Annotated in this window: 203 protein-coding genes and 2 pseudogenes (2 of these 205 only partly in view); 99 read left to right on the top strand and 106 right to left on the bottom strand. The window is 63.1% G+C overall.

The window, feature by feature from the left end; all coding sequences use genetic code 11:
- Both WNZ15_RS10515 and WNZ15_RS10510 read right to left on the bottom strand, forming a co-directional pair.
- Positions 1-1,038 carry the 5' portion of an iron ABC transporter permease gene (locus WNZ15_RS10515; RefSeq protein ID WP_342892925.1) on the bottom strand. The gene continues 663 nt to the left of window position 1, outside the view, so 1,038 of the gene's 1,701 nt are visible here — the first part of the coding sequence; it begins with the start codon at positions 1,036-1,038; the stop codon falls past the left edge of the window.
- Positions 1,039-1,175: 137 nt separating this feature from the next.
- Positions 1,176-2,156, bottom strand: coding sequence for an ABC transporter substrate-binding protein (locus WNZ15_RS10510; protein ID WP_342892924.1), 981 nt, complete (start codon positions 2,154-2,156; stop codon positions 1,176-1,178).
- Positions 2,157-2,411: 255 nt separating this feature from the next.
- Between WNZ15_RS10510 and gndA the strand changes: the two genes are divergently transcribed.
- Positions 2,412-3,836, top strand: coding sequence for an NADP-dependent phosphogluconate dehydrogenase (gndA, locus tag WNZ15_RS10505; protein ID WP_342892923.1), 1,425 nt, complete (start codon positions 2,412-2,414; stop codon positions 3,834-3,836).
- Between the two features lie 45 nt (positions 3,837-3,881).
- Here the strand turns inward: gndA and WNZ15_RS10500 are convergent, their stop codons facing one another.
- The 5 genes from WNZ15_RS10500 to WNZ15_RS10480 all read right to left on the bottom strand — a co-directional run bounded on the left by WNZ15_RS10500 (position 3,882) and on the right by WNZ15_RS10480 (position 7,439).
- Entirely contained in the window at positions 3,882-4,304 is a 423-nt protein-coding gene (locus WNZ15_RS10500; RefSeq protein WP_342892922.1) for a thioredoxin family protein, read from the bottom strand.
- Between the two features lie 24 nt (positions 4,305-4,328).
- Entirely contained in the window at positions 4,329-5,045 is a 717-nt protein-coding gene (locus WNZ15_RS10495) for a cytochrome c biogenesis CcdA family protein (protein ID WP_342892921.1), read from the bottom strand.
- A 130-nt stretch (positions 5,046-5,175) separates the two neighbouring features.
- Positions 5,176-5,994: a sugar phosphate isomerase/epimerase family protein gene (locus WNZ15_RS10490; RefSeq protein WP_342892920.1), complete on the bottom strand. Its 819-nt coding sequence runs from the start codon at positions 5,992-5,994 to the stop codon at positions 5,176-5,178.
- A gap of 87 nt (positions 5,995-6,081) precedes the next feature.
- On the bottom strand, positions 6,082-7,029 hold the full coding sequence (locus WNZ15_RS10485; RefSeq protein WP_342892919.1) for a glyoxylate/hydroxypyruvate reductase A: 948 nt from the start codon (positions 7,027-7,029) through the stop codon (positions 6,082-6,084).
- Positions 7,026-7,439 carry a VOC family protein gene (locus WNZ15_RS10480; RefSeq protein ID WP_342892918.1) on the bottom strand — a complete coding sequence of 138 codons (414 nt, stop codon included), beginning with the start codon at positions 7,437-7,439 and terminating at the stop codon, positions 7,026-7,028. Before WNZ15_RS10480 ends, WNZ15_RS10485 begins: the two co-directional genes overlap by 4 nt.
- 27 nt (positions 7,440-7,466) lie before the next feature.
- On the opposite strand from WNZ15_RS10480, the gene WNZ15_RS10475 reads away from it, so the two are divergent.
- The 4 genes from WNZ15_RS10475 (at position 7,467) to WNZ15_RS10460 (ending at position 11,068) form a co-directional block, all read left to right on the top strand.
- Entirely contained in the window at positions 7,467-7,751 is a 285-nt protein-coding gene (locus WNZ15_RS10475) for a hypothetical protein (protein WP_342892917.1), read from the top strand.
- Positions 7,752-8,081: 330 nt separating this feature from the next.
- Entirely contained in the window at positions 8,082-9,074 is a 993-nt protein-coding gene (locus WNZ15_RS10470) for a glycine betaine ABC transporter substrate-binding protein (protein ID WP_342892916.1), read from the top strand.
- A gap of 85 nt (positions 9,075-9,159) precedes the next feature.
- Positions 9,160-10,044, top strand: coding sequence for a proline/glycine betaine ABC transporter permease (locus tag WNZ15_RS10465; RefSeq protein ID WP_342892915.1), 885 nt, complete (start codon positions 9,160-9,162; stop codon positions 10,042-10,044).
- The gene (locus WNZ15_RS10460; RefSeq protein WP_342892914.1) at positions 10,037-11,068 is read left to right on the top strand and encodes a glycine betaine/L-proline ABC transporter ATP-binding protein; all 1,032 of its coding nucleotides are present in this window, start codon (positions 10,037-10,039) and stop codon (positions 11,066-11,068) included. Before WNZ15_RS10465 ends, WNZ15_RS10460 begins: the two co-directional genes overlap by 8 nt.
- A 108-nt stretch (positions 11,069-11,176) precedes the next feature.
- Here the strand turns inward: WNZ15_RS10460 and WNZ15_RS10455 are convergent, their stop codons facing one another.
- Genes WNZ15_RS10455 through WNZ15_RS10445 form a run of 3 tightly spaced genes read right to left on the bottom strand, consistent with a single transcriptional unit; the run spans position 11,177 to position 16,422 of the window.
- Positions 11,177-12,517 (bottom strand): HlyD family type I secretion periplasmic adaptor subunit, encoded by a 1,341-nt coding sequence (locus WNZ15_RS10455; RefSeq protein WP_342892913.1) that lies wholly within the window; start codon positions 12,515-12,517, stop codon positions 11,177-11,179.
- Positions 12,518-12,570: 53 nt separating this feature from the next.
- Positions 12,571-14,757, bottom strand: a complete 2,187-nt coding sequence (locus tag WNZ15_RS10450; protein WP_342892912.1) for an ATP-binding cassette domain-containing protein — start codon at positions 14,755-14,757, stop codon at positions 12,571-12,573.
- A gap of 9 nt (positions 14,758-14,766) precedes the next feature.
- A complete protein-coding gene (locus WNZ15_RS10445; protein WP_342892911.1) occupies positions 14,767-16,422 on the bottom strand; it encodes an ATP-binding cassette domain-containing protein in 1,656 nt (551 codons plus the stop codon).
- A gap of 285 nt (positions 16,423-16,707) precedes the next feature.
- Between WNZ15_RS10445 and WNZ15_RS10440 the strand changes: the two genes are divergently transcribed.
- Positions 16,708-21,681, top strand: coding sequence for a cadherin domain-containing protein (locus tag WNZ15_RS10440; RefSeq protein ID WP_342892910.1), 4,974 nt, complete (start codon positions 16,708-16,710; stop codon positions 21,679-21,681).
- Between the two features lie 67 nt (positions 21,682-21,748).
- Here WNZ15_RS10440 and WNZ15_RS10435 read toward each other — a convergent pair whose 3' ends face one another.
- The 5 genes from WNZ15_RS10435 to WNZ15_RS10415 all read right to left on the bottom strand — a co-directional run bounded on the left by WNZ15_RS10435 (position 21,749) and on the right by WNZ15_RS10415 (position 27,688).
- Positions 21,749-23,236, bottom strand: coding sequence for a TolC family outer membrane protein (locus WNZ15_RS10435; RefSeq protein ID WP_342892909.1), 1,488 nt, complete (start codon positions 23,234-23,236; stop codon positions 21,749-21,751).
- A gap of 481 nt (positions 23,237-23,717) precedes the next feature.
- A complete protein-coding gene (locus tag WNZ15_RS10430; protein WP_342892908.1) occupies positions 23,718-24,641 on the bottom strand; it encodes a metal ABC transporter permease in 924 nt (307 codons plus the stop codon).
- 9 nt (positions 24,642-24,650) lie between these two features.
- Entirely contained in the window at positions 24,651-25,865 is a 1,215-nt protein-coding gene (locus tag WNZ15_RS10425) for a metal ABC transporter permease (protein ID WP_342892907.1), read from the bottom strand.
- A 3-nt stretch (positions 25,866-25,868) separates the two neighbouring features.
- Complete coding sequence (locus WNZ15_RS10420) at positions 25,869-26,687, bottom strand: metal ABC transporter ATP-binding protein (protein ID WP_342892906.1); 819 nt, start codon at positions 26,685-26,687, stop codon at positions 25,869-25,871.
- Positions 26,688-26,692: 5 nt separating this feature from the next.
- Complete coding sequence (locus WNZ15_RS10415; RefSeq protein WP_342892905.1) at positions 26,693-27,688, bottom strand: zinc ABC transporter substrate-binding protein; 996 nt, start codon at positions 27,686-27,688, stop codon at positions 26,693-26,695.
- Positions 27,689-28,365: 677 nt separating this feature from the next.
- Between WNZ15_RS10415 and WNZ15_RS10410 the strand changes: the two genes are divergently transcribed.
- Entirely contained in the window at positions 28,366-29,037 is a 672-nt protein-coding gene (locus WNZ15_RS10410; protein WP_342892904.1) for a GntR family transcriptional regulator, read from the top strand.
- Between the two features lie 10 nt (positions 29,038-29,047).
- On the opposite strand, the gene WNZ15_RS10405 is transcribed toward WNZ15_RS10410, so the two are convergent.
- Entirely contained in the window at positions 29,048-30,079 is a 1,032-nt protein-coding gene (locus tag WNZ15_RS10405; RefSeq protein ID WP_342892903.1) for a substrate-binding domain-containing protein, read from the bottom strand.
- 259 nt (positions 30,080-30,338) lie between these two features.
- Between WNZ15_RS10405 and WNZ15_RS10400 the strand changes: the two genes are divergently transcribed.
- The 4 genes from WNZ15_RS10400 (at position 30,339) to WNZ15_RS10385 (ending at position 35,757) form a co-directional block, all read left to right on the top strand.
- On the top strand, positions 30,339-31,706 hold the full coding sequence (locus WNZ15_RS10400) for an ABC transporter substrate-binding protein (protein WP_342892902.1): 1,368 nt from the start codon (positions 30,339-30,341) through the stop codon (positions 31,704-31,706).
- A 268-nt stretch (positions 31,707-31,974) separates the two neighbouring features.
- Positions 31,975-33,216 carry a sugar ABC transporter permease gene (locus WNZ15_RS10395; protein WP_342892901.1) on the top strand — a complete coding sequence of 414 codons (1,242 nt, stop codon included), beginning with the start codon at positions 31,975-31,977 and terminating at the stop codon, positions 33,214-33,216.
- Positions 33,217-33,480: 264 nt separating this feature from the next.
- The gene (locus tag WNZ15_RS10390) at positions 33,481-34,632 is read left to right on the top strand and encodes a carbohydrate ABC transporter permease (protein WP_342892900.1); all 1,152 of its coding nucleotides are present in this window, start codon (positions 33,481-33,483) and stop codon (positions 34,630-34,632) included.
- A 33-nt stretch (positions 34,633-34,665) separates the two neighbouring features.
- Entirely contained in the window at positions 34,666-35,757 is a 1,092-nt protein-coding gene (locus WNZ15_RS10385; RefSeq protein WP_342892899.1) for an ABC transporter ATP-binding protein, read from the top strand.
- A gap of 70 nt (positions 35,758-35,827) precedes the next feature.
- On the opposite strand, the gene WNZ15_RS10380 is transcribed toward WNZ15_RS10385, so the two are convergent.
- The 5 genes from WNZ15_RS10380 to WNZ15_RS10360 all read right to left on the bottom strand — a co-directional run bounded on the left by WNZ15_RS10380 (position 35,828) and on the right by WNZ15_RS10360 (position 40,437).
- Positions 35,828-36,358, bottom strand: coding sequence for a copper chaperone PCu(A)C (locus WNZ15_RS10380; RefSeq protein ID WP_342892898.1), 531 nt, complete (start codon positions 36,356-36,358; stop codon positions 35,828-35,830).
- 25 nt (positions 36,359-36,383) lie between these two features.
- Positions 36,384-37,661, bottom strand: a complete 1,278-nt coding sequence (locus WNZ15_RS10375; protein ID WP_342892897.1) for an ABC transporter permease — start codon at positions 37,659-37,661, stop codon at positions 36,384-36,386.
- A gap of 37 nt (positions 37,662-37,698) precedes the next feature.
- Entirely contained in the window at positions 37,699-38,379 is a 681-nt protein-coding gene (locus tag WNZ15_RS10370) for an ABC transporter ATP-binding protein (RefSeq protein WP_342892896.1), read from the bottom strand.
- Between the two features lie 12 nt (positions 38,380-38,391).
- Positions 38,392-38,832 carry a hypothetical protein gene (locus WNZ15_RS10365; protein WP_342892895.1) on the bottom strand — a complete coding sequence of 147 codons (441 nt, stop codon included), beginning with the start codon at positions 38,830-38,832 and terminating at the stop codon, positions 38,392-38,394.
- A 114-nt stretch (positions 38,833-38,946) separates the two neighbouring features.
- Complete coding sequence (locus tag WNZ15_RS10360; RefSeq protein ID WP_342892894.1) at positions 38,947-40,437, bottom strand: alkaline phosphatase; 1,491 nt, start codon at positions 40,435-40,437, stop codon at positions 38,947-38,949.
- Between the two features lie 482 nt (positions 40,438-40,919).
- Between WNZ15_RS10360 and WNZ15_RS10355 the strand changes: the two genes are divergently transcribed.
- The 7 genes from WNZ15_RS10355 (at position 40,920) to WNZ15_RS10325 (ending at position 49,698) form a co-directional block, all read left to right on the top strand.
- Positions 40,920-41,720, top strand: coding sequence for a DeoR/GlpR family DNA-binding transcription regulator (locus WNZ15_RS10355; protein ID WP_342892893.1), 801 nt, complete (start codon positions 40,920-40,922; stop codon positions 41,718-41,720).
- Complete coding sequence (locus WNZ15_RS10350; protein WP_342892892.1) at positions 41,717-42,790, top strand: ABC transporter ATP-binding protein; 1,074 nt, start codon at positions 41,717-41,719, stop codon at positions 42,788-42,790. Before WNZ15_RS10355 ends, WNZ15_RS10350 begins: the two co-directional genes overlap by 4 nt.
- Before the next feature lie 67 nt (positions 42,791-42,857).
- The gene (locus WNZ15_RS10345) at positions 42,858-44,141 is read left to right on the top strand and encodes an ABC transporter substrate-binding protein (protein ID WP_342892891.1); all 1,284 of its coding nucleotides are present in this window, start codon (positions 42,858-42,860) and stop codon (positions 44,139-44,141) included.
- Between the two features lie 92 nt (positions 44,142-44,233).
- The gene (locus tag WNZ15_RS10340) at positions 44,234-45,121 is read left to right on the top strand and encodes a sugar ABC transporter permease (RefSeq protein ID WP_342892890.1); all 888 of its coding nucleotides are present in this window, start codon (positions 44,234-44,236) and stop codon (positions 45,119-45,121) included.
- Positions 45,118-45,939: a carbohydrate ABC transporter permease gene (locus WNZ15_RS10335; protein WP_342892889.1), complete on the top strand. Its 822-nt coding sequence runs from the start codon at positions 45,118-45,120 to the stop codon at positions 45,937-45,939. The genes WNZ15_RS10340 and WNZ15_RS10335 overlap by 4 nt, the downstream gene beginning before the upstream one ends.
- A gap of 204 nt (positions 45,940-46,143) precedes the next feature.
- Complete coding sequence (locus WNZ15_RS10330; protein WP_342892888.1) at positions 46,144-47,052, top strand: sugar kinase; 909 nt, start codon at positions 46,144-46,146, stop codon at positions 47,050-47,052.
- Between the two features lie 213 nt (positions 47,053-47,265).
- Positions 47,266-49,698: a methyl-accepting chemotaxis protein gene (locus tag WNZ15_RS10325; protein ID WP_342892887.1), complete on the top strand. Its 2,433-nt coding sequence runs from the start codon at positions 47,266-47,268 to the stop codon at positions 49,696-49,698.
- Positions 49,699-49,748: 50 nt separating this feature from the next.
- Here the strand turns inward: WNZ15_RS10325 and iolB are convergent, their stop codons facing one another.
- From iolB to WNZ15_RS10295, 6 genes and pseudogenes are all read right to left on the bottom strand, one after another.
- Positions 49,749-50,567 carry a 5-deoxy-glucuronate isomerase gene (iolB, locus tag WNZ15_RS10320; RefSeq protein WP_342892886.1) on the bottom strand — a complete coding sequence of 273 codons (819 nt, stop codon included), beginning with the start codon at positions 50,565-50,567 and terminating at the stop codon, positions 49,749-49,751.
- The gene (iolE, locus tag WNZ15_RS10315; RefSeq protein ID WP_342892885.1) at positions 50,564-51,460 is read right to left on the bottom strand and encodes a myo-inosose-2 dehydratase; all 897 of its coding nucleotides are present in this window, start codon (positions 51,458-51,460) and stop codon (positions 50,564-50,566) included. The genes iolB and iolE overlap by 4 nt, the downstream gene beginning before the upstream one ends.
- 203 nt (positions 51,461-51,663) lie before the next feature.
- The gene (gene iolD / locus WNZ15_RS10310) at positions 51,664-53,505 is read right to left on the bottom strand and encodes a 3D-(3,5/4)-trihydroxycyclohexane-1,2-dione acylhydrolase (decyclizing) (RefSeq protein WP_342892884.1); all 1,842 of its coding nucleotides are present in this window, start codon (positions 53,503-53,505) and stop codon (positions 51,664-51,666) included.
- The gene (gene iolC, locus WNZ15_RS10305) at positions 53,502-55,448 is read right to left on the bottom strand and encodes a 5-dehydro-2-deoxygluconokinase (protein ID WP_342892883.1); all 1,947 of its coding nucleotides are present in this window, start codon (positions 55,446-55,448) and stop codon (positions 53,502-53,504) included. The genes iolD and iolC overlap by 4 nt, the downstream gene beginning before the upstream one ends.
- A 159-nt stretch (positions 55,449-55,607) precedes the next feature.
- Positions 55,608-55,706: pseudogene (locus WNZ15_RS10300) on the bottom strand (sugar ABC transporter ATP-binding protein); the annotation flags it as partial.
- A 118-nt stretch (positions 55,707-55,824) separates the two neighbouring features.
- A complete protein-coding gene (locus WNZ15_RS10295) occupies positions 55,825-56,667 on the bottom strand; it encodes a MurR/RpiR family transcriptional regulator (protein ID WP_342892882.1) in 843 nt (280 codons plus the stop codon).
- Between the two features lie 115 nt (positions 56,668-56,782).
- On the opposite strand from WNZ15_RS10295, the gene iolG reads away from it, so the two are divergent.
- The 6 genes from iolG (at position 56,783) to WNZ15_RS10265 (ending at position 61,687) form a co-directional block, all read left to right on the top strand.
- Positions 56,783-57,781, top strand: a complete 999-nt coding sequence (gene iolG / locus WNZ15_RS10290) for an inositol 2-dehydrogenase (protein ID WP_342892881.1) — start codon at positions 56,783-56,785, stop codon at positions 57,779-57,781.
- Positions 57,782-57,839: 58 nt separating this feature from the next.
- Positions 57,840-58,142 (top strand): Gfo/Idh/MocA family oxidoreductase, encoded by a 303-nt coding sequence (locus WNZ15_RS10285; protein ID WP_342892880.1) that lies wholly within the window; start codon positions 57,840-57,842, stop codon positions 58,140-58,142.
- Between the two features lie 41 nt (positions 58,143-58,183).
- On the top strand, positions 58,184-58,351 hold the full coding sequence (locus WNZ15_RS10280; protein ID WP_342892879.1) for a hypothetical protein: 168 nt from the start codon (positions 58,184-58,186) through the stop codon (positions 58,349-58,351).
- A gap of 141 nt (positions 58,352-58,492) precedes the next feature.
- On the top strand, positions 58,493-59,110 hold the full coding sequence (locus tag WNZ15_RS10275) for an NAD(P)H-dependent oxidoreductase (protein ID WP_342892878.1): 618 nt from the start codon (positions 58,493-58,495) through the stop codon (positions 59,108-59,110).
- Positions 59,110-60,999, top strand: a complete 1,890-nt coding sequence (locus tag WNZ15_RS10270) for a monovalent cation:proton antiporter-2 (CPA2) family protein (protein WP_342892877.1) — start codon at positions 59,110-59,112, stop codon at positions 60,997-60,999. The genes WNZ15_RS10275 and WNZ15_RS10270 overlap by 1 nt, the downstream gene beginning before the upstream one ends.
- Positions 61,000-61,015: 16 nt before the next feature.
- Positions 61,016-61,687 carry a DsbA family oxidoreductase gene (locus WNZ15_RS10265; protein WP_342892876.1) on the top strand — a complete coding sequence of 224 codons (672 nt, stop codon included), beginning with the start codon at positions 61,016-61,018 and terminating at the stop codon, positions 61,685-61,687.
- A 144-nt stretch (positions 61,688-61,831) separates the two neighbouring features.
- Here the strand turns inward: WNZ15_RS10265 and WNZ15_RS10260 are convergent, their stop codons facing one another.
- From WNZ15_RS10260 to WNZ15_RS10215, 10 genes are all read right to left on the bottom strand, one after another.
- The gene (locus WNZ15_RS10260) at positions 61,832-63,733 is read right to left on the bottom strand and encodes a beta-galactosidase (protein WP_342892875.1); all 1,902 of its coding nucleotides are present in this window, start codon (positions 63,731-63,733) and stop codon (positions 61,832-61,834) included.
- A gap of 144 nt (positions 63,734-63,877) precedes the next feature.
- On the bottom strand, positions 63,878-64,717 hold the full coding sequence (locus WNZ15_RS10255; protein ID WP_342892874.1) for an SMP-30/gluconolactonase/LRE family protein: 840 nt from the start codon (positions 64,715-64,717) through the stop codon (positions 63,878-63,880).
- Positions 64,718-64,722: 5 nt separating this feature from the next.
- Positions 64,723-65,337 (bottom strand): 2-dehydro-3-deoxy-6-phosphogalactonate aldolase, encoded by a 615-nt coding sequence (locus WNZ15_RS10250; RefSeq protein WP_342892873.1) that lies wholly within the window; start codon positions 65,335-65,337, stop codon positions 64,723-64,725.
- Entirely contained in the window at positions 65,334-66,254 is a 921-nt protein-coding gene (locus WNZ15_RS10245) for a 2-dehydro-3-deoxygalactonokinase (protein ID WP_342892872.1), read from the bottom strand. Before WNZ15_RS10245 ends, WNZ15_RS10250 begins: the two co-directional genes overlap by 4 nt.
- The gene (locus WNZ15_RS10240; protein ID WP_342892871.1) at positions 66,251-67,015 is read right to left on the bottom strand and encodes an SDR family oxidoreductase; all 765 of its coding nucleotides are present in this window, start codon (positions 67,013-67,015) and stop codon (positions 66,251-66,253) included. The genes WNZ15_RS10245 and WNZ15_RS10240 overlap by 4 nt, the downstream gene beginning before the upstream one ends.
- Positions 67,016-67,078: 63 nt before the next feature.
- Positions 67,079-69,154, bottom strand: coding sequence for an alpha-galactosidase (locus WNZ15_RS10235; protein WP_342892870.1), 2,076 nt, complete (start codon positions 69,152-69,154; stop codon positions 67,079-67,081).
- Positions 69,151-69,999 carry a carbohydrate ABC transporter permease gene (locus WNZ15_RS10230; RefSeq protein WP_342892869.1) on the bottom strand — a complete coding sequence of 283 codons (849 nt, stop codon included), beginning with the start codon at positions 69,997-69,999 and terminating at the stop codon, positions 69,151-69,153. Before WNZ15_RS10230 ends, WNZ15_RS10235 begins: the two co-directional genes overlap by 4 nt.
- 1 nt (position 70,000) lies before the next feature.
- Positions 70,001-70,354 carry an MmcQ/YjbR family DNA-binding protein gene (locus WNZ15_RS10225; RefSeq protein ID WP_342892868.1) on the bottom strand — a complete coding sequence of 118 codons (354 nt, stop codon included), beginning with the start codon at positions 70,352-70,354 and terminating at the stop codon, positions 70,001-70,003.
- Positions 70,351-71,292, bottom strand: a complete 942-nt coding sequence (locus tag WNZ15_RS10220) for a sugar ABC transporter permease (RefSeq protein ID WP_342892867.1) — start codon at positions 71,290-71,292, stop codon at positions 70,351-70,353. Before WNZ15_RS10220 ends, WNZ15_RS10225 begins: the two co-directional genes overlap by 4 nt.
- A 102-nt stretch (positions 71,293-71,394) precedes the next feature.
- Positions 71,395-72,654 carry an ABC transporter substrate-binding protein gene (locus tag WNZ15_RS10215; protein WP_342892866.1) on the bottom strand — a complete coding sequence of 420 codons (1,260 nt, stop codon included), beginning with the start codon at positions 72,652-72,654 and terminating at the stop codon, positions 71,395-71,397.
- 118 nt (positions 72,655-72,772) lie between these two features.
- On the opposite strand from WNZ15_RS10215, the gene WNZ15_RS10210 reads away from it, so the two are divergent.
- From WNZ15_RS10210 to WNZ15_RS10175, 8 genes are all read left to right on the top strand, one after another.
- Positions 72,773-73,561 carry an IclR family transcriptional regulator gene (locus WNZ15_RS10210; protein WP_342892865.1) on the top strand — a complete coding sequence of 263 codons (789 nt, stop codon included), beginning with the start codon at positions 72,773-72,775 and terminating at the stop codon, positions 73,559-73,561.
- Positions 73,562-73,587: 26 nt separating this feature from the next.
- Positions 73,588-74,649: a sn-glycerol-3-phosphate ABC transporter ATP-binding protein UgpC gene (gene ugpC / locus WNZ15_RS10205; RefSeq protein ID WP_342892864.1), complete on the top strand. Its 1,062-nt coding sequence runs from the start codon at positions 73,588-73,590 to the stop codon at positions 74,647-74,649.
- Positions 74,650-75,511: 862 nt separating this feature from the next.
- Entirely contained in the window at positions 75,512-76,711 is a 1,200-nt protein-coding gene (locus WNZ15_RS10200; protein WP_342892863.1) for a substrate-binding domain-containing protein, read from the top strand.
- A gap of 606 nt (positions 76,712-77,317) precedes the next feature.
- Positions 77,318-78,103: an ABC transporter ATP-binding protein gene (locus tag WNZ15_RS10195; protein WP_342893197.1), complete on the top strand. Its 786-nt coding sequence runs from the start codon at positions 77,318-77,320 to the stop codon at positions 78,101-78,103.
- Positions 78,100-78,828, top strand: a complete 729-nt coding sequence (locus tag WNZ15_RS10190; RefSeq protein ID WP_342892862.1) for an ABC transporter ATP-binding protein — start codon at positions 78,100-78,102, stop codon at positions 78,826-78,828. The genes WNZ15_RS10195 and WNZ15_RS10190 overlap by 4 nt, the downstream gene beginning before the upstream one ends.
- Positions 78,825-79,853, top strand: coding sequence for a branched-chain amino acid ABC transporter permease (locus WNZ15_RS10185; protein ID WP_342892861.1), 1,029 nt, complete (start codon positions 78,825-78,827; stop codon positions 79,851-79,853). The genes WNZ15_RS10190 and WNZ15_RS10185 overlap by 4 nt, the downstream gene beginning before the upstream one ends.
- Before the next feature lie 14 nt (positions 79,854-79,867).
- Entirely contained in the window at positions 79,868-80,929 is a 1,062-nt protein-coding gene (locus WNZ15_RS10180; protein ID WP_342892860.1) for a branched-chain amino acid ABC transporter permease, read from the top strand.
- Complete coding sequence (locus WNZ15_RS10175) at positions 80,926-81,720, top strand: alpha/beta hydrolase (protein ID WP_342892859.1); 795 nt, start codon at positions 80,926-80,928, stop codon at positions 81,718-81,720. The genes WNZ15_RS10180 and WNZ15_RS10175 overlap by 4 nt, the downstream gene beginning before the upstream one ends.
- A gap of 7 nt (positions 81,721-81,727) precedes the next feature.
- Here WNZ15_RS10175 and WNZ15_RS10170 read toward each other — a convergent pair whose 3' ends face one another.
- From WNZ15_RS10170 to hemA, 10 genes are all read right to left on the bottom strand, one after another.
- The gene (locus WNZ15_RS10170; protein ID WP_342892858.1) at positions 81,728-81,973 is read right to left on the bottom strand and encodes a hypothetical protein; all 246 of its coding nucleotides are present in this window, start codon (positions 81,971-81,973) and stop codon (positions 81,728-81,730) included.
- Complete coding sequence (locus WNZ15_RS10165; protein WP_342892857.1) at positions 81,970-82,755, bottom strand: hypothetical protein; 786 nt, start codon at positions 82,753-82,755, stop codon at positions 81,970-81,972. Before WNZ15_RS10165 ends, WNZ15_RS10170 begins: the two co-directional genes overlap by 4 nt.
- Positions 82,752-83,819, bottom strand: a complete 1,068-nt coding sequence (locus tag WNZ15_RS10160) for a Rieske 2Fe-2S domain-containing protein (protein ID WP_342892856.1) — start codon at positions 83,817-83,819, stop codon at positions 82,752-82,754. The genes WNZ15_RS10165 and WNZ15_RS10160 overlap by 4 nt, the downstream gene beginning before the upstream one ends.
- Complete coding sequence (locus WNZ15_RS10155; RefSeq protein ID WP_342892855.1) at positions 83,816-84,010, bottom strand: hypothetical protein; 195 nt, start codon at positions 84,008-84,010, stop codon at positions 83,816-83,818. The genes WNZ15_RS10160 and WNZ15_RS10155 overlap by 4 nt, the downstream gene beginning before the upstream one ends.
- Positions 84,007-84,243, bottom strand: a complete 237-nt coding sequence (locus tag WNZ15_RS10150; RefSeq protein ID WP_342892854.1) for a hypothetical protein — start codon at positions 84,241-84,243, stop codon at positions 84,007-84,009. The genes WNZ15_RS10155 and WNZ15_RS10150 overlap by 4 nt, the downstream gene beginning before the upstream one ends.
- Before the next feature lie 80 nt (positions 84,244-84,323).
- Positions 84,324-86,300, bottom strand: a complete 1,977-nt coding sequence (locus tag WNZ15_RS10145) for a thiamine pyrophosphate-binding protein (RefSeq protein WP_342892853.1) — start codon at positions 86,298-86,300, stop codon at positions 84,324-84,326.
- 23 nt (positions 86,301-86,323) lie between these two features.
- Complete coding sequence (locus WNZ15_RS10140; RefSeq protein ID WP_342892852.1) at positions 86,324-87,940, bottom strand: glutamate synthase-related protein; 1,617 nt, start codon at positions 87,938-87,940, stop codon at positions 86,324-86,326.
- 48 nt (positions 87,941-87,988) lie between these two features.
- Positions 87,989-89,242, bottom strand: a complete 1,254-nt coding sequence (locus WNZ15_RS10135; RefSeq protein WP_342892851.1) for a cation:proton antiporter — start codon at positions 89,240-89,242, stop codon at positions 87,989-87,991.
- 122 nt (positions 89,243-89,364) lie between these two features.
- Complete coding sequence (locus tag WNZ15_RS10130) at positions 89,365-90,141, bottom strand: DUF1194 domain-containing protein (RefSeq protein ID WP_342892850.1); 777 nt, start codon at positions 90,139-90,141, stop codon at positions 89,365-89,367.
- Positions 90,142-90,339: 198 nt separating this feature from the next.
- Entirely contained in the window at positions 90,340-91,557 is a 1,218-nt protein-coding gene (gene hemA, locus WNZ15_RS10125; RefSeq protein WP_342892849.1) for a 5-aminolevulinate synthase, read from the bottom strand.
- Positions 91,558-91,949: 392 nt separating this feature from the next.
- Here hemA and WNZ15_RS10120 point away from each other — a divergent pair, with 392 nt between their 5' ends.
- Genes WNZ15_RS10120 through WNZ15_RS10100 form a run of 5 tightly spaced genes read left to right on the top strand, consistent with a single transcriptional unit; the run spans position 91,950 to position 95,766 of the window.
- Positions 91,950-92,621 (top strand): TetR/AcrR family transcriptional regulator, encoded by a 672-nt coding sequence (locus tag WNZ15_RS10120; RefSeq protein ID WP_342892848.1) that lies wholly within the window; start codon positions 91,950-91,952, stop codon positions 92,619-92,621.
- Positions 92,622-92,667: 46 nt separating this feature from the next.
- Positions 92,668-93,420 (top strand): enoyl-CoA hydratase/isomerase family protein, encoded by a 753-nt coding sequence (locus WNZ15_RS10115; RefSeq protein WP_342892847.1) that lies wholly within the window; start codon positions 92,668-92,670, stop codon positions 93,418-93,420.
- Between the two features lie 43 nt (positions 93,421-93,463).
- Positions 93,464-95,005, top strand: a complete 1,542-nt coding sequence (locus WNZ15_RS10110) for an AMP-binding protein (RefSeq protein WP_342892846.1) — start codon at positions 93,464-93,466, stop codon at positions 95,003-95,005.
- 3 nt (positions 95,006-95,008) lie between these two features.
- Positions 95,009-95,398, top strand: coding sequence for a MaoC family dehydratase (locus WNZ15_RS10105; RefSeq protein ID WP_342892845.1), 390 nt, complete (start codon positions 95,009-95,011; stop codon positions 95,396-95,398).
- Positions 95,395-95,766: a phosphate acetyltransferase gene (locus WNZ15_RS10100; protein WP_342892844.1), complete on the top strand. Its 372-nt coding sequence runs from the start codon at positions 95,395-95,397 to the stop codon at positions 95,764-95,766. Before WNZ15_RS10105 ends, WNZ15_RS10100 begins: the two co-directional genes overlap by 4 nt.
- Positions 95,767-95,775: 9 nt before the next feature.
- Here WNZ15_RS10100 and WNZ15_RS10095 read toward each other — a convergent pair whose 3' ends face one another.
- Entirely contained in the window at positions 95,776-96,165 is a 390-nt protein-coding gene (locus WNZ15_RS10095) for a DUF427 domain-containing protein (RefSeq protein WP_342892843.1), read from the bottom strand.
- A gap of 147 nt (positions 96,166-96,312) precedes the next feature.
- The gene (locus tag WNZ15_RS10090; RefSeq protein ID WP_342892842.1) at positions 96,313-97,332 is read right to left on the bottom strand and encodes an aldo/keto reductase; all 1,020 of its coding nucleotides are present in this window, start codon (positions 97,330-97,332) and stop codon (positions 96,313-96,315) included.
- 97 nt (positions 97,333-97,429) lie between these two features.
- Between WNZ15_RS10090 and WNZ15_RS10085 the strand changes: the two genes are divergently transcribed.
- From WNZ15_RS10085 to WNZ15_RS10035, 11 genes are all read left to right on the top strand, one after another.
- A complete protein-coding gene (locus WNZ15_RS10085; protein WP_342892841.1) occupies positions 97,430-98,338 on the top strand; it encodes a LysR family transcriptional regulator in 909 nt (302 codons plus the stop codon).
- Between the two features lie 58 nt (positions 98,339-98,396).
- A complete protein-coding gene (locus WNZ15_RS10080; protein ID WP_342892840.1) occupies positions 98,397-99,653 on the top strand; it encodes a glycerate kinase in 1,257 nt (418 codons plus the stop codon).
- 62 nt (positions 99,654-99,715) lie between these two features.
- Positions 99,716-100,897 (top strand): GAK system CofD-like protein, encoded by a 1,182-nt coding sequence (locus WNZ15_RS10075; protein ID WP_342892839.1) that lies wholly within the window; start codon positions 99,716-99,718, stop codon positions 100,895-100,897.
- 28 nt (positions 100,898-100,925) lie between these two features.
- The gene (gene rbsD, locus WNZ15_RS10070; protein WP_342892838.1) at positions 100,926-101,336 is read left to right on the top strand and encodes a D-ribose pyranase; all 411 of its coding nucleotides are present in this window, start codon (positions 100,926-100,928) and stop codon (positions 101,334-101,336) included.
- Positions 101,337-101,657: 321 nt separating this feature from the next.
- The gene (locus tag WNZ15_RS10065; RefSeq protein WP_342892837.1) at positions 101,658-102,764 is read left to right on the top strand and encodes a LacI family DNA-binding transcriptional regulator; all 1,107 of its coding nucleotides are present in this window, start codon (positions 101,658-101,660) and stop codon (positions 102,762-102,764) included.
- Position 102,765: 1 nt separating this feature from the next.
- The gene (locus WNZ15_RS10060) at positions 102,766-104,115 is read left to right on the top strand and encodes an extracellular solute-binding protein (protein WP_342892836.1); all 1,350 of its coding nucleotides are present in this window, start codon (positions 102,766-102,768) and stop codon (positions 104,113-104,115) included.
- 195 nt (positions 104,116-104,310) lie between these two features.
- Positions 104,311-105,612 carry a sugar ABC transporter permease gene (locus WNZ15_RS10055; protein ID WP_342892835.1) on the top strand — a complete coding sequence of 434 codons (1,302 nt, stop codon included), beginning with the start codon at positions 104,311-104,313 and terminating at the stop codon, positions 105,610-105,612.
- Positions 105,609-106,841 carry a carbohydrate ABC transporter permease gene (locus WNZ15_RS10050; RefSeq protein WP_342892834.1) on the top strand — a complete coding sequence of 411 codons (1,233 nt, stop codon included), beginning with the start codon at positions 105,609-105,611 and terminating at the stop codon, positions 106,839-106,841. Before WNZ15_RS10055 ends, WNZ15_RS10050 begins: the two co-directional genes overlap by 4 nt.
- 46 nt (positions 106,842-106,887) lie before the next feature.
- Positions 106,888-108,177, top strand: coding sequence for a hypothetical protein (locus tag WNZ15_RS10045; RefSeq protein WP_342892833.1), 1,290 nt, complete (start codon positions 106,888-106,890; stop codon positions 108,175-108,177).
- A gap of 14 nt (positions 108,178-108,191) precedes the next feature.
- Positions 108,192-109,250, top strand: coding sequence for a sn-glycerol-3-phosphate ABC transporter ATP-binding protein UgpC (ugpC, locus tag WNZ15_RS10040; protein WP_342893196.1), 1,059 nt, complete (start codon positions 108,192-108,194; stop codon positions 109,248-109,250).
- 613 nt (positions 109,251-109,863) lie between these two features.
- A complete protein-coding gene (locus WNZ15_RS10035; protein ID WP_342892832.1) occupies positions 109,864-111,645 on the top strand; it encodes a methyl-accepting chemotaxis protein in 1,782 nt (593 codons plus the stop codon).
- 84 nt (positions 111,646-111,729) lie between these two features.
- Here WNZ15_RS10035 and WNZ15_RS10030 read toward each other — a convergent pair whose 3' ends face one another.
- From WNZ15_RS10030 to WNZ15_RS10015, 4 genes are all read right to left on the bottom strand, one after another.
- A complete protein-coding gene (locus WNZ15_RS10030) occupies positions 111,730-112,551 on the bottom strand; it encodes a hypothetical protein (RefSeq protein WP_342892831.1) in 822 nt (273 codons plus the stop codon).
- Positions 112,552-112,696: 145 nt separating this feature from the next.
- The gene (locus WNZ15_RS10025) at positions 112,697-113,572 is read right to left on the bottom strand and encodes a transglutaminase family protein (RefSeq protein ID WP_342892830.1); all 876 of its coding nucleotides are present in this window, start codon (positions 113,570-113,572) and stop codon (positions 112,697-112,699) included.
- 56 nt (positions 113,573-113,628) lie between these two features.
- Positions 113,629-116,034 carry a circularly permuted type 2 ATP-grasp protein gene (locus WNZ15_RS10020; protein WP_342892829.1) on the bottom strand — a complete coding sequence of 802 codons (2,406 nt, stop codon included), beginning with the start codon at positions 116,032-116,034 and terminating at the stop codon, positions 113,629-113,631.
- Positions 116,035-116,070: 36 nt separating this feature from the next.
- Positions 116,071-119,433, bottom strand: a complete 3,363-nt coding sequence (locus tag WNZ15_RS10015; RefSeq protein WP_342892828.1) for a transglutaminase family protein — start codon at positions 119,431-119,433, stop codon at positions 116,071-116,073.
- Between the two features lie 524 nt (positions 119,434-119,957).
- On the opposite strand from WNZ15_RS10015, the gene WNZ15_RS10010 reads away from it, so the two are divergent.
- Entirely contained in the window at positions 119,958-121,049 is a 1,092-nt protein-coding gene (locus WNZ15_RS10010; protein ID WP_342892827.1) for an ABC transporter substrate-binding protein, read from the top strand.
- 152 nt (positions 121,050-121,201) lie between these two features.
- Positions 121,202-122,062 (top strand): tryptophan 2,3-dioxygenase family protein, encoded by an 861-nt coding sequence (locus WNZ15_RS10005; RefSeq protein WP_342892826.1) that lies wholly within the window; start codon positions 121,202-121,204, stop codon positions 122,060-122,062.
- A 54-nt stretch (positions 122,063-122,116) separates the two neighbouring features.
- Here WNZ15_RS10005 and WNZ15_RS10000 read toward each other — a convergent pair whose 3' ends face one another.
- Positions 122,117-123,172 carry an NAD-dependent epimerase/dehydratase family protein gene (locus tag WNZ15_RS10000; RefSeq protein ID WP_342892825.1) on the bottom strand — a complete coding sequence of 352 codons (1,056 nt, stop codon included), beginning with the start codon at positions 123,170-123,172 and terminating at the stop codon, positions 122,117-122,119.
- 531 nt (positions 123,173-123,703) lie between these two features.
- Between WNZ15_RS10000 and WNZ15_RS09995 the strand changes: the two genes are divergently transcribed.
- From WNZ15_RS09995 to hypE, 19 genes are all read left to right on the top strand, one after another.
- Positions 123,704-125,443 carry an ABC transporter substrate-binding protein gene (locus WNZ15_RS09995; RefSeq protein WP_342892824.1) on the top strand — a complete coding sequence of 580 codons (1,740 nt, stop codon included), beginning with the start codon at positions 123,704-123,706 and terminating at the stop codon, positions 125,441-125,443.
- A gap of 219 nt (positions 125,444-125,662) precedes the next feature.
- Positions 125,663-126,727: an ABC transporter ATP-binding protein gene (locus WNZ15_RS09990; RefSeq protein ID WP_342892823.1), complete on the top strand. Its 1,065-nt coding sequence runs from the start codon at positions 125,663-125,665 to the stop codon at positions 126,725-126,727.
- Positions 126,728-126,739: 12 nt separating this feature from the next.
- Positions 126,740-127,828: an ABC transporter ATP-binding protein gene (locus WNZ15_RS09985; RefSeq protein ID WP_342892822.1), complete on the top strand. Its 1,089-nt coding sequence runs from the start codon at positions 126,740-126,742 to the stop codon at positions 127,826-127,828.
- Positions 127,825-128,694 carry a sugar ABC transporter permease gene (locus tag WNZ15_RS09980; RefSeq protein ID WP_342893195.1) on the top strand — a complete coding sequence of 290 codons (870 nt, stop codon included), beginning with the start codon at positions 127,825-127,827 and terminating at the stop codon, positions 128,692-128,694. The genes WNZ15_RS09985 and WNZ15_RS09980 overlap by 4 nt, the downstream gene beginning before the upstream one ends.
- A gap of 13 nt (positions 128,695-128,707) precedes the next feature.
- Positions 128,708-129,505 (top strand): carbohydrate ABC transporter permease, encoded by a 798-nt coding sequence (locus WNZ15_RS09975; RefSeq protein WP_342892821.1) that lies wholly within the window; start codon positions 128,708-128,710, stop codon positions 129,503-129,505.
- A complete protein-coding gene (locus WNZ15_RS09970; protein ID WP_342892820.1) occupies positions 129,505-129,783 on the top strand; it encodes a DUF2160 domain-containing protein in 279 nt (92 codons plus the stop codon). The genes WNZ15_RS09975 and WNZ15_RS09970 overlap by 1 nt, the downstream gene beginning before the upstream one ends.
- 169 nt (positions 129,784-129,952) lie before the next feature.
- On the top strand, positions 129,953-130,348 hold the full coding sequence (locus tag WNZ15_RS09965) for a BlaI/MecI/CopY family transcriptional regulator (protein ID WP_342892819.1): 396 nt from the start codon (positions 129,953-129,955) through the stop codon (positions 130,346-130,348).
- Complete coding sequence (locus tag WNZ15_RS09960) at positions 130,335-131,492, top strand: M56 family metallopeptidase (RefSeq protein WP_342892818.1); 1,158 nt, start codon at positions 130,335-130,337, stop codon at positions 131,490-131,492. The genes WNZ15_RS09965 and WNZ15_RS09960 overlap by 14 nt, the downstream gene beginning before the upstream one ends.
- A 518-nt stretch (positions 131,493-132,010) precedes the next feature.
- Positions 132,011-134,338: a carbamoyltransferase HypF gene (hypF, locus tag WNZ15_RS09955; protein ID WP_342892817.1), complete on the top strand. Its 2,328-nt coding sequence runs from the start codon at positions 132,011-132,013 to the stop codon at positions 134,336-134,338.
- A gap of 481 nt (positions 134,339-134,819) precedes the next feature.
- The gene (locus WNZ15_RS09950; protein WP_342892816.1) at positions 134,820-136,700 is read left to right on the top strand and encodes an NAD(P)H-dependent oxidoreductase subunit E; all 1,881 of its coding nucleotides are present in this window, start codon (positions 134,820-134,822) and stop codon (positions 136,698-136,700) included.
- Positions 136,697-137,425: a 2Fe-2S iron-sulfur cluster-binding protein gene (locus WNZ15_RS09945; RefSeq protein WP_342892815.1), complete on the top strand. Its 729-nt coding sequence runs from the start codon at positions 136,697-136,699 to the stop codon at positions 137,423-137,425. The genes WNZ15_RS09950 and WNZ15_RS09945 overlap by 4 nt, the downstream gene beginning before the upstream one ends.
- Complete coding sequence (locus WNZ15_RS09940; RefSeq protein WP_342892814.1) at positions 137,422-137,991, top strand: NADP oxidoreductase; 570 nt, start codon at positions 137,422-137,424, stop codon at positions 137,989-137,991. Before WNZ15_RS09945 ends, WNZ15_RS09940 begins: the two co-directional genes overlap by 4 nt.
- A gap of 14 nt (positions 137,992-138,005) precedes the next feature.
- Complete coding sequence (locus WNZ15_RS09935; RefSeq protein ID WP_342892813.1) at positions 138,006-139,448, top strand: Ni/Fe hydrogenase subunit alpha; 1,443 nt, start codon at positions 138,006-138,008, stop codon at positions 139,446-139,448.
- Between the two features lie 109 nt (positions 139,449-139,557).
- Positions 139,558-140,016 (top strand): hydrogenase maturation protease, encoded by a 459-nt coding sequence (locus tag WNZ15_RS09930; RefSeq protein WP_342892812.1) that lies wholly within the window; start codon positions 139,558-139,560, stop codon positions 140,014-140,016.
- A complete protein-coding gene (gene hypA / locus WNZ15_RS09925) occupies positions 140,009-140,350 on the top strand; it encodes a hydrogenase maturation nickel metallochaperone HypA (RefSeq protein ID WP_342892811.1) in 342 nt (113 codons plus the stop codon). The genes WNZ15_RS09930 and hypA overlap by 8 nt, the downstream gene beginning before the upstream one ends.
- Entirely contained in the window at positions 140,350-141,165 is an 816-nt protein-coding gene (hypB, locus tag WNZ15_RS09920) for a hydrogenase nickel incorporation protein HypB (RefSeq protein ID WP_342892810.1), read from the top strand. The genes hypA and hypB overlap by 1 nt, the downstream gene beginning before the upstream one ends.
- A 10-nt stretch (positions 141,166-141,175) precedes the next feature.
- Positions 141,176-141,442: a HypC/HybG/HupF family hydrogenase formation chaperone gene (locus tag WNZ15_RS09915; RefSeq protein WP_342892809.1), complete on the top strand. Its 267-nt coding sequence runs from the start codon at positions 141,176-141,178 to the stop codon at positions 141,440-141,442.
- Positions 141,439-142,566, top strand: coding sequence for a hydrogenase formation protein HypD (gene hypD / locus WNZ15_RS09910; protein ID WP_342892808.1), 1,128 nt, complete (start codon positions 141,439-141,441; stop codon positions 142,564-142,566). The genes WNZ15_RS09915 and hypD overlap by 4 nt, the downstream gene beginning before the upstream one ends.
- Positions 142,563-143,600, top strand: coding sequence for a hydrogenase expression/formation protein HypE (hypE, locus tag WNZ15_RS09905; RefSeq protein WP_342892807.1), 1,038 nt, complete (start codon positions 142,563-142,565; stop codon positions 143,598-143,600). Before hypD ends, hypE begins: the two co-directional genes overlap by 4 nt.
- Positions 143,601-143,612: 12 nt before the next feature.
- Here the strand turns inward: hypE and WNZ15_RS09900 are convergent, their stop codons facing one another.
- The 8 genes from WNZ15_RS09900 to WNZ15_RS09865 form a co-directional block, all read right to left on the bottom strand.
- Entirely contained in the window at positions 143,613-143,888 is a 276-nt protein-coding gene (locus tag WNZ15_RS09900) for an amphi-Trp domain-containing protein (RefSeq protein WP_342892806.1), read from the bottom strand.
- Positions 143,885-145,237 carry a metallophosphoesterase family protein gene (locus WNZ15_RS09895; RefSeq protein WP_342892805.1) on the bottom strand — a complete coding sequence of 451 codons (1,353 nt, stop codon included), beginning with the start codon at positions 145,235-145,237 and terminating at the stop codon, positions 143,885-143,887. The genes WNZ15_RS09900 and WNZ15_RS09895 overlap by 4 nt, the downstream gene beginning before the upstream one ends.
- Positions 145,238-145,258: 21 nt before the next feature.
- Complete coding sequence (locus tag WNZ15_RS09890) at positions 145,259-145,960, bottom strand: histidine phosphatase family protein (RefSeq protein WP_342892804.1); 702 nt, start codon at positions 145,958-145,960, stop codon at positions 145,259-145,261.
- Positions 145,957-147,057, bottom strand: a complete 1,101-nt coding sequence (locus tag WNZ15_RS09885) for an HprK-related kinase B (protein ID WP_342892803.1) — start codon at positions 147,055-147,057, stop codon at positions 145,957-145,959. The genes WNZ15_RS09890 and WNZ15_RS09885 overlap by 4 nt, the downstream gene beginning before the upstream one ends.
- Positions 147,054-147,956, bottom strand: a complete 903-nt coding sequence (locus WNZ15_RS09880; RefSeq protein WP_342892802.1) for a GAK system ATP-grasp enzyme — start codon at positions 147,954-147,956, stop codon at positions 147,054-147,056. Before WNZ15_RS09880 ends, WNZ15_RS09885 begins: the two co-directional genes overlap by 4 nt.
- Positions 147,949-149,595, bottom strand: a complete 1,647-nt coding sequence (locus tag WNZ15_RS09875) for a phosphotransferase (RefSeq protein WP_342892801.1) — start codon at positions 149,593-149,595, stop codon at positions 147,949-147,951. Before WNZ15_RS09875 ends, WNZ15_RS09880 begins: the two co-directional genes overlap by 8 nt.
- A gap of 180 nt (positions 149,596-149,775) precedes the next feature.
- A complete protein-coding gene (locus WNZ15_RS09870; protein ID WP_342892800.1) occupies positions 149,776-150,279 on the bottom strand; it encodes an NUDIX domain-containing protein in 504 nt (167 codons plus the stop codon).
- Between the two features lie 295 nt (positions 150,280-150,574).
- Positions 150,575-151,444: a MurR/RpiR family transcriptional regulator gene (locus WNZ15_RS09865; RefSeq protein ID WP_342892799.1), complete on the bottom strand. Its 870-nt coding sequence runs from the start codon at positions 151,442-151,444 to the stop codon at positions 150,575-150,577.
- A gap of 215 nt (positions 151,445-151,659) precedes the next feature.
- On the opposite strand from WNZ15_RS09865, the gene WNZ15_RS09860 reads away from it, so the two are divergent.
- The 7 genes from WNZ15_RS09860 (at position 151,660) to WNZ15_RS09830 (ending at position 160,076) form a co-directional block, all read left to right on the top strand.
- A complete protein-coding gene (locus tag WNZ15_RS09860) occupies positions 151,660-152,445 on the top strand; it encodes an N-formylglutamate amidohydrolase (protein WP_342892798.1) in 786 nt (261 codons plus the stop codon).
- The gene (locus WNZ15_RS09855) at positions 152,438-153,034 is read left to right on the top strand and encodes a TRAP transporter small permease subunit (RefSeq protein WP_342892797.1); all 597 of its coding nucleotides are present in this window, start codon (positions 152,438-152,440) and stop codon (positions 153,032-153,034) included. Before WNZ15_RS09860 ends, WNZ15_RS09855 begins: the two co-directional genes overlap by 8 nt.
- Positions 153,034-154,374 carry a TRAP transporter large permease subunit gene (locus tag WNZ15_RS09850; protein ID WP_342892796.1) on the top strand — a complete coding sequence of 447 codons (1,341 nt, stop codon included), beginning with the start codon at positions 153,034-153,036 and terminating at the stop codon, positions 154,372-154,374. Before WNZ15_RS09855 ends, WNZ15_RS09850 begins: the two co-directional genes overlap by 1 nt.
- Before the next feature lie 119 nt (positions 154,375-154,493).
- Positions 154,494-155,543: a TRAP transporter substrate-binding protein gene (locus WNZ15_RS09845; RefSeq protein WP_342892795.1), complete on the top strand. Its 1,050-nt coding sequence runs from the start codon at positions 154,494-154,496 to the stop codon at positions 155,541-155,543.
- An 85-nt stretch (positions 155,544-155,628) separates the two neighbouring features.
- Entirely contained in the window at positions 155,629-156,996 is a 1,368-nt protein-coding gene (locus WNZ15_RS09840) for a glutamine synthetase family protein (RefSeq protein ID WP_342892794.1), read from the top strand.
- Between the two features lie 221 nt (positions 156,997-157,217).
- Positions 157,218-158,606: an aldehyde dehydrogenase family protein gene (locus WNZ15_RS09835; RefSeq protein WP_342892793.1), complete on the top strand. Its 1,389-nt coding sequence runs from the start codon at positions 157,218-157,220 to the stop codon at positions 158,604-158,606.
- 306 nt (positions 158,607-158,912) lie between these two features.
- Entirely contained in the window at positions 158,913-160,076 is a 1,164-nt protein-coding gene (locus WNZ15_RS09830; RefSeq protein WP_342892792.1) for an iron-containing alcohol dehydrogenase, read from the top strand.
- 77 nt (positions 160,077-160,153) lie between these two features.
- On the opposite strand, the gene WNZ15_RS09825 is transcribed toward WNZ15_RS09830, so the two are convergent.
- Positions 160,154-161,197 carry an AraC family transcriptional regulator gene (locus WNZ15_RS09825; protein WP_342892791.1) on the bottom strand — a complete coding sequence of 348 codons (1,044 nt, stop codon included), beginning with the start codon at positions 161,195-161,197 and terminating at the stop codon, positions 160,154-160,156.
- Between the two features lie 135 nt (positions 161,198-161,332).
- Between WNZ15_RS09825 and WNZ15_RS09820 the strand changes: the two genes are divergently transcribed.
- Entirely contained in the window at positions 161,333-162,421 is a 1,089-nt protein-coding gene (locus tag WNZ15_RS09820; protein ID WP_342892790.1) for an alpha/beta fold hydrolase, read from the top strand.
- An 86-nt stretch (positions 162,422-162,507) separates the two neighbouring features.
- Here the strand turns inward: WNZ15_RS09820 and WNZ15_RS09815 are convergent, their stop codons facing one another.
- On the bottom strand, positions 162,508-163,020 hold the full coding sequence (locus WNZ15_RS09815; protein WP_342892789.1) for a hypothetical protein: 513 nt from the start codon (positions 163,018-163,020) through the stop codon (positions 162,508-162,510).
- 225 nt (positions 163,021-163,245) lie between these two features.
- Here WNZ15_RS09815 and WNZ15_RS09810 point away from each other — a divergent pair, with 225 nt between their 5' ends.
- Positions 163,246-164,124 carry a PhzF family phenazine biosynthesis protein gene (locus WNZ15_RS09810; RefSeq protein ID WP_342892788.1) on the top strand — a complete coding sequence of 293 codons (879 nt, stop codon included), beginning with the start codon at positions 163,246-163,248 and terminating at the stop codon, positions 164,122-164,124.
- 122 nt (positions 164,125-164,246) lie between these two features.
- On the opposite strand, the gene WNZ15_RS09805 is transcribed toward WNZ15_RS09810, so the two are convergent.
- From WNZ15_RS09805 to WNZ15_RS09780, 6 genes are all read right to left on the bottom strand, one after another.
- Positions 164,247-165,839, bottom strand: coding sequence for a serine hydrolase domain-containing protein (locus WNZ15_RS09805; RefSeq protein ID WP_342892787.1), 1,593 nt, complete (start codon positions 165,837-165,839; stop codon positions 164,247-164,249).
- Positions 165,840-165,912: 73 nt separating this feature from the next.
- Positions 165,913-166,395, bottom strand: a complete 483-nt coding sequence (locus WNZ15_RS09800) for a hypothetical protein (protein WP_342892786.1) — start codon at positions 166,393-166,395, stop codon at positions 165,913-165,915.
- A 32-nt stretch (positions 166,396-166,427) separates the two neighbouring features.
- Positions 166,428-166,904 carry a DUF6505 family protein gene (locus WNZ15_RS09795; protein WP_342892785.1) on the bottom strand — a complete coding sequence of 159 codons (477 nt, stop codon included), beginning with the start codon at positions 166,902-166,904 and terminating at the stop codon, positions 166,428-166,430.
- 4 nt (positions 166,905-166,908) lie between these two features.
- On the bottom strand, positions 166,909-167,610 hold the full coding sequence (locus WNZ15_RS09790; RefSeq protein WP_342892784.1) for a DUF4444 domain-containing protein: 702 nt from the start codon (positions 167,608-167,610) through the stop codon (positions 166,909-166,911).
- The gene (locus tag WNZ15_RS09785) at positions 167,607-168,698 is read right to left on the bottom strand and encodes an Mrp/NBP35 family ATP-binding protein (RefSeq protein ID WP_342892783.1); all 1,092 of its coding nucleotides are present in this window, start codon (positions 168,696-168,698) and stop codon (positions 167,607-167,609) included. The genes WNZ15_RS09790 and WNZ15_RS09785 overlap by 4 nt, the downstream gene beginning before the upstream one ends.
- 7 nt (positions 168,699-168,705) lie before the next feature.
- A complete protein-coding gene (locus tag WNZ15_RS09780; RefSeq protein WP_342892782.1) occupies positions 168,706-168,894 on the bottom strand; it encodes a DUF6494 family protein in 189 nt (62 codons plus the stop codon).
- 93 nt (positions 168,895-168,987) lie between these two features.
- Between WNZ15_RS09780 and WNZ15_RS09775 the strand changes: the two genes are divergently transcribed.
- Positions 168,988-169,764, top strand: a complete 777-nt coding sequence (locus WNZ15_RS09775; RefSeq protein WP_342892781.1) for a hypothetical protein — start codon at positions 168,988-168,990, stop codon at positions 169,762-169,764.
- A gap of 17 nt (positions 169,765-169,781) precedes the next feature.
- Here the strand turns inward: WNZ15_RS09775 and WNZ15_RS09770 are convergent, their stop codons facing one another.
- Positions 169,782-171,746 (bottom strand): 4Fe-4S binding protein, encoded by a 1,965-nt coding sequence (locus WNZ15_RS09770; protein WP_342892780.1) that lies wholly within the window; start codon positions 171,744-171,746, stop codon positions 169,782-169,784.
- 227 nt (positions 171,747-171,973) lie between these two features.
- Here WNZ15_RS09770 and WNZ15_RS09765 point away from each other — a divergent pair, with 227 nt between their 5' ends.
- The 9 genes from WNZ15_RS09765 to WNZ15_RS09725 all read left to right on the top strand — a co-directional run bounded on the left by WNZ15_RS09765 (position 171,974) and on the right by WNZ15_RS09725 (position 180,771).
- Entirely contained in the window at positions 171,974-172,519 is a 546-nt protein-coding gene (locus tag WNZ15_RS09765; RefSeq protein ID WP_342892779.1) for a DUF3305 domain-containing protein, read from the top strand.
- 37 nt (positions 172,520-172,556) lie between these two features.
- Positions 172,557-173,315 carry a DUF3306 domain-containing protein gene (locus WNZ15_RS09760; RefSeq protein ID WP_342892778.1) on the top strand — a complete coding sequence of 253 codons (759 nt, stop codon included), beginning with the start codon at positions 172,557-172,559 and terminating at the stop codon, positions 173,313-173,315.
- 82 nt (positions 173,316-173,397) lie between these two features.
- Positions 173,398-174,006, top strand: a complete 609-nt coding sequence (locus WNZ15_RS09755) for a molecular chaperone TorD family protein (RefSeq protein ID WP_342892777.1) — start codon at positions 173,398-173,400, stop codon at positions 174,004-174,006.
- A gap of 55 nt (positions 174,007-174,061) precedes the next feature.
- Positions 174,062-174,262 (top strand): twin-arginine translocation pathway signal protein, encoded by a 201-nt coding sequence (locus tag WNZ15_RS09750; RefSeq protein WP_342892776.1) that lies wholly within the window; start codon positions 174,062-174,064, stop codon positions 174,260-174,262.
- A gap of 111 nt (positions 174,263-174,373) precedes the next feature.
- Positions 174,374-177,265, top strand: coding sequence for a formate dehydrogenase subunit alpha (locus WNZ15_RS09745; RefSeq protein ID WP_342893194.1), 2,892 nt, complete (start codon positions 174,374-174,376; stop codon positions 177,263-177,265).
- A 12-nt stretch (positions 177,266-177,277) separates the two neighbouring features.
- Positions 177,278-177,871 carry a formate dehydrogenase FDH3 subunit beta gene (fdh3B, locus tag WNZ15_RS09740; protein ID WP_148582751.1) on the top strand — a complete coding sequence of 198 codons (594 nt, stop codon included), beginning with the start codon at positions 177,278-177,280 and terminating at the stop codon, positions 177,869-177,871.
- 159 nt (positions 177,872-178,030) lie between these two features.
- On the top strand, positions 178,031-179,218 hold the full coding sequence (locus WNZ15_RS09735) for a formate dehydrogenase subunit gamma (RefSeq protein ID WP_342892775.1): 1,188 nt from the start codon (positions 178,031-178,033) through the stop codon (positions 179,216-179,218).
- Between the two features lie 12 nt (positions 179,219-179,230).
- Positions 179,231-180,646 (top strand): c-type cytochrome, encoded by a 1,416-nt coding sequence (locus WNZ15_RS09730; protein ID WP_342892774.1) that lies wholly within the window; start codon positions 179,231-179,233, stop codon positions 180,644-180,646.
- Positions 180,643-180,771: a hypothetical protein gene (locus WNZ15_RS09725; RefSeq protein ID WP_342892773.1), complete on the top strand. Its 129-nt coding sequence runs from the start codon at positions 180,643-180,645 to the stop codon at positions 180,769-180,771. The genes WNZ15_RS09730 and WNZ15_RS09725 overlap by 4 nt, the downstream gene beginning before the upstream one ends.
- Positions 180,772-181,211: 440 nt before the next feature.
- On the opposite strand, the gene WNZ15_RS09720 is transcribed toward WNZ15_RS09725, so the two are convergent.
- From WNZ15_RS09720 to hutI, 10 genes are all read right to left on the bottom strand, one after another.
- Complete coding sequence (locus WNZ15_RS09720; protein WP_342892772.1) at positions 181,212-182,048, bottom strand: substrate-binding domain-containing protein; 837 nt, start codon at positions 182,046-182,048, stop codon at positions 181,212-181,214.
- The gene (locus WNZ15_RS09715; protein ID WP_342892771.1) at positions 182,045-182,875 is read right to left on the bottom strand and encodes an ATP-binding cassette domain-containing protein; all 831 of its coding nucleotides are present in this window, start codon (positions 182,873-182,875) and stop codon (positions 182,045-182,047) included. Before WNZ15_RS09715 ends, WNZ15_RS09720 begins: the two co-directional genes overlap by 4 nt.
- Entirely contained in the window at positions 182,868-183,575 is a 708-nt protein-coding gene (locus WNZ15_RS09710; RefSeq protein WP_342892770.1) for an ABC transporter permease, read from the bottom strand. The genes WNZ15_RS09715 and WNZ15_RS09710 overlap by 8 nt, the downstream gene beginning before the upstream one ends.
- Before the next feature lie 137 nt (positions 183,576-183,712).
- Positions 183,713-185,263: a TRAP transporter large permease subunit gene (locus WNZ15_RS09705; protein ID WP_342892769.1), complete on the bottom strand. Its 1,551-nt coding sequence runs from the start codon at positions 185,261-185,263 to the stop codon at positions 183,713-183,715.
- Complete coding sequence (locus WNZ15_RS09700) at positions 185,260-185,763, bottom strand: TRAP transporter small permease subunit (protein ID WP_342892768.1); 504 nt, start codon at positions 185,761-185,763, stop codon at positions 185,260-185,262. Before WNZ15_RS09700 ends, WNZ15_RS09705 begins: the two co-directional genes overlap by 4 nt.
- A 350-nt stretch (positions 185,764-186,113) precedes the next feature.
- Positions 186,114-187,211 carry a TRAP transporter substrate-binding protein gene (locus tag WNZ15_RS09695; protein ID WP_342892767.1) on the bottom strand — a complete coding sequence of 366 codons (1,098 nt, stop codon included), beginning with the start codon at positions 187,209-187,211 and terminating at the stop codon, positions 186,114-186,116.
- A gap of 50 nt (positions 187,212-187,261) precedes the next feature.
- Positions 187,262-188,935 (bottom strand): urocanate hydratase, encoded by a 1,674-nt coding sequence (hutU, locus tag WNZ15_RS09690; protein WP_342892766.1) that lies wholly within the window; start codon positions 188,933-188,935, stop codon positions 187,262-187,264.
- Positions 188,928-189,755 (bottom strand): N-formylglutamate deformylase, encoded by an 828-nt coding sequence (gene hutG, locus WNZ15_RS09685; RefSeq protein WP_342892765.1) that lies wholly within the window; start codon positions 189,753-189,755, stop codon positions 188,928-188,930. The genes hutU and hutG overlap by 8 nt, the downstream gene beginning before the upstream one ends.
- Entirely contained in the window at positions 189,742-191,298 is a 1,557-nt protein-coding gene (hutH, locus tag WNZ15_RS09680; protein ID WP_342892764.1) for a histidine ammonia-lyase, read from the bottom strand. Before hutH ends, hutG begins: the two co-directional genes overlap by 14 nt.
- Positions 191,295-192,506 (bottom strand): imidazolonepropionase, encoded by a 1,212-nt coding sequence (hutI, locus tag WNZ15_RS09675; RefSeq protein ID WP_342892763.1) that lies wholly within the window; start codon positions 192,504-192,506, stop codon positions 191,295-191,297. The genes hutH and hutI overlap by 4 nt, the downstream gene beginning before the upstream one ends.
- A gap of 74 nt (positions 192,507-192,580) precedes the next feature.
- On the opposite strand from hutI, the gene WNZ15_RS09670 reads away from it, so the two are divergent.
- Together WNZ15_RS09670 and WNZ15_RS09665 are read left to right on the top strand one after the other, a co-directional pair.
- The gene (locus WNZ15_RS09670; protein ID WP_342892762.1) at positions 192,581-193,960 is read left to right on the top strand and encodes a formimidoylglutamate deiminase; all 1,380 of its coding nucleotides are present in this window, start codon (positions 192,581-192,583) and stop codon (positions 193,958-193,960) included.
- 29 nt (positions 193,961-193,989) lie between these two features.
- Complete coding sequence (locus WNZ15_RS09665) at positions 193,990-194,691, top strand: UTRA domain-containing protein (protein ID WP_342892761.1); 702 nt, start codon at positions 193,990-193,992, stop codon at positions 194,689-194,691.
- 244 nt (positions 194,692-194,935) lie between these two features.
- Here WNZ15_RS09665 and WNZ15_RS09660 read toward each other — a convergent pair whose 3' ends face one another.
- The 3 genes from WNZ15_RS09660 to WNZ15_RS09650 all read right to left on the bottom strand — a co-directional run bounded on the left by WNZ15_RS09660 (position 194,936) and on the right by WNZ15_RS09650 (position 198,185).
- Positions 194,936-196,477, bottom strand: coding sequence for a tripartite tricarboxylate transporter permease (locus WNZ15_RS09660; RefSeq protein ID WP_342892760.1), 1,542 nt, complete (start codon positions 196,475-196,477; stop codon positions 194,936-194,938).
- A gap of 12 nt (positions 196,478-196,489) precedes the next feature.
- Positions 196,490-196,921: a tripartite tricarboxylate transporter TctB family protein gene (locus WNZ15_RS09655; protein ID WP_342892759.1), complete on the bottom strand. Its 432-nt coding sequence runs from the start codon at positions 196,919-196,921 to the stop codon at positions 196,490-196,492.
- 274 nt (positions 196,922-197,195) lie between these two features.
- Positions 197,196-198,185, bottom strand: a complete 990-nt coding sequence (locus tag WNZ15_RS09650; protein WP_342892758.1) for a tripartite tricarboxylate transporter substrate-binding protein — start codon at positions 198,183-198,185, stop codon at positions 197,196-197,198.
- A 192-nt stretch (positions 198,186-198,377) separates the two neighbouring features.
- Here WNZ15_RS09650 and WNZ15_RS09645 point away from each other — a divergent pair, with 192 nt between their 5' ends.
- Genes WNZ15_RS09645 through WNZ15_RS09635 form a run of 3 tightly spaced genes read left to right on the top strand, consistent with a single transcriptional unit; the run spans position 198,378 to position 201,521 of the window.
- Positions 198,378-199,049 (top strand): response regulator transcription factor, encoded by a 672-nt coding sequence (locus tag WNZ15_RS09645; RefSeq protein WP_342892757.1) that lies wholly within the window; start codon positions 198,378-198,380, stop codon positions 199,047-199,049.
- Positions 199,042-200,457, top strand: a complete 1,416-nt coding sequence (locus WNZ15_RS09640; protein WP_342892756.1) for a sensor histidine kinase N-terminal domain-containing protein — start codon at positions 199,042-199,044, stop codon at positions 200,455-200,457. The genes WNZ15_RS09645 and WNZ15_RS09640 overlap by 8 nt, the downstream gene beginning before the upstream one ends.
- Positions 200,454-201,521: an ABC transporter substrate-binding protein gene (locus WNZ15_RS09635; protein ID WP_342892755.1), complete on the top strand. Its 1,068-nt coding sequence runs from the start codon at positions 200,454-200,456 to the stop codon at positions 201,519-201,521. Before WNZ15_RS09640 ends, WNZ15_RS09635 begins: the two co-directional genes overlap by 4 nt.
- A 30-nt stretch (positions 201,522-201,551) precedes the next feature.
- On the opposite strand, the gene WNZ15_RS09630 is transcribed toward WNZ15_RS09635, so the two are convergent.
- Genes WNZ15_RS09630 through WNZ15_RS09605 form a run of 6 tightly spaced genes read right to left on the bottom strand, consistent with a single transcriptional unit; the run spans position 201,552 to position 206,794 of the window.
- On the bottom strand, positions 201,552-202,727 hold the full coding sequence (locus WNZ15_RS09630; protein WP_342892754.1) for a TonB family protein: 1,176 nt from the start codon (positions 202,725-202,727) through the stop codon (positions 201,552-201,554).
- Positions 202,724-203,122 carry a biopolymer transporter ExbD gene (locus tag WNZ15_RS09625; protein ID WP_342892753.1) on the bottom strand — a complete coding sequence of 133 codons (399 nt, stop codon included), beginning with the start codon at positions 203,120-203,122 and terminating at the stop codon, positions 202,724-202,726. Before WNZ15_RS09625 ends, WNZ15_RS09630 begins: the two co-directional genes overlap by 4 nt.
- The gene (locus WNZ15_RS09620; protein ID WP_342892752.1) at positions 203,119-203,505 is read right to left on the bottom strand and encodes a biopolymer transporter ExbD; all 387 of its coding nucleotides are present in this window, start codon (positions 203,503-203,505) and stop codon (positions 203,119-203,121) included. The genes WNZ15_RS09625 and WNZ15_RS09620 overlap by 4 nt, the downstream gene beginning before the upstream one ends.
- The gene (locus WNZ15_RS09615) at positions 203,495-204,181 is read right to left on the bottom strand and encodes a MotA/TolQ/ExbB proton channel family protein (RefSeq protein WP_342892751.1); all 687 of its coding nucleotides are present in this window, start codon (positions 204,179-204,181) and stop codon (positions 203,495-203,497) included. Before WNZ15_RS09615 ends, WNZ15_RS09620 begins: the two co-directional genes overlap by 11 nt.
- Before the next feature lie 9 nt (positions 204,182-204,190).
- On the bottom strand, positions 204,191-204,628 hold the full coding sequence (locus WNZ15_RS09610; RefSeq protein ID WP_342892750.1) for a hypothetical protein: 438 nt from the start codon (positions 204,626-204,628) through the stop codon (positions 204,191-204,193).
- A gap of 57 nt (positions 204,629-204,685) precedes the next feature.
- Positions 204,686-206,794 carry a TonB-dependent receptor gene (locus WNZ15_RS09605; protein WP_342892749.1) on the bottom strand — a complete coding sequence of 703 codons (2,109 nt, stop codon included), beginning with the start codon at positions 206,792-206,794 and terminating at the stop codon, positions 204,686-204,688.
- 251 nt (positions 206,795-207,045) lie between these two features.
- On the opposite strand from WNZ15_RS09605, the gene WNZ15_RS09600 reads away from it, so the two are divergent.
- The 4 genes from WNZ15_RS09600 to WNZ15_RS09585 are packed head-to-tail and all read left to right on the top strand — an operon-like array spanning position 207,046 to position 211,007.
- Positions 207,046-208,134, top strand: coding sequence for a ChuX/HutX family heme-like substrate-binding protein (locus WNZ15_RS09600; protein ID WP_342892748.1), 1,089 nt, complete (start codon positions 207,046-207,048; stop codon positions 208,132-208,134).
- Complete coding sequence (locus WNZ15_RS09595; protein WP_342892747.1) at positions 208,131-209,027, top strand: ABC transporter substrate-binding protein; 897 nt, start codon at positions 208,131-208,133, stop codon at positions 209,025-209,027. Before WNZ15_RS09600 ends, WNZ15_RS09595 begins: the two co-directional genes overlap by 4 nt.
- A 7-nt stretch (positions 209,028-209,034) precedes the next feature.
- Positions 209,035-210,168, top strand: coding sequence for an iron ABC transporter permease (locus WNZ15_RS09590; protein ID WP_342892746.1), 1,134 nt, complete (start codon positions 209,035-209,037; stop codon positions 210,166-210,168).
- 11 nt (positions 210,169-210,179) lie between these two features.
- Positions 210,180-211,007: a heme ABC transporter ATP-binding protein gene (locus WNZ15_RS09585; RefSeq protein ID WP_342892745.1), complete on the top strand. Its 828-nt coding sequence runs from the start codon at positions 210,180-210,182 to the stop codon at positions 211,005-211,007.
- A gap of 60 nt (positions 211,008-211,067) precedes the next feature.
- On the opposite strand, the gene WNZ15_RS09580 is transcribed toward WNZ15_RS09585, so the two are convergent.
- The 7 genes from WNZ15_RS09580 to WNZ15_RS09550 form a co-directional block, all read right to left on the bottom strand.
- On the bottom strand, positions 211,068-211,607 hold the full coding sequence (locus WNZ15_RS09580; protein ID WP_342892744.1) for a TlpA disulfide reductase family protein: 540 nt from the start codon (positions 211,605-211,607) through the stop codon (positions 211,068-211,070).
- Between the two features lie 182 nt (positions 211,608-211,789).
- The gene (locus WNZ15_RS09575) at positions 211,790-213,073 is read right to left on the bottom strand and encodes an amidase family protein (RefSeq protein ID WP_342892743.1); all 1,284 of its coding nucleotides are present in this window, start codon (positions 213,071-213,073) and stop codon (positions 211,790-211,792) included.
- 86 nt (positions 213,074-213,159) lie between these two features.
- Complete coding sequence (locus WNZ15_RS09570) at positions 213,160-213,813, bottom strand: DUF2848 domain-containing protein (RefSeq protein ID WP_342892742.1); 654 nt, start codon at positions 213,811-213,813, stop codon at positions 213,160-213,162.
- Between the two features lie 12 nt (positions 213,814-213,825).
- Positions 213,826-215,106 (bottom strand): TRAP transporter large permease, encoded by a 1,281-nt coding sequence (locus WNZ15_RS09565; protein ID WP_342892741.1) that lies wholly within the window; start codon positions 215,104-215,106, stop codon positions 213,826-213,828.
- Positions 215,103-215,636 (bottom strand): TRAP transporter small permease, encoded by a 534-nt coding sequence (locus WNZ15_RS09560; RefSeq protein WP_342892740.1) that lies wholly within the window; start codon positions 215,634-215,636, stop codon positions 215,103-215,105. The genes WNZ15_RS09565 and WNZ15_RS09560 overlap by 4 nt, the downstream gene beginning before the upstream one ends.
- Before the next feature lie 11 nt (positions 215,637-215,647).
- Positions 215,648-216,694, bottom strand: a complete 1,047-nt coding sequence (locus WNZ15_RS09555; RefSeq protein ID WP_342892739.1) for a TRAP transporter substrate-binding protein — start codon at positions 216,692-216,694, stop codon at positions 215,648-215,650.
- Positions 216,695-216,729: 35 nt separating this feature from the next.
- On the bottom strand, positions 216,730-217,557 hold the full coding sequence (locus tag WNZ15_RS09550) for a putative hydro-lyase (protein ID WP_342892738.1): 828 nt from the start codon (positions 217,555-217,557) through the stop codon (positions 216,730-216,732).
- 114 nt (positions 217,558-217,671) lie between these two features.
- On the opposite strand from WNZ15_RS09550, the gene WNZ15_RS09545 reads away from it, so the two are divergent.
- The gene (locus WNZ15_RS09545; protein WP_342892737.1) at positions 217,672-218,550 is read left to right on the top strand and encodes a LysR family transcriptional regulator; all 879 of its coding nucleotides are present in this window, start codon (positions 217,672-217,674) and stop codon (positions 218,548-218,550) included.
- A gap of 51 nt (positions 218,551-218,601) precedes the next feature.
- On the opposite strand, the gene WNZ15_RS09540 is transcribed toward WNZ15_RS09545, so the two are convergent.
- The 9 genes and pseudogenes from WNZ15_RS09540 to WNZ15_RS09500 form a co-directional block, all read right to left on the bottom strand.
- On the bottom strand, positions 218,602-220,086 hold the full coding sequence (locus WNZ15_RS09540) for a mannitol dehydrogenase family protein (protein WP_342892736.1): 1,485 nt from the start codon (positions 220,084-220,086) through the stop codon (positions 218,602-218,604).
- 3 nt (positions 220,087-220,089) lie between these two features.
- Positions 220,090-220,863, bottom strand: a complete 774-nt coding sequence (locus WNZ15_RS09535; RefSeq protein ID WP_342892735.1) for an L-iditol 2-dehydrogenase — start codon at positions 220,861-220,863, stop codon at positions 220,090-220,092.
- Complete coding sequence (locus tag WNZ15_RS09530; RefSeq protein WP_342892734.1) at positions 220,860-221,864, bottom strand: ABC transporter ATP-binding protein; 1,005 nt, start codon at positions 221,862-221,864, stop codon at positions 220,860-220,862. Before WNZ15_RS09530 ends, WNZ15_RS09535 begins: the two co-directional genes overlap by 4 nt.
- 14 nt (positions 221,865-221,878) lie before the next feature.
- Positions 221,879-222,709, bottom strand: coding sequence for a carbohydrate ABC transporter permease (locus tag WNZ15_RS09525; RefSeq protein WP_342892733.1), 831 nt, complete (start codon positions 222,707-222,709; stop codon positions 221,879-221,881).
- A 13-nt stretch (positions 222,710-222,722) separates the two neighbouring features.
- Positions 222,723-223,589, bottom strand: a complete 867-nt coding sequence (locus WNZ15_RS09520; protein WP_342892732.1) for a sugar ABC transporter permease — start codon at positions 223,587-223,589, stop codon at positions 222,723-222,725.
- Positions 223,590-223,706: 117 nt separating this feature from the next.
- Positions 223,707-225,007: pseudogene (locus tag WNZ15_RS09515) on the bottom strand (sugar ABC transporter substrate-binding protein).
- A gap of 165 nt (positions 225,008-225,172) precedes the next feature.
- Positions 225,173-226,129, bottom strand: a complete 957-nt coding sequence (locus WNZ15_RS09510) for a sugar-binding transcriptional regulator (RefSeq protein ID WP_342892731.1) — start codon at positions 226,127-226,129, stop codon at positions 225,173-225,175.
- A 122-nt stretch (positions 226,130-226,251) separates the two neighbouring features.
- Positions 226,252-227,862 (bottom strand): EAL domain-containing protein, encoded by a 1,611-nt coding sequence (locus WNZ15_RS09505; RefSeq protein WP_342892730.1) that lies wholly within the window; start codon positions 227,860-227,862, stop codon positions 226,252-226,254.
- A 140-nt stretch (positions 227,863-228,002) separates the two neighbouring features.
- Complete coding sequence (locus WNZ15_RS09500; RefSeq protein ID WP_342892729.1) at positions 228,003-228,683, bottom strand: HAD family hydrolase; 681 nt, start codon at positions 228,681-228,683, stop codon at positions 228,003-228,005.
- Positions 228,684-229,098: 415 nt separating this feature from the next.
- Here WNZ15_RS09500 and WNZ15_RS09495 point away from each other — a divergent pair, with 415 nt between their 5' ends.
- Positions 229,099-229,986, top strand: partial view of a LacI family DNA-binding transcriptional regulator gene (locus WNZ15_RS09495; protein ID WP_342892728.1) — the 5' portion only. It continues 141 nt past the right edge of the window; 888 of the gene's 1,029 nt are visible here — the first part of the coding sequence; the start codon lies at positions 229,099-229,101; its stop codon lies off the right edge, out of view.

Below are 229,986 nucleotides of genomic sequence, written 5' to 3'. Positions count from 1 at the left end.
CTGGCGCCAGAGCACCTCGGTGAAATTGTCCAGGGTCAGGGTGGCGGCAGACAGCGGCAGGCCGTAGGTCTGGACCAGCGCGGTCGCCAGCAGCGACGCGGCCGGCAGCAACAGGACGGACGCGACGAACGCCCACAGGCACGCTTCGGCGTAGGGGCGCTTTCTGCCCAGGGAAAGAACCAGCGGCGCCTGGGGCAGTCCGATCAGGCTGGTGCGCATGCGCCGTTGCAGGAAGCTTTGCAGCACAATGGCACCAAGCGCGACCAGGGCGAGGATCACGGAGATCACGGCGACATTGGGCAGGACATCCGGCCCGAAACTTGCCAGCCGTCGCCAGACCAGCACCGGCAGCGTGGTGTAGCGTGCCGGAATGCCGATCAGTGCGTTGATGCCGAAATTTCCGAGCGCTGCGACAAAGGCAAGCGCGAAGCCCGCCAGCAGGGACGGGGCCAGCAGCGGCAGGGTGATCCGGCGCAGCATCAGGACCGCCCCGGCTCCGGAAACGCGGGCGGCATCCGACAATTCTCTTGGAAGAGACCGCAGGGCGGCGCGCACCAGCAGAAACACCAGCGGGCTGTGCTGAAGGGTGAGCAGCAGCACCAGGCCTTCGCGGGAATAAAGCGGATGGGTGGAACCCAGCTCCGGTGCCAGACCGAGCCAGCGCAGGACCGGACTGGCGGGACCGAGCGCCTGGATCCAGGCGATGGCGGTCACATGGGGCGGGATCATCATCGGCAGCAGGATCAGAAACACCAGCAGGCCCTTGGCGCGGATATCCGTCAACCCGACCAGAAGCGCCAGCAGGGTGCCGAGCGCCGTGGCGCCCAGGGCGGACAGAAAACTGCTTTCGATGGAGTGCCAGAGCGCGCGTTGCACCGACCGGCTCTGAACGGCCTCGAGCAACGGTCCGAGATCGAGCCCGGCGTCACTTGTCAGCCCGGTCCTGAACAGCAGCAGGAGAGGCAGCCCGCAGATCAGCGTGGCGCCGAGAACAAGGAGCGCGAGGGTCGATCTTTCGGAAAGCTGCGAGGACTGCACTGGACCCGACTATAATATTCAGACGTCATTCCGGATCGACGCGCGGCTTGTGCCGCGCCAGTCCAGAATGACGTCCGAAGTGAGAGAACGGCAGCGCAGCCTTTGCCGCGCTGCCCGGTTTGGTTGCCTTGAGCGGATCAGCCGCCGAAGATTTCGGTGAACTTGATCTTGTTGGCCTGGTCCTGTTCCAGGGCCACAGCCGGATCGAACGCCATCAGCTTGATCTGGTCGCGGGCCGGGAAGCCTTCCGGAGCTGTGATACCCGGATGCGCCGGCAGGTATCCCTGTGAGGCGGCGAGCTTCTGGCCGTCTTCGGAAATCAGGAAGTCGACAAAGGCCTTGGCTGCATCCGGGTTCTGCGCGGTGGAAAGGATCGCGACCGGTTCGGTGACGGCGGAAACGCCTTCTTCCGGGAACACGAATGCGACCGGAGCGCCCTTCAGCTGCTCGCGGATCGGCAGGAAGTCGACGACAAAGCCGTAGAGCTTCTCGCCGCCGGCGATTGCCTTGTAGGTGCCGCCGTTGCCGCCCTTCGGGTTGGCGCCCTGGTCGGCGAGACCTTCATAATAGGCCCAGCCGAGGTCCGGGTTGGCGGTCAGGGCGGCCATGTGGATGGTCGCGGCGCCGGACGTCAGCGGCGACGGCATTGCCAGCTTGTCCTTGGCCTCTTCCTTCAGCAGATCCTTGTAGGAGGCCGGCTTCATCGGTGCATTGGTGTTGTAGACGATGCCCGAGGTGATCAGCTTGGTGGAGAAGTAGCTCTTGTCCGTGTCCATGATCGCCGGATCGTAGGCGGACACATCGGCGCCTTCATGGGCCATCAGGCGGCCTTCCTGCTTCAGGCCTTCCATGGTGACCATGTCGGCGATCAGGAGGATGTCGGGCTTGGGGGCTCCGGCCTCGAATTCGGCGCGCAGCTTGGCCATCATCTTGGTGGTGCCGTCGCGCACCCACTCGACCTCGACGCCCGGGTGCGTCGCGGTGAAGGCGTCGACGGTCGCCTGGGCGTCCGCGTTCGGCTGGGACGTGTAGACAACGAGCTTGCCGGAAACATCCCCGGCGAAAGCCGATGATGACACGGCGGCCAGGAGGCCGGCTGCAATCAGAAGATTTTTCATGTGACAGATCCTTTGCGCGGAACCGCGGAAGGGGGTTGCGGATAGCCATTGCGGTAACAGGCTTGTGTGACAGATTTTTTTTACCTGCCCGGCAAAAGTACCGAACCCTGCCGAATGAGCTGAATCGCGCGTTCCCGTATTGCGGCCTGTGCCGGGACACTTCGCGGCTTCGCCCGAATGCGAGCATTGCCGGATGCATTCCGGTCCGCTATCACCCCCGCACCAGACATTAATCGATTTGAGAAAGGCGTTTTCATGAGCTCACAGGGTGCGACTGCTGAAATCGGCCTGATCGGCCTCGGCACGATGGGCGGGAACTTGGCGCTCAATATCGCCGAGCACGGGTTCCAGATCGCGGTTTTCAACCGGACGGTGGAAAAGACCGACCAGTTCGTCACAAAAGCCGGCGATCTTGCGGGCAAGCTCGTACCGTCGAAGACGCTCGAAGCCTTCGTCGCTTCGATCAGGTCGCCGCGTGCGGTCATCCTGATGGTGCCCGCGGGCGAAGCCGTCGATGCGCAGATCGCGGCGCTCAGGCCGCTGCTGGATGCCGGGGACCTGATCATCGACGCGGGCAACGCCAATTACCACGACACCAACCGCCGCGCTGCGGAAGCGGCTGAACACGGTCCGCGTTTCATGGGCATCGGCGTTTCCGGCGGTGAGGAAGGTGCCCGGTTCGGCCCGTCGATCATGGGCGGCGGTGCGAAGGATGCCTGGGACCAGGTCGGGCATATTCTTGAAGCGATTTCCGCCAAGCACGGCTCCGAGCCTTGCGCGGCCTATCTCGGCGAAGCCGGGGCGGGGCACCTGGTCAAGACCGTGCACAACGGCATCGAATATGCGGACATGCAGATGATTGCCGAGGTCTATGGTGTCATGCGCGACGGCTTCGGCCTGTCGGCGGCGGAGACCGGCGGTGTTTTCGAAAAATGGAACGGCGGTATCCTGCAGTCCTATCTGATCGAGATTTCCGGCAAGGTGGCCGGAACCGCGGATCCGGAAACCGGCAGGCCGATGCTGGACATCATCCTGGACAAGGCCGGCCAGAAGGGCACGGGTCGCTGGACCGCGATCGAGGCCCTGATGCTGGGCACGCCAGCCAGTGCGATCGAGGCTGCGGTGGCAGCGCGCAACATGTCGGCGCGACTCGACGAGCGCAAGGCGGGCGAGGCCGCGTTCGGCGCGGCACCCAACGCGATCGACCGCGAAGCGGTCACCATCGACGCGCTGGAGGCAGCGCTCGTGGCCGGCAAGATCATCTGTTATGCGCAGGGCTTCGGCCTGATCCTGGAAGCCGCGCGGCAATATGGCTGGGCCATGCCGCTTCCCGAAATCGCCCGGATCTGGCGCAACGGCTGCATCATCCGCTCCGCCATGCTCAACGACATGTCGTCGGCGCTTGCCGACGACGCGGAGCGCAACCTGATGCTGGCGCCGTTCTTTTCGCAAAAGCTGAAGGAAACCGAGGCGAGCCTGCGCCAGGTGGTGGCACAGGCGGCCCTGCACGGCTTGCCGGTGCCCGCGCTGTCCGCGGCGCTGTCCTATTTCGACATCATGCGCACGGCCCGCTCCACCGCCAACATGCTGCAGGGCCAGCGCGACTTCTTCGGCGCCCACGGTTTTGAACGCACCGACAAGGACGGCAGCGGCTACCATGGCCCCTGGGCGATGGGGTAGCCAGGCCCGGAATGGAAAAGCCCCGCAGCATGCGGGGCATTCAGGTCAAGTGCCTGCCTGTAAACCGGTGTCCAGCAAGGATTTGATCTGCTCTTCGCTTGTCCCTGCAACGATGCGGCCGAGCTCCTTGTCGCCCTTCAGGACAAGCAATGTGGAGCGGCGGGGGATCCTGCGTGAAACCGCCACCTCGTGGTTGCTGTAGTCGTCCCAGTCGACCCGCACAAACACCATGGCCTGATCATAGTCAGGATTGGCGGCGCGCAGCGCGCTGATCACGCGTTCCTGCCGGGCGCAGGTGCTGCACCAGCTGGCGGCATAATCGACGAACACGGTTTTGCCGGCGGCCAGATGCTGTTCAATGAGACCGGGCTTGTAGTCGACCAGCCCGTTTGCCAGGGCTGTGGCCGGGAGAAGGCCGGTGCCAAGCGCGCTCGTGGCCATCAAACCTATAAACATACGTCTGTTCATCGGATTCCCTTTCCATTGCAGAGGTTAGAACCGGACCGAGAGGTCCTGAAGCCAGATGGGCATGATCTGCATGGCCCATGCGTCTATGATGTGATTGACGTTGAAAAAGAGCAGGAGGCCCACAGTCAGGAAGACGGCGCCCATGACAGGCTTCGACCGTTCGGCGATGCCACGCAGCTTGTCCGTCCGATTGCGCAGCGTTTCCCGGGCGCCGAGCCCGAGTCCAACGATCAACGTTGATACGCCGAGTGCGAAAAACACCATTATGAGCGCCGCCCATGCGAGATTTTGCCCCTGCGAGGCAAGGGCGACCGCCCCGCCCAGGGTCGGGCCGATGCACGGTGACCAGACAGCCCCCAGCAGGACACCGCCGAGGAACTGCCCCTTGAGGCCATCCGGGCCGGTGTCGGTCATCTTCTGACCGGCCGAGCCTGACAGGCCGGCAAAGGCGAGTTCGAAGCGCTGGGAAAAGGCTGGTACAAGCAGCACCGTACCGAACACCATCATGAGGACCGCACCGATCCTGGACATGAGATCGACCGTCAGGCCGATGGCGTAGCCGACAGTCGCCACAAGCATGCCGACCGCCACAAATGAGACGCTCATACCTGCGGCCAAAGCCAGAGGAGCGCGTCGGTCCTGGCTTAGCGCGGAGGCCAGGACAATCGGCAGGACGGGCAAGACACAGGGATTTACAAGCGTCAATAGCCCGGCGAGATACGCAAGCGGCAATTCAAGCATGTGATCTGTGCGGTCCTTCGATGATTGTCACCTGATGCCGGCCAATCAGTCGCTGGGCCGCTCAGGCAACTAGATAGGTCATCCGCATTTGTCTGTCCGCTAACGTTCGATCACAAGTCCGTAGGCTTCTTTACTGCGCCAGTCCAAGCGCCGACATGTTGGCGATGGAGGCGGGGAGGCCGGAGTGGTCGCGGAGTTCGACGATCAGACGCGGGTCGCTGTCAAGCTTGCCGAGGGCGTCGAACACCGAATGCCAGTTGATGGTGCCTTCGCCGAGGGTCCAGTGGCGGTCGGCATAGCCGTCGGCGTCCTGCAGGTGGATGTGGCGCAGAGAGTTGCCGGCGGCCTTGACGAAATAGTCGACCGGCGGGGCACCGGTGGTGCCGTGGGCATAATGGGCGTGGCCGGTGTCGATGGAGATCCTGACCGCTTCCGAGCCGAAGCTTTCGGCCAGTTCGATGCGGGCATGGGGATCCTTGTCCTCGATATTCTCGATCACCAGTTCGCAGCCGATGTCCTCGGCGCGCCTGACCGCGTCCTTCATGGTGTCGTGGCAGAGCGCGATCTTGTCCTGGCGTCCGGTCTCATAATTGTCGAGATTGTTGTGGTCCCAGGTGGAATAGGGGCTGTGCACCACCATGTGGGTGCCGCCAAGGGCCTCGCAGACCTCCAGGCCCTGCAGCAGCCGCTTCCTGACGATCTGGCGGACATCGACGTCGCGCGAGTCGATGGTGAACCCCCAGAACGGCCCATGGATGCCGAGGCGGCCCTGGTGGCCGTCCAGCAGTTTTCTCGCCAGTTCGACTTGTGGCTTCCAGTCGCCATTCAGGACTTCCGCCGGCCAGAAATCCTGCAGCTCAAGATCCCTCGGCTTGTCGAGCATCAGCTTGTGGTGGATCTGAAGGGACTTGAGGGTGAGCGCGGCGCCAAGGACGGGAAGATCGGACATGAGGATACCTGGTCTGGGAAAACGGAGTGAGTGTTTGCCAGATAGATCGGTTTCCTTGACACTATTGCGACGTCGCAGCCGGAAATCTCAATACCCGCGACGTCTGTCAACAGCCGGAGGGATGATGCCTTCCGCGAAATACCGGGCGATGTTTTCCGCGACGAGCTTTGCGGCGGTGGCCCTGGTGGTCGGCGCCGAGACATGCGGCAGGACCGTGATGCCCTCGTGTTGCCAGAACGGATGGGACGCGGGCAGGGGCTCCTCGTTGAAGACATCCAGCACCGCGTGGCTGAGCGGGCCGTCGTCGAGAGCGCTCAGCAGGGCGGTTTCATCCAGTATCGGACCGCGGGCGAAGTTGATCAGGGCCGCGCCCTCCTTGCAGGCCGACAGTTCCCGGGCGCCGATCAGGCCGCGGGTTTCGTCCGTCAACGGCATCAGCAGAACGTTGATGTCCGATTGCTTCAGGACGGCACGCAGGCCGTCCGGTCCATGGTGGCACTGAATGCCGTCCAGGGTCTTCTCACTGCGGCTCCAGCCCAGAACGTTGAAACCGTTTGCTGCGAGACGTTGCGCGGAGGCGCTGCCGAGCTTGCCAAGACCGAGAATGCCGACCGTGCGTTCCTCCGGACCCGTCAGGTCATGCTCGCGCCAGACCCGGGCGCGCTGCTGGGCCATGTAGCGCGGCATGTCCCGGTGGAGATAGAGCGTCCAGGCCAGCACGGCTTCCGACATGGTTTCCGCCATGCGCGGATCGGTGAGGCGCACGATCAGCGGGCCGTCCTTGGGCAGGTTCGCCGCCAGGCGTTCGACGCCGGCCCACAGGCTCTGGACCCAGACGAGGCCGGGCAGCGCAGCCACATCAGCAGGGTTCGGGTTGGCGACGATCGCCACCTTTGCCGCGCGGCGTTCGTCCTGCGACAGCTGATCGAAGGGCTTGACCTGCACAATTCCCGAGAGGGCCGCGGGCAGGATTTCCTCCCAGGTGGTCCGTTCACCGGACTCGGGCGGGGAAACGAAGGGAACAATCGGCATCATGAGGCGAAAACTCCGGACTCGTCGGCGAAGCCCTTGATTTCGATCGGGTTACCGCATGGGTCGGTAAAAAACATGGTGCTCTGCTCACCGGGCTCGCCTTCGAAGCGGATTGTCGGCGCGATGATGAAGGTGAGCCCGGCCTCCGTCAGTCTGGTTGCGAGGGCCTTCCATGCCGCCATGTCCAGCACGACGCCGAGATGAGGCATCGGCACCATGTGGTCGCCGACCTTGCCGGTGTTGCCGGTCCGGAACGGCGTGCCGAGATGAAGCGAGATCTGATGACCGAAGAAATTGAAATCGACCCAGGTGCCGGTGCTGCGGCCCTCCGCGCAGCCCAGCAGGCCGCCGTAGAAAGCGCGGGCCGCGTCAAGATCGGTCACGTGATAGGCAAGATGAAAGCACGGCTGCATCGGAGTCTCCCATGTGTTGAAGGTCTCTTGGCAGCAGAATTCGCGCAATACAATGAAAATGTTGCGGCTGCCGATGCAACTCCAGCGGAAGCGGCCGGGCCGTTCTGCATCCGGGGCGGCGAGAGGGTCTTCAGAAGGCATGCGGGAAAGCCGCGCAGAGTCGGGAACTGCAAGCTTGACGCGAAAAGCCGGGGCTTGCTGGCGGCTGGCGCCGCACGGAAGAATCATTTTCTGGAAAGGATGTTATCCGTAGCGGCGAATACAGGCATGAAAATGTCGTTTACGGGCTTGTTGTTGAAATTTACGATATGATTGCCATGGGAATTACGTCTATACTGTTGTACTGACGGCTGCATAATGCAATGGTGTCGACCGTAAAGCCCTGAGCCGGACCAAATACCGGGTGCGATTATTTCCCTTTGGTCATGGTCATCTCACGGGTGTTGGAGCAAGAACAGCGTATATGCGTCAAGTGAAGGCTAAATTAAACAAGTTTAATCTAGTGGCCTTCGCAGCTGTTTTGCGTTCTTGTCCGATTATACTTTTTCGTTGGATGCGCTCGATGCTGAATACCTCTTTCGGGGTGTTTGCACGTTGCGCCCAATTGGAAATAAAGCAAATAGACTGCACAGGAGTATCCTCATGAATAAGTTGTTTGTCTCGGTCGCAGCGACCGCGTTTGTCGGCATGGCGTCATCCGCCATGGCCGAAGATTGCGGCACGGTGACCGTCGCCGAAATGAACTGGGCTTCGGCCGGCGCGATCGCACAAATCGACAAGATCATTCTGGAGAACGGTTACGGCTGCAAGGTGGAGCTGGTGACCGGCGACACGATGCCGACCTTCACCTCGATGAAGGAGAAGGCCGAACCCGACATGGCGCCTGAGCTCTGGATCAATGCCATTCGCGAGCCGCTCGACAAGGCCGTGGCCGAAGGGTCCCTGCTCATCGGTGGCGAAATCCTCAACGAAGGTGGTGTCGAGGGCTTCTGGATCCCGACCTATATCGCTGACGAACACGACATCCACACCATCGCCGATGTGCTCAAGCATCCGGAACTGTTTCCGGGCGCCGAAGACGAAAGCAAGGGTGCGTTCTTCACCTGCCCGACCGGGTGGAACTGCCGCATCACCACCGGAAACCTGTTCAACGCGTTCAATTTCGAAGAAGCCGGATTTGAGCTTGTCGATTCAGGCTCTGCAGCCGGCCTCGACGGGTCCCTGTCGCGCGCTTACGAGCGCAAGACCGGCTGGCTCGGCTACTACTGGGCACCGACGGCCATTCTCGGCAAGTACGACATGACCCTGCTCGATTTCGAAGTCGAACACGACAAGGAAGAGTGGGACAAGTGCACCTCGATCGAGAACTGCCTTGAGCCGAAGCCGAACGCCTGGTCGAAATCCGAGGTCTACACTGTCGTGACCGACGAGTTCTCCACGAAGGCGGGTCCGACCATGGATTACATCAAGGGCCGGACCTGGGACAACAGGACCGTCGGCCAGGTTCTGGCCTGGATGCAGGACAACCAGGCGACCAACGAAGACGGTGCGTACTACTTCCTGGAAAACTACGAGAACATCTGGACCACATGGGTCACGCCGGAAGTTGCCGAAAAGATCAAGGCAGCCCTCTGATCGGCTGATTTGAAAAAAAACGGGGCCCGCGCGAAACGTGCGGGCCTTTCACTTCGGGGCACAAGAAACCGTCGGGACAAAGAAGATGGACTGGATAGAATTTCCCTCGCTCAGCCGGGGCACCTTGCGAGACATTCGCGTTACGATCGATAGCGGGTTCAGGGAGTTTACCCGCGCCTATGGCGAATTTCTCGAACGCGCGACGGATCCGCTGGAAGATTTTCTCATATTGCTCGAGCACCTTCTGATCGAATCGCCCTGGCCCATGGTGCTGGCGGTTCTCGTCGGCATCGTGTTCCTGATGAGCCGCGACGTGAAAATCACGGCGGGTTCCCTGGTGGCCCTGCTGCTGATCGGCGTCTTCGGCATGTGGGAAGATACCATGCGCACCATCGCGATGGTGACCGTGTGCACCACGCTCGCGATTCTTCTGGGTATTCCGATCGGCATTCTGATGGCACGCTCCGACAGGTTCCAGGGGATCGTCAATCCGGTCCTCGACCTGATGCAGACCATGCCGGCTTTCGTCTATCTCATTCCGGTGGTGATGATCTTCGGCCTGGGCAAGGTGCCCGGCCTGATCGCGATCGTCATCTACGCCATTCCGCCGATGATCCGCCTGACCAATCTTGGCATCCGGCTTGTCGACCTCGATGTCCTGGAGGCCGCCGACGCATTCGGGTCGAGTGCCCGCCAGAAGCTGCTGAACGTGCAGTTGCCACTGGCCCTGCCGACCATCATGGCCGGCATCAACCAGACCATCATGATGGCTCTGGCCATGGTTGTTGTGGCTGCGCTGATCGGCGTGAAAGGCCTCGGCCAGCCGGTGCTCAACGCCATCGCCAACCAGTATTTCACCATGGGCGTCATGAACGGACTTGCCATCGTTGCAATCGCCATCATTTTCGACCGCGCGACCCAGGCCTACGGCAAGCGTCTGCAGAAACACTCGGAGGTGATCCATGGGTGAGGCAACCGGCATCGAGATCAAGGGTCTCTATAAAATCTTCGGTCCGAACGGCGAGGACATGGTCCAGAAGATCAAGGACGGCATGTCCAAGGCCGAGCTGAACGAAAAGTTCAATCATGTTCTCGGGCTCAACGACATCAACATCTCCATGCCGGGCGGCAAGATCCAGGTGGTGATGGGACTGTCCGGGTCCGGTAAATCGACCCTGATCCGGCACATCAACCGGCTGATCGACCCGACCGCAGGCGAGGTTCTTTATGGCGACGAGGACGTCTGCAAGATGTCCCAGAGCGAACTTCGGCAATTCCGCCGCCACAAGACGGCGATGGTGTTCCAGAAGTTCGCGTTGTTGCCGCACCGCACGGTGATCAAGAATGCCGTCTACGGTCTGGAGATCCAGGGTGTTCCGATCAAGGAAGCCGAAGCGCGGGCATCGCGCTGGATCGCCCGGGTCGGGCTGGAAGGCTTCGAGGATCATTATCCGAACCAGCTGTCGGGTGGCATGCAGCAGCGTGTCGGTCTGGCGCGCGCGCTGACCAACGACGCCGATATCCTGCTCATGGACGAGGCCTTCTCCGCGCTCGATCCGCTGATCCGCATGGACATGCAATCTGTGCTTCTGGACCTGCAGGAAGAACTGCACAAGACGATCGTCTTCATCACCCACGACCTGGATGAAGCCCTGCGCCTCGGCGACAAGATCTCCATCCTGCGGGACGGTGCGGTCATCCAGCAGGGAACAGGACAGGAAATCGTGCTTCAGCCGGCGGATTCCTACATCGCCGACTTCGTCAAGGAAGTGAACCGCGGCCGGGTGATCATCGTGGACACGGTTATGGACAAGACCAAGACCCTTGAAGATGGCCCCACGATTTCCAGCGGAATCATGCTGGAGGAGGCCGCGAGAACCTTCGCCGACACCGGGCACGGTGAAGCCAATGTGGTCAATCAGGAAGGCACGCCTATCGGCGTGCTGAATGTCCACGACACGATCTACGCGATGGTGACGCCGGCAACTCACTGAGGAGACGGCCACCGGCTTCTCCGGCCCGGCCCCGTGCCGGGGCCGGTTTGAACGCAACAGCCCCGGGGTCTCCCCGGGGCTTTTTTTGTACGATGCCGTTCCCGGCCGTCAGCGTTCTGTGAAGACCGTGCGTGCGGCGCGGGTGACCGGATTGAGCAGATACATCAGGATCGACTTGGAGCCGGTGACAACCTGCGCGTTGACCTGCATGCCGGGGCGCACCGGCCGCTCGTTCGATCCCGACCCGATCGTCTGGCCCGGGAAGGCCAGGGTGGCCTTGAAATAGTATTCGCCATATTCGTCCTGAAAACTGGACGCCGAAATCGTCTCGACCTCGGCCGACAGGGTGCCGTAGATGTTGGGATCGTAACTGGTGATGGTGATGTCGGCCGTGTCCCCGGCATTGATATGGCCGATGTCCCTGGGATTGACCTTCACCTCTGCCACGAGGTTTTCGGACAGCGGAACGATTTCGGCGATCATGTCGCCCGGTCCGACCACGGCCCCCCGGCCTGACTGCCCGAGCGTCTTGACATAGCCTTCGACCGGCGCCTTGACGAAGAGCCGGTCCTGCCGGTCCTTCAGCTTGCTGATTTCCTGTTTCAGTTCCGCCCGTTCCTGGGCGATCCTTGCCCGTTCGTCCGCGACGACCCGGTTCACTTCGGCGCCGGCCTGGGCAAGGCTTGCCCGGGCCTCGATCAGCATCTCGCGGGCCTGGGCCAGATTGCCGATGAGCTGTTCCAACGCCACCTGGGAGCGCTGGTATTCGCCCTTGGCTTCGAGATAGCGGCGCCGGGATGTGTAGCCGTCCCGCAGCAGACCTTCCTGGATCTGGAATTTCTCCTTCTCAAGGTCGACCTGGGATTTCTGAAGCTCCATCTGCGCCTCCAGGCTGACCACTTCGGCGCGTTTTTGCGCGACGCGGGCAGTGAAGGCGTCCTGTTCGTCGGAGACCACCTTGCGGTTCGCGGTCAGGGCCGCCCGCTGCTGGGTGCTCAATCCCTCGACCGCCGGATCAAGGCGCAGACCGACGGTGTTGGCATTGCTGTATTCCTGGGCCAGGAGGCGCTGTTCCTCCAGTTCGAGATAGGTGAGCCGGCTCTCGATCCGGGCGAGTTCGGACGTCGTGTCCTGTTTCTCCAGCCTGGCGATGGGATCGCCGGCTCTCACCAGTTCGCCTTCCTCCACCAGAATCTCGTTCACGATGCCGCCTTCGAGGTGTTCGACCGTGAGGATCTGCCCGGCCGGGGTGATTTCTCCGATCGTGCTGGCGACCTCGCGGATCTGGCCGATCGCCGCCCAGACGAGAAGAACGAGCGTTGCGATCACAAGTCCGGTCAGCAGGCGGGAATAGAATGCCGGCGGAACGCCGTCTTCCAGTTCCAACGGCAGACCGACGCGGCCGTAAACGGCAGTGCGAAGTGTGTCCGGATCGTCTCTGGTGGCCATTGGAGTGTCCTCGGCGTTTGTCGGGTGCCGCCGGCCGGCGGCGGTCCGGTCGGCTATCGGGACTGCTGTTTCAGCACGTCCTCGAGAATTTCTGTCGGGGAACCGGCCATCGCCACCATGCCGTTCTGCATGTAGACGAGATTGTCCGCCATGCGCATGTGGCTCGGCCGGTAGGTGGTCAGCAAGACGGTCGACTTGCCGCGTACCTGTTCGATCTTCTTCATCAGGAGCTTGTCGCCGACGAAATCCAGATTGCCGGCGGGGTCGTCGAGAACATAGATCGGGGCAGGGCGTACAAAGGCTCTCGCCAGCAGCAGGCGCTGCTTGACGTTGTCCGGCAGCAGGGAAATCAGATGCCCTGTCAGACGGGTTTCCACGCCTTGCGGCAGCAGATCCCCATAGGATTCGAGACCGAATTCCTCGAAGGCCATGCGCACCTGGTCGTTGTCTGCCTGCGGATTGGCCATGCGGAAATTCTGGGCGACCGTCCCGTAGAAGAAGTCGTAATGCTCCGGCGCGTGACCGATGGCATTGCGCCATTCGCCCGGATCGAGCTGACGGATATCGAGATCGTCCACCAGCACCGCACCCATCTGCGGCCGGTACAGGCCGAGCACCGCCCGCACCAGTGAAGTCTTGCCGCAACCGCTGGGACCCGTGATCGCGGTGACCGATCCCTGATCCAGTTGCAGGGAAAAATTGCGCAGGGCAGGCTCCTGCCGCGAGGGATAGCGCAGCACGACATTGGAGAGGCGGACGGCGCCGTGGAACTGGCGGTAGAGGCTTGGCAGCTTGCCGGGTTGCCGTTCCATATCGATTTTCAAAAGGCCGTTGATGCGCTCGATGGTCTGTTGTGCCTGACCCAGTTGGGAGAGGCTCAGAAAGGCCTGGTGCATGGGGCTGAGCGCGCGCCAGGACAGGGCCATGACCGCGATCAGGGCACCCTGGGTGAGCTGCTGGTTCATCACCAGAATGGCGCCGATCCCGAGAACGCCGATGCCGCACAGGGTCATCAGCATTTGCGAAATCACCTGCATGACCTGGGACAATTGCCTGGTTTTCAGGTTTTTCAGGGCAAAATCCGCCGAGATGGCGCGGTATTTCTCAATCCAGATATCGTCCGCGGACAGCGCGCGGATGGCGTCGCGCTTTGACAGGATCTCCACGGTGATGTTCTGCATCCGGGACTTGGCGTCACCCGCCAGATTGATCGCCATCTTCATGCGCGGAACGATGATCAGCGCGGCCAGCACATACATCAGCAGCAGCCCCGCCGGCAGCAGGGCAAGCGGCCCGCCGATGAGCGCGAGAACGAACACGAACAGCGCGGAGAAGGGCAGATCGATCAGGGCATTGGCGAGATTGCCGTGGAAGACGTCGCGGACGCCGTCGAACTGCTTCAGCCGGGTGATCTGGGTGCCGATCGGCGCGGAGGCAATCAGCGGCAGCGGCAGATGGAGAAAGTGCCGGAAGGTGGAGTTGGCAACCACGGCATCGAGGCGGGCTCCGAGATAGGCCTGCAGTCTCGACTTGGTGCCCTTGACCATCCAGTCCATGCACAGGACAACGGCCATGCCGATCAGCAGGGTGACAAGCACCGCGACGGATTTCGCGCCGATCGCCTTGTCATAGACAGTCATGACAAAGAGCGGCAGTCCGAGGGCGAGGATATTGGACAGGAAGCCGACGGCCATGATCGACACGAGGGTGCCGCGAAACTGGTGAAACAGCCGGGACGACCAATGCTGGAACCCGGCGGCAGTCGTCTCCTCCTCCCGTTCGATCAGGTAGATATCGGCGTCCTTCAGGTCGCCGGGAGCGAGGGTGACCGTCCGGCGCATCTCGCCGCTGAAAGCCTGGAAGCGGCCGTCACGGGTCCGGCCCAGCCCGACCAGCGTATCGCTGCCGAGCTGGACAACGCAGGGAAACTGTTCGCCTGAAAGCTGTCCGGACGCGCGGCGGGAGGGTGCTGTCCGGAAATTCAGGCGCGTGAGCACCGCGCGCAGGTCGAAGATACCGCGAATGCCTTCCTGGTGAGGCAGGGCTTCAAACAGATGCCGCTCCATGCCGTCCCAGTCGAGCGCTTCAAGCAGGGGCAGAAGGCAGGCTTCCGCGGCCGAGGCCCGTTCGGCCGTGTTCTCGGAATGCTGTTGGACGCGGGTCTCCAGATTCATCCGGCTTTGCGCCGGATTGACGGTCTGAAACATCGTATCGGAGTTTTCAAACGCGGCCAGGGACATGTCGCGCTCCTAAACTTGCCGGGTGCCGTCGCCGGCGGGGCGGCGCTGGCGGATCTGGTAACGGGGTTTGCCGGCCGGCGCGCGCACCGTGCTGACACGCCCCTCCTCAACATGGAACTGCTTGTCGGCGATGGCGCGGAAGGACGGGCGGTGACTGACGATCAGGGTGGTCAGCTGTCCCTTGAGCCGCTTGAGGGCCTCGACCAGCTGGGCCTCGCTCTTGTGGTCGAGCGCGCCGTTGGCGTCGTTGAGGATCAGTATCCTGGGCTCTCCTGCCAGCGCCCTTGCGATCGCGATGCGCTGGAGCATGGATCCGGTCAGGTTTTCCTCGATCGCGTTGCCGAGCGGCGTGTCATAGCCGAGCGGAAGCAGGTGGATGTCCTTTTCCAGTCCGATCAGGTCCGCCGCCATGCGCGCCTTCTGCGGTGTCGACCGGGAGCCGAACAGGGTCAGGTTCTGCAGGATCGTTCCCGAAAACATCTGCGCGTCATTGCCGACATAGGCGATGTGGCGGCGCAGGTGGCGGTGGTCGGGTCCGTAGAGATCGTGGCCGTCGATCAGGATCTGGCCGGAGGTCGGTGCAATATCGCCGGAGACAATGCGGGCAAGCGTCGTCCGTCCACTGCCGTCACTCCCTTCGAAGGCGACCGTCTCGCCGGCGTTGATCGCAAGCGACAGATTGCGAACGGTGACGATGGCATCGCCGTGCGGCTGGAAGGTTGCGTTCTGCAGTCTGATATTGCCGACAACGTTCAGATAGGGATCGTCCGTGCGCTCCTCGCGGGGCAGATCGAAAAGGGTGCTCGCCTCGCGAAAGTCGTGATTGACGCGTTGCAGGTCGGTCCAGTGGTTTATGCCACGCAGGAGCGGCTGAACGACCTGGCCGGCCAGAAGCGTGCAGGCCGCGACCGCGCCCACGCTGATGAAACCGCCCATGACCATCAGGGCGCCGGTGGAGACCACACAGACGGTGGTCAGCACCGTGAAGAGGCTGGAAGCACTGCGTGCGTGGTTGTCGAGGTCTATATGGTCGTAACCAAGACGGGAGATCCCGGTTTGCAAACGTTCGAACCGGCGCAGGATGACCGGTTCAAAGGCCATGGCCTTGATCGTGTTGAGTCCGGACAGGACCTCGAAGACAAAATCGTATTTCCTTTGATCCTGTTCCGCCCGCTTCTCGATCAACCGGTCGAGGCGTGTATTGAGCTTTGCGGTGCGCAGCGCGAACAGGGCCAGAAGGGCAAGAGGCACAAACCCGATGGGGCCGCCGATCAGGAACAGGACGGCGAGAAAGATGAGGCTGGCCGGCAGGTCGATCGACAGCAACCTGGCCTGACCGCCGTATTGGTCGCCGAGCGACTGCAGCGACCGGAACGAGTCCAGATGCCTGGAAACCGTCGTGTCGGAGCCCGGATCGGTTCTGGAGTTCAGCAGGCGCCGGGTGGCCTCCACATGCGCCTGATGGGTGAAGGAGGCGGCGAGCCAGCCGGTCAGATAGGACCGGATGGTCTTCAGGACAGCATCGATGACGAGAACGAAGCCGAGGCCCGCAATGAGGATGACGAGCGTGTCGGTGGCCTTGTTGGGAAGGATCCTGTCATAGACCTGCAGGATCGTGAGCGGCATGGCCAGTCCGAGGATGTTGATCAGTATGGAGGCGGTCATCACAGAGCGCGGCAGCCCGGGGGTTTTTACCCGCTCACCAGTCACTGAGGAGGTAAAGTCCAGCTGCGGGAGTTTTGTATTGGAAAAAGTATCAATGAGAAAAGATGCCATGTAAGCGCCTCCAGTTCTTTATTAAGACGCGTAATTGTTTCAAAAGCGTTTACCAATAACATTGGAAATGTGAATTTATCTAAAACTGTACATGTAATTCTTGAATTGAAGTCTTACTTTATTAAGGTAACGCTGCGTGTGATGAGGTTAATTTCTAACGGAGCACGTGCAGTCATGGCCGATACCGGCAGTTCAGCGAACGCCCAGAAGCAGGGGGCAACACCCTCCGGCGGCGATGCCGTGAAGAACGCAGGCGGAAGCGGCCCCGCACCGGGACGCGTTGAAGCGCAAGCCGGCGACCCGTATCGTCCGGATGGCGGCAATGACTACTCCCTCTCGATCGAGCCGGAAGATACCGGCGAAGCGACGGTTGCCAACCTGTTCCAGGCGGTTCCGCTGGAAAATGAAGGCTCCGATTCCGCCGACGCGGGTGCCGGCGGCCGGGGTGGTGACGGCACCGGTCCGGACGGTGCGTCCGCCGGCGGGTTCGGCATGGATGGCGGCGGTGGCGGTTCAGGGGGCGTACGTCTGCCCGGAGGTGGCACCGACGTGGTCGAGACGTCCGACGGTCTTCAGAACGACGATGCCGGGATCGGTGATGGAGCAGTTCCCCAGGCGCGCGGTCCGGACGCGGAACTGTCGCAGTTCGATCTGGGCGGCAACGGTGTCCGCGCCGCAGGTTCCGGGGTCGGCGACGGTACCGGTGGCGGTGTGCAGCCGGATGACGATGGCGATGGCGGTGGAGACGGCGGCGGCGGGGGCGACGGTGAGGATGTCGGGCCGGTTACCGATGTGGATACTGTTCAGAACGTTGTCGCTGAAAACGCCTCCGGCGGAACCGTTGTCGGGGTGACGGCCTTCGCTGAAGATCCTGACGGGACCGATACGGTCAGCTACTCGATCACCGACGAGCGCTTCGAGATCGATCCGGACACGGGTGTGATCACCGTTGCCGACGGCGCGGTGCTCGACCACGAGACGACGCCGTTCATCGACATCGAGGTCACGGCGACCTCGACGGACGGCTCAACGTCGACAGGCAAGTTCCGGGTCACGGTCGGCGACGAGAACGAAGCCCCCATCGGACCGGTCACGGACACCGACACGGTCACCAATTCTGTCCAGGAAAACGCCTCCGGCGGAACCGTTGTCGGGGTGACGGCCTTCGCCGAAGATCCGGACGGGACCGATACGGTCAGCTACTCGATCACCGACGACCGGTTCGAGATCGACCCGGACACGGGTGTGATCACCGTTGCCGACGGCGCGGCGCTCGACCACGAGACGACGCCGTTCATCGACATCGAGGTCACGGCGACCTCGACGGACGGCTCGACGTCGACAGGCACGTTCCGGGTCACGGTCGGCGATGAGAATGAAGCCCCCATCGGACCGGTCACGGATGTCGATGTGACGGGCAATGCAGTCAGTGAGGATGCCAGCGCCGGCGATGTGGTCGGCATTTCGGCTTTTGCCGAGGATCCCGATGCGACCGACACGGTGACCTACGAGATGTCCGGCGACGACAGGTTCGAGATCGATCCGGAGTCGGGCGTGATCACCGTGGCCGACGGGGCGCATTTCGATGCTGAAACCGAACCGGCCATCGATATCCTGGTGACGGCAACTTCCACCGACGGCACCACCTCGCAGGAGACGTTTTCCATCGGCATCACGGATGCCAACGAACCGCCGGATCTTGTGGTCTGTCTGGAGAACGGGGCATTGCAGTTTGTCGTTAACGGCAGCTTCGAGACATTCGAGGGCACGTTGTCCGGCACGGACCCGGAGGGATATTACGAGAACCCGACGTCGATCGGAGGCTGGTCTCACGAGAATGTCGACATTCAGCAATCGGCCCGCTGGGACGCGGGCACAAGCGACGGCGATCATCGCCTGGACCTGTCCGCCAACCAGAACGGAACGGCCGCGCAGCAGATCGACGGCATGCTGGAAGGTCAGGTCTATACGTTCAGCTTCGATGCCACGGCGCGGGGCGGCATCGGCGAAACGGTCGCCGAAGTCTACTGGAACGGCGAGCTGATCGGTACCGTCGATCCCGCGGAAGCCGGCGCGAGCTGGCAAAGCTACAGTTACAACATCGTCGGAGGGGCCGGTGACGGCACGGACACGCTCACCTTCGTCGAGGTCGGTGGCGGCAATTCCTCCTTTGGCACCTTCATCGACAATGTCTCGATTGTCTCCGACAGCCGGATTGCGGTTGTCGAGGAGTTCCATGGCGCGGAGATCGCGCCGCTCAAGGTCTTCGATCCGGATGTCGGCGATACACATTCCTTCACCTTGTCCGATGACCGGTTCGAAGTCGTCGTGTCGGAAGGCAAATATGTCCTGAAACTCAAGGACGACCGGGCGTTCGATTACGAAACCGAAACGCAGGTTTCGGTCGATGTGACCGTGACCGACAGCGGCGGTCTGTCGGATACGGAAACCGTCGTGATCGATGTTCTGGACATCGACGAGAATGTCGGCCCGGTCGGCCCCGTCACCGACAACGACACGGCGGTGAACAGTGTCGCGGAGAATGGCTCTGGCGGCGAATATGTCGGTGTGACGGCATTCGCGGACGATCCGGATGCCGCTGACACGGTCACGTATTCGATCACCGACGACCGGTTCGAGATCGATCCCGATACCGGTGTCATCACCGTCGCGGAGGGTGTCAGCTTCGACCATGAAACCCTGCCGACCGTGGATATCGAGGTGACGGCGACGTCGTCCGACGGGTCTGTCTCGACTGGTCCTTTCACGATTGAAATCACCGATGTCAACGAGCCGCCCGACCTGACGGTGCATCTGGAAACCGGTGCGACGCAGTTTGCGGTCAACGGCAGCTTCGAGGTCTATGACGGATCACTGGGCGGCACGGACGGGTCCGGCTGGTACCAGAACCCGAATACCATCGAAGGCTGGACCTATGGCAATGTCGATGTGCATCAGGCCGGCCACATGGGTTTCGGCGCGAGCGACGGCGATCACCATCTGGATCTGGCGGCTCTCACGAACGGCTGGGCCTCCCAGAAAATCGACGGTCAACTGGACGGCCAGGTCTACCATCTGAGCTTCGACATGAAATCGCGTGGCAGCACCGGCCAGAGCGTTGCCGAGGTCTATTGGAACGGCGAGTTGATCGACACGATCGATCCGGCCACGACAGGCAGCGGCTGGCAGACCTTCTCATACGACATCGTCGGTGCTTCCGGCGATGGTTCCAACACCCTGTCCTTTGTTGAAATCGGTTCCGACAACAATGGCGGTGCGTTGATCGACAGCGTCTCCATCGTCTCCGACCATCGCACGGCGGTGGTCGAGGAATTCTACGGTGCCGAGATCGCGCCCCTGTCGGTCATCGATCCGGACGCCGGAGACGGCCATAGCTTCACCGTGTCGGATGACCGGTTCGAGGTGATCGCCTCCGATGGCGCCTATCTGCTGAAGCTCAAGAGCGATCAGGCCTTCGATTACGAGACCGAAACCCAGGTCAGCGTGGAGGTCACGGCCACCGACAGCGGCGGGTTGTCCGACACGGAAACGGTGATCATCGACGTCATCGACGTCGATGACATCAATGCTCCGGTCGGACCGCTGAGAGATGCGGATACATCGCCCAACACCGTCGCGGAAAACGGCTCCGGCGGCGTGGCCACCGGCATCGCCGCCATTGCCGTCGACCCGGACCCGGCGGACAGCGTGACATATTCGATCACGGACAACCGCTTCGAAATCGACCCGGACACGGGTGTGATCACCGTCGCCGACGGTGTCAGCTTCGACCATGAGACCCTGCCAAGTGTGGATGTCGAGGTGACGGCGACGTCGTCTGACGGATCGGCCTCGAACGGCGTCTTCACGATCGACATCGCGGACATCAACGAAGCCCCTGTGCTGGGATTCGATCCCGTTCTGGGGCCGGGTGTGGCGGTGACCATGACGTTCCTGGAGGAAAATGCCGGCCACTCCAACGTGTTCGGCGTCTATCACAGGGATGCCAATGGCGATCCGGCGGGTGGCCAGATCGTCTGGGTGGACCCTGACGGGCTGTCGGCCGGAGACACGACAACCGTGTTCCTGGAAGGTGTTCAGGCCGCCGATGTCGGCTATTTTCTGATCCCCGACGGCGCCAGCATCAATGGCGGCCTCTCGGATGGCGATCAGGTGTCGTTCCGCAAGGACGGCGACGGAAACTGGCAGGGGGTTCTGGGCGACGGAACGCTGCTCGCCGGCCGGGATGCGAATGTGTTTTTCTCCGGCGACGGAACTCTCAATCCGGACGGCTACGATTACACCGCGGAGAGCGGTATCACCATCGGCTTCGAGGATGTCGCCCGAGGCGGTGACAGGGATTACAACGATCTCATTTTCGACCAGACCCTGTCCGTCCATGACGCAGATGCGACGATTGACGAAGGAGACACGGGCGCCGAAGTGGGAACGATCGAGGTCACCGACCCGGATCTTGGGGACGTGCACAGTTTCACGGTTTCCGACGACCGCTTCGAGGTGATCGCCCGCAACGGAGACTTCGTTCTGAAGTTCAAGGACGGTACGGTGATCGACCATGAGAACGAGGACAGCATCACCCTGGATGTCACCGCAACGGATAGGGGTGGCCTCACCGACACGCAGACCCTCACGCTGGATGTCATCGATGCGGGGACCGACACGGCCGGAGACTACGGCACTGACGGTGCGGACGTCATGACAGGCGACGGTGGAAGGGATGCGCAGTTCGGCCGCGGCGGAGACGACAGTCTCCTCGGGCAGGGCGGCAACGATCATCTTTACGGCGGCACCGGCGACGACGTGCTGCGCGGCGGCATCGGCACCGACCACATGGATGGCGGAGACGGATCGGACCTGTTCGCCTATATGCTCGGCGACGGCAACGACACGATGCAGGGCGGTGCAGGCCTCAACTGGATCGATATCGTCGATCTGAGCAAGGCGCCGGACGGAACCGATCTGGGCTCCTACGGCACGGACTGGTCGGTCACCATGACCGAGGGGACGATCGAGAATGTCGATGCGCTTGGCGGCGAAATCACCCTGTCGCAGGATGCCGGTGGGTACATCGAACTTGCCGATGGCGCCCGGATAGACTTTTCAGAGATGGAAAGCATCCAGTACTGACCGGACGCGGAATTGAAGGCGGCGGCCACAAGGAGGCGGTGTGCCGCGTTCCAGCGGGCGGACGATGTCACTTCAGCGGTAGCGACGGACGGGTGCCGAGAAGGACCGGTTCATTCACGGCCACCGCGACCATGCCTTCCTGGGCCGCATCGTTTTCTGTCGGCCCGAGACGCAGGTCCCAGGTGCTGAACACCGGCAGGATACGCGGCACCGGCGCCGGTCGTTCCTCGATGATCGAAAAATGCTGGGGCGCGAGACGGCCGATGTTGGCCAGGAGAAAGAAGTCCGCGATGCGGGCGTCGTAGCGTGCGCGCACATGGTCAACCTGGCTCAAGAGCAATTCCCGTTCACCGTCCAGCACGTCCAGCAGGGATCTCTGGCCGCTGTCGAATTCCACCTGCAGTCCCTTGACCGCCCGGCGATTGGCGTTGATGGCGCGTTTGCCGGCCTTGGCCCGCAGCCGCGAGGCGGTCCGCTGCTTGATTGCACGGGTCACGTTTTCGCGGATGATCTGCTGGGTATCGTCGAGTTCGTATTCGACCTGGGCCGCGGTGTGCCTGGCCTGCCTGACGGAGGCGATGTTTCGCCCGCCTGTGAAGATCGGCGCACTGACGCGCACCCCGACGCGAAAATCCTCTTCGTCCCGGTTGCCGAGATTGCCGCGGTAGCCGTTCTGCCATTCGCTTTCGAGAGTGACGCGGGGCAGCATGTCGCCTGCCGCCGCGCGGGCCGCGAAGCGTGCCGCACGGGCGTCCGCTGTCGCGGCCCTGATGGACGGGTTGTTCTGATAGGCGATGGCGAGCGCGTCATCGAGCCCGGCGGGTTCGATCGCGTCGGGAATCCCGGGCCAACCGAGGCTTGCCGGTTGTTGCCCGGTCAGACGGGCATACAGCGCTTCGGAAGCTTCAAGGTCCCCCACAGCCTGATCGGAATTGCCCTGTGCCTCCGCGAGGCGGGCCAGAGCCTGCTCGATGTCGGTGCGGGTGGCGTCGCCGGACCTGTATCGGGCCCGGGCGGCATTGACCTCGCGTTGAACGACGCTTGTATAGGCCTTCAGGCGGTTGAGGATGGCGCGGTCCCGAACGACGCGCAGATAGGCGTCGGCCGTGTTGAACATGAGTGTCTGCTCGGCGCCGATCAACTGGTTGCGCCCGGAAGTCGCTTGTTCATGGGCCTGGTTCAACCGGTTGACGCCAGCAAGGCCCTGGAACAGCGTTTGCGACATGGCAACGCCGAGTTCGTGGAAGAAGGCACGGTCGCTGGTGCCGCTGCGGGTCTTGTAGGCATTGTGCTCGCCGAGATAATTGCCGGTGATCGTCGGCAGAAACTCGGACCTGGCCGTCCAGATGCCCTGGTTGGTTGCCTCGTATTTCGACCGTTCGGCCTTGAGGGCCGGGTTGACCGCATAGGCGGCGGCCATGGCTTCCTGGAGAGACTGAGCAGATACAGGTGCGCCGGAAACATGAAACCCGAACAGCGAAACGCCCGTCAGAAACACGGCGAGCCGTGTCCGGGTCCTGTGCGTCAGCCTGGCCGGAGCAAGGAAACTGTTCATTGCGGCACCTGTTTGTTGCGTGCTCTCAAGGTAAATTTTTAGAGTTAATCAAAAGTAAGTTGTGGAATATAAATATCGTTTATACTTTTCAGGAATTGGCTCAATTGCAGGAAGTATTTATATTTTCCAGTTTTACTGTCATTTATTACAAGGTATAAAACATCTATACTCGAATGCATTCACGGCACCCGTCAGGTTCCGGTTCACTGCAATTTGTCCTGCCTGTTCTTGATCTGAGGCGGAAGCCGTTGTTTTCCAAAAGAAAACTCTGAGATCGCGGGCCGCCTGCATCGCGCTGCGAGACGTTTGTCGCGGCATGCGCTTGGGTTGAGGGCAGATGGATCGTTGTTTGTCGAGCCTGGGACCAGCGGATGCTTTCATGAAATCGTAAATCGGAGAAACGAGTGATCCTGCCAAATGATGTCGTGATAACTATCTGAATCAGCTCATTTTTCTGAAGAATGACGGCTTTGCTGAGCGTCTATGATCCGGGTGCTGTCATTCTTGATCGCGCGGGTGCGTAGAGGCAGGCAAGTGCCAGCACGAGACCGGAGACGGTGGCGATCATGCCGGCGGCGCTGACCGCGTTTGAGCTGCCGAGCCAGAGGGGGCCGTAGCCCGCGAGGACATAGCCGACAACCGCCGAGCCTGCACCGAAGGCAATGCTCCAGAGGATCTGGCGCTCGAGCCGGTTGGTCATCAGGCGGGCGGCGGCGGGCGGACAGATGAACATGGCAATGACAATGATCGAGCCGACGGCGTCGAATGCGGCGACCGCCGCCACTGCCGATACGATCACGAGACCGAAACCGATCGCCTTCACCGGGACGCCGAGCGTGCGCGCGTAGCCTTCGTCGAAGGTGGAGATCTTGAGAGCCCGCCAGAAGACAGCGGTCAGAACGCAGATGATCACGGTGACCATGGCCATGCGCTGCAGTTCCGGCGGAAGATCGGCCAGCGCGGCCGGATCCAGCAGTGCGTTCCATCCTTCGGCGGACAGCCAGATCAGGCTTTCCAGGTTGCCGTAAAGCGCATGTTCCACATCCAGATGGACCGAACTGGTGTCCGTTTGTTCCAGAAGCAGCACGCCGGCGGCAAAAAGCGTGGTGAAGGTGACGCCCATGGCGGCGCCGGTTTCAATGCGCCCGAGACGGCGTATGGCCTCGATCATGATGACCGCGACCACGGCGGCGCCCGCCGCGCCGAGCATCATCGGCCAGGTCGAGATGGTGCCCGTCAGGAGGAAGGCGACAACGATGCCCGGCAGCACCACGTGCGAAATGGCGTCGCCGATCAGCGCCTGCTTGCGCAGAAGCAGAAAGTTGCCGGGGATGGCGCAGGAAATCGCGGCCAGAACACCGATCAGGATGGGGGTCAGGCTGAGTTGAACAAATTCGGCGCCCATGTCTTTCCCTTACTCCTGAACCGGGGCCGGCGCGCCCAGTGCGGTGTCGATATCGTTGATCTGGTCGGCGGTCAGGACCGCTTCGATCGGGGTCAGTCCATCGTAGCTGGCGAAAACCGCTTCGTCGTGAAAGATCTGCCGGGCTTTTGCCCAGCGGGCTTCATCCAGAACCATCTTGGCGGCGGCGGCCCTTCCCATGTCGGTTGCAACCAGATCGTCCCGCAGATAGCCCGCCCGGCGCATCACCTTCTGGGTCAGCCGTTCGTGGATGGTCTCTCCCCGCGCCAGTGCCGCCAGGCCCTGATGCACATGTACGTCCACCTGAAATTTCCGGTGCCGCAAATAGGCGGCCAGCACACCTCGGCTGGGGGAAAGCAGCAAGGAGATCAGGAAGAAGGCAAAGTTCACCAGAACGATGATCGGACCTGTCGGCACATTGGGCGCGGCAGCGGACAGGGCGGTGCCAAGATAGCCGGCGGCGCCGCCGACGGCGGCGGCGATGATCAGGAGCCGGTCGGACCGGTCTGTCCAGAACCGTGCGGAAACGGAGGGGATGATCAGTGAGGACACGATCAGGATCAGGCCGACCAGCTTGAGGCCGATCACCGTCACCATCATGACCACGGTCATCATGGCCAGGTCGACGAGCCGAACCGGAACGCCGGTCGCACCTGCGTATTCCGCATCGAAGGCAACCAGCGTCATCGGGCGCCGCAGCAGCAGGACGATCGCGGTGGAGAGCGCGCCGCCAAGCGCAATGATGACCGCGTCCTGGAACAGCATGCCTGAGGTGGACCCGAGCAGGAAGCCTTCCAGGCCGGCCTGTTTGCCCCGCGAAAGGGTCTGGATGACGGTCAGGAGCACCACGCCGAGGCCAAAAAAGACCGACAGGACCGCGCCGATGGCGGCGTCCTCGCTGAGCCGGGTTCTGCGGGTGATCCAGTCGACGGTCAGAAGGCCCAGTCCGGCGGTTGCCGCGGAACCGAGCAGCAGGCCGGGCAGATTGCGGCCGTCGCCGCCCAGGGCCACCATCACCATGAAGGCGACGCAGACGCCGGGAAGCGTTGCATGGGCAACCGCATCGCTGACGAGCGTGCGTTTGCGCAGGAACATGAAACTGCCGGCGCAGCCGCCGGCCACGCCGAGCAGGGTCGCGCCGACGGACACCAGCGAGGCGTTGTAACCCGCCTGAAAGGTCAGTGCGGACAGGAATGCGGCAAGCATGGCTCAGTCCAGTTTGAGCTGATCGATATGGGCCGTGGCCAGCCGTCCGCCGTAGGTGTCCTGCAGGGCAGGGCCGGTGAACGTCGTTGCCACGGGCCCTTCCGCGATCTTGCGGACGTTCAACAGGAGAACGTGGTCGAAATAGTCCGATACGGTGGCCAGGTCGTGGTGCACGCAGACCACGGTCTTGCCCTCTGCCTTCAGGCCCTTCAGCACGTCGATGATGGCCTTCTCGGTAGCGGCGTCGACGCCCGCGAAGGGCTCGTCCAGAAGGTAGAGATCCGCATTCTGTGCCAGTGCACGCGCGAGGAAGACCCGTTGCTGCTGTCCACCGGACAATTGTCCGATCTGACGATCGGCGAACGCGGACATGCCGACCCGTTCCAGGCATTCCGCCGTCTTTTGCCGGTGGCTCTGGCGCAGCCGGCCGAGCAGTCCGAGCTGCCGGAACTGGCCCATTGTGACGACGTCGCGTACGCGCGTTGGAAAATCCCAGTCCACCGACGCCCGCTGCGGGACGTAGGCGATGGACCGGCGCATGGTTTCAAGCGGTTGGCCGGAGACGGACACGGTGCCTGAAATGCGCGGCACGATGCCGAGCACAGCCTTCAGAAAGGTCGACTTTCCGGCCCCGTTGGGGCCGATGATGGCGGTCATGGCGGCCCTGGGCACGGCCGCGTCCACGGAGAATACGGCCGGCTTGGTGCCGTAGGAGACCGTCAGGCCCTTGACCAGGAGCGCGCTGTCCGACAGGGCAGTGTCCGCGCCTTCCCGAAGTGTGCCGTTGTCGGCCGCAAGTTCAAGATTTGTTCGAGCGCTCATGGACATCACATCGTTTCCGACAGCTGGCCAAGGCGGCCCTTTTCAGGGGCGTCGCCACCGAGGGCGCGCGTGATCGTGGTGGCGTTGTGATCGATCATTCCCAGATACGTGCCCTCGTAGCTGCCCGGTTCACCCATGGCATCGGAAAAAAGCGATCCGCCGATCGTGACCTCCTGCCCCTTCGAGGCGGCCCCTTCGATCAGGGCGCGGATGCTGCGGTCGGAGACGGACGACTCTACGAACACGGCTTTGACCTTGCGGTCAACCAGAAGATCGACAAGTTCAGCCACCCGATGCAGGCCGGCTTCGCTCTGGGTCGAAATTCCCTGGATGCCGATGACCTCGAAACCGTAGGCGTCGCCGAAATAATTGAAGGCATCATGGGCCGTGATCAGCACACGCCCGTCATCGGGAACAGTCGCAAGAGCCTGGTCGGCGAAGGTGCCGAGGGCTTCGATTTCCTGCAGATAAGCTGCGGTGTTCGCCTCAAGATCGCGCTGACGCGTCGGCATGGCCTCGATCAACGTATCGCGGATGGTGACGACCACATGCTGCCAGCGATCGGGATCCATCCAGACATGCGGGTCGAATTTGTCGGCATAGTCATCATGAGCAATCAAAAGATCTTCGGGCAAGGCCCCGGCGACGGCGACGACCGGACGTGTCCGGCCAAGCTTCCCGAAAAACTCTTCCATCTGTGCTTCGAGGAACAGGCCGTGCCGCAGTATGAGATCCGCCTTGGTCATGGCAACGATGTCCGTGCGGGTCTGACGATAGGCATGGGGGTCGACGCCCGGGCCCATCAGTGCCCTGACCTCGACGGCGTCGCCACCGATCCGTCTGGCGGCATCGGCGATCATGCCGGTGGTCGCGACAACGTTGAGCTTGTCGGCTGCCGATGCTGTTGCGGGCAGTGCAAAGACCGTTGCCACGGCGACAAGCGCCGCGGTCAGGGTGGACAACAGGCCTTTGCGGCGGGACAGGGGGAGACGGTGGATCATGGCAGGCGTTTTCAAACCTTCTTGAGAATGCTCTTGCGAACGAGTTGCAACAATAGTGCTTTTAAGAACCAATTGCAAGTAGAGTTTTCGGCGTTGCGAGAAGATGCCTGGATCGGCCGGAATTCAGCATTCCGCCATGTCACCGTCATTTTTGACGATATTTTTTCAGGGGTGGCAAAATGACAAATAGTCTTTTGAAAATAGATATTTAGCTTTTTGAAAACTGCTTTGATGGCCGAGGAGGAAGTCATATTTGATAAAATTCAATCAAAAATTTTATTGAGAAGGCATCAGTTTGACGGCGAAAACAGCCCCCGCCGCGCCGGTGCCAACGTCCCCGCCGCGAGTGAACTGGTGCCGCTTGGCCACGGGGAAGGGCCGCAAGAACAAGCATGCAATGATTTGAGGCGGAGCAATCCGGCCCAATCCGGAGGACATGGAAATAGAAACATCTCGCAGTGTCGGTGCGCGGGACAAACCTGCTGCCAATGGGACGCGAAAACCTGATCGATTTCAGGATGTTCCGACGGGGCGGCCACTTGCTCCAGAGGTGCGTGCCCCCGGCGTTTCGCCATGTCCGATGTCATTTCGTCCTTGTTTGTGGGTGTGCGACCCTGAGCGTGCGGAACACCGCAGGCCCTTATTTTCAACGTCATGGAGACTGGGTGCATCCCGAGATGTCATCGAAAAATAATTCCACACGCGTGAACAACGCCTATCAACGTCTCAAGTCCGAAATCCTGAGGGGCGAGCTGCCGCCAGGATTTCAGGCTCCGGAGCCGGATATCGCCAGCCGTCTGGGCATGAGCCGGACACCGGTGCGCGAGGCCTTGATCCGTCTTGAAGCCGACGGGTTGGTCGATCTCGTGCCGCGGCGCGGCGCCAAGGTGCTGCCCATCGCACGCAAGGATATCTGTGAAATCTATCAGATCCTGTCGGCGCTGGAGGGGCTGGCGGCCCGCTCGGCGGCGTCCAGGAACGGCCAACCCGGAATGTTCTGCAGTGTGGCCGAACTGCTCAAGGATCTGGATGAAGCCGTGAAGGCCGGGGACATGGAAACATGGGCGGTGCTCGACGACCGGTTCCATCGGTGGATCGCGGAGGTGAGCGGCAATGTCCGGCTGGAGGCGGCGATCTCCGGGTTGTTGGACCAGATCTTCCGGGCCAGTACATTCCTGTTGCGCCTGAACAAGGCGCCTGCAGCGGACGCGTCGGATCACCGCAAGCTCTGCGAAGCGATCAATGCGGGCGAAGAAGAGATCGCGGCCGAGATCGCCAGAACCCACCGGCTGACCGGCCTTTCCAAAATGACGGCCCTGTTTGAAGGTTGCGGCCTGAGCCAGGTTTGACGGGGCTGACTTACGCCGGCCCGGACGGGGCCGGGCCGGTGGATTGGCCGATGATCAGCTCGGCGTCCATGTGCAGCGCGGTCGGTTCGGTGCCGGGATTGGCGATCATGTTGAGCAGAAGCTCCGCCGCCTTCTGTCCGGCATAGCGCACCGAGGACCGGGTGCAGGTGAAAATCGGCACTTCGCCGCTGTTGGGCAGAAAGGACAGGGCATCGTCGTGGGTGATGATCGAAATGTCCTTGCCGACCGTCAAGCCGCATTGACCGACGGCCCGGGCAACGCCGATCGCTGAAATCATCGACGAGACCAGAAACGCGGTCGGCGGATTGCCGCCATTGAGCATGTCCATGGCATTGTCGCACCCGAAGGGTTCGGTCATGTCCGCGCTGCGCATCAGCTGCGGGTCTGCGGCAAGTCCTCTGGCGGCGAGCGCGTTTTCGAACCCTGTCCGGCGCCGTCGCGCGAAGTCCATGTGTTCCAGCCCATTGAGCAGGGCAATCCGCGTGTGGCCGAGATCGAGCAGCAGGTTGCTTGCCCTTTCGAAAGCGCGGCGGTTGTTCATGTCGATCCAGGACGTTTCCGTCTCGGCGCCCGGAATGCGGCCGTGAACCACGAAGGGCAGGCCGATTTCCTTCAGCAGCTTGTGGCGGTGTTCATCGTGCGCGGGCCCGTGAATGATGACGCCGTCGGCCTTCTTGCGCGTGGCGATCTGCCGGTAGGCGTCCTCCTCGAGGGCGTCCTCGACCACCGAAATGATCATGTCGTAGCCGTGCATGGAATAGGTCTCGCCGGCGCCGGCAATGAATTCCAGGAAGATCGGGTTCATCATCTCGTGGATCGAACGCGGGATGACATGGCCAATGGCCATGGCACGGCCGGTTGCAAGGCGCCGTGCCTGGCTGTTGGGCGCATAGCCCAGCCTGGCGGCCATCTCGGTCACGCGCCTGCGGGTTTCCTCGCTGACTTCCGGATAGCCGTTCAGGGCGCGGCTGACGGTGGTTTGCGACAGCTCCAGCCGTTGCGACAGTTCTTTCAGGTTCACGCCATTGCTCATACTGCCCAAAACGCTTTGAAGGCGCCCCTCCCGATAGGCTGTTATTGAAATGCAATATTAAATGGTGCGTTGCGCGCTTGACAAGGCCAGAACCTGCCGACATGTTTAGGATGAAATCCAAAGCGGTTTGAATGACTGGTTCCGGCTGGATTGTCGATCTTCCTCATCGGGAGTGTTGCTGCCAGCCGGTGAGGTGTGCCACTTTAAAAAGACTATCTCAGGATAGGGACAATCTGGGAGGATTGACATGAAATCTCGTTTGATGGCCTGCGCCGCTGGCCTGGCGCTTTGCGTCGGCTTCGGCATGAATGCCGCTGGCGCCGCGGAGCTGAAATTCGCTCCGGGCGAAGGTCCGTTCAACTGGGACAGCTACAATGCCTGGGCTGAAAACGCCCCGGATCTGAGCGGGCAGACCGTCACGGTCGCCGGCCCCTGGCTGCAGCCCGAAGACGGCTTCTTCCGCAATGTTCTGGCCTATTTCACCGAAGCGACCGGCGCCGAGGTCATCTACACCGGTTCCGACTCCTTCGAACAGCAGATCGTCATCGACGCCGAAGCCGGCGCCGCGCCGAACATCGCCGTGTTTCCGCAGCCGGGCCTTGCCGCCGACATGGCCGCGCGCGGCCTGCTTCAGCCGATGCCCGATGGCATGGGAGACTGGGTTGCCGGCAATTACGGTGCCGGCGACAGCTGGGTCGACCTTGGCACCTACACGGACAAGGACGGCAATGATGCGCTGTTCGGCTTCTTCTACAATGTGAACGTCAAGAGCCTGGTCTGGTTCGTTCCGGAGAATTTCGAGGACGCGGGTTACGAGGTGCCCGGCACGATGGAGGAGCTCAAGGCTCTGACCGAAGAGATCGTGGCCGACGGCGAAACGCCTTGGTGCATCGGGCTGGGTTCCGGTGCGGCCACCGGCTGGCCGGCCACCGACTGGGTGGAAGACATGATGCTGCGCACCCAGCCGGCGGATGTCTACGACCAGTGGACCCGCAACGAGATCCCGTTCGACGATCCGCGTGTCGTTGGCGCGATCGAGGAATTCGGCTGGTTCGCGCGCGATGACGCCAAGGTCGCCGGCGGTGCCGGTGCGGTGGCGTCCACCGACTTCCGCGACAGCCCGAAGGGCCTGTTCTCCTCGCCGCCCCAGTGCTACCTGCACCGCCAGGCGTCCTTTGTGCCGGCCTTCTTCCCGGACGGCGTCGAGTTCGGCACCGATGTCGACTTCTTCTACCTTCCGGCCTATGCCGGCAAAGATCTCGGCAATCCGGTTCTCGGCGGCGGCACACTGATGGCGATCACCACGCCGTCCGACGCCACGACGGAACTGATGAATTTCTTCCAGCTGCCGATCGCCCATGAAGTCATGATGGCGCAGACCGGCTTCCTGACGCCGCACAAGGGCGTGAACCCCGCAGCCTACAAGGACGATACGTTGCGCGGCCAGGGGGAAATCCTCGTCAACGCCAGCACCTTCCGCTTCGATGGATCCGACCTGATGCCGGGTGCGGTCGGTGCGGGCACCTTCTGGACCGGAATGGTCGACTATGCCGGCGGCAAGGATGCCAAGGCCGTGGCCGGGGAAATCCAGAAAAGCTGGGACGCTCTTAAGTAGAACTCCGGCGGCCGGCCTCCCTCGCGGGGCCGGCCGTTTTCAGTCTGATCGGCGGCTCCCCTCAAGCCTCGCCAAATCGACCAGACCGGAGCTCCCGGCGTTCCGGGGGCTCCCAATAATTGGAGCGATACAGCTCCAGAGCATGTCGCGCTGAATTGACTTCAGGAAATCGCCCGCACGCATTTGCAAAGCAAACGCTGTCCAGGTCGCCTTCCCGAAGCAAGGATACCGCCAAATCGCGACACGTCTTGAATGGGATGGAACGGCCATGTTTACGGACAATCCGGCCCTGTTGGGGCTCGTGACGATCACCCTGGGCGTCGGTGGCTGCCTCGGTTACTTCTATTTTTCCAATGTCATCCTGGACGCCGTGATTTTCCCGGCGAAGGGAGCAAATGCCGGACGCAACATCAACCGGGCCAACATGGTTCGCCCGTGGCTGTTCCTGTTTCCCGCCCTGTTCGCCCTGACACTCTATCTCGCTTATCCGGTCTTCGAGACCCTGCGCCTGTCGCTCACCGACCGGGACCAGGGCGGGGCGTTCGTCGGGCTGGCCAACTATCGCCAGATGATGAACGAGGCGAAGTTCTGGGAGGCGGTGCGCAACAACATGCTCTGGCTGATCGTCGTGCCGGCGGCCTCGACAGCCTTCGGGCTTCTGGTGGCGCAGCTGACCGACCGGATCCGCTGGGGCAATCTGGCCAAGTCACTCATCTTCATGCCGATGGCGATCTCCTTCGTCGGCGCCTCGGTCATCTTCAAGCTGATCTATGACACGCGTCCGGAAGAGCAGAACCAGATCGGCGTCCTGAACGCGGTCTGGCTGAAATTCGACGGCGGCGCCGGCTCGGTCTTCTTTCTTCAGATACTGCCGACAATCCTGCTTGCCGGGTTTGCCTGTGTGGTCGCCTATGTGGTCTGGACCCTGGTCCGGGACTTTGTCGCCGGGGGCAGGAACCGTGCGCTGTGGCTGATCCCGCTTCAGTTGCTGGCGGTCGCGGGCGGTCTCTGGCTGATCTGGATCACCATCGGATCGGCTGCGGGCGTCTGGCTCGCGGACCTGCCCTACGGCAAGGCGCAGACCTGGCTGACGCTGCCCTTCTACAACAACTTCTTTCTGATGGTCGTGCTGGTCTGGATCCAGACCGGCTTTGCCATGGTGATCCTGTCCGCCGCGCTGCGCGGCATTCCGGAAGAAACGGTGGAGGCGGCCATCGTCGACGGCGCCAACCCGTTCCAGGTTTTCTTCAAGATCAAGGTTCCGCAGATCATCGGAACGATCGTGGTCGTGTGGACCACGATCACGCTGACGGTGCTCAAGATCTTCGATATCGTCTTTGCCATGACCAACGGCCAGTGGGAAACGCAGGTGCTGGCCAACTACATGTATGACAAGCTTTTCCGCGCCAATGACTGGGGCATCGGCTCGGCAAGCGCGATCGTCATCATGTTCCTGGTCACGCCGATTCTGGTGTGGAACGTCTACAACGCCCGCAAGGAGATGAGGTGATGGTGAGCCGCCATATCTCGAACTCGCTATGCTCTGCGCCGGTTCAAACAGGCTGCAGAGAAGGCGAATGGCGCAGTGCGATGCGGCCCATCGGGCGAGACATTCAACGCGCTATGGTGCCTGTTTCAACCGGCCCGAGGGGGTGCTCTCCGGCGGCCGTCTTCAGGCGAGAACCCCTTGACCGTAGCTTCAGCTACGGTCTGCGGCTTTTTCGCCTGCATCCGACTCGCCGGAGAACAACGCAGAGCGTAGGGAGTTCGAGATATGGCGGCTAACATCGCGGGCAAGAAATCCAGCCTGACCTGGGCGGTTCACATCTCCGTCGCGCTGCTGGTTCTGCTGTGGCTGTTTCCGACGGTCGGGCTGTTCGTTTCGTCCTTCCGCACGGCGGACCAGATTTCCAGCTCGGGCTGGTGGGCTGCGTTGTTTCCCTCCGAGCAGAACGAGGTCTACCGCACCGGCGATCCGGATGAAAACAGGGTTGCCGACGGCGACATGTTCGTGGTGACCGGCAACATCTTCGAGGGCGCTGGGCGCGAGATCCGGGCCTGGGGCGTCTCGTCCAAGGCCGTGGCTGCCTACCAGCCGGGCGAAACCGCCGAGATGAAGGACGGCGAAAGCGTGACCCTTCAGGCCGACGGCAGCTATGTCTGGCGTGGCAACGACAAGCAGATATCCGGCCGGGGTCAGCGGATCTTCATCACCGCGACCGTGCCACCCGAATTCACGGTCGACAATTACCTGACCATCCTTTTCTCCGGCACCGGCCAGGACAACATGGCCAAGGCGTTCTTCAACACGCTGACGGTCACGATCCCGGCGACGATCATTCCGATCGTGGTGGCTGCCTTTGCCGCCTATGCGCTGGCGTGGATGGAATTTCCGGGCAGGGCGTTGCTGATCGCGGCCGTGGTCGGCTTTCTCGTGGTGCCGCTGCAACTGGCGCTGATCCCGCTGCTGCGGCTGCATCTGGCCATCGGTATCGGCAAGGGCTACATGGGGGTCTGGCTGGCGCACACCGCCTTCGGCATGCCGCTGGCGGTCTATCTGCTCCGCAACTACATGGTCGGCCTGCCCCGGGACATCATCGAGAATGCCAAGGTCGACGGGGCAACGGATTTCCAGATCTTCACCCGGATCATCCTTCCGCTCAGTTTCCCGGCGCTGGCCTCATTCGCGATCTTCCAGTTCCTGTGGACCTGGAACGACCTGCTGGTGGCCAAGGTGTTCCTGATCGACGCCACGGGGTCGACCACGGTGATGACCAACCAGATCGTGGAGCTTCTGGGCACGCGCGGCGGCAACTGGGAGATCCTCGCGACAGCCGCCTTCGTCTCCATTGCCGTGCCGCTGGCGGTGTTCTTCGCAATGCAGCGGTATCTGGTGCGGGGACTGCTCGCGGGATCGGTGAAATAACATGAAAAAAACCACTATTTGGGAGCAGTCCGCATGACATCCTTGTCTTTGAAGAATGTCAGCAAGTCCTACGGAACCGTCGAGGTCCTGCGCAACATCGACCTGGAGATCCAGCAAGGTGAGCTGATCGTGTTCGTCGGGCCGTCCGGCTGCGGAAAATCGACGCTTCTGCGCATGATCGCCGGTCTGGAGCGGATCACCGGCGGCGAGCTTGAAATCGACGGCATGGTGGTCAACAACGTGCCGCCGGCGCAGCGCGGCATTGCCATGGTGTTCCAGTCCTATGCGCTCTACCCGCACATGACCGTCTACGACAACATGGCGTTCGCGCTGAAGCTCGCCGGCAAGTCCAGGGCCGAGATCGACACCGCGGTGCGGGCCGCTGCGGACCGGCTGCAACTGACGGAATACCTCGATCGTCTGCCCAAGGCCCTGTCCGGCGGCCAGCGCCAGCGGGTCGCCATCGGCCGCTCGATCGTCCGCGATCCCAAGGTGTTCCTGTTCGACGAACCGCTGTCCAACCTGGATGCGGCGCTGCGCGTCGCGACAAGGATCGAGATCGCGCAGCTCAAGGAGAGCATGCCGGACAGCACGATGGTCTATGTCACCCACGACCAGGTGGAGGCGATGACGCTCGCCACCCGGATCGTGGTTCTGCATGGCGGCAATGTCGAGCAATTCGGTGCACCGCTCGAGCTTTACGAGCGACCTGCCAACACGTTTGTCGCCCAGTTCATCGGTTCACCCGCCATGAACCTGCTCGAGGCGACGGTGACCACGGCCGGCGAGACGACGACGGTGTGCACGACCGATGGCGGCGAGGCCGTCGTGCCCATCGCCTCCGGGGCTTCAGACGCCGACAGCAATGTGAAACTGGGCGTCCGGCCGGAAGATTTGACAATCACGGAAAGCGACCGGTTTCTGGTGGCTGCCACGGTGGAGATGGTCGAGGCGCTGGGCGAGACCACCGTACTTTATCTAAAGGCCCAGAACGGCGCCACGTCGCTCATCGCCAAGTTGCCGGGCATTCATGCGATTTCCAGAGGCACGCCGATCCGCCTGACCGCGACTCCCGAGAAACTGCATCTCTTTGATAACGAGGGACGGTCGTTTCTTCACCGGTAGGCGCCAGGGGAAGGGTAGGCGCCAGGGGAAGGCGTGAAGTTGCGGCTGGAGACCGGCAATTGTCCCGAGCCTAGTGCTGGTGACCGGCATGGCTGTGCCGGGTGGCGTCGGCGGGTTCGACCTGGGCATGCAGCTCGACATGGCCGACATCGAATTCGATCTCGATTTCGAATTCCTCGCCCTTGCCGAAGGATCGTGTCAGACCGTTGAGGCGCAGTGCCAGGCCGTTCGGTTCCAGCATGAGCTCCTTGCCGGGTTTCACCGGAACCGGTTGCAGCGGCGCATAGCCGGCTTCGCCGTCCTTCATCCGGAAGCCGACCAGCTCGACGCTGTCGGCGATCGCGGTTTCGCCGCCGACGATCCGGATGTCCTGATCAGACCCGTTTTCAATTTCGACGAACAGCAGGGCGTCTTCGCCGGAGGTGGCCCGGATCCAGGCATGCAGCGCCGTGACGCCGTGCGCGCTGGCCTTGTGATCGCCGTCTTCATCCGCGTGCTGCTCTTCATGGTCGTGTTCCTTGGTGGCGCCATGGGTGTCGGAGGCAACAACCGGCTGAGGCATCAGGAACAGGAGCGACAGAAGAAGGAGGAAGGCACGCATCGGTGAGACCTTTCAAAGTTCGAGATCAGGCGCGCAAATCAGTAATGATATGACGTGACATGGCCATGAAGGCCGGCAGCAAGGCCAGAAGAACCGTGAAACTGACAAAGGCGGCCATCAGGTGAAACTCGGGCCAGTCGAGGGTCGCGGAGACCAGAATGTCCGTTCTGGCGGTTACCGCCTTCGAAATGACACGCACCGCGACCCAGCCAATCGCAAGTCCCGCGAGCGCGCCGAGCGCGATCAGCGCCGCGGCATAGGCCCAGACCACGGCGAACACGAACCGGCCCGGAGCGCCAAGGGCGCGCAGCAGGGCCAGGCGCCGGGCGAACAGCCGGGCCAGCACGATCAGGCCGGTCAGGACCCCGGCCGTGACCAGGACCTGCGTCAGCACGGCCATCACCGACATCATCTGACGGACATCGCCCATGAGGCCGTGCAGCTGCGCCAGGACGGCGCCCGGAAAGAACGCCATCATGTCGTCCCTGGTGAATTCCGAGCGCAGGGCATAGTTCGCCCACAGCGCCTCGGCACGCACGAGAATGGCGGGCGTGCCGGGAAAATAGGCCGGGTCGAAAGGCGGGCCGATCGTGTCGCGCTGTTCCGGGCCGTGGCCGTTCATCAGCCCGTGGACCTCCCAGACGGACTCGACGGGCACGAGGATGGCCCGGTCCCAGGGACTGCCCGTCGGGGGCATTCTGCCGACAATCGTCAGGTCCTGGCCTGCATGGGCCTCCGCTTCGGCGGCGTCGCCGACGCCATGGGCCGGTTCAAAGCTTGCACCGAGCGCAAGATCCACCGAAGAACCGGCGATTGCTTCGACGGTGGTTGCGAACATCCGGCCCTCGGTCAGGTCCCCCGCCAGATGGGCCACGAACTGCGCCGTGGTTCCGACGACAGGCGACTCCCCGTAGCTGTCGCCGAAGGCGATCGGCGCGGCCAGGTCGACGCTGTCGTGACCGGCAATCTCGTCAAAGGCCTCGCCGCCGAGGAGCGGCACATCGCTCGGCTGCAGGTAGACGGCGGCGAACATCATGGTGATCTCGCTGCCGGGGGCGGAGACGATCAGATCGAACTTGTCGGCAGCGCGCGCCGTGCCTTTTCTGAGGCCGCGTTCCTGGGCGATCAGGCCGACGCCGATTCCGACCGAGATGGCGATCAGCAGCACGAAAGTCAGGTTGGTCCAGCGGAACCGCCACAGCAGCGCGCCGACGAGCGCCTGTGGGCGGAATCCCCAGAGCACGCACAGACCGGTCAAGGCAGCCGGTGCCAGCAACAGAAGAAGCCAAAGGCTGTCCTGCACTTGCGGCGGCATAGATTGCCAGCTGTCGGAAATCAGGTCAGGCAGGAGAGGCCTCCGTTTCAAGCCGTCCGTCGGCAATCTCTATGACACGATCCATCCGCTCCAGCAGGTGCGGGTCATGGCTGACGGCGATGAGGGTCTTTGCTTCGGCGCGCGCCAGTGTGACCAGATCCTCGATCAGGGCATCCGCGGTCTTCCGGTCGAGACTGGCCGTCGGTTCGTCGGCGAGGATAATGGCGGGGTCTTGCGCGAGCGCGCGCGCGATCCCGGTGCGCTGGCGTTCGCCGCCGGAGAAACTGTCCACTGTGCGCCGGTCCGCGGGAACGCCGAGCTTTGCCAGAAAACTTTTCGCGGTGTCGCGAATCGACCGGCGTTTGGCTGCCTTGTTGAAAGCGGTTGCCAGGGTGGCGTTGCCGAAAGCGCTCAATTCCTCGAACAGCAGGAAATCCTGGAAGATCAGGCCGATGTTCTCACGGCGGAACCTGGCGCGATCGCCGTCCCCAAGCGGCGTGAGGTCGGTGCCGTTCCAGTCGACATGGCCGGTCATGCCGGGTTGAAGACCGGCGAGGGCGTAAAGAAAGGTCGACTTGCCCGCGCCGGATGGCCCGCGCAGGCCGATGGTTTCGCCGGGGGCGGCGGAAAACCGGCCGCATGTCACCAGGATGCGGCCATTGGGGGCACGGACGGCCAGGTCTTCAACGCGCAGGGTCATGGTCATGGGCGGGGGACTTCAGACACGTTCGTAGACGGCGTCGGAGAGGCGGACCCGGCTGACGAAACCGGTCTCCGGATCCTTGAAGCTGCCCAGTTCCAGAATGCCCGTGGTGACAATCTTCCGCCGGTAGGAAATCACGTCGACGACCCGTTTGGTGTAGATCGCCAGGATATCGTCGGGCCATTCGGCTTCGGTCTCGCAGAACGGGCAGACGGCCATCGGCATCTTGGTGAGCACGAAGAAGTTCATCTCCGCCTTCAGGGGTGGAGCCATGAAGCCGTTCACGGCGATGCGCTGTCCCTCGAGCGACCTGGCAAGATCCGAAAAGGACCGGTCCTTGTTGTAGAGTTCGCGCAATCTGATGGGCTTGCCGGCTGCGTCCGCCGGTCCCGCCAGACCGAAGCCCGCGCAAAGACCGAATGCGGTTCCGGAAAGAACAAAGTTCCTGCGATCCATGCCGGATCTCCGATTGCTTGCCTCGGGTCTGGCGGATTCCATACCACGGCAAAGTGACAGAATAGAGAAAAGCCCGCCGTCGGCGGGCTCTTCGGGTTTGTTTGACGACGTCGATTACTCGGCGGTCGCGGCGTGATGCATGACGTGGAAAATGTAGTTCTGTTCCACGGTGCCGCCGATGAGATGCGCGAACGGGCCTTTTGCGTAGATCGCGACGTCCTCACCGGAGTGGGTTTCGGAGGACAGCGGGATCAGGGCCTGCTGAACGTAGTCCAGGTCGGTCGCTTCTTCCTGGGAAACGGTCGGGCGCGTGCCGGTCCAGTCCTGGTCTTCGGTCAGGATGGAGCCGCCGCCGTTGAGGTAGGTAACGGTGGTGTAAGGCTTGCCGTCCTGGGCCATGTTCGGCTCGTTCAGGGCTTTCGTGCCGGCCGGGTCGATCTTCATCGACAGACCCAGAATGTCGGAACCGCGGCCGGCATAACCGGAGAACGCGATCGCGTGTTCGTGGTCGGCGGTGACGATGATCAGCGTGTCGGAGTCATCGGTCAGTTCGTCGGCCCTGGCAACGGCTTCGGCGAAGGCCACGCCATCGCGGACGACGCGGGCCAGGTTGCCTGCGTGGTTGGCATGGTCGACGCGGCCGGCTTCAACGGTCAGAAAGAAGCCGTTCTCGTTGCCCTGCAGGGCCTTGATGGCAGCTTCGGTCATTTCGGCCAGGCTCGGCTCGCCGGAGCGGTCGGCTTCGTACTGCATGTGGGACGCTTCGAAGAGGCCCAGAACTGGGGCGCTGCCATCGAACCTGGCCGCACCGAATGTACCGTCGTCGTAAACGTACTGAATGCCGGCTGCCTTGGCGTCCTCGATGAGGTTCTTGCCGTCGGTGCGTTTGCCGCCCTTGCCTTCTTCGCCCTTGACTTCCTTCGGCAGGAAGTGACGGCGTCCGCCGCCCAGGGCAACGTCGACACGGCCGGCCTTCACGGCCTCGATGAGCTGGGAGGCGATGTCCGGCACCGCGCAGCCGTCCGGCAAGCCGGAGTTGTCTTCGAAGTTGCGGTCCGCGGAGTGGGCGTAGGCGGATGCCGGGGTCGCGTGGGTCAGGCGGGCGGTGGAAACCACGCCGACGGACTTGCCCATGCCGGTGTAGATTTCGGAGGCATTGGCGACGGTCGCGCCTTCAACCTGGGAACAGTCGCCGCGGTTCAGGGTCTCGTCGACGCCGATCACGCCGGCCTTCGTCTTGACGCCCGAATGCATGGCCGTGCCCGTACCCGCGGAATCCGGGGTCTGGGCATTGACGTTGTAGGTTTTGGCCAGAGCCAGGAAAGGGAACTTCTCGTGGGGCAGAACGTGCTCGTCGCCAAAGTTGCCGTTCTGCTGGCCGTCGAACAGGCGCGTGGCGTAATTGGTTCCGACACCGTTGCCGTCCGAGATCAGGATGATCACGTTCTTGGCCTTGTTGGTGTTCGGTTGAACAGCGGCTTTCGCGTCAAGCTCAGCCTGGGCGGCGGTGAACCAGGCGTTGTTCTGCTGCGGCAGAGCATCCTGGGCGAAAGCGACGGAGCCGGTCAGGGCCAGCGCCAGTGAAGTGCAAATGATCGTTTTCATGTCATCTCCCGAAGGTGAAGAGGGAACCCGGGAGTTACTTAGAAATGCAGCATGACAGCTGATTGACAGATAGGTGACGAAGCTTATTTGTTATTATATTACATAACACATACATGGCCCGCCAGACGGGAATGCCGTTCGCCGGCAAAACAAAGTCCGGGCAAGGCAAAGGCCGCAGGTTGAAAGGCTTGTGGATTTGCCGGCTAAGCAAGCAGCCCCCCCCGGCCCGGCGGACAATCCGATTTCGACACTGGAAATAATTTTTTACCCGGCGACAGCGGGCGGCCGTCCGGCAACGCGCGAACCGTCAAGACAGAAACGCGGGCTGTCATATCATGTTCATATGAGCGTCTAATAAGGTTCATATGAACATGATTAAACCAAGTCCATAGCCGGACTATATCGGACCAGCACGGTGTCCCTGAAGACACCCGGTCTTCGGCGCGACCGAAGCGAGTGAGATGATACTGGATCAATTGAACATGCTTGGGCAAATAGATATTTCAAATCGTCAGGCCGAAATCGCGGACCTTGTTCAAAAGACGGGATTCGCCTCGGTGGAAGACCTGGCGGAACGTTTCGAGGTGACGACCCAAACGATTCGCCGGGACGTCAACGGACTTTGCGAGCTCGGCATCCTGCGCCGGACCCATGGCGGCGTGGAGCCGCCGGCACCGGCCGCCAATATCCATTATTCAACACGCCAGATTCTCAACCTTCGGGAAAAGCAACTGATCGCCAAACTGGTCGCAGGCCATGTCGACAGCAATCAGGCGCTCGCCTTTTCGATTGGAACGACGCCGGAAATCGTCATGCAGGCGTTGACGGGGCACGACAAGCTGGCCGTGTTCACCAACAACCTGAACGTGGCGTTCACCGCGTCCGTCAATCCGTCTTTCCAGGTCACGATTGCCGGCGGGCGCCTGCGTCACGGAGACCGGGACGTGCTCGGGTCGGCCGCACAGGCGTTCTTCGCCAACTACAAGGTCGATATCGGCATCTTCGGTGTTGCCGGAGTGGACGAGGACGGCACGCTGCTCGATTTTCACGAGGACGAGGTCGCCGCCCGTCAGTCGATCCTGGCCAATTGCCGCAGATCGTTTCTTGTCCTGGACCACAGCAAGTTCGGCCGCAGCGCGCATGTGCGCGGTGGCCGGCTCAGCGATGTCGACGCGGTCTTCACCGACCGCGCGGTGCCCTCTGGAGTTCTGGAAAGCCTGAAGGGGACGGACACCGGGGTTTTCGTCGCCGAAGACGCGGCCGTGACGGAGGACGGAGCGTGACAGCCGGCGGTTGCCTGCCCGGATCCGGCAAGCCGATCGTGCTTGAACACGTCTCGCGCTTCTGGGGCGAGACCGCGGCTGTCGATGCGCTGTCGATCGAGATTCCGGCCGGATCGTTCACGGCGCTGCTCGGGCCGTCCGGCTGCGGCAAGTCCACGACCCTGCGCATGATTGCGGGCCTTGAAAGCGTCAGCAGCGGCCGGATCCTGATCGGTTCGGAAGATGTGACCGGGCGGCCGTGCGCCAAGCGCGACCTGTCCATGGTGTTCCAGTCCTACGCCCTGTTCCCGCACCTGAGCGTTGCCGAGAACATCGTCTTCGGCCTCAAGGTGCGCAATGTCGGCCGGGCGGACAGGGACAGCCGTCTGAAGGCTGTGGCGGATCTTCTGGGGTTGAGCCAGCTGCTGGAGCGCAAGCCGGGACAGCTCTCGGGCGGGCAGCAGCAGCGTGTCGCGCTCGGGCGGGCGATCATCGGTGAAAAGCCGATCTGCCTGATGGACGAGCCGCTCTCCAACCTGGACGCCAAGCTGCGTCACGAAATGCGGATCGAGATCCGGGACCTGCAGCAAAAGCTCGGTTTCACCATGGTCTATGTCACCCATGACCAGGTGGAAGCCATCACCATGGCCGACCAGGTGGTGCTCATGAACGGGGGCAGGCTCGAGCAGGTCGCAAGCCCGCGCGACCTTTACGAGAAGCCCGCTACCCCCTTCGCCGCCCGGTTCATCGGCACGCCGCCGATGAACCTTTTTCCGGCCAATGCCTTCAGGAAAGTGTGTACGGCGCCCGATTTTCAGCTTGGTGTCCGCCCGGAAGCGATGCGCCGGGAGGAGGGTGGTCCGCTGAGCGCTGAAATCCGGGCCGTCGAATATCTGGGCGCCGATATTCTCGCCGATTGCATCGTTGCGGAAACGTCGTTCCAGGTGCGCCTGCCCGCATCGAAACCCGTTGCCCCCGGAGAGGGGATCGATCTCGGCTTCGATCCGGACGCGCTGCACGTCTTCGACGCCGACAGCGGCCGGCGCCGCGATGATCTTGTTGCCGAATTCGGAACGCTGCTGCGTTCCTGACCGACTGTGCGTGCCTGCGCAGACCAACCGCATGCGTGCGGATGCTCGAACTTTGGGAAACAAACCGATGTTGAAGTCCACATTCCTGAAAGCCGTCGCGGCGACGGCTCTCTCGGTCAGCACCTGGGCCTCCGCTCAGGCCGTCGACCTGCAATTCTATTTTCCGGTGGCTGTCGGCGGTAAAGCCGCCGAGACCATCCAGGACCTGACGGCGGAGTATGTCGCCCTCAATCCGGATGTGACCATCGATGCCGTCTATGCCGGTTCCTATCAGGACACGGTCGCCAAGGCGATCACCGCGTCGCGCGGCGGCAACCCGCCCCAGCTGTCGGTGATCCTGTCCGTCGACATGTACACCCTGATCGATGAAGACCTGATCATCCCTTTCGACGACTACCTCACCACCGAGGAAGACAAGAAATGGATCGACGGTTTCTACCCGGCATTCATGGAAAACAGCCAGACCGGTGGCAAGACCTACGGCATCCCGTTCCAGCGTTCCACACCGGTTCTCTACTGGAACAAGGAAGCCTTCGAGGCAGCCGGGCTTGACCCGGAAGTCGCGCCGGCAACCTGGGACGACATGGTCGCATTCGGCAAGAAGCTGACCCGGAAGGACGCATCCGGCAAGGTCACCCAGTGGGGCGTGCGCATTCCGTCATCCGGTTTCCCCTACTGGCTGTTCCAGGGCCTGGCCATCGAGAACGGTGCCATCCTGGCCAATGCCGACGGCAACAAGACCAATTTCGACGATCCGAAAGTCGTTGAGGCTCTGCAGTACCTGGTCGACCTGAGCACCAAGGACAAGGTCATGGCTCCGGGCATCATCGAATGGGGGGCAACGCCGAAGGCTTTCTTCGAGGGCCAGACCGCGATGATGTGGACCTCCACCGGCAACCTCACCAACGTGCGAGAGAATGCACCGTTCAAGTTCGGTGTCGCCATGCTGCCGAAAAAGGAACAGCGCGGCGCTCCGACCGGCGGCGGCAACTTCTACCTGTTCAAGGGCGCGTCCGAGGAACAGAGCAAGGCAGCCGTCGAGTTCGTGAAGTGGATCTCCGCTCCCGAACAGTCCGCCAAGTGGACCATCGCGACCGGTTACGTCGCACCGCGTGCCGAAACCTGGGACACCGAAACGATGAAGGCCTACACCGCCGACTTCGCTCCGGCCCTGGTCGCCCGCGACCAGCTCGAGTTCGCCAAGGCGGAGCTGTCCACCTACCAGAACCAGCGTATCACGGGCCTCTTCAACGATGCCCTGGCCGCGGCCATCACCGGCAAAAAGGACGCCGAGACGGCGCTGAAGGAAGCTCAGGCGCAGGCTGACGAGATCCTGGCCGAATACCGCTAAGGCTCCGGCAGGGGCGGCGCGCCGGGTTCGGTGCTCCGCCCCTGCTTTCTTTTGACAAGCTCCAACTCTCAGGCAATCCGGCACGTGACACGATGAAGGCTTCGACACTCAAGCGCGAATGGATCCATGGCTGGCTGCTGCTGTTGCCGGCCCTGGTGTTCCTGTTTGCCTTCACGCATATCCCCGCGGTCACGACCTTCCTGAACAGCTTCTTCTCGACCCCGCGCGGGCGCCGCGAGGCCAAGTTCATCGGCCTGGACAATTACGAGCGCATGCTTGGCGACCCCGTGTTCTGGAAGGTGCTCTGGAACAATCTCTGGTACGCGCTGGGCACCATTCCCGTTTCCGTGGCGCTTGCCATCGTGATGGCGCTTTGGGTCAATGACAGGCTGGCCGGGCGCAGCTTCGTGCGCATGGCCTATTTCACGCCGACGGTGCTGCCGCTGATCGCTGTCGCCAACATCTGGATGTTCTTCTATACGCCCGGCTTCGGTCTGTTCGACCAGATCACCGGAACCCTGTTTGGCTGGCCTGCTTCCAATTATCTCGGCAATCCGGATACCGCGCTGAACGCGATCATCGTCGTGACGGTCTGGAAAGAGGCCGGCTTCTTCATGATCTTCTATCTCGCCGCCCTGCAGGCGATCCCGGTGTCGTTGAAGGAGGCCGCACAGATCGAGGGGGCCGGCCGCTGGACGATCTTCCGGCGCATCACCTTTCCGCTGCTGATGCCGACGACGCTGTTCGTCTGCGTCAACGCGGTGATCAATTCCTTCCGGCTGGTCGATCATATTTTCATCCTGACCGACGGCGGGCCGGACAATGCGTCGGCGCTGCTGCTTTTCTATATTTTCGAAGTCGCCTTCCGCTTCTGGGAAACCGCCTATGGCGCCACGCTGACCGTGGCGCTGCTCGTGCTCCTGTCGCTCCTTGCCATTGGCCAGTTTTTCTTCTTCGATCGCAAGGTGCATTACAAATGACCCGCGTCCCGTTTGATTTCGACCGGCTGCTGAACACGGCTGCCGCCTGGGCGCTGGCGCTGTTGTGGGTGCTGCCGCTCGCTTATGCCGTCTGGACCGCGTTTCATCCAGCCGCCTATGAGGCAAGGTTCGAGCTGCTGGCGCCCCTGACGCTGGACAATTTCGCGAAGGCCTGGGCGGCGGCACCATTCGCGCGCTATTTCCTGAACACGTTCCTTCTGGTGACGATGATCCTGGCCGGGCAGTTCTTTCTGTGCACTCTGGCCGCCTATGCCTTCGCCCGGTTCGAGTTTCCCGGCCGCGGAATTTTCTTCACGCTCGTGCTGCTCCAGCTCCTTGTGATGCCGGACATCCTGATGGTCGAGAACTACCAGACCATGCGCCTTTTCCATCTGGTGGACACGATCCCGGCAATGGCATTGCCGTATATTGCCTCCGGCTTCGGGATCTTCCTGCTGCGCCAGACCTTCAAGACGATCCCGCGGGAACTGGACGAGGCCGCGCGCATCGAGGGAGCTTCCTTTCTGGGCGTGCTCTGGAAGGTCTATATCCCGCTGGCCAAGCCGACCTATCTGGCCTACGGGCTGGTGTCCGTCAGTCACCACTGGAACAATTTCCTGTGGCCGCTGATCGTCACCAACTCGGTCGAGACCCGGCCGGTGACGGTCGGGCTCAGCATCTTCTCCGCGATCGACAGCGGTGTCGAGTGGTCGGTGATCAATGCGGCGACGCTGATGACCTCCGGCCCGCTGCTGATCGCTTTTCTCCTGTTCCAGCGCCAGTTCGTGCAGAGTTTCATGCGCGCCGGAATCAAATAGCAAAATAATTTTTATTGCCGGGAGACGCGGCATTCCGCCTTTTTGATGACGGCCGGAACCTGGTCAAAGCGCTTTGATCCGGGCGTTGTCCCTTTGTCTGGTTTCTTCAGATCCGGGATTTATGCTAATGGATTTAAATCCCGGTTTTCCGCGGGATTTTTCGCCTATAGTTTTTCCGGTTTTCAACCGCTGCAGGAGTGTACCGTGTCCTTGAAATTTCTAGCCGTTGGTGAGTGTATGGTCGAAATGGCACCGACGGCGGACGGCACATATGCCATGGGATTCGCCGGCGACACGCTGAACACGGCCTGGTACGCACGCAAGTGCCTGCCGGCGAACTGGTCCGTCGGCTACTACACGGCCGTTGGCCGGGATCAGGTCTCCGAGGAGATGCTCGGGTTCCTGAAAGGTTCCGGCATAGACACCGCATCCGTGCACAAACGCGACGAGCGGACCGTCGGCCTTTACATGATTCAGTTGAAGGACGGCGAGCGCAGCTTTGCCTATTGGCGCTCCCATTCGGCAGCCCGCTGCCTTGCGTCCGACAGGGCGCATCTGGACTCGGCTCTGGCCGGAACCGGGCTCGTCTATTTCAGCGGGATCACGCTGGCAATCCTGCCGGCCGCAGATCGGGTCGTCTTTCTGGATGCCTTGCGCGCCGCACGGGGCAGGGGCGCCAGGATTGCCTTCGATCCGAACCTCAGGCCGCGTCTTTGGGAAAACGCGGAGACCATGCGCGCCTGCGTGACCCAGGCCGCGGGCCTGTGTGATTTAGTGATGCCGTCGTTTGATGACGAGATGACGCATTTCGGGGACAGCACCCCCGAAGTCAGCGTGGACCGGTATCTGGCGGCGGGAGCCGGCATGGTGGTCGTCAAGAACGGTCCGGCGGACGTCATCTGCGCCGGCCGGGAAGGGCGGCAGAGTTTCCAGCCCGAACCGGTGACCGGTATCGTCGACACCACCGCAGCCGGCGACAGTTTCAATGCCGGCTTTCTGGCCGAGTATCTGACATCGGGCGATATTGCCGCCAGCGTGGGCGCCGGCGCAAGACTGGCGGGCCGGGTGATCTGCAATCGCGGAGCCCTGGTGGACTGCCTCGAACCTGCCTGAGGGTTCGGGGCTCGCATGCATGATGGCGCAAGGTCTTTCTTCAGTGCCATTGTAATAGATAACAATAAATACGATAGGTTGTATTCAAAAGTCATGGTCAATACTAACTAAGCAGTTGATCTTATTGGCTGAATTAAGGTTTTATTTTCGTCTGACGCCTAGTTTTGCGCGAAGTCGGCTCCTGCCGTTCCCTTTCGTGAAAGACGGAATCAGATGTTCTCAAAAATGCGCCTGTCAAAGAAAATACCTACTCTTGTGATCGGCGCTGCCGCCGTCGTGGGAGTGGGGATCGGTTTTTCCAGCTACCTGACAACCGTGGATGGTGTCGAGCAGCTCACACGGGATCGTTTGAAGACCGCCGCGACGACCAGCGTCGAGGAGACACTTTTCTATCTGCACACGATTGAAAGCGAACTGATCCTGGCCGCGGAAAGCCCGGGCACAGTCGTGGCTGTCAAGGAATTCTCGGCTGCCTGGGACGCGATCGGTTCCTCCGGGGAGGAACCCGAGGCCGCGCTTCAGGCTGCCTATATCACCGACAACCCACATCCGATCGGTGAAAAGCACCTGCTTGACCGCAGCGAAACCGGTTCGGCATACGATGATGTTCATGCCCTATACCATCCCTGGTTCCGGAAAATGCAGCAGGACAGCGGTTACTACGATGTCTTTCTGTTCGATACGGAAGGCAACCTGATCTATTCGGTGTTCAAGGAACTGGACTACGCCACCAATTTCAGTGCGGGCGGCGGGAAATGGGCCAATACCGACCTGGGTGAAGTGTACCGGAAGGCAATGGCGATCACTTCTCATGACGATGTGGCCTTCGAGGATTTCGCCCCCTATGGCCCGAGTGCCGACGCCCCGGCGAGCTTCGTCGCCCATCCGATACGCATGAAAGACAAGACCTATGGTGTTCTGGCGTTCCAGATGCCCGTCGATGTGATCAACGAGATGATGAGCCATGTGCGCGGCCTGGGTGAAACAGGTGAGCTGGCACTGATCGGCGAAGACCGCCTGATGCGGAACAATTCCGGGAAGATCGCCGGCCAGACCGATATTCTGGTAACGAAACTCGAAAGCCCGGTGATCGACAAGGCTTTCGAAGATGGGTTGGCATTCGGGTACGACACTTTGAACGGGACCGAAAAACTGGATGTCGAGGCTGCCAAGTTTGACTATCACGGCAGCACGTTCGCCATCGTGGCCTCGCAGTCCTATGCGGAAGCATTCCAGGCGGTTGTCGACATCAGGAACCGCATGCTGATCACGGGCCTCGTGCTGCTTGGAATCGCTGCCGTCGTCGGCGTGTTCGTTGCCAGAACCATCACGGTTCCGATCAACGGACTTGTCGACTCCATGAAGCGCCTTGCCACGGGCGATACCAATGTCGATGTCGACGGCGGAGCGCGCGGGGATGAAATCGGCGATATGTTCCAGACCGTCGCCGTGTTCAAGGAAAACGCCATTCAGCGCAACCAACTGGAGGAAGGCGCCCGGATAGAGCGGGACAAGGAGCGTCAGCGGCAGGGCTACATGGAAACCCTGATCGCGGATTTCAAGATGACCATGTCCGAACGGCTTTCGACGGTGTCCGATCAGATGAACCTGATGCGCGGGGCCGCGACAACGCTGGAAGAAATCGCTGGCAACGCCAGCATCGAAGCGGGGCAGGCCGGCAGTGCGGCCGTCAGCGCATCGGAGAATGTCGCCGCTGTTGCTGCCGCAACAGAGGAAATGACGGCCACCGTTCAGGAAATCGCAAACCAGACCGAATCCACAGCGAAGATCGTCGCGGAGGCCGTTCAGGCGGCGGAAACCACCAATCAGGACGTGAAGACCCTGTCCGATGCCGCCGAACATATCGGCAGTGTCGTCAATCTGATCCGCGATATCGCGGAACAGACCAACCTTCTCGCTCTGAACGCCACCATCGAGGCGGCGCGGGCCGGCGATGCCGGCAAGGGGTTTGCTGTCGTGGCCTCGGAAGTCAAGCAGCTCGCCGAGCAGACATCCAAGGCGACCGACGAGATTTCCGGCCGGATTTCCGGAATTCAGACTTCGGTGAAGGATGCGGCCGGATCGATCGACCATATCGCGCACAAGGTTTCGGAGATCAAGGAACTGACAAGCTCCGTCGCCGGCGCGATCGAGGAGCAGCGCTCCGCGAACCAGGAGATCGCCCGGTCCGCGAAATCGGCTAGCGACAGCACGGGGAATGCCGCGACGAGCATCTCCACGGTTGCCGGCGCGGTGCAGCAGACTTCAGCGGAAGTCGGATCGGTGAACAGCGCGTCCGACCTGGTCTCTGCAGCCAGCGCGACCCTTACGGAGGAAGTGGAGAAGTTCCTGCAAGGCGTTACTCATGACGTGGAAGACAGGCGGAGTGCGCAGCGCAAAATCATTTCCGAAGATGTCACCATCCTGACGCCGGACGGCAGACCGCACAAGGCCATGCTGGTGGATGTGAGCACGACGGGTGCGCAGATCCAGAACATGTCGGGCCTGGCCACTGGAGACCAGCTGACGATCAGGCTGTACGACGGCACCAATCTGCCCGGCATCGTGGTGCGCCAGACAGACCAGGGCTGCGGTATCAAGTTCACCGAGAATCTGGCGGAAAACCACATTCTGATCGCTGCCTGACCGGCAGCAAGACAAAGACAGGAAAAAGGCGCTTCGGGCGCCTTTTTTCGTCAGGAATCGCGCTGGGCGATCCAGTCGTGGTCCGGGTGGTTCTGGAAGCGCCACTTGCGCAACGGACCGGCCATGACGTTCAGGTAGTACATGTCATAGCCGTAGGGCACGCCGCAGGGGTGGTGCCCCTTGGGCACGAGCACCACGTCGTGGCTGCTGAAGGAAACGGTTTCATCCAGCGTGCCATCCTCGGTGAACACCCGCTGATGGCCATAGCCCTGATCCGGGTCGAGACGGTGATAATAAGTCTCTTCCAGGTAGGTCATCTGCGGATAGTTGTCCTCGTCGTGCCGGTGCGGCGGGTAGGACGACCAGTTGCCCGATGGCGTGAACACTTCGGTGACCAGCAGGCTGTCGGCGACATCCGTTTCTTCCATGGCGATCGGATAGATGTAGCGGGTGTTGGCGCCCTTGCCGCGTGTCACCTGCTCGGGAACCGGCAGGACGCGGGCCTTGTGGCCGCCGGTGCCCGGGGCGGTGCAGACGCCGATGGTGCAGTCGGTGGTCGCCGTTGCCGACCAGCGGGTGGCGTTGGGTACATAGACGCTGTGCGGCGGCAGTTTTTCAAACACGGTCATGCGTTGGCCCTGCTCGCCGAAATCCTCGCCGGCGGCCGAGATCTTCGCCTTGCCCTCGATCATCACCAGAATGACCTCGAGATCGCCCGTGTCCTCACCAACGGTTTCACCCGCCTTCAGCCGATACAGTCCGAAGCCGACATAGCCCCAGCCGGGCGACTTCGGCCCCTTCGCACTGTCGATGGTGATATCGTGAACCTTGCCGCTGGTTCCGGCCGGTTTGCGGAGAAGGTCGCTCATGTCAAAGTCACCTTTCTTGCGATCTCTTTCAGGGTTTTCAATCCCAGACTCTGGTACTGGAAAGGATTGCGGATTTCCGGGTCCTGTTCGGCTTCGATGACGATCCAGCCCTGATAGCCCGTTTCCCTGAGGATCTCCAGCAAGGGCCCGAAATCAACACCGCCTTCTTCGTCCCCCGGCACCGTGAAGACGCCGGCCCGCACGCCGTCCATGAACGACTTTCCGGTGTCCCGGATTTCCTTCATGACCGCCGGGCGCACGTTCTTTGCGTGGAAGTGGCGAACACGGCCGGCATGTCTTTGAAGAACCGGAACCGGGTCGCCGCCCCTGGCGCCGAAATAGCAGTGCCCCGCATCGAACAGCAGACTGGTCGCCGGTCCGGTCGCGGTCATGAAGGCATCAATTTCCCGGGGCGTTTCGACCACGGTGCCCATGTGGTGGTGATAGACCAGATCGATGCCCTGCGCCGCGCAGAAGGCGGCGATCTCCTCGACCTTCGCACCAAAGGCAGTCATCTCTTCGGCGGTAAGCACCGGGCTTGTGTTGATGTCGTCGGCCGACCCCTGAATGCTGTTGGAGGTTTCGCAGGCAATGCAGACCTTGCAGCCATTGTGCTTCAGCTTGTCCAGGTGCGGCTGGATCGCCAGCTTTTCCGCCTCCACGGAGTGTGCAAGCAGGTTCAGGGAATACCAGCCGGAAATGAACTTCAGACCATGGCTGCCGAGAAGCTGCTTCAGGTCTTCGGGATCGTTCGGCCAGCGGTGGCCGTTCTCGATGCCGTCGAAGCCGATTTCCGAAGCCTCCTTCAGGATCTGCTCCGTGGGGATATGCGCGCCGAGCGTCTGGTCGTCGTCATTGGCCCAGGCAATCGGGTTGGTGCCGTAAAGGATCATGGCTGGTATCCTGCAACGTATTTGGGAACGTCTGGTTTGATTGAATTCTGAACCCGGCCTCATCCCGCGGAAGCGCATTCGCGCTGTCCCGCAAGATGGGCCGGGCGTCAGGGACTACGCGGCCGGTCCATCGGGACGGCCTTTCGCGGAATGAGGCCCTGGGGGAAATCTCGCAAAACTAAAGTCCATTGAACCCGGCACGGTCAATCCACGAGGTTCTGGTGTTTCAGCGCCGCCTCGTACTTCTTGCGGGCCTTGTTGACGTCGGCGCGTTCGGAGACTTCCGGCACCGCCACATCCCACCAGCTGCCGCCTCCGGCTTCGCCCGGCCCGTGCATGGGGTCGGTGTCGATAACGATGACGGTGGGAATTGGCCGGTCGCGCGCCGCGCTGATCCGGGATTCAAGGTCGGCAATGTCCTTCGCCTTGACCGCATGGGCGCCCATGGACGCGGCATGGGCGACAAAGTCGATCTCGGGCTGGGCCTCGACGTTGCAGTCCTTGTAGAGATTGTTGAATTGCTCTCCGCCGGTGCCCATCTGCAGCCGGTTGATGCAGCCGAAGCCGCGATTGTCGGTCAGGACGACGGTGAACGGCACCTGGCGCATGACGGCGGTCGCGAGTTCGGAATTGGCCATCATGTAGGAGCCGTCGCCGACGAAGCAGACGACATCCCGGTCCGGCCGGGCGAGTTTCAGGCCGATGGCGCCGGCGATCTCGTAGCCCATGCAGGAAAAGCCGTATTCCATGTGATAACCGCCCTGGGGCGCCTGCCACAGCAGCTTCAGGGCACCCGGCATCGTGCCCGCCGCGCACATGGCAATGGTGTTGTCCGACGCGGTCCGCTGGACCGCGCCGATGACCTCGGCATCGAGCGGCAGATAACCTTCGGGAACATCGGTCCGCGCGCTGCAATGGGCATCGACCTTTGCCAGCCAGTCGCTCCGCAGCTTTGCATCGAAGGCCGGGGCCTTGTGGTCGCCAAGGGCCGCGGAGATCTTTTCCAGGGAGGCCTTCGCGTCGCCGACAAGTCCGAAGGCGCCGTGTTTGCCGGCGTCGTAGCTCTGAACGTTGATCGACACCAGCTTGCGGCCGGGGTGACTGAAGAGCGACCAGGATCCGGTGGTGAAATCCTGGAAGCGCGTGCCGACGCCGATCACCAGATCCGCCGCCCCGGCAAGTGTGTTGGCGCTTTCGGCGCCGTCGACGCCGGCTGCCCCGAAATTCATCGGATGGGACTGGGCGAGCGCCGATTTGCCCGCCTGGGTCTCGATCACCGGAACGCCGTGGCGGACAGCGAAATCGGCCAGGGTCTGTTCCGCCTGCGAATAGATCACCCCGCCGCCGCACACGATCACGGGCGACTGCGCCGCCCTGATCAGAGCCGTGATATCGGCGACTTCCCGGGTGTCGGGTTCCGGACGGCGGATGCGCCAGACCTTCGGTTCGAAGAAGCTTTCCGGATAATCGAAAGCTTCCGCCTGGGTGTCCTGGCAGAAAGACAGCGTGACGGGGCCGCAATCGGCCGGGTCGGTCATCACCTGGAAGGCCCGGGGAAGGGCGGTCAGAAGGTGTTCCGGGCGGCTGATGCGGTCAAAATAGCGGCTCACCGGGCGAAAGCAGTCGTTGACCGTGACGGTGCCGTCGCCGAAATCCTCGACCTGTTGAAGCACGGGATCCGGCGCACGGCCCGCAAAGGCATCGCCGGGAATGAGCAGCACCGGCAGGCGGTTGACATGGGCGAGCGCGGCAGCAGTGACCATGTTGGTCGCGCCGGGGCCGATGGAAGAGGTTACCGCCATGGCGCGGGTCCGTTTCTTCGCCTTGGCGTAGGCGATGGCCGTATGCGCCATCGTCTGTTCGTTCTGGCCGCGCCACGTCGGCAGGGCGTTGCCGGCCCGTTCCAGCGCTTCGCCGAGACCGGCGACATTGCCGTGGCCGAAAATGGCCCAGACGCCGTCAATGAAGCGGTCGCCGTCTTCTGTCATCTGCGCGGCCAGATAGCGGACCATGGCCTGGGCGGCCGTGAGGCGGGTCGTGCTCATTGCTGCTGTCCTTGAGCTGAGTTGAGACGCGTTTGTGCGCGGGCATCGTCCCAGATACGGCACAGCCGTTCGAAGCGGCGGGTCATGTCTGCAACGGCGTCTTCGTTCGAGATGCGCCCGGCAAGCCAGTTGCGGGCGGCATCGGCGAAGATCGTGCGGCCAACGGCAAACCCCTTGACCAGGCTGAAATGTGCGGCTTGCGCAAAACTCTCGGCGAGCTGGTCTTCCGGAGCATCCAGCCCGAGCACGACGATGCCGCGTGTGTGCGGATCGTTTGAGGTGATGGCTTCACAGGCGTTTGCCCAGGCTGCTCTCGTGGTCAACGGCTCCAGCTTCCACCAGTCCGGATAGACGCCGATATCATACATGCGCCTGATGATTTGTGCGGTCGTGTCGTCGTCGACCGCGCCGACCTTGGAGGGGATGATCTCCAGCAGCATTTCCAGCCGGTTGCGGCGGCAGACGGCAAACAGACGCTTGAGAACGTCTTCCTGCTCCGCCTTCATCGCAGCGGTGTCATCGGGGTGGTAGAAGCACAGCACCTTGACGACATGCTCCGCGGGCCATTCGGCCAGGCCGCCGAAATCCGGTCCGATCTCGGGCTCCAGGGTGAGCGGCCGGGAGGCGGGCCACTCAACCGGATGTCCGATCCAGAGGCCGGTTCCGGCGGCCTGATAAAGGGCCTCGCGGCCAAGACGGCTGTCGCACAGAATGCCGTAACCGGGCTGCCCCCCCGAAACGCTCAGGGCCGCGTCGAGACACAGGTTCTTGAACGCGCCGACCCGCTCATGAGGGACGCCGGCTTCGTCGGCTATCTGCTCGAGCTGGATGCGATGATCGAACGCGAACACCCGCATCGTCGACCAGTCACCGCCATGGGTCCGGTGCCGGTTTGTGGACCAGTGGATCTGTTCCAGCTCCGGATCCTTGCGGAGCGCCCCGTTCCGGACGCCACGCTTCAGGAAGAACTGCAGCTCCTCCCAGCTCGGATAGGCCGGCGTGCAGCCGTGGCGCGACACGGCGAATGCGCCGCAGGCATTGGCGTAGGTCAGGGCGGTCACCCAGTCTTCGCCGGTGATCCAGCCTTTCAGGAGGCCGGACATGAAACCGTCGCCGGCGCCAAGCACGTTGAACACCTCTATCGGAAAGCCGGGGCCCGAGACGCCCGCGTCGAGACTGTCCGGGATGCCGGCCTCGAAGGCGACGGCGCCCATCGGGCCGCGTTTGCAGACCAGCGTTGCATCCGAAACAGCGCGCACGTTCCGGAGCGCCTGAAGGGTATCTGTGGTGCCGCCGGCGATATGGAATTCTTCTTCCGTGCCGACGATGAGGTCGAACAGATGCAGGCTCGCCTGCAGCTTCGCGGTGACCTTGTCGGAGGCGATGAACCGGTTCTCGCCGTCGCCATGGCCAGACAGGCCCCACAGATTGGGCCGGTAATCGATGTCGAGCGCGGTTTTCGACCCGTTTTGACGGGCGATACCGAGCGCCTTGAGAACGGCGGCTTCGGTCTGCGGATGGCTCAGATGCGTGCCGGTGGCAACCACGGCTTTCGCCGAGGCGATGAAGGCCGGGTCGATGTCGTCTTCGCTCAGCGCCATGTCGGCGCAGTTTTCCCGGTAGAAGATCAGCGGGAACTGCTCCTGATCGCGAATGCCGAGCAGCACAAGCGCCGTCAGCCTGTCCGGGTCGGTGACCACCCCCCGGGTGTCGACCCCGTGCCGCTCCAGTTCCTCCCGGATGAAGCGGCCCATGTGTTCGTTGCCGACACGGGTGATCAGGCCGGATTTCAGGCCGAGCCGGGCAGTTCCGGTGGCCATGTTGGTGGGCGAGCCGCCGATGTACTTGTTGAAGGATGCCATGTCCTCCAGGCGGCCGCCCACCTGGGCGCCGTAAAGATCGACCGAAGACCGGCCGATGGTGATGACATCGAGTTTCTTCATGTACACATTCCGTCCGTATTAGGGCGTATCGCGTTCAAGCGGTTTCATGGTTTCAGGAAGTCGCCCGGGGCAGCATTTGCAGCGCAAATGCGTAACAGGTGGTTGCCTGAATTCAAGCGAGCGCAACACGGCCCAGCGAGCCACAGTCCAGACAGCCGGTCAGACGGTGCCGCCCAGGGAGCCTTCCAGTGCGGCCAGATCCTGGCCACCGGCCATCATGTCCTGCAGTTCTTCGGCCTTGATATCGCCACGGGCCGCGGGCGCATTCTTGCTGCCCGCTCACTCGCAAGTCGTCGGTGGCTTTGAGCGCTCGTAGCAATTTTTTGGAATTTAAATTCCATTTATATTTTTGTGCAACAGATTTTTTTCAAAGTCGTCAAATTCGATTGCGCTGCGCGCCGACGGACACGGCCAGGGCAATGGCGAGCGACAGGCTTGCGGACAGGGCCCGGAAGGCACCGACATCCAGTTCGGAGACCAGAAGCTGGATCGCTTTCAGCCGGGCCAGTGGACTGGTCACCACATCGGTAATGGCGACGATGTCCGCCCCGTTGGTGCGCGCCTGGGTGGCCATGGCGATGGTTCTCTGCGAGTAGGGCGCGAAGGTCACCGCGATCACCGCATCGTTCGGGCGTATCAGATGTTCCATGTTGATGTTGGCGAGCCCGGAATGAAGAACTGCGGGAATATCCATCTTTTCAAAGGCATAGGCGAGATATGAGGTGACCGGAAAAGCGCGGCGGAAGCCGATCATGTGAATGGTCTCGGCCCGGGCGAGCACATCGACCGCCTGTTGCAGCGCGGCCGGATCCACCGTTGTCAGCAGATTTTCCAGCGAGGACCGGCCGACCTCGACAAATTCGGCAAGCAACGCGGAGGGGGATTCCGTTCCGTGATCGCGAAGTTTCGCCAGACGGGTGGCGTAATCCGGCCATTTCTGGGAATAATCGGACCGGAACAGTTTCTGCATCTGGGAGTAGCCGGAGAAACCCATCTCCTGGCAAAACCGCATGACCGCCGAGGGCTGCACGTCCGCACCTTCGGCGAGCTCCGCCACGGTCGAAACGGGGATACGATCCGGGTTGGTCGCAATGAAGTCTGCGAACTGTTTCAGGCGCTTGGGCAGGGTTTCCGCCGTGCTGCCCAGGCGCTCGAAAAAGGCATCGATCGTCTCGGGCGGTGAGGCTGCGACTGCGGGGCCCTGATCTGTCTCCGTCATCCGTTTCTTCTTTTTCAGCTTGACACATTCCGTTTAAAGTGATTTTGGAATTTTTATTCTAATTTTGCAAGCCGCGATCCAGGGGATGCGTGGCTTCACCCTCCGGGAGGAAAACATGGCTATCAAGGTTGCGCTGCTGGGCGCCGGACGTATCGGCAAGGTACATGCCAGGGCGGTTTCCGCTTCGGAGGGGGCGACCCTTGTTGCGGTAGCGGACGCTTTTCCTGAGGCCGCCGAAAGTCTCGCCGCAGGCTATGGTGCCAGCGTCAGGTCGATCGACGAGATCGCGGTGTCCGAGGATGTCGACGCCGTGGTGATCTGCACACCGACAACGACCCATGCGGATCTGATCGAGCAGTGCGCGCGCGCCGGCAAGGCTGTGTTCTGCGAAAAGCCCATCGATCTGTCCCTGGACCGGGTGAAGAGCTGCCTGAAGACGATCGAGGATCTGGGGGCACTCCTGATGATCGGCTTCAACCGGCGGTTCGATCCGCATTTCAAGGCGGTGCGCGATGCCATCGACGCGGGCCGGATCGGCGATGTCGAGATGGTGCAGATCACGTCCCGCGACCCGGGCGCGCCGCCGCCTTCCTACATTGAGACGTCCGGCGGTATTTTCCGGGACATGACCATTCATGACTTCGACATGGCGCGGTTTCTGCTCGGCGAAGAAATCACGACCGTCTATGCCACGGGCTCCGTTCTGGTCGATCCGGAGATCGGCAAGCTCGGCGACTATGACAGCGCCATTGTTGTGCTGACCACGGGATCGGGCAAGCAGTGCTCCATTTCAAACTCGCGCCGCGCGACCTACGGCTATGACCAGCGTGTCGAAGTGCATGGTTCCACCGGTGCGGTTGCCGCTGAAAACCTGCGGCCGGTATCGATCGAACTGGCAACACAGGATGGCTATACGCGCCCGCCGCTGCACGACTTCTTCATGACCCGCTACCTGGATGCCTACGCAGCCGAGATCGCGGCCTTCATTGATGCTGTCGAAAACGGCAGGGTGCCTTCTCCGTCCGGAGAGGACGGCCTGAAGGCGCTGGCGCTTGCCGAGGCCGCTCTGAAGTCGGTCGCCGAGCGCCGCGCCGTCGGCATGGATGAAATCTGAGGGCGGATCCGTTGTCGTGGTCATTGCAGGTTCGGGACGACTTGGGAGGACCAGCCAGATGACACGACCCGGCCTTGGATTGATCGGCACCGGTTTCATCGGCAAGTGCCATGCCCTTGCCTATGGCTCGGTGAAAGCTGTCTTCGGCGACGTGCCGGCTCCGAGACTGGAAGTGCTGTGCGATGTGCCGGCCGGCAAGGCGGCGCTGTCCGCCGGCAAGCATGTGCATCTGGAAAAGCCGATGGTGCTGACACTGGACGATGCCCGCGACATGCTGAAAGAGGCTGAACAGACCGGGCGAAAACCATCGTCGGCTACAGTTACCTGCACAACCCGGCCATTGCCCACGCGCGCAAGCTGATTGCGGAGGGCGCCATCGGCCGGATCGCGCATTTCCGTGGCATGGTCGACGAGGACTATCAGGTCGACCCGGACCTGATCTGGACATGGCGGGCGACAAGGGCCGATGCCGACCTGGGCGCGCAGGGCGATCTCGGCTGTCATCTGGTGTCGCTGGCAACCGCCACGGCCGAAGCCGGTGAAACCGATCGGCGTGTCACCGTCTCCTGAAAGCCGGAGCCGGGATCGTCCACAAGACGCGGCCGGCAGGAGAGCCGGCTGCCTTCAATGGCTTTCAAGATGCCCTGTTGATCTCTATAAGCCCCGAGAGGAACATCCGGTTCGTGACCTGCACAGCCTACGGGGGATCCCTTGGCCGAAGTTCTTGTTCTCTTCACGCATCCACGGCCCGACCGGTCGGAAGTCAATCGGCCCCTGTATGAAATCGCGCGAAACGTGGAGGGGGTGACCGCGGTCGATCTCTACGGCGAGTACCCGGATTTCGATATCAATATCGACCGGGAGCAGGGGCGCCTGATGGCGCATGACGTGATCATCTTCCAGCATCCGCTTTACTGGTATTCCGCCCCTGCGCTCCTCAAGGAGTGGCAGGATCTCGTTCTGGAACACGGGTTTGCCTATGGCCTTCACGGGACGGCCCTGCAGGGAAAGGTCCTGCTGAACGCAGTCTCTACCGGGGCCAGGCCGGCGGACTATTCGCAGACCGGCGTGAACCGTGCCGAGCTGCGCAGCCTGCTGGCCCCGTTCGAGAAAACCGCGGATCTGTGCGGCATGCGCTATCTGGCGCCCTTCGCTCTCTTCGGCGCCGGCCGTGCGCTGGAGGAAGACCGGCTCCAGGAGCACCGCAAGGCCTATGACGACCTGCTCAAGGCGCTGGTCGCCGACCGGTTCGATCTGGACAAGGCCGCCGCCGCCGCCGTTCTGAACGATGTCCTGGACGCCTGTATCACCAGTGGGGAGACGCACTGATGGGGCTGCTCAACGAAGCCTTTGTCTATCTTTGCGCCGCGGTCATCGCGGTTCCCGTCGCCAATCGTCTCGGCCTCGGGTCGGTGCTCGGATATCTTATTGCAGGCGTGGTGATCGGGCCCGTCATCGGCCTTGTCGGTTCGGAGACGACCGAAGTCCAGCATTTCGCCGAGTTCGGTGTGGTCATGATGCTGTTTCTGGTCGGGCTTGAACTGCAGCCCGCGATGCTCTGGAAAATGCGGCAACAGTTGATCGGGCTCGGTGGCCTGCAAGTCACCGTCACCACCGCGGTGTTTGCCGGGATCGGCATCGCCTTCGGACTTGCCTGGCAGTCCGCGCTGGCACTCGGTATGATTCTGGCCCTGTCGTCGACGGCGATCGTGCTGCAGACGCTCAACGAAAAAGGTTGGCTCAAGACGCGGGGCGGGCAAAGTTCGTTTTCCGTCCTGCTGACCCAGGACATTGCGGTCATTCCCATGTTGGCGGTGCTTCCGCTGCTTGCAATCGGGGTCAGTCACGACGGCATTGACGGTTCGGGGAACAGTGAGAGCGCCGGTCATGGCGGCGAAGCCCTGGCAGCGTTGCCGGGTTGGGCCCAGGCGCTGGTGATCCTGGTAGTCATCGCGGCCATCGTCATTGCGGGGCGGCACCTGTTGCGCCCGGTCTTCCGCTTCATCGCGGAAGCGCGCCTGCGGGAGATCTTTACCGCGACGGCGCTGCTGCTGGTCATCGGTATCGCCCTGTTGATGGATTTCGTCGGACTGTCGCCGGCGCTGGGAACATTTCTTGCCGGCGTGGTCCTCTCGGACAGCGAATACCGTCATGAGCTGGAGGCCGACATCGAGCCTTTCAAGGGATTGCTGCTCGGCCTCTTCTTCCTGACGGTTGGCGCCGGGATCGATTTCGAGCTTCTGTTCGGCGCACCGCTCATGATCTTGGGGCTGGTCATCGGGTTGATGACGGTCAAGTTCGCGGTGCTGTTCGCGCTGGGGACGCTGTTCCGCCTGCAGGGCGCGGATCGTTGGCTGTTCGCGCTGGGCCTTGCCCAGGCCGGCGAATTCGCCTTCGTGCTGTTCGGCATCGCAAGCGGCGGTGGTGTCCTGGAGCAAGGCCTCCTGCAGACCATGACCCTGATCGTCGCGATTTCGATGCTGCTGACGCCTGCGCTGTTCATCTTCCATGAGAAGGTGGTGGCGCCGCGCGTCGTGGCACAGTCGGACCGCCAGCCTGACACGATCGACAGCCGGGGCCGGGTGGTGGTCGCGGGCATGGGACGGTTCGGCCAGATCGTCTCGCGCATGCTTTTGACCAGCGGCTATGAAGTGGTCATTCTGGACCACGAGCCCCAGACCATCGAAAATCTCAGCCGGATCGGTATCCGCACCTTCTTCGGCGATGCTACCCGGCCGAACCTTCTGCACGCCGCCGGGCTGGAAGAGGCGGATCTGTTCATCGCCGCGATCGATGACCGGGACAAGCAGACGCAGATGGTCGAGCACGTTGCCAGAACCTATCCCAACGTGAAGATCCTTGCCCGGGCCAGGGATCGCCACCATGTCTACGAACTGGAAAATGTCGGGGCGCATCATGCGGAACGGGAAATCTTCGAGGGGGCGCTGGCGCTCGGGCGGCGGGCCTTTGTCGAATTGGGGCACCATCCCTTCCACGCGCGCGTCAGGGCACGGGAGTTCCGCAATCACGATGTTGCGATGCTGGACGCGCTGCGCGAAAATTTCAATGACGGCGGTGTCGACAATTCCTATATCGACGCAATGCGGGCACACTCCGAAACGCTGAAGGAAATCATGCGGGTCGACCGCGGCAACAACCGGCACGAGGGCGCGGACCGGGGCTGGAACCCGCCGCCCAAAAGCGATGCGTCCCTGTGAAACGGAAAGGAAAACCATGACGGACATCACCGACCTCGACATGGACGAGGTGCTGCAAATCGACATCGTCTCCGATGTTGTCTGCCCTTGGTGCATCGTCGGGTTCAAGCAGCTTGAACAGGCGATCGCGGATACGGGCGTATCCGCCGCAATCAAGTGGCATCCGTTCGAACTCAATCCGGACATGCCGGAAGACGGCGAGAACCTGCGCGCGCATATCATGCGCAAATACGGCTCGACTGCGGAGCAGTCCCGGGAAGCGCGCGAGCGTCTGACCGGACTGGGGGCCGGGCTCGGGATCGATTTCAGGTTCACCGACGACATGCGCATGGTCAACACCTTCAAGGCGCATCAGTTGCTGCACTGGGCCGGGCCGGAGGGCCTGGAACACCCGCTGAAGATGGCGCTGTTCGAAGCCTATTTCAAAGACGGCAGGGATGTCAGCAACATAGAGGTTCTCGCCGACATCGCGGGGGCCGTCGGGCTGGACCGGCAGGAAGCCATTCAGGTTCTTCAGGACGCCCATTTTGCCGAGGCCGTGCGCGAGGAGCAGGGCTTCTGGACCGAGAACGGTATCCAGGGCGTTCCCGCCGTCGTCTTCGAGCGGCGCCACCTGATCACAGGTGCGCAGGGCGCCGAGAACTACGCGGCGATCATCCGGCAACTGGTCGACAACGAGGCCGCCTGAGGGGCGCTGCCCGCCCCAAGGCATCTCCTCCGTCCGTCTAGATGATGGGGCAGCCGGATCCGGACAAGCCGTGCGTCGTTCGAGACGCACCGCTCCAGCGTCGTCCCGAGGCCGGTTGGCCGGACGGCTTGGCTGGCAATCGGCTCACGTCTTTTCAAACAGAACCCCGGCTCCCTCGATCCGGCCGGCAGGCGTGTCCGCCGCTTCGGCGCCGTAGTTGGTCCAGATCCTGAGCCCGCCCGTGTCCCGGCAGCGCACACCGTCTTCAAGGTCCACGGTCGCGATGCCGGCGGTGCGGCAGAGGTCTGAATACACCCGCTTCAGGGCAATGGCGTCGGGCCATCCGCCGACATAGGTCAGGTGGCCGGAGCGCAGGGCTGCGGGCTGGCCGTCATCGAGCTCAAGCACGATGTCGGCGGCGCCCTCCAGCTCCTCGCGGTACCCCGTGAAGGCTCCGCCGCCCTTCAGCGGCATCGGCATGTCGGGACGCAGGCTTTCCACGCGCGAAACCGTCACTTCCAGCCCCGGCATGTCCGGCGGCAGCGGCACCGGGATCACCATGTCGGCGTTGCGCGCTGCCGTGCGCGGTCCCAGAACAACATGCGCATCTGCTTCGGCCAGCTCGTTTTTCAGGTCCTGGGGCATGTAGATGAGGCCTGGTGCGGCAATGATCTTGTAGCCGGAAAAGTCCCGCGTCTCACCGCGCAGGATGTCGACGGACAGGCCAAGCTTGCGCAGGGCCCTGTAGGTGTCGAAGACGAGCTGGAAGTAGCTCAGGTCCTTGCCGTGCGGCTGGGTGGCCCAGGCAAAATCGGCGTCATAGTCGAAGATCAGGGCGACGGGCGCCCGAGGCGCGGCAACGTCCGGCGCATCGCGCAGTTCGTCCGCGACCTGACGCGCCTCGATCAGTGCAGGTGCATCCGCATTGTCGGGACGCAACATGCCGGCATGCATCTGTTCCTGGGCAAAAGGCGCCTGCCGCCAGCGGAAGTAACAGACGGCCTCCGCGCCATGGGCATAGGCCTCCCAGGCCCACAGCCGCATCATGCCGGGAAGAGGCGCGGGATTGTACGGTGCCCAGTTCACCGGACCGGGCTGCTGTTCCATCACCCACCAGCGGCCTTTGCCGACGGCCCGGTAGAGATCGTGGTGGAAGGCCTGGAAATCCGGATCGCCCTGTCGCGTGAAGGCGCGCTTGTGGGCGTCGGTTGCGCCGACCCTGTCTTCCAGAAATCCGAGCGGATAGCTGTCCCAGGTGGCGATGTCGAGATCGTCGCCGACCCTGAAGTGATCGAAATCGGTGACCCGGCCCATGTAGTTGTGGCTGACCGGTGCATTCGAGTGTGCCCGGATGATGTCGACCTGCCGCCTGTTGAAGGCCGCCACCTGGTCGGAGGAAAAACGCCGGAAGGCCAGAGTGTGCGACGGGTTTGCTTCCGTCACGGTGAGGTTGGGCAGGTCGATCTGGTCAAAGGAGGCGTAGTCCATCGACCAGAAGACGTTGCCCCAGGCGCGGTTGAGCGCGTCGATGGTGCGGTACCGGTCGGCGAGCCACGTCCGGAAGGCCTTTCGGGCCGCCTGCGAATAGGACAGTGTCGTGTCGTGGCAGCCGTATTCATTGTCTGTCTGCCAGGCGGCCACATGCGGATTGTCGCCGTACCGCTCGGCAATCAGCGATGTGATGCGATCGCTCTCGCGCTGGTAGCCCTGGTGGGAAAAGCAGTAGTGCCGGCGGGATCCGAACTTGCGCGGCTGGCCGCTGGACTCCACCGCGATCATGTCCGGATGCCTGTCGATCATCCAGCGCGGCGGCGTGGCGGTCGGGGTGCAGAGCACGACCTTGAGGCCGGCCTGGCCGAGGGTTTCGATCGCCCGGTCCAGCCAGTCGAACTGCAGATCTTCCGGGGACGGTTCCAGCCGCGACCAGGCGAATTCGCCGATGCGGACCCAGGTCAGTCCCGTTTCCACCATGCGCCGGGCATCGGCCTCCCAGATTTCCTGCGGCCAGTGTTCCGGGTAATAGCAGGTGCCGAGTGTGCGTTTCATGAGTTCCGCTCGCTGGTTCACGGGCGGGCTTGTCCGGGCCGAAAGCTGCCGCCATGAATTCTGATGGTGTGCCCGCGCCGGCAGGGATGCAGGGGCCGGTCGGGTGTGGTTGGCCGTTCCTGTGTCAGGCCTCCCGGGCGCCGGTCACAGGACCACCCGGTGTTCGACTTGCCCGCGCACGGCTGCCTCGGTGAGCCAGGTCTTGCCGTCGACCGCACCCGACAGTCCCTCCGCGGCGGAGGTCGCGAACAGGGTTTTCAGATCGTCTCCGCCGAAGGCCGGGCAGGTGATCTGACTTGCCGGCAGTTTGATCTCTTCGACGAAGCGGCCGTCCGGGGCGTAGCGCGCGACGCGGCCGGCGCCCCACTGAGCATTCCAGAGGTACCCGTCGCTGTCGACCACGGCGCCGTCAGGATTGAGATCCCCGGCGGCGAGGTCAACGAAGGTCTCCGGCGCGCCGCTGGGCCAGCCGTCGTGGTCAAGGGCCACCTTTTGAATGACCTGCGTGGCCGTGTCGGCGAAATAGGCGGTCCGGCCATCGGGTGAAAAACAGATGGCATTGGAGATGGTCACGCCGTCAAAAAGCTTGCGCAGTTCCCACTTGTGAAAGCGGTAGATAGCGCCCGCGGCCTTTTCGGCGTTGATGCCCATGGTGCCGATCCAGAAGCCGCCTTTTGGGTCGGCGCGGCCGTCATTGGACCGCGTGACCGCATCGTCCGCCTCCAGATCGCAGACCTTGGAGGAGGCTTCCGTCTCCAGGTCGAACAGGAACAGCTTGCTCTGGCTGGCGATCAGGAGTTCGGACCGGCTCACCCAGCCGGCGGCAGAGACATATTCACCGAATTGCCAGGTGCGGGGCGTGCCGTTGTCCCGGCTGAGCAGACGGCGGTTCAGAATATCGAACCAGAAGAGCTGCCGGCGTTCGGGATGCCACAAAGGACCTTCCCCCAGCCGGCATGTGCGGTCGTCGAAAACAGTGCTCATGACCTTCACCTGCTGTTCGCAACCGCTGCATCGTAGGCGGCGACGATGTCCTGCGCCCGCCGGCTGACTTCGGCGACCGTGAAACCGGGTTTGTAGAGGGCGGTGCCGATTCCGAAACCGGTGACGCCGGCCCGGATCCAGTCCGCGAAATTGTCCGGACCGGCACCGCCGACCGCATAGGTCCCGGTGCCATTCGGCAGGACCGCGAGCATGGCTTTCAGGCCGGCCGGTCCGATCAGCGAGGCGGGAAAGAACTTGAGGCCGTCCGCGCCGGCGCGCAGGGCGGCGAAACTCTCGGTCGGGGTCATGACACCCGGAAAGGACGCCATGCCGGCGGACTTGGTGGCCCGGATGACCTCCGGGTTGCAGTCGGGGGAGACGATGAGCGTGCCGCCCGCTTTCTTGACATTTGCCACCTGCCCGGGTTCCAGAACGGTGCCCGCGCCAATTTGTGCCCGATCCGAGAAGGCCGAGGACATCGCCGCGATGCTCGTGAACGGGTCCGGCGAATTGAGCGGGACCTCGATGCGCGTGATGCCGGCGTCGATCAGGCATTCGGTGACGGGCAGCGCCTCGTCCGGGGTCAGGCCCCTCAGGATGGCAATCAGGTTGCGGCTCATGAAGATACCTTTGCATGGGAAGAATAGGCGAGCGCAAGCCCGCGCAGCGTCAATGCATCCGCGTCGAGCAGACGGGCCTGGCGGCCGAGACATGACAGGGCGGCGCGATAGGTTTCTGCGAGACCGTCATTGCCAAGGATCGCGACGGGCTGATCGGCCAGGTCCGCGCGGACAGCGGCAAGGTCGGCTCCGATGAGCAATCCGGACAGGCGTCCCCTGGCGGCGTCCGGGCTCAGCCCGGCAATGAGGCCCGCCGCCCGTATGCCGAAGAGATCCGACAGGAGCTGTTCAGGTTCCAGGGCACCTCTTTCGACCGCCTGCCGGAAGGCGTCCATGTCCATGTCCCGGTCCGAAAGACCATGGCTCAGAACGGACCGTTCGGACAGGAGCGCGAACAACTCACCGGTGATGCAGGTCCGAAACGAGATGAGGCGGCCCTTCTCCAGGACAGCCCATTTGGTATGGGTGCCCGGCAGGCACAGCAGGCCGCGGAAATCCGGCTCTTCAGCCAGGAAACCGGCTATCTGGGTTTCTTCGCCGCGCATGACATCCGCCGGGTCAAGCTGCTTGATGCCAGGCAGGATATGCACGTCGAGCCTTGCGTCGCCGGTCGCGACCCGGGTCGCGTTTTCGAGGGACGGCGGCGTGCAGGGGGCGGCCACATAGGGGGCCTCCGCCCAGCCCTGACGGGATCCGGCCATGCCGCAGACGATCACCGGGGTTGTGTTCCCCAGTGGCAGCAGATCGCCGATCAATTCCAGAAGCGCCGCCTCGAAGTCTTCCCGCTCAAGCGTTCCCATGCCTTTGGCCGAGTGCCGATGGGCGCGCGTGCCGCCCTGGCTGTCCAGGGCCCAGACCCGCAGATTGGTGGTGCCCCAGTCCGCCGCGATCCAGGCGGTTCCGCTGGCGTCGGTCATCCCGTCACCACGACACCGCCGTCGACCACGAGCGCCTGACCGGTCATGGCCCTGCTGGCTTTGGAGGCAAGGAACAGGACCGGGTCGACCATGTCCTCGGGCGCCAGCTCGCTCTTCAGGCACTGCCGGTCGATATGGGCGGCGAGCCCTTCCGGCGTGACCCACATGTCCTTTTGCTTCTGGGTCAGGACCCAGCCCGGCGCGAGCGCGTTGACGCGGATGTTGTCGGGGCCGAATTCGCGCGCAAGGCTGCGTGTCATGCCGTTGATGCCGGAATTGGCCGTGGTGTAGGCCGGATAACCGGCATTGCCCATCATGTAGGAGATCGACGAGAAGTTGATGATCGAACCGCCGCCGGCGGCGCGCATGCCGGCGATCACGTGCTGGCAGGCGAAGAAATAGGCCTTCAGGTTGATGGCCTGGGACCAGTCCCAGAAAGCCTCATCGACCTCCTCGGTCTTGTGGCGCTTGTCGTTGGCGGCATTGTTGACCAGAACCGCAACGGCTCCATGGGCCTCGGCCGCCGCGTCGATGGCTGCCTTGAGCGCGGTCATGTCGGTGATGTCGCAGGGCAGGAACAGCGGCCGCCTGCCGTGCTTTGCTTCCATGTCGTCGCAGAAGGCGGACGCGTCGGAGCGCTGAACGAAGGCGACTCTGGCCCCCTGGGCCAGAAAGCCGTCGGTGAGGGCGGCGCCGATGCCGGAACCGCCGCCGGTGATGAAGACCGACGTGTCTTTGAGATCCGGAAAATTCGCGTACATGGACGGTCCTCTTTCATGTGGCTGCGGCAACGCCGCGCCGTGGGGTGTGCGAGCGCGGTGCGCTCAGAGCTTCCGGCCTTCCAGCACCCAGACCGTTTCCGGGAACCGCCAGGGAAGGGTGAGACCGTGGGACATGAGATATTGCCCGCTGGCCTCGAGAGGGCCGTCTTTCAGGAGCGGCGCCCCGCGCGACAGGCGTGGCGCGTCATCCCGGTTTGCAAGTGCAATCCGGTAGGTTGCAGACAGATCCAGTCCCGTCAATCGCAGGGCACGGGGCAGGATCTGATCGGACGTCCGGGTCTGGGCGGCGAAGACCGTGAACCGGGTGCGGTCTTCGGCAAGCTGCTGCTCGGCGATGACCGCCGGATCCGGGCTGTCGAGGCGCAGGATGTCGGCGTGCATCATCCAGTCGCGGTTGTTCTTCCACCAGTCCGTCACCTTGCGCAGCGTCGCCGCTTCGTCGTCGCCCAATTCGCGCGGATCCATCTCGAAGCCCATGTGCCGCTGGGCGGCGGTCCAGGCGCGTAAGGCGATGTCCAGTGTGCGCCCGGAGGTGTGGCAATGGCGAGGCCCGACATGGGAGCCGGTGACGGAAGACGGCAGGAACAGGGCGGCGTCATGCTGGATGCGCTGGCGTTCCAGGGCGTCGTTGCTGTCGGACAGCCAGACCCGCTGGGTGCGCTCCAGAATGCCGAAGTCGATGCGCCCGCCACCGGACGAGCAGCTTTCGATCTCCACGTCCGGAAATGCTTCGCGGAGCCTGTCCAGTAGCGCGTAGAGCCCCTCGGTCTGGGCCGCCTCGACAACGGGCAGAACCCTATTGTGGTCCCACTTGATGTAGCCGATGGCGTTGTCCCACAGAACGGCGGCGATGTGGTCGAAGAGGTAGTCGCGCACATCCTCGCGTGCCATGTCGAGCACGAGTTGCTGGCGGCCGCGGATCTGGTCGGCCGGGCCGAGCACCCAGTCCGGATGCGCCCGGTAAAGATCGCTGTCCTCGTTGACCATTTCCGGCTCGAACCAGATACCGAATTCCAGGCCGAGCGACCTGACATGGTCGATCAGCGGGCTCAGCCCGTCGGGGTATTTGCGGGCATCGACGATCCAGTCGCCGAGCGAGGTGGTATCGTCGTCGCGGCGTCCGAACCAGCCGTCGTCCAGAACGAAACGTTCCGCGCCCAGGTCCGCCGCGCGGGTGACAATGGCCTTGAGGTCGTCGAGCTTGTGATCGAAATAGACCGCTTCCCAGCAATTGTAGTGCACCGGACGCGGCGACCTGGCACCCGTGACGATGCGCTCGCGCAGGTGCCGCTGGAAACGGACCGCCGCGCCGTTGAGACCCGAGCCCGACCAGGTGGCATAGAGCGGCGCGCTGGCAAAATGACGTCCCGCCGCAAGCGATCCGGACGCATGGCCGAACTGGACCTGGCGCCGGCCGTCGGCCAGTTCCTCGGCCACCGAGCGATGCCCGCCCGACCAGCCATAGTGAAAGGCGAAGGCCTCGCCCTGCGTGTTGGATGTTCGGCCGTTGCAGGCGATCAGTCCGGGGAAATGGGCATGGTCGGTGCGGCCGGTGCGGTTGTCGCGCAGCCGCGCTCCGGGGGCGAAAGCCAGCCGCCGTGTCAGGAACTCCGCGCACCAGCGGCCGGAAAATTCGATCATTTCATCGGTATGCGCCGGCACCGGCAGAACCGGGGCCGCCAGCCAGTCGACCTGGATGACATCGGCGCTCTCAAGGCGGGTCTGCAATTTGAGCAGGGAGGTGTCCGGCGTCAGCGTCAGGTCGAAGATCAGGGTCAGACCGAGATCCTTGTCGGTGAATGTCAGTGTCAGGTCATGGCCGGAGGTGGCCTCGCTCTCGAAGCGAAACACAGGGGCGAGGACACTGCCGTCCCGTGTCCTTGCACTCAGGCCGGTCTGTCCCGGAAAGGTGTTCGAGGCTTCCGGGCAGAGGCTGAGCGGGGCGTTCCGGTCGATCATACCGCCGGTCACGTCCGCGACGGAGGCTTCGGCGAGGATCTCGAGCGGCTCGCCCGCGGGCAGAGCGGCGCCCCAGTAGACAACTTCGGGCAGGCCGCCGCCGAAGCTGGCGAGGACCAGGCTCTGGTGAGCGTCGTTGAGGCACCAGGTCCTGATCACTTCACCGCCCCGAGTGTCAGGCCGGCGATGAAATGCTTCTGCATCAGGAAGAACATGGCGACCGGGGGCAGCGCGGCGACGAGGGAGCCGGCGCTCATCAGGTGATAGGCGGCGCGGTACTGGGCGTTGAAGGAGGTGATGCCGGCGGTCACCGGCTGGCTCTCGACGCCCTGGGTCAGCACCACGGCCCAGAAATAGTCGTTCCAGATGAAGGTGAAGATCAGCACGGACAGGGCGGCGATGGCCGGTTTCATCAGCGGCAGCACGACAAACCAGAAGATTCGCCATTCGGCGATGCCCTCGACCCGCGCCGCCTCGATCAGCTCGAAGGGCAGCGCACGGATGAAATTGCGCATGAACAGGGTGCAGAACCCGGTCTGGAAGGCGATGTGGAACAGCACCAGTCCGGTGATGGTGTTGTAGAGGCCCATCTGCAGGGTCAGATCACGGACCGGCACCATCAGGATCTGGAACGGCACGAAATTGCCGGCCACGAACATGAAGAAGATCCAGATATTGGCCCTGAACTTGTAGATGCCGAGGGCGAAGCCGGTCATGCAGGACAGGGCGACTGCGCCGATCACCGTCGGGATGGTGATCTTGAACGAGTTCAGCAGGTAGTACGGCATGTCCGAGCCGGCGAAGACCAGCGCGTAGTTGGCGAAGCCCTGGAAGGAGGACGGCCAGCCCCAGTAGTTGGCGTTGGCGAAATCGGAATCCGGCTTGATGGAGAAGATCGCAACCGCGATCAGCGGCAGCAGCCACAGGATCAGCGCCAGCGGCAGCAGGGTCTGGTAGCTGATCTGCCAGGCACGCGATGTGCGTTCGATGGGTGTCGGAAACATCTTAAGCCTCCTGTCTCGCTGTGAGGCTGGCCTGCAGCTTTTTTGTCAATGAGGATCGAATGAGGTCGTAGGACATTTCGAGACGATGGCGCATCTCGTCCTCCGGAGTGTCCCAGTCCAGCCTGACCCAGCTCTTGTGAAAATAAGGCGCGCGCCGGGCAATGCCTGCGTCGATCAGCATGGCCGCTGTCTCGACGTCGCGGCACTTCACGGAGACGCCATCGCCGAGGGAGCCGATGCAGGCGAACATCTTTCCGCCGATCTTCCAGGCGTCGTGTCCGCCTCCCCAGGGGTCGGAGAGCTCCGCACCGGGAAACCGGGCACATATGTCGTTAACGAGGTCCCGGCCTGTCATCGAGCGCGCTCTTCCTTGAACATCGACCACAGGAAGTAGGCGATGAAGGCCAGCATGATCAGGAACAGCACCACGGCGATGGCGGCGCCATAGCCCATGCGGAAGCCGTATTCGGAAAGCGCCACCTCGAACATGTAGAAACTGAGCACGCGGCTGGCGCCATAGGGGCCGCCGTTGGTCATGATGGAGATCAGGTCGAAGGAGCGCAGCGCACCGATGATGGTCACGACGAAGGCGATGAAGGTGGCGGGGCGAAGCTGAGGCACGATGATGTACCAGAGCATGCGCCAGCTCTTGGCGCCGTCGAGGCGTCCGGCCTCGATCTGCTCGGGATCGACGGCATTGAGACCGGTGAGATACAGGATCATGCAATAGGCGGTCTGCGGCCACAGGCCGGCGACGATGATGCCGACAGTGACCCAGTTCTCGTCGCCCAGGACGCTGATCGCCGGCAGGCCGACCGCACCGAGCAGAACGTTGAGGATGCCGAAGGTGGGGTCGTAGAACCAGGTGAACACGAGGCCGACAACCACCTGCGAAATCACGAAGGGGAAGAAGAACAGCGACTTGTACAGCCGGATTCCGGTCACCGTCTGATTCAGGAACAGGGCGATGAACAGTCCGGCGGGCACGGCAAGCAGGTAGAGCAGCAGCCAGATGACGTTGTTCTTGAGCGAAGTGTAGAACGCGTCGTCCCAGTAGAGTTCCTCGTAGTTGGTGAGACCGACATATTCGGCCGTGCCCAGTCCGTCCCATTGGTAGAGCGACAGGTTGAACGACTGGAAGATCGGAAAGATCACGTAGAACAGGAAGAACAGGATCCCGGGCGCCAGGAACAGCCAGGGGGTCAACTGCTGCTGATTGCGATGCCACCAGGAACTCTGCCGGGGTCTTTGCCCGAAATTCCGGGGGTCGTCGCTGACGGACGCTTGGGCCATTTTGGAACTCGTGTTGGGTCGGGAGGCCTCGTTCGGGCACCGGAGGAGAAAAGGGCAGGGACAGGGTGCGGAGGCACCCTGTCCCGTTCCGGCCGACTGGGCCTATTTGTTGATGCGCTCGCGGGTGCGGTCGAGGCGGGCCAGGATCTTGTCCAGATTGTCCGGCTTGACCATGAACTCCTGCAGGCCCTCCATGGCGACCTTGGCCATTTCGGCCGGGGCGTCACGATCGAAGAACTGGGCGACGCCGCCCGGAGAATTCGTCGACAGCATTTCAAAGCCCTGCTCGAGGAACTTGTCCTTGTCCACGGACGACTTCGCATTGACCGGCAACTGGCCGAGATGCTTGCCGTCGTTGATCCAGGTCTGCACGTCCGCCGAGGCCATGAATTTCAGGAACTCGCGGGCGTTTTCCTTGTTGGTCGCGTTGGCCGGAATGTGGAAGGTGTCGGTCGGCGCGTCTTCCGCCTTTTCGACGCCGGGCGTGATTTCCACGAACTGGTAGAAATCGAGCTGGTCGTCGGTAAGGCCCGCATCGCGCAGGGGCGCGACGGCGAAGTTGCCCATCAGGTAGGCGGCCGCATCGCCCTTGACCATGAACGGCAGGGCTTCCTGCCAGGAGTAGGTCTGGTGGTTGTCGATGAAGGCGCCCATGTCGATGAGCTCACGCCAGTTGGCGAAGGTTTTGCGGACTTCGTCCGACTGCCAGGAAGCCTTGCCGGTGAGCAGGTCCATGTGGAAGTCGAAGCCGTTGGTGCGCATGTTCATGTAGTCGAACCAGCCGCCGGCGGTCCACAGGAACTTGGTGCCGATGGTGTAGCACTTCTTGCCGGCGTCGAGGATCTTCTGGCAGTTGGCCTTTTCCTCTTCCCAGGTCGCCGGCTCGGCGAGGCCCAGTTCGTCGAAGATGTCCTTCCGGTAGTAGACGCCCCACTGATAGTAGGTGTAGGGCACGCCCCACTGCTTGCCGTCGATGGTCATCGCGCCCTTGGTGGAGGCCAGGTTTTCGCCGAGTTCCGTGCCGTCCCACAAGTCGGAGACATCCTCGAACAGGCCTGCTTCCACGTAGGGACGCATGCGGTTGGCCGCGTACCAGGTGGCGACATCCGGCGCGTTGGCGGTCAGGAAGTTGCGGATCTGGGTCTTGTAGGCTTCCCGGTCGATCACCGTGGTCTCGATGGTCAGCTCCGGATTCTTCTCGCCGAACTGGGCAATCATCTCTTCCATGGTCGCGCGCGGCGCCGGGTTTGATGTGTCCAGGAAAATCTTCAGGTCGCCGGTCAGGCCGTCGGCGGATGCTCCGCCAAGGGTCGCCGCCAGAACGGCAAGTACCGCTCCGGACGTTTTCAGCATGGAACGCATGGTGTCCTCCCTAGTTGTTCCATTATGTGAAACTTAGTTTTGTATATTGATACTTTGATCCGGCCGGGTTACGTTGTCAACAGGTCCGGCACAAAGAAACGGACCGCGGGAGGAAAGCATGAACAAGCAGGTGGGCGGAGCTGGCGGCGACGGAACGGTCGGCAAGGCTCTTGAGGTTCTGGACCAGGTGGCGGCTGTCGAACGGCCGGTGCGGTTTTCCGAACTCCTTGGCGAAAGCCCGCTTCCCAAGGCAACGCTTTACCGTCTGCTGCAGACGCTGGTGAGCCAGGGAATGCTGGCCTATGACGTTGATCAGCAGACCTATACCCTCGGCATCCGGCTGGTGCGCCTTGCCCATGCGGCCTGGCGGCAAAGCTCGATCGCGCCGATCGCGCGGCCCTTTCTGACCGCGCTGTCGGAGACGGCCGGCGAGACGGTGCATCTGGCCCAGCTCGACAGCGGCCAGGTGCTTTATGTCGACAAGCAGAACCCCTCCAACGCCGTCGACATGTTTTCCCAGGCCGGCAAGGTCGGCCCGGCCTATTGCACGGGCGTCGGCAAGGCGCTGATGGCCTTCATCGATCCGGGCGAGCTCGATCATGTCATCCGCAAGCAGTCGTTCTATGCCTATACGCCCGCAACCCTCGCCAGCGAGGCCGCCCTGCGCACCGAGCTGGACACCATCCGCCGCGACGGCGTCGCCTTCGACCGGGAGGAACACGAACCCGGCATCATCTGCATCGCCGCGCCGATCCTGAATTCGAAGGGCCGGCCGGTCGGCGCCCTGTCGGTGACCACATCCACACAGCGCAAGAGCCTGGAAGAGCTGATCGAGGTGCGTCCGGCACTTCTTCAGGCCGCTTCCGGCATTGCCGCGGCAGTCGAGGACTGGCAGTTCCCCGCCTGAGCCATATTCCAGGGAGTTAACGTTTCATGTCCGGTGTCACACTGACGAAGGCCGTCAAGAAATACGGCGATATGCAGGTCATCCACGGGGTCGACCTTGCAATCGAGGACGGCGAGTTCTGCGTTTTTGTCGGGCCAAGCGGCTGCGGCAAGTCCACGCTGCTGCGTATGATCGCAGGTCTTGAGGAGACGACGTCGGGCGCGATCGGCATCGGCGGCCGCGACGTGACCCGCATGGACCCGGCCGAGCGCGGCATCGCCATGGTGTTCCAGACCTACGCGCTCTATCCGCATATGAGCGTTGAGGAAAACATGGGCTTCGGCCTGAAGATGAACGGCCATCCGAAGGCCGACATTGAGGCCAAGGTCGCTGAGGCCAGCCGCATCCTCAAGCTCGACCCGTACCTCAAGCGCAAGCCCAAGGCGCTGTCCGGCGGCCAGCGCCAGCGCGTCGCCATCGGCCGCGCCATCGTGCGCGGCCCGGAAGTGTTCCTGTTCGACGAGCCGCTGTCGAATCTGGACGCGGAACTGCGCGTCGACATGCGCGTGGAGATCGCCCGCCTCCACAAGGACATCGGCGCCACCATGATCTACGTCACCCACGACCAGGTCGAGGCGATGACGCTCGCCGACAAGATCGTCGTTTTACGCGGCGGCATCATCGAGCAGGTCGGCTCGCCGATGCAGCTTTATTCCGACCCGGACAACAAGTTCGTCGCCGGCTTCATCGGCTCCCCGGCCATGAATTTCGTGGAAGGCATCGCGGAAGACGGCACGGTTACCATCGCCGCCTTCGGCGACGCCACCGTCCCGGTCTCCGTCGCGCTGCCCGCAAACGGCAAGAAAGTCCTCGTCGGCCTCCGCCCCCAGCACCTCCATGTCACCCCGGCCGCCGACGGCGCCCGCGTCGACCTGTGCGAACAGCTCGGCGGGGTGGCGTACTCGTATCTCGTGTGCCCGACGGGGGAGCGGGTGATCGTGGAAACGAAGGGGGAGGAGGCGCCGGTTTCGGAAGGCACGGTTGCGGTCAGTTTCGAGCCGGGGGCGGCGCTGTTTTTCGATGCGGAGACGGAGGGGAGGTTGTGGTGAGGGAGAAATGGAAACAGACCAAACCTGGCCAAACAAGCAGCTCTTCCTTGAGTCGTTTGACTTCCTGAATTTTGAAACCCTTTCTCTGCGATGTCGTCGTGTCGCACTCGTCGTGATGATCAAGGCAGAGAAATGCTAGATTTTCTGGGGTAGGGTTCGATCTGTTGCGATCTGAATGGGCGATTTGGCCCGACCTAATTTCCGTGTCTCGATTCAGCGCAAATCAGACGCAGCATCTCCTGCGGCATTCGAGAAGCTTGGAAGTCTCATTCTCCGTCGGCATTCGTGCTCTCGCCATTGTCTTTCGCTTCCCCCGAAAATTCTGAGTTCAGCCGTCTGACGGCGGATCGCAACGTTCGTTTCTGTAGACGCCAGACTCAATTGACGCTGACACGGGGACTTTTATTTTCACGCGCCCACACTCAGATCATCAGCCGTTCACCAGTTTGTTCTTTCTTGAAAGTGTTCGCTCCGCTCACGCTGACATGCTGGATTCCGGATCGGCGCGCAGCGTAGGCTGCGCTTGTCCGGAACGACCGCGGGTGAGGTTGGGAAATGCCAATTGCGCAGTGCCGTCCTGGCTCTGGTCCGGGACGGCGCGGGGCGTTTCCGGAGATGTTCTCGGGAGGCGTTGATGTTACTGTCTGCGTGAACAGGCAGTCTGGGGCCGCCGGGGTCGCTGTACCGCAGTTTCAGACACTACCCGCATCCCAGACCCCGCCCACGCGCCAAACCTTCTCCCTTGACATGAATACTGATTCATGTGTCATATAAATCTGCGTCAGGCGCCATCAAGGCTTTGCGCGGGCTGTGGGAGCGGTCTGTGGTAGGGTTGGCCTGAGGTGCAACGGGAGGAAAATTCATGAGGAAATGCGTTACACGCCGGGTGCTGCCGGTGCTGGCCGGACTGGGTCTGGGGCTGGGCCTCGGGGCCACGGGGGCTTTGGCGGAGGACATCAAAATCGCCCATGTCTATGGCAAGACCGGGCCCTATGAGGCCTATGCGAAGCAGTCGCATACCGGGCTGATGATGGGGCTGGAATATGCCACCGACGGCACCATGGAAATCGGCGGCCGCAAGATCGTGGTGATCGAGAAGGACAGCCAGCTGAAGCCGGATATCGGCAAGGCCGCTCTGGCGGAGGCCTATGGCGACGACGAGGTCGACATTGCCGTCGGGCCGGTGTCCTCCGGCGTGGCGCTGGCGATGCTGCCGGTGGCCGAGGAATACGAAAAGCTGCTGATCGTCGAGCCGGCGGTGGCCGACTCAATCACCGGCGCCAACTGGAACCGCTACATCTTCCGCACATCGCGCAATTCCTCGCAGGACGCGATCGCCAATGCCGTTGCGCTGGGCGGGGAGGGTGTTTCCATCGCGACGCTGGCGCAGGATTACGCCTTCGGCCGGGACGGGGTCGCCGCGTTCCGGGAAGCGCTTGCCGGCACCGGCGCCGATCTGGTGTTCGAGGAATACGCGCCGACCGACACCAAGGACTTCACCGCCAACGCACAGCGGATTTTTGACGCGCTGAAGGACGCGCCGGGGCGCAAGTTCCTGTTCGTGATCTGGGCTGGCGGCGGCAACCCGATCAGCAAGATCAAGGCGATGGAGCCCGAGCGCTTCGGGGTCGAGATCGCCACCGGCGGCAACATCCTGGCGGCCATGAAGGCCTACAAGGAACTGCCCGGCATGGAAGGGGCGACCTATTATTATCACGAGATCCCCGACAACCCGGTGAACGACTGGCTGGTGAGCGAGCATCAAAAGCGCTTCGACGCGCCGCCGGACTTCTTCACGGCAGGCGGCATGTCCGCCGGGATCGCCATCGTCGAGGCCATCCGCAAGGCCGGGTCCACCGACACCGAAGAGCTGATCACCGCGATGGAAGGCATGGAATTCGAAACGCCGAAGGGCACGATGATGTTCCGGCCAGAGGATCACCAGGCTCTGCAGTCCATGTATCACTTCAAGATCCGGGTCGATCCGGAGGTGGAGTGGGGCATTCCGGAACTGGTGCGTGAATTGAAGATCGGCGACATGGATATCCCGGTTCGCAACTAGGGGGCGGGCGGGGCTGTCTCCCGGATGCGCCGGTGCATCTGGCTTGTCCGGGGCGGCCCTCTTCTGGTGTCACCCCGGACAAGCGAAGCGCAGAACCGGGGCCTGCTCGCAGCGCATCTTGTTGAAAAAGTGCGACGTTTAAAGTCTGACGTTTTCGGCCGAGTTTCTCCATTGCGCCTGCTCTCTGGAAATGAGTAGGCCCCGGGTCTCGCTCCGCTCGCCCGGGGTGACATCCGTATTTGCGGCGCGCGGCGACGTGGATCGGTGACTGCTCGGAGGGCGGAGAAGGCGTTGGGGATAACGGCGGGCGCCACACACTTCGGCGCCTTCCCCGGCAAGCGCAGCGCCGACCGGGGATCCATTGGTTTGCAGAGCTTTGGAGGCTTGGGCTGGACGGCGATGTGGAATGGATCCCCGCTCGGGGGCGGGGAAGGCGCTGGGGATAATGGCAGGCGCCATGCCACGCTCCGGGGCTTCGGCAACGTGGCTCGGGTCCCCGCACGGGCGCATGCTGTCAGCCTGGCATCCATCGCTTGATCGACGCCTCTCGCAATGTTGAAATCGACGGGCCGTGCCCCTCCCTCAATCTCGAACCCGGAATTCCTTATCTTGGCCAACGAACATCCCATTCTGGAAACGAAGGACCTGAGCATCCGCTTCGGCGGGCATGTGGCGGTCGACCGTGTGTCCTGTGCCTTCGAGCGGGGCACGCTGACGGCGATTGTCGGGCCGAACGGCGCCGGCAAGACCACCTATTTCAACCTGATTTCCGGCCAGTTGAGCGCCACCTCCGGCACTGTTCTTTTGAACGGCGAGGCGATCACGCGGATGTCCGTGCCCGAGCGCACGGACCGGGGCATCGGCCGGGCGTTTCAGCTGACCAACCTGTTTCCCAGTTTGAGCGTGCGCGAGAACGTGCGGCTGGTGGCACAGGCGAAGGCGCGCAAGGGCTTCGATCTCTTTTCCATCGCCGAAAGCCATGTGGAGCTGCTGGAACGGGCCGATCATGTGCTCAGCGAAGTCCGGCTGATCGACAAGGCGGAGCAGACCGTCGCCGCGCTCTCCCATGGCGACCAGCGCAAGCTGGAGGTGGCGATCCTGATCGCGCTCGGGGCGCAGGTGCTGATGTTCGACGAACCGACCGCCGGCATGAGCGTCGACGAGGTGCCGGTGATCCTGGAGCTGATCCAGAAATTGAAGGCCGACATGGACCGGACCATCCTCCTGGTCGAACACAAGATGGACGTGATCCGCACGCTCGCCGACCGCATCATCGTGCTGCACAACGGCGCGCTGGTCGCCGACGGCGATCCGGCGGAAGTGATCGCGCTGCCGGTCGTGCAGGAGGCGTATCTCGGCAAGGCGCCGGAAACGTCGGGAGAAGCAGCATGAGCGCGGATATTCTGCTGTCGCTGTCCGGCGTTCACACGCATATCGGCCCCTATCACATCCTGCAGGGCGTCGATCTTCAGGTGCCCGAGGGCGGGGTGACGGTTCTGCTGGGGCGCAACGGCGCCGGCAAGACCACCACCTTGCGCACCATCATGGGGCTTTGGACCGCGAGCCAGGGCGACATTCATTTTGCGGACCGGGAGATCACCCGGCTGGCGACGCCGGAAATCTCCCGGCGCGGCATTGCCTTCGTGCCCGAGGACATGGGCATCTTCACGGATCTGACCGTGGCGGAAAACATGGTTCTGGCGGCGGCATCCGGGCCGATGGACGGCAAGCGCCTCGCGTGGATCAAGGAGCTGTTTCCGCCGATCGGCACCTTCTGGAATTCCTCCGCCGGCACGCTGTCGGGCGGGCAGAAGCAGATGCTGGCGGTTGCCCGGGCGATCATCGAGCCGCGCCGGCTGATCCTGATCGACGAGCCGACCAAGGGGCTGGCGCCGGCCATCATCAAGGCGATGACCGATGCGCTGCGCGACCTCAAGGACACCGACACCACCATCCTGCTGGTGGAACAGAATTTCGGCATGGCCTCCAGCATCGGCGACACGGTCGCGGTGATGGATGACGGGCGCATCATCCATTCAGGGCCCATGCAGGCGCTGGCGGGTGATGCCGCCTTGCAGGAAAAACTGATGGGACTGAGCCTGGAGGCACATCAATGAGCGAGACATCGATCAAACCCCGGCTCGAGAAGATCCCCCTCGGCGAGCGGGTCTTTCAAAGATTGCCAGTCCTGCTGGTGCCGCTGCTGGCGGTGACCGGTCTGATCGCCATCGGCAATCCGGCGAGCTGGCTGACCCTGACGGTGGCGGGCCTCGCCATGGGCATGATGATTTTCATCATGGCTTCGGGCCTGACCGTCGTTTTCGGCCTGATGGACGTGATCAATTTCGGCCATGGCGCTTTTGTCGCCGTCGGGGCTTTCGTCGGCTTCACGGTGCTGGCCTGGCTGGCGGGCTGGACGGCCTCGCCCAGCGTTATGATGAACCTGGCCGCCGTGCTGATCGCCATTCTGGCGGCGATGCTGGTCACCGGGCTTTTGGGTCTTGCCTTCGAGCGGGTGATCGTGATGCCGGTCTATGGCGAGCACCTGAAGCAGATCCTGGTGACCATGGGCGGGCTGATCGTCGCCCAGCAGATGATCCATGTGGTCTGGGGGCCGGACGAGATGCATCTGTCGCGGCCCGAGGCGCTGCAGGGGTCCTGGGTGATCGGCGATGCGGCCATCGAGAAATACCGGCTGCTGGCGGTCGGCATCGGCCTGGCGCTGTTCGTGGGCATGCGCCACATCCTGAAGAACACGCGGATCGGGCTGCTGGTGCGGGCCGGCGTGGAAAACGGCGAGATGGTCGAGGCGCTCGGCTACCGGGTCCGCCGCCTGTTCCTGATCGTGTTCATGACCGGATCCGCGCTGGCCGGTCTCGGAGGCGTCATGTGGGGCCTCTACCAGGAGACGATCACCGCCCATATGGGCTCCGACATCATGGTGCTGGTGTTCATCGTGGTGATCATCGGCGGGCTCGGCTCCGTGGAAGGGTGCTTCATCGGGGCGCTGCTGGTCGGCCTGCTGGCCAATTACACGGCCTTTCTGGCGCCCAAGGTGGCGCTGATCTCCACCATCGCGCTGATGGTGGTGATCCTGATGTGGCGGCCCCAGGGGCTTTATCCGGTCGTGAAAGCGAAATAGGGGAGATACGGACCATGCTGACCAGACTTCTCTCCGGCGACACGCCGCGCAGCGGGCTGCTGACCGTGCTGCTCTTGATCGTGCTCGTTTCCCTGGCTTTCGCGCCGTTCCTGTTTCCCGGCACCAGGTCGCTGGAGACGGCGGCGCGGATCTGCATCTTCATCGTGCTGGTGGCGAGCTACGATCTGCTGCTCGGTTATGCCGGCATCGTCTCCTTTGCCCATACCATGTTCTTCGGCATCGGCGCCTATGGCACCGCGCTGGCGCTCGCCACCACCGGGCCGAGTTACGGCTCGCTGATCTGGGGCACAATGGCGGGGGCCGTGGTGGCGGCCGTCTTCGCGCTGGCCATCGGTCTGTTTTCGCTGCGCGTGAAGGCGATCTTCTTCGCCATGGTGACGCTGGCGGTGGCGAGCGCCTTCGCGGTGTTCGTCTCGCAGATGTCCTGGCTGACCGGCGGCGAGGACGGGCTCAACTACAAGATCCCGCGCGAGCTGACGCCCGCCTTCAAGCTGGTCAAGGAAAAGGTCTTCGGGGTCAGGATCAACGGCAAGCTGCTGGCTTACTATCTGGTGTTTTTTGCCTCAACGATCCTGTTTCTGGTGATGCTCAGGATCGTCAATTCACCGTTCGGGCGCACGCTCAAGGCGGTGCGCGACAATGCGTTCCGGGCGGAGGCCATCGGCTACCGGGTGGTCTGGTACCGGACCACCGCGACCGTGCTGTCGGCGGTCATGGCGGCGCTGGCCGGGTCGCTGCTGGCGATCTGGCTGCGCTACACGGGACCGGCGACCACGCTGTCGATGGAAATCATGATCGACATTCTGCTCATGGTTGTGATAGGTGGCATGGGCACGCTTTACGGAGCGGTGCTCGGAGCCACCCTGTTCATCCTGGCGCAGACCTATCTGCAGACCCTGATGGGCGTGGCGGCGGAGGCAACCGGCGCGGTGCCGTTCGTATCGACACTGATCGCGCCCGAGCGCTGGCTGCTGTGGCTGGGCGTGCTGTTTATCCTGTCGGTCTATTTCTTTCCGTCCGGGATTGTCGGGCGACTACGGGCTGGGCGTGTGTGAGCGAAAATCTGCTGTATATCCGGGATGAAGGCACGGGCAGGCCTGTGGTCCTGCTGCACGGCTGGGCCTGTCCCGGGCGGTTCCTTGAAGGTCAGATCGACGCGCTCAAGGCAGATGCGCGCTGCATTGTTCCGGATCTCCCGGGCCATGGAAACACCGGTGACCGGCTTCCCCTGACGATTGAGGCTTCGGCGGACGCGCTTCACGATTATCTGTGCGCTCAGGATCTGCGCGAGGTGGTGCTGTGCGGATGGTCGATGGGGGCCCTGGTGGTCTATTCCCTGATCGAGCGGCATGGCGCGGAGCGGGTCTCCTGCGTCGTCACGATCGACATGTCACCGAAAGTCCTGAACGACGCCGACTGGCCGTATGGAACCAGCAATGGTCTCACCCGCGAAATCAACACGGTTGTCCTGGAGACCATGGTTGCCGAGTGGCCCGGTCTGCCGGCCCGGATCGCCCGCCGGCTGTTTGCCGCCGGCCATCCGGTGGATCCGGAACTCATGGCGTTCGCGCAAGACGAGATCGCCAAGGGCGACCCGGTTCTGCTCAGGCGGATGTGGGCGTCGCTCACGGAGCAGGATTTTCGCACGCTGCTGCGCGCCTTCCCCGTGCCGCTGCATCTGGCAGCGGGGGCCGGCAGCCAGCTTTACAATCCGGCCATGATCCGCTGGCACCGGGACAATGTGCCGGAGATCCACGTGCATGAATTCGCGCAGTCCGGCCACTCGCCCCATCTGGAAGAGCCGCAAGCGTTCAACCGCCTGCTGCTGGACCTGCTGCACGGGTAGTCCGGGATCAGGGCTGCCGGCCATTGAGCCTCGATTTCACGAACCCGATAATCCGGTCGAAGAACGTCAGCGCCAGGAACACGGCGAGCAGACCGACGAAAAACCTGAGATCGGTCAAAAGCGTGCCGCGCGCGAACTCCCGGGCGCCCGTGTTGGCATAGGTCCAGACATAATAGACGGCGGCCACAAGACCCAGGGTCATGACCAGAGACGTGAGCACGGTTCGCCAGCGGGGCTGTTCGGATGCGCTCATTTCAGCACTCTCGCGGTTGCCGGATCCACCTTGAAGATCATCAGGTCATCCAGTTGCTCGATGTCGCCCTCCACTTCGATGTAGAGCGCAAGCAGGGGATCGAGGTCGTCGCCGAGCAGATTGCCGTTGCTGTCCGCCAGCAGGAAGAAGTTGCGGCCCGCGACCGGACCGGAAGATACGAAGACCGGAGGAATGCCGCCGGTGAGGCAGAGATCGGCGCAGGCCTTGTGGGCGAGGCCGCGACCCGGCCGCATCGCACCGGCATAACACTTGCCGTCGCAGATCTCGCCGGTCAGTTTCCAGCGGCCGAGCGGGACGGGGTCGGACAGGTTGAGTTCGCCAGTGTCCCCGGAAGCGTCTCCGGAAGTGTCCCCGGCAGAGGCTTCCACCTTGCCGACCTGGATCATGGTGAGGTCGCCCCGGCTGACCGGCACGCCGCGCAGGGTCACGGTCTGGTCTGCGAAACTTTCCGCCTGATCGAACACGCCGCGCTTTCCCTGGCCGGCGAGCATGTAGCTGCGCGCGGGGCTCTCGCCGTCCGCGGGCACACGGAAGACCGGGTAGGGTCTGAGTTCCAGCATGCCGGTTTTTTCGAACCGGTCGCCCCACCGGAAGCCGCCGTTGCCCGGATCGTTCTGGGTCGACGACAGCGCAAGGGCCGCGAGCCCCAGGCCGCCTACGAAGCACACTGTGAAGATGGAAAGAAAAACCACCAGTGGTCTCGGCACCGCATTGAGGTAGCCGACGAAAAACGGCGCGTCCCTGGTTTGTCTCCAGCTCATGGGGTGTCTCCGAATGTGACCGGGTCGACATGGGTTCCGGGCGGCAGGGCGTTCGGGTCGAGCAGGATGGTCGTGCCGATCAGCTTCAGACGGTAGGTCGAAATCTTCTCGGTGAAGGGGGCCGGGGCGCGGCCGTCGGCGAGATTGTACTGGTAGCCGTGCCAGGGGCAGGTGATGCAGCCCCACAGCACCTTGCCTTCGCCGAGCGGTCCGTTCTGGTGGGCGCAGACATTGGTGATCGCCGACAGTTTGCCGTCATACTTGAAGATCGCCACCCGTTCGTCGCCGGACAGGGACACAACCCTGGCGCAGTCGGTGTCGATGTCGTCCAGTTCGCCGGCGACGACCCAGCCCTGCTGTTCCAGCGAGGCTTTCGCGGTCGCCTCGCCGCGGTCCCGGTTCGCCTCCATGCGCCCGGTTGCGAAATGCAGGCCGGAGACCACGACCACGCCGGCCGCAACGATCGCGGTGAACACCGGGTCGCCCGGCCCCTGCAAGGCGCCAAGCGCCACATGCAGGACCACGAAGGCATAAGCGGCATAGACCGCCATGTGCAGCGTCTTCCAGACCGGGGCGCCCAGAAAGCTCAGCCAGAAGTCGTGGCTGGTGGCCGCCAGCACCAGCAGGATGATCAGCGCCGCGAGGCCGAAAGCCTCGAACGGAAAGCCGAGGATCTGGCCGAAGCTGGTGTTGGAGGAAAGCAGGGCGACATACTGGTCTGTCGGAGAGAAATTGAAATACCAGCCGAGCACGTAGTTGGCGTGGACGGCCGCGATGCCTGCGGTCATGACGCCGAAGTGACGGCGGTTATAGAGCAGCGGCAGGAAGCGCCGGTCGAGCCGCGCCAGCGGACCGATGCACAGGATCACGGTCAGCATCAGGAAGGCGCAGCTGCCGAAGGCGCGCATCCTGAGGATTGCCCCGTCGATGGGCCTTGTGACATCCTCGTATGACGGGCCGACACGGATGAAGAGATACAGATACAGCGCCACGGCAATCAGCAGGACGGCGTCATAGACGATCTTGTTGCGGTTCCAGATGACCGGTGTGTATTGAACACTCACTGAGGGGTCTCCTGGGTGGTCTCCGGGTCGATCTCCGGGGCGGCGATGCCGGCCGGCGCCTCGATCAGGATTGCCGGCCGGTCTGCGGGCGGCGTCTGGCGCAGGGCAAGAACCGTGAAAAACGCCAGGGGCAGCAGGATACCGAGGGCCGTCCAGATCCGGGCATGGGCGGTGCGGTGGGCGCGTTTCATCCTGCGTCCTTTCCTTTGTTTTCCGGCCCGGATCTTTCAAGCGCGATCCAGCGGTAGAGCACCAGTGGCCAGATCAGGCAAATGCCGGGGATGAGCAGCGGCCGGAAGGCATGGGACCCGCGCGCGGAGGGCTCCACCCGGTCGATGCCGACGACCAGAAACAGGGCGGCGACCACGCCCCCGGCCATCAGGTAATAGCGGCCGATGTCGATCAGAACAGCTGCGGTCTGCATATGTGTTCCAAGGCCTCCTCAAACACCTGTTCACTTGTCATCCTTGACCTCGCAAGGACGCGTTTCCTCGTGTCCCCGGCTCAAACCAGGTCCGCGTCGGTGATGATCTCCACGAGCGACGGGCCGTCGTGAGCGATCGCGTCGGCGATGGCGCCGTTCAACTCGGCGGCATCCGTCACCCGGTGCCCCTGACCACCGCAAAGCCGTGCGAAGGCGGCGAAGGACGGGTTGGCCAGGCCGGTCTCCCAGACCGGCCACTCGCCGGAGCGCTGCTCCTTGGAGATCTTGCCGAGTTCGGAGTTGTTCAGCAGAATATGCGTAATGTTCATGCCATATTTCACGGCGGTGGTGAACTCCATGGCGTATTGGCCGAAACCGCCGTCGCCGGAAATCGAGATCACCTTGCGGCCCTTGTAGTCGGCGAAATCCTGGGTCGCGCACCAGGCGCCGATCGCTGCCGGCAGGCCGAAGCCGATTGACCCGAGATATCCGGACATCAGGATGCGCTGGCCGCGCGGTTCGAAATAGCGGCCGAAGGAATAGGTGTTGTTGCCGACGTCGACGGGAATGATCGCATCTTCCGGGCAGAGTTCGCCAAGGGCCTTGAAGATCGCGGCCGAGTGAATGCCCCGGCCCTGATCTTCCGTCAGCCGCCGCTCCTTTTCCTCGCGCCAGATCGCCCATCGCCCGGAAAGCTCCGCGATCTGGTCCGGCGCGTCGCCGGGCCTGGCAACCCGGTCCGCGATGGCCTCGCAGAACCTGCCGATCTCGCCCCAGACCGGCAGCGTGACGGGATGGAACTTGCCGAGCTGCATGCGCTCGAAATCCACCTGGATGATCGGCTTGTAGGGTGCAATCCCGGTATGATTGGCAAAAGAGGAGCCGAGGGAGACGATAAGGTCCGCCTCGTTCATGAACCAACTGGCGATCGGGGTGCCGGACCGGCCGAGGACACCGGCTGCGAGCGGGTGGCTGTCGGGGATGAGCCCCTTGCCCTTGAAAGTGGTCAGGACCGGCGCGCCGATCCGTTCAGCCAGCGCAATCACCTTGTCGCGGACGGTTCTGGCGCCATAGCCGAGCACGATGGCAGGACGCCTGGCACCATTGATGAGATCTACAGCCCTGGCAAGGTCGTCGGAGGAAGGTGTTATCTGCGTGCCGCCGAGGCGTCCGTGCGGACCGGCGGCCTCCTTGGCGCTGGGCAAGGTCTGGACATCGTCCGGGAAGATCAGGTGGGCGACATCGCGTTCGACCATTGCGGTTTTCAGCGCAAGCGACATGAGTTCGGCGTGATTGGACGTCGCCAGCACCGGCTGCGAGAAGCGCGACACGGCGTCGAAGGCGGATTTGAGGTCGATGTCCTGGAAGGCGCCCGGGCCGAAGACCTGGGTCTGCACCTGGCCGGTCAGCGCCAGCACCGGTGCACGGTCGACCTTGGCGTCCCACAGGCCGGTCAGAAGATTGGTCGCACCGGGGCCGGCTATGGTCAGGCAGGCAGCGGGTTTGCCGGTCAGCTTGCCATAGGCAGAGGCGGCAAAGGCCGCCGCACCCTCGTGGCGGATGCCGACATAGCCGAGTTTGCCCTGGTTCACCTGTCTGCGGATTGCGTCGGCCAGACCCAGATTGGAATGGCCGACCATGCCGAACACGCGTTTGACACCCCAGTTGACCATGGTTTCGGTCATGACATCGGTGACCGTGCGTTCGTGCTCCGGTTCCGGCTCGAGGCCGACGAAGATCTCGCCGTCCTCGATTTTCAACGGGTAGAGTTTCTGGCCGCTGTCCTCGTGGCCGCCGGGAGGCGTGCCCGTCAACGGGTCGAAATCCCAGCCGTGCCAGGGACAACGGATCCAGCATTTGCCGTCGCTGCCCTTTTCGATCGAACCTTCGCCGAGCGGCCCGCGCTGATGCGGGCAATGATTGTCCATCGCAGCCCACCGGCCGTCGAAATGGGACAGGCAAACGGATGTGGTGCGGGCGGTAACCGTCTTGACCCGGCCCTCCGGCAGATCGTCGATCTGACCAACCCTGATCCAGTCGAGGTCGTGCGCGTCCATCGTCTTTCCTCCTCGAGTGGCCATCATGGCCGAGTGACACCGCCATAGGCAACCCCGGAAAGATCCGCCATTTCCCGTTTCCAGGTGGTCAGATCCTCCGGGCAGAACCGGTTGAGATGGGAATAGCCGCAGGCGCGGGCCATCACCTGCATCAGCTCAACCGAGGCATCGAAGAAATTGGTGAGCTGGCGCGCGGATTTTTCGATCTGCAGCCGGTTCACCAGATGCGGTTTCTGGGTGGCGATGCCGACGGGGCAATTGTTGGTGTGGCAGGCACGCATGGCAATGCAGCCGATCGCCTGCATCGCCGAATTGGAAAGGGCGATTGCATCGGCGCCGAGCGCAAGCGCCTTGACGAAGTCCGCCGGCTTGCGCAATCCGCCGGTAATGACCAGCGTCACATCGGACCGGCCCAACCGGTCCAGATGCCGGCGGGCGCGGGCGAGCGCGGGAATGGTCGGCACGGAGATGTTGTCGCGGAAAATGATCGGCGCGGCCCCCGTACCGCCGCCGCGGCCATCGAGGATGATGTAGTCGACACCGACTTCCAGCGCCGCGTCGATGTCCTTTTCGATGTGCTGGGCGGAGAGTTTGTAGCCGATCGGAATGCCGCCCGTGCGGCTGCGCACCTCGTCGGCGAAGTCCTTTACCTCCGAGCACTCGGTCCAGTCCGGAAAGCGCGGAGGCGAGATCGCATCCTCGCCTTCGGCCAGGCCACGAACCTCGGCGATCCTGCCCTGCACCTTTGCGCCGGGCAGATGCCCTCCGGTGCCGGTCTTGGCGCCCTGGCCGCCCTTGAAATGAAAGGCCTGGACCTTGTCGAGCTTGTCCCAGGAAAACCCGAAGCGGGCCGAGGCGAGTTCGTAGAAATACCTCGAACAGGCTTGCTGCTCTTCAGGGAGCATGCCGCCTTCACCGGAGCAGATACCGGTACCTGCGAGTTCCGCGCCACGGGCAAGCGCGACCTTCGCCGGCTCCGACAGCGCACCGAAGCTCATGTCGGAAACGAAAAGCGGGATCCTGAGCCGGAGCGGTTTTTGCGCATTCGGTCCGATCACCACATCGGTGCCCACCGGATCGGCATCCAGAAGCGGAAAGCGCTGCAACTGGGCGGTGAGGATCTGGATGTCATCCCAGTCGGGCAGTTCGGCGCGCGGTACACCCATGGCGTCGACCTTGCCATGATGCCCGGTCTTGGAAAGGCCGTCCCGGGCATATTGCTGGATCAGGCCGTTGTAAGGCTCTTCCTCAGCGCCGTGGCTGGGATCGGCATAAAGGCCGAGATAGCCCTCACGGTCGAATGGCTGCGGGTTTTCCTCCGCCCAGGCGGTAATTTCATCCTCGTCGACGAAGATGTCGTCGTTCTCGACCCAGCACGCAAATTTCGGCAGGGCCTCGGAATTGTTGTATTCGGAAACGCCGCTGTCGAGGCGGTAGTCCCAATAATGCACACCGCAGATCAGGTTCTTGCCGTCGACATAGCCGTCGGACATCAGTGCACCGCGGTGCAGGCAGCGGCCGTAGAAAACCGAGACCTCGTCGTCAAAGCGGACGACCACAAGGTCGACATCGGCCACGAGCGCATATTGCGGCTCTCTGTCGGGTAAAGCGCTTAAAGAGGCAACTACTTGTCTTTTCATGATTCCTCCGGCTAACGGCGTTTCCGCCCTGGCAGTTGATTGTTCCAGTTATCGTTGTTCGGCTGTAGGCTTAGGCCGCATCGGCGGCACGGTTTTCATTTCGGCGGCGCCTTCATTTTCCGACATGCGCGCGCCGTACCACCTGGAGAGCGGCACGGCTGTGACACCGTGCAGGACGGCACTGATCCACACGGCGTTGACGGCAAGATTCAACAGATACTCGCCGATCTCGTGATCGAGCTGATCGACGACCAGCAGGGCAAACAAGGCGGTTGCCAGCCCGCGCGGGCCGAACCAACCGAAAAAGAGTTTGGTCAGCGGTGCCGCATCGGTGCCTGTCAGCGACAGCCAGATCGCCAGCGGCCGGACGATGAAGAGGCTGGTCAGGATGATGGTGAGCATCCTTCCATCGAGATGAGCGACTGCGTTCGGTACCAGCGCAAGTCCGATCAGGAAAAAAGCGCCCCAAGCCAGCATCTGGCCTTCGCTTTCCGTGAACTCGAAAATGAAGGCACATTGGCCCTTGATGACATTGCCGAAGAAAAGCCCGGCGACAAAGGCGGAGATGAAGCCGTTGCCGTCGACCATTGCAGCCGCCAGATAGGCGCCGCTGGCCATGGCGAGGGCGCCGATGCCCTCGATGGTTGCCGAGGTCATCTTGCGCCGCTTGGCCGCCAGGAACATGACGCCGCCGACGGCTCCGATGAGGCCGCCGACGAGCGGTCCGAAAAGGAGCTGTTTGGCACCGAACAGCAGCCAGTTCGTTGCCTCGGGTTGCATCATTTCGCCAACGAGGCTCGCAAACAGCAGGATGACCGGCAGGGCCATCCCGTCATTCAGGCCGCTTTCCAGGGTCAGCGCCCGGCGGACGCGTTCCGGCACGGCCTTGTTGGTGACGACCGCCTGGCCGAGCGCCGCGTCCGTGGGGGCTAGAAGGGCCGCAGCGAGCGCCGCAACAAGGATCGGCATGGGCGAGAGCAGCGGCGCGGCGACCGCCGTGCCGATCACAACTGCCAGCGGCAGGCCGATCATCAGCATGCGCAGCGGCCACTGATGGCGCTGTCGCAAGGATTTCAGGTTGATCTGCGCGGCATCCAGAAACAGCAGGATAATGAGGGCGACTTCTGCAACGATGTGCAGGAGATGTTCGGCATCCTCAAAGGGAAACATTCCGGTCTGAGCCATCACATAGCCGAACCCGATGAACAGGATTGGCGCAGTGAGAATGCCGTTGGACAGGGTTTTTGCCAGCAAGGTGTAGCAGACGGTAAACATCGCCAGCATCAAAAGACCGGTGGCCATAAAAAATATCTCTCTCCCAAAGCCCTCGGCGGCATTAGGGCAAGACGGCACCGCCAACTCAAATCACAAGCAGATGACACTCCCGTGTGGCAACCGTGAAATTCCCGGAGGGTTTTTTAAATTCACTGTCGGCGAGCCGGGACCGTATCGACTGTTTTTTCCTCCATGCGTAGCCGCGCCGTCCGCTTGAGGATGCGCCGGGAATCCTCGGGCCTGGCGGCGATTTCAAGGATCAGTTTCTTGCGCACGGCCTCGGCGAAGGTCCCGGCGCTGTCGGCAGTGACCACGAACGAGGCCGGGCCGCCGATGATCTCCTGGAAGAAGCGTTCTTCGAGATCGTAGGAGACCGGACGCCCGGAGCAGTGCCGGCACAGGACGGCCAGGCCGTTGATGACGATCCCGGAGGACACGACGGCCTCCCTTGCCTCCGCAATGGTCGGCCCGTTCCAGTTGTTGGCGCTGTCGGCGGAGAGATCGATGACGCGGCGAAGCCCTCTGTGGCCGTTGCCGTCGATCAGGTCCTTGCCTTTCAGCAACGCGGCGCCGATGGCGTTGCGCCCATAGGCGCGCCGCGGCGCGGCCATGAGCTTTTCGGCGAAGGCTTCCGCAGGGACCGGACCGTCGATCACCGTCCAGTCGACCACGACATCCTGGGAGAGCATGTCCGCCCATTCGACATAGGTGACGGCGATCTTGCCGTAGATGTTGCTGGAAATCGCCTTGAGCACCGACGGGTCGGTGATCGCCTCGGCATAGCCGCGCCGCTGGAACCGGATTTCCGCCTCGTCTATAGACCCGGTCGCATCGGCGAGCAGGACGAGTTCCAGGTCAACGTCTTCTGACCGAGAGGCCGATGTGGCCAGAAGCCAGCAGGCAAGAAAGGCAAAAAGTATCCGCATCGGCGATGCTCCCCGTGAACTGGCTCTCAAAGGGTAGCTAGGGCAGGGGCGGGATCTGGAGAAGAGGTGACGGCAAAATCCCTGAAGTCATTGCGGACCGGGGTTCGGCTTGGGGCACACGCGTCCGGAACGGCGGAGGCGAAAAAAAACCCGCCCTCCGGAGGAGAGCGGGTTTCACAAACAGCAGTCCTGACGGGTTTACGCCACGGCCCGGGCGAGAGCGCATTGCGACCAGAGGTCGTTGATGGCATCTGCGAGGTGTTCGATGTCTGCGGCCGTGTGCAGCGGCGTCGGCGTGAAACGCAGGCGCTCGGCGCCGACAGGTACCGTCGGATAGTTGATCGGCTGGACATAGATGCCGTAGGTCTCCAGCAGGATGTCGGAGATCCACTTGCACTTCTTGGCGTCGCCGACCATCACCGGAACGATGTGGCTCGGGTTTTCCATGTGCGGAATGCCGCGCTTGTCGAGCGCCGCGCGCACCTGGGCGACACGGTCCTTGTGTGCCTTGCGCTCGAACGGGCTGTCTTTGAGATGGCGGATCGAGGCCGTCGCGCCGGCGGCAAGTGCCGGCGGCAGGGCGGTGGTGAAGATGAAGCCGGAGGCAAAGGAGCGGATGAAGTCGATCACCGTCCTGGTGCCGGTGATGTACCCGCCCATGACGCCGAAGGCCTTGCCGAGCGTGCCTTCGATTATGGTGAGCCTGTCCATCAGGCCCTCGCGCTCGGCGACGCCGCCGCCACGCGATCCGTACATGCCCACGGCGTGTACTTCGTCCAGATAGGTCAGTGCGCCGTATTTGTCGGCGACGTCGCAGAGCTCCCCGATCGGCGCGATGTCGCCGTCCATGGAATAGACGCTTTCGAAAGCGACCAGTTTCGGGGAGTCCGGGTCATCGGCGGCCATCAGGCGTTCCAGATCGGCGACATCATTGTGCTTGAAGACACGCTTTTCGCAGCGGGCGTGGCGAATGCCCTCGATCATGGAGGCATGGTTCAGCGCGTCGGAATAGACGATCATGCCCGGGACCTGGGAGGCAAGCGTTCCGAGCGCCGCCCAGTTGGACACGTAACCTGAGGTGAAGATCAGGGCCGCTTCCTTGGCGTGCAGGTCGGCGAGCTCGTTTTCCAGGAGAACGTGATAGTGGTTGGTGCCGGAAATGTTGCGGGTGCCTCCGGCCCCGGCGCCGCATTTGGAAATGACATCCTGCATGGCCGAAACGACCTTGTCGTTCTGGCCCATGCCGAGATAATCGTTGGAGCACCACACAGTCACATCCTGAACGGAGCCGTCCTCGCGGTAGCGTGTCGCGCGCGGAAAGTCGCCGGCCTGACGTTCGAGATCCGCGAAGACGCGGTAATTCCCGTTGTCATGCAATTTGCCGAGGCGTTCTTCCAGATACGCGTTCACGTCCATACTCAGGATCCTCTCTTCGCCGGCGTTCGCCGCAAGCGCCTCTCCCCAGGCCCGCGCGACTCTTCAGTTCCGCGCGGTATGTTAATCTCCGGAGCCCGTCTTTTCGTCCGCAACCAGAGTAGCAGCTAATTTATAGCCATTCAAAACTGCATATCAATGTTTGTGCCTTGATCAAGGTCAAATCACACGCTGCGGCCAAACGCCCTAGGTCATAAACTCACAAAAAACATGCATTCAGCTTAGGTAGGAACCTGTTCGATCGCGCGCCGGTAGGATTGCCCGGGGGAATCACTTTTCCGTCTGGTCCGGTCGAATTTGAAGAAGTTTCTTGCTTTCAATCCGCAAACATGAATACTGGTTCATGTTTCGATGGTTTCGGGAGGATACAGGACGTGCGCAAACCGGCCGACGAGGCAGACATGCCGATCAGGGCGGCGGGTAAAACCCCCAAATCCGGCCATCCAAAAACGGGCCATCCAAAAACGGGACAGCCCAAGACCGCGCGCGGGGAAGCCACGCGCCGCGGAATTCTTGCCGCTGCCGAACGGGTCATTGGCGAGAAGGGCTACAACGACGCCTCCATCGGCCATATTACCAGCGAAGCCGGTGTCGCCCAAGGCACATTCTATATCTATTTCACCACGAAAGAGCAGGTGTTTTCGGAGCTGGTTCTGGAAATGGGACGGCTGGTCCGCCACACCATCGCAGAGGCGACCCAGGGCATCGGCAACAGGCTCGAAGCCGAAAAGGCCGGCCTCCGTGCTTTCCTGGAATTCGTTCGTGCGCACCCCGATCTCTACCGGATCGTTCAGGAGGCCCTGTTCGTGGATCCGGACGCCTATGAAGCCTATTATGTGACCTTCGCGGCCGGATACCGGACCGGGCTTGAAGACGCCGAGGCCGCCGGGCAGATCTCCGCCGGCGATCCGGAGACCCGTGCGTGGGCGCTCATGGGGATCGCCCGCTCGCTCGGCGAACAGCTTGTGGTCTTCAAGTCCGACAAGCCCATCGAAGCGCTGGTCGACAGCGCCTACGACCTGATTGCCAACGGCATCAAGCCTTGAAGCCGGAACCCGTGAGGCGCGTAAGATGAGCCTGGTGGAGACCGAAATGCGAAAAGGCGCCGTCTGGCTTTGGCTGAACCGGCCCGAACGGCACAATGCGCTGGTGCCGGCGCTGGTGGACGATCTGCGGGCCGCCATCGCCGCGGCAGCCGAGAGGGACCCCGCGGCCCTGGTCCTGTCCGGGCGCGGTGACAGCTTTTCGACCGGCGGCGACCTGGACGGATTTCTGGACCATGCGGGATCGCGGGATCAGCTCAGGTCGTACGCGGATCTCCTGGTTGGCGGTCTGCACGAGGCCATTCTGGACCTGCTTGCCTTTCCGGCGCCTGTCATGGCAGCGGTCAACGGCCCTGTCACGGGCGGGTCGACCGGGCTGATGCTGGCCGCGGATCTTGTGGCCATGGCGCAAGACGCCTTCGTGCAGCCCTATTACAGCATGGTCGGTTTTGGCCCGGACGGCGGCTGGACGGCGCTGCTGCCGGACCGGATCGGCACGGCGCGTGCGCTGGCGATCCAGTATCGGAACACGCGCATCGGCGCCGCCGAGGCACAGGAGTTGGGACTGGTATCGGGAGGCGGTCCGGCGTCCGGGCTTGCGGGCCTGATCGACGACTGGGTCGGCGATCTCGGCAAGGGCTACGCGCAGACCCATCAGGCGACGCGGCAGAGCATATGGGATGCGCGGCGGCGCACAGATGTCCGTCAGCGGCTCGACCAGGAAAAGAACCGGTTTCTGGATCTGATCGGCCGGCAGGGGGCTTTGGAAGGTATGAAGGATTTTACAAGAAGACGCGCCTGAGGCGCGTCGGCGAGGTATGCTGTCAGGGGGATTGGGAGGAGCCATGGAATTCTTGACCGACATGGCCGCGAAACGGGCCGAGCTGATGCCTGAAGCGGTTGCCTTTGTCGATCACGAGACCGGCAGACGATACAGTTTCGGCGAGGTGAACGACCGGGCCAGCCGGCTCGGCAACCTGTTGCTGGGAAAGGGGCTCAGCAAAGGCGACCGCGTCGCGGTGCTCTGCCTGAACCACCCGGATTTCTTCGTTCTTCTGTTCGCGGCACAAAAGACCGGCGTCGTGCTGGTGCCGCTCAACTGGCGCCAGCCGGCCCCGGAACTGAAACCGATCCTCGAGGCTTCGGGCGCAAAACTGCTCTTCCACGACGAAGCCTTCGCGGAGACGGCGCGGCTTTTGGCTGAACAGACGGGAACCTGCCTGCTGTCACTGGGGGCAACGGCGGGGGGCGGCAGCGCGCTGGACCCGCTTCTGGAACGCACCAGTCCGGCTGCGATCGGCTGCGGCCGCATCGGCACAACGGCTCCCTGGTATCTGCTCAACACCTCCGGCACCACGGGCCTGCCCAAAGCGGTTATCCAGACCGCAGGCATGGCTTACGCCAACATGGTCAACTATTGCCAGGCCACCGGCCTGTCCATGGGCGAAAGGGGGGTCAACTTTCTGCCGTTGTTCCACACGGCCGGTATCAACCTGCCGACCCTGCCGATCTTTCTGAACGGCGGATCGTCCACGGTGCTGCGCAAGTTCGATGCCGATGCGGTGCTGAAGCTTGTCGCCGCCGGGCAGGTGACCTGTTTCTTCGGGGTCCCGGCGGTCTACCAGGCGATGAGCCTGTCTTCCCGGATCGGTTCGACGGATTTCTCCCGGGTCCGGTCCCTGGGATGCGGTGGAGCACCGGTTTCCAGGCATCTTCTGAAGGAATTTCAGGGGCGTGGTGCGACCATCTGCAACGGCATGGGCATGACGGAAACCGGCCCGACGGTGTTCCTGATGGACACAGCGCATGCCAGGGACAAGATTGGATCGGTCGGCAAGCCGCAGATGCTGACAGATGTCCGGCTCGTGGACGCCGACGGCGGGATCGTCGAAGGCCCGGGAGACGGCGAGATCCAGTTCCGGGGACCGAACGTGACCCCCGGCTACATGGACGACCCCGAGGCGACGGCCGCCGCCTTCACGTCCGACGGCTGGCTGAAATCCGGCGATATCGGCCAGCGCGACGAGGACGGGTACTATTTCATCATCGACCGCATCAAGGACATGTACATCTCCGGCGGCGAGAACGTCTATCCGGCCGAGGTCGAAAATGCACTGCAGGGCCATCCGGCGGTCCTGGAAGCAGTGGTGATCGGAGTGGCCAATGCCAAATGGGGCGAGGTGGGTGCAGCCTTCGTGATCGCCCGGCCCGGCAGGTCAATCGATATCGGTTCGCTCGCGGACTGGTGCCGGACTTCACTTGCGGCCTACAAGATCCCGAAAAACTTCGTTGTCGTTGCCGATCTGCCGCGGACCGCCGCCGGCAAGGTCCGCAAGAATGTTCTGAAAGACCGGTATATGGCCGAAAAAACACCTGAGGATGCGTAACCCATGAACCACAGCCCCGAGACGCCTCCCGGCGCTGTCTTCAAGTGGACCCCGGACCAGGCCGATTTCGATGCCTTCGCAGACTTGTCGGGCGACGACAATCCGATCCATGTCGATCCGGCGTTTTCCGCCCGCACCCGTTTCGGGCGGACCGTGTCGCACGGCATGCTGTTATATACGCGGGTGTTCGGTCATCTGGACGCGTTGTATCCGGGCCGGAGGCACGTGATGCAAAGCCTGATGTTTCCAAATCCGGCCTATGCGAACGAGGAGCTGACCTTGACGTTCTTGCGCAATGCGGACCGGCCTGAGGTCATCGACATCGAGGTCAAGCGCAGTGCGGACGACGCGGTGACGCTGTCGGCGACTTGCACGCTGGAGGTGGGCGAATGACGCTGGAAATCGGCAGGCGCGCTGCATTGACGCGCAGCTACACGGTCCGGGACATGCAGGAGTTCGCGGTTCTGGCCGGAGAAAACGCCCGGGTCCCGGACACGGTGCCGGGGCCGTTGATCGGCGGTCTGTTTTCCTATCTGCTCGGTGTGAAGCTGCCGGGCCGCGGCACCAATTACCTCAAGCAGAGCCTGGAATTCCTGGCGCCGGCGCCGGTGGGCGAGCCGCTGACCGCATCGGTCACCGTCACCCGGTTGCGGCCTGAAAAACACCTGGTCGACCTGGAGACCGTGTGCGAGGCGGCGGACGGCACCCGCATCTGCCAGGGACGGGCGCTGGTCTATGTCGAGGATGTCGGCAAGGGCTGACAGTGTGTTCTAGTCGCCTTCCACCACCCGGACCTTTTCCGGCCAGAAGGCATAATGGCCTGCCAGCCGCCGTGCCATTTCAATTGGGGTCCGGTAGACCCAGCCGATTTCCCGGTCCTCCAGGGCAGCATAACTCGCATCGCCCTTGATCGGGCAGTGGGTGCTCTTGTCGAGCGTGCCCAAATGGATCTTCAGACCGGTTTCCGGCACATAGATCACCGGATCGTAGAAGGACTTTCCGATCTCGAGAACCCGCAGGGCATTGCTGCTGTCGGCGAGCAGAAGCTCTCCGCTGTAGATGCGGATCCGGCGCGGAACGTCCTTGATCACCATGAGGTGGGCCGGATTGTCCGGGTTGCGGATGGCGGCTTGAAGGTGCGGGTGTTCGGCTGCTGGCATCGTCTCGTCCTCCTTGGGGTGGCCTTCAAGATGGTGTCGGCGCGCACGGGTTTCAAAAGTGGATTGCGCACAATCGGGTGAGAGGGGCGCACAAGGGGCTGAGGGGTGTAGCAGGCGATCTGGCTGAATGAACCGGTCGAAGGCAGGTCACACGTTGACCCCCTTCATGCCTTCAGCTGTGTAACGCTCACCATGGGCGATGCCGGGCGGCATAAGCCTGTCGAGTTGATCGAGATCGCCGGGCGTCAGCGTGACATCGAGAGCACGCGCGTTTTCTTCGAGATAGGCAAGGCGCTTGGTGCCGGGGATCGGCACGATGTCCTGGCCCTGCGCCAGGACCCAGGCGAGGGCGAGCTGGGCAGGCGTACAGTCTTTTTCCGCAGCGAGCCGCTTCACATGACCGACAATTGAAAGGTTGCTCTGGAAATTTCCGTCCGTGAAGCGTGGGTGCGCGCGGCGGAAATCATCATCGTCCAGATCGTCCGCGGAAGTCATCTGTCCCGTCAGAAAGCCGCGCCCCAGGGGGGAATAAGGCACGAAGCCGATGCCGAGCTCCCGGCACAGCGCCAGCGGGCCGTCCTCGGGATCCCGTGTCCACAGCGAATATTCGCTCTGTAACGCAGTGACAGGATGAACGGCGTGGGCGCGGCGCAGCGTTTCTGTACCGACTTCGCAGATGCCGACATGGCGCACCTTGCCTTCGGCAACCAGCTTTGCCAATGCGCTCATTGGCTCTTCGATCGGGCGATCCGATGCTACGCGGTGAATATAGAACAGATCGATCCGGTCTGTTCCGAGGCGTCGCAATGAGGCTTCGCATGCGGTGCGGACATAGGCCGGGTCGTTGTTCAGGTCGCGGGCATAAGCGCCTTTTTCGCGCTGAATGCCGAACTTTGTGGCGATCTTCATCGCGTCGCGGCCGCGTTCAGCTATCAGGCGGCCGATCAGCTCTTCGTTGTGACCCAGACCGTAAGTGTCAGCCGTGTCCAGAAAGGTGATGCCGAGGTCGAGTGCGCGATTGAGGGTCTCCATCGATTGTGCGTCGTCGCGGGCACCGTAGAATTCGCTCATGCCCATGCAGCCAAGGCCAAGGGCTGATACCTGCAAGCCATCGTCGACGGTGCCAAGGGTGCGGGTCGGGAAAGAATGGAAAATCGGTTCGCTCATGGCCGGCTCCTGGTTGCTTGTGTCACGGATATCTAGTGTTGCACTGAGCGTTGTTGAACGCTCTTCGACGCACTGCTATCCTGCGAAAATGCAAAACATGGACTGGAACCTCGTGCGCGATTTCCTTGCTGTTGCGCGAACAGGCAGCCTGAATCGAGCGGCGCAAAAGCTCGGCGTGAATGCGTCAACCGTCGGGCGGCGGATCGAGGCGCTGGAGAAAACACTGGGGCTTCGCCTCTTCCAGCGCTCGCAGACCGGTTACGTGCTGACGGACGAAGGAGAGGGCCTGATCGCCCGTGCGGAGACGTTTGAGGAAACCGGCATAGCGTTCGAGCGCCGTGCGGAAGCAAGCGAGAGCGTCGAGGGGCGCGTCAGGCTCGCGACGGCTGAAAACCTCGCGAATTTCCTGGTCATACCCGCCTTGCCTGACTTTCGCGCCCAACATCCCAAACTCACGCTGGAAATCGTAACCGATATCCGGTCTGTAAACCTGAACCGCCGCGAAGCCGATCTGGCGTTACGGCTGGTCCGACCGACACAAGGCAACGTGTCCGTGCGCCGGGTCGGTACGATGCGCAGCGGCCTCTACGGATCGGTCGACTATGTTCGGCGCAGGCAAGTGGACAGCAAGGCAAGGGATGGCGGACGCTTCGACGGCGATGAATTCATCTCATGGTCCGAACACTATGGCGACCTGCCCGCAGCACAGTGGGTCGATCGTGTGTTGCAGGGACGCGCGCCCGCATTGGTGACATCCAGTCTTTATGCGCAATTGGTCGCCGCGCGGGCAGGATTGGGGTTGGCGGTTCTGCCGTGTTTTATGGCTGATGCTGAACCCGCTCTCCAGAATGTGCCCAGTGATGCCGATGCGATCGCGCAAGAATTCTGGCTCGCGGTCCATACCGATCTTGCCGGTTCGGCCCGCGTGCGCGCTGTCGCGGATTTCCTGTCAGAACTGGTCCGTCGCAACTCAGCCATTCTCCTTGGAAACACACTCAGGGCTTGATAAACCCGCCTGATCTGCGCTCAAACCATGGCAGCGGAGAAATGCGGGAAAGAATGCAATGGATGAAACCGTCCTGGAGTTGTTGAAGTCGCTGTTTCAGCGGGCTGTCGAAGTGGCGGATCCGATGAAGAGCCTGGCGGCCCATCTGCCGGATAAACCGTCCGGGCGGGTGGTCGTTGTCGGTGCCGGCAAGGCGTCGGCCCGGATGGCCGAGGCGGTCGAGACGGTCTGGGGGCCTTGCGAGGGTCTGGTGATCACGCGTTACGGCTATGGCCGGCCCTGCCAGGGCATTGAAATCGTCGAGGCGGCCCATCCGGTCCCCGACGAGGCGGGGTTCGCGGCGACCCGGCGCATGCTCGATCTGCTGTCCGGTCTCGGCGAGGACGACTACGTGCTGGCACTGATTTCCGGTGGCGCGTCGGCGCTGCTGAGCGCGCCTGCCGGCGATATTTCCCTGGCCGAGAAACAGGAGGTGAACCAGAAGCTGCTCGCTTCGGGAGCGCCCATCGGCCAGATGAACACCGTTCGCAAGCATTTGAGCCGGGTCAAGGGCGGACAACTCGCTGCGGCCGCCTATCCGGCCAGGATGCTTGCCCTGCTGTTGTCCGATGTTCCCGGAGACCGCCCGGCGGAAATAGGGTCCGGGCCGACTGTCGGCGATGCCAGCACGGCGGAAGACGCGAAAGCCATTCTCAAGTCCTGGAAGGTTGAGGTGCCGGAGACGGTTGCGGAGGTGCTGGATGGCGCGACGCGGGTTCTGGCACCCGCAAGCGAGCGGTTGGCCCGGGTGAGCAATGTCGTGTTCGCCGCGCCCTCACAAAGTCTCGAGGCGGCGGCCAGTCTGGCCGAGGCCGAGGGTTGCGACGTCGAGATTCTCGGCGATGCGCTGGAAGGCGAAGCCCGGGACACGGCCCGGGCCCATGCCACGCTGGCGCTTTCCCGCCAGCGCGAACGCCCTGAAGGCAGCCGTCCGCTGCTGCTTCTGTCCGGCGGCGAACTCACCGTCACCCGCCGCGGCGACGGCGTCGGCGGGCCCAACGCCGAATACGCGCTCGCGCTGGCCTTCGCGCTGAAGGGCGCGCCCGGCATTCACGCGATTGCCTGCGATACCGACGGCGTCGACGGCGCGGCGGAGGTGGCCGGGGCCGTGATCGGTCCCGATACGTTGATGCGGGCCGACAAGGCCGGCGCCGATGCGGAGGAAGCGCTTCTCAACAACGATGCCCACCGGTTTTTCGAGACGATCGGCAACCAGGTCGTCACAGGGCCGACACTGACGAATGTCAATGATTTCCGGGCTATCTGGATCGCCTAGGGTGTTTTCTGGTAAGTGCTTCGGGACGGTCGCGTGAACGGACCGCTTTTTGGGAACTGGACGTGACAGAACTCACCATCACCCGTGCCGTGCGCATGCCGGATCCGTTCCGCATCGAGCGTTTCGTCTCCAATCCCAAGCTGGGACCGCGCCTGCTGTTCTTCAGCGGCGGATCGGCGCTCAATGGTGTCGCGCAAAAACTGAAGCGCTATACGCATAATTCCATCCACCTGGTGACGCCGTTCGACAGCGGCGGCAGCTCGCAGGGACTGAGGCTGGCCTTCAACATGCCGGCGATCGGGGATCTGCGCAGCCGGCTGATGGCACTCGCGGACGAAACCGTGCTGGGGCATCCGGATGTCTTTCGCCTGTTCACCCACCGGTTCGCCAAAAAAGCGGCGCAGGCGGATCTTGCCGGCGAACTCAATGCCATGATCGCCGGCAGCCATCCGCTGACCGGCGCCATCGAGCAGCCGATGCGCGCGCTGATCCAGAATCAGCTCGCCGCGTTGCGGGCGGTCTGCCCGAAGAGTTTCGATCTGCGCGGGGCCAGTATCGGCAACCTGATCCTTGCCGGCGGTTATCTCAACCAGAACCAGGAACTCGAACCGATCATCTTTCTGGTGTCCAAGCTGGTCGGTGTCCAGGGCACGGTGCGGGCGGTCACCGATGACAATCTGCATCTGGGCGCGGAACTCGCCAGCGGCGAGGTCGTCATCGGGCAGCATCTTCTGACCGGCAAGGAACATGCGCCGCTGTCCTCTCCGATCAAGGATCTCTTTTTCAATCGCAGTTTGAAGGGACGGAACCCGGCGGGAGCGGTGTTCGCGGACCGGAACCGCTCGCTGATGCAAACGGCCGATCTGATCTGCTATGCGCCGGGCAGTTTCTATACCAGCCTGATCGCCAACCTGCTGCCGGAGGGCGTCGGCCGGGCAATTGCGAGCCGCACGGTGCCGAAGGTCTACGTTCCGAGCCTGGGACAGGACCCGGAAGCCGGTGACCTGAGCCTGGCGGACAGGGTCCACACGCTGCTCGCCTATCTGCACCGTGATGCCGGTGCCGACTGCCCGGTGCACAGGCTGCTCAATTTCGTGGTTGTCGACCGCAGCGTTCCGGTGAGCGAAACCGAGGCCATCACGGCGCGGGGGATCGCAGTTCTGAGACTGGATCTCGTCAGCAGAACGTCGGCACCCTATTATGATCCGGAGCCGCTCTGCGAAGCGCTTGTGTCGCTGACGTGAAGACGGCTGTTTCAGGAAGGAACAGGCCATGAAACGCACGAAGCTTTTGAATCGCCATCTGAGCAAGCTTGTGGCCTCGCTCGGCCATCTCGATGAAATCGTCCTGGCCGACGCCGGGCTGCCGGTGCCGCAGAATGTCGGCGTCATCGACCTGGCGGTCAGCCCCGGCGTGCCGGGGCTGTTCGACGTCCTCGACGCCCTGGCCGACGAGATGATCATCGAGCAGGCCGTGTTCGCCGACGAGGCCTCGCCGGAACTCGCCACGGAGATCGAGGTGAGGCTGGCCCATTGGGCGGCCGAAACAGGCAAGCCCATCGAGGACGAACGCCTGCCGCATGAAGCGTTCAAGGAACGGACGGCCCGTGCCCGTGCGGTCATCCGGACCGGCGAATGCACCCCTTACGCCAATCTCATTCTCGTGTCCGGCGTGCCGTTCTGATCGGCAGGCCCCAATAAGTGCCTCTGCAACTGCCGCAGCGTCGGGACGCCGTGGCTGCGCCGGCACCCTCTTCCTGAAGCTGCCTGATGGAAAACCGGCGCGTCGTGCCTGGCTGTTCCGAAACAAGACGCGGCAGGTTTCGTTGCAGAGACAGCGACTTCCCGCTTTGCGAAAGAATAATCGCAAAGCACCGAAACCGATTTTGTTGACTTCCGAAATCGGTTTTGTGAAACTTTTTGCAAGCATCAGCCGCCTGGTCCGTTGGCAGAACGGACAGGGTCAGAGCTGGGCACGCAGGTTGGAAACATACCGGGAGGTTCAATGTCGCGCACACGCGGTTCCGTCACGATTGACGACGTCGCCCGCCATGTCGGCGTGGCCAAGGGAACCGTTTCGCGCGTCCTCAACAACTATACCGACATTTCCGAACCAACCCGCAATCGTATCCTCAAGGCCGTCAAGGAACTGGGGTACCAGCCTTCGGCCAATGCCCGAAATCTCAAACGGGGGCGCCAGGACACGCTCGGGATCGTGATCCCGGTCGGCCACGGCAGCGGTGCGGATCCGTTCCTGTCCGAATTCATCGACGGGATCGCCCGGGCTCTGGACGAATTGGGCCTGGACCTGCTGGTGACCACGGCCCATTCGCCCAGTCACATGATAGAGACGCTTCAGCGCCTGATCGCACGTCGGAAGGTCGACGGTTTCATCGTCACCCGGACCGAGGTCGACGATCCCCGGATCGCCTGCCTGCGGGAGCACAACTTTCCCTTCGTCGCGCACGGCCGCACGCGCGATCCGTCCGACTTCGCCTGGTTCGACATCGACAACGTGGCGGCCTTCGCCGAAGGGGTCCGGCATATCTACAGTCTCGGCCATGAGCGGATCGGATTTATCGGCGCGAAGCTGGATCTCAATTTCGCCCTGCAGCGCCGGGACGGCTACCGCCAGGGACTTGAGGATCTGGGTGTGACCCACGATCCGGATCTGGAATGCCTGCGCGACCTGAGCGGAAAGGGCGGTTTCGAGGCAGCCGAGGCGCTGCTCAGCCTGCCCCGGCCGCCGACCGCGCTTTTGTGCGCGACCGACGCGCTTGCCATCGGCGCGGTCCAGTTCTGCCGCAAGTTCGGTCTGAAGGTCGGCTCCGACGTCACGGTCATCGGCTATGACGGCCTGCCCGTCGGCGAATATCTCGACCCGCCGCTGACGACATTTTCCCAGAGCGCGCAGGAAGCGGGCGGGCGGGTCGCCCGCAAGCTGATCGACGTTCTGGACGGCAAGGATCCGAAGAGTTTGCAGGCGCTTGTCAAAGCGGTCCTGATCCGGCGCTCATCCGATGGGGCGCCATCCATGACACCGGACAGCCTTTCAAAGCTGATCCGGGACCGGCTGAACAACCAGCCACATTCTGGCACCAAGGGAGAATAGAATGATTGGGAGGACGACGTTCCTGGCAACGACCATCGCAGGCGCGCTTGCGTTTGGTCTGACCGCCGCGCACGCTGACACGCTGCGACTGTGGACAACGGAAGAACAGCCCGAGCGCCTGGCCAAGCAGGAGGAATTGGCCGCCGCATTCAAGGACAAGACCGGCATCGAGGTCGATGTCATTCCGGTAAGCGAATCCGATCTGGGAACCCGGACGACTGCGGCCTACGCCGCGGGCGATCTGCCGGATGTCATCTATCACACCCTCCAGTTCGCGCTGCCCTGGGCGGAAGCCGGCATTCTCGACACCGAAGCGGCCACCGAGGTTTTCGAAAGCCTGGGTGCCGGCACCTTTGCGCCGGGAGCTGCCGCCATGGCCGCCGTTGACGGCGGCGTCGCCTCGGTTCCGGTCGACGGCTGGACCCAGATGGTGGTCTACCGCAAGGACCTGTTCGAGGAGAACGGTCTTGCCGCGCCGGACAGCTACGAGAACATTCTGGCGGCGGTTGAAAAGCTGCACAATCCGCCGGAAATGTTCGGTTTCGTCGCCGCGACCAAGATCGACGAGAACTTCATGAGCCAGGTGCTGGAGCATGTGCTTCTGGCCAACGGGGTCAGCCCGGTGGACGCAAACGGCTTCAAGGCGCTGGACGAGAAGAAGACCACCGAGGCGCTGGACTTCTACAAGGCCATCGCGGAGGCGTCGCCTCCCGGCGACCTCTACTGGAAACAGTCCCGCGAGCTTTATTTCGCCGGCAAGGCGGCGATGATCATCTGGTCGCCGTTCATCCTGGACGAACTCGCCGGTCTCAGGGACAGCGCGCCGCCGACCCTCACCGACGATCCGACCTCCAAGGAACTGGCCTCCCGGACCGGCGTCGTCACCACGCTGAGCGGTCCGTCCAATCCGGATGGCGCGGCCTGGGCAGATATCCGCTATTTCGGCATCACCAACGATGCGGACACGGAGGCCGCGATGCAATTCGTCGAGTTCTCCATGGATGAGGGCTACATGTCGACGCTGTCGATCGCGCCGGAAGGCAAGTTTCCGATCCGCCGCGGCAACAAGGACAACGCGACCATGTTCGTCGACGGCTGGGCCAAGCTGCCGGTCGGTGTCGACCGCAAGGCGCCGCTCACGGATCTCTACGACGCGGACACCGTCAACACGATCGTTGCCGGCCTGGATACGGCCAGCCGCTGGGGCGTTACGGACGGCCAGCTTTCTCTCGCCTCCAAGATGATCAACAGCCAGGTCATCAACAGGTATGTGCGCGAGTACATCGACGGTGAGCGGGACGCATCCGCCACGGTGGCGAAACTCAACGAGGAACTGGCAAAGATCCAGTAACAGGATCCGGCCCTTCAGCCTCCGCGAGTGGGGTGCAAAGGACCTGACCTGCGACGTACAGACCGGGCACCCCGCCATTCGGGTGCCCGGTCCGACACCCTCCCAGACCTGCGATACAAGCGGGCGGCAGGGTCGATATCGCCCGACAGCCGTGGCCCCATCCGACGCTGAAGGCAATGAGACAGAGCCGGACACATGAACACGACATCCCAGGAAAACACTTCAGGCCCGCCGAAAGGCATCGGCCCGATGCAGCGGCGCGAAATGTGGCTGGCCTACATGATGCTGGCGCCGACATTCGCCATCATCCTGCTGATCGTCGCCGGTCCGCTGCTGGCCAATTTCTGGATCAGTGTGAAACCTGTACAGCTCGCCGATCTGCGGCCGCCGACCGTGCTCGTCAACGAACGGGTGCGCGGCGGACCTGAGGCTGCCGGCGACAGTGCCACCCTGGAATACCGGCTGCGCAATTCCTCCCGGGACGAGGAGATCCGCAATGTCGTTCTGAGCGACGTGGTGCCGGACGGCTTCGAGGTCACCGAACTTCCGGTGCCCTGTACGCTGGAGGGAGCCGCGCTGACCTGTGCCATCGGTACGGTTGAGCCGGGTTGGCGAGACCGGCTTCGGCTTGAAGGCACGGTCACACAGGCGTTTCTGGATGCCAACCGTCCGGAGCGGGCAAGCGAGCCCGTGATCTCCGGTGAAGCCAACAACGTCCTGACCAATTTCGACTTTTCGCTCGACAATTTCCGCAGGATCTTCAACGCCGACGAATTCTGGTCCGTGCTGCGGGTGACATTCTACTACACGATCTTCGGAACCGGCGGCGCGCTCGTGCTCGGATTGTTCGCGGCGCAATTGCTGCACACGTCCTTCCGCGGACGCGGGTTCCTGCGCGGCCTGTTCCTGTTTCCCTATGTCTCTCCGGTGATCGCGGTCGCCTTCACATGGGTGGTGCTGTTCGATCCGTTCTCCGGAACCCTGAATGCGCTCCTGACCAAGATGGGTGTTGTCACGGATCCGATCAATTTCTTCGGCCAGCGCGCGATCGAGTTTTCCTTTCTGGGCATTCCGATGGAGTTTCCGCTGGCGCTGACCACGGTGATCGCGTTCGAGGCCTGGCGCTATTTTCCCCTGTCGTTCCTGTTCATCCTGGCCCGGATGCAGTCGATCAACACCGACATGTACGAGGCCGCGGAAATGGACGGGGCTACGCCGCTGCAGCAGTTCTGGTACCTGTCCCTGCCGCAGCTCATGGGCATCCTGTCGGTGTTGTTCCTGCTGCGCTTCATCTGGACCTTCAACAAGTTCGACGACATCTTCCTGTTGACCGGCGGCAATGCGGGCACGCGCACGCTCACCGTCGACGTCTATGAGCAGGGCTTTGCCCTGTCCAACCTGGGCGCCGGCGCCGCCGTTGCCGTGGTGGTCTTCGTCGTGCTGGTCACATTCGCCACCCTGTTCATCCGCTTCTCACCGAAGGAGGAGGGGCTATGAGACCCGGCAGTGTCCTTCTGACCGCTATTACAGGGCTGATCTGGGGTGTCACCGCCATGGTGGTCCTCGGCGTCACGCTCACCCTGATCACGGGCGAGGTCGCCCTGCCGCAGGCTTCCAGCGCGGCGCTCGCCGGCGTGCTGAGCGCGCTGGTGCTGGTCTGGCGCCAGCCCGCCGACGGCACCGGCGGACTGCCTGCGTGGGTCTTGTCTGCGGCGATCCTGTTCCTGGTGCTGATGGTGATGACCTTTGCCGCGCCGTTCGGTCTTTCGCTGGGCACGGTCCCGGTCTGGCAGGCGCTGGCCCTGATCACGTTTATCGCCTCAGTGACCGCCGCGAACCGCATCACGCTGTCGGGGAGCCGGCTCGGGGCCATGTCCCGCTACGAGCGCGAGGTCGTCTATATCCGGATTGCCAAGGGGGTCGGCTTTGTCGTCTTCACCATCATGGTGGCGCTGCCGTTCTACGTGATGGTGATGACCTCGCTGAAGAGCCAGCAGGCCTTGCTCGCCAATCCGCTGGACCTGTCGATCGACCTCAGCCAGGGCGTCACGTCCCTGTTTCGCTCCTACGTGGAGCTGTTCACCCAGTTCAATTTCGGCCGCTACCTGATGGTGTCCGCCTTTGTCTCGGTGGCGACCGTCGTGTTGACGCTGCTTTTGTCCGTGCCCGGAGCCTACGCGGTCTCGCGTCTGCGCTTTCCCGGGCAGGCGCTGCTGGCACGGTCGGTGCTGCTGATCTACATGGTGCCGGCGATCGTCCTGGTGATCCCCCTCTACGCGGTGTTCTCGCAGCTCGGCTTGCGCAACAGCCTGACCGGGCTGCTGATCGTCTATCCGGCGACCACCATACCGGTCGCGCTCTACATGCTGCAGGGCTATTTCCGCGGGCTGCCTGCGGAGCTTGAGGAAGCGGGCCTGATGGATGGGCTCAGCCGGATCGGCGTCATCCTGAAGATCACACTGCCGCTGTCGCTGCCGGCGCTGGCGTCGGTCTCGCTCTACGTGTTCATGATCGCCTGGAACGAGTTCCTGTTCGCCTTCATGTTCCTGGACGATCCGGACATCTTCACGCTGTCGCGCGGCGTGGTGTCCCTGAATTCCTCCGAGGTGCCGCGTCAGCACCTCATGGCGGGGGCGGTGATTGCGACCGTGCCTGTCCTGTTCATTTTCCTGTGGTTCGAACGCTTCCTTGTGCAGGGCCTGACGGCCGGCAGTGTCAAGGGTTGAGCAATCTATGAAAAGGGCCCTTTCAGAGAGGCCCGGGGAGTTACCTGTGTCACACGCAGATCTGGATCAAACCGCCAAGTCCATCCTGACGGACAACGATCAGGGCGGCTATACCATTCCGACCAAGGGGCTCTATCCCTATCAGTGGAACTGGGATTCCGTTTTCGTCGCGCTGGGGTTCGCCACCTTCGACCAGGACCGGGCCTGGCGGGAAATCGAAATGCTGTTCGAAGGCCAGTGGCGCGACGGCATGGTGCCGCACATCCTGTTCCGCAAGGACGACCCGAGCTATTTTCCGGGTCCGAGTGTCTGGGGCACGAACGGCGGGCCGATCCCGAGTTCCGGTCATTCCCAGCCGCCGGTGGCCGCCTCCGTCGTTCTCGACCTGGTCAGGGGCGACCGCACGGGACAGGCTCTTGAGCGTGCGGCCGCCTTGTTCCCGAAGCTGATGGCCTGGCACCGCTGGTACATGACCTACAGGGATCCGGACGGGCTGGGTGTGATCGCAGTCATCCATCCCTGGGAATCGGGCCGCGACAATCTGCCGGACTGGGACGATGCGCTGCGCGCCGTCGAGGTCAGGGACATCGAACCCTATGAGCGCAAGGACACCTCCCATGTCGATCCGGCGATGCGGCCGCACAAGGAGGATTACGACCGCTACCTGAGCATCGTGGCCGCCTGCCGGAAAGTCGGCTGGGACCCGGCGAAGGTCGCCGAAACCTGTCCGTTCTTCGTCGCCGATCCGGGCGTGACCTTCATCTTCCTGCGCGCCAACCGGGATCTGCTGGTCCTGGCCCAGCAGCTCGGGATGGGCAAAGAGGCAGACGAGATCCGCGGCTGGATCGCCCGGATGGAAAGTGGGGCGAAGGCGCTGTGGAACCCGGACATCCAGGCGCATGTGGCGCTGGACCTGAGGACGGGCAAACAGACCGACGGCATTTCCTGCGCGTCGTTCCTGGCGCCCTATGCCGGATTGACGGACACGGCAACGATGGCGGCGCAACGGGCGCATTTCGACCGGATGGCTTCGAAGGTCCGATACATGATGCCGTCCTACGATCCGGAGCATGGCTGTTACGAGGCGCTGCGCTACTGGCGCGGACCGGTCTGGGCCATGATCAACTACATGATCGCAAGGGGGTTTGCCGAGGCGGGAGATCCTGCCCGGGCCGAACGGCTGCGAAACGATACGGCGGCGCTGATCGAGACAAGCGGCTTTGCCGAGTATTTCAGTCCGGAATCGGGGGCGGGTGCCGGCGGCGGGACGTTTTCGTGGACCGCCGCCATCTGGCTCACATGGGCTTCGCCCTCGCACGTCGAACAGGCAGCCTGAAAGGGGAACAGGTCATGGGAGCGATCCGGCTCAACAAGGTTGAAAAGTGGTTCGGGGACCTGCAGGTCATCAAGGGCATCGACCTGGATATCAAGGACGGCGAGTTCGTGATTTTCGTCGGCCCCTCCGGCTGCGGCAAGTCGACATTGCTGCGATTGATATCGGGTCTGGAGGAGACCAGCCGGGGCGCGATCGAGATCGACGGCAAGGATGTCACCGCGTTGCCGCCGTCGGGCCGTGGTCTGTCGATGGTGTTCCAGTCCTATGCGCTCTATCCGCACATGACGGTGCGTGAAAACGTCGGCTTCGGCCTCAAGACGGCGGGCATCGCCAAGGCGGAGATCGACAGCAAGGTCAACGCCGCTGCCGACGTGCTCAAGCTGGACGACTATCTCGACCGGCGTCCGAAGGCCCTGTCGGGTGGGCAACGCCAGCGGGTCGCCATCGGCCGGGCCATCGTGCGGGAGCCGGGCGCTTTCCTGTTCGACGAGCCGCTGTCCAACCTGGATGCGGCGCTGCGCGTCGAAATGCGTTTCGAGATCGCCCGTCTGCACAAGAGCCTCGGCACGACCATGGTCTATGTCACCCACGATCAGGTGGAGGCGATGACGCTTGCCGACAAGATCGTGGTACTGCAGGGCGGCGTGATCGAGCAGGTCGGCTCCCCGCGTGAGCTTTACGAACATCCGGACAATCTGTTCGTCGCCCAGTTCATAGGGTCGCCCAAGATGAACGTGCTGCCCTGCTCGGTGGCCGGTGACAGGTTTTCCCTGGACGGACACGGCGCGGGTCACTACCCGCACGCGGGATCCGCGCAGAAGCCGGTCAGGCTCGGCATCCGGCCGGAACACATGAACATCGTCGGCATCGATGAGGGCCATTGCACCGGTACGATCGAGGTGGCCGAATATCTCGGTGCGGACACATTTGTCTATGTCGCCCTGGACGGTCTGGACACCGTGCTTGTGCGCATCAGCGGCGCCGAGACGGTCGAGGAGGGCGCGCGGATCGGATTGCGGTTCGATGAAGCGCGCATGCACTTCTTCGATGCCGACGACAAGGCCGTGCGCTAAACCAGCCGCAACAAACGGGAACCTGTTTGACCATGACATGAGACCGGTCCGCGCGACGCGCGTTGCTGCCGATTGTGGACAAGCCATCCGACAGGGTCTTGTTTATCGCGGTTGTTATTCGCACCTTTTTTCACGGACAAGATCGAATTGGTCCGGGTGAAATATTTCCTGAAAATGCAACTCGGTCGGTATTTTCTGATTCGTGCGAATTAACTCTGGGTGAATTCACCTTGTGCTTTTTACCTAGGTGATAAGAAGAACCGCACCGATCGGTTCTAAAAAAACTGAAATAAATTTCACTGAAATTGCCTTTTTTTTGCGGGAACTTCTGTTCTCCGGGGTTGTTTTTAGGGGCTCACAGATTGCAAATTGCACCCACCGGTTTCATCGCCTCCGAAGGCCGGATTTTCTCAATCATTACGTGCGTTTGCTTTTAATCTTTAGTTTACACGGAGGGAGTTCTCTCGCTCTACCGCAGGGTCATGACGTGGGGGAAATCTTTCCCTCCGCATCGGCCAGAGATGCGCTGCTCCTGTCTGCCAGATTCTGCCAAGTCATTGGTGCCGGGTTGCGTCTATTAGTTGAGAGCATTGTTGGGGGAATAATGATGCAAGTGACGGAACAAAACGAAGCTCCCGGTAAAGCCAAGGCCATGCGGTCGGGCAGTATTGGTGTCAAGATCATGGCTGTCGTCGGGACCTGTCTTCTGGGTCTGGTGGTCGTGGCTGTAATCGGTCTGTTTCAGTTGAACAAAATCGGTGTCCTGATCGACGGCATTGCCAACAAGGACATTCCGCTGACCAACGCCGTCAGCCAGATAACGATCCACCAGCTCGAACAATCCATCAATCTCGAGAGAGCCTTCAAGGCCGGAGTCATGATGTCGGACCACAGCGAGGCGCGTGACGAATTTGTCGAGGCGCGCCACGTGTTCGAGAAATACGCCAAGGAAGTCGACCAGGAAATCTTTGACGCGAGAGATCTTGCCAAGAAGGCCGCCGCCGGCTCCACTTCCGAGGAAATGAAAGCGGAGTTCCAGAGGGTCTACGATGCTTTCAAGTCGATCGCTGCCGAGCACAAGAGCTTTGACGAACACGCCATCGAAGCCTTCGACCTGGTCGAAGCAGGCGACTTGAACGAAGCGTTCGAAATGCAGCCGGGGATCAAGGCGGAAGAGGAAAAGCTCAATCACGAGCTCGAAGTTCTCGTGCATGAGCTCGAAGCCTTTACGCTCGATGCGGCGCGGACTGCGCTGAGCGCCGAACAATTCGCCCTGTTGAGCATCCTGGTGATTTCGGTGATCGTATTCGCGGTGTCACTCACGTTCGCCGGGATCCTCATCCGCAAGGCCATCACGCGCCCCTTGAGCGAAGTGGTCACGGGAATCAATGCTCTGACCTCCGGGGACTTCAGCACCGACGTGAAGGTTCACGCCCGCGATGAAATCGGTGCCGTGGCGACGGCTTACCAGACCTTCCGGGACTCCATGATCCGCTCCAGGCAGCTTGAGGAAGAGCAGCGGGAGAAGAACCGGCTCGAAGAGGAACGCGCACAGAAAATGGCCGAAGCCTCGAGAGAGTTCGTGTCCAGCATCGGCGTGATCGTCGAGACGGTCTCTTCAGCGTCTACCGAATTGCAGTCGACCGCGCAGTCCATGTCCGGCATCGCGGAAGAAACCAGCAATCAGGCGACCTCCGTCGCGGCGGCAACAGAAGAAGCCACCACGAATGTCGCGACGGTTTCCTCCGCCACCGAGGAACTCTCCAGTTCCATCGGCGAGATCAACTCACGTGTCTCGCAGGCCTCGACGATTTCCAGACAGGCTGTTGACGAGGTCGCCAAGACCGAAGGCCAGATGGACCAGCTGTCCCAGACCGCTGAAAAGATCGGCGAAGTGATCTCGATGATTTCCGACATCGCGGAGCAGACGAATCTGCTGGCCCTGAACGCCACCATCGAGTCCGCCAGAGCGGGTGAGGCGGGCAAGGGCTTCGCGGTTGTTGCCAGCGAGGTCAAGGCGCTGGCCAGTGAAACGGCGAAGGCGACGGATAATATTTCCACCTTGATCAAGGAGATCCAGGAGCAGACCCAGACATCGGTCACGTCGATCGGCGAAATCGGCGGTATCATCGCCCGGATCAACGAGACCACGACCGATATCGCGGCAGCCATGGACCAGCAGGATACCGCCACAAGAGAGATTGCGCAGAACGTGACCGAAGCTGCCAACGGCACTCAGGCCGTCTCCGAAAACATCGTCAGCGTCACCCAGTCCTCTCAGGAAACGGGTGCGGCGGCGAGCCAGGTGACCATGGCGGCCAGCGAACTCTCCGGTCAGGCGTCGAAGCTCAAGATCGAGGTCGACAGCTTCCTGGCCAAGCTGGAAGCCGCATAAGGCCAAGGCCTGAAAGTCCGGTTCTGCGGCCGTGTGATCGGGTCCCGGAACCGGCGGTCCGCCCCTTTAAAGGGGCGCCCTGTCTCAGGACCCTGTCCCGCTGCCGGCGGACCGCGATGGTGCGGTCTCCGGCAGCGGGATTGTCCTGTTCAGGCTGTTCTGCCGTGGTGCCGGATCACCGGTGATGTCCGGACCGCCGTTGCCGCCGGCCCTGCTTGCTGACATGCTGCTTGACATGGCGAGCGCCAGCCGGTTCATGAAAACGGTGTGTTTCGGTTCCCAGAAAAGCGAGAATCCCCGGCTGTCCTGCGGTGTCTTCATCACCCTCAGGTAAAAGTCGCGACCGTCCTGGCGCCCCGAGACCACGAAAAAATCATTGCGAAACGTCCTGTACCTGATGACACGTCCGCTCTGCGGCCCGGTCAGGCGCCTGTAAAGCGTTTCATAACCGGATTCGTGCCGGGCCACGCGCCAGGTTTCCAGCTCGATACTGCCGTCATGGGCCCGCCGGAGGTGGCCCCGCTCTGTCGGGGAGGATGTCTCGAAAAGCTTGACCGGGACGCCGAGGGTCAGTCCGCTTGCGGTCTCGTGCGATGTTTCGAAGCCGACCCGCTTGACCAGATCAAGACCGTCGCGTTGCAGGACCAGCTTCTGCCCGGGTTTCAGAACCCCGTCGGGAAAGAAGTCCCGGTGGTTTTGAAACGATGTCAGGCCAGCGTAGGTGAGCCGGCCGAAGGCGCCGTCGACAAGCGCGGTGTAGTCGCCGGTGAAGACCAGCAGAAACTGGGTCCGGATGCGTTCCCGGTAGGTCATGCCGTTGAACCAGTCCTTAGACCGGTCGTAATCGGCCAGGCATGATCCGGCCGAGACGAGAAAAACAAGGACTGCAATCAGCACCGAACGCATCACCAGCTCCCAAAACCGTGGTCGCTCCCGACACTTTAGCAAATACGCGCAGTTGAAAACAGGGAACAGCCGGCCAGCGGGGGATATCTTGCAATGAGCCCGGGCGGCGATCTCCCGGGCGGGGCCGCGGGATCAATCGGCCAGATCAGTGCGGCACGACGTCCACCTTGTGGCTGGTGGTCTGGCCGCCGGCTGTGCGCAGGGTCCCCTTGACCGGCGCCACGTCGCCATAGTCGCGGCCTCTCGCAACCACGATGTGGTCCTGACCGGCGCGCACGGCGTTGGTGGGGTCGTATTCGATCCAGCCGACCTCGATACCGCACCAGGCCCGCACCCAGGCATGCATCGCATCCGCGCCCTCCAGTCTCGGCTGGCCTTCGGGGGGGAGCGTGCGCAGGAAGCCGCTGACATAGCCTGCCGGAATTCCGATGCTTCTGAGACAGGCGATCATGATGTGGGAAAAGTCCTGGCAGACCCCGTGCCGGCGCTCGAAGGCTTCCAGCGCCGGGGTGTCGACCGTGGTCGCGTCGGCATCGAAGCGCATGTCGCCGTTCAGGGCCCTGCCGAGTGCCTCGACCGCCGATACCGCGCTCCTGTCCGGCGTGACCTGTTCGCGTGCATAGACCGCGAAGGCCGGGTCGATGGGAAGGCGCGGTGAGGGTCCCAGAAAATGCACCGGTGCCAGGGGCCCGAGCGACTGAATGCAGCCGAGTTCTCTCGGCAGGGCTGTCAGGGGCGGAGAGATGTCGAACTCTTCGGCAGCCGCCACCCTGTCGACCCTGGCGGTCAACTTGAAACAGAGCTCGCTGTGGGGCTTGCGGTAAGCGACATCGGTGACCGCATTGCCGAAAAAATCGATCCGCTCGAAAAGCTCCGAGGGGTCGGGCACGAGCCTGATCTGTCCGCTCAACAGCTTCTGTTGGCCGGGAAGGGTGCCGGGCATGAGGCGCAGGGCGTGAAGCCCGGCATTGGCCGGACTGGCGTATTCATATGTGATTTCCAGGTTCAGGTCGTAAAGCACGGTCGCCTCATGCGGGGGCGTCGATTTCTGGTGGACAGCTGCGGGATCCCGCGGTGTCAGCGGATATAGGCATCGGTCAGTTCCAGGGACAGGCGGGCGATCCGGTCTCTGAGCCCGCCGAGCATCTTCGGTGTCAGGGTGTCCGGGGTTGCAATTGCCAGACTGGTGTGAACCTGAAGGACGGAGCGGGCAAGCTCGGACAGATGGCCGTGTTCCGTCGCGCCCGGCAGGACACTGACATGCTGCTTCATGTCGGTGAGCTGGTAAAGGACGGACCGCGGGTTCTGCGTGTCCATTGCCAGCAGGTCCAGCACCGTTTCATGGCTGAGCGACACCGCGTAGCGCCGGCTCATGGACATCGCGCTGTCGCCGACTTCCAGCAGCAGTTCCAGCGCGCCCTCGGGCGCATCCGGCTCGGTGAACTCCGCCAGAAGGTCGCTCATGCGGTGCGCGCGCTCCAGGGCCCGTCCAATGCTCAGGAACCGCCAACCGGTGAAGCGGTACATGTTTTCATGCACAAGACCGGAAAACCCGGTGATCTTGCGCAGGAGCAGACTCATGGCTGGGGTGACATCCGCATTCGCGCGCAGGGTCCGCCTGGCGTGGGTCGCCGCCCGCGCAAGTTCGTTCAGCGCAAGCCATCCGTCGACGGAAAAGCGGTCCCGCACCTTGCCCGCGCTGGCGACCGCGAACTGAAGCGTGTCGCACAGACCCTCGGGGATCGGTTCCACCGGTGCGACGCCGACCTTGTCGAGGAATGCGCTCGTCTGCGCGACCAGGGCGCTGTCCGGATCGGCTGTTTCCATGAGGCGCGCGTGATAGGCGCGCAGGAGCCGGACGGCGCCCTCCACCCGCTCCACATAGCGGCCCAGCCAGAAAAGATTGTCGGCCGCCCGCGACGGCAGCACGCCCGACTGGGATTTGTAAAACGGCGATTCCGTCTGATGCAGCAGGGATTCCCTGGCGTGTCTGGGGCCGCCGACGACCCAGACATCCGCCGCCGAGCCGCCTTCCTGCATGGCGATGGCGCTGGCGTCATCCGTCCGGCCGATTCGGGCGAAACCGCCCGACATGACCTCCCAGCCCTTGCCGGTGCGTGCCAGAAAGACCCGCAGGCTCATCGGCCGGGGCCGCAGCAGGCCGTCATGATAGGCGGGCGTCGTGGACAGGGTGATCGCTTCCTGCCCGACGAGACCGGCAGCCTCGCTGTCGATCCAGGACGGCAGGGGCCCCTGCTTCTGTTTGTGAAAATCCTTGCCGATGAAGTCCGGCTGGCCGGAAGAGAACGGCAGCGCGGTGCTCAGCGCCGGGCTGAACATCATGGCCTCGGCGTGGTCCTTGACGTAGCTTCTCGCGGCCGCCTCGCCGCACCACCAGGTGGCGACATTCGGCAATTTCAGGGATTCGCCAAGCAGATGCTCGCTGATGCGCGGCAGGAAAGCGAGCAGGGCCCGTGTCTCCAGGATGCCGGTGCCAAGCGCGTTGATCATGGTGACGGCGCCATGGCGGACCGCCTGTACGAGGCCGGGCGTGCCGATTCGCGAGGTTTCTTCCAGTTCGACGGGGTCGGACCAGGCGGAGTCCAGGCGCCGCCACAGAACGCTGACCGGTTTCAGCCCCGAAACGGTGCGGACCATCAGCTTGCCGCCTTCCACCGTCAGGTCCTCGCCTTCAAGCAGCATGAAGCCCAGATAGCGGGCGATATAGGCATGTTCGAAATAGGTGTCGTTCATGGGGCCGGGGGTCAGGATCGAGACCCGGCTGTCGGTTTCGCCGCGCAGATCCACCAGATGGTCGCGAAACCGGCGGAAGAAGCCGGCCAGGCGGTGGACATTGGCCCTGGCGAAGAATTCGTTGAAGACACGGCCGGTGGCGACCCGGTTCTCCAGCGCGAACCCCGCGCCGGACGGCGCCTGAGCGCGATCCGACAGGACCCACCAGGTTCCGTCCGGACCGCGGCCGATCTCAAAAGCCAGAAAATGCAGGAAGCGCTCGTTCTTCGGCGTGACCCCGACCAATGGCCGTTGCCATTCCGGGCTGCGCGCGATCAGGCTTGCGGGCAGGTACCCGTCTGCGACCAGCCGGTTGCCGCCGTACAGATCCGCGACCACCTGTTCCAGAAGCTCCGCGCGCTGGATCAGTCCGTCCGAAATCACCTGCCAGTCGTCCTGGCCGATGATCACCGGAATGTGGCTGAGCGGCCACTCGCGCTCATTGGCGCCGTCCTGGCCGTATTGGCGAAAATAGACACCGGCATCATTCAGATACTGGTTGCCCCGGGAAAAACGCTCGGTGATCTCGTCCGGAGCCAGACGGGACAAGTGCTCGAGAAACGGCCGCCAGACCGGCCGCACCCGATGGGCGGGATCCAGGAGTTCGTCCGAAACACCGGGAAAGGGGCGATAGTCCCTGAGCAGGCTGTAGCCCCGCGATCCCTTGCCTGCGTCTTCGTTCAAACTCATGCGTCCGCTTTCAAATGACAGGCCCCCGGAGGACCGTCAGGCATTGTGCGGCCTTCGCAGGTCCAAGGTCAACGGGAACTCAGGATGCGGCCGCTCCTGTGCGGGCACATAGAGACCAGGCGTGTGTCCGTGCGGCTCGAACCGCGACAGGCGCCGTGCCTCGGCTTCGTTGCCGTTGACCGGGAACGTATCGTAGTTGCGTCCGCCCGGATGGGCGACATGATAGACGCAGCCGCCGATGGCGCGATTGCTCCAGCGGTCGAATATGTCGAAAGTCAACGGGGCGTCAACCGGGTGCACCGGATGCAGGGCCATGGAGGGCTGCCAGGCCTTGTAGCGGACGCCGGCAACGGCAACGCCATTGGTCTCCGTCTTCTGCAACGGCATCATCCGCCGGTTGCAGGTGACGGCATATCGTTCCGGGTCGCTGGTGGTGAGCTTGACCTGCAGGCGTTCGGTGGAGCTGTCGGTGTAACGAACCGTGCCGCCGATGGCTCCGGTTTCGCCCAGCACATGCCAGGGTTCCAGCGCCTGCCGCAATTCCAGGTGAATGCCTTCGACCTCGATTTCGCCGCAGAACGGAAAGCGGAATTCGGCCTGGGCCTCGAACCAGTCCGGACGCATGGAAAAACCGTGATGGTCCAGATCGCGCAGGACATCGAGAAAATCGGCCCAGACATAGTGGGGCAGCATGAACCGGTCATGCAGCGCAGTGCCCCAGCGGGTCAGGTTGCCGGACAGGGGCTGCTGCCACAGCCGGGCGACCAGCGTGCGCAGCAGCAGTTGCTGCGCAAGGCTCATGCGCGGGTCGGGCGGCATCTCGAAGCCGCGGAATTCCACGAGGCCCAGCCGGCCGGTCGGCCCGTCCGGCGAATAGAGCTTGTCGATGCAGATCTCGGCGCGGTGGGTGTTGCCGGTGACGTCGACCAGAAGGTTGCGGAGCAGCCTGTCGACCAGCCAGGGAAAGGGGGGCGGTCCCTCGTCCGGCCGCGGGATCTGCGACAGGGCGACCTCAAGCTCATAAAGCCCGTCATGCCGCGCCTCGTCGACGCGCGGGGCCTGGGAGGTCGGGCCGATGAACAGGCCCGAGAACAGATAGGACAGGCTGGGATGCCGCTGCCATTGCAGCACCAGGCTGCGGAGCAGATCCGGGCGGCGCAGGAACGGGCTGTCGAGCGGGGTTGCGCCGCCGACGACCACGTGGTTGCCGCCGCCGGTGCCGGTGTGCTTGCCGTCGATCATGAATTTTTCGGCGCCGAGGCGGGTGTTGCGGGCGTCCTCATAGACGCCTTCGGTGATCGCCGCACACTCCTTCCAGCTCGCCGCGGGGTGGATGTTGACCTCGATGACACCGGGATCAGGCGCCACCCGGATGACATTCATGCGCGGGTCGGGCGGGGGCGGGTAGCCCTCTATATGCACCGGAAGCCCGAGGTCGGCGGCAGCGGCCTCCGCTGCGGCGATGAGCTCCAGGTAGTCCTCGATTGCCTCCACCGGCGGCATGAAGATGCACAGGCGCCCGTCCCGGGGTTCCACGGACAGGGCGGTGCGCACGGTGGCGTCACCGATTTCCCCGTCCGGCAGCGTCTGTTCGCGCCGGTCCTGCTGAGGCCCGCTCGCGGTGAAGCTGGCAACGCCCTGGGAGCGCCCGGGGCCTGGGTGTTCGGGTGCGGGGCGTTCGGTGGGCTGCCCAGCGGGGAACTCCGGCAGCGGCTGCCTGGGAACCGTCGGGTCGGCGATATTCGTGTAGGGATATTGCGCCGGAGGCACATGCGGCAGCGATTCCAGCGGGATGCGGTATCCGACGGGACTGTCGCCGGGAACCAGAAACAGCGCCTCGCGCCGCAGTTTCCAGTTTTCGGAGCGCCAGTTCGGGCCGGAGGCCCTGGCCTGCCAGCGCTGAATAGGCAGGACGTGGCCCGATGGTTTGGTCAGTCCGCGATCGAACACCCGCGCGATCCTGTGACGGGCCTCGGCATCTTCCAGTTCGGAATTGTCCGGGGTGACATTCTCCGGCAGGCTGGCCTCCTTGACCAGCCAGACGGCCGGATCCTCGAAGGCCGGAACCACATATTGCGGGTCGACTTCCAGCTTCCGGGCGATCTGCTGCAGCAGCGCTTCCGACTTTTCCGCGTCCGCCCCCGTGTCTCCGCCTTCCTCGGCGATCAGGTCCGGGTCATTCCAGATCGGCTTTTCATCCCGCCGCCAGAACAGCGAGAAGGTCCAGCGCGGCAGGGTTTCTCCGGGATACCATTTGCCCTGGCCATAGTGGAGAAAACCGCCCGGCGCAAAGCGCTTGCGCAGCCGGCGGATGAGGGCGTCCGCCTTGTCGCGCTTGGTCGGGCCGACGGCATCCGTGTTCCATTCCTCTGCCTCGAAGTCATCGATGGAGACGAACGTCGGTTCGCCACCCATGGTCAGGCGGACATCCTCCTGGGCCAGGATCCTGTCCACCTTCGCGCCCATCTGGTTGAGTGCTGTCCAGGCCTCGTCGGAAAACGGCTTGGTGATGCGCGGGTGTTCGGCGACGCGGTCGATCTTCATGTCGAAAGAGAATTCGACTTCGGCGTGGCTGGCCATGCCCGCAATCGGCGCGGCGTTCATGTAATGGGGTGTTGCGGCCAGCGGAATGTGGCTTTCCCCGGTGAGAAGGCCGGAGGTCGGGTCCAGTCCGATCCAGCCCGCACCGGGAAGATAGACCTCCGCCCAGGCGTGCAGGTCGGTGAAGTCGTGGTCGGTGCCGGACGGACCGTCGAGCGCCTCCAGGTCCGGTTTCAACTGAATGAGATACCCGGAGACGAAACGGGAGGCAAAGCCCAGGTGCCGCAGGGCCTGGACCAGCAACCAGCTTGAATCGCGGCACGAGCCGGTGCCCTTCTCGAATGTCTCCTCGGGGGTCTGGACACCCGGTTCCATGCGGATGACATAGCCGACCGCCCGCGACACGAGAGCGTTCAGTTCCACGATGAAGTCGATGGTCCGCTTTCTGTCCTTCGGAACGGTCTCCAGGAAAGCCTTCATGCGCGGCCCGGTCGGGTCAAGGCGCCGGTAGATCTGCAGGTCCTCGCGCAGTTCATCGGGATAGTCGAAGGGCCATTCCTCGGCGCTTTCCTCGACGAAGAAATCGAAGGGATTGTAGACGGTCATGTCGGCGACCAGATCCACCTCGATCTTGAACTCGCGGACCGGCTCGTGGAAGACAAAGCGCGCCAGCCAATTGCCGTAAGGGTCCTGCTGATGGTTGACGAAGTGGCCGGACGGCGAAACCTTCAGCGAGTGCGACAGCACCCGTGTGCGGCTGTGGGGCGCCGGTCGAAGGCGGATGATCTGTGGGCTCAGGGTCACCGGCCGGTCGTAGCGGTAGTGTGTGAGGTGATAAATGCTTGCCTGAATGGACATTTCTGGATCCTGATCGACTGCCGTTCCTGAACGCGCGCTCAGGCTTTCATAAAATGCTGGGCTGCACCACGTCTTTCTATAGGCAGCTTTGCCTCTCCGACCGGCAACCGGCAGTCTTGCCGGGCTGGTGCCGGCGATAAACTAAAAAAGAAATAAAAGCGTCCGGTCCCGATGGTGTTCGGTTAAGCACCCTGCCATCTATTCGCTCATTCGGTAGGAAGAAGGACGGATTTCTGGTATTTCAGAGTTAGGCGGCGAAGCAACCTGGCTTGCTACCGCGCTGGCTGACGTGCTCCCCGGCTGAAGCAGCCGAGGAGCTGGATTCAAGGCCCGGACCACCACGCCGCCGGCGGAATTCATTCACGCCAATGGGTCGGTGGCTCGAATTCGTATCGTGAAAAATACTTATGAACCTCCTGCGGCAACGGACTGTATACCTTGGAACGGCTATGATCACCGGCATTGGAGCCTGCGGCTGGAACCGCGGTTTTTTCCGGTGTAACGAGGCCTGGCGGCGAAGGACCATGATGATTTTCAGAATTGTTTGTCTGGTATGGCTCTGCGTTGCCTCTCACGCGGTTCACGCAGCGGATTTTCGCGTCACTTTCATCAATCCGGGCAGCAATACGGGTTTCTGGGGCGAGGTCTCTAAAACCATGACCGCGGCGGCCGGGGACCTGAATGCCGATCTGGAAATCCTCTATGCGAATCGCGAACCCTACGCCATGGCGGAGCTCCTGAGCCGGCGCCTCGAGAAGGGGGATCTGCCGGACTATTTTATTCTCGTGAACGAGAACCAGTCCGGTGCCAGGCTGATGCAACTGCTGGAAGGCCGACCGAGCAAGGTGCTGTTTCTTCTGAACAAGCTGACACCGAAGCAGAAGGTCATTTTGGAACGCCGCAACATCGACCTGCATAATGTCATTGCCGCGATCGTGCCGGACAACGAGAGCGCAGGCTACGAAATGGCCAGCAGCCTGTTCGATCAGGCCAGGCGGTCCAGGTCCGGTGGCGGCGACATCCGGCTGCTGGCTCTGACCGGTGACGCCAGCACACCGGCGGGGCTGGAGCGGGAACTGGGAATGCAGCGGGCGGTCGCGGACAATCCCGACGTGAGGCTGCTGCATGCGATCCCGGTGTCCTGGAGCGAGGACATCGCTTACGCGCAAACTGGAAATGTGCTGGCGCGAACCCGGATCGATGCCGTCTGGGCCGCGAATGACGACATTGCTATCGGCGCGAGCCGGGCCGCGGCCGAAGCGGACCTGACAGCCGGTGAGGATATCTACTTCGCGGGCCTGAACTGGTCGCGCCGCGGCATGAGCGCCGTCGGGAAATCGGCGATGACCATGTCCCACGGCGGGCACTATTTTGCAGGGGCCTGGTCTATGGTCATGCTGCGAGACCATTATTTCCGGCACGCCGAAGGCGAGGTGACCGTCGATGTCCTGTTCAAGATGTCACCGATCACGCCGGCGAATGTCGGGATCTATCGCAGCCGTCTGGGCGACGGAAACTGGGACAAGATCGACTATCGCAGTTTCTGCAAGTCCGAATCCGGCAGCAGTCACTACGATTTTTCCGCCCGTGCCATTCTGCGTGCCGCCGGCAGATAGTGCCGGCAGCGCATTCCGGTAACGAGTGGACGACGGTTTGACGGCGTGAATTCTCTCCTGTCCGAATCCGGTGCCAAGGCGCTATAGATCGCGGCGAAGCCCGGACAGGGCATGTCCCCTGTCAACATCGATTGGTCTTAAGGGAGAGCGCAATGAGCGGCGATGATGCGTCCGGTCGGGACGGTGCCTACAATCCGGAAACCGAAGGTGCGGAAATGCGGTTTTCGGAGCGGATGTCCTATGGCGACTATCTGGGTCTGGACAGGATATTGACGGCGCAGGCGCCGCTGTCCGGTGCTCCGGACGAACTGCTCTTCATCATCCAGCATCAGACTTCGGAACTGTGGATGAAGCTCATGCTTCATGAGCTGAATGGCGCCCGTGACGCGATCGGGCAGGACCACATGCCTCAGGCGATGAAGCTGCTTGCCCGCGTCAGCCGCATCATGGAGCAACTGAATTCAGCCTGGGACGTGCTCAGGACGATGACACCGAGCGACTACACGCAGTTCCGCGACGCGCTGGGCATGTCCTCCGGTTTCCAGTCGCTGCAATACCGCCTGATCGAATATGCGCTCGGCAACCGCAATCCGGCCATGGTCAAGCCGCATGCCCACGATGCTGGAGCCGTCGCGCTCCTGAACGCCGAGCTTTCAAGACAGAGCCTCTATCAGGTGGTGCTCGACTTCGCCCGCCGGCAGGGCCTTTCCGTCCCTCCGGAGATCACTGCCACGCCGTCCGCTGCGCCCCATGGGGAGGTGCCTGAAATCATGGCCCTGTGGCAGACCGTCTACCGCGACCCGTCCGCCCATTGGGCGCTGTACGAAGTCGGTGAAAAACTGGTCGATCTGGAAGACTATTTCCGCCGATGGCGCTTCAATCACGTGACCACGGTCGAACGGGTGATCGGGTTCAAGCGCGGCACCGGCGGCACGGGCGGCGTTTCCTACCTCAAACGCATGCTTGAGGTCGAGCTGTTCCCGGAGCTGTGGCACGTGCGTACCGCGCTTTGAACGTTTGTCCGGCAGCGTTTGGATCTATGGACAGGCTCAGCTGTCACGCTGCGCCTATTTCCCGAACGCTCCCGCATCAATCATCTGCTGGAACATGTCCTCCATGGAGGCCTTCATCGGCCGGTAGGTCATTCCGAGCGCGCTTTTGCTTCTGGAATTGTCCGCGCGCCATGTCACGTCGACATTGTTCGTGACGAACTTGCGCGAAATGCCGCTCATGACCGGTCCGGCCAGCCAGACCACCCATTTCGGCAGCGACTTGCGCGGCACCGGGTAGCGGCTGCCGTATTTTTCGATCAGCACCTTGCCGAGTTCAAGAAGGTTGGTGTTGTGACCGGAGACGATATGCCGACCTTCGGCGTCCTCCCTGAAGCCGGCGGCCAGGTGCGCGCTGGCGACATCGCGCACGTCTACCACGCCAAGGCCGAGCTTCGGCGCGCCCTGCCTCAGGGTGCCGTCTCCCATCTGGCGCACGATCCGAAAGCTCTCGGAGGTCGGTGCGTCCGACAGCGCGGGGCCGATGACGAGGGAGGGGTTGATGGTGACCAGCCTGAAGCGGTCCTGCGCGTCCGCGATCTTCCAGGCTGCCTTTTCCGCAAGTGTCTTTGAATAGCTGTAGGGTTGATAGGAAAGCGAGGCGGTCGTGTTCCAGATATCCTCGGTCAGCACGCCGCCCGGTGCCCGCGCGCAGTCGATCGCATCGGTGTAGATCGCCGCGCAGGAGCTGGTCACCACAACGCGCGTGACGCTTGCCGTCGCCGCCGCGCTTTCAAGCACGTTGCGTGTGCCCGTCACGGCAGGATCTATCAGCTCCCGGCGCGGGTCACGAACGCTGATGGCGAAGGGGGAGGCGGTGTGAAACACCACCGAGCAGCCGGCCATGGCTTCCGTATAGGACCCGGGCTGCAACAGGTCGGTCTCGAAGAACCTGATGCTGCCGGGGGCTTTGTCGGCAATCCGGACGAGGTGCTCCAGCTTTGCGGCAGCCCCGGGGTCGCGGACGGCGGCGTGCACGGTGACGCCGGCTTCGAGCAGGTCCTTGACCAGCCAGCCGGCGACATAGCCCGTGGCGCCGGTCACAAGCACCGGTCCGTCGGTTGAAACATCCATGGTCAGACCCCGTTCCCGTTGTGGTTTTTGCCGGATATTTCCGGCCTCCGTCCCACAGTCATGGTGTGCCGGTCCTCCGTCAACATGCCCTGGCGGGGCTGCTGCTGGTGTTGCGCGCGGAACTGGCGACTGACGTTCTGTGGGAGACGGGCGGCAGACCACGGCACCATGTCGAAGACAGGCTTGTGTTGCGCCGCGAAATTTGTGGATTTTTTTCATTTTGCACTGCAAACGAAACTTGAGCGGGGCCAGATTCAGGGGAACTGAAAGAACCGAAACCGGATTTCGGGCTACCTCAGGTGTCAAATTTATGCCACACTGTGATCCTTCCAACGCAGGATCGGGACAGTCAGAAGCTGACTTCGCGTAGCTGCTATTTCGGAAAAATTTTATATATAACAGTCACTTATGCATGTCTCGTGCAGAGTCAATAATCTACTAAAAAATTAGTTTGACATGATGGCAGCCGTGTGACTTCCTAGGGTCAGCCGGGTAATCACGGCGAAAATTATCTCATGGGAGGAGATACAGATGCGTAAGTATCTACTCTCCGCAGTTGCAGCAGGTGCTGTGCTTGCGGGGGCAGGGTCCGCTTTGGCCGACGAAGCCGCGGCCCAGAAATGGATCGACCAGGAATTCCAGCCGTCCGTTCTGTCGAAAGATGATCAGCTTGCGGAAATGCAGTGGTTCATCAAGGCGGCAGAACCGTTCTCCGGCATGGAAGTCAACGTCCTGTCCGAAGGCATTCCGACACATTCCTACGAGTCGGAAGTGCTGGCCAAGGCGTTCGAGGAAATCACCGGAATCAAGGTCAACCACCAGATCCTCGGTGAGGGTGAAGTGGTTCAGGCCGTGCAGACCCAGATGCAGACAGGGCGCAATCTCTATGACGCCTATGTCAACGACAGCGATCTGATCGGCACCCATTCGCGCCTTCAGCTTGCCTACAATCTGACCGACTGGATGGGCGGAGCTGCCAAGGACGTCACCAACCCGGGTCTCGACCTGGACGACTTCATGGGCACCCAGTTCACGACAGGTCCGGATGGTGATCTCTACCAGCTGCCCGACCAGCAGTTCGCGAACCTCTACTGGTTCCGCAAGGACTGGTTCGACCGGGAAGACCTGAAGACGGCCTTCAAGGACAAATACGGCTATGACCTGGGCGTTCCGGTCAACTGGTCGGCCTATGAGGACATCGCCGAATTCTTCACCAACGACGTGAAGGAAGTCGACGGCGTGCCGATCTTCGGTCACATGGACTACGGCAAGCGTGCACCGGATCTCGGCTGGCGCATGACCGATGCCTGGCTGTCCATGGCCGGTGCCGGCGACAAGGGTGAGCCGAACGGCATCCCGGTCGACGAATGGGGCATCCGCATGGAAGCGGACACGTGCAACCCGGTGGGTGCATCCGTCTCCCGTGGTGGGGCCGCCAACGGTCCGGCCGCAGTCTACGCGATCCGCAAGTGGGACGAGTGGCTGCGCAACTTCGCACCTCCCGGTGCCGCCAGCTTCGACTTCTACCAGTCCCTGCCGGCCCTCAGCCAGGGCAATGTCGCCCAGCAGATCTTCTGGTACACCGCCTTCACGGCGGACATGGTGAAGCCGAAGTCCGAAGGCAACAACACCGTGGATGACGAGGGCACGCCGCTGTGGCGCATGGCGCCGAGCCCGCACGGTCCCTACTGGGAAGACGGCCAGAAGGTCGGTTATCAGGACGTTGGATCCTGGACCATCCTGAAGTCCACCCCGGAAGATCGCGCGAAAGCTGCCTGGCTCTACGCCCAGTTCGTCGTCTCCAAGACGGTCGACACCAAGAAGAGCCATGTCGGTCTGACCTTCATCCGCGACAGCACGGTCAACCACGAGTCGTTCTCCGAACGCGCTCCGAAACTCGGCGGTCTGGTCGAGTTCTACCGGTCCCCGGACCGGGTGGCCTGGTCTCCGACCGGCGTCAATGTTCCGGACTATCCGAAGCTGGCCCAGATCTGGTGGCAGCAGATCGGTGACGTGAACTCCGGCGCGTTCACGCCGCAGGAAGCCATGGACCGTCTGGCGGAAGAAATGGACATCGTCATGGCCCGCATGCAGCAGGCCGACGAACGCGCCAACGTCTACGGCGGCTGCGGTCCGCGTCTGAACGAGGAAACGGACCCGCAGGAGTGGCTCGACAAGCCGGGTGCTCCGAAGGCCAAGCTCGACAACGAGAAGCCCCAGGGCGAGACCGTCAACTATGACGAGCTTGTAGCCCGCTGGGCGAAAAACTAAGCCTCGGACCGGCGGACACCCGGGTGACCGGGTGTCCGCAAGCTGATCGACCTCAACACAGCAGAGCCTCGCCAGGTCGCATGACCCCGCGCGGCACTGGCCCCATGACCCGCAAAACCGGACCGGGGCACGTCCCCGGTCCCTTACCGATCCGAAAGAGACAGGCCGGGACCGCACGAGGGTGCGCTCACGGCCCAGCCGGACGCGGACGAGAAACAGATGTCACTAGAACTCAAAAACGTCAGCAAACGTGTGTCCGGCATTACCCATGTCAAGGAAACGAGTCTGACGCTGGAAACCGGCCAGTTCAACGTTTTGCTCGGGGAAACCGGCTCGGGAAAGACCTCGCTGATCAAGCTGATGGCCGGTCTCGACAGCCTGGCCTCCGGGCAGATCCTCCTGAACGGCAAGGACGTGTCGCGCCTGTCGGCGCAGAAACGCAACATCAGTCTGGTGCACCAGTTCTTCGTCAACTATCCGCACATGTCGGTGTTCGACAACATTGCCTCGCCGCTGAAAATCGGCGGCGTTGCCAGGTCGGAGATCGAAGGCCGCGTGGAAGAGGCTGCCGACATCCTGAAGCTGAAGCCGTTTCTGGACCGCAAGCCCCACGAGTTGTCCGGCGGCCAGCAGCAGCGCACCGCGCTTGCCCGCGCCATCGTCAAGGAAAGCGATGCGGTTTTCCTGGACGAGCCGCTTGCCAATCTCGACTACAAGCTGCGCGAGGAATTGCGCGACCAGTTACCCGAACTGTTCGCGGGGCGTGGCGCGGTCGTCGTCTACGCGACGTCGGAGCCCGAAGAGGCGCTTCTGCTGGGCGGACGCACGGCGCTGATGAACGACGGCAACGTGGTCCAGTTCGGACCGACTGCCGAGATCTACCGCAACCCGAAAGACCTTGATGCGGCCAGGGTGTTCTCCAACCCGCCAATCAACACCGCACCGGTGACCAAGACGGGCGAGACGCTCGTTCTCAACGAGGACGTTCGCTGGACCCTGACCGGGGCCGCCGCGAACCTGCGCGACGGCGCCTATACGATTGCGATCCGGCCGCATCACGTGATGCCGGTGGAAAGTGCCCGTCACAGTGTGCGGCTCGAGGGCCATGTGCTGGTGACAGAACTCAGCGGATCGGAAAGCAGCGCCCATTTCGACATGCAGGGTCAGTCCTGGGTGTCGCTGTCACCGGGCGTGCACCCCTACCTCGTCGGCGAGACCCAAAGTTTCTATCTGGATCCGAGCCACTGTTTCTTCTTTGCGCCCAACGGCGACCTGGCGGCCTGAGGAGACAAAACCATGGCACAAATCAAGCTCTCCAATCTGCGTCACAGCTACCGCCCGGACCCGCGAGGCGATGACGATTATGCGCTCAAGAAGATCGATCTGACCTGGGAAGACGGCGGCGCCTACGCGCTGCTGGGGCCGTCCGGCTGCGGCAAGTCCACGCTGCTCAACATCATCTCCGGCCTGCTGGTGCCCTCCGAAGGCAGGATCCTGTTCGACGACCAGGATGTGACCGCGCTGCCGCCGGCCAGGCGCAACATCGCGCAGGTGTTCCAGTTCCCGGTCATCTACGACACCATGACGGTCTACGACAATCTGGCGTTTCCGCTGCGCAATCGCGGCCGGGACGAGGACATCGTCCGGCAGCGGGTGATGGCCATCGCCGAGATGCTGGAAGTTTCCGACATGCTGAAGACCCGGGCGGCGAACCTGTCCCCGGACAACAAGCAGAAGATCTCCATGGGGCGCGGCCTGGTGCGCGAGGACGTCAATGTGGTGATGTTCGACGAGCCGCTGACCGTGATCGATCCGCACCTGAAATGGAAACTGCGCTCCAAGCTGAAGGAGCTGCACCAGCGGGTCAAGGCGACCATGATCTACGTCACCCACGACCAGACCGAGGCGCTGACGTTCGCCGATCAGGTGGTGGTGATGCAGGATGGGGAAGTGGTCCAGATCGGTACGCCGGTCGACCTGTTCGAACGTCCCGCGCACACTTTTGTGGGCCATTTCATCGGCTCGCCGGGCATGAACGTACTGCCATGTGACGTCAGGGGCGGGGTCGCCTTTTTCGGCGACAAGGAACTGGATCTCGAAGGCCCGCTCGCAAAGGCAGGCGAGGGCAGGGCCGAAGTCGGCATCCGGCCGGAATTCGTCTCCATCTCCGGCAACGGCCCGGGGGTCCCCGCCACCGTCAGGAAGGTGTCCGATGTCGGCCGCCACAAGGTGGTCGAGGCGATCGCATTCGATCAGCGCGTGCATGCAATCCTGGAAGGCGAGGCTCCGAACGCGGGCGATGCCGTCACGCTTGAATTCAAACGCTCCCAGACCCGGCTCTACATGGACGGCTGGCTGGCAAGCACACCGGGAGGGGGTGCCTGATGAAGAAGCAAAATCAACGGGCCTGGCTGTTCGTCCTGCCGGTTCTTCTGCTGGTCGCCTTCAACGCGCTCATTCCGATGATGACCGTGGTGAACTACTCCGTCCAGGAAACCTTCGGCGACAACCTGTTCTTCTGGGAAGGCCTGGGCTGGTTTGAGCAGATCCTGCGTTCCGAGCGGTTCCATGCCGCGCTCGGCCGGCAGCTCTTTTTCACTGTGATGATCCTGATCATCGAGGTTCCGCTCGGCGTCGCCATCGCGCTCGCCATGCCCCGGCAAGGGTTCTGGGTGCCGTTCTGCCTGATCACGATGGCATTGCCGATGCTGATCCCCTGGAACGTGGTCGGCGCCATGTGGAACATCTTCACCCTGCCGGATATCGGTCTGCTGGGCTATTTCATGAACCACACACTGGGCATTTCCTATGACATGACCCAGGATCCGGTGGCGGCCTGGGTGACGATCATCGTCATGGATGTCTGGCACTGGACGTCGCTGGTGGTGCTGCTTGCCTACGCCGGTCTGGTGTCGATCCCGAACGCCTACTACCAGGCCGCGGAAATCGACGGCGCCTCCAACTGGGCGGTGTTCCGCTTCATCCAGTTGCCGAAGATGAAGACGGTGCTGACCATCGCCGTGCTGCTGCGCTTCATGGACAGCTTCAACATCTACACCGAACCGTTCGTGCTGACCGGCGGCGGGCCGGGCAATTCAACCACGCTGCTGTCGATCGATCTGGTGAAGATCGCCCTGGGTCAGTTCGACCTCGGACCGGCAGCCGCCATGTCCCTCATCTATTTCGCCATCACGCTGCTGGCCTCCTGGCTGTTCTATACGCTGATGACGATGAACGACAACAAGGCTTAGGGAGAGAACCGTCATGCGCGTCAAGAGCCTGGTGCCCGCACTTTACATCCTCTTCCTGATGCTGCCGATCTACTGGCTCGTCGCGATGAGTTTCAAGACCACCAACGAGATCCTGGCCGGGTTCACCCTGTTCCCGCAGACCTGGACGCTGGCCAACTACATCGAGATCTTCACGGACCCGACCTGGTACTGGGGCTATATCAACTCGATCTTCTACGTGACCTTGAACACGGTGATTTCGGTCCTGGTCGCGCTGCCGGCGGCCTATGCCTTCTCGCGCTATTCCTTCATAGGCGACAAGCACCTGTTCTTCTGGCTCTTGACCAACCGCATGGCCCCGGCGGCCGTGTTCGCGCTGCCGTTCTTCCAGCTCTATTCGGCGGTCGGCCTGTTCGACACCCATCTGGCCGTCGCGCTGGCGCATTGCCTGTTCAATGTGCCGCTGGCGGTGTGGATCCTGGAAGGCTTCATGAGCGGTGTGCCGAAGGAACTGGACGAGACCGCCTATGTGGACGGCTATTCCTTCCCGCGCTTCTTCACGACGATCTTCCTGCCGGCGATCAAGTCGGGCGTGGGTGTGGCCGCGTTCTTCTGCTTCATGTTCTCCTGGGTGGAACTGCTGCTCGCCAAGACACTGACGGCGGTCGCCGCCAAACCCATCGCCGCCGTGATGACCCGGACCGCGTCGTCGGCCGGCTATGAGCTGGGCCTTCTGGCGGCAGCCGGGACCTTGACCATCATTCCCGGTGCCATCGTCATCTATTTCGTCCGCAACTACATTGCCAAGGGCTTTGCCCTGGGGAGGGTGTGATGCTGAGCTGGATGGCCTGGACCTGGCCGACGGCGCTTCTGTTCGTCGGCATCTTTTCCTCGATAGGGGTTCTGATCGCTGTTGAACTCAAGTTTCCCGGTGGTCATCCCCGCCGGGGTGTCCTGGGGCTGACCACAACGCGTGGCGACCGCCTGTTCATCACTCTGCTCGGCGCGGCCTATATCTTCCTGGCGTGGCTCGGTCTGATGGGCAACCCGCTGTGGTGGCCGCTGGTCCTGAGCGTCGGCTGGGGGGCGTTCTGTTTCTGGAAGGTGTGACACCGGAGCCCCGGGGGGCGAATGCACCCGCCGGTCTTCCCATCTGCAACGACGGCGGTCATCAGGATGCGACCCCGTTCACCGACTAAAACAATAGTAATTCCCGGTACGATGGTGCAACAATGGACGGTGTAAGCCCCAACCAATCCGAAATGAGCACAGACCTGTAATGAGAAAGCGGAAGAGCAACGAGTTTTTGACCGAAGTCGAACTGGAGTTCATGACCGAACTCTGGAAACTCGGTGAAGGCTCCGTTCGGGACATACTGGCGACGCTGCCACCCGAGCGCAAACTTGCTTACACCTCTTGTGCCACCATCATGCGGATTCTGGATGAGAAGGGCTTTGTTGACAGCCGGAAAGAAGGCAAGACATTCATCTATAGCCCTCGGCTGACCCGCGATACCTACCAGTCCCGTTCTATCCGAAACCTGTCGGACAAGCTGTTTGACGGAACACCGGCGTCGCTGGTGGCCCGTCTTGTCGACGAATACGAGCTTTCGGGAGACGATCTGGAGGAAATTAGAGCGTTGCTGGACAGGAGGAGGACAGATGACGCCAGTTAGCCAGGTCTTCGATGTTTACATCGATCTGAACATCACGCTTGCCATCGCCACGCTGGTGTGGGTAAGCGCCAAGCTGATGATGGCCCGTTTCGGAAACAAGCTCGACTTCCCGGTCCAGCTTGGCCTCCTGAACGGGCTGTTTGCCATCATACTTCTGTCGCCGATCGCCGCGGCGGCCTATCAGTACATGCTGTCCCAGCAGATGGTTCCGGCGATCCTGTCGGTCAATCTGGCCGACTATGCCGTGTCGCAATACCTGCGCGGCGGCATTGCCATCCCCGCAGAGGATTTTCAGGCACTGCTCGGGTTTCGGGCGCGGCTGAGCGAAAGCGTCCTGACCCTGGCGCCGGGGGTCGGAACGGGCCTCGCTCTGGGACTTCTGGCCGGGTTCGCCTGGTTCAGCGGCAAGCTGGTCACCAGCTTTGTCCGCCTCTACCGGATGCTGGCCACGTGCCATGACTGGCGGCGCAACGGGCGCGTCCGGCTGCTGCTGTCGGACCACGCCCTGGTGCCGTTTTCCGCGCGCGGTCTGTTGAACCACTATGTGGTGATCCCGTCGGATCTTCTGGGAGAACCGGAGGACCTGAAGCTGGTGGTGAAACACGAGCTGCAACACCTTCGCCAGGGGGATGTCGCCTGGGAGATCGGTCTGGAACTGCTGCGCCCGTTGTTCTTCTGGAACCCGTTCTTCTATGTCTGGAAATCCGAGGTGGAACGCCTGCGCGAACTCGCCTGCGATCAGAGGGTCGCGGAGAAGGCCCATGTGGACCTGAGGTCCTACTGCATGTGCCTGTTGCGCGCCGCCCAGGCGGGGCTGCGAAAACGCGGCCATCAGACAGGCGGGGACCGGTCGAACGGCATCGCCGCCGTTGCGCTGCTCGAAGTGCAGGACCGGCTGTTGCGCCGCTCACCGGGACAGAAACTGCGGCGGCGCGTGGAAGCCCTGCTGGAGACAAACAGGATCCGTCCGCACCGGGGCATGACGCTTCTTGCCGTTCTGCCGATGATCGCTGTCATCTTCCTGACCGCTTTGGCAATCCAGAAACCGTCCGACTGGAGCCAGGACCGGCTGATGCTCTCGGCCATCGTCAATCTGGAGCGGCTGGAGACCATCAACAGCTTCGGCCAGCAACCCCTGCGCTGACGGCTGCTGTCATCCTGTCCGGGCGCTTCGGCGCCCGGATCGGTCTTTCCGGACGTTCTGAAACCTGGCCTCCCCGGCCTTGAGCCGGGGTCTTCCCGTGTTGGTCCCGGCTCGAGGCCGGGACAGCGCGTGGGCCTTCCTGCCTTGAACCTCGCCGACGCCGGCATGTAATACCAACCTCGACAAACAAGAACCCATCTGACCGTGTCTGGAGACTGTTCAGCAAGAAGCAGGTCGCAGGGCGATATGGGTTATCGTCCAAGACCTTCGACGCTGCGGAACAGTCTCCAGACACGGCCTTCGGTGGCCTGTTCCGGCCCGCCGGACGGCGTTGCACTGCTTGAACGGCCAACCAGGCCGTCCTGCGCAACGCGCCTGGCCGGCAAACAGGAACAGTGCCATCAGATGGGTACTTATTTGTTGAGGATGGTATAAGGGAACAACAATCCTTTTTGGATTGGACGTTGCCGTTCGTTTGTCATTCAATCCATGCAGACACCAGTGAACGTGAACGACGCATGACAGGGGCCGGCACGATCAGGACAGGTAAACTCATTCGCGTCAGCGGGCTTGTCCAGGGCGTCGGCTTCCGGCCGTTTGTCTGGCAGCTTGCAGCGGAACTCGATCTTTCCGGACATGTGTTCAATGACGGCGCCGGTGTCCTGATCGAGGTCCACGGGTCGCCGGAAAAACTTGCCTCTCTTCTCGACAGGCTTCGTACCCGGAAGCCAGTCCTTGCCCGAATAGACGCGATCGATGTCGCCGAGGCAGACACCGGACCTCGCCGGGGCGATTTCCGCATCCTGGAAAGTCGGAAAGGCACGATCAGGACCGGGGTCGTGCCGGATACCGCGACGTGTCCGGATTGCCTGGCGGACATACGAAATCCCGCGGACCGGCGTTACCGCTACCCTTTCACCAATTGCACGCATTGCGGACCGCGGCTGTCGATCCTGCGGCACATTCCCTACGACCGGGCCTCGACGTCGATGGCGATGTTCGGGATGTGCGCGGCCTGCCGGGCGGAATATGACGATCCGGCAGACAGGCGTTTTCATGCCCAGCCGGTTGCCTGTCCGGTCTGCGGACCGCGCCTGTGGTTCGAGACGGTGGAGGGTGAAGAACCGGAGGGCGATCCGGTAAACCTTGCCGCCGAGCGGTTGAAAGCCGGTGTCATCCTCGCCGTGAAGGGGCTGGGCGGGTTTCAGATCGCGGTGGATGCAAACAACGCGGAGGCGGTCGCGGAGCTGCGCCGGCGCAAGCAGCGTCCCGGCAAGCCGCTGGCGTTGATGGCGCGGGATCTCGGCCAGATCCGCCGGTTTGCCCATGTCAGCGGCGCGGAAAGCGAGCTGCTCGCGAGTCCGGCTGCTGCCATCGTGCTGCTGGAACAATCCGGCGAGGTGCTGGCGGACGGTGTCGCCGGTGCGTTCGACCGGTTCGGCTTCATGCTGCCCAACACGCCGCTGCATCACCTGCTGATGGCAGAGCTCGATGGACCGATCGTGCTGACGTCCGGAAATCTCTCGGACAACCCGCAGGAGACAGACAATGCGGCGGCGCGAAGAAATCTTTCCGGGATCGTCGACGGGTTCCTGATGCATGACCGCGAAGTCGTCAACCGGCTGGACGACAGCGTCGTGCGGCTGGACCGCGCCGGGCCGGCGATACTGCGGCGGGCACGGGGTCTTGCGCCGGCGCCGGTCCGCCTGGATGCGTCCTTCGAGACCGCTCCGAAGGTTCTTGCCATGGGCGGCGAGCTCAAATCCACATTCTGTCTTCTGGACGGTGCAAATGCCATCCTGTCCCAGCACATCGGAGACCTGCAAAACGCGCCGACCTTCGCCGACTACAAGCGTCTCATCGACTTTTATCTCGATCTGCATCAGTTCCGGCCCGAGCTGATTGCGGTCGACTGTCATCCGCAATTTTTGTCGGCGGGGCATGGCGCGCAGCTCGCCCGCCGCTATGGGGCGGCGCTGGTGCCGGTTCAGCATCATCATGCTCATATGGCGGCCTGTCTGGCAGAACAGGGTCATGGGCTTTCGGCCGCAGGCAGGTGTTTTGCCGTGGTGCTCGACGGACTGGGCTGGGGCACGGATGGCACGATCTGGGGCGGCGAGGTGCTGGCAGGCGGCCTGAGCCATGCCGACCGGGTCGCGCATCTTCCGCCCGTGCCGCTTCCGGGCGGCGCGGCCGCGATCCGCGAACCCTGGCGCAATCTTGTCGCCCATCTCCACGCAGCCTTCGGGCCAGGTTACCGCGCACATCTTGAGGGAACGGGGCTGGCAGCGGCTCTGGAGGAAAAGCAGGCGGCGGTCCTTGACCAAATGATCCAACGGGGTGTCAACGCCCCGATGTCCTCTTCCGCTGGTCGGCTGTTCGACGCGGTTGCTGCTGCAACCGGCCTCTGCTTCGACCGGCAGAGTTTCGAGGGCGAGGCGGGGATGCGACTGGAAAGCCTCGCCCGGCCGATGCTGGCAGCCGAGGAGGGATACCCGCTCGCTCTCTCCGGCTCCGGTGCCACCGTTGCCGGCGTCGACCCGTTCTGGAGCGCACTCGTTGCGGATCTGCGCGGCGGCCTACCGGCGGCGCAGATTTCAGCCCGGTTCCACCTCGGGCTGATCGACGCCCTGGCAAGTGCGCTTGCCGGGGCGGGGGCGGCGGCCCCGGACACTGTCGCGCTCTCCGGAGGTGTCTTCCAGAACGTCCTTTTGCGCGACGGTGTGACGGCAAGGCTGACTTCGGATGGCTTAAGGGTCCTCAATCACACAAGGGTTCCCGTCAATGACGGCGGGTTGGCGCTGGGGCAGGCCGTGATTGCGGCGGTGCAGCGTGACCGAAGATGACTGCGAGGGGATGGCACGCCGCAGTGGCATTTCACTCCGCGGTCATCCCTGACTTGATCGGGGATCCATTCCACCTCACCACTGGGTTGTGGAAGCTGGAATAGTCTGTACCGCAGAGACAGCATTCCGCCCGACCCGCTCTGGAAACGATTGGATCCCCGGTCGCGCTGCGTTTGCCGGGGATGACTGCCGGGGGAGAGGATGCAGCGGTGCCAGTTCCTTCTGCGGTCATCCCTGACCCGACTTGATCGGGGAAGGGGGAGGGCGTGCCGAAGCTTTCAGTTCCTGGCGTCTGCGTTGATTTCAGGCATGTTGACATGGCTCAAGGACGGCATGCCGCAACTCTGGGAGCCTGCAGGGCATCGGGCTTTTTCACAGGTGTGTCCTGAACCGGCTGCATGATGGAAAGCCACCAGGGTCGATGGTCAAATCGATTTGGGAACCGGAGCGATGCGGTCCCGCAGGCTGAGAGGGAGAGGCAATGGAGGACGGCTGCAGGGAGACCAGCGGTGTGAGCACGACGGTCTGTCCCGTCGCGGCGCCTCCGGCCGAGGAGATCGCAGCGATCTGTGCCGCCTTCGGAAACGACAGGCACCGGATGCTCGATATTCTCCGGGAGGTTCAGGATCACTACCACTGCATCGCGCCGTCAATCATGGACATGGTTGCCGAGGAAACCGGCCTGACCCGCATCGAGGTGGAAGGTGTCGCGAGCTTCTATTCGTTCCTGTCGCTGACACGCAAAGGCCGGGTCACGATCCGCCTGTGCGACGACATCGTCGACCGGTATGCCGGCCTGGACCAGGTGGTCCTGGTTTTCGAAGAGGTGCTTGGCATCCGGATCGGCGAGACCTCCGCCGACGGCGCCTTCTCGCTGGAATACACACCTTGCATCGGCATGTGCGACCAGGCCCCCGCCGCGATGGTGAACGACGTGGTCCTGACACGGTTGACCCCGGAAACGGCCCGGTCCGCGGCCGAAGCCCTCAAGGCCGGAACCGGACCGGAGCAGCTTGTCAGCGCGCGGTTCGACACACTGACGCCGCATGAGCAGGCAAGCCGCATGGTCGACAACAACATCCGCCACGCCGGCGAGGTGCTGCTCGGGCCTGTGCCGGCAGAGGCGGGACTGGAAAAGGCGGTGCGGATGACGCCCGCCCTGATCGTCTCGGCCATCGAGGACAGCGGATTGCGCGGCTGCGGCGGCGCCGGTTTCACCACCGGCCGAAAGTGGCGGTTCGCGGCAGCCGAGCGCGCGGAAAAACGGTTCGTGATCTGCAATGCGGATGAAGGCGAGCCAGGAACGTTCAAGGACCGTGTGCTCCTGACGGAACGGCCGAACCTCCTGATCGAGGGCATGACCATCGCCGCCAGGGCGGTCGGGGCAAGCGACGGCATCCTTTATCTGCGCGGCGAATATGTCTACCTGCGGGACCTGCTGGAGCAGGTGCTCGAGGAGCGCCGGCGGCGCGGCCTGCTCGGCAAGGGCATTCTCGGGGTCAAGGGCTTTGATTTCGACATTCGCCTGCAACTCGGTGCCGGGGCCTATATCTGCGGCGAGGAAGGCGCGCTCATCAGTTCCTGCGAGGGCCTGCCGGGCGAGCCCAAGACGCGCCCGCCGTTTCCGGTCAACCGGGGCTATCTCGGTCACCCGACGGTGGTCAACAACGTGGAAACCTTCTGCCACGCCGCGCGCATTGTCGACAAGGGGGCGGCGTGGTTTCACGCCATGGGTACGGAGGGGTCCCACGGCACCAAGCTGTTTTCCATCTGCGGCGACTGCCTCAATCCCGGCATCTACGAGCTTGCCTACGGCCACACCGTGCGGGAGGTCCTGGATATGGCCGGGGGCGGGGACGCGGCGGCGGTCCAGGTCGGCGGCCCGAGCGGGGCGATGATCGCAAGGGACAGTTTCGACCGCAGGCTCACCTTCGACGATCTGGCCACAGGCGGCGCGATCATCGTCTTCAACGGCCAGCGCAACATCCTGGAAATCGTCGAATACTACATGTCCTTCTTTGTGCATGAGAGCTGCGGCTACTGCACGCCGTGCCGTGTCGGCAACGTCTTCCTGCAGAAGGCGATCGCGAAGTTCCGCAAGGGTCTCGCCAATCCGGAAGACATCGACTACCTGAAGGATCTTTCCGGCACGATCATCGAGACCAGCCGCTGCGGACTCGGCATGACTTCGCCCAATCCGATCCTGTCGACCCTGCAGAACTTTCCGCTGGTCTATTCGGCCATGACCAAGCCGAACAAGGACGGCATCCGGGACAGTTTCGACATCCAGTCGGCCATTGACGGCGCGCGCAAGATCGCCAAGCGCCGGTCCTATATTTTCGACAGGGATTTTACCCAATGAGCGGCACGCGCAAAGAGACCGGCTTCTCCTTCACCATCGACGGGGTCGAGGTCACCGCCTATGCGGGTGAAACGATCATGGAAGCCGCCGACGAGGCCGGGGTCTATATCCCGCGTCTGTGCGACCACGAGGGATTGCGCCACCAGGGGAGCTGCCGGGTCTGCACCGTGAAGGCGGGCGGGCGCAGCGTTGCCGCCTGCACCCAGCCGGCAGCACCGGGCCAGGCGGTCGAGAACGAGACCCCCGGTCTCACCAAGATGCGCCGGGACCTGGTCGAAATGCTGTTCCACGAGGGCAATCACCTGTGCCCGATCTGCGAGGCGAGCGGCAATTGCGAATTGCAGGCCATGGCCTACCGCCTCGACATGACCGAGACCACACGGTTTCCCTATCTGGAACCGTGCCGGCCGCTGGATGCCTCGCATCCCGATATCGCGCTGGACACCAATCGCTGCATCAGTTGCGGACGCTGTATCCGCGCCTCCCAGGATGTCGATGGCAAGGGCATCTTCGGCTATGTCGGACGCGGCATTCACCGGCGCGTCGCGGTCAATGGAGAGAACCTCGCCGACACGGATGCGGAGGTCACGGATCACGCGATTTCATCGGAGGTCTGTCCGGTCGGCTGTATCATCCGCAAGCGGGTCGGCTTCGTCACACCGATCGGCGAACGCGAGTTCGACAAGGGTCTGATCGGTCACGAGATCGAGGAGAAGCGCAAATGAGCACGCTTCCCAAGGCCCGTATCGCAACCGCGTCCCTGGCCGGTTGCTTCGGTTGTCACATGGCGATCCTCGACATCGACGAGCGGCTGATCGACCTGATGCAGCTCGTGGATGTCGACCGGTCGCCGCTGACCGACAAGAAGCGCTTCACCACGCGCTGCGATATCGGCCTCATCGAGGGCGGCTGCTGCAACGAGGAGAACGTGCATGTGCTGCAGGACTTCCGGCGCAATTGCGACGTGCTGATCGCTTTGGGCCAATGCGCCATCATGGGCGGCCTGCCGGCGATGCGCAACGCGATCATGCATTCGGACGCGCCGCTCAGGGAGTGCCTGGATGAAGCCTATATCACTGGTAAATACATCCGCAACACGACCCACAACGTGCCCAACGACCCGGCCCTGCCATTGTTGCTGGACGAGGTCTATCCGTGTTCGGACGTGGTCAAGATCGACTACCAGATCCCGGGCTGCGCGCCGGGCGGCGACATCATTTTCGATACGCTCTCCAAGCTGCTGACCGGGAAGTTCCGGGGCTTCGAGCGCGAAATGATCAAATTCGACTGAGGCGCAAGGCTGACATGAGCGAACCCAGACTGATCGAGATCTCGCCTGTCACCCGTGTGGAGGGCCACGGCAAGGTGACCATACACCTCGACGAGAACAACGAGGTCGATGAGGCACGACTGCATATCGTCGAGTTCCGCGGCTTCGAGCGGTTCATCCGGGGCCGGCTCATGTGGGAAGTGCCGGTGATCGTGCAGCGGCTGTGCGGCATCTGCCCGGTCAGCCATCATCTGGCGGCGGCCAAGGCGATGGACATGATCGCCGGGGTCGACCAGCTCACGCCGACGGCGGAAAAGATGCGCCGGCTGATGCATTACGGCCAGGTGATGCAGTCCCATGTGCTGCATTTTTTCCATCTGGCGGCGCCGGACCTGCTGTTCGGCTTCGGTGCGCCGGCGGAAAAGCGCAACATCTTCGAAGTGATCAAGGAAAAGCCGGAACTCGGAAAACGCGCGATCCTGATGCGCAAATTCGGTCAGGAAATCATCGAGGCGACAGCGGGCAAGAAGGTCCATGGCACTGGCGCCATTCCAGGCGGCATCAATCGCAACCTGCCCGTGGAGCGCCGTGATCACTTCCTTGCCTCGATAGATGAAATGACCGGGTGGGCGCAGGATGCGGTCAAGCTCGCGCGCGACTACACGCTGGAGCATGAGGACCTGGTCGCCGAATTCGGCTCTTTCCCGTCCAGCTACATGTCGATCGTGCGCGAGAGCGATGGCGCGCTGGATCTTTATCACGGCACGCTGCGGGCACTCACGTCCACCGGCGAGGTCCTGTTCGATCAGGTGCCCTACACGAAATATCACGAGCTGATCGTCGAGGACGTGCGCTCCTGGTCCTACATGAAATTCCCGTTCATCCGCGAACTCGGACCGGAGAACGGCTGGTACCGGGTCGGACCGCTGGCGCGCATGAACACGGCGAGCTTCATCGATACGCCGCTGGCGGACGCCGCGCTCAAGGAGCTGAAGGCGGTGACCTGCGGTACACCCAACAATTCGACGCTCGCCAATCACTGGGCCCGCATGATCGAGGTGCTGCATTGTGTGGAGAAGATGCGCGAGCTTCTGCACGATCCCGATCTTCAGGGCACCGATCTGATCGCGACAGGCGAGCGGCGCGAGGAGGGCATCGGCGTGATCGAGGCACCGCGCGGAAATCTCATTCATCACTACAAGGTCGATGAGCACGACCAGGTCACCTATTGCAACCTGATCGTCTCCACGACCCATAACAACGAGGGCATGAACCGGGCGGTGAAGGATGTCGCGATCAAGCACCTGTCCGGCAAGGAGCAGATTACCGAAGGCATGCTCAACCATGTCGAGGTGGCGATCCGTGCCTACGACCCGTGCCTGTCCTGCGCCACCCATGCGCTGGGCCAGATGCCGCTTCAGGTGGAGCTGTTCGACGCCGGCGGAGCGCTGGTCGACAGCCGGACGCAATGCGTGTGAGGGCGACCACGACCCTCAGCCGCCCCGACCCCGGAGCCCTGGTCCGGGCGAAGGTCCCGGCTCAGGGCCGGGACGGCGCTGTGGTCGAAGATTGTGCGGGGCCCGAACCATGCTCCTGATCGGTTACGGCAATCCGGGGCGCGGTGACGACGGGCTTGGCCCGGCGTTTTCGGACGGCATGGCCGCGCGCGGTCTGGCGGGGGTTGAGATCGACACCGACTACCAGCTCGTCGCCGAGCATGCGCTGGCCATTTCGACCCATGATCTCGTCGTGTTCGCGGATGCGGAAATCGGCGGGGCCGGCGGCTATTCCTTTCGCGAGATCACACCGGGCGCGCCAGAAGTGCTCGGCAGTCATTCTCTGGTGCCGGAAACGGTGCTGGCGCTGTGCGAGACACTCTACGGGGCACGCCCGCGCGCCTTCGTGCTCGGGATTTCCGGCTATGACTATGGTGAGGTCAAAGAAGGGCTCTCGGAAAGGGCGGCGGCAAATCTCGCCGAGGCGGAAGCGTTTTTTATGGCGTGGCTGGACGCGAATGTTCGCGGAAAGGACGCCGCTCATGCATGAAATGTCGCTGTGCGAGAGCATTCTCGATATCCTGAAGGACCGGGCCGCCAGGGACAGCTTCACAAGGGTGAAGCGGGTGTCCGTCGATATCGGTCCCTTGTCCTGCGTGGAGCCGGAAGCTCTGCGGTTCGGCTTCGACGTGGTCATGAAGGGCTCGCTCGCCGAGGGAGCCGCGCTAGAAATCTCACGGCCGCCGGCAGAGGCTCTCTGCCTGTCCTGTTTCAGGACGGTGCCGGTGAAAGAGCGGTTCGATACCTGCCCGGAATGCGGCTCCGAAGCACTGCAGGTTGTCAGCGGCGAAGAGCTGAAGATCCGCGAACTGGAGGTGGTGTGATGTGTACTCTATGCGGCTGCGGCGAAAGCCATGACCACAAGCATGACCTGGGTCACGACCACGACCACGGAGAAGGCCACGTCCACTTCGGTGACGGTGCGGCGGGTGTCTCGGTCGCGGGCATGAGCCAGTCGCGGTTGATCCGGCTGGAAGCCGATATTCTGGACAAGAACAGGTCTTACGCCGACCGGAACCGGGCGTTGCTCGCCGGTAAAGGCGTTCTGGCGCTGAACCTTGTATCCAGTCCGGGCTCCGGCAAGACCATGCTGCTGGTGGAGACGCTGAAACAGCTTGCGGGCAGGATCCCCGCCGCTGTGATCGAGGGCGATCAGCAGACCTCGAACGATGCCGACCGCATCCGGGAAACCGGTGCCCCCGCCCTCCAGATCAACACCGGCAAGGGCTGTCATCTTGATGCGCATATGGTCGGCCATGCGCTGGAAAAGCTGCCGCTTGAAAGGCAAAGCATTCTGTTCATCGAGAATGTCGGCAACCTTGTCTGCCCGGCCGGCTTCGATCTCGGTGAAGCCTGCAAGGTGGTGATCCTGTCGGTGACGGAAGGCGAGGACAAGCCGCTGAAATATCCGGATATTTTCGCCAGGGCCGATCTGATGATCCTCACCAAGACCGACCTTCTGCCGCATGTCGATTTCAGTGTCGCCGCGGCGGTCGCGAACGCGCGGCGCATCAACCGCAAGATCCAGGTGCTGCAATTGTCAGCGCGCACCGGTGACGGCATGGACGGCTGGCTGACCTGGCTGGACGCGGCCCGGACCATGCCGGCCGGCGGGCCGCAGGACCTTGCCGCCGAATAGGAGTTTCGACATGTGCCTTGCCATCCCTGCCCGGGTCGTATCCATCGACAGCGACGACATGGCGACCGTTGCCCTGGAAGGTATCCGGAAGCCGGTCTCGACGGCCCTGCTCGATGACGTGACAGTCGGCGATTACGTCCTCGTCCACGTCGGCTACGCATTGCACAAGCTCAGCGTGGAGGAGGCTGAACGCACGCTTCAACTGATGGCCGAGGCGGGAGTTCTGGCCGGGGAGCTGGAAGAGATGACCGGTGAGACTGCGGAGGCGGGGACATGAAATACATCCGGGAATTCCGCGACGGCCAACTGGCGCAAAAACTGGCCGGGGCCATCGCCCGCGAGGCCGATCCGGGCCGGCAGTACCACCTGATGGAATTCTGCGGCGGCCACACCCATGCGATTTTCCGCTATGGCGTTCAGGACCTGGTGCCGGCGAATGTCACTTATGTGCACGGGCCGGGCTGTCCGGTCTGCGTGCTGCCGGTGCGGCGGCTCGACGATGCGATCGAGCTGGCGCTGAAGGACAACGTGATCCTGACCACCTATGGCGACATGATGCGGGTGCCGGGCACAAAGCAGAAGAGCCTGATCAAGGCGAAGGCCGAAGGGGCGGATGTCCGCATGGTCTATTCGACCCAGGACGCGCTGCGGATTGCCCGGGACAATCCGCATCTTCAGGTCGTGTTCTTCGCCATCGGTTTTGAAACGACGACGCCGCCGACGGCGGTCGCCATCCTGCAGGCTGAGGCCGAGGGGCTGACCAACTTTTCCGTCTTCTGCAATCACGTGCTGACGCCGCCCGCCATCGCGCATATCGTCGAGGCGCCCTCGGAGCCGGGAGAGACCCCGGTTCGAATCGACGGCTTTCTGGGACCGTCCCATGTCAGTTCCGTGATCGGCTGGGCGCCCTATCTACCGGCGGCGCGCGACTTCGGGAAACCCGTGGTCATTGCCGGGTTCGAACCGCTCGACGTTCTGCAGTCGACCCTGATGCTGATCCGCCAGATCAATGACGGACGGCATGAGGTGGAAAACCAGTACACCCGTGTGGTCACCCAGGAGGGCAACCGCAAGGCCCAGGCCCTGGTTGACCAGGTTCTGGAGCTGCGCCGGACTTTCGAATGGCGCGGGCTTGGCTATGTGTCGGACAGTGCCCTGAGAATCCGCGCGCGCTTTGCCGGCTTCGACGCGGAAAAACGCTTCGCCGTCAGCCCGAAGGAATCGCGGGAGGTCAAGTCCTGCGACTGCCCGGCGGTGCTGCGCGGGGTGAAGAAACCGACCGAGTGCAAGCTGTTCGGCACGACCTGCACGCCGGACACTCCGGTGGGAGCCTGCATGGTGTCGTCGGAAGGGGCCTGCGCCGCCTACTGGACCTACGGGCGCAAGCGGGCGGTCGCATGAACAGCGTGGATGCACCGCCGGCATACCGCACCGGGTCCGTCGACATGACCCATGGCGGCGGCGGCCGGGCCATGACGACCCTGATCGCGGACCTCTTTCACCGGCACCTGACAAATCCGATCCTGGACCAGGGGCACGACGCGGCGGTGTTCGACGTGCCGCCGGGACGGCTGGTGATGTCCACCGACGCTCATGTGATCTCGCCGCTGTTCTTTCCCGGTGGCGACATCGGTTCCCTGTCGGTCCATGGCACCTTGAACGACATCGCCATGGCCGGTGCGCGTCCGTTGTCGCTGACCGCGAGCTTCATTCTGGAAGAGGGTTTCCCGCTCGCCGACCTGGAACGGATCGTGATCTCCATGGCCCGGGCCGCGCGCGAGGCAGGCGTTCCGGTTGTCTCCGGGGACACCAAGGTGGTTGAAAAAGGCAAGGGCGACGGGGTTTTCATCACCACGGCCGGTATCGGTGTCCTTTCGGAAGGCGTTTCCATTTCTCCCAAGGCCGCGAGGCCGGGACAGGCGGTGCTGGTGTCCGGTTCCATCGGCGATCATGGTGTCGCCATCCTGTCAAAACGGGAGAACCTGGAGTTCGAGACCGAGATCCGGTCCGACAGCGCGGCGCTCCACGGACTGGTTGCGGAGATGACCGCCGCCGTGCCGGGCATTGCCGTCCTGCGCGACCCGACCCGGGGTGGGCTGGCCACTGCACTCAACGAAATCGCCCACGCCTCGGGAACCGGCGTTGTTCTGCAAGAGGAGCAAATCCCGGTCTGTCCGGATGTGGAGGGCGCCTGCGAGCTCCTCGGGCTCGACCCGCTCTATGTCGCCAACGAAGGCAAGCTGATCTGCATCTGCGAGGCGGCGGATGCGGACAGGCTGCTGGCGGTCATGCGCGCGCATCCACTCGGGGGCAGGGCTGCAAGGATCGGCGCGGTCGTCGAGGACGCGGACCATATGGTGATCATGCAGACAGCCTTCGGCGGTTCGCGCGTGGTCGACTGGCTGTCGGGGGAACAACTGCCGCGGATCTGTTGAGGGGACCGGCGCCTAGCCGCCCTTGACCTTCAGCTTGCCGCTGTCCCTGGTGTCGGCGCTGTCGTTGGTCCAGGTCAGGCGCAGGTCGAGGCGGGACTGATCGTCCTCGGAGGTGGCGGTGACGCGCAATGTCATCAGGCCCTTCGGCTCAAGGGTGATTTCGCCGGTGTCGTCGCCGAAGTGCAATTCGCCCTTGGCGATACCGCGCTTGACGGCGTCGAGCAGCTTCTGGACGGACTTCTTGTCCTGGAGGGACTGGTGCCGGAAACGGCCCTTGCGTTCCATCATCGCGACAATCCATGTTGTTGAAGGATCTTTTCCGGGTTGAACAGCTTGGCATGCGGATAATCGCGGCTGATGCCCAATATGGTGCCGTGCGGATGGATGATCGTCGCGCCCGTGCCGATGCCTTCCAGACCTTCGGTGCTTCTGGAGTGGCGGTCAAGGGTGACGTCCGCTTCCAGGTGCAGCAGTCCGTGCTTGGATTTCAGCTGCTGGCCGTCATGCTGGTTGACGTGGCCCTGGACCAGCAGCTTGATGCCGGCCAGATGCAGGTCGTCCACGCCGGTTTCGGTAAGGGGGTGGTCGACATCCCGGTATTTGGTGCGCATCAGGTTCGCCACGGTTCCGCAATAGAATTCGAACGGGTCCTCCCGGCTTTCCTTTCGGAAACGCCGGTTGACATGGGCAACGCCCTTCCTGGAAATCTGCGCGGCCATCTGGTCGTCGATGCCCGCGTGGACGAACAGCAGCGAGCCGCTCTGGTGGACGGCCTTCATGGTCCGGAAGAACCAGCCGTAGCGGCCGTCCGGTTCGACGAACAGGTCCCGGCATTTGAGGGCGGCGGCATAGAGCTGGCGCATCGTCAGGCCCGTTTCGGCGGCATGAACGGCGAACCTGTCGGTCTTCTTCTTCAGTCGCGCCATTTCCTTGGCGATCGCCGCATCGTTCATGCTGCCTGCGGCGGCCTTTGGAAACGCGCGGGTCCACTTCTTGCCCGGTATCATCAGCTTGCGGCAGGTGGCCTCGTCGGGGATGCTGTCCAGCGGGGCGTCCGGATCGACATGCCGGTCGAAAACCTCGCGCAGGAGCGGCATGACCTTCTTGCCCATGCGCACGAACATGTGCGCATTGAGCGCGCCGCGTTTCACGGTCAGGGCCTCCAGGCCCAGATAGAGCCTGAGATCATGGTTGCCCGCGAGCAGAACCACATCCGCGCCGGACTTCATCAGCCAGGCGAGGCTGTCGAGCAGGTCGAGATTGCTCGGGCCCTTGTCGAGACAATCCCCGCCGATGATGATCTGGGAGGCACGGCCGAACACGGTGAGTTCGAATTCCGTCAGGCCGTCACCGGTGCGCCGGATGGCGCTGGCCGCCACGAGGGACCGCAGCAGGCTTTCGGCATCGGCGTGCAGGTCGGATATGAAGACCACCGGCTTGTCAGGCCAGTCCCAGGGACCGAGATCGTTCGCCCGGGCAAGGCTGCCGACAAGATCAGGCACCTGTGCGGCGGCGGTCTGCCGCTGCACGGGCTTGTCGAGCGGCCAGGGAACACAGCTCTGCGGCAGACCGAGATCGATCGCATCGTCGTGCGCGATCGGCGGCAGCAGCGGGGACAGGGGCATGTGGGTCATCATGGCTCTCTCGGCTTGTTCCGGTCAGTCCAATGCGGTTTCCAGGGGGCGGCGCTCTTTCCAGGCACCACCAAAATGCGACCAGCCCGTCACGGGGCTGAATTTCAGCACCACCGGTCTGGCGTGGTGCATGCTGAGCTTGCGGATGTCGTCGAAGCCGAGCACGCCGAGGTCATGGGCGGCATGGCGGAATGCGGCACCGTGACCGACGTAAATCTGTGCGTTCGCGCCGGGGTCCGACGCGAGCGACGAGATCCTGTCGCGCAGGAACGTGGCCACCCGCCGGCCCGCATCCATCAGGCTTTCCGCGCCCTCTACCGGCAGCGTGTAGTGGCTGTTGGCCTTCCAGTCCTGCGGCGGTGACGCCAGGCGCGGGTCCTCGGCGAGAACCTGTTCGATCTCCGCGACGGTCATGTTGGCGAACGCACCGACGCTGCGTTCGGCGAGCGCCGCATCCTCCGTGACGCGCAGCCGCGCGCCGGTCTTTTCCGAGAACACCTGAGCCAGAAGCGTGGCCGTCTGCCAGGCCCTTTGCTGGCGGGAACAGAAGACTTCCGGAGAGACTTGCCAGCCGTGGTCCGCTGCGAGCGCCGACAGTTCGGCACCCGCCTCCCGCGCCTGTTCCCGGCCTTGCCCGGAAAGAGCGTACGGCTGCAGCGCGCTCGGTGTCTCCGGCTTCTGGAGGTAGTCCGCGTGGCGCACGAGGATCGCGAAACGATCGGTCACGACGTCTGTCCCAGCAGGTCCGCACCCGCATCGAACAAGGCGTCGAAATCGATGTGTCCCGTGACCTCCCACACCCTTACGCCGGACAAGGCGTCCAGATAGGCGTCGGTGTCCAACTGCGACCGGTCGGTCCAGAACGCGCCGTCGGCCGCCTGGAAGAACGGTCCCGGACTTTTCACGATCGCGGACAGAAGATCGGGCCGGCTGTTCAACTCGGTCTCCTTCACCTGGGTGGGCGCGGTGCTGTCCCGGGACCAGTTCAGCACCCAGAAATCGGTCAGTTGCGCGTCATGGGCAATCCGGCCGGGTCCGTAGATGTCGTCGATGAACAGGTCGTATTTCTCTTCAACGTGCCAGAGTTCGTCCGGTTCCATGTTGCGCAGCTCTTCCTCGCGTTCCTCGTCGAGGAGGCCGCTCAGGCGGGCATTGTTGACGATCGTGCCCGGATTGATGCGCGGCAGCTTCGGAATGCCGAGCGCATCCGTGCGGTTGCCCGCATTGCGCACGAGCAGGCGGTCGTTGGTGACATATTTCGTGCCGGCAATTTCCATCAGGCGCAGCATGGTGGTGGACTTGCCGCCGCCGGACAGGCCGGAAATGGCGAGCCCCCTGTCCGCCGTGCGTACCGCCGCCGCGTGGCAGGCGGACCAGCCCTGTCTTTGAAAGTGGTTGAGGATCTGGGTGTTGACGAAATTGATGACCTGGTTGGGATGGTCCCCGGTAGGTCCGAATGCGATCGCCCATGCCGGTGCCTGCACGAACTGGATCCCGGTGCGCACCTTCATCACAAGGCGTCCGTTCTCAAGATCGCAGATGGCGTCCTTGCGGCCGGACTTGCCCGGCTCCCTGGTCCAGTCGGCGTAGTCCACCTTGAACGGCAGTTCCGCGGTGCCCAGAACATGGACGGTCATGTGCGGGCTGCCGGGGGCGGAGATCACGTGCTGAAAATAGCGCAGCAGTTCGGCCAGCAATGCTTCGGACGTGCAGCGGACCTCGATCACGAAACCGCCGACGGTCAGGAAGACCGGATCGCATGTCCGGGTTTCCCGCTCCGGGGCAAGAGCGTCGACGACGTCCTGAACGGTGATGTCGGTCATGGGCGCACCTTCTCGATCACGTGTCTGGCATAAAGCGGTGCGGCGTCGATCGATGCGCCTTCCAATGCACCCTTGAAGCCGCCGAATGCGGAGACTTCGAAGACGATCGGGCCGGTGTCGGTCAGGCCGACATCGACGGTGGTGAAATCGAGGTCGAACGGGGCCTGGGCGTGCCGGGCAAGGTCGATCAGCGCGTCATCCGGCTCGAACGGCTCGTATTTGCCGCCATGCAGGATCGTGGTGTTCCAGCTGTCCGTCTGGGCCACGCGGGCGTATGTGCCCAGATACGCCCCGCCCAGAAACACCATGCCGAGATCGCGCCCGGACAGGTTGACCTTCTTCTGCAGATACATGACAGGATTGTCCGCCTTGAAGGCCGTGATCCTGTCCCTGAGCACCGTTGCACTCTCAGCGGCATCCCCGGTGGCATCCATCAGGGTCATGCCGCGCGCCTTGGTGGAGAACAGCGGCTTGAACACCGCGCTGCCGAACCGCAGAACCGCGGCAAGGGCCTGGTCAACGCTCTCGGTGACACAGGTGGCGGGCATCGGAATGCCCGCATTGGCCAGCGTGACCGTGCAGCTCAGCCGGTTGACCAGACCGAGAATGGACCGGGTGCCGGAGAAAATGCGGACACCGGCGGCTTCCGCCACGCGCAGCAGTTCCAGCCGGTCGAGGGTGGCCGGGCTGTAGTCCTGGCTGATCTTCTTGATCACCAGGCCATCGAGGCCGCACAGGTCAGTGTCCCCCGCCATCAGGGTCCGCGTTTCCAGGTCGAGCGCGACGTCGGCCATATCGATCACGCGGCGATAGCCGGTTTCCGCCTCAAGGGCGTCGGCAAGGATCTCGGTCGACCATTTTCCGGGAATGCCGATCACGCCGATTTTCAGATCAGTCAACGAAGAGCTCCTTCATCTGAAGCCGGAAACGGGCTTCGTCGCCGGGTGGGCAGGCAAGGACCTGTTCAATGAGGTAACGGCCCCGCAGCCACATGCGCCGGGCATGGGATTTGTCGAAAATGAAACGGGTGGAACTGGCGAAGGAGCGGGCAAGACCCAGGGCCAGGCGGAATTCGAAGGTGTCGTCGCCCTGTTTGCGCGCGAAGGCCCGGGTGGATTTATAGAAGGCCTGGGACACGTGCATGATGCGTCTGCGGGTTTCGTGATCAAGCACCTGAAGCCGGTAGTTCGACACCATGAAGACGGACACGTCCTGCACGTAGTCCATGTAGCGCGAGCGGTGCAGATCGATGAAATGGATCCGGTCCTCGCCGGGATCAAAGATGATGTTGTCGACGTTGAAGTCGCCGTGAATATAGACCGAGAACGGTGCCGGAACGGCCGCTTCGCGGACCGCGGCCTCCTCGATGAGCCTGTCCAGCGAGGGCAGCACTTCGCCGGCAAAACGGACCTTCCTGTCCCTGAACTCAGGATGCACCCGGCGCACTTCACCAAGCCGCCTGGCAAGCTGCTGCATGCTCGCCGCTTCCGCCGGCTCCTGGGTCCTGGTCTGTTTCCAGATGTCCTTCAGCGTCGCGGACAGGCGCGTGAGTGCCGTGTCGCAGAGGGCATCGGTCTCGTTCAGGACGATGTGCTCGAACGTCAGGCCGGGCAGGTGTTCGATCAGGAGCGCGGCGGACTGGTTGCGTTTCTGGTAGGACAGGATTTTCGGAGCAAGGCCGGGATAGATCGAGTGCCAGCTCTTCACGCCCTCGCGCTCTTCCTTCACCTTGCTCTTCTCGCCATCCTTGAACACGGCGGCGACGGTTTCGGTCTTCCTGTCCCGGATGGCGGAAATCGAGCTGCCCGACCGGGTTTCGGCGATGGTTTCCACGGTCAGGTCGCCGCCGGGGCCTTCCAGATCCGACATCAGGCCCCGCAGGGCGAAGTAGCGCTCGAAATTGACGGCCTGGCCGATATTGGCTGATATCAGTGCTTCGCTGATCGCTTTCAGCGAGTCGCCCATGCGCTGAATTTCGCTGGCGACCAGCAGGCTGTTGGCGATGTCGGCAGGCCGCGCGTCGGGATTGCGCATCTCTCTTGTGTAGAGCTTGAACAGCTTGCGGTAGTCGGCCTCGACCTTGTCCTGAATCTGGCCGATCTCGATCGCCTTTTCGCTGTCGCTCCCGACAAGGGCCTGTCCGATCCGGGCAACGCCCTGACGGACCCGCTTGACGATGGCCGGGTAGCGATCGGGCACGAGCGTCGCGAAGTCCTCGATCTTCTCCACATGACGCAGCGATTGCCGGGCCAGGCTGGACAGGCGCTGCAGGTCGTTGGCGACAAATTCCAGGCTGCGCAGGGTCAGATGCTTGCGGTTGTCCTTTTTCGCGTCCGTCATCTGGCGGACGCAGGCCGCCAGGATCCGTGTCTTCAGATTGTGGGCATAGCCGGCCCGGTCCATGATCCGGCGCGCGGTCGCGGCTGTCGGCGCCTTGAAGAAGGCCTCGAGCTGTGTCAGCTGGCCATCGATCTCCGCGCATAGGAAATGGAGGTTCTCCCGGATGGATTTAGGCACGTGAGAGCGTTGACCAGCCATGTTCAGCCTTTTGACCTGAGCGATGGTTTTCGGTTCAGGCCCATTTTGCAGGGGTGAGGCGAACCTGCAAAATGGGCCAGATACCGCATTTGCCCGATGCACCCGATCGCGTCGCGCACAGCGCCTCGCCGACTGAGCAGGTCAATCTCATCAAGAGATTTAATATGGCTGGTCAACGCTCTAGTCATCATGGGGTCCGAGATAGACTTCGGGCATCCGCGTACAGCCAAGTGGAAACAGTTTTGTGACATAGGCCGGACGCAACTGTTGAGAAGATTCAGCCGTGATCCAGTGCGTCGCGACCTGGTGCGGGTCCGGATGGTTGCCGAGGACCGGCGTATAGTCGTCCGGAACGCTGCACCCGAAGACAAAATCCAGCTGGTGCTGACGCTCGATGCCGCCGGATTTGACCCTATAGACCTCCGCGACATGAAGGAGGTCTTCGATCGTCACGTCAGCACCGATCTCCTCCCGGCATTCACGTTTCAGGCATTCGTGGAGGCTCTCCCCGGGATCCTGCTTGCCGCCCGGCAGCGTGTAGTAAAGCCCTTTTTCCGGATGGCGCTTTTCCTGAACCAGCAGGCGGTCTGCGCGCAGGATGAACGCGCGTGGCGTGGACCGGATGAAGGGACGGAACGCCCCGTGCGCTGCAGGGTCTCGTATCGGAATTGCACTTAGCTCCATTCCCGGCGGGGCACATGACCTAAAAGGCGTCGCGGTGGTGGGTGCGCCCGGTTCTCGAGTATAGGTGAGTCGTCGATGTCCAGCCAATGAATAGCCGGCTGAAGACGAGGTCTCGCTTGGACAATATCGGAGGTTTGCAGCGAAGAAGAGCCGCACCCACGTCGTACTCTTGACGCCGTCCCGGTCTTGAGCCGGGACCTCGCGGCAACAGCCAGAAGGACATGGTCCCGGCTCAGGGCCGGGACGGCGGAGCGCAGCGCGGCAGAATAGGCAAAACCGGGTCCATGACTTTCGCTCAGATATCCGGCCCGATGGTCCGCCCCTCGGTTGAAGGGTCGATGTCATTGCGCAGCTTTTCCAGGGCGCGCATGCGTTCCTGGGCGCGGCTCTGATTTTCACGGGTGACGCCGGCGATCAGCACTTCGGCGATCGCCATCAGCGCCAGCGAGGAATCCCAGGGGGAGGGCACGGCAACGCGTGCGGGCAGGACATAACTGGCGATCCGGCCGACCGGGGACATCCAGCTGTCGGTGACCAGGGCCACCGTGGCGCCCTGATTGGCGGCCGCTTCGGCGAACTGGATGATCTCGCCCTGGTAACGGCGGATATCGAAGACGACGACGACGTCCTTTGGGCCGATGCCGAGGAGCTGGTCGAGCCAGTTGCCTTGCTGGCCGGCCACATGGTTGACATTGGGCCGCACGATCCTGAGGTGGGCGGCCATGTAGCGCGCCAGCCCGTCCGTGAACCGGCCGCCGATCAGATGGATGGTCTTGCGTTCGTCGGCGAGAAGTCTGATCAGTCCGGTGAGTTCGCCCTTGGGCAGATGGGCGAAGGTCTCGCGCACGTTCTCCAGGAGCTGATCGACATGGGGGTCGCGATCCGGCGCGCCGACCATGTTGGCGCTGCGCGCGAGCGGCGAATTGAGCTGGTTTTCCAGTTCGCCGCGCAGCTTCTTCTGGAACTCCGCGAAACCGGGAAAACCGAGCCGTCCGACAAAGCGCAGGATCGTCGGCGAACTGACCCCGGCGGCCTCGGCGAATTGCGCGACGGTGCCCAGACCCTGCATCGGGTAGTTCGCCATCAGCGCGTGCGCGGCTTTCTTTTCCGTGGCGGTGAATTCGTCCAGACGGTCTCGGATATCTTCCAGAAGTGGGCGTTCCATGGGCACCGGCCTGTTTCTAGGCTGTAGTGACAAATTAACGAGTGTCATCGTTGGGATCAGGATCGTTAATTTGTCACTACAGCCTGGTCTGTTCGGCTGATTTTCATTTGACAGCCGATGCAATCTGCGTATCAAATATTACAGAACTTGGCAAAGTCGGCAATCCTGTAACAAACGTTACAAATGGCCGGAGACGGAATTCCAGGGAGCAGGATATGGTAACAGACCCCCGCACGGGAGGATCAGCACGGGCTGTCGCGGTTGAAAACGCGGACGGCACCGGTCCTTTCGTGCTTGTCTGCGACCACGCATCCAACTTCCTGCCGCCGCCCTATGACACCAGCCTGAACATCACCGAAGCCGACAAGAGTGCCCATATCGCCTGGGACCCGGGCGCGCTCGGGGTTGCGGCTGGACTGTCGAAGGCGCTGGATGCGCCGCTGGTTCACAGCACCGTGTCGCGGCTGATCATCGACTGCAACCGCGAGGAAAGCCGCGCCGATCTCATTCCGTGTCTCAGCGAGACCACGGCGATCGCCGGCAACCGGGATCTGCCGGCGGACGAGAAGACCTTCCGGCTCAATCTGGCGCACAGGCCGTTTCACCAGACGATCGACAAGCTGCTCGATCAGCGCAAGGACAAGGGCCTGCCGACCGCGGTCGTGTCGATCCATTCCTTCACGCCGGTCTACAAGGGCAAGGCGCGTCCCTGGGAAATCGGCCTGATCTATGAAAACGACCGCCGGCTGGCCGATCCGGTTCTGGCGGATCTTGCCGCCCGGGGTGATCTGACCGTCGGCGACAACGAACCCTATTCGCCGGCGGACGGCGTTTATTACACGATCCGCCGCCACGGCGAGTACCGGCAATTGCCCTGCCTGATGATCGAGATCCGCAACGACGAAATCAGCACGCCCGAAGAGGAAGCCCGCTGGAGCGCGTTGCTCGGCCCTGTTCTGGCGCGCGCGGCGCAGAGTGTTTCGGGAGGTGTCCGTGCTTAAGGCGGCTTGCCTCTATGTCCGGATCGTCGACGGCTTCAACCGGGGCCTCGGCAAGATGATCATGTGGGGCGTCTTCGTGATGGCCGCCATCCTGCTGTGGTCGTCCGTGTCCAAGACGTTCTTCAACCCGTCCCTGTGGACCCTGGAAGTCGCCCAGTTCGCCATGGTCGCCTATTATGTGCTGGGCGGACCCTACTCGATCCAGCTCGGCTCCAATGTGCGCATGGACCTGTTCTACGCGGAATGGAGCATTGAGAAAAAGGCCTGGTTCGATGCCTTCACCGTGCTTCTGCTGATCTTCTATCTGTGTGTCCTCCTCTATGGCGCGCTCAATTCGACCGCCTATTCGCTCGGCTACTTCGGCAAGGACTCGATCGGGTTCTGGTGGGACCTGGTTGTCACCTTCGTGACCGGCGGACCGGAAGCGGCCGGCGAAAAGCTCGGCTATATCGAGCGCAGTCCGACCGCCTGGCGGCCGTATCTGTGGCCGGTGAAATTCGTGATGGTTTTCGGGTTCTTCCTGATGCTGCTGCAGACCGTTTCGGAGCTTTTGAAAGACATCGCCCGGATCAAGGGAGTGACGCTCTGATGTCCTATGAGCTGATCGCGCTCCTGATGTTTTCCTCCATGATGCTGATGCTGCTGACAGGTCAGCGCGTCTTCGGCGCCATTGGCGGTATCGCTGCCATCGCCGCGCTGTGCCTGTGGGGCACGGGCGGTGGCGACATCCCGTTCTCGTCGGCGATGAAGCTGATGAAGTGGTATCCGCTGCTGACGTTGCCGATGTTCATCTTCATGGGCTACATCCTGTCGGAAACCAAGATCGCCGACGATCTCTACAAGATGTTCCATGTCTGGATGGGCCCGCTCAACGGGGGCCTGGCCATCGGCACCATCCTCCTGATGGTGCTGATCTCGGCCATGAACGGCCTGTCGGTCGCCGGCATGGCCATTGGCGCGACCATCGCGCTGCCGGAACTCCTGAAGCGAAAATACGACAAACGCATGGTTACGGGGGTGATCCAGGCCGGGTCCTCGCTCGGCATCCTGGTGCCGCCCTCCGTGGTGCTGGTGCTCTATGCGATGATCGCCCGGGCGCCGGTCGGCCAGCTCTGGCTCGCCGGGATCCTGCCGGGTCTGATGATGGCTGCCATGTTCGTGGTCTATATCGCGGTACGCTGCCGGATCCAGCCGGAACTCGGGCCGGCGCTGTCGCCGGAAGAGCGCGCGGCCTCCGGCGAGGACAGATACAAGCTGCTGCTCGCCGGCATTCTCCCGATCGTGATCTTCGCGGCCATGATGGTGCCGTTCGTGATGGGCTATACCAGCCTGGTGGAGGCGTCGGCGATCGGCGCGCTGACGGCACTGCTGGCGGCGGTCTTCAAGCGCCGCATGACCCTGGACATCCTGACCCTCTGCCTGAAGAACACGCTCGGCATTTCCTGCATGTTCATGTGGATCATTCTGGCCGCGCTGGGGTTCGGCGCGGTGTTCGACGGGCTTGGTGCCGTCAAGGCGATCGAGAACCTGTTCACGGAGCAGCTCGGCCTGTCGCCGTGGATGATCCTCATCCTGATGCAGCTGTCCTTCCTGGTGATGGGAACCTTTCTCGACGACACGGCGATGCTGGTGATTGTCGCGCCGCTCTATGTGCCGCTGGTCGGCTCGCTCGACCTGGGCATGCCCCGGGTTGACGTGCTGATCTGGTACGGCGTGCTCTACACGATCACCACGCAGATCGCCTACATGACGCCGCCGTTCGGCTACAATCTCTTTCTGATGCGGGCAATGGCGCCCAAGGACATCACCATGCGCGACATCTACGGCTCGATCACGCCGTTCGTGCTGGTGATGATCCTGGCCCTGGTGCTCGTGATGGTTTTTCCGCAGATCGCGCTCTGGCTGCCGGACCTGGTGTACGGCAGATAGGCGCGAACTGAGGGGACAAGAACAACATCCGGGTGAAACGGAGTTGGACCGCGGGAGTATCGAGAGCCGGAAAACGGCCGCACCGCTTGTGATGAAACTGGAACAAAGGGGAACTTGAGATGACGAACAGACGTGATTTTCTGAAAAAAGCCGGTCTCGGCACCGCCGCAGCCGCCGGAGCGACAACCCTTGCCGCCCCGGCCGTTCATGGCCAGTCGCAGATCAAATGGCGCCTGCAGACCTATGCCGGTCCGGCGCTTGCCGAGCATGTGATCAAGCCGCATATCGATGCCTTCAACAAGGCCGCCAACGGCGAGATGGTGATCGAGCTCTACACCGCCGACCAGCTGGTGCCGACGGGTGAATTGTTCCGCGCCATGCAGCAGGGCACCATCGATGCGGTGCAGTCGGATGACGACAGCATGGCGTCGCCGACCGACGTCACCGTGTTCGGCGGTTACTTCCCGTTCGCGTCCCGCTATTCCCTCGACGTGCCGGTGCTGTTCAACCAGTACGGCCTGAAGGAAATCTGGGAAGAGGAATATGCCAAGGTCGGTGTGAAGCACATTTCCGCCGGGTCCTGGGATCCGTGCCACTTCGCGACCAAGGACCCGATCCGCTCGCTGAAGGACCTGGAAGGCAAGCGCGTCTTCACCTTCCCGACAGCGGGCCGGTTCATGTCCCAGTTCGGTGTGGTGCCCGTTACCCTGCCGTGGGAAGACATCGAAGTTGCCGTGCAGACCGGTGAACTCGACGGCATCGCCTGGTCGGGCATCACGGAAGACTACACCGTCGGCTGGGCGGACGTGACCAACTACTTCCTGACCAACAATATCTCGGGCGCATGGGCGGGGTCGTTCTTCGCCAATCAGGAACGCTGGGACGAACTTCCGGACCACCTGAAGACCATGCTTCAGCTCGCCATGGACGCATCGCACTATTATCGCCAGTGGTGGTACTGGGGCGGTGAAGCCAATCTGCGTGTCGAGGGCACCAAGATGGAGCTGACCACCATTCCGGATGCCGAGTGGGCAACCGTCGAGGCGGCTGCCATGGCGTTCTGGGACGAGATCGCCGCGGAGTCGCCGGTCAAGGCGAAGGTCGTGGAGATCTTCAAGAAGTACAATCAGGACATGCAGAAGGCCGGACGCCCGTATCGCTACTCCTGATCGAAACCGGATCCGGTCCGGAGGGAAACCTCCGGACCGGGACCTTTGCAATGTTACCGAAACCGCCTGAAACGGACACGCATCAATGCCTGGCAACCTGACCTTCGACGCGCTGAAGTCGCTCGTTTCCACCGGAGAGATCGATACGGTGCTCGCCTGTATCGTCGACATGCAGGGGCGGTTGATGGGCAAGCGGTTCCATGCGCAGCATTTTGTCGACAGCGCCTTCAACGAGACCCATTGCTGCAATTATCTGCTGGCGACGGATCTGGAGATGTACACCGTCGAGGGCTACGCGGCGACGAGCTGGTCGGGCGGCTACGGCGATTATGTCATGAAGCCGGATCTGGCCACGTTGCGGCTGGTGCCGTGGCTGGACGGCACGGCCATGGTGATCTGCGACGTGCAGGACCACGACACCCACGCGGATGTGCCGCATTCCCCGCGCGCCATGCTGAAGGCCCAGGTGGCCCGGCTGGCCGAACGCGGCCTGACGCCGATCATGGCGACGGAACTCGAATTCTTCCTGTTCGAGAAGAGCTACGACGACATGCGCAAGGGCGGCTTCCGCGACCTGGAGCCGATCTCGGGCTACAACGAGGATTACCACATCCTGCAGACGACCAAGGAAGAGGACATCATGCGCCCGGTGCGCAACGATCTTTATGCCGCGGGCATTCCGGTCGAGAACACCAAGGGCGAGGCCGAGGCCGGGCAGGAAGAACTCAACATCAAATACGCGCCGGCGCTGGATACGGCCGAGTACCACACCATCGCCAAGCAGGCTGTCAAGGAAATCGCCTGGGCCAAGGGGCGTTCGGCGTCTTTCCTGGCCAAGTGGCGCCACGACAAGGTCGGCTCGTCCTCGCATGTGCACCAGTCCCTGTTTGACAAGGACGGCAACAATGTCTTTTGCGACGACAAGGCCGAGCTGGGCATGTCGGACACGATGCGCCACTATGTTGCCGGCCTGATCAAATACGCGCCGGACTACACCTATTTCCTGGCGCCCTACATCAACAGCTACAAGCGGTTCCAGAAGGGCACCTTCGCGCCGACCAAGACCGTCTGGTCCGTCGACAACCGCACCGCCGGGTTCCGCCTGTGCGGCGCAGGCACGAAGGGACTGCGGATCGAATGCCGTATCGGCGGCTCGGATCTCAATCCCTATCTGGCGCTCGCGGTGCAGATCGCCGCGGGTCTGAAGGGGATCGAAGAGAAGCTTCCGCTCGACCCGCCGGCAGCCGGCGATGTCTACGAGGCCAGGCGCGCCCGCGAAATTCCGCAGTCCCTGCGCGAAGCGCGTGAGACCCTGCGCAAGTCGAAATTCCTGCGCGAGGTCTTTTCCGATCAGGTGATCGACCACTACGCGCGCGCCGCGGAATGGGAGATCGAGGAATTCGACCGGGCGGTGACGGATTATGAAATTGCGCGCGGCTTCGAGCGGGCGTAAGGAAAATTGGAAGGACGCCACTCCGATCAGCCTCATCCTGAGGAGGGTCGCAAGGCCGGTCTCGAAGGATGGGCGGCACACTCGGAACGAGCGGCGCAGCCTTCGAGACAGCGCTGGCGCGCTTCCTCAGGATGAGGGATGCCCGGGGGGCGGGACTGCTACCAAGAGCCAACCACTTTGTCTGAAACCGCACGGGAAGATGCGGTTATGAAAGGTTCAAAATGTCTGATGTGATCAAGCTGATCTCGCCGATCGACGGATCGGTCTATGCCGAACGGCCGGCGCTCGACGAGGCGTCGGTCGACAAGGTGGTCTCGGTGGCGCGCAAGGCCCAGCCCGGATGGGCGGCGCTCGGTGTCGCCGAGCGGGTGGCCTATTGTGAAAAGGCGCTCGAAGCTCTCAAGGCCATGAATGACGAGGTGGTGACGGAACTGGCCTGGCAGATGGGCCGGCCGGTGCGTTACGGCGGCGAACTCGGCGGCACCATCGAGCGCACGGAATATTGCGCAAAGACCGCAGCCGACGCGCTGGCGGACATCGAGCGCACCGACAAGCCGGGCTTCAAGCGCTATCTGCGACGGGTGCCGCTCGGCATCGTCATGGTGATCGCGCCGTGGAACTACCCGTTCATGACCGCGATCAACACCATCATGCCGGCGCTGATGTCGGGCAATGTGGTGGTGCTCAAACATGCCGCACAGACCCTTCTGGTCGGCGAACGCCTCGCCAGGGCATTCGAGATCGCAGGCCTGCCGAAAGGGGTGTTCCAGAATATTGTCCTGACCCATGCCGGCACCGAGAAGCTGCTCGGCTCGGGGGCCATCGACCATGTCAACTTCACCGGTTCGGTCGGCGGCGGCCGGGCCATCGAAAAGGCGCTGGCGGGCACGTTTGCAACGCTTGGACTGGAGCTCGGCGGCAAGGATCCGGCCTATGTCCGCGCCGATGCCGACCTGGACTACGCGATCGAGAATCTCGTCGACGGGGCCTTCTTCAATGCCGGGCAGTGCTGCTGCGGCATCGAAAGGATCTATGTCCATGAAAGCCAATTCGACCGGTTCGTCGACGGCTTTGTCGACCTGACCAGTCAGTACAAGCTCGGCAATCCGCTGGACGAAGCCACGACGCTCGGTCCGATGGCCCAGTCCCGTTTCGCCGCCTGGGTGCGCGAACAGACCCGGGAAGCCCTGCGCAAGGGAGCGAAGGCGCATATCGATGTCTCGACATTCGAGGCGGACAAGGACGGCACGCCGTATCTCGCGCCGCAGGTGCTGACCGACGTCAATCACCAGATGTCGGTGATGCGCGAGGAAAGCTTCGGTCCGGTGGTCGGCATCATGAAGGTCAAGGACGACGAGGAGGCGCTGCAGTTCATGAACGACAGCCCCTACGGCCTGACCGCGTCGATCTGGACCGAGGACGTGCAAGCTGCAGCGGATATCGGCGACAAGGTCGAGACCGGGACCGTCTTCATGAACCGCTGCGACTATCTCGATCCAGCGCTGGTCTGGACCGGGGTCAAGGACACCGGCAAGGGCGCTGCCCTTTCCGAGATCGGCTTCCACAATCTGACCCGGCCGAAATCCTTCCACTTCCGTGTGGAGCATTGAGGCGAAGGTTACCTGAGCGAGTTTGACTGATGGTGCGAGCTGTTCGCTGAAACTTTTGATCTTGCTTCCCCTCTCCCCCCGTGCGGGGGAGATGTCTCCTTCAGGAGACAGAGGGGGGTGCCAGGCTCTCGGCAAACTCGGCACCGGGAAATGACGCACCGCCGATCACCCCCCTCTATCCGCGATGCGGACATCTCCCCCGCAAGGGGGGAGAGGGGAGCAAGTGGTGACGCTAAATAAGACAGCCGCTGTAATGAAATTGCGGCAATAGCAATAGAACCAGAGCTTCAAACCCACGAGACACACATGAGCGCACTTCCTTCCGTCAACTGGTCCTATCCGACCGCCATTCGTTTCGGTGCGGGCCGCATCGGTGAGTTGCCCAACGCGGTCAAGGCTGCCGGCATGGCCAATCCGCTTCTGGTCACCGATCCAGGCCTTGCGGGCTTGCCGATGGTGGCCGAGGCAATTGCCGCCCTGAAAGCGGCGGGCCTCAAGGCGGCCGTCTTTTCCGACGTCAAGCCGAACCCGGTCGACAGCAACATTTCAGCCGGCGTTGCCGCCTTCAAGGCAGGCGGCCATGACGGGGTGATTGCCTTCGGCGGCGGTTCGGGCCTCGATGCCGGCAAGCTGATCGCCTTCATGTCCGGCCAGAGCCGGTCGATCTGGGATTTCGAGGACATCGGCGACTGGTGGACCCGTGCGGACCCGGACGGCATCGCGCCGATCGTTGCCGTGCCGACCACGGCAGGCACAGGCTCGGAAGTCGGCCGTGCGGGCGTCGTCACCAATGAGGCGACCCACACCAAGAAGGTGATCTTTCATCCGAAGATGCTGCCCGCCACGGTCATCTGCGATCCGGAACTGACGGTCGGCATGCCGCGCTTCATCACGGTCGGCACCGGCATGGACGCGCTCGCCCATTGCCTGGAGGCTTACTCCGCGCCGATGTACCATCCGATGTCCGAAGGCATCGCGCTGGAAGGCATCCGCCTGGTGCTGGAAAACCTGCCGAAAGTGGTCGCCGATGGCACGAACCTGGAAGCGCGCGGCCATTTGATGAGCGCGGCTGCCATGGGAGCGGTCGCGTTCCAGAAGGGCCTGGGCGCGATCCATTCGCTGTCGCATCCGGTCGGCGCGCTTTACGACACCCATCACGGCATGACCAACGCCGTGTTCATGCCCTATGTGCTGCAGTTCAACAAACCGGCCATCGAGCAGAAGTTCGAGCGCCTTGCCGGGTTCCTGGGCATTTCCGGCGGTTATCAGGGCGTTCTGGATACCGTTCTGAAACTGCGCGAGGATCTGGACGTGCCGCATACGCTTGCGGGCCTGAAGGTCGATGACAGCAAACGCGACCTGATCGCGGAAATGGCCATCGTCGACCCGACCGCAGGCGGCAATCCGGTTCCGCTGACAAAGGACGGCGCGCTGGAAATCTTCGACAAGGCGCAAAGCGGCACGGTCTGACCGCCGCACCATGTGCCCATGATCAGTCCCGGCCAGGCACTGCCTGAGCCGGGATTTTCATTGTCCGGACCTCGGCGTCAGGGTGCGGAGCCGTTCGGCTCCCGCGCCGATTTCCGCCACGCATCCGGGCTCTGACCAGTAACGCGCTGGAACTCCTTGTTGAAGTTCGATTTGGTGGCAAAACCGGCCTCGTACATGGCCGCCGTGATGGTGGAATTCCCCTCACTCAGTATTCGGCAGACTTCGCCGATCCGGAAGGCGTTCACGTAGCGGGAGACGTTGCCACCGGTCGTGCGATTGATGGCGCCGGAAACCTGGCGTGCGGGCAGTCCGGCGCGCCGCGCCAGCCTTGAAAGGTTCAGATTTTCGTCCCGGTAGAGCTTCTCCTGCCGCATCAGCGCGTCGATGCGCCCGAAAATGTCGGCGTCTTCGGAGGTGGAGACGGGCTGCGCTGCAGCCGGTGTGCCGCGCAAACCGGACTCGCGTTCCTGGCCGCTGTGGCTGCGGGCGGCCACGGAAGCCGCAACTCCGATCAGAAGCAAGGTGAACAGGTTGGCGTTGCCGACAAGGATCACCGCGTTGTCTCCGCTGGTCCACTGGAAGTCCAGCAGGATCAGGATATCGAACAATGCCGACAGGAACAGACAGGCGGCGGCCAGGATCATGGCCCGGTAGGCCGATCCCGCGCTTTCCAGCCGGGCCAGGTCGAGACCGTCCGGGCCGGCAAGGGCCAGTTTCAGGAGCGCGAGGGCATATCCGATGAAGAGCGCGATGATCGCAATGTCGATCAGGATCGGCTGAACAAGAAACAGGACGACAATGACAAGCGCTGCGAGCGGCGCTGCGGCGAGCCGGATGCGGCTTGTTTGGGCTTCATCCACCAGACCCCGGAAACACTCGTAGATGAGCGGGGGCAGGGCGACGGCCAGGACGGGAAGGACAAAGCGCAGCTCGGCGATGCCGTAGCCCCAGCGCAGTCCGATGATAATCGACTGGAGCACGCACAGGCCGATCAGCATCAGGAACGGCGTCGTCGAAAGGGTGCCGTTGCTGCGCAGCAGATAGGCGAACAGCAGCGACAGCAGCAGGGCGAAGACGAAGGGCAGGGGGACGAAGATCAAGACGATGGATCCGAAACGCTGGTGAGCGGCACGTCCCCGATCGCGTTTGGGGAAGACTGGATCGCGATTCAGGACGCCCTTTGTGGAACGGTTAGCAAAAGTGCCCGCTCATCACCACCACTTGCGGGAGACATCATGAAAATCAAGGTCATTTTAGGGTCGCTGATCCTGTTTGCCGGACTGAGCGTTCAATCCCATGCCGGAGATCCAGGTGCGAGCAAAGGTGCCGGCGTCAGGGATATAAAGGTCACCTCGCCCGCGCGGGACCAGGATCTGGATGTGACGGTCTGGTATCCTGCCGCCGCCTCCGGCGACATCGTGCCGGTCGGCGCGGACAGGATTTTCCAGGGCACGGACGCGTTCGCGGACGCCCCGATGAGGCCGGGCACCTATCCGTTGGTCGTCTTCTCGCACGGGTCGGGTGCATCCATTCACAAGATGGCCTGGCTGGCCGGGAAGCTTGCCGGCAAGGGGTTCATCGTCGCAGGCCCCGATCACCCGGGCACCACAAGCGGGGACTCCACTCCGGAAGACACGCCGAAACTGTGGCAGCGCACCGATGATCTTTCAAACGTGATCTCGGCGCTGCTGGCCGATCCCGACTGGGGCAAGGTGATCGCGGCGGACAGGATCGGGGTTCTCGGGTTCTCGCTCGGAGGAGCGGCGGCGCTGGAACTTGCCGGTGCCCGTGCGGACCTCGAAGCCTATGCCCGCTATTGCGAGACCTATCCGGACATGGCGGATTGCGTGTGGTTCGCCGGCGGCAGGGGCTACCGGAACCGGGAAGCCATCGAGGTTGCCAAACTGGACCTGCGCTCGGTCGACAAGGCGCGGTTCGAACAATCCAATCTCGATCCGCGTGTCAGAGCCACCGTTCTTGTCGATCCGTCTCTGGTCCTGGCTTTCGACGAGGCAAGCCTTGCCGGTATCCGCAGTTCCCTGCATTTCATCAACCTGGGTGATCCGGAGACGGTCCCGGCGTCGGTGAAGGCGGACAGGCTGGCCGGACTGATGCCGCAAGCCACCCACAGCTGGATCAGGGATGCGGTGCATTTCAGCTTCTTGCCGGTCTGCGCGGACGGCGCCCATGAATTCATGCAGTTGGTCGGCGAGACCGACACGCTGTGTACGGATGGCAGCGACCGGACGCGTATAGAACTCCACGAGGAGCTGGAACGGAACGTGACGGACGCTTTCCAGCGGATGCTTGAGGCCGGGAACTGAAGACCGGACTACGCATGGATACGGACACCCGCCCGCAGGTGCTGCGGGCGGGTGTCCCGATGTGCCGTTCCGGATTGTCGGGGCTTTCAGCCGCTGGTCCGGCGCGCGATCAGTTCGAGACAGGCGACCAGGACGATGCCGTAGAGCACGTGCCCGACCAATGCGACCCAGGTGATGCCGCTGAAACCCAGAAAGAACGGCAGGCCGGCAACGGTCGTGATGCCGCCGATGGCGAAGACCCACAGGCCGAACCCGTAAATCGCGGCGGGCAGCAGCCAGTGTGTGCCGCCCACGACGCGCTGCCACAGCGGCGCGAAAATGAACATCCAGCCGACGGGATAACCGATCAGGCCGACTAGGTAGAAGTGGACGAAATAACCGGCAAAATCACTGGCGGGCAGGCCGAGGCTGCCGAGCAGACTGCGCGCGAGCCCGTGCGGGGACAGGGTGGCGAACCCGAGAGCGGGGCTGAGCACCTGGCCCCAGAGGTCGAAGGCGATGGTGGCAAAGAAGCCCGAAACGAACATCAGGCCGAGGGTGTTGAAATTGAGGGCCGGCACGCTGTGCGCCGATGGGACTGCGGAAGGGGTCGTATTCATGACGGCGTCTCCTGTCGAGGGAGTGAAACTGGCAACAGCCGATACTTGGGTTCGACCGCGATCACTTTAAAATAAAATGGATCCCCGTTTTCCTGACGAGTTTGTGAGGGCAAATTTACCAGCGCCTGGGCGTTCCCGGTCCCCCGGAAAATACCGCGCCGGTGTTGCCCCAAATTCTGTTGCGTGCTCGGATGCGCGGCAATGCATCTGTCTGTGAGTTCCATAATGGAGACTTTACCCGTCCGCCTTTACGCAGCGTTCGCCGCCGACGAGACCGGCGGCAACATGAGCGCCGCGGTTTTCGAGGACATGCCGCTCTGGCCGGCGGCACGCCGGCGGATTGCCGCCGATCTGGGCGCGCCGGTGACCGGGTTCGTTCGTCAGCTGGCTGGTGACAGGTTCGAGACAAAATTCCTGTCTCCGTTCTCGGAATTCGACATGAGCGGCCACGGCGCCGTGGCCGTGTTCAGCGCCCTCAGGGATGATGGCCGGATCGGACCTGGAGCCTTTGTACTGGAAACGGTGTCGGGGGAGATTGCGGTGGACGTGGCGCCGGAAGGGTCCATAGCCCTCCGCCAGCCGCTGCCGGACTTCACCACGAGCGCGCCGGGCAGCGCGGAGCTGGCATCGCTACTGGGGGTGACGGCAAGCGCCGTGGTGAAGGTGTCGGCCGTATCATTGGGGCATCGGCTGATCTTCGTGCAATTGGCCGATCCGGAGGCCCTTGCGGCGATCCATCCGGAGACCGCAGCCCTTGACGGCTATTGCCGGGCGCGGTCAGTCGACGGGATCGGCGTGTGGTGGTCCGCCTTTTCCGGGCTTGGCAAGATGAAGATCCGTCTGCGTGCTTTCCGGAGAGGTGCCGCCGGTTTCGGGGAAACAGCCGGGGACACCACCAGCGCCGCACTCGCCTGCACACTCTTCCGGTCGCACAGTCTTCTGCCCGGTGCGGGTGGCCAGGCGGTGCTGGTTGCCGAACAGGGGGCCGAACTGGGCCGGCCCAGCATCGTGCGGACGGTTCTGAATACGCTTGAGGGTGAAATCACCGGCGTATCGGTCGGCGGCTATGCGGCTCTGCGGATGACCGGGGAGGTTGTTGTCTAACCGGCACATGGTTGCGGCTCCCGGGTGCGCCACCCACCCCTTTTGGGGCCGCGGAAGCGGAACCCCGGGAAGAGGCTTGTCTTGACGATAGGCCTCTTGGCCGCTGTGAACACGGACCGTTTCTAGACCCGGGTGAAAGTCGCCGGTTCTTCGCCGAAGAGTTCAATCTCCACGGTTTCGGCAGGGCCGGCCGGTCCGCCGAAGGTTATCGTCGAGCGGGAGCCGGAGGGAGCGTTTTCCGTGACGAAATCGAACACCATCACCGGGCCGTCGAAGGGCAGGAGAAGAAACTCCATCGGTTTCGGCCCGGCTGCGAGGGTCAGCCCGCGCGGACTTGTCCCGACCTCGATACGGCCGAAATAGGGGTGCGTGTAAACGCCGACGGCCCGGTTTGCGGCGGGTGGCGGGGCGGCGTTTTCCGGCGGGGTCATGCCGACGGTGCGGCCACGCTTCTCGAAGAACCCGGCAAAGATCCTGCTGTAACCGGCATACCAGTCCCGGGTCTCGTGGCCGAACTGGGTAAGATCGGTAAAGCTGGCGGCGATGGACTCGGCTGCGCCGACAGGGGCGGCATTGGTCAGGACCACGATACCGAGATCGAGCGAGGGAATGAGCGTGAAGCAGGTGCCGGCCCCCAGCACAAAGGCGCCGGAATGGCTGAGCTTGGTCCGCCCGGAGGGGTCGGTACCGACGTTGAAGCCGTAGCCGTAAAAGCCTGGGCGGGAGTCCTGGTTTCGCGGCGGACTGGAGACACTCTGCGGGCTGACCGCCGGCAGCAGCGCGGCCGGTGAAAGCCATTCGGTGCCCTCATGGTTGCCGTCCGCCAGGATCATCTTCATCCAGATGGCGAGATCGTTGACGGTGGAGCTGACGCCGCCGGCGGGAGACTGGGCGTCCGGTTCGCGCTGGAACAGCGGCGAGAAGCCATCACCTGAACGTGCATGGGGCACCGCCCTGTTGGCGGCGGCCATGTAATCCTTGAAGCGGGAACTGGTCGAAGCCATGCCGAGGGGACGGTAGATCGCCTCTTCGGAAAGACTTGCCCAGTCGGTCCCGGCCGCCCGGGCGACCGCTTCGGCCGCGGCGGTCATGCCGAAGTTGGTGTAGGCATGGCTTATGCGGAAAGGCGACAGCGGCAGCAGACGCAGCCGTTCCAGAACGGTCTGGCGGTTGAAGCCGAGGTCCTCGAGGTCGTCGCCGGCGTGCGCGGGGAGACCCGAGCGGTGGCTGTAGAGGTCGGCCACGGTCAGCACCTTGCTGCGCGCGGGATCGGCAAGTTCGAACCAGGGCAGGAGATCCTTCATCCGGCTCTGCCAGGAGACCCGCTCCAGCGTTACCTGCCGCGCAATCACGCTCGCCCCGACCGGCTTCGACAGGGAGGCGAGCTGGAACACCGTGTCCGGGGTGACGGGCTCCGGCAAGCCGATCTTCCGCTCCCCGAACCCCTTGGCGTAGACGGTGCGTCCCTCATGGACCACCGCCACCGCAGCACCCGGGATCTTGCTGCGGCTCATGAGCTCCTTGACGATCCGGTCGAGCTCGCCGACAGCCATGTCGATCTGCCCGGGAGGCACAGGGACGCCCGGCGTTTCGGCGGGCGGCAGGTCCTGGGCGAAGGCGGTAAGGGGATATGCGCCCAGGGCCGCGGTGGCCACGCCCAGAAAAAGCCGGCGGGACAGGACACCGGCGTCTCCGGCGTAAGTCTTGAAGGTCATGTGCTCCGTGTTCCTTTTCAGCTTGTCGTTCCCGCGACATCGGTTTCAGCACGGAAGTCGGCGGAATTCACGTTCATTTTGCGGCTGTCTGGGGGCTGCGGGAAGCCCTGATGCAATAGTAAGATGCCGCGACAGCGACCGGCAGGGCGAAGATCCAGGTGTCCCAGGACAAGAAGATCACCTGGAATTTTTCCCAGAAGGGATGGGTTCTTGCCCACAGGTTATCACCCAAGAAAGTGTCGGTCATGGCCACGATGACGGCGGCGACGAGCGGGGCGAGACCAGCGAAGGCCAGCGGGAAGCGCGTGATCCAGCCATTGAAAACAAAGGCGATGCCGGCCGCGATCAGCAACAGGGGCAGGCTGATCGCAAGTCCGACGGTGAAAGCCAGCATCAGCGAACCGACAATTACTTCGAGAAAGACGCCGGGCTCATCGACCAGTCTGGAAAGCGTGAAATATTCAGGGGAGGTTGCCAGGAACTGCCTCATCGGCAGGAAGACCATGCCCGCGGACAGCAGGCCCAAAAACCATGATAGGAGCAGCCGTCTCACCATTTCGCGCGTTCCCGGAATCACTTGCCGACAGCCTAATCCATATCCCCATGCACGGCGACCATGTCCAGTTCGGCTTCCGGTGCCGCGATTGTCCTGAAACTCTCCCTGACGCCATCCTCGCTCAGATCCCGCTGAACCGCGATCAGCGTGTTCTCCGGATGCTCTTCGCAAAGCTCGGCCATGTAGCGCAGTTCTTCCTCGGCCACACTCCGTGCGGCCTCGACAGAGGGGGCGCCGTAGATGTCGACGAAATGCTGCGCCAGAGCGCCGGCCAGGCTTGAAAATTCCGCCTCCTCGATCGGCGTCACGGCCACGAAGGTCACCCGGCCGAAGGTTTCCAGACCCAGCCAGCCGTTGGCGAAGGCCTGCCGGGCCTTGCCGGTCAGATCGGCGTCGGTCCAGTCGGAGAATTCAAAACCGCCGGACAGGCACCATTCGCCAGTGCGGGCCGGCGAAAAGAAAACGTTTCGGTCGCTGTCGTCCAGGTGAATGGCGCGGGCGAGTTTCATGCGATCATGCCTCCAGGCGGGTCGAGAGCGGGATCAAGGTGGTGTCGCCGTCCTGCCTCAGCAGCATGCCGAAGTTCTCGTCGACACCGACAAAGGTGCCCCTGTTGCCGTCGATCTCGACCGGTTCGCCCATGTCACGCGCCAGCGCGCGCCAGGTATCGTGGACGGGTCTCGGTCCCTCGTCGAGCCAGCGGTTGATCCAGTAAAGGCTGTGCCGCACCCAGGCTTCCAGAAGCTGCCCCGCCGAGATGTCTGCGCAGCCTTCCTCCGACAGAAAGGTCCGGTCCGGATCGGCGCCGGGATTGTCCTTCGGGCTCTCCATGTCCAGTTCGAGCCCGATGACCAGCCAGTCCGGTTCCACTTGCGGTATCGCGGTGGAAGCCTTCGCGCGCAATCTGCCGCAGGCCGCGCCGTTGACCCTGATGCCGCCGTCCCAATCCAGATGGACGGCGACTTCCGGCGGGGCGAGCGCCCCGAGCGCCGCCTGAAGACCAAGGCCGCAGACGGGCAGGGCGGCCATGGCCTCTTCCAGAGGTTTTTCGGGGGCGAAGATGACGCTGGCCTTCAGTTGCGGACCGGACAGATTATAGACGACAGTGCCCGCGTCGGTGCCCGAGATGGCGAGGGCAATCGCTCGGTCGAACGGGTCGGCCGGGCCTTTCAGCGGTTCTCCCGTGAACAGCGGCGGGAACTGGAGCGCGCTCATGCGTTGCCTCCCGCCACCAGGTCCCGGGCAATCTGGCGGAAGACACTGGCCTCCGGCGCGTCGGGGGACTGGATCGCGATCGGTGTGCCGCTGTCGCCCGAAAGACGGATGTTCAGATGCAGCGGCACCTCCGCCAGCAGGGGAACACCCAGTTTTTCCGCTTCCGCCGCGACACCGCCATGGCCGAAGACATGTTCCTCGTGGCCGCAGTTGGAGCAGATGTGGGTCGACATGTTCTCGATCATGCCGATGATCGGCACCTGCATCTGCTGGAACATGCTGATGCCCTTGCGCGCGTCCAGCAGCGCCACGTCCTGGGGCGTGGAGACGATGATCGCCCCGTCGACGATAAACTTCTGGCCGAGCGTCATCTGCACGTCGCCGGTGCCCGGCGGCAGGTCGACGATGAGCACATCCAGCTTGCCCCATTGCACCTGGGCCATCATCTGCTGCAAGGCGCCCATCAGCATCGGGCCGCGCCAGACGACCGCCTCGTCGCCGGAGGTCATCAGGCCGATGGAAATGACGGTGACGCCGTGATTGCGCAGCGGCAGGATCATCTGGCCGTCGGGGGAGGTCGGCCGTCCGCTGACACCGAGCATCTTTGGCTGGGAGGGGCCATAGACATCCGCGTCCAGCAGGCCGACCTTGCGGCCCTCGGCGGCAAGCGCGCAGGCGAGATTGGCGGCCACCGTCGACTTGCCGACGCCGCCCTTGCCCGAGGCGATGGCGAGGACCCGGTCGATGCCCGGCACCTTCTGGGGGCCGGACGTGCCCGGAGGCGCAGGTCTGGGCTTGATGGGTTGCGGTTCGGCGGGCTTTGCTGGCGGTGCGGGCTGTTCTGCGTGGGCGGTCAGGACGACCTGAACGCTGTCGCAGTCCGGCAGCGCCTTCAGCCTTTCCTCGGCATCCGCGGCCAGCGCCTCCATTTCGGTTGCGCGGGCACCGTCGATCTCCAGCACGAAACGGATGGCGCCGCCATTCACCTGCAGCGCCCGCATCATGCCGGATGCCACGACGGATTCGTCCGTCGCCGGATCGACGACGGATTTCAGTGTTTCCAGTACACTCTCGCGCGTCAGCGACACGATCTGCCTACCCTTCGATCTTGCCGGTCACGACATGTTCCAGTCCGAGTTCCTCGATGGTGACGACCGCCTTCACCTCGAAGGTTCTGCCGTCAGTCGGTGTAGCCTCGCGCACCGCGTTCTCGATGGCCTGCTGCGAGGTGACACCCACCTGTTTCAGGAACTTGCGCATCGACATGTTGAAATCATCGCTCATCTTATCCTCCTGTGGCAATTGCCGGTGCATTGACGTTTGGGGCCTTCGGCACCTACCCTTGCGGCATATGCCAGCAACGTGAGGGAGGAGCGCGTGGGCTGCCGTCTGGTTGTTATCTGCCTGCTGAGCCTGGTGCCGGGCCTGATTGCGGGCGCCTTCGGGCTGGTGCCTGCCGGGGCTGCAGGCAAGTCGTTCCGCCTGAGCGCGCCGCAATCCCTGGTCGCGAGCGGGTTCATGAAACATCTGCTGCCACGATTCTCGCTGAAAACCCAGGTCCGGATCGAACTGGTCGGGGAGGACGCGGCGGCCGATGCGCGGTTTGTTGCGGGTGGCACCGGCCGTGCGGTCTTTTCCGGCCTCGACCAGACATGGACGTTCGAGATCCTGGACGCGGACAATGCCCATCTGGCGCGGTTCGAGGCCTGGATCACCGGCAAGGTCGGCCGCAACACGATCTCCGCTTACCGGCCCGGCGGCAAGGCGCTTTTCAGCGCGGCAGCCGCCCGGCAGCAGGCGCCGGAGGCCGTGGTTCTGTCCGGTGACGCGGTCGAAGGCGAAAAGCTGTCGGTGCTGCATTGCGGGCGCTGCCACATGGTCAACGAGGCTACGCGGATGTCGACCATCGGCTCCTCGCCTTCCTTTGCCGTCATGCGCGCCTTTTCCGACTGGCAATACCGATTCGAGGCGTTCTTCGCGCTCAACCCGCATCCGTCCTTCACCATGATCGACGGTGTCACCGAACCGTTCGACATCACCCGGCCGCCGCCCATGGTGCCGCTGGAGCTGACACTGGAAGAGCTCGAGGCCATTCTGGCGTATGTTTCCAGGATCCCGCCGGCGGATCTCGGTGCCCCCATCCAGTACCAGTGATCGCTTGAATGTCCGGTTCAATGGTCGCGCCGCTTGCTGATGTAGTCGTCCGTGGTGCGCACGCGCGGACGTTCGCCTCCGGCAAAGGGATTGTTTTCGGAATGATAGACCGCATTCACCCGGCAGTCGTCGCACATCTGGATCAGGCGGACGGCCTTGTCGTCCTGGAACATGGAATGCCGGCCGGCAAGCTTTTCCGTCAGCCGCTCGACCGTTGAGCGCACGCCGAAGGGCTTGGCGCATTCGACGCAGTGAAACGGTTCTTCTTCCTTGAGTACACGGGGCCGCAAGGCGTCGTCGCCCAGATTGAGGCGCGGATCCAGCGAGAGCGCGTTTTCCGGGCAGATCGTCGTGCAGATGCCGCATTGCAGGCAGGCATCTTCCTGGAACCGCAGTTGCGGACTGTCCGGGTTCTCCTTCAGCGCGCCGGAAGGGCAGAGCGACACGCAGGACAGGCACAGGGTGCAGGCGTCCTTGTCCAGGGATACGGACCCATAGGGCGCGCCGGCGGGCAGGTTGATGACGGCCGCGTCCGGAGCGAGCGCCTTCGCGGCGAGCCGCGCGATCTGACGGCGCGAGCCGAGAGGCAGGATCGGCTGTTCCAAAGGCGCCGACGGAGCCTTTGCGTAGAGGGCCTCCTCGAGCTGGTCCGGGTCGGACGGTTCGATGAGTTCGATCCGGGTGCCGCCGGAAATGGCATTGGTCAGTTCCGCCTGGAACGGCAGGCCGTCCTGTTCCGTTTCCGGCGAGACGAGTATCGTCACCGAGGCAAACCCGCAGCCCAGAGCCCCGAGCGCCTCGGCATGGCCGAAGCCGGCCAGCCCGGTCATTTCCATCGGGATGACGTCGGCGGGCAGGCCGCGGCCGAAGCGCGCGCCGAGCCGGATCATCTCCGCGCCGTGGCCCGGCCCGTGCACCAGAAGGCGCGGCGGTGTTTCGCTGAGCTTGCGCCACGTCGCAGCCAGTGTCTGCAGACGATTGAATGTGTGCGATACCGGCGGTGCGTCATAGGAAATGGCGCCGGACGGGCAGGCCGCCGAGCAACTGCCGCAGCCGGCGCAGACCATCGTGTCGACGGCAACATGATCGCCCGCAGGCGTGATCGCGCCCGTGGGGCACAAGTCGAGGCAGCGGGTGCAGCCGGTCTTGCGCGCCCGCGAATGGGCACAGAGCTGTTCGTCCAGCCGGATGTGGATCGGTTTTTCGAACGTGCCGACCATCTGCGAGGCTTGAAGAATGACCCGGGTCCGGGCCTGGCTGTTGCCGGGGTCGGCGCGCAGATAGCCCTCACGCTTGTCGGCGGCTGGAAGCAGCGCCGGTTCGCGGCGCAGATCCAGAAGGATGTCGCAGTCGGTCCTTGCGCCATTGCGCGGCTCGGTCCAGGCGAATGCGCCCCGGCCGCCGGGAAGACGCTCCTGCAGGGCGTCGAAGGACAGTTTGAACCGGCCAAGGGCGCCGGTGGCGGACCTGATCCGGCCGCGGACCACGTCATATCGCCTGTCGTCCGATACGGGCGGCTCGGCATCGGGCGCCATCAGGACGGTCACGCTCAGGCTGTCGCAAAGCATCGCTGCCGCGTCGAGGGCGGGTTCCGGATCACCGAGAATGAGACAGGTGCCGGCCGAGATCACGTCGACAACCCGGGCGCCGGGTTCCGGCAACAGGGCGTCGGCGATCAGGGCCGCCATCTTGGGGGCGGTGGAGACCGAATCAGCCGTCCATCCCGCGCGGTCACGGATGTCGACAAAGATGGGGTCGGCGACGCCGAGCTCTTCCGCGAGTTCCTGAAAGGCGTCCCGTTCCTGCTGGCACGCAATCACCACGGGGCCGGCTTCGAGCGCTTCCGCAGCGCTCGCCGCTTCCTTCCGGCACAGCTCCGTGTAGACCTTGGAGCAAGGAATTCCGGTTGTTTTCTCAATGGCTTCCACGTTCAGCGACTGACTTTTCAGGCAGTCGCAAAGCAGCAGCTTTGTGTCTGGCATGGCTCGCGCGTCCTCTCCCCCGCACCGGACAGTGCGCCCCGATTCGAATTCGGCGTATCACACAATCCGGTCCCCATAACAAAGGTGTCTCGTCCGGCCCGTCAAGCGCGACTTCAGCCGGGCTTGAAATTTATGCGTTGTGCGACAGCATTGGTGTAACGTGCTGAAAAGCCGGTTCAGCCGGCAGGGAGAGGAATGCGCCTGTGAACAAGGAACGCACGCGGTCAATGCCTGTCGGTGTTGTTGTCAGGCGGTTGCCCGGCGTCACGAAATGGCAGAAATGGTCCTGGCGGCCAGTGTCGGTTCTGCCCGGGGCCGGGCCCGCGAATTGGGTCATGCTGCGCGAGGAAGGCGAGGCGGTCGAGTATCACGCCGCGACGGTGGGGCTGGAACTGCACCGGGCGGATACCGAGGCCTATCTGACGGCCCTGTCCGACAAGGTGCCCTCCGTCTATGTCGTGATGCGGCCGGCGGACGAAGTCGAGCGTGAAATGCCGCTTGAGGTCATGCTGGTCACCGCATCGGCCTACGAAGGCCAGGATTACGCGGATTCCAGTGAAGTGCAGGTCGAGAAGATCCCGATGCCACCGGGCCTGATCGCCTGGGTGCGCGACTTCGTCGAACTGCACCATGAGGACGAGATCTTCATCAAGCGCAAGCGCGACAAGACCAGGATCGATCTGGAGGAGGACGGCGTCGGCGATCCGCGGATCCGCCAGTTGAGCGATGTCTACCGGGCGCCCGGACGCAAGTTGAAGGACACGTTGCAATGAGCGGAAGTGCATGGGCAATGAGCGGGAGCAATGGGCAATGAGCGGGAGCAATGGCGGCGGACCGGATTTCTGGACGAGACGGAAGACCGCCGTTCGCGCCGCCGAGGAAGCCGAGCAGGCCGAAAAGGCCGAGCGGGTGCTGGCGGAACAGCACGCGGAGCTGGAACAGAAACCGGAACCGGAAATCCTCGAGGAACTCGGTCTGCCCGACCCGGACACGCTCAGCGCACAGGACGACTTTTCCGGATTCATGAGGACGGCGGTGCCGGAGGCGCTGCGCCGGCGGGCACTGCGCAGGCTCTGGACGCTCAATCCGGTTCTTGCCAATCTGGACGGGCTGGTCGATTACGCCGACGACTTCACGGATGCGGCGACCGTCATTCCCAACATGCAAACGGTCTATCAGGTCGGCAAGGGCATGTTCGACAAGGTCGCCGCGGCTGCAGAAGCGGAGGAAAAGAAGAGGGCATTCGAGGCGCAGATGGCGTCCCGCTCCGCGCCTTCGTCTTCCGGCCGGGACGCCGACTCTGGCGAAGTCGATGAAGAGGGCGCTCTTCCCCGCGAAGGTGTGGTCTCTGCGGAGAGGGATGTCGAGTTGCACGGCGAAGAAAATGACGCATTGCACAATGATTATTGTCAAAATGGAAAAACATCTTTTCAATTGACGCAAGGTGTCGAGGTCGTTCAATCTGATCCCGAAGGCGTACGTCCAGATGTCGTGCAAGGTTCTTCACCAGAAGAAATGCAGGAAGAACCTCGAAATGCAAGGCGTCGTATGAGGTTTGACTATTCTTGAGGCTAAAAGTCAAGAATAATCGAAGCGCAGACGGCAGGCAGTTCGGGTGACCTGGACCGTACGTGAGAGAGGAATTTCGCGGATGACCGCAGTGGTCAAGGAATATGTGATCGATCCGGAAGATCGTGCCCGGGCGGATTTCTATGACTTTCTGGGTGTGCTTCTCGCGGGGCCGGCAGACCGCACGCTTCTCGAACAGGTCGCTCAGCTCAAGGGCGACGACACGCCTCTCGGCAATGCGCTGAATGTCCTGGCGAAAATTGCGACGGTGACCGCGCCCGAGACGGCGGAGCGGGAATTCAACGGGCTCTTCATCGGACTCGGCCGCGGCGAACTGCTGCCCTACGCCAGCCATTACCTCACGGGATTTCTCAACGAAAAACCGCTTGCGAACCTGCGGGCCGACATGGCCCGCCGCGGCATTGGCCGCGCGGAAGGCAAGCGCGAGCCCGAAGACAACATCGCGTCACTGATGGAGATGATGGGCGGCATGATCACCGGCCGCTTCGGCTCGGTGACACCGGTGTCCGGGCAAAGGGACTTTTTCGAGGCTCATGTCGACCCCTGGGCGGTTCACTTCTTCACGGATCTGGAAGCCAGCAAGAGTTCCGTTTTCTACGGAGCGGTCGGTACGCTCGGGCGGCACTTCATGGAGATCGAGGCCGAGGCCTTCGCCATGCTGCCCGCATAGTTTGACGTCAGACGTTCTGGCGGCAGGACCGCCACATTGAGAGGAGGATGCATCCATGAAACGACCCGAACAGGCGGAGCCTGACAAAGGCACTGGCCGCCGGGACTTCCTGAAGCTGGCCGCCCTTTCGGCGCCTGTCGCCGTGGCCGCAACAGCCGCCGGCGGAACCGCTGAAGCTGCTGCCCCTGACCTGTCTTCGGACAAGATGCAGGACACGGCGCATACCCGCGCCTATTTCGACAGCGCCCGGTTCTAGACCGGACCCTGAAACAGCCCCCGGCCTATGGTTGCGTGACGCCCGCTGGCCGGTTCACTGAACAAATCCAACCCAGCCGTATCGATTTCGATACCAGCAAGGTAGGGAATGATGCTTAGGAAAAAGACCAATGGGGTTGCGCGACGCCCCCAGGGTGCAAGTATCCTTAGAGACGCTGCACACAAATCGGTAGACCGCCGGACCTTCCTCAAGAGCTCCGGTCTCGCCGCAGGTGGCCTTGCCGCCATCACCGCGACAGGCGGGTCCGTGACCAGGGCACAGGCCCAGGCGGCCGGAAACGCCGTCGACCTGGTGAAATCCGTCTGTACCCACTGTTCCGTCGGTTGCACCGTGATCGCGGAAGTCTCCAACGGGGTCTGGGTCGGCCAGGAGCCGGGATGGGACAGCCCGTTCAACCTCGGGGCCCATTGCGCCAAGGGCGCTTCGGTGCGCGAGCACGCCCATGGCGAGCGCCGCCTGAAATATCCGATGAAAAAGGAAGGCGGCGAGTGGAAGCGCATCAGCTGGGACCAGGCGATCAACGAGATTGGCGACCAGATGATGACGATCCGCGAAGAGAGCGGACCGGACAGCGTCTACTGGCTAGGCTCCGCCAAGCACAGCAACGAACAGGCCTACCTGTTCCGCAAGTTCGCGGCTTACTGGGGCACGAACAACGTCGACCACCAGGCCCGCATCTGCCACTCCACGACGGTTGCCGGCGTAGCCAACACATGGGGCTACGGCGCCATGACCAACAGCTACAACGACATCCATAATTCCAAGGCGATCTTCATCATCGGCGGCAATCCTGCGGAGGCCCATCCGGTTTCCCTGCTGCATGTGCTGCGCGCCAAGGAACAGAACAACGCGCCACTGATCGTCTGCGATCCGCGCTTCACCCGCACGGCGGCCCATGCCGACGAATATGTGCGCTTCCGTCCGGGTTCGGACGTTGCCCTGGTCTGGGGCATCCTGTGGCACATCTTCGAGAACGGCTGGGAGGACAAGGAGTTCATCCGCACCCGCGTGTGGGGCATGGACCAGATCCGCGAGGAAGTCGCCAAGTGGACGCCCGACGAGGTCGAGCGGGTTACCGGAACGCCGGCCAGCCAGCTCAAGCGCGTCGCGCGGCAGCTTGCCAACAACCGGCCAGGCACTGTGATCTGGTGCATGGGCGGTACCCAGCACACCAACGGCAACAACAACACCCGCGCCTACTGCATCCTGCAGCTGGCGCTGGGCAACATGGGCACCGCCGGCGGCGGCACCAACATCTTCCGCGGCCACGACAACGTTCAGGGCGCGACGGATCTCGGTGTCCTCAGTCATACGCTGCCGGGCTACTACGGTCTTTCGGCCGGTGCCTGGGGCCACTGGTCGCGCGTCTGGGAAGAGGATTTCGACTGGCTGAAAGGCCAGTTCCAGACCGTCAAGGGTGCGGACGGCAAGGACAAGAACCTCATGAACCTGACCGGTATCCCGGTCAGCCGCTGGATTGACGGTGTGCTGGAAGATCCGGCCAACACCGACAACCCGGACAAGGTGCGGGCCATGGTGCTCTGGGGCCATGCCCCGAACTCCCAGACCCGCATGACGGAAATGAAGACGGCAATGGAAAAACTGGATACGCTGGTCGTGATCGACCCCTATCCGACCGTCTCCGCCGTGCTTCATGACCGTACCGACGGCGTTTATCTGCTGCCGGCATGCACCCAGTTCGAAACACGGGGCTCCGTGACCGCGTCGAACCGCTCGCTGCAGTGGCGCGACAAGGTGGTGGAGCCCCTGTTCGAGAGCCTGCCGGATCATGTGATCATCGCCAAGTTCGCGAATAAGTTCGGCTTTGGCGACCGTCTCTTCCGCAACATCGAGATGGAAGATCCGGAAACTCCGAATGTCGAGGACATCACCCGCGAGTTCAACCGCGGCCTCTGGACCATCGGCTATACGGGCCAGTCTCCGGAGCGGATCAAGTCGCACATGACCAACCAGCACACGTTCGACCGGACGACGCTTCAGGCGGTCGGCGGCCCGAACGACGGCGAGTACTACGGCATGCCGTGGCCGTGCTGGGGCACTCCGGAGATGAAACATCCGGGAACGCCCAACCTCTACGACATGTCCCTGCCGGTGGCCGAAGGCGGCCTGTGCTTCCGCGCCCGTTTCGGCGTGGAGCGGGACGGCGACAACCTGCTCGCGGAAGGGGTTTCCAATCCCGGCGCGGAAATTCAGGACGGCTATCCCGAGTTCACCATGCAGATGCTGATGGATCTGGGATGGGACGGTGACCTGACGGACGAGGAACGCGCTGCCATCGAAGCGGTTGCGGGACCCAAGACCAACTGGAAGACCGACCTGTCCGGCGGAATCCAGCGGGTGGCCATCAAGCATGGCTGCGCGCCCTTCGGCAATGCCAAGGCCCGTGCGGTCGTGTGGACCTTCCCGGATCCGGTGCCGCTGCACCGCGAGCCGCTCTACACCAACCGGCGGGACCTGGTGGCGGATTATCCGACCTACGAGGACCGGAAGTTCTACCGTCTGCCGACGCTTTATGCCTCGATCCAGAAGCAGGACTTCTCGAAGGATTATCCGATCATCCTGACGTCCGGGCGCCTGGTCGAATATGAAGGCGGTGGTGACGAAACCCGGTCGAACCCGTGGCTTGCGGAACTTCAGCAGGACATGTTCGTCGAGATCAATCCCAGGGATGCCAACAATCTCGGGGTGCGTGACGGTGCTCAGGTCTGGGTCGAAGGTCCGGAAGGCGGCAAGGTCAAGGTCATGGCCATGGTGACCGAACGTGTCGGCGAGGGCGTTGCCTTCATGCCGTTCCACTTCGGCGGCCATTACCAGGGCGAGGATCAACGGTCGAAATACCCCAAGGGCGCCGATCCGTATGTCCTGGGGGAAAGCACCAACACGGCGCAGACCTACGGCTACGATTCGGTGACCCAGATGCAGGAGACCAAAGCCACTCTCTGCAAGATCTCGGCAGCGTAAGGAGGATACACAATGGCAAGATCAAAATTCCTTTGTGACGCCGAACGCTGCATTGAGTGCAATGCCTGCGTCACGGCCTGCAAGAACGAACACGAGGTGCCGTGGGGCATCAACCGCCGCCGGGTGGTGACCATCAACGATGGCAAACCCGGCGAACGGTCGATCTCGGTCGCCTGCATGCACTGTTCGGACGCGCCCTGCATGGCGGTGTGTCCTGTCGACTGTTTCTACCAGTCGGAAGAAGGCGTGGTCCTGCATTCCAAGGACCTGTGCATCGGCTGCGGCTACTGCTTCTACGCCTGTCCTTTCGGCGCACCGCAATTCCCGCAGGCGGGCAATTTCGGATCGCGCGGCAAGATGGACAAGTGCACCTTCTGTGCAGGTGGTCCGGAGGAGAACAACTCCACCGCCGAGTTTGCCAAATACGGTCGCAACCGTATTGCCGAAGGCAAGCTGCCGCTGTGCGCGGAAATGTGTTCCACCAAGGCCCTGCTGGCAGGTGATGGCGACGTGGTGTCAGCCATCTACCGCGAGCGCGTGGTGGCCCGCGGCTTCGGCTCGGGCGCCTGGGGCTGGGGCACCGCCTATGGTCAGAAGGGCGGTTGATCAAAAGAGCGCTGGCGCAGCGGCCCATTCAAGCGGGCCGCACGCACGGGGCTTCGATCAATCGTAATACATGCGCGTGCGGGGCGGCAGAAATGCCGCCCCGTGCGACTCCGGCGACATTCAAAAGAGGTTTCGGCGATGACACGCTTGGCGTTGGCAATGATTGTTCTTCTTGCGTTCCTGACTCAGGGCTTTGCTCAGGACCCGGCACCGGACAGATCCGCGACAGGTGGTGCCCAGACGCTTGAGGACATCCTGAAGCGCCAGAAGGGCGAAAAGGTCGATTCCACGTTCCGAAGCGGCAACACAGGCGACCCGGCTTCCGCCGCCGCGATGTCGTCCCAGCTCGGCACGCTGGGCGGCGCTTCCGATCCGGACCTGTGGCGGGCGTTGCGCTACGGCTCCGCCGACATCACCGTGTCGTCCGGCGGCAAGGAGGCCACCGTCCTGATGCAGGATGGCGGCATGCGCTGGCTGGCCTGGCGCAAGGGACCGCTGGCGACCTACGGCGCCTGGCTTCTGGCCGCGACTGTGGTGCTGCTGCTGCTGTTTTATCTCCTGCGCGGACGCATCCGGATCGACGGTGAAAAAACAGGCCGGACGATCACCCGTTTCAAGGCGGTCGAGCGGTTCGGTCACTGGCTTCTGGCCGGGTCCTTCGTACTTCTTGCCCTGACCGGCCTGCTGACCCTGTTCGGCCGCTTCGCGATCATTCCGCTGGTCGGCAGGGACGCCTTCGCGCCGATGGCGCATTTCTCAAAGTGGATCCACAACAACGTTGCCTGGGCGTTCATGCTGGGCCTGATCATGGTGTTCGTCATGTGGGTGGCGCACAACATTCCGAACAGGACGGACCTGAAATGGATCGCCGTCGGCGGCGGTCTTCTGAAGAAGGGCGTGCATCCGCCGGCCAGGAAATTCAACTTCGGCCAGAAGATGATCTTCTGGGGCGTACTCGTGCTCGGCGTGTCGGTGTCCGTGTCCGGCCTGTCGCTGCTGTTCCCGTTCGAAATGCCGATGTTCGCGGCGACCTTCGAGAAAATGAACGCGCTCGGACTGCCGCAACTGTTCGGGTTCGGACCGCTGCCGACCGCCATGGCCCCGCATGAAGAGATGCAATACGCCCAGCTCTGGCATGCCATTGTCGCCTTCCTGATGATGGCGATGATCCTGGCGCATATCTATATCGGTTCGGTCGGCATGGAAGGCGCTTTCGATGCCATGAACTCCGGCGAGGTCGAGCTGCAATGGGCCAGGGAACACCATGGCCTGTGGGTCGAAGAGGTCGAGGCTGCCGAGGCCGCCGAACGGCAGGCGGACACCAAAGACGCGGTTCCGGCGGAATAGGATCCGCCGGTGATGTCCCTTTCGACAAGACCGGGCCAGTATGTCCAGTCTGATGCCGGGGCCGCCAACCGGTGGTTGGTCGCCGTCTTGACGGCCGTGATGACCAGTTTTTCGGCACCGGCCGGTGCCGCCGATTTCCAGACCCTCAAGGGTCATGGCGGACCGGTCATGGACATCGACGTATCCTTGGACAGCGGTGCGGTGGCGACGGCCAGTTTCGACAATTCGGTCGGACTGTGGACCGGCCGCAGCCCGCGCTGGCTGGAAGGCCATGCGGCGGCGGTCAAGGTGGTCCGGTTCGTCGACGAAAACCGGATCGTGTCGGCGGGGGACGACAATGATCTGCTTCTGTGGGATCTGCCGGGCGGTGCTGCAGTGCGCCTCAAGGGACATACCGCCAAGGTGGCGGGGCTTGCGGTGTCGCCGGGCCGGGACCTGATCGCCAGCGCAAGCTGGGACGCGCGGCTGGGGCTGTGGCCCGTGAACGGCGGAGCACCTGAGTTCCTGAGCGGGCACACGGCGGGGGTCAATGCGGCCGCCTTTTCAAGGGACGGCAAGCGGCTCTATTCAGGCTCCGTCGACGGGTCGGTCAGGCTCTGGGATCTCGAGAAAAAAGCTGCCTTGCGCATCCTCGACCGCAACGGGTTCGGCATCAACGTCCTGGCTGTCGGCGGCGGTCCCGGAGAAGGCCGGGGCGACCCGGAAACCTGGCTGGCGTACGGGTCCCAGGACGGGGTGACCCGGATCGTCGATATTGAAACCGGCACACGCCTGCACGAATTCGCGTTCGAACGCCGCCCGATCCTGGCCCTTGCCGTCAGTCCGGACGGCACCCGGCTGGCGACCGGCGACGGTCATGGCTACATCACCGTGCTGAACACGCAGACCTGGTCGATCGAGACGGACTTCCGGGCCGCTCTGAAGGGGCCGATCTGGGCGCTGGCCTTTTCCAGGGACGGCGCCGTGCTGCATGCAGGCGGCATCGAGAACATTGTCTATTCCTGGCCTCTGGCGGATCTTGCAGGCTTCGATCCGATGGCGACCGACACACCGCAGTTTCTTAAAAGACCCGAGGACATGTCCAACGGGGAACGGCAATTCGCGCGCAAATGCTCGATCTGCCATGCCCTGAGCGCGGACGGCGGTCGCAAGGCCGGCCCGACGCTCCACAACGTGTTCGGCCGCCGCGCCGGCACGCTGCCGGCTTATCCCTATTCCGAAACCCTGCTGGGATCTGATATCGTCTGGTCGGCGGAGACCATCGACCGTCTGTTCCTGGACGGGCCGGACCATTACATCCCGGGCTCCAAAATGCCGATGCAGCGGATCGTCGCGCAGAGGGACCGGGACGATCTGATCGACTACCTGAAAACGGCAACCGCCCCCGACACGACTGGTCCCGGGGCGACCAAAGGAGACACTCAATGAAAGCGATGCTTCTGGCCTTTGCAGCCATCATCGTGATTGCCATAGGCTCCAACCAGGCGCTGAAGCACATGGGCTTTTCCAGCGCCGACCAGACCAGCAGTTCTTCGGTAAGACTGGGTAGGTGAGGGCGGTGTTCTGGGTGGGCAGTCCCTCAATCTACCTCGTCAGTGGAGGGCTTGTCCCACGCGTCTGCGGGTGAGCGGGACCGCCGTCGAAATGTCGGCATCACCGCTTGTTGTCCCTCTCCCCCCTTGCGGGGGAGATGTCTCCGCAAGGAGACAAAGGGGGGTATCCCCCTCTCGGCGCACTCAGGGTTTCAGCACTTTACGGCAGCGCTGCCCCCCCTTCCGTCCGCTTCGCGGACATCTCCCCCGCAAGGGGGGAGACTGGCGCAAGCAGCATGGCCTCTCATGTCCCAACAGAACTCCGGGAAGCCTGGCCCATCACAACGCTGGATGAGACAAACACTCCCGCGCAGGCGCAGCGTGCGCCGGCCCCCCGGACACGGGGACCAATGTCGCCGGGGCCGGACCGACAGGAGCTGCGGGCTATGCGGTCTGCCGGCTCAGCTCGAGCCCTTGTTGGCATTGGGGAAGAACAACTGCTGGCCATCGACCTTGTAGTCTGCGATCGCCTGCTGGCCGTCCTTTGACAGCAGCCAGTCGACGAATTCCTGACCCATTTCCGCCTTCACATGCGGATGAACGTCCGGATTTACCAGGATGACGCCATACTGGTTGAACATTCTGGCATCGCCTTCCACCGCGATCTGATAGTCGCCCTTGTTGCCGAAGGCGATCCAGGTGGCGCGATCGGTCATGACATAGGCGCCCATGCCCGTGCCGGTGTTGAGGGTAGCGCCCATGCCGGACCCGGTTTCGCGGTACCAGCCGCCGGAGGCCGCGTCCGGATCGACGCCCGCCGCTGCCCACAGGCGCAGCTCGGCCTTGTGGGTGCCGCTGTCGTCGCCGCGTGAGGCGAAGGGGGCTCCGGAGCCGGCAATTGTCTGCATCGCAGTGACCACATCACTGGAGCCGGCAACGCCTGCGGGATCGTCCGCCGGGCCGACAATGACGAAGTCGTTGTACATCACGTCCGCGCGGGACATCCCGAGGCCGTCGGCAACGAATTTTTCCTCCGACGGCTTGGAATGCACGAACAGGACGTCGCCGTCGCCATTGGCGGCATTCTTGATGGCCTGGCCGGTGCCTACGGCAACGACCCGGACCTCAATGCCGGTCTTGTCCTGGAATTTCGGCAGCAGGTCGTCGAACAGGCCGGAATTCTGGGTCGAGGTGGTCGACTGGACGACGATGAACCTGTCGTCCGCGGCTGCGGCCGGACCGGCGAGAGCGCCGGCAATCAGTGTGGCGGCAAGCGCCAGGAATACTCTTTTGATCATTGTGACCTCCCAGGAAAGTCGTCAGTGTTTCCGTTCATGGATCTTGTGTTGGGGCCAAGATAGATTCGGCCTTCCCGCCAGGCGCGGACGGGTTCGCTGCGCGGTGCGTTGAGGACTTCTCCGACCGGCCCGGCCTCGGCAACTTCGCCGTCCTGCAGGAAGACCACATGTTGTCCGAGCCGTTTCGCCTGTCCGGCGTCATGGGTCACCAGAACCATGGTGACACCCTGCCGGTTGGCTTCCAGAACGAGCTTTTCGATCGCCGCGGTCGAGGCCGGGTCGAGATTGGCGGTGGGCTCGTCCAGAAAGAGAAGGTCGGGTTCGCAGGCCAGGGCGCGCACCAGGGACAGTCGCTGCTGCTCGCCGCCGGACAGAACCCGGGCGGGCCGTCCGGCCAGATGGGCAAGGCCGGCGGCCTCAAGGGCCGAGGCGATCCTGTCGTTGCGCTCCCGGCCGCGCAGGCCGCGCACGGACAGCGCGAACCTGAGGTTAGCCAGGACGGAGCGGCGCAGCAGCACAGGCCTTTGAAAGACCATGGCCTGGGCGCTTCGTGCCGCGGGAGACAACCGGGCGCCCTGCCACAGGATGGCGCCGTCATCGGGCTGCAGCAGGCCGTGCATCAGGCGCAGAAGCAGGCTCTTTCCGGCGCCGTTCGGACCCATGAGCAGGGTGCGGGAGCCTGGGCGGATGGTCAGGTTCACGGCTTTCAGGAGCTGTTCGCCACCAGCGGAGTAGGTCAGGTCACGGACTTCGAGCAAAGGGTCTCGCGCCGCGTTCCTGTCGAAGGACGGCAGACCGGGCGCCGGAGTGAACGCAAACTCACGCATAGGCGGCCCTCACGGCGGACGCGCGCAACGCCATGACGCCGGCATTCACGGCAAAGGCGATCATCAGCAGAATGACGCCAAGCGCCAGCGCCAGCTGGAGATTGCCCTTGGAGGTTTCCAGCGCGATCGTGGTGGTCATCACGCGGGTGACGTGATTGATGTTTCCGCCGACGATGATGACCGCGCCGACTTCCGCGACTGCCCGCCCGAATCCGGCCAGTGCGACCGTCAACAGACTGTAGCGGGCATCCCACAGCATCGCGCCCATGCGGTCGATAGGGCCAACACCCATGGACGCAAACTGTTCGGAATATTCAAGGTTCAGATCTTCTATCACCTGCCGTGTAAGCGCTGCCACGATCGGAGTTACCAGCACCATCTGGGCGATGATCATGGCGGTCGGCGTATAGAGCAGGCGCAGGGGGGCGAGCGGGCCCGAGGCTGACAGCAGCAGATAAACCAGCAGGCCGACCACCACCGGAGGCAGGCCCATCAGCGCATTGAGACTGACGGCAACAACGGAGCGTCCGGGAAACCGGAAGGTGCCGACGGCGGCTCCCAGTGGCAGGCCGATCACGCAGGCGAACAGGACGGCGGTCAGCGTCACGCGCATCGACAGTCCGATGATCTCCATCAGGTCCGGATCAAGTGCGAAAACCAGGCCAAAGGCTCCGCCAATCGCCCCCCAGAAACTGTCCATCCCTGTTGTTTCTCCCTTTTACGGAAAAAATAACGTAAAATGCACCAGAATCCAATTCGCAATCGTAGGGAAGCGCAAAAAAAGGACCACGCCTTCGAAAGGCGTGGCCGAAAACCGGTTCGAACAGACGGGATGCTCTAATACAGCCAGCGGGGCAGCCACGTGGCGATGACCGGAAACAGCCATAGGATCGCGACCGCGACGATCTGAAGTGCGATGAAGGGAACCACGCCGCGATAGATCTGTCCCGTGGTGATTTCCTTCGGTGCGGCGCCGCGCAGGTAGAACAGCGAGAAGCCGAAGGGCGGGGTCAGGAACGAGGTCTGCAGGTTGATGGCGATCAGCACCGTCAGCCAGACCGGGTCGATGCCCATCAGGATCAGCGGCGGGATCAGGACCGGCAGCAGGATCACCGAGATCTCGACAAAATCCAGAAAGAAGCCGAGCAGAAACACGAACAGCATGGCGAAGATCAGCGCGCCCGTGGCACCGCCCGGCATTTCAGCAAGGATCGCGTGGACCCGGTCCTCGCCGCCGAGACCGACAAAGACCAGCGAGAAGAAACTCGCCATCAGGATGGTGGCGAAGATCATCGAGGTGACCGTCAGCGTCGACAGAAGCGACGCCTTGAGCAGGCCGTCCGAGAAGGCCGCCACCAGGATGCGCAGGACCACGCCGATCGCGAAAAGGCCGAGGCCGGCGTAGACAGCCGCAAGCAGATAACCGCCAGGTGTGATGTCCGAGCGCTGCAGGCGCACCGGCAGCAGGGAGGCTGCGACGGCCAGGACGAGCAGGGCGGCGGTTGCCGCCACGATCAGCTTCGTGGAGACGCCGAGCCTGCGTCCTGCCAGCAAGATCGCGCCGATGGCGCCGACGGAGGCGGCCTCGTTGGGCGAGGCGATGCCGCCGAGGATCGAGCCGAGCACGGCGACGATCAGCAGGATCGGCGGGACGATGGCGCCCGCGATCTCGGCGCCGGAGGGTTGGTCGACCTGATCCTTCATCGCGGGGGCGTCGGCGGGAAACAGCCGGGCGCGGACGAGAATATAGACGCAATAGACCACCACCAGCAGCAGGCCCGGCACCATGGCGGCGGCGAAGGTCTGGCCCACCGAGATGGTCTCGATGGTGAACTTGCCTTGCGCGTATTGCGCCTGCTGGAAGGCGTTGGACATGACGTCGGCGAGGATGATGAGAAGCGTCGACGGCGGTATGATCTGACCGAGCGTGCCGGCGGTGCAGACCAGTCCGGAGGCGAGTTTCGGGTCGTAGCCATTGCGCAGCATGGTCGGCAGCGCAATCAGCCCCATGGCGACCACGGTCGCGCCGACAATGCCGGTCGAGGCGGCCAGCAGCGCGCCGACCAGCACGACGGACACACCGAGCCCGCCGTTGATCTTGCCGAACAGCCGCCCCATGGTTTCCAGCAGGTCCTCGGCGATGCGGCTCTTTTCCAGGATGATGCCCATCAGCACGAACAGGGGGATTGCCGTCAGCACCGGGTTGGTGAGAACGCCGAAGAAACGCTGGCCCATGGCACCCATGAGCTGGATGTTGAAGTCGCCGAGCATCCAGCCGAGAAGGGCAAAGCCGGTGGCGACACCGGCAATGGTGAAGGCGACCGGATAGCCGAGCAGGATGAAGGCGATCAGGGCGCCGAACATGATCAGGTCGAGGGGCAGGCTCATGCGCGGGTCCTCTTCAGTTTCTCAAGGTCGCGCAGGAAGGCGGCGGCGCCCTGGATCAGCAACAGGACGCAATAGGCCGGAATGAGGCTCTTCAGCAGGAACGAGGCGGGAATGCCGCCGACGGAAATCGGTCCTTCCAGGATCGCCCAGCTGCCGCGCACCGTGGGCCAGGAGAACCAGATCAGCAGAAGCAGTGCCGGCGTCAGCAGGAACAGATGGCCGAACAGGTCGATCCGGGCCTGCAGGCGGTCGCTGGCCCTGGCATAGAAGATGTCGACGCGGACATGGGCATTGACCAGGAACGTGTAGCCGGCACCGAGCATGAAGATCGCCGCGTGGAAATAAAGCACGCCTTCATCGAGGAAGATGTAGCTGTAGCCGAAGACATAGCGCAGCAGAACGATCGCGAACTGCAACAGCAGCATCGCGAGCGCCGCCCAGCACAGCAAATTGCCGATGCCTGAATTGACGCGCTCCAGCGCGCCGGCGAGTTTGTCCATCTGAGCTGTCCTGCTTCTCGGTGCGCACCTGTGCGGAATTGAGATCGGGCGGAGCTGCCTGCCTGTTTGCTTCGCCGTTGCCTGCCGGTCCTGATCCGGCACTCCATGCAAAGACCAGGACCCTCTTACAGGCGAAGACAGGAGACGGAATGTATCCCGTGGTCAAGCCATGGCATGACAAAATGGGATGACAAAAGAAGAGGCACCGGTTGCCTGCTCCCATGTCCCGGGCTCCGCGACGCTGCCCTGCTCCCTGCGTTTCGACCGCGCCGACGCGCTTTCTCATGAAAATGCCGGAGGGGACACGGGATCGGCCCGGGGGAGAAAGCTCTCCCGGGCCGGCCTTCCGGTCAGTCGTAGCTGTAATCCATGACGCGGGCGTTCATCTGGCCGTTGTCGGCGTAGGGCATGTAGTCGCGCATCAGCTTGCGGTAGGCCAGGAAGCTTTCGGTGATGCGCACGACCAGTTCATCGTCGCTGGCTCTGAGATCCGCGATCACTTCGCCGGCGGCGTTGCCCATGGCCAGGATCACCTCGTCCGGGAGCTTGCGCACCATCACGCCATGATCGTTGACCAGTTGGGTCAGGGCCTGGGCGTGCCGGGTGTTGTACTCGGTCAGGACATCGTTGTAGAGGCTGGCGCAGGCACGCTGGACGGCTTCCTTGAGGTCGTCGGGAAGCTCGTTGTAGGCCTCCAGGTTGACGGCGCATTCTTCCGCCGAAGACGGCTCGCCGACACCCGGCCAGTAGTAGTTCTTGGCGATCTGGTAGTAGCCGAGCGCGCTGTCCGTCCACGGGCCAATGAACTCGCCCGCATCCAGGGCGCCGGACTGCAGCGCCTGGAACATGGCCGGGCCGCTCATGGCCTGAACCGCCATGCCGAGTTTGGAGCACATTTCGGAGGCCAGACCGGTGGAGCGGAACTTCAGGCCTTTCAGATCGTCGACGCTGTTGATCTCGTTGCGGAACCAGCCGGCCCATTGCGGTCCGGAGTTGCCGCACAGGAACGGCTTCAGGTTGAAGCGGCCGTAGATCTCGTCATAGAGCGCCTGGCCGCCGCCATGGATCAGCCAGCCGGCCTGTTCGGGGGCCGTCAGGCCGAAGGGCTGCGAGCCGAACAGAAGGATGCCCTTGGACTTGGAGCCCCAGTAGGCCGGGACCGCGTGGTAGAGTTCGGCCGTGCCCTGGCCGACGGCGTCGAACACGCCGTTGCCCGGAACGATCTCGCCGGCGGCGAACAGCTTGACCTCGATGCGGCCACCGGAGAGCGCGGTGATGCGGTCTGCCAGCATCTGGGCGGCAACGCCGGGGCCGGGCAGGTTCTTCGGCCAGGCGGTGACCATGCGCCACTGGCGCACGTCCTGGGCAATGGCCGGAGCCGCCAGGGTGGAGGCGGCAACTGCGGCCGTGCCGGTTGCGCCGGCTTTCAGAAAATCACGTCTTTTCATGGTATTACCCCTCGTTCATAGGTTTAAGTCCGGAGCGTCCCGCCGTGGATTTATTTTCCCAGAATTCCCGGCAGGTTGAGCCCCTGTTCTTTCGCGCAGTCAAGCGCGATCTCGTAGCCGGCATCGGCGTGACGCATCACGCCCGTGGCCGGGTCGTTCCACAGCACCCGGCCGATACGCCGGTCGGCGTCCTCGGTGCCATCACAGCAGATCACCATGCCGGAATGCTGGGAGAAGCCCATGCCGACGCCGCCGCCATGATGCAGCGACACCCAGGTCGCGCCGGAGGCGGTGTTCAGCAGGGCATTCAGCAGCGGCCAGTCGGACACGGCGTCGGAACCGTCCTGCATGGCTTCGGTCTCGCGGTTGGGCGAGGCGACCGAGCCGCTGTCCAGATGATCGCGGCCGATGACGACCGGGGCCTTCAATTCGCCGGTGCGGACCATCTCGTTGAAGGCGAGGCCGAGCCGGTGGCGCTGGCCGAGGCCGACCCAGCAGATGCGCGCCGGCAACCCTTGAAAGGAAATGCGTTCCCGCGCCATGTCGAGCCAGGTGTGCAGATGCGGATCGTCCGGGATGAGTTCCTTGACCTTGGCGTCGGTCCGGTAGATGTCTTCCGGATCGCCGGACAGCGCGCACCAGCGGAACGGGCCGATGCCGCGGCAGAACAGCGGCCGGATATAGGCCGGCACGAAGCCGGGAAAGGCGAAGGCATTTTCCAGGCCTTCTTCCAGTGCCATCTGGCGGATGTTGTTGCCGTAGTCGAGGGTCGGCACGCCGGCGTTCCAGAAATCGACCATCGCGGCCACATGCACCTTCATCGAGGCACGAGCGGCCTTCTCGACGGCTTTCGGTTCGGTCTCTGCCCTGGCGCGCCATTCGGCGACGGTCCAGCCCAGTGGCAGGTAGCCGTTGAGCGGATCGTGGGCGGAGGTCTGGTCGGTGACGATGTCCGGCTTGACCCCGCGTTTGACCAGTTCGGGGAAGACATCGGCGGCGTTGCCGATCAGGGCGACGGACTTGGCTTCGCCGGCCCTGGTCCAGCGGCCGATCATCTCCAGCGCTTCGTCGAGGGACCGGGTCTTCTCGTCGACATACCGTGTGCGCAGGCGGAAATCGGCGCTCTTTTCGTCGCATTCGACAGCCAGGCAGCAGGCGCCGGCCATCACGGCGGCCAGAGGCTGGGCGCCGCCCATGCCGCCGAGACCGCCGGTCAGGATCCAGCGGCCCTTCAGGTTGCCATCATAATGCTGGCGCCCGGCTTCCATGAAGGTTTCATAGGTGCCCTGAACGATTCCCTGGGTGCCGATATAGATCCACGATCCTGCGGTCATCTGGCCGTACATGGCCAGACCCTTCTTGTCGAGTTCGTGGAAATGGTCCCAGTTGGCCCAATTGGGCACCAGATTGGAATTGGCGATCAGCACGCGCGGGGCGTCCTTGTGGGTGCGGAACACGCCGACCGGCTTGCCGGACTGGACCAGCAGCGTCTCGTCGTCTTCCAGGCTCTTCAGGCTGGCGACGATCCGGTCGAAGTCGTCCCAGGTCCGGGCCGCCCGGCCGATGCCGCCATAGACCACCAGCTCATGCGGGTTTTCCGCGACATCGGGATGCAGGTTGTTCATCAGCATGCGCAAGGGCGCTTCCGTCAGCCACGACTTGGCGTTGAGCTCGGTGCCGGTGGGTGGAAACACGTCGCGCGCATTGTGGCGGCGGTCAGTCATGGGTCGCTCCCTGAATGGTCTTGTTTGCCAGAGACGGCGCGAGGCTCTCCAGCGCGCACAGAATGTCCTTCAGATGCACGCGCAGCCGGTCGGCGCTGGCCGGGTCGTAGGCGAAAGGCACGTCTTCCGATGCCAGGTGGGTCTTCTGCGCCAGCTCCATCTGGATGGCGTGAAGACCTTCTTCCGGCCTTCCGTAGTACCGGGTGGTCCAGCCGCCCTTGAAGCGGCCGTTGAGGACGGACGTGTATCCTTCAGCGGCACCTGTCCGGCCGACGACGGCTGTCTCGATCTCCGGCGCGCAGGTGGTGCTGTTGTTGGTGCCGGTGTTGAAGTCGGGCAGGGGGCCTTCGAACAGGAACGGCACTTGTGACCGGATCGAGTGGCAATCGTAGAGGATGGCGATACCGTGTTTGGCGCGCACCCGCTCCAGCTCGGCGGCGAGCGCCGCGTGATAAGGCGCATGCCAGGAAACGCGGCGGGCGTCGATTTCGGCTGGATCCGGTTCCTGTCCGTCCTCATAGAGAGGGCGGCCGTCGAAATCGGTGGTCGGGCACAGGGTCGTGGTGTTCTGGCCGGGATAGAGCGAGACGCCTTCCGGGTCGCGGTTGGCATCGATCACATAGCGGTGGAAGTTGGCCTTCACCATGGTCGCGCCGGGCAGGAGGCCCGCATAAAGCCGGTCGACGTGCCAGTCGGTGTCGGCGAGCTTCCGGCCCGTTTCATTGAGGCGGGTCTTGATGTCGCCGGGAACAAAAGTGCCCGCATGCGGGACACCGAGAACCAACGGGCCATCCCCTCTTGAGACTTCAACCGGCTGCATGGGCGTCTCCCAGATCGATCATGTCGTTCGCGGAGACCGCCGCCACCAGCACACGCGTGCGGATCAGGTCTGCCGCCGTGTCCAGATCCGGGGCCATGTAGCGGTCCTCGGTGAGTGGCGGCACGTCTGTCCTCAGTCTGGCGAGAGCCTTCTGCAGCGCGATGCTGGTCTTCAGCGGGGCCCGATGCTCGACGCCCTCGGCGGCGCACAGCAGTTCGACGCCGAGGATCTGCGAGAGATTTGCGTTCATCCGGGCGAGGCGGCGGGCGCCGTGGGCGGCCATGGAAACGTGGTCTTCCTGATTGGCGCTGGTCGGGGTGGAATCCGTCGAACACGGATTGGCGAGATGTTTGTTCTCGCTCATCAGCGCGGCGGTGGTGACCTCGGCGATCATCATGCCGGAATTCAGACCGGGGTTTCGGGCCAGGAACGGCGGCAGGTCGAAGGACAGCGTCGGGTCGACCATCAGCGCGACCCGGCGCTGGGAGATGGCACCGAGTTCGGCCACCGCGAGCGCGATCTGGTCGGCGGCGAAGGCCACAGGCTCCGCATGGAAATTGCCGCCGGAAACGATCCGGTCCGCATCGATCAGCACCAGCGGATTGTCGGTGGCAGCGTTGGCCTCGATCTCAAGGGTGCGGCCGGCCATGCGCAGCAGATCGATACAGGCGCCGGCCACTTGCGGCTGGCAGCGGATGCAGTAAGGGTCCTGAACGCGGCTGTCGCCGTCGCGGTGACTTTCGCGGATTTCCGACCCGTCCATGATCGCGCGCATGGCGCGTGCGACCTCGATCTGGCCGCGATGGCCGCGCAGCGCGTGAATTTCGGCAAGCAGCGGTGCGGTCGAGCCCATGATGGCGTCGGTGGAAAGGCTCGCGGTGACCAAAGTCGCCTCCGCCAGCCGCCACGCGTCGAACAGGGCGGTGAGGGCGCAGGCGGTGGAGAACTGGGTGCCGTTGATGAGGCCGAGGCCTTCCTTGGGACCCAGCACGACCGGGGTCAGGCCGGCCTGGGCCAGCGCGGCGCCACCCGGCATGCGGACACCGGCGATTTCCGCCTCACCTTCGCCGATCAGCACGGCGGACATATGGGCGAGCGGGGCCAGATCGCCGGAGGCGCCGACCGAGCCCTGCACCGGGATCACCGGTGTGACGTCTTTGAGAAGGCAGTCCTCGATCAGCCTCAGCACGTCGAAGCGGACACCCGAGGCGCCGCGGCCGAGTGACAGCAGTTTCAAAGCCATCATCAGACGGGTGGTGGTGGCATCGAGAGCCTCGCCGACACCGCAGCAATGGGACAGGATCAGATTGCGCTGGAGCGTGGCCGTGTCTCCGGCTTCGATCTTGACGCTGGCGAGCTTGCCGAAACCGGTGTTGACGCCGTAGACCGCATCATCGCCGCCGGCGGCAACGGCCACCCGTTCGGCGGCAAGGTCGATTGCTTCTTTCGCGGCGCGGTCGATCTGAACAGGCAGTTGTTCCCGGTAAAGCCGCTCCAGGTCGGCCAGGGTGGCGGTGCCGGGGCTCATGGTGAGGGCGCTCATTCGGAGCCTCCGAAAATGCGTTTTTCCAGGGAATTGAATCCGATCCGGTAAGAGAGTTCCGCCGGATGGTCGACGTTCCAGATGGCGAGATCCGCCCGTTTTCCGGCTTCCAGCGTGCCACGGTCGCCAAGGCCGAGTGCCCTGGCGGCTTCGCGGGTGACGCCGGCAAGTGCCTCTTCCGGCGTCATGCGGAACAGGGTGCAGCCCATGTTCATGGTCAGCAGCAGGGAGGCCAGCGGCGACGAGCCGGGATTGCAGTCGGTGGCCAGCGCGACCGGGACTTTATGTTGGCGCAAAAGCTCCAGCGGCGGATATTGCGTCTCGCGCAGGGTGTAGAACGCGCCGGGCAGCAGAACGGCGACGGAGCCGCTTTTTGCCATCGCCTTCACACCCGCTTCGTCCAGATATTCCAGATGGTCCGCGGAGAGAGCGCCATAGGAGGCGGCCAGGGCGGTCCCGCCGAGATCGGAGAGCTGCTCTGCGTGCAGCTTCACCGGCAGGCCGAGGCCCCGGGCCTTTTCGAAGACCCGGGCGATCTCATCGCGTGAAAATGCAATGCCCTCGCAGAAACCGTCGACCGCATCGACGAGGCCTTCCGCGTGAGCGGCTTCCAGCGCCGGCAGGCAGACCTCGTCCAGATAGGCGCTGGATCGGCCCTTGTACTCGGCGGGAACTGCATGGGCGCCGAGGAAGGTTGTCTTCACGTGTATGCGGCGCTCCCGTCCAATCCTGCGGGCGACGCGCAACATGCGGAGTTCGGTGTCCCGGTCGAGGCCGTAGCCGGACTTGATCTCGATGGTGGTGACGCCCTCGGCAATCAGGGCATCGACGCGGGCAAGGGCAGAGGCGAGCAATGTGTCTTCATCGGCAGCGCGGGTCGCCTTGACCGTGGAGACGATGCCGCCGCCGGCGCGGGCGACCTCTTCGTAACTGGCGCCCTCCAGGCGCATTTCGAATTCACGGGCCCGGTTGCCGCCAAACACAACATGGGTGTGGCAATCGATCAGGCCGGAGGTGACGAGGCGGCCGTCCAGATCCTCGCCGGCGAGCGAGGCGTAGGCCGCGGGCAGTTCGTTCGCCGTGCCGGCCCAGGCGATCCGGTCACCGTCGATCACCAGTGCGCCATCGTCAATCAGGCCATGTGCCGCTCCGTTGGCGGTCAGCGTGGCCAGTCTGGCGTTGGTGAGGAGGCGTCGGGACACGGCCATCTCCGGCTTGATTAGATTGCGTTATAAGATAATATGCATGCACATATTAAGGTGTCAACGGAGGAAAAAGCGGCATGTCGACGGTTTCCGGTGCAACGGTATTTGCGGACGAGGCGCTGCTGCCGGACGGCTGGTCGGACAATGTCGCCGTGACCTTCAGTGCCGACGGCAAGATCTCTCGGGTTGACAAGGAAGCCGCCGCGCAAGGCGAGCGGGTCGGCATCCTGCTGCCGGCGCCGGTCAATCTCCACAGCCACGCCTTTCAGCGGGCCATGGCCGGCATGAGCGAGCGGCGCGGATCCGAGCCGCGCGACAGTTTCTGGACCTGGCGCCAGATTATGTTCCGCTTTCTGGATGCGCTCACTCCGGAGGACGTCGAGGCGATCGCCGCCTTCGTCCAGATGGAAATGCTGGAGGCCGGCTATGCGGCCGTCGGCGAATTTCACTATCTGCACCACCAGCCGGACGGAACACCTTACGGCAATCTTGGCGAAATGTCCGAACGCATCGTTGCGGCAGCGGCGGAGACCGGCATCGGCCTGACCCATCTGCCGGTGCACTACCAGTTCGGCGGCTGCGACGGGCGCCCGCTCGCGGCGGGCCAGATCCGCTTCGGCAATGATATCGACCGCTTCCAGAAGCTGCATGAGCAGGCGGCCCGGGCAGTCAAATCTTTGCCCGGTGATACGGTGATCGGCGTTGCCCCGCATTCGCTGCGTGCCGTTGACGGGGACGGTCTGGAAAGCGCCATCGCCCTGGCGGCCGGCGCGCCGCTGCACATGCATCTGGCCGAGCAGATCCCGGAAGTCGAGGAGGTTCTGGCGGCGACGGGGCAGCGCCCGGTCGACTGGCTGCTGGCCCACCATGATGTCGGCGAGAGCTGGTGCCTGATCCACTGCACCCAGATGACACCGGCGGAGACCGAAGGGCTTGCGAAAACGGGTGCCGTCGCGGGCCTGTGCCCGATCACCGAATCCAGCCTCGGCGACGGCATCTTCGACGGTGTCGCCTATCTGGGACATGGCGGCCGCTTCGGGGTCGGCTCGGATTCCAACATCCGGATCTCACTTTCGGAGGAACTCAGGACGCTGGAATACTCCCAGCGCCTGCGCGACACCTGCCGGGCATCGGTCGCGACCAAGGAAAAATCCACCGGGCGGGTTCTCTTCGACGGCGCCATCCGGGGCGGGGCACAGGCGGCGGGCCGCCTGTCGGGCGCCATCGCGAAAGGCCTTTACGCCGACCTCGTGGCGCTCGACGGCACCGCCATCGACCTTGAGGGCCGGGACGGCGACGAAATCCTCGATGCCTGGATCTTCGCCGGCGACGACCGCATGGTGTCGGACGTCTGGTCCGCCGGCCGGCATGTTGTTTCGCGCGGAAACCATGTAAAAGGCAACGCCATCCGGGCTCGCTACAGAACCACCATGGCTTCCCTGCGCGGCCGGCTCTGATCAATGACCGAGACTGGACGGTTCGACACGTGACGCTGACGGAGACAAATTCCTGGACCGGCATCCGCGCCGAACTTCTGAGGCGCATTCACGACCGCGTCTGGCAGCCGGGCGCGCAGATCCCCCACGAAGCGGATCTTGCCGAGGAATTCGGCTGCGCCCGGACCACGGTCAACCGGGCGCTCAGGGATCTGGCGGACAGCGGTCTCGTGGTGCGCAAGCGACGGGCCGGAACGCGGGTCGCGCTCAATCCGCCGCAGCGGGCGACGCTGACCATTCCGATCCTGCGCGAGGAAGTCGAGGCCCTCGGGCGCAGCTACCGGCACAGCCTGCTGGAGCGGGACCTGCGCCCGCTGCCGCCGATGCTGCACGGCGCCTTTCAGGTGACGCTCGGATCGGATGTCCTGTTCCTGAAGACGCTGCATTTTTCCGATGAGCGACCCTACGCCTACGAGGAGCGCTACATCAACCTGGAAGCCGCTCCGGAGGCTCGGGACAGAACCTTCGAGGATGTCAGCGCCAACGAATGGCTGGTCCACAACGCTCCCTACAGCCACGGCGATATCTCCTTCTTCGCCGTCAACGCGGACAAGACCCTGTCGCACAAGCTGGACACCTCACCGGGAACGGCGCTGTTCGCCATGGAACGCATCACCTGGGCCGGCGGCCTGCCCATCACCCACGTCCGCCTGATCTTCGCGCCGGGATACCGGATGCGGACGGAGATCTGAAGGTCACGCCGCTGTCCACGGCGTTGCAGTTCCTTCCGCATCGTCCGTGAAGCTCTCAGCCCATGCCTCGCCCCCGGCGCCTTCCCCGGCAAGCGGAGCGCAGACCGGGGATCCATTGGTTGCCGAAGCAGGCGCGATGTCACGCTTGGTGGCGGCTTCGGGCAGATCGACGGGCGTTGCCGAGTGCGAAGTGGACTGGATCCCCGATCAAGTCGGGGAAGGCGCCGGGTGTGGGGTGGGGTGCTCAATCCACCAGCGATCCTTCCTCGTCCTTCTTCATGCGGCGCATGCGCGATTTCAGCACCCGGCCGAAGACGACCGGCAGGAGGAAGCCGATGAGGGCAAGGGTCCACAGGCCGATGGAGAGCGGGCTGTCCACCAGCGTCCACCAGTCGCCGTTGTCGATGGTGATCGCCCGGCGCAGGTTGTTTTCCATGTTGTTGCCGAGCAGCGTGCCCAGAATGACCGGGACCAGCGGCACATCGAGCTTGCGCAAGACCCAGCCCATGACGCCGAAGCCGATCATCACCAGCAGGTCGAAGGACGAGCCGGAGATGCCGTAGATGCCGACGAAGCTGACCATGGCGACGATCGGCATCAGGAGGCGCGGCGGGATCAGGAGGACCCTCGTGAACAGGCCGATCATCGGGATGTTCATGAGCAGCAGCATGAAGTTGGCGATGAACAGGGCCGCGATCAGGCCCCAGACCACGTCCGGCTGCTGGGTGAAGAGCAGCGGGCCGGGGGTGATGTTGAGCGCCAGCAGCACGGCCAGCAGCACGGCGGTGGTGCCGGAACCGGGCACGCCGAGGGCGAGCATCGGCACCAGGGCGCCGCCGGCGGCGGCGTTGTTGCCGGCTTCGGGGGCCGCGACGCCGCGCGGGTCGCCGGTGCCGAAGGTGCCGTCCTTGTCGACCAGTTTCTTTTCCATGGTGTAGGCGATGAACGAGCCGAGCGAGGCGCCCGCGCCCGGCAGGACACCGGCGATGAAGCCGAGCACGCTGGTGCGCAGCATGGTCGGCGTGCAGGATTTCAGAAGCGCGAAGCTCGGCATCATGCGGCCGACGGAGACCTTTTTGGCGTCGGCATCGGCCGAACCGTGCCGGTGTTCCAGGAACAGGAACACTTCCGAGAGGGCGAACAGGCCGACGATCGCGACCAGGAAGTCGATGCCATCGTAAAGATGAACCTCGCCGAAGGTGAAGCGCGGCACGCCGGTCTGGGTGTCGACACCGACGGTGGCAAGACCGATGCCGAGGGCCGCCGCAAAGGCGGTCTTGGCCTGGTTGCTCGCGGCGACGCCGCCAAGGGTGGCGAAGGCGAGGGTGAACAGGGCGAAATACTCGGCCGGGCCGAACAGCAGCGCGATCTTGACCAGTTGCGGCGCCAGCAGGATCAGGCCCCAGGTGGCCAGAAAGGCGCCGACGAAGGAAGCGATCCCGGAGAGCGCCAGCGCCTCGCCCGCACGCCCCGCCTTGGCCATCGGATAGCCGTCGAGACAGGTCATCATCGCCGGTTCGTCGCCGGGGATGTTCAGAAGGATCGAGGAGATCCGGCCGCCGTACATGGCGCCGTAATAGACCGAGGTCAGCAGGATCAGCGACGGGGTCGCGCCGAGGCCAAGCGTAAAGGCCAGCGGGATCAGGATGGCGACGCCGTTGGAGGGGCCAAGGCCGGGCAAGGCGCCCATCATGGTGCCGAGAAAGCAGCCGAGCAGGGCCAGCAGCAGGTTCTGCCAGGTCAGCGCAATGACGAAGCCGTCGGCCAGAGAAGACAGGGTTTCCATGGGAACGCTCCGTTAAAAGCCGAGGGGACCCCTGGCCAGGGACAGGCCAAGAACCAGGTGGAACACCGCGTAGATGCCGAGGGATGTCAGGCAGCCCGACAGGACGGAGGACAGGGGCCGGGTGCCGAGACGCCAGGTGAGATAGGCCGCCGCCAGCGCGGTCGCGATCACGAACCCGAGTTCGGGAAGAAGCATCGCGTAGAGGATCATCACCGCGACGGCGGCCCCCACTTCCATGAAGCGCATGAAGGACGGCCACTCGGGTGCCTTGTCCGGGCGGATGATGATGACCAGGGACGACAGTCCGAGAATTGTGGCGATGATCAGGGGGAAGGCTTTCGGTCCGACGGCGTCGGACAGGAAACTTTCCTCAATGTTGACAGCGGCCCAGGCATATCCAAGTGCGAGGAGAAGCCCGACCAGCCCAAAAATGCGGTCGCTCATGGGTACCTTCCTGAATGCGGCGGCTGCCGGCAAAAAAAGGGGCGCGAAACGGAAAACGCCAATCTGGTGAATTCAGATTTTGCGAAACGCTCAGTCGTAATCCAGAAGGGAGCGCTGCGAAATTTCGGGACCGGGGAAGAGCGCAGATACGCGTGGCTCCCAGGTTCCGGCTCGCGCATTGCCTGGACGGGATGACGATCACGACAGGGTTTCGATCATCAAGGCCGGGGGGCTCGGAAGCCGCGCCCCCCGGTCGGGATCAATGGGGCCGATGTTATTTTATGATGCCGATCTCTTTGGAGATGTCCTGGATCTGCTGGACCGAACCGGCGACGAACTGCTGGAACTCTTCCCCCTGAAGGTCGAGTGGAGCCAGGCCGTTGGCGGCCATGACGCCTTTCCATTTTTCGCTGGCATAAAGTTCGGAGATCATGCCGACCCAGGCATCGTAGGCATCGTCGGACATGTTGCCGGGCGCGTAGAACCCGCGCCAGTTCGCGCCGATGGCGTCGATGCCTTGTTCCTTGGCGGTCGGGAACTCGGAGAATTCACCCGGCAGGCGCTCCGGCGACAGCACCGCGATCACCTTGACGTCACCGCTGTCGACAAATCCCTTTGCTTCGGAAATGTCTCCGGTGAAGGCCTGGACGGACCCGGCGAGAAGCTGAGTGACGGCCTCGCCGCCGCCGTCAAAGGCGATGTACTTGACGGAACGCACGTCGTCGATGCCGTAGGCATTGGCCGCGATCAGGACCTTCAGGTGGTCCCAGCCGCCAACGGCGGAGCCTCCGGCGACGGAGACGGAGCTGGGATCGGCCTTGATCTGGTCGAGCAGTTCGGGAAGCGTGTTGACCGGGCTGTCGGCTGCGACGGCGATCACGCCGTAGTCGGCGCCGATGGCGGCCAGCCAGCGCACCTGGTCCATGGTGTTGCCGGGATAGGCGCCCTGGGCAAGGCGGGTCGCGGTGGCGGAAGAGGCCGCCACGATCAGGTCGTTGTCGTCAGCGCGCTTGTTGACCACTTCGGCAAAGGCAACGCCGCCGCCGCCGCCGGCCAGATTGACGACCTGCATGGTGGTGTCGAGCAGTTTCTGGTCCTGAAGCGACTTGCCGACCTGGCGGCAGGTGAAGTCCCAGCCGCCGCCCGGGTTGGCCGGTGCGATGCATTCCGGGTTCTCCGGCTTGAAGTCCGCGGCGGAGACGCCGAATGCGGACGCGCCAAGGAAAGCGGCCGCCAGAAGAAGGCGGGTCGGATTGAACGTCATGATGTGTTTCCTCCACATGAAAGCAAGGCTTTGTAACAGCCCTTGTGATCCGTCGTGCCGCGGTTGCGGGTCCTCCCGACGAACGTGTGGCAAGACTAGCGGCAAACCCTGTCACCAACCTGTCAACCTGCCTCGTGGCGCTTGCAAGCTGCAAATGGGGGGTGCAATGGTTGGCACGGGAGGACAGATTCTTTGCGCTTGCTGCTTGTTGAAGACACGTTTGACATGGCGGAAGCGATCATGATCCGGCTGGAAAGGTCAGGCGTTGCCTGCGATCCGGCCAAAACGCTGGAAGCGGCCCGGGATTGTCTGGAGGTCCAGCGCTACGATGTGATCGTTCTGGACATCAACCTGCCGGACGGGCTGGGCACCGATCTTTTGAAAGACCTGCGGGCTCGGGGCGACCGGACCCCTGTGCTGATGCTGACGGCAGAGTTTTCGGTCGATGACCGGGTCTCGACGCTCAATTCCGGTGCGGACGACTATCTGGTCAAACCTTTCGATCACCGCGAACTGGAAGCGCGCATCCGGGCGCTCTACCGGCGGGAGCTGAGTGACAAGGCCGAGGAACTGACCGTCGGCAATCTCACCTTCAACGCCCCGGCGCGGGTCGTGCGCAGGGAAGACAGTCCGGTCAACCTGACCCGGCGAGAATTCTCGCTGCTGGAAATCCTGATCCGCAACCGGGGCAAGACGGTCAGCAAGGAACGGCTGTTCGAGGGCGTGTTCAGTTTTCAGGACACGGATGTCGGCATGAATGCGCTGGAACTCTATATCGCGCGCCTGCGCAAGAAGCTGACCGGTTGTTCCGTCCGGATCGAGACGCAAAGAGGGCTTGGTTACAAGCTGGAGGCCGATGACTGATCTTCTGCGCAGGCTGGCTACCGTGTCGCTGACGACCCGGGTCGCGTTCGGGATCGCCATCCTGCTTGTCCTGGGGGGCGTGATCGTGTCGATCGCCGCCTTCGCCTATGGCCGGGAAGCCGCCAGAACCGCCTATGACCGGTTGCTTCTCGGTGCGGCGACCGACATCGCCTCGGCCCTCAGCGTTCAGGATGGCCGGCCTGAGATCGAGTTGCCGGTCTCCGCCTTCGAACTGCTCGCGCTCGCTCCGGAAGACCGTATCGGCTACCGCATCATAGGACCCGGCGGCGAAACGCTGACCGGTTACAGCGAGCTTGTGCTGCCGGCCGGGCGTGCCGGACGCAGCGCGGCGGGCCGCCAGGGCGAGGGCTTCTTCGACGGCAGTTTCTTCGGCGAACCCGCCCGCTTTGCTGTCGTCTCGCGCAGGTTCGCCGAACGCACCCTCAACGGCACGATCAAGGTGGTCGTCGGCCAGACCCTGAGGGCCCGCAACGCCATGGCCTATGACATCACCCGCAAGGCGCTTTACGTGCTGGGCGTGTCCGGCCTTGCCATGGTTCTCCTGGCCGTGGTGGTGGTGCGCTCGGTGATGACCCCGCTCCAGACCATCGCGGGTGGACTGTCGGCCCGCGATCCGCATGACCTGACCCCATTGGACACGGCGGTGCCGAGGGAGACCGAGGTCATGATCAGCGCGCTCAACGGCTTCATGGCGCGGCTCGACCGGCAGATGAATTCCATGCGCCACCTGATTTCAGACACGGCCCACCAGCTCCGGACGCCGGTGGCGGCGCTCAGGGCCCAGGCGGACCTGTTTGCCGATGAAACCGACCTGTCGCGCAAGGAAAGGATCGTCGAGCGCATCCAGTCCCGATCGGCAAGCCTTGGCCGCCTGCTCGACCAGATGCTGAGCCAGGCGCTGGTCATTCACCGCGGCGACAGCGCGCGCAGGGAACAGGTGGATCTGCGCGACATCGCCCTCGATGTGCTGGAAGAAGGCGATCATGCGGTGCTGAACCCGGATTGCGATGTTCAGCTTGAGATCGGCGAAACGCCGGTGATCGTGCCGGCCGACGCGCCCTCCCTGAAGGAGGCCCTGAAGAACCTGCTCAACAACGCCCTCAAGTACGGGTGTGCGCCGGTTCGGATCGGCGCCGGGCAGGACGGGGACAGGGCAGCGCTGTGGGTGGAGGATGCCGGTGCGGGACCGGATGACGAAACCCTCGCGGACCTGGGCTCCCGGTTCAACAAGGGCACCTTGTCCAGGCAGGCGGGCTCCGGTCTCGGCCTTGCCATTGCCCATTCTGTGGCCTCGTCCTTCGGCGGCTCGCTGAGGCTGGACAAAACCGCCGGCGGCACGTTCAAGGCATCGCTGGTTTTCCGGGCTGCCGCGGGAAGATCATCATGATCCTGACGAGTTTCAGAACGGTGCTGACGGCCGCCCTCCTGGTTCTGTCCACGCCGGGTGCGCAGGGGCAGGAAATGGTTGCGCTGTTCGGCGCCGACGCTCCGGCCGAGGTGCTGGTCATGCGCTCGACAACGGATATCGCCGTCTTCGGACCGGTCGTCGAGACGTATGTATCGACCCGTCCGGGACTGCAGGTGCGCTACGAACAATGGGGCTCGAACGAACTCTACCGGCTGAGCCGCCGGAACTGCCGGGAAGGGGTGGCGGGGGCCGATGTCGTCATCAGTTCAGGCGTGCACCAGATGGTGCAGCTGGTCAACGAGGCCTGCGCCTGGACGTATTCCTCGCGGCTGACGGAACGGCTGCCCGATGCGCTCAGGTGGCGCGATGAACTGTGGGGCATCACCCGCGAGCCGGCAGTGATGGTCTATAACCGAGACCTGGTGCCGGACCGGGATATCCCGCAAACACGCTTCGATCTGCTGGACCTGTTGAGGCCGGCCGGAACCCCCTATGCCGGGCGGGTGGCCACCTACGACATCGAGCAGTCCGGCCTCGGCTACCTGTTCGCCTTTGCCGATGCGCAGGAAGCCTCCACCTTCGGTGCCCTGCAGGAATCCTTCGGCCGCTCCGGGGCGGTTTCGACCTGCTGTTCGGTGGACATCATCCGGGGGGTGGCCGAGGGAAAATACCTGATCGCCTACAATGTCCTGGGATCCTATGCCCAGGGGTACCAGCGTGGGGACAGCCGGATCGGAATCGTGCTGCCCTCCGATTACACCCTCGTGCTGGCGCGGGCCCTGATGATCCCGAAGCAGGGTGCCAATACCCAGGCCGCCGCGCAATTTCTGGATTTCCTGCTGTCGGCGGAGGGAACGCTGGCGCTCAGGAACACGCTGCTGATCAGTCCGCTCCTGGAGACGGAAGAGGGCAACGAAGGCGAGGCGCTGAGTGCCACGGCATTGCGCCCGATCGGCCTGTCGCCGGCACTGATGGTGGCACTCGACGCACTGACCCGCGAAACTTTCCTACGCCGCTGGCGCGCGACCTTTCCGGGGCCCTGAACAACTGGCCGGGAACGGGCCGGCAGGGCTTTACCGGAATGTCACGGGCAGCGTGAAGGACCAACTGCTCTTGCCCGCGGCAGCCGGGATCGGCGGGAACGGCGCGGCGCGCTGAACCGCCTTCAGGACCGCCTGGTCGAACGGGCCGGAGCCGGAAGAGCGGGCCAGCCGGATGTTGGCGACGGCCCCGTTCCTGCGGACGGTGAAATGGACCACGGCCCGGCTGCGCGCCTTGCGTCCGCCGCGGGGGGCGCGGACGGCGCGCACCAGCTTGCGATGGACCTTGGCAGGGTAGTTGGTGACGTCCGAGTTGCCGGCCGACTTGCTCTTGCCTTTTCTTTGCGATCCACCCTTTTGCGCGGTCACGCCCGCCGACCCGCCCGAGCCGCCACGGCTGCTGACCTGTGCCGGCGTTTTCCGGGTATCCGGTTTCTTCGCGGTGCGGGACGGGCTTTTCGCGGGTTTTTTCTCGGCCTTCTTGCGGGGAGGGGCCGGAGGCTTCGACAGCGGTGTCGGCACCGGATCCGCTTCGGCCTGCACCACCCGGGTCGGGGCCTGGCTGGCAACTGTCTGACGGACAGGCTCTGCCGCGACCGGTTTTGCCTCGACGGGCTTTGCAGCGATCGCCGGTGTCTCGGGTACGGACCGGTCGGGGGCAAGGGGCCTGGCGTCCGTCGCGGCAACCGCTTCGCGGGCCTGAGCGGGAACGGCTTCGACAATTGTCCTGTCGGGCTCCGCCGGCGGGACCGCATCGCTCGCAGGCGGCGTGACGGTCTCCAGCCGTTGCGCCTGAGGCAGTGCGAAGGTTCGGGCCGGTGTCGCGGACAGGGCAAGCGCTGCAGGTACGGCTGCCTGGGGGACGGGTTTTATGGTCTCAATCGGGACAGGCGGTGTGACCTGTGGAAGCGGGAGGGGATCCACGGGCTGAAGGCTTTTATCAGGCTGGACGACCTCGGCAGCCTTTGCGGTTTTGACCGGCTCGATTTCGACGGGCTCGGCCTCAACCGGTTCGCTGATGGCCGTCTGCTCGACGGTGCCTGCCTGGACGGTGTCGAAAGGCGAATGTCCGAGGACCGCATGGGTGACCTCGCCGGCGCCCTCGACTTCCAGCTCCGGGCGCTGCTGAAGCGACATCGCGACTGCGGCCAGATGAACGGCCAGCGACACGCCGAGGGCAATCATCAGGGGTCTTGAGATCATGTTCATTCGGAGATCGTACGGGTAACGACGACAACGCGTTTTGCGCCGGCCTGGTAAAGCTCGGCGACGTGCTGCAGCAATTGCGTCGCCTCCAGCTCCTTGTCCGCGGCCAGTTCAATCCGGTCGGCGCCGGTGTCGTTCTGCAAGAGACGTTCGGCGAGATAGGCGTCCGCCGTGACGGGCTGTTCACGGAAGTACAGGCTTCCGTCGCTGCGCACATAAAGCGCGTCCGGCGGCGGCAGGGACGGCGCCTGTGCTTCCGAGAGCGTTACTTCCGGGTCCTGCGGCGGTGCCAGCTGGCCTGCCACAAGAAAGAAGATCAGCATCAGAAAGACGATGTTGATCAGGGACACCGTCGATTCCAGCGGCCGCTTTTCGGCTTTTCTCGGCATGCGGATCATTGTGCGTTCGCCACCACGATCTTCAGGTCCGGAAGACTTTTCAGCCGGCTCATGATTGCAACAAGTTGCTGCGTTGTCGTTGCGCCGCGCACGAGAAGCAGGAGGCTGTCGACGTCCCGGTCCAGCAGGGACTGCGCCTCCTTCATGAGCAGATCCTCGCCGATTTCACGTCCGTTCAGCCGGAGACCGGTTTCCTCGAGCACCAGAATGGCTTCCGGAACCGTGCCGGTGCCGCCGCTGCCTGCGGGCGCACCAAGATCGAGCTGACCAAAGGTGGTGAAGGTCGAGGACAGCATGAAAAACAGAAGCAGCAGAAAGATGACGTCGACCAGCGGCGTCAGCGATATCGGCTTCTGCTTGCGGGCTGGACGGTCAACGCGCATAGGCGAACTTTTGTCCCGCGAGCGGTTGCGGGGCATCCTCGGTGGTGGCCGGCAGCTGCATGAGGAGGGTCGAGGTCAGCGTTTCGACCGCCACCCGCTCCGCTTCCAGACGGCCTTCGAGCCAGGTGACCACCAGGGAGACAGGCATGGCGACGCCCAATCCGGCCGCGGTGGTCATCAGGGCGACCCAGATGCCGCCCGCGAGGGCGGAGGGGTCGACGTTGGTGCCTGCGGATTGCAGGGCCTGGAAGGCCTCGATCATGCCCAGGACCGTTCCGAACAAGCCGATCAGCGGGGCTATCTGGGCGATGGCCTCCAGTGCACGCACGCCTTTGGAAAAATGGTGCAGATTGCCCGTGGCCTCGACGCTCACGCGCTCTTCAATGTCTTGCCGGGGCACACGGCTTTCCAGCAGCTGAAGCGTGACGGCGACGGCCTTTTCAGCGGCGCTCTTGGGCGTGGGCATGCGCTGCCTGGCGTCGCCGGGACGACCGGCCTGCCAAAGCCGGATGACATCGCCGGCCCGTTTCGCCGTGCCGATGCCGCAGGACAGAAATTCAAAGACCTTCACCAGGACAAGGGCCAGGGCGATCACGGAAAGACCTGCGATCACGGTCACGACGGGGCCGCCGATCTGGAGCAGGGAAGCGGTTTGCGCAAGGATCTCGGACAGCATGGTCGGCTCCTATTGGGTCAGGTCAAGACCTGTCCGGCTGGACAGGGTGAGCGAGGCGGTACAATGGCCGGAGGATGCGGGTTCGGTGCAGCCCGCCGGACCGTTGATCAGAAGCCGGCCGGCTTTCGTGCAGGGCAGGCCGGGAAGCTGGAACTGCCGTACGACGGTCTTGCCGTCGGGCAGCGACCCGAAATCGAACACCGACATCTGGCTGATCACGCCCGCGTCGTCGAACAGAACCAGTTCGTAGGCCGCGGCCGGGAGGGCCGTGCCGGTAAGATTGCTCATGACGAAGGAAAGGTGGCAGCCGCCACCGGTGTCTTCCGCCTTGTTGAGTTCCAGCGAGATTCCCGGGGCAGTGGTCTCTGCCATCGCCGAACTGGCGGCGAGGGAAAATAGGGCCGCGCAGCCAAGCGTGGCAACGGCACTGAGTTCCGGTACTTTCATATGCGTTTCTCCCTCGAAAACGGCCGCCGCCCGCGGGGACAGACGGCGGCCTGGTGGTCAGAACGTCTTGGCGAAGCTCAGCTTGAAACTGCGGCCGACGCCTTCGTCGTTGCTGAGGTGGCTGCGGTAGGACTTGTCGAAGATGTTGTCGACGTTGAAACGCAATTCGCTGTCTGCGAAATGGCCTTCGGTCGGCTTCCACGATGCATAAAGGTTATGCAGCACATAACCCGCGGTCTTGTCCTCGTCGTCTCCGACCCGGTCCTGGGAGGCGTGAAAGTCACCTTTCCAGCCGAAATCCAAGTTCCAGGGACGGTGCACATATCCGACCTTCAGGAAGGCGTTGTCGGCCGGAACCGCGTTCATGTATCCGCCGGTGTTGGCATTCTCGCCCCGGATCAGGGACGCGCCAAGGGAACCGTAGACACCGGGTGTCCAATAGGACGCCTCAAGCTCCAGCCCCTGGTAGCGCGCTTTCGGAATGACTTCCGTAACCACCGAAGTGCCGTCCCAGTAACTGGCATAGTAGTTGGTGACGTTGTTGCGGAAGGCGGTTCCCTTCAGGCGGAAGGCATCGCCGTCCTTCACCAGATCATCGAACGACACCGTGATCCCGGCTTCGAAGTTGTTCGACTGTTCCTTTTCGATCGCGTTGACCGTGTAGTTGGAAAAGACCTCGTCGAGGGACGGCAGCCGCTCGGTGTGGGCGATTGAGCCGAACACGCCAAACCAGTCGGACATCTTGATCATGGCCGCCAGTTTCGGCGAGTAGCCGATCTTGGTCTTGTCCTCATTGAGATCGACGGTGCTGCCGGTGCTGTCGACATAGCTGCCGACATGCACATTGGAATAGTCGATGCGCATGCCCGGGATCAGGGTGATGCGGTCGTTCCAGACAAATTCCGCCTGGGCGTAGGTGCCGACATTCTTGGTGTCGCCTTCCGGGTGCGACCCGGAGCCGCTGCGCACATAAGTGCCGAAGTCGCGTGGATTGCGGCGCTCCTGGAACTGTCCGTCCACACCGGTCGTCAGATAGGCCATCCAGGTGTCGCTGAGCTGGAAGGTCGAAACGTTGTCGGCCTTGCCCTGCCAGGTCTCGTAGGAATATTCGGCATTGTAGCCGAACGGATAGTAACAGGTCGGCGGCGCCGGGGGCGGTGCGAACTGCTGGCAGATCTCGTCCTGGTTGTTCTGTTCCACCCGTGTGTCAGACCAGCTGACCTGGGCCTTCACATCGAAAAGATCATTGCCGGTGAAGGCATTCTCGTAGCCGATGATGGCGGTCTGGTCGGTGACCGTGCGGTCGACATCCCCGAAACTCGTGCCCCAGGCGACCTGGTCATAGTTCTGGTTGTCCTCGTCGCTCGACCAGTTCTGATAGCTTGCGAAGACCGACTGGTCCTCGTTTGCTCCGAACGTGTAGCGCGCCTTGACCAGACCGTTGATCGACGAGAAGTCGGTGTCGTCAATCTTGTCGCCGTGGCCGTCGGTCATGTCCTGGGACTGGCGGTAGTTGAGTGCGCCGAGCAGTTCCAGGTTCTTGACCGGTTCCGCAGCGACGATCGCACTGCCCAGCCAGCCGTTGCCGTTGGAATCCCAGGAGGTCTTGAGCCGTCCGCCGATCAGGTCGCCCGGATCGAGGAAGTCGCTGGCGTCCTTGGTGGTGAAGGTGACCACACCGCCCATGGCGCCCGATCCGTAGAGGGTCGAGGAGGCGGGGCCGCGCAGAACCTCAACCTGTTTGTAGAGTTCCGGGTCCGAGAAAAACGATCCCATCCGGTACTGTTCGAAGAACTTGTTGACACCGTCGACCTGGATGATGATCCGGGTTTCGTCCCCGGACAGCGCTTCGCCGATACCGCGAATGTTGAGGCTTTCGCCCAGCACCGAATTCGAGCCGATCGGCGTGATGCCGGGAATTTCTCTGAAGATATCGCCAATCGTGCGAGGCTGCAGATCGTCGATGGCTTCCTGGTCAAGCACCGTGACAGCCTGGGGCGTGTCGATGGCGACCTTTTCGATCCCCGCGCCGACCACGATCCGCTGCAGCGGGGTCGCCGCTGCGTCCGGCAGCACGTCCTGCGCGGCCGCCCCGTGATTAAACGTCAAAATCCAGAGGGCAACCCCACCCATAAGGCGGCTGTTGCCGATGTTCGTGAGCCCCATAAAATTCTCCAAGAGTGCGCGTTGTTCGCGTCCTTATTTTTCGCTGCCTCTCACCACAGCATTTATAACATGAGCCAGTGACTCAGGTATTGATGTCCTAATGAAAGGTGAGTATACGAGTCAAGAATAAGTTCGCTGTCGCGGCAAGAAATTGCCACTTTAGAAACGTTCAAAAAACTTTGTTATCTCATGGAGTTAACGGGGAGCATGGATGGCGGCGCGGGCGGATGAACACCAAAAGGGCACGACTCATGAAAGCCGATCCGATCTCCTCCGTAACCAGACCGGGCGCTGCCGAAATCCGGCAGGCGCGGGCTCAGAACCCGAAGATGCGGGAGCGGGATCTCGCTCGTATTCTCGATATCTCGGAAGCGGAGCTGGTCGCCAGTATGGTCGGGCATGGCGCGCGCCGGATTGCGCCGGACTTCGATGTCCTGTTTCCGGGGTTGAAGGACGTCGGCACGGTGATGGCGCTGACCCGCAACGAAAGCGCCGTGCATGAAAAGATCGGGCCGTTCGAGAAGTTCGTGAACGGCAAGAGGGCCGCCCTGATGCTGGGCGCCCAGATCGACACGCGCATGTTCCCGTCTGTCTGGGTGCATGGGTTCGCAGTCGAAAAGGAGGACGGCAAGGACGTCCGCCGCTCGCTGCAGTTCTTCGACGCGCACGGCGACGCGGTTCAGAAAATCCATGCCCGCCCTGAAACCGACCGGGCAGCCTGGGACAGGCTGGTGGAAGCGCTTCTTCTGGACGATCAGACCCCGGACGTGCTGCCCGTCATCAGTGAGGCCGAGCCGTTTTCCCGCAAGCTGCCGTCCGAAGGTTCCGAGACTGAGTTGCGCGACCGCTGGCAGCGCATGACCGATCCGCACCAGTTTCACGGCATGCTGAAAGACCTGGAGCTCGACCGTGTCAGTGCCTACGAATTGGCCGGCGATGCGTGGGCATGGTCCCTGGACCGGAGTTCCGTGACGACGTTGCTGCGTCTGGCAACGTCCGAGGACATTCCGATCATGTGCTTTGTCGGCAACCGCGGCTGCATTCAGATCCACTCCGGCGAGATCAAGACCGTCATGGAGAAGGGGCCGTGGATCAACGTGATGGACCCGACGTTCCATCTGCATCTGAGGACCGACCAGATCTGCCATGTCTGGGCCGTGCGCAAGCCGGCGGATGTCGGCCATGTCACGTCGGTGGAAGCCTTCGACAGTGACGGCCAGCAGATCATCCAGTTCTTCGGCGTGCGCGGCGAGGGCAATCCGGAACGTTCCGACTGGCGCGGCATGGTGGAAAAACTGCCGAAACTCGAGCCGTCCGTTCAGTTGGGAGCTGCAGAATGAGCGCGTTGCCATCCAGCCGCATTTGCGGTATCGCCGCCGCGCTGGCCTTGACCTTCGCAGCCGTGTTCACGCCCGGCAGGGCGCCTCTTGCGGACAACGCCGGGCCGCCTCAGGCCTCCCGGGTTGTCGCCGTGGGTGGTTCCGTCACTGAAGTGATTTTCGCGCTGGGTGAACAGGACCGGCTCATCGCCCGGGACACGACCAGTATTTTCCCCGAGGAAGCAAACGCCTTGCCCGATGTCGGTTACATTCGCGCGCTGTCGCCCGAAGGTGTCCTGTCGGTCGACCCGGACCTCGTTCTCATGCTGGAGGGCAGCGGGCCACCGGAAGCGGTGGCCGTGCTGAAAAAGTCGGGCGTGGCCGTTGCCGATGTTCCGGAAACCTATACGGCGGAAGGCATTGTCGCCAAGGTCCGCAAGGTCGGCGCGGTGCTGGGCGTTCCTGAAAAGGCCGAGGCCCTCGCGGAAAAACTGGAAGCCGATCTGTCGGCCGCGCAGCAGGATGCGGAAGGCAAGTCGTCCGGCGTCCGGGTCCTGTTTGTCCTGTCCACCAAGGGCGGGCGCATTCTGGCGTCGGGAAGCGACACGGCCGCCGATGGCATCCTGAAACTGGCGGGCGCGGAAAACGCGGTGTCCGACTTCTCCGGCTACAAGCAGTTGAGCGACGAGGCCATCCTCAGCGCCGCGCCGGACGTGGTGCTGATGATGGACAGGACCGGAGATCACGGGACCAGCGCGGAAGCGCTGTTCGAGCATCCCGCGCTCGGCCAGACACCCGCCGGCCTGAACAACAGACTGGTCAAGATGGGCGGCCAGTATCTGCTCGGCTTCGGTCCGCGCACCGCAGCGGCCATCCGGGACCTGGCGGTCGAGCTTTCCGGTATCCGGAGCTGACCGGGCCATGAGTGACACGCCGCTTTCGGAGCGGGCTTCGCGTTCCGGCAGCTGGTTCGGCAGACGCGAGGCGCGGGACGGCAACCGGGAACCGCTCGCACGGGCGGTGATCGCTGCCCTGGTCGTGGTGACGGTGGCAGTCATGCTCGCCAGCCTTGCGACCGGACCGATCGCCATCCCGGTGCTGGGCATCCTGCCGCATGTTCCAGGACATCTGCTCGGCGCCGGTGAAGGCGTTCCGGATGGCGTTTCCGTCCGGGACTGGGTCGTGCTGATGGACATCCGTCTGCCACGTGTCGTTCTCGGCGGGCTGGTCGGTGCCGCGCTGGCGGTGTCCGGCGCGGTGATGCAGGGCCTGTTCCGCAATCCGCTGGCAGACCCGGGCATTGTCGGGGTCTCTGCCGGTGCCGGTCTGGGCGCGGCGCTGTTCATTGTTCTGGGCAATGCGGCCCTTGCGCCGGTGATGGCCGTCCTCGGCATCTATGCGATCCCGTTCGCGGCGTTTTTCGGCGGGCTGATCACCACGCTGCTGCTTTACCGGATCGGCACGCGCGGCGGCATCACATCGGTCGCGACGCTGCTCCTCGCCGGTATCGCGCTGGGAGCGCTGACGGGGGCGATGACCGGCCTTCTGGTTTACGTCGCCGACGACCAGGAGCTCCGGGACCTGCAGTTCTGGGGACTGGGTTCGCTCGCGGGTGCGAACGGGGAGAAGCTTCTTTCCGCAGCGCCGATCATTCTGGTGATGCTGGCCAGCGTGCCATTTCTGGCGCGGGGGCTGAATGCGCTGACCCTCGGCGAAGCGGCTGCGGCCCATCTCGGTGTCCGGGTCCAGCGGCTCAAGAACATCAGCATCCTGCTGGTTGCCGCGGCGACCGGCGCCTCCGTTGCCGTCAGCGGCGGGATCGGCTTCGTCGGCATCGTGGTGCCGCATCTGCTCCGGCTCAGCATCGGTCCGGACCACCGCTTTCTGCTGCCGGCCTCCGCGCTTCTGGGCGCCTGCATGCTGATCGCGGCGGACACGCTGGCGCGGACGATCGTGGCGCCGGCCGAAATGCCGATCGGCATCATCACGGCTTTTGCCGGAGCGCCTTTCTTCCTCTGGATCCTGCTGCGCAAACGCGGCCTGACCGGGCTGTGACGGAGGCAAAGATGTTTCACCAGACCAAGGTAACGGCTGCGGCGCAGGCAAGCGGGCTTGCCGTCTCCGGCGTCAGCGTGTCCGCCGGAAAAACCCCGATCGTGAAAGACCTGTCGTTTCACGCTGCGACCGGAGAAATGCTCGCGATCATCGGGCCGAGCGGCTCGGGCAAGACAACGCTGATGAAAGCCATGACCGGCGAGATGTCCTATTGCGGTCAGATCACGCTCGCGGGTCTGGAGGTCGGCGATCTCGCTCCGGAATTCATGGCGGACATGCGGGCGGTGCTGCCGCAGGCCAGTCAGATCTCCTTTCCTCTGACCGCATCCGAGGTGGTCGGTCTCGGTCTGATCGACCGGCGCCGGAACCGGCAGGAACGCGCCCGGCGGGTCGCCGAGGCCCTGGCCCGGGTCGGCCTGTCCGGTTTTGAAGGCCGGATCTATCAGGATCTGTCCGGCGGCGAACAGCAGCGGGTTCAGCTAGCCCGGGTCCTGTGCCAGGTCTGGGACCCGGTCCCCGCGGGCGGCCCGCCGCGCTGGCTGTTTCTGGATGAGCCGGTCTCCAGCCTCGATATCAAGCATCAATACCAGATCATGCGCCTTGCTGCCGATTATGCGGCGCGGGGCGGCGGCGTTGTCGCGGTCATGCACGACCTGAACCTGACCGCCGCCTTCGCGGACCGGGCGCTGGTGATGCGCGATGGCACGCGGCTGGCTTTCGGCGCGCGCGACGAGGTGATGCAGCCGGAGCTTCTGTCCCGGGCCTATGGTTTCCCGCTGGAGATCCTGGAACGGCGCGGCAGCGCACGGCCCGTGATCGTTCCGGTGGAGGCGGACTGACGTGGTTGCCACCTTGGTTGCCTCAAGGGGCCTGACGTATTGTCGGAGCTGCGCCGCATGTCAGCGCCGGTTCAGTTCCTTCAGCGCCGTCACCATCTCCGGCGCATCCCAGACCCGGTCGCCGACCGCAGCCAGGATCACCTCGGCCGAACCGTTCAGGATGTAGGTGACCGGAAGCCCCCTGAGGTACCAGATGCCGGGCATAGTCTTGCCGGTGTCCATCAGGACGGTCAGGCCGTCATCGTCGATCTCTTCGAGAAACGCCCTGATCCTGTCTTCCCGGTCGCCGACATTGACCGCCAGAACGGCGAAATCGTCCCGGCCAAGCTCCCGTGCGAGCCGCGCAAGAGCAGGCATTTCCCTGCGGCAGGGCGGACACCAGGTCGCCCAGAAGGACACCGCCAGCACCTTGCCGCGATAATCGCCGATCCTGTGCCGCGTCCCGTCAAGATCCGTCAGGTCGAGCTTTGGGTCGATTTCGAAGGCCGGCCGGGCAAGCCCGAGGGACCGGAAGTCAGGGCTTGATGCCACTGCCGCCGACGGCATCAGTGCCAGTGCGGCTGCTCCGGCCAGAATGTCCCGTCTCGTCAATCCCGTCATATGGTTACCGCCGCGCTTGATGGTGCCTTGGGGTGTCTTGGAGTGCTTGGGAAACGCATCTTCCATTCGCGGCAAAGGTAAGCGGCACCGGATCTTTTGCAACGAGGACCCGGTTCACATTCGCGAGACGGAGGTCGACCGGTTCAGGCGGACCCTTCGGTGCAAACCGGCAGCAGCTCGATTCAACCAATCCCCGCAAGCGTGGTTTCAACCGTCTTCCCGCAGGCAAGCAGGGTGTCGTCCTGTGCGCCGGTGGCAACGAGCATTGCGCTCAGGACCTTGCCGTCGTGAGAATAGGGCAGGGCAAGGCTGCAGGCGTCGGCGATGTTCGCCAGGGACGGATTGCGCAGCGCCAGCAGGTTCATGCGGTTGAAGGTGTCGTCATCGGCGAGATCGTCGATGTTCGGCGGCAGGATCGGGGTGGTCGGCAGCAGCAGCATGTCGCCGCCCAGGTCCTCGCGGAACGCTGCGATGAAGTCCGCACGCCGGTTGAGGGTCTGGCGGTAGTCGATTGCGGTTATTTCATCGGCGCGGGCCATGCGGGCATGGACGCGGGGATCGAAGTCTTCCGGTGACCCCTGGAAATGATCCTCGTAATGGGCACGCGATTCCACCGATGTCATGTGCCAGGGCGGTACGTCCCGGTAGAGGGCCATCGAGGCGAGGGTCTTCTCGATCACGTCGAAACCCGCATCCTGAAGCTGCCGGACAACCGCCTCGAAGCCTTTGGAGACCTGGGCGTCGATCTCGTCGAAACCGAAGTTGCGCGGGATGACCAGACGGGTCGCGGCGGGAGACGAAGGCACGGCCGGCCGGCCGGCCATGACCTGCCACGCGAGTTCGCAAGTGGCGACGGATCTTGCCATCGGACCGAAACTGTCGAGGCTGTCTGACAGCGGTTTGCCGCCCGTCAGGGGCACGGAGGCCTGGGTCGGCTTGAACCCGGTGATGCCGGTAAAGGCTGCCGGAATGCGGAGCGAACCGCCGGTGTCGCTGCCGATGGCCACGTCGCAAAGCCCCAGAGCGACCGAAACCGCACCGCCGCTGGTGGAGCCGCCGGGAGCGCAACCGGGCCAGGCCGGATTTCGCGGGGTGCCGTGGTGGGGGTTGAGACCGAGGCCGGAATAGGCGAATTCCGACATGTTGGTCAATCCGACGAACACACCTCCGGCCGCATCGAGACGGGCGATCGCGGGCGCGTGTGCCGCCGCTGGCGGGTTACCGCGCAAGACCTTCGAGGCGGACGTGGTGACTTCACCGGCAACATCGAACAGTGCCTTGACGCTGATGAGAGCGCCGGCCAGCGGTGATCTTGCTCCTGCTGCCTGCCTTGCCTGTGCCCGGGCGCCGTCTTCGAGCAGCCTGATGAAAATATCCGCGGCTGCCGGGTCGCCGGTCGCCGCCTGAAAGAATGAAACAAGGCGGTTCTGCAAGGTTTCAGGGGACCAGGGAAACGGCGTGCTCATGGACAGGACCTTAAAAAGTCATCAAGGGAAAGAGCCCGGGCCAGCCATCGTCATCAGGTCTGCCCGGGCGCCAGCCCCGATGGATATCACGAAACGATATCGAGAAAAGTGCTGGTGTAGCTCAAAGAGATCGACTGGCCGGAACCCGGGTCTTCCAGTTTCATCCTGATTTCGGCGGAGGGCCGGACCCCGCCGATGGCGGGAAGGGTGCCGCACAGCATGGCCGTGCCGTCCCGCAGACCGGCACCGTCGATCAACTTCTGCAGTGGCAGCATCGCGGCCAGCGTGCCTTCCTGGTAGGCCACCCATCCGTCGCTCTCGCGGATCCAGGATTGCAATGTCAGCCTGTCCAGGCGATCGGCGACGTCCTCGTACAGCCAGAGCGTGTCGGCGACGGGTTTGGCGCAGGCCTGTTTGGACCAGGCGACCGAGTAGGTCTCCAGCGACCGGTCCGTATGGTCCGAGGCGAGCCCGAGCCAGATCCTGCCGTCCTGTTTCAGGAGAAAGGGTTCCGCCTCGCCGGAGGACTGGTCGCCGAGTACCTGAATGGAGGCTTCCTGTGTCAGCAGCGCAGGCGCGCACTGGTAGTAGAGCGGCACGGACGACGGCGCGGGCACGCCAATGGCCGCCAGTTCCTCGATATGATGATCGACCGCGGCCCGATCGCGGCCGGTCCAGCCGGCTACGATGAGCCGGTCCGGAGTGCAGGAAAGCACTCCTGTCGCGGTTTTGAATTGCATGGGAGTTCTTTCTCAGAGTGTTGAAGGCAGGAAGAGCGCCAGTTGCGGCAGCAGGATCAGCAGTCCGACCATGGCCAGCATCGCCAGCGCATAGGGAATGCAGCCCAGCATGACATCGCTGAAGCTTCCGGTTTTTCGCGCCGCCTGGACCACATAGAGGTTCAGCCCGACGGGCGGCGTGATCAGTGCCATTTCCACCAGGATGATCATCAGGATGCCGAACCAGATCTTGTCGTAGCCGAGCTCGACGATGATCGGAACGACGATCGGGATGGTCGCGACCATCAGCGACAGGGTTTCGATGAAGAAGCCGAGGACGATGTAGATCAGGACGATCACCAGCAGGGTTTCGAGCGGCCCGAGACCCAGTCCGCCCAGAAGGTTCTGCAGCGCCCGGCTGACGCCGGCGGCCGTGAGGGCGAAATTGAGGACATAGGCGCCGATGACCACGAGCATGATCATGGCAGACGTCTTTACCGCTCCGCGAAGGGCTTCGAACAGCATTTCCCGATTGAGCGCTTTCTGGTGGGCGGCGATCACGAGGGCGATGGCGACGCCGACGGCGGCTGCTTCCGTCGGCGTCGCCCAGCCGGCATAGATCGTGCCGACAATGGCGGTAAACAGGCCGAGAATGGGCAGAAGATCGGCAAGACCGGAGAGTTTTTCCGCTGCCGTGCTCGAGCGCCGGGGACCGCCGAGCGAGGGCCGGATGACGCACAGGACGACGGTGATCGCCATGAACAGGCCGGCCAGAAACAGGCCGGGGATGAGCCCGGCAAGAAAGAGCCGTGGGATCGAGCTTTCGGTCAGGAAGCCGTAGACGATCAGGTTGATCGACGGCGGGATCATGATGCCGAGCGTGCCGCCGGCGGCAATCGCGCCGGAGAAGAGTTTCTGGTTGTAGCCGAGTTCCTGCGCCTGCGGCATGGCGACGGTCGCGACCGTTGCCGCCGTGGCGACGGACGAACCAGAGGTCGCGGAAAACATGGTCGAGGTGGCGATGTTGGCGTGAATCAGGCCGCCCGGCATCCAGGCCACCCATTTTTCCAGCGCGGCATAGGTCCGCCGGGCGACGCCGCTGCGCACCAGGATTTCACCCAGCAGCACGAACAGCGGAATGGCGATGAGCGTGGCGCTGTTGGAGGACGACCAGACCACCTGACCGAGCCCGCGCATCAGGGGAAACGGGCTGAAGAACGTGTCGATGCCGAAGGCCAGAAGGAAGAGGACGATGCCGACCGGAATCGACAGGGTCAGCAGCCCCAGCAGGCCGAAGGATGTGAAGGCAATCATGCTTCCCCCCGCGCGCCGGCGATCCGGTCAACGGACGTGTAGTCGGCCTTCGTGAACCTCACCAGGACGGAGACCAGCAGGAGGCTGGCCGAAACGGCGAACCAGACCCAGCCCGCCCACCACAGGGACTGCGGGATCAGCAGCGGCGTTTCAAGCGGCGTGTTGGCGCGCGCACCGGTGGAAAGCGTTTTTTCCACCACGGCCCATCCACGCCAGGCGACCACGAGGGCCGTCGCCGCCAGGCAGAAGAGCGAAATGATGTCGAAGACCGCGCGCCCGAAAGGAACGAGGCGCTGACGGAGCAGGTCGATGCGCACATGCGCCTGCTCCGTCAGGGCATAACTTATGCCCCAGCTCGTGGTGACGGCCATCACGTAGCCGGAGATCTCGTCGACGCCCCCGAGCGAAGCCCCCAGCCGGCGGCTGACAATCTCCACCAGGGTGAACGCGACACAGGCCATCAGCGCAAGGCCGACACCGATCGCGAGGCGGTCGTTCAACCGCCGGATGAGGGATACCAGGGACATCATCGAAGGGGGCCTCAGTTCGTGTCGAGTTTGACGCCGGTGACTTCACCGACCGTTTCGCTCCAGCGCTTGGCCCAGTCGCCGCCCGCGCGTTCCGCCCAGTCCGGCAGAACTTCGGTGATCAGGACTTCCCTGGCTTTCGCCAGATCCGCGTCGCTGGCTTCCACAAGCACCAGATCTCTGGCGTCACCGTAAGGACATTCGCCGCTGCCGGTCAAACAGACGATATCGTTCTCCAGGGCGTTCTGGGCGCTTTCCCACGCGGGGGCCTCGACGTATTCCTGAACGCCTTTTTCAAGTGTGGCCTTCTGCTCGTCGGAGAGTGCATTCCACTTGTCCAGATTGATCGCGGTGACGACCGGGTCCCAGCCGCCGAGCGGGATCGGCATCAGGTGGGTGGAGACTTCCCACCAGCCGGCATTGTAGCCCGAGCCGGCGCCGGTGATGGCGCAATCGACGACACCGCGCTGCAGGGCACCGGGGACTTCGCCGAAGCCGACATTGACGCCTTCGGCGCCGAGCGCTTCGAGAAACTTCGCGGTCATGCGTCCGGAGGCCCGAACCTTCTTGCCCTTCAGGTCATCCAGAGAGGCGATGTCGGCATTGCAGAAAACCACTTGCGGCGGGTAGGGGGCAATGCCGAGGACCTTGGCGTTGAAGATGTCCTTGTAGATGTCGTCGACCATGGGTCTTGCCGCATCGACGGCCTTTTTCGCGGTGTCTGCGTCAGGTGCGATCAGCGGCACGTCCAGGGCTTCCAGCGCGACGCTGTCGGACACGGCGTAGTCGGCAACGGTCATGCCGACATCAAAGACGCCCTGGGACAGCATGCGAAACACGTCGCCACCGCCGATGCCCATCTGGTCGTGGGTGGTGAGCGTTGCGGTCAGCTCGCCGCCGGAGATTTCCGGAAGCTTTTCCGTCCAGAACGGAGCTTCATATTCCTTGTGCAGCGGCAGGCCGCTCCAGCTTCCGACGACGGAAAGCTCTTCAGCCTGGGCAATCGTGCCGGCTGTGAGTGCGATCATCGAGACCGCGGACAGTTTCAACAAGCTTTTCATATTCAGTTCCATCCTCTGTTTATTATGTATTTCAATTAGTTATCGTTAAGTTGGTAGATTGGGTCCGTCTGCTCGTCGACATCGGCGATGAGCATGGCACCGGGGGCGTGGGTGATCGATAGCGGCAGCTTCGCCGTCATTATGGCGGCCTGCGGAGTGACACCGCAGGCCCAGAACACGGGGACCTCACCCGTGCGAATCTCGACCCTCTCGCCCCAGTCCGGAGCATTCAGATCGGAGATGCCGATGGCTTGCGGGTCCCCCGCATGAACGGGTACGCCATGAGCGAGCGGGTAGTTGCGGCAGATCCGTCGAACGTCCTGCAGCCGGTCTTCGGGCACCGGCCGCATGGAGACCACCATGCCGCCGCCGAACGGGCCGCTGGGCACTGTTTCGAGCGTGGTCCGGTACATCGGGACCGTGACATTCTCGTCGATGTGGCGCATGGCGATGCCGGCCTGGCGCAGGGCCTTTTCAAAGGTGAAGGAGCAGCCGATTGCGAAGGCGACGAGATCATCCTGCCACAGGCCGGAAAGATCGGTGACCTGTCTTTCCAGTCTGCCGAAACGGTAGACATTGTAGCGGGCCGCATCGGTGCGGATGTCGACATCTGCTCCGAGCCGCGCGATTGATGCTTCGCCGGGAGCGGAGATACCCGCCAGGGGACATGAGTTGGGATTGTTGCGGCAGAAGGCATGAAAATCGGCGGCGTATTCGACGGGGACGATGGCCAGATTGCACTGGAGCCTGCCGCCGGCAAGACCTGCCGTATGACCGCTGTAGCGGCCGAGCCGGATCGCCCGGCGCGCGTCGGACGGGGTCATTTCGGTCAATTGGGCAAAATCGGCAAGCGCTGTCGTCATGTCCACCTCGAATATGAGTGGTAAAATGCTGGGGCGGATCTAATATCAAGTCAAATCGTCAATTTCTGTCCAAAGTGATCAACTATTTCGATCGCTTGAAAGAGGTCTGTTTTCATGACGCTTGAACAACTCAGGACGTTCCTGGCAGTTGCACGAATGGGCGGCGTCAGGCGTGCCGCCGAACAGATGCACATATCTCAACCGGCTGTTTCTGCACGCATTTCCGGTTTGGAGGCCTATCTTGGCACCGCGCTCTTCAGCAGGGTGTCGACCGGTGTCGTGCTGACCCGAAAAGGGGTGCTGCTGAAGCAGCATGCCGATCAGGTGATGGCCATCCTGGAACGGATCAAGGGGGATGTGATGTCGGAAGACAGCATCAGCTCCCTGCTGAGGCTGGGTGTGGCGGAGACGGTGGCACAGACCTGGCTGCCGGAGTTCCTGCGAGAACTGCACCGCAACTTTCCCCGCCTCAAGATCGAGGTTTCGGTCGATATCTCGCTCAATCTGAGGGAGATGCTGCTGGACCGGTCCCTGGACCTGACGATCCTGATGGGACCGATCTCCGAATTCAATGTCGACAATCTGGATCTGCCGGCCTTCGAGCTCGCCTGGTACCGTCCGGTGGACCTTCCCGACCCGGATCTCAGCGTGACGCCGGTCATCACCTATACCCGGAATTCCCGTCCCTATCGGGAGTTGATGCAGCAGCTTCGGGACCGTCATGGCATCGCGGCGCAGATCTTTCCGACGAATTCCCTGTCGACGGGGTTCGAAATGGTGGCGTCCGGGATCGCCGTCGGCATTCTGCCGCAGGAACTCGGGCGCCGGCTCGTGGAGGAGGAACGGATCGCCACCTTCGATCCGGGCTGGCTGCCGACGCCGCTGCGGTTCACGGCGACCTATATCGGCGAACCGCGCAATGAGCTGATCACGCGTGCCGCCAGGGTCGCCCAGCAGATCGCGGTCGCGCATCACGAAGCGATCAATGCGTGAGGAAAGGGTGTTTCCCGCAGCACGTCATGATGGTCCGACCGGACGGTGGCTTCAGGCTGCCTCGAAACGTCGGTCCAGGTAGCTGTTCATCGCTCCGGCGACACCTTCGGCGGCGATCTTTTCGGCCGCGTGGCGGAAGGCCGACAGGAAAACGTCGTTCGTGCCGAGCCCGCCGAACAGGTCCGGCATCACGAATGCGCCCGTGCCACCTTCATAGACATCCCTTGCCCAGCCCTGCAGGAGAGCCGCGTTTTCGTCCTCGATCACGTGGGTGCCGCCGGCCTCGTCCTGGCCGAGGCAATACCGGCACCACAATGCGGTCTCGAATGCCAGGCCGGTCACGGGCAGGCCCGCGTCCAGACGGTCCTGAATCGACGGCAGGATGAATTTCGGCTGCCGGTTCGATCCGTCCAGACAGAGGCGGGGAATCGTGTCTCCCACCACGGGATTGGAAAAACGCTCCATCACCGTGTCGAGATAGGCCGGAAAGCTGACGCCCGCTATCTCCGGGACGGTCGGCAGGATTTCGTCTTCCTCCAGCTTCCTCAGGAACGCCCGGATCAGCGGATCGGCCATGGCGTCGTGGACGAAATGATGTCCGAGCAGGGCGCCGGTATAGGCAATGGCCGCGTGGCCTCCGTTCAGGATGCGCAGCTTCATGAGTTCGTAGGGCGCGACGTCCTTGACGAATTCGACGCCAACCTTTTCCAGCGCGGGGCGGCCGGCGGGGAAATTGTCCTCCAGCACCCATTGCCGGAACGGTTCACAAACGACGGGCGCTGCGTCCTCGAGGCCGAAGCGGTCCCTGACCAGTGCGCGCTCGCGCTCTCCGGTTGCCGGGGTGATGCAGTCGACCATGCCGTTCGGAAAGGCGACGTGGTCCGCGACCCATGCGCCCGTCTCGGCGGACAGGGCTCTGGCGAAGCCCGCGACGGCCTGTCTGGCCATGTGGCCGTTTTCGGGAAGGTTGTCGCAGGACATCACCGTGAACGGCGCGACGCCACGTTCGCGGCGCCGCAAAAGTGCGGCAACAAGAACGCCAAAAACGGTTTCGGGCGCGTCCGGCCTGGCAATGTCGGCCTGGATTTCCGGATGGGTGGTGTCGAAGCCGCCGGTGTTCGGATCGACGAAGTAGCCGCCCTCGGTGATGGTCAGCGAGACGATGCGGATGTCGGCTTCGCTCAGCCGGGCGACCATGGCCGCCGGATCGACGTCGATGAAATCGATCATCGCGCCGCAGACCTGCGCGCTCAGCCCCTGTGGATCGAGCTCGACCACGGTCGTCAGCCAGTCCTGGGGGGCAAGCTTTTGACGCATGGTCTCGTCATAGGGTTTGAGCCCGGCGCCGACGATGGCCCAGTCGAGGCCTTCGCCGCGATCGAACAGCCTGCTGAGGTAGATTGCCTGGTGGGCCCGATGAAAGTTGCCGACGCCGATATGCAGGATGCCGGGCGTGAGATCGGTCCGCGCATACGCCGGAGCCTTGACAGTGTCAGGTAGATTGTGAAGCACGGTGAGTTTCAGCTTTTGAGTCATTGGTCAGCTCGTCCAGTTGCCGCCATCGACGTTGTAGGTTTGCGCGACGATATAGTCGGCATCGGGGGACGCCAGAAAAACGGCCATGCCGGTGAGGTCATCGGCGGTGCCCATGCGGCCGAAGGGAACGGCCGCGCCGACGGCCGCCTTCTTTTCGCCGGGCGGCAGGCCTTCGTATCTGGCGAACAGGGCATCGACGCCGTCCCAGTGATCGCCGTCAACCACGCCGGGAGAGATGGCATTCACGTTGATGCCGTGCCGGATCAGGTCGAGGCCGGCCGACTGGGTCAGGCTGATCACGGCCGCCTTGGTCGCGCAATAAACGCCGACCAGTGCTTCGCCGCGCCGGCCCGCCTGGCTGGCCATGTTGATGATCCTGCCGCCCCGGCCACGACGGATCATGGACTTCGCGGCCGCCTGCAGCATGAACAGCGTGCCGCCGACATTGATGTCGAAAAGCCTGGACCAGCTCTCGCGCGAAATCTCGACGGTGGGTGCCAGATCGAACAGCGCGGCGTTGTTGATCAGGATGTCGAGGCCGCCCGCGGTCTGTTCAACGGTGGCGATTGCCGCGTCGATCGACGCCTGGTCGGTCACGTCGAGCGCGACGGCATAAGCGTTCGATCCGATCTCGGTTGCTGCTTGCTCGGCGCCTGCAAGATTGATGTCGGCGATGGCAACCGTGGCACCTTCCGCGGCATAGCGCGCGGCGAAGGCCTTGCCGATGCCGCGGGCGGCACCGGTGATCAGCGCGGATTTTCCGTCCAGACGCTTCATGGGATCCTCAGGTCCTGATCGTCGAACCGGTGGATCTTTTCCGGGTCCGGGGTCAGGTGAACGGTGTCGCCATGGCGGAAATTGACCTCGCCGGAGGACCGCACGGTCATCGGCTCGTCCAGACCGTCGACGTCGACGTAAAGGAACGTGTCGGATCCCAGATGTTCCGAAACGCCGACCTTGCCGCTCCACTTGCCGCCACTCGATGAGACCGTCAGGTGTTCCGGCCGCACACCGATCGTGGTGGCGCCATAGTCGGCCGCATAGGTCCCCATCAGGAAGTTCATTTTGGGCGAGCCGATGAAACCTGCGACGAACTTGTTGCGGGGCGCGTGATAGAGATCAAGAGGCGAGCCGACCTGCTCGATCACACCGGCCTGCAGCACGACGATCTTGTCGGCCATGGTCATGGCCTCGACCTGATCGTGGGTCACGTAGATCATGGTCGTCTCGAGGGTCTGGTGCAGTTCGGAGATTTCCAGGCGCATGTTGACGCGCAGGGCCGCGTCCAGATTCGACAGCGGTTCGTCGAACAGGAAGGCGGCGGGCTCGCGCACGATGGCACGGCCGATGGCGACGCGTTGGCGCTGGCCGCCGGAAAGCTGGCCCGGCCGGCGGTCGAGATAGTCGGTCAGGTTGAGGACGCTGGCCGCCGCTTCCACCTTGGCGTCCTGGGCGGCCTTGTCGAGGCCCGCCATGCGCAGCGGAAAGGCGATGTTCTTGCGCACGGACATGTGCGGGTAGAGCGCATAGGACTGGAACACCATGGCAAGGCCGCGTTTGGCCGGCGGCACCTCGGTGGCGTTTCTGCCATCGATGGTGATGTCGCCGCTGCTGACGTCCTCCAGGCCCGCGATCAGGCGCAGGAGCGTGGACTTGCCGCAACCCGACGGGCCGACAAAGACCACGAATTCACCGTCGTTGATCTCAAGGTCCAGCGGCGGGATCACCTGAACGTCGCCGAAGCTCTTGGTTATCTGGTTGAGAGTGATCTGACCCATTTTTCTGTCTCTCTCTATTTGACCGCGCCGAAGGTGAGGCCGCGCACAAGCTGTTTCTGGCTGAACCAGCCGAGAATGAGGATGGGCGCGATCGCCATGGTCGAGGCGGCGCTCAGCTTGGCGTAGAACAGACCTTCCGGGCTGGAATAGCTGGCAATGAATGCGGTGAGGGGGGCGGCTTTCGCCGCGGTCAGGTTCAAGGTCCAGAACGCTTCGTTCCAGGCCAGGATGATGTTGAGCAGCAAGGTGGACGCAATTCCGGGTATCGCCATCGGCGTGAGGATGTAGAGGATCTCTTCCTTCAGGGACGCGCCGTCCATACGGGCCGCTTCAAGAATTTCTCCCGGGATTTCCTTGAAGTAGGTGTAGAGCATCCAGACGATGATCGGCAGGTTGATCAGCATCAGCACCAGTGTGAGACCGACGCGGGTGTCGAGCAGGCCCAACTGGATGAACAGCAGATAGATCGGGTAGAGAACGCCGACCGCCGGCAGCATCTTGGTCGACAGCATCCACAGCAGGATGTCCTTGGTCCGCTTGGAGGGCACGAAGGCCATCGACCAGGCGGCAGGCACCGCGATCAGGATGCCGAGGATCGTCGAGCCACCGGCGATGATCACCGAGTTCCAGAGAAAGCGCATGTAGTCGGAGCGTTCCTGGACGACGGAGTAGTTTTCAAGCGTCCAGTCGAAGAACAGGAACAGCGGCGGATCGTTGATCGCCTGGGCCTCTGTCTTGAAACTGGTCAGGATCGTCCAGAGTATGGGAAAGAAGATCAGCAGGCCGATGCTCCACGCGATCAGCGTGTTGACGGCCTTGCGGCGATTGGTGACTGCGCGGGCCATGGTCTTTACCTCCTCACGAGTCCAGATTTTTGCCGACAATGCGCATCAGGAAGATCGCGACAATGTTGGCGAGAATGATGGCGTAAACACCGCCGGCGGAACCGAGACCGACATTCTGGCTTTCCAGGACGCGCTGGAAGATCAGGTAAGTCAGTGTCCGTGTGCCGAACGAGCCCTGTGTGGTCACGAAGATTTCCGCGAAGACCGCCAGCAGGAAGATCGTCTGGATCAGCACGACGATCGTGATGGCCCGGGACAGATGCGGCAGGGTGATCCAGGCGAAGCGGGACAGCGGCGGGGCGCCGTCCATTTCGGCGGCCTCGAGCTGCTCGCTGTCGAGCGACTGGATCGCCGTCAGCAGGATCAGCGTTGCGAAGGGCAGCCATTGCCACGACACGATCAGAATGATCGAGAACAGCGAGGCATCGCTGAGCCATTCCACCGGCTGCGCACCGAAGAATTTCCAAAGATGCGCGAAAAGACCGTTCACGGGATCCATGAACATGTTCTTCCATACCAGCGCCGAGACCGTGGGCATCACGAAGAAGGGCGCGATCACGAGAATGCGGACAATGCCCTGGCCCCAGAGCGGCTGGTCCAGCAGGACCGCGAGCAGGACGCCGAGCACGACGGTGATCACGAGGACGCCGCCGACGATGACGAGGGTCGTCTGGACACTCGGCCAGAAGGCGCTGGAGGAGACAAAGCGGACGTAATTGTCGAACCCGACCCAGCCAAGATCACCACCGCGCAGCGGCAGGTATTTCTTGAACGAGAAGTAGAGGGTCATCGTCAGCGGAATGAGCATCCAGCCGAGAAGCAGGACGACGGCGGGAGCCATCATGATGCGGGCGGCGGAACGGGAATGCTGGGTTGCCATGGTCACACCTGATCTGTCGACGGGCCTTGCCGTCACTGATGGGTGAAAACGTCTTAATTCAAGAAGAGAGAGAGGGGGCGGGACGGGTCCCGCCCCCTCGATTGAAGTTGCGAAGTCCTAGTAACCCGCGGCTTCCATTTCTTCGGCCGTCAGGGTCTGTGCCTTCGCAAGGGCTTCGTCGACCGTCTGCTGGCCGGCAAGCGCCGCGGAGAATTCCTGGCCAACCTGGGTCGCAATGCCGGCAAACTCCGGGATAGCGACGAACTGCACGCCGATATAGGGCACCGGGTCGACAGTCGGATCGGTCGGATCAGCGGAGTTGATGCTGTCCAGGGTCATTTTCGCAAACGGCACCTTGGCATATTCCGGGTTCTCGTAAAGCGAGGTCCGGGTGCCGGGAGGAACGTTCGCCCAGCCTTCATTGGCGGCAACGAGTTCCAGGTATTCCTTGGACGTCGCCCACTCGATGAACTGCTTGGCGGCGGCTTCCTTCTGGGTGCCTGCCGGAATGGCGAGCGCCCATGCCCAGAGCCAGTTGCCACGCTTGCCGAGGCCGGTGTCCGGTGCCAGGGCAAAGCCGACCTTGTCGGCGACCGTGCTGTCATCCGGGTTGGTCACGAAGGAGGCCGCCACGGTGGCGTCGATCCACATGCCGCATTTGCCCTGCTGGAACAGCGACAGGTTTTCGTTGAAGCCGTTTGTGGAGGCGCCCGGAGGGCCGGCTTCGTTCATCAGGTCGATGTAGAAGGAGAGCGTTTCCTTCCACTGGGGCGTGTCGAACTGGGGCTTCCAGTCCTCGTCGAACCAGCGTGCACCGAATGCATTGCCGGTTGCGGTCAGGAACGCCATGTTCTCGCCCCAGCCGGCTTGCCGCGCAGGCAGATGCCGTAGATCTCGTTGTCCTTGTCGGTCATCTTGCGAGCCGCGTCGGCAACGAATTCCCAGGTCGGCGCGTCGGGCATGTCCAGCCCGGCCTTCTCCATCAGATCGGTGCGATACATGATCATGGAGCTTTCACCGTAGAACGGCGCCGCATAGAGCGTGCCATCGACCGACAGGCCGCCGCGCATGGCTGGCAGGATGTCGTCGGTGTCGTAGCTTGCCGGCAGATCGTCGAGTGCGACGAGCCAGTCCTGCTTGCCCCAGATCGGTGTTTCGTACATGCCGATGGTCATGATGTCGAACTGGCCGCCCTTGGCGGCGATGTCCTGGGTCACACGCTGGCGCAGGACATTTTCCTCAAGCGTGACCCACTCGACGGTGTGGCCGGTCTTGTCGGTGAAATCCTTGGTCAGACCCTGCATGCGGATCATGTCGCCGTTGTTGACGGTCGCGATGGTGAGCGTGTCTGCAGTTGCCGGAACACACAGTGCTGCAACCGCACATGCGCCGAGGAGCGCACGGGTATGAAATGTCATATTTATCCTCCCAAGCGAGATTGGGCATTTGCCATTCTTGCGAGCAAATATTCGCAACGAAGCTGTGTTCGAGTCAAGCGATGAATCATGAATCTGATCAAACAATCATCGCTGCAGTGCAAAATAAGTATAAATATCAATTGTTTATAATAAGTGAGAAAAAGCTCACTCTTTGAGCAATTGCTCAGCGGTGGCCTCATTGGTGATCAGGCAATTGACCAAACGACTTCTCAGGGCCCCCAGCATGCCCGGTACCTTGGTGCTGCCGGCGGCCACGCCGTAGACGGGTTTGTCGCCCGCCGGCAGGAGTGGGGCGCTTGCAACCAGATCGTTGGTGTGTCCCTCGATCAGGTCCCCGTTGCGGTCATAGACCCAACTGGTGATCTCGCCGACCGCTCCGGCATTCTCCAGCGCCCGCATTTCGTCGAGGCTGACGAAGCCGTCCATGGCAAGCGGAGCGCTCGGGCCCATGTTGCCGATGCCGACAAAGGTTGCGTCGGCCTGGCGGATCAGGTCGAGAATATTGTGAACCGCTTCCTGATTGTGCAGGAGGTGCAACTCCTCGCGGGAGCGTGCGAATACCGGCAGGGGCATTGGATAATGGCGGGCATTGACGCGGTCTGCGAGCCGGATGATCACGTTGTAGGCCGATGCGGACCCGTCCGACATCATGTTGCCCAGCAGCGAGACGATCCGGTGCTGCGGACAATCCATGGCGGGAAGCTGGTCGACGCAGGCGCGCAGGGTCCGTCCGGTGCCGAAGGCTATGATCCTGGGCTGCCGGGAGCTGAAATGGCGCTCCATCTCGGCCGCAGCCGCCTGGGCAATGCCGATCGGCGACGATGGCGCGTCCGGATCGCTCGGCACGACCTCGCAGGATTGAAGTCCGAAACGGTCGCTCACCCGGCTGCTCAGTTCCATGCAATGGGCGATGGGATGATCGAGCCGGACCTTGACGAGCCGTTCGCTGACGGCCAGCGACACGAGCCGCTGCGCCGACTGCCGCGAGACTCCGAGCTTGCGGGCGATTTCATCCTGCGTGTTTCCGGCCACATAGTACAGCCAGCCGGCTCGTGCGGCGTCGTCGAGACGTGTGGCCTCTGCGGGGTTCTTCTGTTTCATGTCGCCTTCAGTCTCGTCGCAATGGGGGCACAAGCTGAAAGAAATCCGTCAAAGATGCAAATGTTCGCGTTGCTTGCCGCGAGTCGTCCAGCGAAATTTCTCTTTCCCGGGCGGTTGCAGGGTCAGGATTTTTTCAGCCTGACGACGGTGCTGGGCGCGTTTTTCAGGTCCGCGTGCACGAACTCCCGGAAGTCGTCGATTTCAAGGGGTTTCGAGAGGAAATATCCCTGGCCGTAACGCACCTTCAGATCCATGATCTGTGACAACTGGGCTTCCGTTTCGATACCTTCGGCGACGACATCGACATTGATCGAACGGGCGATCTCGATCATGGGGGCGACAAGGTTTCCCCGCATGGCGGGCAGTTTTCTGTCGAGCTCCTGAACGAAGGAGCGATCGATCTTGATGAGATCGATGTGGCCGTTCCTGACCTGGGCAATGTTGGAGTAGCCGGTTCCGAAATCGTCGATTGCGATCAGGAAACCGCACCGGTCGAGGAAGCCATGGACCTTCTGCATGCGATCCGGGTCGAGTATGCCTGTTTCCAGTATTTCACAGCACAGGCGAAGCTTGCGGAGGGCGGCACGCCGAAGCGGCTTGCTCGTGCAGAGCCTGTCGACTTGGGCGTCGTCGAGGTCGGCGGGAAAGAAATTCACCGAAATGCCGAGTTCCGGATGGGCTTCCAGGATCTTTTCCAGATCCTTCAGGGCGCGCGCGAGCACGATTTCCGTGAAGATCCAGGTCAGGCGCTGGCGTTCGATTTCCGGAATGAACTCCGCGGGAGACAGCAGTCCGTGCGCATCCTCGAAGCGTGCGAGCACCTCGCATCCGGAAAGCCGGCTGGACCGCAGGTCGATGATTGGCTGGTAGACACACCTGAACTGAGCGCCACCGGAGCGGACTGCACGTCGGACCCGGCCGGCGACAGAATTGCGGTTCATCAGGTAGGTGCGGATCTGAAGGAAAACGAGGACGGCCAAGGCAATGTTGAACAGATTGGCTGTCATCAGCAGCGGCCATTCGGTGACGATCAGTTCGCCCACCCCGGCCTGCAGGTAAAGGCAGATGATACCGCTTTCCAGTTCGCAGGAACGCAGGTAGAGGAACGCGGTGAAAGGATTCCAGCGCGTGCGCTGGTAATCCAGGGACACCCCGCTCTGTCCAAGGGTCGTGACCTCGGTCTTTCCGTCCGGTGCAGTCGCGGTCACTTCCCAGGCGCGGCCGGGGGGCAGGTCACCTGGCCATGTGGGATAGACAATGACGGCGACCGGACCATGCTGGAAAAGAATGAATTTCTTCACGCCGGGATAATCGAGACCTTCAGGATCTATCCAGACGGACATATCCGGCGTCGGGGTTGCCATGCCGGTCTCGGGTGACAGTTTCACCGGCCGGCTCAACTCTCCGAGCAGGGCCGTGCATCTGATTTCGCCGGTGTCATCGTCAAAGACGGCAATGTCGCGGACGCCGTCGTGTTCGAAAAGCGCGCGGCGAAAGTCCGCCAGCAAAGTTTCCGAGCACTCCTGGCTCGCAGTGCCGGCGAAGGCCCGGAACAGTTTGTCGCGATGCTGGAATTCAAGGCTTATTCTTTTGACAACATAGTCTTTCTGGTCGGTGAGAACCGTATGAAGCTGTTGGCTTGCGATCAGCCAGGCTGCGATAGCGCCGATCCCGAATGCCGTGAACGCCACGACCAAGGGAAAAAACGCAGGTTTTTGTGTTTTGGGACGCATCCGTGGACACCTTCCGGTTCGGGCCGGATTTAGAGCATCCAACTTAAGCTAACGTAGCGTAAGAAAATATCCAGTTGTCATTTCCCCGCAGGGCACCCGTACCGCAAACACGCGGATCGCCTCATGCCCGGTGCGCGTCTTCAGGTCGCTGCCAACTGCAAATCAGGCTCGATCCGGAAGAAATCTTCAAAGGACGAGAAGGTCCGTGCGGCTCCTGCCGCCGCATTCTCCGCGTCCGCAAGCGCGGTGAGATGCGCGCCGCCGGTGAAGCGCCAGACCCGCATGCCGGCGGCCAGCCCCGCCTTGATGCCGTTTTCGCTGTCCTCGATCACCAGGCAGCGATCCGGTGCCACGCCGCGTCTTTCGGCGACCAGCAGGAACAGGTCCGGCGCAGGCTTGCCGTGCTCGACCTCGGAGGCTGTCGTGGCGCGTCCTTCGAACAGGTCGGTCAGGCCGGTAATTTCAAGCGACCTGGCAAGGCGGGGCGGGCTGGAGCTTGTGGCGAGGCAATAGTCGGTCCGCAATTGTTCGATCGCGCGGCGGACGCCGCTGATCGGTCTCAATTCGGTTTCGAAGGCCTTCAACAGGTTTGCCCGGTAGGCGATTTCAAATTCCGGCGGCAAGTCGACGCCGAATTCCAGGCGGATCTGCTGCAGCACCACCGGATAGCTGCGGCCCAGAAAATGGTGCGCGACATAGTCCATGGTGATGTGGACATCGCGCCGGGCGAGTTCGGCGACCAGCATGCGGGCGCTGATGACCTCGCTGTCGATCAGCACGCCGTCGCAGTCGAAAATGACAAGGTCTATTCCGGAGGGCACTGGCGATTCCGTTTCTGGTCCTGATCGGGCCTTTTTCCGGTTTGCGGCACGGACATCTGGTCAAGTGGCTACGATCGGCGCCGTCCCACCGAGTGTCTTGCGGTCGTGCCCTTTACTGTAAAAAAACCATGACCACAAGAACAGACAAGGTGTCGTGGCCTTTGACGGGTGTTCCGGGTGGATTGGATGACATGGCTTGAGGTCCGGATATCCACCGGTTTGCCGGTCCGGGTGAATCAGCCTATTGGAGTGTTCGTGTTGGCGGACAGGCCTGCCTGTCTGATGCAGGTGCCAGGTGAACCAGCAATCGCCTGAAATCCTTGGGAGAATTCTGGTGAGAGTGCAGCGGTTCCGCGGAAAACTGATTGACGTATGTCAGGTTGCCGCGCGACATTGGTCGGACTGAGGAGGCGGCATGGTCAAGCCAACCGTTCACGATATTGCGCGCGAAGCCGGGGTCAGCCTGTCGACCGTTGACAGGGTTCTGAATGGCCGTACGGATGTGCGCCCGAAGAACGCGGAGCGGGTCAAGGCGGCGGTCCAGAAACTGGGATATGTGCGCGACACCGCTGCGGCAAACCTCGCCAGGCAGCGTCGCTACCGGTTTGTTTTTGTGCTTCCCGACGGACCAAACCACTTTATCGAGACACTTGTTGCCGCCGTCGAGGAGGCTTCGGGCGCGCAGGTCGCAGACCGCACGGACGTCGGCATTCTTCTGGTGAACGCAGCGGACCCGCATGAAGTCGTCGACAAGCTGAAACGTCTGAACCTGCCCGATCTGGACGGGGTGGCGATCATGGTGCCGGAAACGCCCCACGTGCGCGATGCGATTGCCCATATCAGAAGTGCCGGTGTCTATGTAGTGGCGCTGATTTCCGATCTGCCAAATTCAGGCCGTCACTACTTCGCGGGGATCGACAATTTCTCCGCCGGCAAGACAGCAGGTGCCCTGCTTGGAAAATTCCTGCGCAATGAAACCGGCAGCATTCTGGTTGCGGCCAACTCAATGGTATCGCGCGACAGCATCGAGCGGCGGTTCGGGCTGGATGAGGTGCTATCTCGGAATTTTCCAGACCTGAAGGCGTTGCCGACGATCGAATTTCACGACGATCCGGATCGTATTCGGGAAACCCTGGCCCATGCGCTTCGGGATCATCCGGACCTGAAGGCTGTTTATTCCATGGGCTCGGGCAACGCGTCCATGCTGGATGCCCTCAGGGAGCAAGGGGAGCTCGGCAGGCTTGTTGTCATCGCGCACGACCTGACCACGGTGACTCGCCAGGCTCTGGCGGACGGCGAACTG

Source organism: Roseibium sp. AS2 (genome assembly GCF_038900065.1).
In the GTDB taxonomy this organism is placed as follows: domain Bacteria; phylum Pseudomonadota; class Alphaproteobacteria; order Rhizobiales; family Stappiaceae; genus Roseibium.
This window is presented reverse-complemented; position numbering and strand designations above follow the sequence as displayed.

Excerpts from the sequence above, each read along its gene's own strand:
- WNZ15_RS10495 (WP_342892921.1), bottom strand. The coding sequence starts at position 5,045 with ATGCTTGAATTGCCGCTTGCGTATCTCGCCGGGCTATTGACGCTTGTA.
- WNZ15_RS09790 (WP_342892784.1), bottom strand. The coding sequence starts at position 167,610 with ATGAGCGCGCTCCAGTTCCCGCCGCTGTTCACGGGAGAACCGCTGAAA.
- hypF (WP_342892817.1), top strand. The coding sequence starts at position 132,011 with ATGACAGGGGCCGGCACGATCAGGACAGGTAAACTCATTCGCGTCAGC.
- WNZ15_RS09735 (WP_342892775.1), top strand. The coding sequence starts at position 178,031 with ATGATTGTTCTTCTTGCGTTCCTGACTCAGGGCTTTGCTCAGGACCCG.
- WNZ15_RS10200 (WP_342892863.1), top strand. The coding sequence starts at position 75,512 with ATGAGGAAATGCGTTACACGCCGGGTGCTGCCGGTGCTGGCCGGACTG.
- WNZ15_RS09590 (WP_342892746.1), top strand. The coding sequence starts at position 209,035 with ATGAGTGACACGCCGCTTTCGGAGCGGGCTTCGCGTTCCGGCAGCTGG.
- WNZ15_RS09640 (WP_342892756.1), top strand. The coding sequence starts at position 199,042 with ATGACTGATCTTCTGCGCAGGCTGGCTACCGTGTCGCTGACGACCCGG.
- WNZ15_RS10170 (WP_342892858.1), bottom strand. The coding sequence starts at position 81,973 with ATGAGCGCATCCGAACAGCCCCGCTGGCGAACCGTGCTCACGTCTCTG.
- WNZ15_RS09895 (WP_342892805.1), bottom strand. The coding sequence starts at position 145,237 with ATGATGACCCACATGCCCCTGTCCCCGCTGCTGCCGCCGATCGCGCAC.
- WNZ15_RS10390 (WP_342892900.1), top strand. The coding sequence starts at position 33,481 with ATGGCGGCTAACATCGCGGGCAAGAAATCCAGCCTGACCTGGGCGGTT.
- WNZ15_RS09700 (WP_342892768.1), bottom strand. The coding sequence starts at position 185,763 with ATGGACAAACTCGCCGGCGCGCTGGAGCGCGTCAATTCAGGCATCGGC.
- ugpC (WP_342892864.1), top strand. The coding sequence starts at position 73,588 with ATGTCCGGTGTCACACTGACGAAGGCCGTCAAGAAATACGGCGATATG.
- WNZ15_RS09960 (WP_342892818.1), top strand. The coding sequence starts at position 130,335 with ATGACGCCAGTTAGCCAGGTCTTCGATGTTTACATCGATCTGAACATC.
- WNZ15_RS10220 (WP_342892867.1), bottom strand. The coding sequence starts at position 71,292 with ATGGCCCAAGCGTCCGTCAGCGACGACCCCCGGAATTTCGGGCAAAGA.
- iolB (WP_342892886.1), bottom strand. The coding sequence starts at position 50,567 with ATGAGCGACCTTCTCCGCAAACCGGCCGGAACCAGCGGCAAGGTTCAC.
- WNZ15_RS09725 (WP_342892773.1), top strand. The coding sequence starts at position 180,643 with ATGAAAGCGATGCTTCTGGCCTTTGCAGCCATCATCGTGATTGCCATA.
- WNZ15_RS10445 (WP_342892911.1), bottom strand. The coding sequence starts at position 16,422 with ATGACCGCCTCCATACTGATCAACATCCTCGGACTGGCCATGCCGCTC.
- WNZ15_RS09595 (WP_342892747.1), top strand. The coding sequence starts at position 208,131 with ATGAGCGCGTTGCCATCCAGCCGCATTTGCGGTATCGCCGCCGCGCTG.
- WNZ15_RS10285 (WP_342892880.1), top strand. The coding sequence starts at position 57,840 with ATGACACGACCCGGCCTTGGATTGATCGGCACCGGTTTCATCGGCAAG.
- hypE (WP_342892807.1), top strand. The coding sequence starts at position 142,563 with ATGAACAGCGTGGATGCACCGCCGGCATACCGCACCGGGTCCGTCGAC.
- fdh3B (WP_148582751.1), top strand. The coding sequence starts at position 177,278 with ATGGCAAGATCAAAATTCCTTTGTGACGCCGAACGCTGCATTGAGTGC.
- WNZ15_RS09555 (WP_342892739.1), bottom strand. The coding sequence starts at position 216,694 with ATGAAAAGCTTGTTGAAACTGTCCGCGGTCTCGATGATCGCACTCACA.
- WNZ15_RS09915 (WP_342892809.1), top strand. The coding sequence starts at position 141,176 with ATGTGCCTTGCCATCCCTGCCCGGGTCGTATCCATCGACAGCGACGAC.
- WNZ15_RS10380 (WP_342892898.1), bottom strand. The coding sequence starts at position 36,358 with ATGCGTGCCTTCCTCCTTCTTCTGTCGCTCCTGTTCCTGATGCCTCAG.
- WNZ15_RS10345 (WP_342892891.1), top strand. The coding sequence starts at position 42,858 with ATGTTGAAGTCCACATTCCTGAAAGCCGTCGCGGCGACGGCTCTCTCG.
- WNZ15_RS09940 (WP_342892814.1), top strand. The coding sequence starts at position 137,422 with ATGAGCACGCTTCCCAAGGCCCGTATCGCAACCGCGTCCCTGGCCGGT.
- WNZ15_RS09710 (WP_342892770.1), bottom strand. The coding sequence starts at position 183,575 with ATGGACAGTTTCTGGGGGGCGATTGGCGGAGCCTTTGGCCTGGTTTTC.
- gndA (WP_342892923.1), top strand. The coding sequence starts at position 2,412 with ATGAGCTCACAGGGTGCGACTGCTGAAATCGGCCTGATCGGCCTCGGC.
- WNZ15_RS10010 (WP_342892827.1), top strand. The coding sequence starts at position 119,958 with ATGATGATTTTCAGAATTGTTTGTCTGGTATGGCTCTGCGTTGCCTCT.
- hutH (WP_342892764.1), bottom strand. The coding sequence starts at position 191,298 with ATGAGCGCCCTCACCATGAGCCCCGGCACCGCCACCCTGGCCGACCTG.
- WNZ15_RS09945 (WP_342892815.1), top strand. The coding sequence starts at position 136,697 with ATGAGCGGCACGCGCAAAGAGACCGGCTTCTCCTTCACCATCGACGGG.
- WNZ15_RS10030 (WP_342892831.1), bottom strand. The coding sequence starts at position 112,551 with ATGCGTTCGGTGCTGATTGCAGTCCTTGTTTTTCTCGTCTCGGCCGGA.
- WNZ15_RS10230 (WP_342892869.1), bottom strand. The coding sequence starts at position 69,999 with ATGTTTCCGACACCCATCGAACGCACATCGCGTGCCTGGCAGATCAGC.
- WNZ15_RS09820 (WP_342892790.1), top strand. The coding sequence starts at position 161,333 with ATGAAAATCAAGGTCATTTTAGGGTCGCTGATCCTGTTTGCCGGACTG.
- WNZ15_RS09570 (WP_342892742.1), bottom strand. The coding sequence starts at position 213,813 with ATGCAATTCAAAACCGCGACAGGAGTGCTTTCCTGCACTCCGGACCGG.
- WNZ15_RS10250 (WP_342892873.1), bottom strand. The coding sequence starts at position 65,337 with ATGAGCCGCAACCTGATTGCCATCCTGAGGGGCCTGACCCCGGACGAG.
- hutI (WP_342892763.1), bottom strand. The coding sequence starts at position 192,506 with ATGGCCGTGTCCCGACGCCTCCTCACCAACGCCAGACTGGCCACGCTG.
- iolC (WP_342892883.1), bottom strand. The coding sequence starts at position 55,448 with ATGAAGAAACTCGATGTCATCACCATCGGCCGGTCTTCGGTCGATCTT.
- WNZ15_RS09730 (WP_342892774.1), top strand. The coding sequence starts at position 179,231 with ATGTCCCTTTCGACAAGACCGGGCCAGTATGTCCAGTCTGATGCCGGG.
- WNZ15_RS09545 (WP_342892737.1), top strand. The coding sequence starts at position 217,672 with ATGACGCTTGAACAACTCAGGACGTTCCTGGCAGTTGCACGAATGGGC.
- WNZ15_RS09705 (WP_342892769.1), bottom strand. The coding sequence starts at position 185,263 with ATGAGCCTGCCCCTCGACCTGATCATGTTCGGCGCCCTGATCGCCTTC.
- WNZ15_RS09760 (WP_342892778.1), top strand. The coding sequence starts at position 172,557 with ATGAGCGGGAGCAATGGCGGCGGACCGGATTTCTGGACGAGACGGAAG.
- WNZ15_RS10325 (WP_342892887.1), top strand. The coding sequence starts at position 47,266 with ATGTTCTCAAAAATGCGCCTGTCAAAGAAAATACCTACTCTTGTGATC.
- hemA (WP_342892849.1), bottom strand. The coding sequence starts at position 91,557 with ATGGACGTGAACGCGTATCTGGAAGAACGCCTCGGCAAATTGCATGAC.
- WNZ15_RS09860 (WP_342892798.1), top strand. The coding sequence starts at position 151,660 with ATGGTAACAGACCCCCGCACGGGAGGATCAGCACGGGCTGTCGCGGTT.
- WNZ15_RS09975 (WP_342892821.1), top strand. The coding sequence starts at position 128,708 with ATGCGCGTCAAGAGCCTGGTGCCCGCACTTTACATCCTCTTCCTGATG.
- WNZ15_RS10360 (WP_342892894.1), bottom strand. The coding sequence starts at position 40,437 with ATGAAAACGATCATTTGCACTTCACTGGCGCTGGCCCTGACCGGCTCC.
- WNZ15_RS10130 (WP_342892850.1), bottom strand. The coding sequence starts at position 90,141 with ATGCGGATACTTTTTGCCTTTCTTGCCTGCTGGCTTCTGGCCACATCG.
- WNZ15_RS10190 (WP_342892862.1), top strand. The coding sequence starts at position 78,100 with ATGAGCGCGGATATTCTGCTGTCGCTGTCCGGCGTTCACACGCATATC.
- hutG (WP_342892765.1), bottom strand. The coding sequence starts at position 189,755 with ATGCAGCCGGTTGAAGTCTCAAGAGGGGATGGCCCGTTGGTTCTCGGT.
- WNZ15_RS10180 (WP_342892860.1), top strand. The coding sequence starts at position 79,868 with ATGCTGACCAGACTTCTCTCCGGCGACACGCCGCGCAGCGGGCTGCTG.
- WNZ15_RS09865 (WP_342892799.1), bottom strand. The coding sequence starts at position 151,444 with ATGGAACGCCCACTTCTGGAAGATATCCGAGACCGTCTGGACGAATTC.
- WNZ15_RS09520 (WP_342892732.1), bottom strand. The coding sequence starts at position 223,589 with ATGGCAACCCAGCATTCCCGTTCCGCCGCCCGCATCATGATGGCTCCC.
- WNZ15_RS09845 (WP_342892795.1), top strand. The coding sequence starts at position 154,494 with ATGACGAACAGACGTGATTTTCTGAAAAAAGCCGGTCTCGGCACCGCC.
- WNZ15_RS09610 (WP_342892750.1), bottom strand. The coding sequence starts at position 204,628 with ATGAAAGTACCGGAACTCAGTGCCGTTGCCACGCTTGGCTGCGCGGCC.
- WNZ15_RS09795 (WP_342892785.1), bottom strand. The coding sequence starts at position 166,904 with ATGAAACTCGCCCGCGCCATTCACCTGGACGACAGCGACCGAAACGTT.
- WNZ15_RS10435 (WP_342892909.1), bottom strand. The coding sequence starts at position 23,236 with ATGAACAGTTTCCTTGCTCCGGCCAGGCTGACGCACAGGACCCGGACA.
- WNZ15_RS09535 (WP_342892735.1), bottom strand. The coding sequence starts at position 220,863 with ATGAAGCGTCTGGACGGAAAATCCGCGCTGATCACCGGTGCCGCCCGC.
- iolG (WP_342892881.1), top strand. The coding sequence starts at position 56,783 with ATGGCTATCAAGGTTGCGCTGCTGGGCGCCGGACGTATCGGCAAGGTA.
- WNZ15_RS10065 (WP_342892837.1), top strand. The coding sequence starts at position 101,658 with ATGTCGCGCACACGCGGTTCCGTCACGATTGACGACGTCGCCCGCCAT.
- WNZ15_RS10270 (WP_342892877.1), top strand. The coding sequence starts at position 59,110 with ATGGGGCTGCTCAACGAAGCCTTTGTCTATCTTTGCGCCGCGGTCATC.
- WNZ15_RS10080 (WP_342892840.1), top strand. The coding sequence starts at position 98,397 with ATGGATGAAACCGTCCTGGAGTTGTTGAAGTCGCTGTTTCAGCGGGCT.
- WNZ15_RS09870 (WP_342892800.1), bottom strand. The coding sequence starts at position 150,279 with ATGGAGCTAAGTGCAATTCCGATACGAGACCCTGCAGCGCACGGGGCG.
- WNZ15_RS10500 (WP_342892922.1), bottom strand. The coding sequence starts at position 4,304 with ATGAACAGACGTATGTTTATAGGTTTGATGGCCACGAGCGCGCTTGGC.
- WNZ15_RS10510 (WP_342892924.1), bottom strand. The coding sequence starts at position 2,156 with ATGAAAAATCTTCTGATTGCAGCCGGCCTCCTGGCCGCCGTGTCATCA.
- WNZ15_RS10415 (WP_342892905.1), bottom strand. The coding sequence starts at position 27,688 with ATGATCCACCGTCTCCCCCTGTCCCGCCGCAAAGGCCTGTTGTCCACC.
- WNZ15_RS10455 (WP_342892913.1), bottom strand. The coding sequence starts at position 12,517 with ATGGCCACCAGAGACGATCCGGACACACTTCGCACTGCCGTTTACGGC.
- WNZ15_RS09875 (WP_342892801.1), bottom strand. The coding sequence starts at position 149,595 with ATGGCTGGTCAACGCTCTCACGTGCCTAAATCCATCCGGGAGAACCTC.
- WNZ15_RS09750 (WP_342892776.1), top strand. The coding sequence starts at position 174,062 with ATGAAACGACCCGAACAGGCGGAGCCTGACAAAGGCACTGGCCGCCGG.
- WNZ15_RS10085 (WP_342892841.1), top strand. The coding sequence starts at position 97,430 with ATGGACTGGAACCTCGTGCGCGATTTCCTTGCTGTTGCGCGAACAGGC.
- WNZ15_RS09950 (WP_342892816.1), top strand. The coding sequence starts at position 134,820 with ATGGAGGACGGCTGCAGGGAGACCAGCGGTGTGAGCACGACGGTCTGT.
- WNZ15_RS10095 (WP_342892843.1), bottom strand. The coding sequence starts at position 96,165 with ATGCCAGCAGCCGAACACCCGCACCTTCAAGCCGCCATCCGCAACCCG.
- WNZ15_RS09830 (WP_342892792.1), top strand. The coding sequence starts at position 158,913 with ATGAGCGCACTTCCTTCCGTCAACTGGTCCTATCCGACCGCCATTCGT.
- WNZ15_RS10335 (WP_342892889.1), top strand. The coding sequence starts at position 45,118 with ATGACCCGCGTCCCGTTTGATTTCGACCGGCTGCTGAACACGGCTGCC.
- WNZ15_RS10440 (WP_342892910.1), top strand. The coding sequence starts at position 16,708 with ATGGCCGATACCGGCAGTTCAGCGAACGCCCAGAAGCAGGGGGCAACA.
- ugpC (WP_342893196.1), top strand. The coding sequence starts at position 108,192 with ATGGGAGCGATCCGGCTCAACAAGGTTGAAAAGTGGTTCGGGGACCTG.
- WNZ15_RS10165 (WP_342892857.1), bottom strand. The coding sequence starts at position 82,755 with ATGAGCTGGAGACAAACCAGGGACGCGCCGTTTTTCGTCGGCTACCTC.
- WNZ15_RS10450 (WP_342892912.1), bottom strand. The coding sequence starts at position 14,757 with ATGTCCCTGGCCGCGTTTGAAAACTCCGATACGATGTTTCAGACCGTC.
- WNZ15_RS10370 (WP_342892896.1), bottom strand. The coding sequence starts at position 38,379 with ATGACCATGACCCTGCGCGTTGAAGACCTGGCCGTCCGTGCCCCCAAT.
- WNZ15_RS09580 (WP_342892744.1), bottom strand. The coding sequence starts at position 211,607 with ATGACGGGATTGACGAGACGGGACATTCTGGCCGGAGCAGCCGCACTG.
- WNZ15_RS10295 (WP_342892882.1), bottom strand. The coding sequence starts at position 56,667 with ATGACGGAGACAGATCAGGGCCCCGCAGTCGCAGCCTCACCGCCCGAG.
- WNZ15_RS10410 (WP_342892904.1), top strand. The coding sequence starts at position 28,366 with ATGTCATCGAAAAATAATTCCACACGCGTGAACAACGCCTATCAACGT.
- WNZ15_RS09840 (WP_342892794.1), top strand. The coding sequence starts at position 155,629 with ATGCCTGGCAACCTGACCTTCGACGCGCTGAAGTCGCTCGTTTCCACC.
- WNZ15_RS10340 (WP_342892890.1), top strand. The coding sequence starts at position 44,234 with ATGAAGGCTTCGACACTCAAGCGCGAATGGATCCATGGCTGGCTGCTG.
- WNZ15_RS10215 (WP_342892866.1), bottom strand. The coding sequence starts at position 72,654 with ATGCGTTCCATGCTGAAAACGTCCGGAGCGGTACTTGCCGTTCTGGCG.
- WNZ15_RS09720 (WP_342892772.1), bottom strand. The coding sequence starts at position 182,048 with ATGATCAAAAGAGTATTCCTGGCGCTTGCCGCCACACTGATTGCCGGC.
- WNZ15_RS09635 (WP_342892755.1), top strand. The coding sequence starts at position 200,454 with ATGATCCTGACGAGTTTCAGAACGGTGCTGACGGCCGCCCTCCTGGTT.
- WNZ15_RS09900 (WP_342892806.1), bottom strand. The coding sequence starts at position 143,888 with ATGATGGAACGCAAGGGCCGTTTCCGGCACCAGTCCCTCCAGGACAAG.
- WNZ15_RS10240 (WP_342892871.1), bottom strand. The coding sequence starts at position 67,015 with ATGTACGCGAATTTTCCGGATCTCAAAGACACGTCGGTCTTCATCACC.
- WNZ15_RS10005 (WP_342892826.1), top strand. The coding sequence starts at position 121,202 with ATGAGCGGCGATGATGCGTCCGGTCGGGACGGTGCCTACAATCCGGAA.
- WNZ15_RS09765 (WP_342892779.1), top strand. The coding sequence starts at position 171,974 with ATGCCTGTCGGTGTTGTTGTCAGGCGGTTGCCCGGCGTCACGAAATGG.
- WNZ15_RS10145 (WP_342892853.1), bottom strand. The coding sequence starts at position 86,300 with ATGGACGCGCACGACCTCGACTGGATCAGGGTTGGTCAGATCGACGAT.
- hutU (WP_342892766.1), bottom strand. The coding sequence starts at position 188,935 with ATGACTGACCGCCGCCACAATGCGCGCGACGTGTTTCCACCCACCGGC.
- hypB (WP_342892810.1), top strand. The coding sequence starts at position 140,350 with ATGTGTACTCTATGCGGCTGCGGCGAAAGCCATGACCACAAGCATGAC.
- WNZ15_RS09550 (WP_342892738.1), bottom strand. The coding sequence starts at position 217,557 with ATGACGACAGCGCTTGCCGATTTTGCCCAATTGACCGAAATGACCCCG.
- WNZ15_RS10425 (WP_342892907.1), bottom strand. The coding sequence starts at position 25,865 with ATGCTTGCCGCATTCCTGTCCGCACTGACCTTTCAGGCGGGTTACAAC.
- rbsD (WP_342892838.1), top strand. The coding sequence starts at position 100,926 with ATGAAACGCACGAAGCTTTTGAATCGCCATCTGAGCAAGCTTGTGGCC.
- WNZ15_RS09930 (WP_342892812.1), top strand. The coding sequence starts at position 139,558 with ATGCTCCTGATCGGTTACGGCAATCCGGGGCGCGGTGACGACGGGCTT.
- WNZ15_RS09850 (WP_342892796.1), top strand. The coding sequence starts at position 153,034 with ATGTCCTATGAGCTGATCGCGCTCCTGATGTTTTCCTCCATGATGCTG.
- WNZ15_RS09770 (WP_342892780.1), bottom strand. The coding sequence starts at position 171,746 with ATGCCAGACACAAAGCTGCTGCTTTGCGACTGCCTGAAAAGTCAGTCG.
- WNZ15_RS10000 (WP_342892825.1), bottom strand. The coding sequence starts at position 123,172 with ATGGATGTTTCAACCGACGGACCGGTGCTTGTGACCGGCGCCACGGGC.
- WNZ15_RS10385 (WP_342892899.1), top strand. The coding sequence starts at position 34,666 with ATGACATCCTTGTCTTTGAAGAATGTCAGCAAGTCCTACGGAACCGTC.
- WNZ15_RS09745 (WP_342893194.1), top strand. The coding sequence starts at position 174,374 with ATGCTTAGGAAAAAGACCAATGGGGTTGCGCGACGCCCCCAGGGTGCA.
- WNZ15_RS09965 (WP_342892819.1), top strand. The coding sequence starts at position 129,953 with ATGAGAAAGCGGAAGAGCAACGAGTTTTTGACCGAAGTCGAACTGGAG.
- WNZ15_RS10465 (WP_342892915.1), top strand. The coding sequence starts at position 9,160 with ATGGACTGGATAGAATTTCCCTCGCTCAGCCGGGGCACCTTGCGAGAC.
- WNZ15_RS09810 (WP_342892788.1), top strand. The coding sequence starts at position 163,246 with ATGGAGACTTTACCCGTCCGCCTTTACGCAGCGTTCGCCGCCGACGAG.
- WNZ15_RS09620 (WP_342892752.1), bottom strand. The coding sequence starts at position 203,505 with ATGCGCGTTGACCGTCCAGCCCGCAAGCAGAAGCCGATATCGCTGACG.
- WNZ15_RS10055 (WP_342892835.1), top strand. The coding sequence starts at position 104,311 with ATGAACACGACATCCCAGGAAAACACTTCAGGCCCGCCGAAAGGCATC.
- WNZ15_RS09670 (WP_342892762.1), top strand. The coding sequence starts at position 192,581 with ATGTCGACGGTTTCCGGTGCAACGGTATTTGCGGACGAGGCGCTGCTG.
- hypD (WP_342892808.1), top strand. The coding sequence starts at position 141,439 with ATGAAATACATCCGGGAATTCCGCGACGGCCAACTGGCGCAAAAACTG.
- WNZ15_RS09585 (WP_342892745.1), top strand. The coding sequence starts at position 210,180 with ATGTTTCACCAGACCAAGGTAACGGCTGCGGCGCAGGCAAGCGGGCTT.
- WNZ15_RS10015 (WP_342892828.1), bottom strand. The coding sequence starts at position 119,433 with ATGTCCATTCAGGCAAGCATTTATCACCTCACACACTACCGCTACGAC.
- WNZ15_RS10395 (WP_342892901.1), top strand. The coding sequence starts at position 31,975 with ATGTTTACGGACAATCCGGCCCTGTTGGGGCTCGTGACGATCACCCTG.
- WNZ15_RS10105 (WP_342892845.1), top strand. The coding sequence starts at position 95,009 with ATGAACCACAGCCCCGAGACGCCTCCCGGCGCTGTCTTCAAGTGGACC.
- WNZ15_RS09650 (WP_342892758.1), bottom strand. The coding sequence starts at position 198,185 with ATGACGTTCAATCCGACCCGCCTTCTTCTGGCGGCCGCTTTCCTTGGC.
- WNZ15_RS10090 (WP_342892842.1), bottom strand. The coding sequence starts at position 97,332 with ATGAGCGAACCGATTTTCCATTCTTTCCCGACCCGCACCCTTGGCACC.
- WNZ15_RS10115 (WP_342892847.1), top strand. The coding sequence starts at position 92,668 with ATGCGAAAAGGCGCCGTCTGGCTTTGGCTGAACCGGCCCGAACGGCAC.
- WNZ15_RS09530 (WP_342892734.1), bottom strand. The coding sequence starts at position 221,864 with ATGGGTCAGATCACTCTCAACCAGATAACCAAGAGCTTCGGCGACGTT.
- WNZ15_RS09755 (WP_342892777.1), top strand. The coding sequence starts at position 173,398 with ATGACCGCAGTGGTCAAGGAATATGTGATCGATCCGGAAGATCGTGCC.
- WNZ15_RS10210 (WP_342892865.1), top strand. The coding sequence starts at position 72,773 with ATGAACAAGCAGGTGGGCGGAGCTGGCGGCGACGGAACGGTCGGCAAG.
- WNZ15_RS10255 (WP_342892874.1), bottom strand. The coding sequence starts at position 64,717 with ATGAGCACTGTTTTCGACGACCGCACATGCCGGCTGGGGGAAGGTCCT.
- WNZ15_RS09655 (WP_342892759.1), bottom strand. The coding sequence starts at position 196,921 with ATGAGCGACCGCATTTTTGGGCTGGTCGGGCTTCTCCTCGCACTTGGA.
- WNZ15_RS10280 (WP_342892879.1), top strand. The coding sequence starts at position 58,184 with ATGGTCGACGAGGACTATCAGGTCGACCCGGACCTGATCTGGACATGG.
- WNZ15_RS10260 (WP_342892875.1), bottom strand. The coding sequence starts at position 63,733 with ATGAAACGCACACTCGGCACCTGCTATTACCCGGAACACTGGCCGCAG.
- WNZ15_RS09990 (WP_342892823.1), top strand. The coding sequence starts at position 125,663 with ATGTCACTAGAACTCAAAAACGTCAGCAAACGTGTGTCCGGCATTACC.
- WNZ15_RS10430 (WP_342892908.1), bottom strand. The coding sequence starts at position 24,641 with ATGGGCGCCGAATTTGTTCAACTCAGCCTGACCCCCATCCTGATCGGT.
- WNZ15_RS09565 (WP_342892741.1), bottom strand. The coding sequence starts at position 215,106 with ATGATTGCCTTCACATCCTTCGGCCTGCTGGGGCTGCTGACCCTGTCG.
- WNZ15_RS09885 (WP_342892803.1), bottom strand. The coding sequence starts at position 147,057 with ATGACCGACATCACCGTTCAGGACGTCGTCGACGCTCTTGCCCCGGAG.
- WNZ15_RS10155 (WP_342892855.1), bottom strand. The coding sequence starts at position 84,010 with ATGAAACGCGCCCACCGCACCGCCCATGCCCGGATCTGGACGGCCCTC.
- WNZ15_RS09660 (WP_342892760.1), bottom strand. The coding sequence starts at position 196,477 with ATGGAAACCCTGTCTTCTCTGGCCGACGGCTTCGTCATTGCGCTGACC.
- WNZ15_RS10355 (WP_342892893.1), top strand. The coding sequence starts at position 40,920 with ATGCTTGGGCAAATAGATATTTCAAATCGTCAGGCCGAAATCGCGGAC.
- WNZ15_RS09510 (WP_342892731.1), bottom strand. The coding sequence starts at position 226,129 with ATGAAACAGAAGAACCCCGCAGAGGCCACACGTCTCGACGACGCCGCA.
- WNZ15_RS10485 (WP_342892919.1), bottom strand. The coding sequence starts at position 7,029 with ATGATGCCGATTGTTCCCTTCGTTTCCCCGCCCGAGTCCGGTGAACGG.
- WNZ15_RS09715 (WP_342892771.1), bottom strand. The coding sequence starts at position 182,875 with ATGCGTGAGTTTGCGTTCACTCCGGCGCCCGGTCTGCCGTCCTTCGAC.
- WNZ15_RS10100 (WP_342892844.1), top strand. The coding sequence starts at position 95,395 with ATGACGCTGGAAATCGGCAGGCGCGCTGCATTGACGCGCAGCTACACG.
- WNZ15_RS09605 (WP_342892749.1), bottom strand. The coding sequence starts at position 206,794 with ATGGGGCTCACGAACATCGGCAACAGCCGCCTTATGGGTGGGGTTGCC.
- WNZ15_RS10050 (WP_342892834.1), top strand. The coding sequence starts at position 105,609 with ATGAGACCCGGCAGTGTCCTTCTGACCGCTATTACAGGGCTGATCTGG.
- WNZ15_RS10460 (WP_342892914.1), top strand. The coding sequence starts at position 10,037 with ATGGGTGAGGCAACCGGCATCGAGATCAAGGGTCTCTATAAAATCTTC.
- WNZ15_RS10245 (WP_342892872.1), bottom strand. The coding sequence starts at position 66,254 with ATGACCGACGCCAGCGGAACCGCCTGGATCGCGGCGGACTGGGGCACC.
- WNZ15_RS09995 (WP_342892824.1), top strand. The coding sequence starts at position 123,704 with ATGCGTAAGTATCTACTCTCCGCAGTTGCAGCAGGTGCTGTGCTTGCG.
- WNZ15_RS10400 (WP_342892902.1), top strand. The coding sequence starts at position 30,339 with ATGAAATCTCGTTTGATGGCCTGCGCCGCTGGCCTGGCGCTTTGCGTC.
- WNZ15_RS10470 (WP_342892916.1), top strand. The coding sequence starts at position 8,082 with ATGAATAAGTTGTTTGTCTCGGTCGCAGCGACCGCGTTTGTCGGCATG.
- WNZ15_RS09625 (WP_342892753.1), bottom strand. The coding sequence starts at position 203,122 with ATGATCCGCATGCCGAGAAAAGCCGAAAAGCGGCCGCTGGAATCGACG.
- WNZ15_RS09815 (WP_342892789.1), bottom strand. The coding sequence starts at position 163,020 with ATGAATACGACCCCTTCCGCAGTCCCATCGGCGCACAGCGTGCCGGCC.
- iolE (WP_342892885.1), bottom strand. The coding sequence starts at position 51,460 with ATGATCCTTTACGGCACCAACCCGATTGCCTGGGCCAATGACGACGAC.
- WNZ15_RS10365 (WP_342892895.1), bottom strand. The coding sequence starts at position 38,832 with ATGGATCGCAGGAACTTTGTTCTTTCCGGAACCGCATTCGGTCTTTGC.
- WNZ15_RS09985 (WP_342892822.1), top strand. The coding sequence starts at position 126,740 with ATGGCACAAATCAAGCTCTCCAATCTGCGTCACAGCTACCGCCCGGAC.
- WNZ15_RS09575 (WP_342892743.1), bottom strand. The coding sequence starts at position 213,073 with ATGAGCACGCCGTTTCCCTGGTCCCCTGAAACCTTGCAGAACCGCCTT.
- iolD (WP_342892884.1), bottom strand. The coding sequence starts at position 53,505 with ATGAGCACGACCCGCCTCACGGCCGCCCAGGCCATGGTCCGCTATCTG.
- WNZ15_RS09800 (WP_342892786.1), bottom strand. The coding sequence starts at position 166,395 with ATGGTGAGACGGCTGCTCCTATCATGGTTTTTGGGCCTGCTGTCCGCG.
- WNZ15_RS10135 (WP_342892851.1), bottom strand. The coding sequence starts at position 89,242 with ATGGCCACCGGTCTTTTGATGCTGGCGATGTTTACCGTCTGCTACACC.
- WNZ15_RS09615 (WP_342892751.1), bottom strand. The coding sequence starts at position 204,181 with ATGCTGTCCGAGATCCTTGCGCAAACCGCTTCCCTGCTCCAGATCGGC.
- WNZ15_RS10480 (WP_342892918.1), bottom strand. The coding sequence starts at position 7,439 with ATGCAGCCGTGCTTTCATCTTGCCTATCACGTGACCGATCTTGACGCG.
- WNZ15_RS09970 (WP_342892820.1), top strand. The coding sequence starts at position 129,505 with ATGCTGAGCTGGATGGCCTGGACCTGGCCGACGGCGCTTCTGTTCGTC.
- WNZ15_RS09630 (WP_342892754.1), bottom strand. The coding sequence starts at position 202,727 with ATGAACATGATCTCAAGACCCCTGATGATTGCCCTCGGCGTGTCGCTG.
- WNZ15_RS09560 (WP_342892740.1), bottom strand. The coding sequence starts at position 215,636 with ATGATGTCCCTGGTATCCCTCATCCGGCGGTTGAACGACCGCCTCGCG.
- WNZ15_RS09780 (WP_342892782.1), bottom strand. The coding sequence starts at position 168,894 with ATGAGCGATGATTTCAACATGTCGATGCGCAAGTTCCTGAAACAGGTG.
- WNZ15_RS10140 (WP_342892852.1), bottom strand. The coding sequence starts at position 87,940 with ATGAAAAGACAAGTAGTTGCCTCTTTAAGCGCTTTACCCGACAGAGAG.
- WNZ15_RS09935 (WP_342892813.1), top strand. The coding sequence starts at position 138,006 with ATGAGCGAACCCAGACTGATCGAGATCTCGCCTGTCACCCGTGTGGAG.
- WNZ15_RS10150 (WP_342892854.1), bottom strand. The coding sequence starts at position 84,243 with ATGCAGACCGCAGCTGTTCTGATCGACATCGGCCGCTATTACCTGATG.
- WNZ15_RS10225 (WP_342892868.1), bottom strand. The coding sequence starts at position 70,354 with ATGACAGGCCGGGACCTCGTTAACGACATATGTGCCCGGTTTCCCGGT.
- WNZ15_RS10020 (WP_342892829.1), bottom strand. The coding sequence starts at position 116,034 with ATGAGTTTGAACGAAGACGCAGGCAAGGGATCGCGGGGCTACAGCCTG.
- hypA (WP_342892811.1), top strand. The coding sequence starts at position 140,009 with ATGCATGAAATGTCGCTGTGCGAGAGCATTCTCGATATCCTGAAGGAC.
- WNZ15_RS10185 (WP_342892861.1), top strand. The coding sequence starts at position 78,825 with ATGAGCGAGACATCGATCAAACCCCGGCTCGAGAAGATCCCCCTCGGC.
- WNZ15_RS10490 (WP_342892920.1), bottom strand. The coding sequence starts at position 5,994 with ATGTCCGATCTTCCCGTCCTTGGCGCCGCGCTCACCCTCAAGTCCCTT.
- WNZ15_RS10110 (WP_342892846.1), top strand. The coding sequence starts at position 93,464 with ATGGAATTCTTGACCGACATGGCCGCGAAACGGGCCGAGCTGATGCCT.
- WNZ15_RS09525 (WP_342892733.1), bottom strand. The coding sequence starts at position 222,709 with ATGGCCCGCGCAGTCACCAATCGCCGCAAGGCCGTCAACACGCTGATC.
- WNZ15_RS09540 (WP_342892736.1), bottom strand. The coding sequence starts at position 220,086 with ATGACTCAAAAGCTGAAACTCACCGTGCTTCACAATCTACCTGACACT.
- WNZ15_RS09695 (WP_342892767.1), bottom strand. The coding sequence starts at position 187,211 with ATGAAAAGACGTGATTTTCTGAAAGCCGGCGCAACCGGCACGGCCGCA.
- WNZ15_RS09805 (WP_342892787.1), bottom strand. The coding sequence starts at position 165,839 with ATGACCTTCAAGACTTACGCCGGAGACGCCGGTGTCCTGTCCCGCCGG.
- WNZ15_RS09600 (WP_342892748.1), top strand. The coding sequence starts at position 207,046 with ATGAAAGCCGATCCGATCTCCTCCGTAACCAGACCGGGCGCTGCCGAA.
- WNZ15_RS10420 (WP_342892906.1), bottom strand. The coding sequence starts at position 26,687 with ATGAGCGCTCGAACAAATCTTGAACTTGCGGCCGACAACGGCACACTT.
- WNZ15_RS09505 (WP_342892730.1), bottom strand. The coding sequence starts at position 227,862 with ATGCGTCCCAAAACACAAAAACCTGCGTTTTTTCCCTTGGTCGTGGCG.
- WNZ15_RS10265 (WP_342892876.1), top strand. The coding sequence starts at position 61,016 with ATGACGGACATCACCGACCTCGACATGGACGAGGTGCTGCAAATCGAC.
- WNZ15_RS10060 (WP_342892836.1), top strand. The coding sequence starts at position 102,766 with ATGATTGGGAGGACGACGTTCCTGGCAACGACCATCGCAGGCGCGCTT.
- WNZ15_RS09835 (WP_342892793.1), top strand. The coding sequence starts at position 157,218 with ATGTCTGATGTGATCAAGCTGATCTCGCCGATCGACGGATCGGTCTAT.